The 230,686-nt window shown below is 60.3% G+C and carries 208 protein-coding genes, 8 tRNA genes, 1 other RNA gene and 3 pseudogenes (2 of these 220 only partly in view); 59 read left to right on the forward strand and 161 right to left on the reverse strand.

What is annotated here, in order from left to right; genetic code table 11:
- The 21 genes from EWR20_RS05565 to EWR20_RS05665 all read right to left on the reverse strand — a co-directional run.
- Positions 1-2,080: the 5' portion of a DEAD/DEAH box helicase gene (locus EWR20_RS05565; protein WP_129359650.1), read on the reverse strand. Its footprint begins 770 nt before the window's first position; only the first 2,080 of its 2,850 coding nucleotides appear in the window; the start codon lies at positions 2,078-2,080; the stop codon falls past the left edge of the window.
- Positions 2,081-2,170: 90 nt separating this feature from the next.
- Entirely contained in the window at positions 2,171-3,013 is an 843-nt protein-coding gene (tatC, locus tag EWR20_RS05570; protein WP_238147604.1) for a twin-arginine translocase subunit TatC, read from the reverse strand.
- Between the two features lie 98 nt (positions 3,014-3,111).
- Complete coding sequence (gene tatA, locus EWR20_RS05575) at positions 3,112-3,402, reverse strand: Sec-independent protein translocase subunit TatA (protein WP_129359651.1); 291 nt, start codon at positions 3,400-3,402, stop codon at positions 3,112-3,114.
- Positions 3,392-3,763, reverse strand: coding sequence for a hypothetical protein (locus tag EWR20_RS05580; RefSeq protein WP_129359652.1), 372 nt, complete (start codon positions 3,761-3,763; stop codon positions 3,392-3,394). The genes tatA and EWR20_RS05580 overlap by 11 nt, the downstream gene beginning before the upstream one ends.
- Before the next feature lie 56 nt (positions 3,764-3,819).
- Positions 3,820-5,847, reverse strand: a complete 2,028-nt coding sequence (locus EWR20_RS05585) for a helix-turn-helix transcriptional regulator (protein WP_129359653.1) — start codon at positions 5,845-5,847, stop codon at positions 3,820-3,822.
- A gap of 44 nt (positions 5,848-5,891) precedes the next feature.
- Entirely contained in the window at positions 5,892-6,287 is a 396-nt protein-coding gene (locus EWR20_RS05590) for an FKBP-type peptidyl-prolyl cis-trans isomerase (protein ID WP_129359654.1), read from the reverse strand.
- A gap of 73 nt (positions 6,288-6,360) precedes the next feature.
- Positions 6,361-7,353 carry an FKBP-type peptidyl-prolyl cis-trans isomerase gene (locus EWR20_RS05595; RefSeq protein WP_129359655.1) on the reverse strand — a complete coding sequence of 331 codons (993 nt, stop codon included), beginning with the start codon at positions 7,351-7,353 and terminating at the stop codon, positions 6,361-6,363.
- A 98-nt stretch (positions 7,354-7,451) separates the two neighbouring features.
- Positions 7,452-8,885, reverse strand: coding sequence for a Pup--protein ligase (gene pafA, locus EWR20_RS05600; protein ID WP_129359656.1), 1,434 nt, complete (start codon positions 8,883-8,885; stop codon positions 7,452-7,454).
- A 5-nt stretch (positions 8,886-8,890) separates the two neighbouring features.
- Positions 8,891-9,091 carry a ubiquitin-like protein Pup gene (locus EWR20_RS05605; protein WP_129359657.1) on the reverse strand — a complete coding sequence of 67 codons (201 nt, stop codon included), beginning with the start codon at positions 9,089-9,091 and terminating at the stop codon, positions 8,891-8,893.
- Between the two features lie 19 nt (positions 9,092-9,110).
- Positions 9,111-10,697: a depupylase/deamidase Dop gene (gene dop / locus EWR20_RS05610; protein ID WP_129359658.1), complete on the reverse strand. Its 1,587-nt coding sequence runs from the start codon at positions 10,695-10,697 to the stop codon at positions 9,111-9,113.
- Positions 10,694-12,403, reverse strand: a complete 1,710-nt coding sequence (arc, locus tag EWR20_RS05615; protein WP_129359659.1) for a proteasome ATPase — start codon at positions 12,401-12,403, stop codon at positions 10,694-10,696. The genes dop and arc overlap by 4 nt, the downstream gene beginning before the upstream one ends.
- 26 nt (positions 12,404-12,429) lie before the next feature.
- Positions 12,430-13,473 (reverse strand): tRNA (adenine-N1)-methyltransferase, encoded by a 1,044-nt coding sequence (locus EWR20_RS05620; protein WP_238147605.1) that lies wholly within the window; start codon positions 13,471-13,473, stop codon positions 12,430-12,432.
- A 100-nt stretch (positions 13,474-13,573) separates the two neighbouring features.
- Positions 13,574-14,680: a site-2 protease family protein gene (locus EWR20_RS05625; RefSeq protein WP_129359660.1), complete on the reverse strand. Its 1,107-nt coding sequence runs from the start codon at positions 14,678-14,680 to the stop codon at positions 13,574-13,576.
- Positions 14,681-14,685: 5 nt separating this feature from the next.
- Positions 14,686-15,990, reverse strand: a complete 1,305-nt coding sequence (mshC, locus tag EWR20_RS05630) for a cysteine--1-D-myo-inosityl 2-amino-2-deoxy-alpha-D-glucopyranoside ligase (RefSeq protein ID WP_129359661.1) — start codon at positions 15,988-15,990, stop codon at positions 14,686-14,688.
- Between the two features lie 42 nt (positions 15,991-16,032).
- On the reverse strand, positions 16,033-16,863 hold the full coding sequence (locus tag EWR20_RS05635) for an undecaprenyl-diphosphate phosphatase (protein ID WP_129359662.1): 831 nt from the start codon (positions 16,861-16,863) through the stop codon (positions 16,033-16,035).
- A 113-nt stretch (positions 16,864-16,976) separates the two neighbouring features.
- Complete coding sequence (locus EWR20_RS05640; protein ID WP_129359663.1) at positions 16,977-17,297, reverse strand: hypothetical protein; 321 nt, start codon at positions 17,295-17,297, stop codon at positions 16,977-16,979.
- Positions 17,298-17,429: 132 nt separating this feature from the next.
- Positions 17,430-18,401, reverse strand: a complete 972-nt coding sequence (locus EWR20_RS05645) for an L-lactate dehydrogenase (RefSeq protein WP_129359664.1) — start codon at positions 18,399-18,401, stop codon at positions 17,430-17,432.
- 390 nt (positions 18,402-18,791) lie between these two features.
- Positions 18,792-18,877, reverse strand: a tRNA-Leu gene (locus EWR20_RS05650).
- A gap of 120 nt (positions 18,878-18,997) precedes the next feature.
- Positions 18,998-20,023: a MaoC/PaaZ C-terminal domain-containing protein gene (locus EWR20_RS05655; RefSeq protein ID WP_129359665.1), complete on the reverse strand. Its 1,026-nt coding sequence runs from the start codon at positions 20,021-20,023 to the stop codon at positions 18,998-19,000.
- Positions 20,023-21,369, reverse strand: a complete 1,347-nt coding sequence (locus EWR20_RS05660; protein ID WP_129360130.1) for a 3-oxoacyl-ACP reductase — start codon at positions 21,367-21,369, stop codon at positions 20,023-20,025. The genes EWR20_RS05655 and EWR20_RS05660 overlap by 1 nt, the downstream gene beginning before the upstream one ends.
- A gap of 35 nt (positions 21,370-21,404) precedes the next feature.
- Complete coding sequence (locus EWR20_RS05665) at positions 21,405-22,709, reverse strand: acetyl-CoA C-acetyltransferase (RefSeq protein WP_394342280.1); 1,305 nt, start codon at positions 22,707-22,709, stop codon at positions 21,405-21,407.
- A gap of 141 nt (positions 22,710-22,850) precedes the next feature.
- Here EWR20_RS05665 and EWR20_RS05670 point away from each other — a divergent pair, with 141 nt between their 5' ends.
- The 5 genes from EWR20_RS05670 (at position 22,851) to EWR20_RS05690 (ending at position 31,832) form a co-directional block, all read left to right on the forward strand.
- Complete coding sequence (locus EWR20_RS05670) at positions 22,851-23,552, forward strand: TetR/AcrR family transcriptional regulator (RefSeq protein ID WP_165000965.1); 702 nt, start codon at positions 22,851-22,853, stop codon at positions 23,550-23,552.
- A 56-nt stretch (positions 23,553-23,608) separates the two neighbouring features.
- Positions 23,609-25,792, forward strand: coding sequence for an acyl-CoA dehydrogenase family protein (locus tag EWR20_RS05675; protein ID WP_129359668.1), 2,184 nt, complete (start codon positions 23,609-23,611; stop codon positions 25,790-25,792).
- Between the two features lie 113 nt (positions 25,793-25,905).
- Positions 25,906-28,500 carry an aminopeptidase N gene (gene pepN / locus EWR20_RS05680; RefSeq protein WP_129359669.1) on the forward strand — a complete coding sequence of 865 codons (2,595 nt, stop codon included), beginning with the start codon at positions 25,906-25,908 and terminating at the stop codon, positions 28,498-28,500.
- Between the two features lie 155 nt (positions 28,501-28,655).
- Positions 28,656-30,131: a DUF2273 domain-containing protein gene (locus EWR20_RS05685; protein ID WP_129359670.1), complete on the forward strand. Its 1,476-nt coding sequence runs from the start codon at positions 28,656-28,658 to the stop codon at positions 30,129-30,131.
- 9 nt (positions 30,132-30,140) lie between these two features.
- Positions 30,141-31,832 carry an ABC1 kinase family protein gene (locus EWR20_RS05690; RefSeq protein WP_129359671.1) on the forward strand — a complete coding sequence of 564 codons (1,692 nt, stop codon included), beginning with the start codon at positions 30,141-30,143 and terminating at the stop codon, positions 31,830-31,832.
- A gap of 11 nt (positions 31,833-31,843) precedes the next feature.
- Here EWR20_RS05690 and EWR20_RS05695 read toward each other — a convergent pair whose 3' ends face one another.
- From EWR20_RS05695 to EWR20_RS05715, 5 genes are all read right to left on the reverse strand, one after another.
- A complete protein-coding gene (locus EWR20_RS05695; RefSeq protein ID WP_129359672.1) occupies positions 31,844-32,875 on the reverse strand; it encodes an LCP family protein in 1,032 nt (343 codons plus the stop codon).
- A gap of 123 nt (positions 32,876-32,998) precedes the next feature.
- Positions 32,999-33,259 (reverse strand): type B 50S ribosomal protein L31, encoded by a 261-nt coding sequence (locus EWR20_RS05700; protein ID WP_129359673.1) that lies wholly within the window; start codon positions 33,257-33,259, stop codon positions 32,999-33,001.
- A 448-nt stretch (positions 33,260-33,707) separates the two neighbouring features.
- Positions 33,708-34,607, reverse strand: coding sequence for a TrmH family RNA methyltransferase (locus tag EWR20_RS05705; protein WP_129359674.1), 900 nt, complete (start codon positions 34,605-34,607; stop codon positions 33,708-33,710).
- A 28-nt stretch (positions 34,608-34,635) separates the two neighbouring features.
- Entirely contained in the window at positions 34,636-35,418 is a 783-nt protein-coding gene (locus EWR20_RS05710) for a sulfite exporter TauE/SafE family protein (protein WP_129359675.1), read from the reverse strand.
- Positions 35,415-36,206, reverse strand: coding sequence for an ABC transporter ATP-binding protein (locus tag EWR20_RS05715; protein ID WP_129359676.1), 792 nt, complete (start codon positions 36,204-36,206; stop codon positions 35,415-35,417). The genes EWR20_RS05710 and EWR20_RS05715 overlap by 4 nt, the downstream gene beginning before the upstream one ends.
- A 109-nt stretch (positions 36,207-36,315) precedes the next feature.
- Here EWR20_RS05715 and serB point away from each other — a divergent pair, with 109 nt between their 5' ends.
- The gene (serB, locus tag EWR20_RS05720; protein ID WP_165000966.1) at positions 36,316-37,263 is read left to right on the forward strand and encodes a phosphoserine phosphatase SerB; all 948 of its coding nucleotides are present in this window, start codon (positions 36,316-36,318) and stop codon (positions 37,261-37,263) included.
- 83 nt (positions 37,264-37,346) lie between these two features.
- Here serB and EWR20_RS05725 read toward each other — a convergent pair whose 3' ends face one another.
- Both EWR20_RS05725 and fabG read right to left on the reverse strand, forming a co-directional pair.
- Positions 37,347-38,090 carry an SDR family oxidoreductase gene (locus tag EWR20_RS05725; RefSeq protein ID WP_129359678.1) on the reverse strand — a complete coding sequence of 248 codons (744 nt, stop codon included), beginning with the start codon at positions 38,088-38,090 and terminating at the stop codon, positions 37,347-37,349.
- Positions 38,091-38,173: 83 nt separating this feature from the next.
- Positions 38,174-38,920 (reverse strand): beta-ketoacyl-ACP reductase, encoded by a 747-nt coding sequence (gene fabG, locus EWR20_RS05730; protein ID WP_129359679.1) that lies wholly within the window; start codon positions 38,918-38,920, stop codon positions 38,174-38,176.
- 203 nt (positions 38,921-39,123) lie between these two features.
- On the opposite strand from fabG, the gene EWR20_RS05735 reads away from it, so the two are divergent.
- The 3 genes from EWR20_RS05735 to EWR20_RS05745 are packed head-to-tail and all read left to right on the forward strand — an operon-like array spanning position 39,124 to position 40,871.
- The gene (locus EWR20_RS05735) at positions 39,124-39,582 is read left to right on the forward strand and encodes a DUF3099 domain-containing protein (protein WP_129359680.1); all 459 of its coding nucleotides are present in this window, start codon (positions 39,124-39,126) and stop codon (positions 39,580-39,582) included.
- 41 nt (positions 39,583-39,623) lie between these two features.
- On the forward strand, positions 39,624-39,860 hold the full coding sequence (locus tag EWR20_RS05740; RefSeq protein WP_129359681.1) for a hypothetical protein: 237 nt from the start codon (positions 39,624-39,626) through the stop codon (positions 39,858-39,860).
- 39 nt (positions 39,861-39,899) lie between these two features.
- Complete coding sequence (locus EWR20_RS05745) at positions 39,900-40,871, forward strand: SURF1 family cytochrome oxidase biogenesis protein (protein ID WP_238147606.1); 972 nt, start codon at positions 39,900-39,902, stop codon at positions 40,869-40,871.
- 50 nt (positions 40,872-40,921) lie between these two features.
- On the opposite strand, the gene abc-f is transcribed toward EWR20_RS05745, so the two are convergent.
- Positions 40,922-42,520 (reverse strand): ribosomal protection-like ABC-F family protein, encoded by a 1,599-nt coding sequence (gene abc-f / locus EWR20_RS05750; RefSeq protein ID WP_129359682.1) that lies wholly within the window; start codon positions 42,518-42,520, stop codon positions 40,922-40,924.
- A 390-nt stretch (positions 42,521-42,910) separates the two neighbouring features.
- Here abc-f and EWR20_RS05755 point away from each other — a divergent pair, with 390 nt between their 5' ends.
- Positions 42,911-44,902: a PhoX family protein gene (locus EWR20_RS05755; protein WP_238147607.1), complete on the forward strand. Its 1,992-nt coding sequence runs from the start codon at positions 42,911-42,913 to the stop codon at positions 44,900-44,902.
- Positions 44,903-45,092: 190 nt separating this feature from the next.
- Here EWR20_RS05755 and EWR20_RS05760 read toward each other — a convergent pair whose 3' ends face one another.
- From EWR20_RS05760 to EWR20_RS05780, 5 genes are all read right to left on the reverse strand, one after another.
- Positions 45,093-45,434 (reverse strand): metal-sulfur cluster assembly factor, encoded by a 342-nt coding sequence (locus EWR20_RS05760; RefSeq protein WP_129359684.1) that lies wholly within the window; start codon positions 45,432-45,434, stop codon positions 45,093-45,095.
- Positions 45,431-46,195, reverse strand: coding sequence for a Fe-S cluster assembly ATPase SufC (gene sufC, locus EWR20_RS05765; RefSeq protein WP_129359685.1), 765 nt, complete (start codon positions 46,193-46,195; stop codon positions 45,431-45,433). Before sufC ends, EWR20_RS05760 begins: the two co-directional genes overlap by 4 nt.
- Positions 46,196-46,240: 45 nt before the next feature.
- Positions 46,241-47,467, reverse strand: a complete 1,227-nt coding sequence (gene sufD, locus EWR20_RS05770) for a Fe-S cluster assembly protein SufD (RefSeq protein WP_129360132.1) — start codon at positions 47,465-47,467, stop codon at positions 46,241-46,243.
- Positions 47,468-47,560: 93 nt separating this feature from the next.
- Entirely contained in the window at positions 47,561-49,018 is a 1,458-nt protein-coding gene (sufB, locus tag EWR20_RS05775; RefSeq protein WP_129359686.1) for a Fe-S cluster assembly protein SufB, read from the reverse strand.
- Positions 49,019-49,030: 12 nt separating this feature from the next.
- Positions 49,031-49,813 carry a helix-turn-helix transcriptional regulator gene (locus EWR20_RS05780; RefSeq protein WP_129359687.1) on the reverse strand — a complete coding sequence of 261 codons (783 nt, stop codon included), beginning with the start codon at positions 49,811-49,813 and terminating at the stop codon, positions 49,031-49,033.
- Between the two features lie 247 nt (positions 49,814-50,060).
- Here EWR20_RS05780 and EWR20_RS05785 point away from each other — a divergent pair, with 247 nt between their 5' ends.
- From EWR20_RS05785 to EWR20_RS05795, 3 genes are all read left to right on the forward strand, one after another.
- The gene (locus tag EWR20_RS05785; RefSeq protein ID WP_238147648.1) at positions 50,061-50,954 is read left to right on the forward strand and encodes an ABC transporter ATP-binding protein; all 894 of its coding nucleotides are present in this window, start codon (positions 50,061-50,063) and stop codon (positions 50,952-50,954) included.
- Positions 50,951-51,769, forward strand: a complete 819-nt coding sequence (locus tag EWR20_RS05790) for an ABC transporter permease (RefSeq protein WP_238147609.1) — start codon at positions 50,951-50,953, stop codon at positions 51,767-51,769. Before EWR20_RS05785 ends, EWR20_RS05790 begins: the two co-directional genes overlap by 4 nt.
- Before the next feature lie 96 nt (positions 51,770-51,865).
- Positions 51,866-52,879, forward strand: coding sequence for a COX15/CtaA family protein (locus EWR20_RS05795; RefSeq protein ID WP_129359688.1), 1,014 nt, complete (start codon positions 51,866-51,868; stop codon positions 52,877-52,879).
- A gap of 213 nt (positions 52,880-53,092) precedes the next feature.
- Here the strand turns inward: EWR20_RS05795 and EWR20_RS05800 are convergent, their stop codons facing one another.
- Positions 53,093-53,989, reverse strand: a complete 897-nt coding sequence (locus EWR20_RS05800) for a heme o synthase (RefSeq protein WP_129360135.1) — start codon at positions 53,987-53,989, stop codon at positions 53,093-53,095.
- Between the two features lie 452 nt (positions 53,990-54,441).
- On the opposite strand from EWR20_RS05800, the gene tkt reads away from it, so the two are divergent.
- The 5 genes from tkt to pgl all read left to right on the forward strand — a co-directional run bounded on the left by tkt (position 54,442) and on the right by pgl (position 61,118).
- Entirely contained in the window at positions 54,442-56,559 is a 2,118-nt protein-coding gene (tkt, locus tag EWR20_RS05805; RefSeq protein ID WP_129359689.1) for a transketolase, read from the forward strand.
- Between the two features lie 80 nt (positions 56,560-56,639).
- Entirely contained in the window at positions 56,640-57,740 is a 1,101-nt protein-coding gene (gene tal, locus EWR20_RS05810) for a transaldolase (RefSeq protein ID WP_129359690.1), read from the forward strand.
- 120 nt (positions 57,741-57,860) lie between these two features.
- Entirely contained in the window at positions 57,861-59,372 is a 1,512-nt protein-coding gene (gene zwf / locus EWR20_RS05815; protein WP_129360136.1) for a glucose-6-phosphate dehydrogenase, read from the forward strand.
- Positions 59,372-60,358, forward strand: a complete 987-nt coding sequence (locus EWR20_RS05820) for a glucose-6-phosphate dehydrogenase assembly protein OpcA (protein WP_129359691.1) — start codon at positions 59,372-59,374, stop codon at positions 60,356-60,358. The genes zwf and EWR20_RS05820 overlap by 1 nt, the downstream gene beginning before the upstream one ends.
- On the forward strand, positions 60,351-61,118 hold the full coding sequence (gene pgl / locus EWR20_RS05825; RefSeq protein ID WP_129359692.1) for a 6-phosphogluconolactonase: 768 nt from the start codon (positions 60,351-60,353) through the stop codon (positions 61,116-61,118). The genes EWR20_RS05820 and pgl overlap by 8 nt, the downstream gene beginning before the upstream one ends.
- Before the next feature lie 88 nt (positions 61,119-61,206).
- Here pgl and secG read toward each other — a convergent pair whose 3' ends face one another.
- The 11 genes from secG to uvrA all read right to left on the reverse strand — a co-directional run bounded on the left by secG (position 61,207) and on the right by uvrA (position 74,735).
- Positions 61,207-61,455 carry a preprotein translocase subunit SecG gene (gene secG / locus EWR20_RS05830; RefSeq protein ID WP_129359693.1) on the reverse strand — a complete coding sequence of 83 codons (249 nt, stop codon included), beginning with the start codon at positions 61,453-61,455 and terminating at the stop codon, positions 61,207-61,209.
- Positions 61,456-61,630: 175 nt separating this feature from the next.
- Entirely contained in the window at positions 61,631-62,446 is an 816-nt protein-coding gene (tpiA, locus tag EWR20_RS05835) for a triose-phosphate isomerase (RefSeq protein WP_129359694.1), read from the reverse strand.
- 130 nt (positions 62,447-62,576) lie between these two features.
- Positions 62,577-63,800, reverse strand: a complete 1,224-nt coding sequence (locus tag EWR20_RS05840) for a phosphoglycerate kinase (protein WP_129359695.1) — start codon at positions 63,798-63,800, stop codon at positions 62,577-62,579.
- Between the two features lie 49 nt (positions 63,801-63,849).
- Positions 63,850-64,854 (reverse strand): type I glyceraldehyde-3-phosphate dehydrogenase, encoded by a 1,005-nt coding sequence (gap, locus tag EWR20_RS05845; protein ID WP_129359696.1) that lies wholly within the window; start codon positions 64,852-64,854, stop codon positions 63,850-63,852.
- A 369-nt stretch (positions 64,855-65,223) separates the two neighbouring features.
- Positions 65,224-66,198 (reverse strand): DNA-binding protein WhiA, encoded by a 975-nt coding sequence (gene whiA / locus EWR20_RS05850; RefSeq protein WP_129359697.1) that lies wholly within the window; start codon positions 66,196-66,198, stop codon positions 65,224-65,226.
- A 74-nt stretch (positions 66,199-66,272) separates the two neighbouring features.
- Complete coding sequence (locus EWR20_RS05855) at positions 66,273-67,298, reverse strand: gluconeogenesis factor YvcK family protein (RefSeq protein WP_129359698.1); 1,026 nt, start codon at positions 67,296-67,298, stop codon at positions 66,273-66,275.
- Positions 67,299-67,307: 9 nt separating this feature from the next.
- Complete coding sequence (gene rapZ, locus EWR20_RS05860; RefSeq protein ID WP_371811961.1) at positions 67,308-68,225, reverse strand: RNase adapter RapZ; 918 nt, start codon at positions 68,223-68,225, stop codon at positions 67,308-67,310.
- 91 nt (positions 68,226-68,316) lie between these two features.
- Complete coding sequence (uvrC, locus tag EWR20_RS05865; protein ID WP_129359699.1) at positions 68,317-70,299, reverse strand: excinuclease ABC subunit UvrC; 1,983 nt, start codon at positions 70,297-70,299, stop codon at positions 68,317-68,319.
- Positions 70,300-70,326: 27 nt separating this feature from the next.
- Positions 70,327-70,974 carry a lysophospholipid acyltransferase family protein gene (locus tag EWR20_RS05870; protein ID WP_129360138.1) on the reverse strand — a complete coding sequence of 216 codons (648 nt, stop codon included), beginning with the start codon at positions 70,972-70,974 and terminating at the stop codon, positions 70,327-70,329.
- A gap of 138 nt (positions 70,975-71,112) precedes the next feature.
- Positions 71,113-71,850 (reverse strand): HAD hydrolase-like protein, encoded by a 738-nt coding sequence (locus EWR20_RS05875; protein WP_129359700.1) that lies wholly within the window; start codon positions 71,848-71,850, stop codon positions 71,113-71,115.
- Positions 71,847-74,735 carry an excinuclease ABC subunit UvrA gene (gene uvrA / locus EWR20_RS05880; protein ID WP_129359701.1) on the reverse strand — a complete coding sequence of 963 codons (2,889 nt, stop codon included), beginning with the start codon at positions 74,733-74,735 and terminating at the stop codon, positions 71,847-71,849. The genes EWR20_RS05875 and uvrA overlap by 4 nt, the downstream gene beginning before the upstream one ends.
- Before the next feature lie 177 nt (positions 74,736-74,912).
- On the opposite strand from uvrA, the gene EWR20_RS05885 reads away from it, so the two are divergent.
- Positions 74,913-75,581: an MBL fold metallo-hydrolase gene (locus EWR20_RS05885; RefSeq protein ID WP_129359702.1), complete on the forward strand. Its 669-nt coding sequence runs from the start codon at positions 74,913-74,915 to the stop codon at positions 75,579-75,581.
- An 86-nt stretch (positions 75,582-75,667) separates the two neighbouring features.
- Here EWR20_RS05885 and EWR20_RS05890 read toward each other — a convergent pair whose 3' ends face one another.
- Complete coding sequence (locus EWR20_RS05890) at positions 75,668-77,365, reverse strand: formate--tetrahydrofolate ligase (RefSeq protein WP_129359703.1); 1,698 nt, start codon at positions 77,363-77,365, stop codon at positions 75,668-75,670.
- Between the two features lie 127 nt (positions 77,366-77,492).
- On the opposite strand from EWR20_RS05890, the gene EWR20_RS05895 reads away from it, so the two are divergent.
- The 3 genes from EWR20_RS05895 to EWR20_RS05905 all read left to right on the forward strand — a co-directional run bounded on the left by EWR20_RS05895 (position 77,493) and on the right by EWR20_RS05905 (position 82,210).
- Complete coding sequence (locus tag EWR20_RS05895) at positions 77,493-80,102, forward strand: DEAD/DEAH box helicase (protein WP_129359704.1); 2,610 nt, start codon at positions 77,493-77,495, stop codon at positions 80,100-80,102.
- Positions 80,103-80,125: 23 nt separating this feature from the next.
- Positions 80,126-81,556, forward strand: a complete 1,431-nt coding sequence (locus EWR20_RS05900; protein WP_129359705.1) for an alpha/beta fold hydrolase — start codon at positions 80,126-80,128, stop codon at positions 81,554-81,556.
- Positions 81,557-81,700: 144 nt separating this feature from the next.
- Positions 81,701-82,210 (forward strand): GNAT family N-acetyltransferase, encoded by a 510-nt coding sequence (locus EWR20_RS05905; RefSeq protein WP_129359706.1) that lies wholly within the window; start codon positions 81,701-81,703, stop codon positions 82,208-82,210.
- A gap of 24 nt (positions 82,211-82,234) precedes the next feature.
- Here EWR20_RS05905 and EWR20_RS05910 read toward each other — a convergent pair whose 3' ends face one another.
- The gene (locus EWR20_RS05910; protein WP_129359707.1) at positions 82,235-83,008 is read right to left on the reverse strand and encodes an SOS response-associated peptidase; all 774 of its coding nucleotides are present in this window, start codon (positions 83,006-83,008) and stop codon (positions 82,235-82,237) included.
- Positions 82,990-83,682, reverse strand: coding sequence for a lipoyl protein ligase domain-containing protein (locus EWR20_RS05915; RefSeq protein WP_129359708.1), 693 nt, complete (start codon positions 83,680-83,682; stop codon positions 82,990-82,992). The genes EWR20_RS05910 and EWR20_RS05915 overlap by 19 nt, the downstream gene beginning before the upstream one ends.
- A gap of 169 nt (positions 83,683-83,851) precedes the next feature.
- On the opposite strand from EWR20_RS05915, the gene EWR20_RS05920 reads away from it, so the two are divergent.
- Entirely contained in the window at positions 83,852-85,306 is a 1,455-nt protein-coding gene (locus EWR20_RS05920) for a SulP family inorganic anion transporter (RefSeq protein WP_129360139.1), read from the forward strand.
- 19 nt (positions 85,307-85,325) lie between these two features.
- Here the strand turns inward: EWR20_RS05920 and EWR20_RS05925 are convergent, their stop codons facing one another.
- The 6 genes from EWR20_RS05925 to EWR20_RS05950 all read right to left on the reverse strand — a co-directional run bounded on the left by EWR20_RS05925 (position 85,326) and on the right by EWR20_RS05950 (position 91,858).
- Positions 85,326-86,036, reverse strand: a complete 711-nt coding sequence (locus tag EWR20_RS05925) for an SRPBCC domain-containing protein (protein ID WP_165000967.1) — start codon at positions 86,034-86,036, stop codon at positions 85,326-85,328.
- 266 nt (positions 86,037-86,302) lie between these two features.
- Positions 86,303-87,277, reverse strand: coding sequence for a class 1b ribonucleoside-diphosphate reductase subunit beta (gene nrdF, locus EWR20_RS05930; RefSeq protein WP_129360140.1), 975 nt, complete (start codon positions 87,275-87,277; stop codon positions 86,303-86,305).
- Between the two features lie 138 nt (positions 87,278-87,415).
- Positions 87,416-89,536, reverse strand: a complete 2,121-nt coding sequence (gene nrdE / locus EWR20_RS05935) for a class 1b ribonucleoside-diphosphate reductase subunit alpha (RefSeq protein ID WP_129360141.1) — start codon at positions 89,534-89,536, stop codon at positions 87,416-87,418.
- 29 nt (positions 89,537-89,565) lie between these two features.
- Entirely contained in the window at positions 89,566-90,030 is a 465-nt protein-coding gene (gene nrdI / locus EWR20_RS05940; RefSeq protein WP_129359710.1) for a class Ib ribonucleoside-diphosphate reductase assembly flavoprotein NrdI, read from the reverse strand.
- A gap of 176 nt (positions 90,031-90,206) precedes the next feature.
- Complete coding sequence (gene nrdH, locus EWR20_RS05945; protein WP_129359711.1) at positions 90,207-90,443, reverse strand: glutaredoxin-like protein NrdH; 237 nt, start codon at positions 90,441-90,443, stop codon at positions 90,207-90,209.
- A gap of 314 nt (positions 90,444-90,757) precedes the next feature.
- Positions 90,758-91,858, reverse strand: a complete 1,101-nt coding sequence (locus EWR20_RS05950) for an App1 family protein (protein WP_129359712.1) — start codon at positions 91,856-91,858, stop codon at positions 90,758-90,760.
- Positions 91,859-91,900: 42 nt separating this feature from the next.
- Here EWR20_RS05950 and EWR20_RS05955 point away from each other — a divergent pair, with 42 nt between their 5' ends.
- Together EWR20_RS05955 and EWR20_RS05960 are read left to right on the forward strand one after the other, a co-directional pair.
- On the forward strand, positions 91,901-92,137 hold the full coding sequence (locus EWR20_RS05955) for a hypothetical protein (RefSeq protein WP_129359713.1): 237 nt from the start codon (positions 91,901-91,903) through the stop codon (positions 92,135-92,137).
- 59 nt (positions 92,138-92,196) lie between these two features.
- The gene (locus EWR20_RS05960; RefSeq protein WP_129359714.1) at positions 92,197-92,877 is read left to right on the forward strand and encodes a metal-dependent transcriptional regulator; all 681 of its coding nucleotides are present in this window, start codon (positions 92,197-92,199) and stop codon (positions 92,875-92,877) included.
- Positions 92,878-92,890: 13 nt separating this feature from the next.
- On the opposite strand, the gene EWR20_RS05965 is transcribed toward EWR20_RS05960, so the two are convergent.
- The 9 genes and pseudogenes from EWR20_RS05965 to EWR20_RS12915 form a co-directional block, all read right to left on the reverse strand.
- Complete coding sequence (locus EWR20_RS05965) at positions 92,891-93,766, reverse strand: metal ABC transporter permease (RefSeq protein WP_129359715.1); 876 nt, start codon at positions 93,764-93,766, stop codon at positions 92,891-92,893.
- The gene (locus EWR20_RS05970; RefSeq protein WP_129359716.1) at positions 93,763-94,497 is read right to left on the reverse strand and encodes a metal ABC transporter ATP-binding protein; all 735 of its coding nucleotides are present in this window, start codon (positions 94,495-94,497) and stop codon (positions 93,763-93,765) included. Before EWR20_RS05970 ends, EWR20_RS05965 begins: the two co-directional genes overlap by 4 nt.
- Positions 94,494-95,492: a metal ABC transporter substrate-binding protein gene (locus EWR20_RS05975; RefSeq protein WP_129359717.1), complete on the reverse strand. Its 999-nt coding sequence runs from the start codon at positions 95,490-95,492 to the stop codon at positions 94,494-94,496. Before EWR20_RS05975 ends, EWR20_RS05970 begins: the two co-directional genes overlap by 4 nt.
- 295 nt (positions 95,493-95,787) lie before the next feature.
- Positions 95,788-96,030, reverse strand: a pseudogene (locus EWR20_RS12900) (aldo/keto reductase); the annotation flags it as partial.
- A gap of 59 nt (positions 96,031-96,089) precedes the next feature.
- Positions 96,090-96,212: pseudogene (locus EWR20_RS12905) on the reverse strand (transcriptional regulator); the annotation flags it as partial.
- 172 nt (positions 96,213-96,384) lie between these two features.
- Positions 96,385-96,453, reverse strand: a pseudogene (locus tag EWR20_RS12910) (hypothetical protein); the annotation flags it as partial.
- Positions 96,454-96,772: 319 nt separating this feature from the next.
- Positions 96,773-97,789, reverse strand: coding sequence for an aldo/keto reductase (locus tag EWR20_RS05985; RefSeq protein ID WP_129359718.1), 1,017 nt, complete (start codon positions 97,787-97,789; stop codon positions 96,773-96,775).
- Positions 97,790-98,408: 619 nt separating this feature from the next.
- Positions 98,409-99,458 carry an NAD(P)-dependent alcohol dehydrogenase gene (locus EWR20_RS05990; RefSeq protein WP_129359719.1) on the reverse strand — a complete coding sequence of 350 codons (1,050 nt, stop codon included), beginning with the start codon at positions 99,456-99,458 and terminating at the stop codon, positions 98,409-98,411.
- Positions 99,459-99,496: 38 nt separating this feature from the next.
- Positions 99,497-99,754, reverse strand: a complete 258-nt coding sequence (locus tag EWR20_RS12915; RefSeq protein ID WP_238147611.1) for a hypothetical protein — start codon at positions 99,752-99,754, stop codon at positions 99,497-99,499.
- Between EWR20_RS12915 and EWR20_RS13135 the strand changes: the two genes are divergently transcribed.
- Complete coding sequence (locus EWR20_RS13135; protein ID WP_366150741.1) at positions 99,653-100,114, forward strand: TetR/AcrR family transcriptional regulator; 462 nt, start codon at positions 99,653-99,655, stop codon at positions 100,112-100,114. The genes EWR20_RS12915 and EWR20_RS13135 overlap by 102 nt on opposite strands.
- A 559-nt stretch (positions 100,115-100,673) precedes the next feature.
- On the opposite strand, the gene EWR20_RS12665 is transcribed toward EWR20_RS13135, so the two are convergent.
- The 15 genes from EWR20_RS12665 to EWR20_RS06065 all read right to left on the reverse strand — a co-directional run bounded on the left by EWR20_RS12665 (position 100,674) and on the right by EWR20_RS06065 (position 112,869).
- Complete coding sequence (locus tag EWR20_RS12665; RefSeq protein ID WP_165000969.1) at positions 100,674-100,823, reverse strand: hypothetical protein; 150 nt, start codon at positions 100,821-100,823, stop codon at positions 100,674-100,676.
- 30 nt (positions 100,824-100,853) lie between these two features.
- Entirely contained in the window at positions 100,854-101,171 is a 318-nt protein-coding gene (locus EWR20_RS06000) for a hypothetical protein (protein WP_165000970.1), read from the reverse strand.
- Positions 101,172-101,193: 22 nt separating this feature from the next.
- Positions 101,194-101,266, reverse strand: a tRNA-Ala gene (locus tag EWR20_RS06005).
- Positions 101,267-101,332: 66 nt separating this feature from the next.
- Positions 101,333-101,617, reverse strand: a complete 285-nt coding sequence (locus EWR20_RS12670) for an antibiotic biosynthesis monooxygenase family protein (protein WP_165000971.1) — start codon at positions 101,615-101,617, stop codon at positions 101,333-101,335.
- A 173-nt stretch (positions 101,618-101,790) separates the two neighbouring features.
- Positions 101,791-101,863, reverse strand: a tRNA-Ala gene (locus EWR20_RS06015).
- Positions 101,864-101,988: 125 nt separating this feature from the next.
- The gene (gene rsfS / locus EWR20_RS06020) at positions 101,989-102,414 is read right to left on the reverse strand and encodes a ribosome silencing factor (RefSeq protein ID WP_129359722.1); all 426 of its coding nucleotides are present in this window, start codon (positions 102,412-102,414) and stop codon (positions 101,989-101,991) included.
- A 31-nt stretch (positions 102,415-102,445) separates the two neighbouring features.
- Positions 102,446-103,345, reverse strand: coding sequence for a hypothetical protein (locus tag EWR20_RS06025; RefSeq protein ID WP_129359723.1), 900 nt, complete (start codon positions 103,343-103,345; stop codon positions 102,446-102,448).
- A 92-nt stretch (positions 103,346-103,437) separates the two neighbouring features.
- Positions 103,438-104,178, reverse strand: coding sequence for a nicotinate-nucleotide adenylyltransferase (gene nadD, locus EWR20_RS06030; protein WP_129359724.1), 741 nt, complete (start codon positions 104,176-104,178; stop codon positions 103,438-103,440).
- Positions 104,179-104,246: 68 nt separating this feature from the next.
- Complete coding sequence (locus tag EWR20_RS06035; RefSeq protein ID WP_129359725.1) at positions 104,247-104,486, reverse strand: hypothetical protein; 240 nt, start codon at positions 104,484-104,486, stop codon at positions 104,247-104,249.
- 76 nt (positions 104,487-104,562) lie between these two features.
- A complete protein-coding gene (locus tag EWR20_RS06040; protein WP_129359726.1) occupies positions 104,563-105,870 on the reverse strand; it encodes a glutamate-5-semialdehyde dehydrogenase in 1,308 nt (435 codons plus the stop codon).
- 122 nt (positions 105,871-105,992) lie between these two features.
- Complete coding sequence (gene proB / locus EWR20_RS06045; protein WP_129359727.1) at positions 105,993-107,198, reverse strand: glutamate 5-kinase; 1,206 nt, start codon at positions 107,196-107,198, stop codon at positions 105,993-105,995.
- Positions 107,185-108,798, reverse strand: a complete 1,614-nt coding sequence (obgE, locus tag EWR20_RS06050) for a GTPase ObgE (RefSeq protein ID WP_129359728.1) — start codon at positions 108,796-108,798, stop codon at positions 107,185-107,187. The genes proB and obgE overlap by 14 nt, the downstream gene beginning before the upstream one ends.
- 139 nt (positions 108,799-108,937) lie before the next feature.
- Positions 108,938-109,195 (reverse strand): 50S ribosomal protein L27, encoded by a 258-nt coding sequence (rpmA, locus tag EWR20_RS06055; RefSeq protein WP_129359729.1) that lies wholly within the window; start codon positions 109,193-109,195, stop codon positions 108,938-108,940.
- 52 nt (positions 109,196-109,247) lie between these two features.
- Positions 109,248-109,559 (reverse strand): 50S ribosomal protein L21, encoded by a 312-nt coding sequence (gene rplU / locus EWR20_RS06060; RefSeq protein WP_129360143.1) that lies wholly within the window; start codon positions 109,557-109,559, stop codon positions 109,248-109,250.
- Positions 109,560-109,854: 295 nt separating this feature from the next.
- Positions 109,855-112,869: an Rne/Rng family ribonuclease gene (locus EWR20_RS06065; RefSeq protein WP_394342281.1), complete on the reverse strand. Its 3,015-nt coding sequence runs from the start codon at positions 112,867-112,869 to the stop codon at positions 109,855-109,857.
- A gap of 470 nt (positions 112,870-113,339) precedes the next feature.
- On the opposite strand from EWR20_RS06065, the gene EWR20_RS06070 reads away from it, so the two are divergent.
- The gene (locus EWR20_RS06070; protein WP_238147613.1) at positions 113,340-113,984 is read left to right on the forward strand and encodes a vitamin K epoxide reductase family protein; all 645 of its coding nucleotides are present in this window, start codon (positions 113,340-113,342) and stop codon (positions 113,982-113,984) included.
- Positions 113,985-114,071: 87 nt separating this feature from the next.
- Here the strand turns inward: EWR20_RS06070 and ndk are convergent, their stop codons facing one another.
- The 5 genes from ndk to ileS are packed head-to-tail and all read right to left on the reverse strand — an operon-like array spanning position 114,072 to position 121,026.
- Positions 114,072-114,485, reverse strand: coding sequence for a nucleoside-diphosphate kinase (gene ndk / locus EWR20_RS06075; protein WP_129359731.1), 414 nt, complete (start codon positions 114,483-114,485; stop codon positions 114,072-114,074).
- Positions 114,486-114,495: 10 nt separating this feature from the next.
- Entirely contained in the window at positions 114,496-115,752 is a 1,257-nt protein-coding gene (locus tag EWR20_RS06080) for a folylpolyglutamate synthase/dihydrofolate synthase family protein (protein ID WP_129359732.1), read from the reverse strand.
- Positions 115,753-115,756: 4 nt separating this feature from the next.
- Positions 115,757-116,200: a DUF4233 domain-containing protein gene (locus EWR20_RS06085; protein ID WP_129359733.1), complete on the reverse strand. Its 444-nt coding sequence runs from the start codon at positions 116,198-116,200 to the stop codon at positions 115,757-115,759.
- A gap of 9 nt (positions 116,201-116,209) precedes the next feature.
- Entirely contained in the window at positions 116,210-117,736 is a 1,527-nt protein-coding gene (locus EWR20_RS06090; protein ID WP_129359734.1) for a bifunctional folylpolyglutamate synthase/dihydrofolate synthase, read from the reverse strand.
- Positions 117,733-121,026, reverse strand: coding sequence for an isoleucine--tRNA ligase (gene ileS / locus EWR20_RS06095; RefSeq protein WP_238147614.1), 3,294 nt, complete (start codon positions 121,024-121,026; stop codon positions 117,733-117,735). The genes EWR20_RS06090 and ileS overlap by 4 nt, the downstream gene beginning before the upstream one ends.
- A gap of 477 nt (positions 121,027-121,503) precedes the next feature.
- Here ileS and EWR20_RS06100 point away from each other — a divergent pair, with 477 nt between their 5' ends.
- A complete protein-coding gene (locus tag EWR20_RS06100; RefSeq protein ID WP_129359736.1) occupies positions 121,504-121,893 on the forward strand; it encodes a DoxX family protein in 390 nt (129 codons plus the stop codon).
- A 22-nt stretch (positions 121,894-121,915) separates the two neighbouring features.
- Here EWR20_RS06100 and cobA read toward each other — a convergent pair whose 3' ends face one another.
- The 7 genes from cobA to EWR20_RS06135 all read right to left on the reverse strand — a co-directional run bounded on the left by cobA (position 121,916) and on the right by EWR20_RS06135 (position 129,702).
- The gene (gene cobA, locus EWR20_RS06105) at positions 121,916-123,124 is read right to left on the reverse strand and encodes a uroporphyrinogen-III C-methyltransferase (RefSeq protein WP_129359737.1); all 1,209 of its coding nucleotides are present in this window, start codon (positions 123,122-123,124) and stop codon (positions 121,916-121,918) included.
- A 12-nt stretch (positions 123,125-123,136) separates the two neighbouring features.
- A complete protein-coding gene (locus EWR20_RS06110; RefSeq protein ID WP_129359738.1) occupies positions 123,137-124,513 on the reverse strand; it encodes a sulfate adenylyltransferase subunit 1 in 1,377 nt (458 codons plus the stop codon).
- Positions 124,514-125,476: a sulfate adenylyltransferase subunit CysD gene (gene cysD, locus EWR20_RS06115; protein ID WP_129359739.1), complete on the reverse strand. Its 963-nt coding sequence runs from the start codon at positions 125,474-125,476 to the stop codon at positions 124,514-124,516.
- Positions 125,477-125,505: 29 nt separating this feature from the next.
- Positions 125,506-126,210, reverse strand: a complete 705-nt coding sequence (locus EWR20_RS06120; RefSeq protein ID WP_129359740.1) for a phosphoadenylyl-sulfate reductase — start codon at positions 126,208-126,210, stop codon at positions 125,506-125,508.
- A complete protein-coding gene (locus EWR20_RS06125; RefSeq protein ID WP_129359741.1) occupies positions 126,207-127,928 on the reverse strand; it encodes a nitrite/sulfite reductase in 1,722 nt (573 codons plus the stop codon). Before EWR20_RS06125 ends, EWR20_RS06120 begins: the two co-directional genes overlap by 4 nt.
- A gap of 202 nt (positions 127,929-128,130) precedes the next feature.
- Entirely contained in the window at positions 128,131-128,901 is a 771-nt protein-coding gene (locus EWR20_RS06130; protein ID WP_129359742.1) for a sirohydrochlorin chelatase, read from the reverse strand.
- A 9-nt stretch (positions 128,902-128,910) separates the two neighbouring features.
- Positions 128,911-129,702, reverse strand: coding sequence for an SDR family oxidoreductase (locus tag EWR20_RS06135; protein ID WP_129359743.1), 792 nt, complete (start codon positions 129,700-129,702; stop codon positions 128,911-128,913).
- 145 nt (positions 129,703-129,847) lie between these two features.
- Here EWR20_RS06135 and valS point away from each other — a divergent pair, with 145 nt between their 5' ends.
- Both valS and EWR20_RS06145 read left to right on the forward strand, forming a co-directional pair.
- On the forward strand, positions 129,848-132,466 hold the full coding sequence (valS, locus tag EWR20_RS06140) for a valine--tRNA ligase (RefSeq protein WP_129359744.1): 2,619 nt from the start codon (positions 129,848-129,850) through the stop codon (positions 132,464-132,466).
- A 123-nt stretch (positions 132,467-132,589) separates the two neighbouring features.
- Positions 132,590-134,143 carry an LssY C-terminal domain-containing protein gene (locus EWR20_RS06145; RefSeq protein WP_129359745.1) on the forward strand — a complete coding sequence of 518 codons (1,554 nt, stop codon included), beginning with the start codon at positions 132,590-132,592 and terminating at the stop codon, positions 134,141-134,143.
- Here EWR20_RS06145 and EWR20_RS06150 read toward each other — a convergent pair.
- The 7 genes from EWR20_RS06150 to EWR20_RS06180 all read right to left on the reverse strand — a co-directional run bounded on the left by EWR20_RS06150 (position 134,140) and on the right by EWR20_RS06180 (position 140,354).
- Positions 134,140-134,760: a mycothiol-dependent nitroreductase Rv2466c family protein gene (locus tag EWR20_RS06150; protein WP_129359746.1), complete on the reverse strand. Its 621-nt coding sequence runs from the start codon at positions 134,758-134,760 to the stop codon at positions 134,140-134,142. The two genes, EWR20_RS06145 and EWR20_RS06150, sit on opposite strands and share 4 nt — an antisense overlap.
- A gap of 71 nt (positions 134,761-134,831) precedes the next feature.
- Positions 134,832-135,320 (reverse strand): hypothetical protein, encoded by a 489-nt coding sequence (locus tag EWR20_RS06155; RefSeq protein ID WP_129359747.1) that lies wholly within the window; start codon positions 135,318-135,320, stop codon positions 134,832-134,834.
- A 183-nt stretch (positions 135,321-135,503) separates the two neighbouring features.
- Entirely contained in the window at positions 135,504-136,799 is a 1,296-nt protein-coding gene (clpX, locus tag EWR20_RS06160) for an ATP-dependent Clp protease ATP-binding subunit ClpX (RefSeq protein WP_129359748.1), read from the reverse strand.
- Between the two features lie 280 nt (positions 136,800-137,079).
- The gene (locus tag EWR20_RS06165) at positions 137,080-137,763 is read right to left on the reverse strand and encodes an ATP-dependent Clp protease proteolytic subunit (RefSeq protein ID WP_129359749.1); all 684 of its coding nucleotides are present in this window, start codon (positions 137,761-137,763) and stop codon (positions 137,080-137,082) included.
- 61 nt (positions 137,764-137,824) lie between these two features.
- A complete protein-coding gene (locus EWR20_RS06170; protein WP_178946288.1) occupies positions 137,825-138,427 on the reverse strand; it encodes an ATP-dependent Clp protease proteolytic subunit in 603 nt (200 codons plus the stop codon).
- 360 nt (positions 138,428-138,787) lie between these two features.
- Positions 138,788-140,125 (reverse strand): trigger factor, encoded by a 1,338-nt coding sequence (gene tig / locus EWR20_RS06175; RefSeq protein WP_129359751.1) that lies wholly within the window; start codon positions 140,123-140,125, stop codon positions 138,788-138,790.
- 156 nt (positions 140,126-140,281) lie between these two features.
- Positions 140,282-140,354: transfer RNA gene (locus EWR20_RS06180), tRNA-Pro, on the reverse strand.
- 118 nt (positions 140,355-140,472) lie between these two features.
- Here EWR20_RS06180 and EWR20_RS06185 point away from each other — a divergent pair.
- Positions 140,473-140,543 (forward strand) — tRNA-Gly (locus tag EWR20_RS06185).
- A gap of 122 nt (positions 140,544-140,665) precedes the next feature.
- Here EWR20_RS06185 and EWR20_RS06190 read toward each other — a convergent pair.
- Both EWR20_RS06190 and EWR20_RS06195 read right to left on the reverse strand, forming a co-directional pair.
- Positions 140,666-141,562, reverse strand: coding sequence for an Fpg/Nei family DNA glycosylase (locus EWR20_RS06190; RefSeq protein WP_129359752.1), 897 nt, complete (start codon positions 141,560-141,562; stop codon positions 140,666-140,668).
- Between the two features lie 47 nt (positions 141,563-141,609).
- Positions 141,610-142,104: a ribose-5-phosphate isomerase gene (locus EWR20_RS06195; protein ID WP_129359753.1), complete on the reverse strand. Its 495-nt coding sequence runs from the start codon at positions 142,102-142,104 to the stop codon at positions 141,610-141,612.
- Positions 142,105-142,216: 112 nt separating this feature from the next.
- On the opposite strand from EWR20_RS06195, the gene pepN (EWR20_RS06200) reads away from it, so the two are divergent.
- Both pepN (EWR20_RS06200) and EWR20_RS06205 read left to right on the forward strand, forming a co-directional pair.
- Positions 142,217-144,763, forward strand: coding sequence for an aminopeptidase N (pepN, locus tag EWR20_RS06200; RefSeq protein WP_129359754.1), 2,547 nt, complete (start codon positions 142,217-142,219; stop codon positions 144,761-144,763).
- A gap of 51 nt (positions 144,764-144,814) precedes the next feature.
- Positions 144,815-145,210 (forward strand): globin, encoded by a 396-nt coding sequence (locus EWR20_RS06205; protein ID WP_129359755.1) that lies wholly within the window; start codon positions 144,815-144,817, stop codon positions 145,208-145,210.
- 30 nt (positions 145,211-145,240) lie between these two features.
- Here the strand turns inward: EWR20_RS06205 and EWR20_RS06210 are convergent, their stop codons facing one another.
- The gene (locus tag EWR20_RS06210; protein WP_129359756.1) at positions 145,241-145,936 is read right to left on the reverse strand and encodes a hypothetical protein; all 696 of its coding nucleotides are present in this window, start codon (positions 145,934-145,936) and stop codon (positions 145,241-145,243) included.
- A gap of 153 nt (positions 145,937-146,089) precedes the next feature.
- Between EWR20_RS06210 and EWR20_RS06215 the strand changes: the two genes are divergently transcribed.
- On the forward strand, positions 146,090-146,944 hold the full coding sequence (locus EWR20_RS06215) for an acyl-CoA thioesterase (protein ID WP_129360145.1): 855 nt from the start codon (positions 146,090-146,092) through the stop codon (positions 146,942-146,944).
- An 88-nt stretch (positions 146,945-147,032) separates the two neighbouring features.
- Here the strand turns inward: EWR20_RS06215 and ettA are convergent, their stop codons facing one another.
- From ettA to EWR20_RS06230, 3 genes are all read right to left on the reverse strand, one after another.
- The gene (gene ettA, locus EWR20_RS06220) at positions 147,033-148,715 is read right to left on the reverse strand and encodes an energy-dependent translational throttle protein EttA (RefSeq protein ID WP_129359757.1); all 1,683 of its coding nucleotides are present in this window, start codon (positions 148,713-148,715) and stop codon (positions 147,033-147,035) included.
- 23 nt (positions 148,716-148,738) lie between these two features.
- Positions 148,739-149,188, reverse strand: coding sequence for a DUF6993 domain-containing protein (locus tag EWR20_RS06225; protein WP_129359758.1), 450 nt, complete (start codon positions 149,186-149,188; stop codon positions 148,739-148,741).
- A gap of 133 nt (positions 149,189-149,321) precedes the next feature.
- A complete protein-coding gene (locus tag EWR20_RS06230; RefSeq protein WP_129359759.1) occupies positions 149,322-149,897 on the reverse strand; it encodes a single-stranded DNA-binding protein in 576 nt (191 codons plus the stop codon).
- A 374-nt stretch (positions 149,898-150,271) separates the two neighbouring features.
- Here EWR20_RS06230 and ctlX point away from each other — a divergent pair, with 374 nt between their 5' ends.
- Together ctlX and EWR20_RS06240 are read left to right on the forward strand one after the other, a co-directional pair.
- Entirely contained in the window at positions 150,272-151,243 is a 972-nt protein-coding gene (gene ctlX, locus EWR20_RS06235; RefSeq protein ID WP_129360146.1) for a citrulline utilization hydrolase CtlX, read from the forward strand.
- Positions 151,244-151,340: 97 nt separating this feature from the next.
- The gene (locus EWR20_RS06240) at positions 151,341-151,556 is read left to right on the forward strand and encodes a hypothetical protein (protein ID WP_129359760.1); all 216 of its coding nucleotides are present in this window, start codon (positions 151,341-151,343) and stop codon (positions 151,554-151,556) included.
- Between the two features lie 1,420 nt (positions 151,557-152,976).
- Here the strand turns inward: EWR20_RS06240 and EWR20_RS06245 are convergent.
- The 7 genes from EWR20_RS06245 to EWR20_RS06275 form a co-directional block, all read right to left on the reverse strand.
- The gene (locus EWR20_RS06245; RefSeq protein ID WP_129359761.1) at positions 152,977-153,849 is read right to left on the reverse strand and encodes a phage major capsid protein; all 873 of its coding nucleotides are present in this window, start codon (positions 153,847-153,849) and stop codon (positions 152,977-152,979) included.
- A 210-nt stretch (positions 153,850-154,059) separates the two neighbouring features.
- Positions 154,060-154,614: a hypothetical protein gene (locus EWR20_RS06250; RefSeq protein ID WP_129359762.1), complete on the reverse strand. Its 555-nt coding sequence runs from the start codon at positions 154,612-154,614 to the stop codon at positions 154,060-154,062.
- Positions 154,615-155,055: 441 nt separating this feature from the next.
- Complete coding sequence (locus tag EWR20_RS06255; protein ID WP_129359763.1) at positions 155,056-155,277, reverse strand: hypothetical protein; 222 nt, start codon at positions 155,275-155,277, stop codon at positions 155,056-155,058.
- Positions 155,274-156,665, reverse strand: coding sequence for an AAA family ATPase (locus EWR20_RS06260; protein ID WP_129359764.1), 1,392 nt, complete (start codon positions 156,663-156,665; stop codon positions 155,274-155,276). Before EWR20_RS06260 ends, EWR20_RS06255 begins: the two co-directional genes overlap by 4 nt.
- Positions 156,666-156,777: 112 nt before the next feature.
- The gene (locus EWR20_RS06265; RefSeq protein ID WP_129359765.1) at positions 156,778-157,203 is read right to left on the reverse strand and encodes a hypothetical protein; all 426 of its coding nucleotides are present in this window, start codon (positions 157,201-157,203) and stop codon (positions 156,778-156,780) included.
- Positions 157,204-157,436: 233 nt separating this feature from the next.
- A complete protein-coding gene (locus EWR20_RS06270) occupies positions 157,437-157,745 on the reverse strand; it encodes a hypothetical protein (protein WP_129359766.1) in 309 nt (102 codons plus the stop codon).
- A gap of 105 nt (positions 157,746-157,850) precedes the next feature.
- Complete coding sequence (locus EWR20_RS06275; protein WP_238147615.1) at positions 157,851-158,096, reverse strand: helix-turn-helix transcriptional regulator; 246 nt, start codon at positions 158,094-158,096, stop codon at positions 157,851-157,853.
- 101 nt (positions 158,097-158,197) lie between these two features.
- On the opposite strand from EWR20_RS06275, the gene EWR20_RS06280 reads away from it, so the two are divergent.
- Together EWR20_RS06280 and EWR20_RS06285 are read left to right on the forward strand one after the other, a co-directional pair.
- A complete protein-coding gene (locus tag EWR20_RS06280) occupies positions 158,198-158,755 on the forward strand; it encodes a helix-turn-helix transcriptional regulator (RefSeq protein ID WP_129359767.1) in 558 nt (185 codons plus the stop codon).
- Between the two features lie 64 nt (positions 158,756-158,819).
- The gene (locus EWR20_RS06285) at positions 158,820-159,851 is read left to right on the forward strand and encodes a tyrosine-type recombinase/integrase (protein ID WP_165000973.1); all 1,032 of its coding nucleotides are present in this window, start codon (positions 158,820-158,822) and stop codon (positions 159,849-159,851) included.
- A gap of 97 nt (positions 159,852-159,948) precedes the next feature.
- On the opposite strand, the gene EWR20_RS06290 is transcribed toward EWR20_RS06285, so the two are convergent.
- Positions 159,949-160,021, reverse strand: a tRNA-Arg gene (locus tag EWR20_RS06290).
- A gap of 60 nt (positions 160,022-160,081) precedes the next feature.
- Complete coding sequence (gene mptB, locus EWR20_RS06295) at positions 160,082-161,560, reverse strand: polyprenol phosphomannose-dependent alpha 1,6 mannosyltransferase MptB (protein ID WP_129359769.1); 1,479 nt, start codon at positions 161,558-161,560, stop codon at positions 160,082-160,084.
- A gap of 182 nt (positions 161,561-161,742) precedes the next feature.
- On the opposite strand from mptB, the gene orn reads away from it, so the two are divergent.
- Positions 161,743-162,372 (forward strand): oligoribonuclease, encoded by a 630-nt coding sequence (gene orn / locus EWR20_RS06300; protein WP_129359770.1) that lies wholly within the window; start codon positions 161,743-161,745, stop codon positions 162,370-162,372.
- Positions 162,373-162,507: 135 nt separating this feature from the next.
- Positions 162,508-162,580: transfer RNA gene (locus EWR20_RS06305), tRNA-His, on the forward strand.
- Positions 162,581-162,747: 167 nt separating this feature from the next.
- Here EWR20_RS06305 and EWR20_RS13175 read toward each other — a convergent pair.
- On the reverse strand, positions 162,748-163,317 hold the full coding sequence (locus EWR20_RS13175; RefSeq protein ID WP_129359771.1) for a helix-turn-helix domain-containing protein: 570 nt from the start codon (positions 163,315-163,317) through the stop codon (positions 162,748-162,750).
- 465 nt (positions 163,318-163,782) lie between these two features.
- Here EWR20_RS13175 and EWR20_RS12775 point away from each other — a divergent pair, with 465 nt between their 5' ends.
- A complete protein-coding gene (locus EWR20_RS12775; protein WP_202864786.1) occupies positions 163,783-164,133 on the forward strand; it encodes a PIN domain-containing protein in 351 nt (116 codons plus the stop codon).
- A 4-nt stretch (positions 164,134-164,137) separates the two neighbouring features.
- A complete protein-coding gene (locus EWR20_RS06320; protein ID WP_129359772.1) occupies positions 164,138-164,932 on the forward strand; it encodes a hypothetical protein in 795 nt (264 codons plus the stop codon).
- Between the two features lie 14 nt (positions 164,933-164,946).
- Here EWR20_RS06320 and EWR20_RS06325 read toward each other — a convergent pair whose 3' ends face one another.
- Together EWR20_RS06325 and EWR20_RS06330 are read right to left on the reverse strand one after the other, a co-directional pair.
- Positions 164,947-167,757: a DUF4365 domain-containing protein gene (locus EWR20_RS06325; protein WP_129359773.1), complete on the reverse strand. Its 2,811-nt coding sequence runs from the start codon at positions 167,755-167,757 to the stop codon at positions 164,947-164,949.
- Positions 167,758-168,927, reverse strand: coding sequence for a hypothetical protein (locus tag EWR20_RS06330; RefSeq protein ID WP_238147616.1), 1,170 nt, complete (start codon positions 168,925-168,927; stop codon positions 167,758-167,760).
- Positions 168,928-169,215: 288 nt separating this feature from the next.
- Here EWR20_RS06330 and EWR20_RS06335 point away from each other — a divergent pair, with 288 nt between their 5' ends.
- Positions 169,216-169,608, forward strand: a complete 393-nt coding sequence (locus tag EWR20_RS06335) for a sulfate permease (protein ID WP_129359774.1) — start codon at positions 169,216-169,218, stop codon at positions 169,606-169,608.
- Positions 169,605-169,928, forward strand: a complete 324-nt coding sequence (locus EWR20_RS06340; RefSeq protein ID WP_165000975.1) for a recombinase family protein — start codon at positions 169,605-169,607, stop codon at positions 169,926-169,928. Before EWR20_RS06335 ends, EWR20_RS06340 begins: the two co-directional genes overlap by 4 nt.
- A gap of 165 nt (positions 169,929-170,093) precedes the next feature.
- On the opposite strand, the gene EWR20_RS12780 is transcribed toward EWR20_RS06340, so the two are convergent.
- The 8 genes from EWR20_RS12780 to EWR20_RS06380 form a co-directional block, all read right to left on the reverse strand.
- Complete coding sequence (locus tag EWR20_RS12780) at positions 170,094-170,393, reverse strand: helix-turn-helix domain-containing protein (protein WP_202864787.1); 300 nt, start codon at positions 170,391-170,393, stop codon at positions 170,094-170,096.
- 303 nt (positions 170,394-170,696) lie between these two features.
- Positions 170,697-171,311 (reverse strand): energy-coupling factor transporter transmembrane component T family protein, encoded by a 615-nt coding sequence (locus EWR20_RS06350; RefSeq protein WP_129359777.1) that lies wholly within the window; start codon positions 171,309-171,311, stop codon positions 170,697-170,699.
- A complete protein-coding gene (locus EWR20_RS06355; RefSeq protein ID WP_129359778.1) occupies positions 171,308-172,000 on the reverse strand; it encodes an energy-coupling factor ABC transporter ATP-binding protein in 693 nt (230 codons plus the stop codon). Before EWR20_RS06355 ends, EWR20_RS06350 begins: the two co-directional genes overlap by 4 nt.
- Entirely contained in the window at positions 171,997-173,118 is a 1,122-nt protein-coding gene (locus EWR20_RS06360) for a thiolase family protein (RefSeq protein ID WP_129359779.1), read from the reverse strand. The genes EWR20_RS06355 and EWR20_RS06360 overlap by 4 nt, the downstream gene beginning before the upstream one ends.
- Positions 173,119-173,173: 55 nt before the next feature.
- Positions 173,174-174,322, reverse strand: a complete 1,149-nt coding sequence (locus EWR20_RS06365; RefSeq protein ID WP_129359780.1) for an AMP-binding protein — start codon at positions 174,320-174,322, stop codon at positions 173,174-173,176.
- Positions 174,319-174,912 (reverse strand): biotin transporter BioY, encoded by a 594-nt coding sequence (locus EWR20_RS06370; protein WP_366150738.1) that lies wholly within the window; start codon positions 174,910-174,912, stop codon positions 174,319-174,321. Before EWR20_RS06370 ends, EWR20_RS06365 begins: the two co-directional genes overlap by 4 nt.
- A 139-nt stretch (positions 174,913-175,051) precedes the next feature.
- A complete protein-coding gene (locus EWR20_RS06375) occupies positions 175,052-175,945 on the reverse strand; it encodes an anti-sigma factor domain-containing protein (protein WP_129359781.1) in 894 nt (297 codons plus the stop codon).
- A complete protein-coding gene (locus tag EWR20_RS06380) occupies positions 175,932-176,651 on the reverse strand; it encodes a sigma-70 family RNA polymerase sigma factor (RefSeq protein WP_238147617.1) in 720 nt (239 codons plus the stop codon). The genes EWR20_RS06375 and EWR20_RS06380 overlap by 14 nt, the downstream gene beginning before the upstream one ends.
- A gap of 325 nt (positions 176,652-176,976) precedes the next feature.
- Here EWR20_RS06380 and def point away from each other — a divergent pair, with 325 nt between their 5' ends.
- The gene (gene def, locus EWR20_RS06385) at positions 176,977-177,558 is read left to right on the forward strand and encodes a peptide deformylase (protein ID WP_129359782.1); all 582 of its coding nucleotides are present in this window, start codon (positions 176,977-176,979) and stop codon (positions 177,556-177,558) included.
- 39 nt (positions 177,559-177,597) lie between these two features.
- Here def and EWR20_RS06390 read toward each other — a convergent pair whose 3' ends face one another.
- Positions 177,598-178,359, reverse strand: a complete 762-nt coding sequence (locus EWR20_RS06390) for a YaaA family protein (protein ID WP_129359783.1) — start codon at positions 178,357-178,359, stop codon at positions 177,598-177,600.
- Between the two features lie 28 nt (positions 178,360-178,387).
- Here EWR20_RS06390 and rnpB point away from each other — a divergent pair.
- Positions 178,388-178,758, forward strand: an RNA gene (gene rnpB / locus EWR20_RS06395) — RNase P RNA component class A.
- Between the two features lie 25 nt (positions 178,759-178,783).
- On the opposite strand, the gene EWR20_RS06400 is transcribed toward rnpB, so the two are convergent.
- A complete protein-coding gene (locus tag EWR20_RS06400; RefSeq protein WP_129359784.1) occupies positions 178,784-179,692 on the reverse strand; it encodes a Nif3-like dinuclear metal center hexameric protein in 909 nt (302 codons plus the stop codon).
- A 95-nt stretch (positions 179,693-179,787) separates the two neighbouring features.
- On the opposite strand from EWR20_RS06400, the gene msrA reads away from it, so the two are divergent.
- From msrA to epsC, 3 genes are all read left to right on the forward strand, one after another.
- Positions 179,788-180,315, forward strand: coding sequence for a peptide-methionine (S)-S-oxide reductase MsrA (gene msrA, locus EWR20_RS06405; RefSeq protein ID WP_129359785.1), 528 nt, complete (start codon positions 179,788-179,790; stop codon positions 180,313-180,315).
- Between the two features lie 83 nt (positions 180,316-180,398).
- Positions 180,399-181,334, forward strand: a complete 936-nt coding sequence (gene cysK, locus EWR20_RS06410; protein ID WP_129359786.1) for a cysteine synthase A — start codon at positions 180,399-180,401, stop codon at positions 181,332-181,334.
- A gap of 210 nt (positions 181,335-181,544) precedes the next feature.
- Positions 181,545-182,129 (forward strand): serine O-acetyltransferase EpsC, encoded by a 585-nt coding sequence (gene epsC / locus EWR20_RS06415; RefSeq protein WP_129359787.1) that lies wholly within the window; start codon positions 181,545-181,547, stop codon positions 182,127-182,129.
- Between the two features lie 75 nt (positions 182,130-182,204).
- Here epsC and gndA read toward each other — a convergent pair whose 3' ends face one another.
- The 3 genes from gndA to EWR20_RS06430 all read right to left on the reverse strand — a co-directional run bounded on the left by gndA (position 182,205) and on the right by EWR20_RS06430 (position 184,539).
- Positions 182,205-183,734, reverse strand: a complete 1,530-nt coding sequence (gene gndA / locus EWR20_RS06420; RefSeq protein WP_129359788.1) for an NADP-dependent phosphogluconate dehydrogenase — start codon at positions 183,732-183,734, stop codon at positions 182,205-182,207.
- A 187-nt stretch (positions 183,735-183,921) separates the two neighbouring features.
- Positions 183,922-183,994, reverse strand: a tRNA-Val gene (locus tag EWR20_RS06425).
- Positions 183,995-184,125: 131 nt separating this feature from the next.
- Positions 184,126-184,539 carry a DUF3052 domain-containing protein gene (locus EWR20_RS06430; RefSeq protein ID WP_238147618.1) on the reverse strand — a complete coding sequence of 138 codons (414 nt, stop codon included), beginning with the start codon at positions 184,537-184,539 and terminating at the stop codon, positions 184,126-184,128.
- 350 nt (positions 184,540-184,889) lie between these two features.
- Here EWR20_RS06430 and aceE point away from each other — a divergent pair, with 350 nt between their 5' ends.
- From aceE to fabF, 5 genes are all read left to right on the forward strand, one after another.
- Positions 184,890-187,631, forward strand: a complete 2,742-nt coding sequence (gene aceE / locus EWR20_RS06435) for a pyruvate dehydrogenase (acetyl-transferring), homodimeric type (RefSeq protein ID WP_129359789.1) — start codon at positions 184,890-184,892, stop codon at positions 187,629-187,631.
- A 102-nt stretch (positions 187,632-187,733) separates the two neighbouring features.
- On the forward strand, positions 187,734-188,636 hold the full coding sequence (locus EWR20_RS06440) for an ACP S-malonyltransferase (RefSeq protein ID WP_129359790.1): 903 nt from the start codon (positions 187,734-187,736) through the stop codon (positions 188,634-188,636).
- Between the two features lie 29 nt (positions 188,637-188,665).
- On the forward strand, positions 188,666-189,694 hold the full coding sequence (locus tag EWR20_RS06445) for a beta-ketoacyl-ACP synthase III (protein WP_129359791.1): 1,029 nt from the start codon (positions 188,666-188,668) through the stop codon (positions 189,692-189,694).
- Positions 189,695-189,909: 215 nt separating this feature from the next.
- Positions 189,910-190,152, forward strand: a complete 243-nt coding sequence (locus EWR20_RS06450) for an acyl carrier protein (RefSeq protein ID WP_129359792.1) — start codon at positions 189,910-189,912, stop codon at positions 190,150-190,152.
- Positions 190,153-190,286: 134 nt separating this feature from the next.
- Positions 190,287-191,555, forward strand: coding sequence for a beta-ketoacyl-ACP synthase II (gene fabF / locus EWR20_RS06455; protein ID WP_129359793.1), 1,269 nt, complete (start codon positions 190,287-190,289; stop codon positions 191,553-191,555).
- A gap of 159 nt (positions 191,556-191,714) precedes the next feature.
- Here fabF and EWR20_RS06460 read toward each other — a convergent pair whose 3' ends face one another.
- The 22 genes from EWR20_RS06460 to ftsY form a co-directional block, all read right to left on the reverse strand.
- Positions 191,715-192,221 (reverse strand): DUF3145 family protein, encoded by a 507-nt coding sequence (locus tag EWR20_RS06460; RefSeq protein ID WP_129359794.1) that lies wholly within the window; start codon positions 192,219-192,221, stop codon positions 191,715-191,717.
- A gap of 182 nt (positions 192,222-192,403) precedes the next feature.
- Positions 192,404-193,354, reverse strand: a complete 951-nt coding sequence (locus EWR20_RS06465; protein WP_255411249.1) for a tyrosine recombinase XerC — start codon at positions 193,352-193,354, stop codon at positions 192,404-192,406.
- Positions 193,351-194,199 (reverse strand): uroporphyrinogen-III synthase, encoded by an 849-nt coding sequence (locus EWR20_RS06470; protein ID WP_165000976.1) that lies wholly within the window; start codon positions 194,197-194,199, stop codon positions 193,351-193,353. The genes EWR20_RS06465 and EWR20_RS06470 overlap by 4 nt, the downstream gene beginning before the upstream one ends.
- A gap of 104 nt (positions 194,200-194,303) precedes the next feature.
- Positions 194,304-195,473, reverse strand: coding sequence for a DNA-processing protein DprA (locus EWR20_RS06475; RefSeq protein WP_165000977.1), 1,170 nt, complete (start codon positions 195,471-195,473; stop codon positions 194,304-194,306).
- 162 nt (positions 195,474-195,635) lie between these two features.
- Positions 195,636-197,171 carry a YifB family Mg chelatase-like AAA ATPase gene (locus tag EWR20_RS06480; protein WP_129359797.1) on the reverse strand — a complete coding sequence of 512 codons (1,536 nt, stop codon included), beginning with the start codon at positions 197,169-197,171 and terminating at the stop codon, positions 195,636-195,638.
- Positions 197,171-197,542 carry a YraN family protein gene (locus tag EWR20_RS06485; protein WP_129359798.1) on the reverse strand — a complete coding sequence of 124 codons (372 nt, stop codon included), beginning with the start codon at positions 197,540-197,542 and terminating at the stop codon, positions 197,171-197,173. Before EWR20_RS06485 ends, EWR20_RS06480 begins: the two co-directional genes overlap by 1 nt.
- A 152-nt stretch (positions 197,543-197,694) precedes the next feature.
- Positions 197,695-198,459 carry a ribonuclease HII gene (locus EWR20_RS06490; protein ID WP_238147619.1) on the reverse strand — a complete coding sequence of 255 codons (765 nt, stop codon included), beginning with the start codon at positions 198,457-198,459 and terminating at the stop codon, positions 197,695-197,697.
- Positions 198,456-199,244, reverse strand: a complete 789-nt coding sequence (gene lepB, locus EWR20_RS06495; protein ID WP_129359799.1) for a signal peptidase I — start codon at positions 199,242-199,244, stop codon at positions 198,456-198,458. The genes EWR20_RS06490 and lepB (EWR20_RS06495) overlap by 4 nt, the downstream gene beginning before the upstream one ends.
- A gap of 59 nt (positions 199,245-199,303) precedes the next feature.
- The gene (gene lepB / locus EWR20_RS06500; protein WP_371811955.1) at positions 199,304-199,969 is read right to left on the reverse strand and encodes a signal peptidase I; all 666 of its coding nucleotides are present in this window, start codon (positions 199,967-199,969) and stop codon (positions 199,304-199,306) included.
- Between the two features lie 5 nt (positions 199,970-199,974).
- Positions 199,975-200,325, reverse strand: coding sequence for a 50S ribosomal protein L19 (rplS, locus tag EWR20_RS06505; RefSeq protein ID WP_129359800.1), 351 nt, complete (start codon positions 200,323-200,325; stop codon positions 199,975-199,977).
- A 240-nt stretch (positions 200,326-200,565) separates the two neighbouring features.
- Positions 200,566-201,390 (reverse strand): tRNA (guanosine(37)-N1)-methyltransferase TrmD, encoded by an 825-nt coding sequence (trmD, locus tag EWR20_RS06510; RefSeq protein WP_129359801.1) that lies wholly within the window; start codon positions 201,388-201,390, stop codon positions 200,566-200,568.
- The gene (gene rimM / locus EWR20_RS06515; RefSeq protein ID WP_129359802.1) at positions 201,387-201,965 is read right to left on the reverse strand and encodes a ribosome maturation factor RimM; all 579 of its coding nucleotides are present in this window, start codon (positions 201,963-201,965) and stop codon (positions 201,387-201,389) included. The genes trmD and rimM overlap by 4 nt, the downstream gene beginning before the upstream one ends.
- Positions 201,966-202,089: 124 nt before the next feature.
- Positions 202,090-202,332 (reverse strand): RNA-binding protein, encoded by a 243-nt coding sequence (locus EWR20_RS06520; RefSeq protein WP_129359803.1) that lies wholly within the window; start codon positions 202,330-202,332, stop codon positions 202,090-202,092.
- 2 nt (positions 202,333-202,334) lie between these two features.
- On the reverse strand, positions 202,335-202,772 hold the full coding sequence (rpsP, locus tag EWR20_RS06525; RefSeq protein WP_129359804.1) for a 30S ribosomal protein S16: 438 nt from the start codon (positions 202,770-202,772) through the stop codon (positions 202,335-202,337).
- A gap of 219 nt (positions 202,773-202,991) precedes the next feature.
- Positions 202,992-203,702 carry a response regulator transcription factor gene (locus tag EWR20_RS06530; RefSeq protein WP_129359805.1) on the reverse strand — a complete coding sequence of 237 codons (711 nt, stop codon included), beginning with the start codon at positions 203,700-203,702 and terminating at the stop codon, positions 202,992-202,994.
- Positions 203,699-204,970: a sensor histidine kinase gene (locus EWR20_RS06535; RefSeq protein WP_129359806.1), complete on the reverse strand. Its 1,272-nt coding sequence runs from the start codon at positions 204,968-204,970 to the stop codon at positions 203,699-203,701. The genes EWR20_RS06530 and EWR20_RS06535 overlap by 4 nt, the downstream gene beginning before the upstream one ends.
- Positions 204,971-205,137: 167 nt before the next feature.
- Positions 205,138-206,241, reverse strand: coding sequence for a hypothetical protein (locus tag EWR20_RS06540; RefSeq protein ID WP_129359807.1), 1,104 nt, complete (start codon positions 206,239-206,241; stop codon positions 205,138-205,140).
- Positions 206,242-206,318: 77 nt separating this feature from the next.
- Complete coding sequence (locus EWR20_RS06545) at positions 206,319-206,810, reverse strand: NUDIX domain-containing protein (RefSeq protein WP_129359808.1); 492 nt, start codon at positions 206,808-206,810, stop codon at positions 206,319-206,321.
- Positions 206,811-206,820: 10 nt separating this feature from the next.
- On the reverse strand, positions 206,821-208,398 hold the full coding sequence (gene ffh, locus EWR20_RS06550) for a signal recognition particle protein (RefSeq protein ID WP_129359809.1): 1,578 nt from the start codon (positions 208,396-208,398) through the stop codon (positions 206,821-206,823).
- Between the two features lie 177 nt (positions 208,399-208,575).
- The gene (locus EWR20_RS06555) at positions 208,576-208,914 is read right to left on the reverse strand and encodes a P-II family nitrogen regulator (protein ID WP_129359810.1); all 339 of its coding nucleotides are present in this window, start codon (positions 208,912-208,914) and stop codon (positions 208,576-208,578) included.
- A 59-nt stretch (positions 208,915-208,973) separates the two neighbouring features.
- Positions 208,974-210,233 (reverse strand): ammonium transporter, encoded by a 1,260-nt coding sequence (locus EWR20_RS06560; protein ID WP_255411250.1) that lies wholly within the window; start codon positions 210,231-210,233, stop codon positions 208,974-208,976.
- A gap of 245 nt (positions 210,234-210,478) precedes the next feature.
- Positions 210,479-211,582, reverse strand: a complete 1,104-nt coding sequence (gene ftsY / locus EWR20_RS06565; protein WP_129359811.1) for a signal recognition particle-docking protein FtsY — start codon at positions 211,580-211,582, stop codon at positions 210,479-210,481.
- A gap of 94 nt (positions 211,583-211,676) precedes the next feature.
- Between ftsY and EWR20_RS06570 the strand changes: the two genes are divergently transcribed.
- Positions 211,677-212,972 (forward strand): MFS transporter, encoded by a 1,296-nt coding sequence (locus EWR20_RS06570; RefSeq protein ID WP_165000978.1) that lies wholly within the window; start codon positions 211,677-211,679, stop codon positions 212,970-212,972.
- A 24-nt stretch (positions 212,973-212,996) separates the two neighbouring features.
- Here the strand turns inward: EWR20_RS06570 and smc are convergent, their stop codons facing one another.
- A complete protein-coding gene (gene smc / locus EWR20_RS06575) occupies positions 212,997-216,611 on the reverse strand; it encodes a chromosome segregation protein SMC (RefSeq protein ID WP_129359813.1) in 3,615 nt (1,204 codons plus the stop codon).
- A 258-nt stretch (positions 216,612-216,869) separates the two neighbouring features.
- Here smc and EWR20_RS06580 point away from each other — a divergent pair, with 258 nt between their 5' ends.
- The 3 genes from EWR20_RS06580 to EWR20_RS06590 are packed head-to-tail and all read left to right on the forward strand — an operon-like array spanning position 216,870 to position 221,858.
- Positions 216,870-217,901, forward strand: coding sequence for a 3-oxoacyl-ACP synthase III (locus tag EWR20_RS06580; protein ID WP_129359814.1), 1,032 nt, complete (start codon positions 216,870-216,872; stop codon positions 217,899-217,901).
- A 28-nt stretch (positions 217,902-217,929) separates the two neighbouring features.
- Positions 217,930-220,737 (forward strand): alpha/beta fold hydrolase, encoded by a 2,808-nt coding sequence (locus EWR20_RS06585; RefSeq protein WP_129359815.1) that lies wholly within the window; start codon positions 217,930-217,932, stop codon positions 220,735-220,737.
- Positions 220,734-221,858 (forward strand): NAD-dependent epimerase/dehydratase family protein, encoded by a 1,125-nt coding sequence (locus tag EWR20_RS06590; RefSeq protein WP_129359816.1) that lies wholly within the window; start codon positions 220,734-220,736, stop codon positions 221,856-221,858. The genes EWR20_RS06585 and EWR20_RS06590 overlap by 4 nt, the downstream gene beginning before the upstream one ends.
- A 23-nt stretch (positions 221,859-221,881) precedes the next feature.
- On the opposite strand, the gene mutM is transcribed toward EWR20_RS06590, so the two are convergent.
- From mutM to coaD, 5 genes are all read right to left on the reverse strand, one after another.
- Positions 221,882-222,862 (reverse strand): bifunctional DNA-formamidopyrimidine glycosylase/DNA-(apurinic or apyrimidinic site) lyase, encoded by a 981-nt coding sequence (mutM, locus tag EWR20_RS06595; RefSeq protein WP_129359817.1) that lies wholly within the window; start codon positions 222,860-222,862, stop codon positions 221,882-221,884.
- The gene (gene rnc, locus EWR20_RS06600) at positions 222,855-223,589 is read right to left on the reverse strand and encodes a ribonuclease III (RefSeq protein ID WP_129359818.1); all 735 of its coding nucleotides are present in this window, start codon (positions 223,587-223,589) and stop codon (positions 222,855-222,857) included. Before rnc ends, mutM begins: the two co-directional genes overlap by 8 nt.
- Before the next feature lie 9 nt (positions 223,590-223,598).
- On the reverse strand, positions 223,599-223,802 hold the full coding sequence (rpmF, locus tag EWR20_RS06605; protein WP_129359819.1) for a 50S ribosomal protein L32: 204 nt from the start codon (positions 223,800-223,802) through the stop codon (positions 223,599-223,601).
- Between the two features lie 2 nt (positions 223,803-223,804).
- Positions 223,805-224,317 carry a YceD family protein gene (locus tag EWR20_RS06610; RefSeq protein WP_129359820.1) on the reverse strand — a complete coding sequence of 171 codons (513 nt, stop codon included), beginning with the start codon at positions 224,315-224,317 and terminating at the stop codon, positions 223,805-223,807.
- A gap of 212 nt (positions 224,318-224,529) precedes the next feature.
- A complete protein-coding gene (coaD, locus tag EWR20_RS06615) occupies positions 224,530-225,000 on the reverse strand; it encodes a pantetheine-phosphate adenylyltransferase (RefSeq protein WP_129359821.1) in 471 nt (156 codons plus the stop codon).
- A gap of 126 nt (positions 225,001-225,126) precedes the next feature.
- Here coaD and EWR20_RS06620 point away from each other — a divergent pair, with 126 nt between their 5' ends.
- A complete protein-coding gene (locus EWR20_RS06620; RefSeq protein WP_238147620.1) occupies positions 225,127-226,374 on the forward strand; it encodes an aminotransferase class I/II-fold pyridoxal phosphate-dependent enzyme in 1,248 nt (415 codons plus the stop codon).
- A 38-nt stretch (positions 226,375-226,412) separates the two neighbouring features.
- On the opposite strand, the gene rsmD is transcribed toward EWR20_RS06620, so the two are convergent.
- From rsmD to EWR20_RS06640, 4 genes are all read right to left on the reverse strand, one after another.
- Positions 226,413-226,976, reverse strand: coding sequence for a 16S rRNA (guanine(966)-N(2))-methyltransferase RsmD (rsmD, locus tag EWR20_RS06625; RefSeq protein ID WP_129359823.1), 564 nt, complete (start codon positions 226,974-226,976; stop codon positions 226,413-226,415).
- A 71-nt stretch (positions 226,977-227,047) separates the two neighbouring features.
- Entirely contained in the window at positions 227,048-229,324 is a 2,277-nt protein-coding gene (locus tag EWR20_RS06630; RefSeq protein WP_129359824.1) for an ATP-dependent DNA helicase RecG, read from the reverse strand.
- 3 nt (positions 229,325-229,327) lie between these two features.
- Positions 229,328-230,284 (reverse strand): DAK2 domain-containing protein, encoded by a 957-nt coding sequence (locus EWR20_RS06635; protein ID WP_129359825.1) that lies wholly within the window; start codon positions 230,282-230,284, stop codon positions 229,328-229,330.
- A gap of 10 nt (positions 230,285-230,294) precedes the next feature.
- Positions 230,295-230,686: the 3' end of a thiamine-phosphate kinase gene (locus EWR20_RS06640; RefSeq protein ID WP_129359826.1), read on the reverse strand. 745 nt of this gene lie beyond the right edge of the window; 392 of the gene's 1,137 nt are visible here — the last part of the coding sequence; its start codon lies beyond the right edge, outside the window — the gene reads right to left on this strand; the stop codon is at positions 230,295-230,297.

The raw sequence follows: 230,686 nt of genomic DNA on the forward strand, positions 1-230,686 counted from the left end.
CACGTCGCAGATCGCCGATTTCTTGCTTTTCTCGGTTCGGGGCTTCGAAATCGGGTGTTCGCGGAGGCTTGACGGTTCGCGGAGGCTTTCCCTCGTCCAGGGCAGATTGAATCCGAGCAGACATATCACGGCGGTCCTGCGGAGTCCGGCCCGTGAAGTGCTTAGGGACCTTGACCTTCGAAACAGGTTGAATGGGCCCATCAAAGTCGGACGGGCCGATCACACGCAAATGCGCGGAAGTCGTCACAACCCCGATTCGTGTCTCGAAGCCGCCTTGGGGCTTTCCCACCACCACGGCCGGTCCCGAGTTTCGCCCACGAGGTATATCGACAACGTCCCCCGGGACCAAGAGCTGCATCGTGGATTCGACTGCGGAGCGGCTGACCCGTTTGCGATCCCGAGAGTACCGCTTTTCGGTTTGATTCAACTTGTACTTCAAGTTGGCGTATTCGACGTAGTCCCCGAGGTGGCATGTCATGGACTCTTCGTAACCGGCGAGGGCCTTCTCTTGCTTGCGCACTTTCGACGCGAGGCTCACGACCGACTTGTCCGCTTGGAACTGGGCAAACGATGATTCCAGAATGCTCATGGCCCGATCGGCGCCGAACTGGTCCAGAAGGTTGACCGACATGTTGTACGTCGGCTTGAAGCTCGAGTAGAGAGGATATGTTCGTCGAGAAGCCAGGCCGGCGATGGCCTTCGCGTCCATTCCGTCGTTCCACAGGACAACGGCATGTCCTTCGACGTCGATCCCCCGCCGCCCGGCCCGGCCGGTCAACTGGGTGTATTCACCGGGGGTGATGTCCACGTGTTGTTCGCCGTTGAACTTGGAGAGCTTTTCTATTACGACGCTTCGTGCAGGCATATTGATGCCCAGCGCAAGCGTCTCGGTCGCGAACACGACTTTGACGAGTCCCTGCGTGAACAAATGCTCCACGATTTCCTTGAAGAGCGGAAGCATACCCGCATGGTGCGAAGCGATGCCCCTCGAAAGGCCTTCGCGCCAGTCGTCAAACCCTAGGACCCTCAGGTCCTTGAGATCGACTTTTGCCGTCGCTTCAGCGATATAGGCTCGGATCAGCTGCGCCTGCCGCTGATCGGTCAGCCGGATATCCGCGTCGATACACTGCAGAACGGCGTCGTCGCAGGCGGCCCTGGAAAAGATGAAGTAAATCGCTGGCAGGAGCCCGTCTTCGTCGAGCGAATGCAAGACGACGGGACGAGGGGCGCGACGCATGGCCGGCGAGCCGGAGCGCCCTTTTCCTTGCCCTTTTCCCGGCCGTCGGCCGCGACGAGGCGGAGCGCCACGGCGAGAAGTGGCCTTGAGGAGCTCTGAATTGACCTTGATCTTCTCGGTGCCGCTTCGGCGCACTATGTCCGCGGCCTTGGAGATCGTCGTGTTGTCCGCAAAGAGATCGTAAAGTCTGTGCCCGGCCATAACATGCTGCCACAGGGGTACGGGCCGATGTTCCGAAACCACCACTTCGGTAGACCCGCGGACGGTGTCCAGCCACTGACCGAATTCTTCGGCATTGGAGATGGTCGCCGACAAGGACACAACGGCGACCGACTCGGGGAGGTGAATCATGACCTCTTCCCATACGGCGCCGCGGAATCGATCGGCGAGGTAGTGCACCTCATCCATGACGACGAAGCCGAGCTTGTCCAGCGTCGAGGATTGCGCATACAACATGTTGCGCAAGACCTCGGTCGTCATGACCATGATCGGTGCCTCGGAATTGACGGAAATGTCCCCCGTCAACAGACCGACGTTCTCCGAACCGTAGATGCGCCCCAAGTCGTGGAATTTCTGGTTAGACAGGGCTTTAATCGGCGTGGTGTAGAACGCTTTCTTGCCTTGGCGCTGGGCCAAGAACACCGCGAATTCGCCGACAACGGTTTTGCCTGCGCCCGTCGGAGCGGCCACCAGAACGCCGTCCCCTTCCTGAAGGACTTCGCAGGCTTCCCGTTGGAATTCGTCGAGAGGGAAATCCAACGTGCTCTCGAAGAGCCCTAAGGGACTCTTGAGATACTGATTGCGGGCCTTAGCCGCTTGATACTTATCGGCGTAACTGGGCATGACACCAGCTTAGCCGCCGCGGCTGAGCGTAGACTGTCGATTCAGCTCTGCGCCGCACCGGACCATTACGAGGCCACGAGCCCCTACGTTTTATCGGCCCAAGCCTTCCAATTGGTCGCTCCGAGTGGCTTCGTCGGCTTCGGTGCTGTATGTTTCCGCCAATTTCGCGCGCTTCTTGTCCCGCCGCTTGTCGTTGTACATGCAGATGGCAATGGCCAGGAAGAAGAGAACGAGGAGGGGCGCCATGAGGTAGAACATCGTCATGACATCCGTGCCGGGGGCGGTCATTGCGGCCAGCAATGCAACGATCACCACGACCCAGCGCCAAGACTTCAAGATGGTACGGCCACGAATCAGCCCCATCATGTTGACGCCGACCAGAGCGACCGGGATGACGAATGAAATACCGAAGGAAAGGATCAGCTTCACCACGAAGGAAATGTACGTTTTCGCCTCGATGAAGTTGGATTCCCCCTCGGGGGTGAATGCCGTCAGGGTCTTGACGGCAGCCGGCATGCACAGCCAAGCGATCCAGATGCCCAAGAGGAAAAGCGGCACGGATACGCACAAGAAACTCGCGGCGTAGAGTTTTTCCTTCTTGTGCAGGGCCGGCATGATGTAGGCCCACAACTGGTAGAGCCATACCGGTGATGCCAGGACCAAACCGATGGCGAGCGAGACCTGGACCATGATGTCGAAGGCTGACGCGACACCATTGAAATTGATGGTCGCATTCCGCCCGTGATCACGCGCAATATCGGCTATGGGGCTGGTGATGGCGCCCATGACCGGGTAATAGAAAAAGAATCCGGCAACAGCACCGATCACGGTTGCTATGGCGGCCTTGATGAGCCGATTGCGGAACTCTCTCAAGTGCTCCCGCAACGCCATCTGCGCCTGTGGGTTGCCTTTCCGGCTGTACTTAGTTGCCATGCTTCGGTCCGTGTCCTCGAGTCAGCAAGAAATTCCGGCCGCCCAAGGCAGCCCTGCGAGTCATCACAGGCAGGCCCTGGCGGCCGAAGAAACAGCGGCTAATTCTTTGTCTTGCCCTGATCGCGGACATCTGAATCCCCAGCCGCACCATCGGTACTGTGCGAGCCGCTGCTGTTGCCGTTGTCAACGACCTCACCATTGACAACATGTTTCTTGTTGGACGCCTCGTCCTTGTCGTCCTTCATTTCCTTGACCTCGGACTTGAAGATCCTCATCGACTGGCCGAGGCTGCGGGCCATGCCCGGAAGCTTCGGAGCACCGAAGAGCAACAGAATGATCACCAGCAGGATCAAGAGATAAATAGGATGGTCAAAGAGCCTACCGAACATGAGTTCTTCCTTTCTTGTCGCCTCGTATCAGATCCCTGATGTTCTGGGGCTGACCGAGGCGGTCACGCCGCGCGATGCGCTGGGCGACTTTGCGTTGTTGTCGCGTCGAGCGTTCGCGAAGATAATCCTCGCGAGCTTGGTGGATGGGGATGAGAATTCCCGGCACCGGCGCCTTTCGGATGCCTGTGGCCACGGAACTCGATGATTTATCCCACCGATTGGTCATATCTTCCCCGAGTGTGCCGACCTCGTTGAGAGCGCCGAAAAACCGTCGAACGGTTCGCCAGGCCAACCAAGCCAGAATCGCCGCAGATACCAAGACGAGCACCGTCCACAAAAGTATCCAAAACCACCAAGGCATAATCTCATTATAAGCATCGATAACGATTCCCTGACCTCGAATTCCGGTCGATCTCGTCACCTGGAGTCTCCGATGTCGATCCCACGGCGTCGTGCGGTGTCTGCCCAGTCGGTCTGCCACGATGCCGACTGCCACAAGGCCATCGATCCGGCGTGATGGAGCATGAGTCGGTATAAGCCGAACCAATCGATCACCGAGACTTCGAGCAGTTGCCCCGATACCTGTTGGCCTTCGCACTCTGCGTGACGCGGCACATCCACGTGCCCGACGACCTCTCCGCCCAGCGCCGCCGCCAGCGCCCTCGCGCGGTCGGCAACCCACACGGTCGTCCGTGACGGCTCTGAATGCTCATTGATTTCGGCGCCCATGGAGAGCTGTGCTGCCGGGGCGTGCAACGGACGGACGTCGCGGATTGCTTCCATCCGGTAGGTCCGCACCTGACGGTGCTCCAGGCTCTCCGCCCCGAGGTACCAGGTATTACCGCTCGAGTACACGTCCAGCGGTAAAACTTTCCGTTCGGTTGCGGACGCCTGCCCCCGAGACCTGTAAGTCATCGAGACCGCTTGCCGTTCGCTTGCGGCTTGCCTGAGCTTGTCAACGATTTCAGCAAGGTGCGGTTCCAGGCGAATCGAGAACTGATCCACCGATACCCCGGCACCGTTGGCCATCCGAACCAGTTTGCGGGAGATATCGGAGGCGGTTTGGGCATGCTGATGAGATATCTGCTCGAGCATCTGAACGGCCAGGAGCAGACGAATGATTTGATCCGGAGCGAGGTTGAGTGGTTGCTCCAGTTCTTCTGGCAATTGCACAAAGACTTCGTCCTCGTAAGCGTCGATCCGCATATATGCGCTGCCGAGAAGCTCCTCGCCAGCGTTGGCAATCGCTTCGAGGTCCTGGCGAACCTGACCTGCCGACACTCCGAGATGACGAGCGATTTCACGGGTTCCGCAGCCTGGATGACTGCCCAGAAAGGAGGCGAGGTCCACGAGGCGCACGAAGCGGCGATCATTGGACTCCCGGTTTCTGGCGCGTTTGGGTTCGACGATGCGCGCCGTGTCGCTGGCAACCAAAGCCGAGACGTCGTCCTGAAGGCTCATTGCTGTCGCGACCGCTCGGTCGACTGCCTGCTGGATACCCTCGGCGTCCAGGCCCTGCGCCCGGGGAATACCGAGAGCGACGCCAGACCCCAGCTCGGCGAGGCACCGGACCAGTTCATGCACGTCCGGAACCGTTGCCTCGGCGCTCATCAGCGTCGAACCGTTTCCGGCGGGGAAGGCTTCGGAGTGGATACGTACTCCTGTCCCCGCTTCGGACCAATCCAGAACCACGGGCAAAGCTCCGGAAGGGAACTCCAGTTGTACCGACGGCGCCGGAGCCTCGGAGACACTCTCGAGCGCCTTGCTCATCGAAAACTCACGGGGTGCTCTCGGTAGATCGCTGTCCTTGGTGGAGATACCTGTCATACGGGACAGTCGAAAATTCCTGAAGGCCTTTCGGTCGGCGTCCCACCCGCTGACGTACCAATGGCCGAACCGTTGTCCGACGCCCCACGGCCGGAGGCGCCTTGGTACCGAAACTAGTGACGTCGACGCCCGGTAGTCGAACGTCATCTCGGCGCCCTGGGCCAAGGCACCAAGAATGGTTTCCAACTGCTCTCCCCCGGAGCTGAGCCGCGGCGTCAGGTGTTCGAGTCCTCCGGAGCCAACGACGTCGCTTTCGCCGTAGCCCAGACGCCGGACCGCCTGCTCGACGTCGCGCGCGTAACTAGGATCCGACCAGAGCCGTGCGGCGATACCCAGGGTCAGGCGCTCGGCCGGGGTGAACTCGTCATTCGTGAGCCACAGGTTCTCGCGCTCAATCTGATAGACGGTCTCGCCGAAGTCTTGGGTTGTCGCCAGGCGCATGCCGAGGCTGCGCAAAGCCGCCTTGTCTCGCTCGAAGGTGCGCTCGAATGCTGCATCCGACCCGGCACGCCGATACGCTTCTATGCCCTCACGGATCCGGTCCTTGGTAACCGGTCGTTCACGCGAGAGCAAAAAGCTGTAGAGAGCGAATAGACGTTCAGGGACCGTAGCTGGCATTCGAGCTACCTGGGATCGAGAGGTTCAGTCACCGTGCGCGTCCTTCAGCGTGCGTCAACGAGATCCACGACGAAGACCAGCGCCTGATCCGGGCCGATAACGCTGCCGGCACCCCTTTTCCCGTAGGCCAGCTCGGACGGGATTTCGAGCCGACGACGGCCACCGACCTTCATGCCGATTAAACCTTCATCCCATCCCTGAATCACTTGGCCGACGCCGGCTTGGAATGCCAATGGCTCTCCGCGATTCCACGAGGCGTCGAATTCCTCGCCGTCTTCAAAGGTCACGCCGACGTAATGGCACTGCACTTGGTCGCCGCGTTCAACCGCGCGCCCGGACCCTTGGATGATGTCGGTGATGCGCAGTTCTTCCGGAACCGGCCCTTCGGGGAAGTCGACTTCAGGCTTTGTACGATCAAGGTTTCGCTGTCCAAATGACATGGTTTTCCTCTCGGAAGTTCAAGCTGGTGTTGGAATTGCGTGACCAGGCTTCTGGGCACCGCGTGGGTAGTTCCTATTGTTGGGGGTTGCCTTGCTGGGCCCCGGTCCCGCCTTGTTGCTGAGCCCCGGTCCCGCCTTGCGAACTCTGTGGCGGGTCGGCCTTGGATGTGCCCAGAATGTCGACGACGAAGACCAGAGGTCCCGCCGGTTGCTGGGAATCCGACCCTAGCTGTTCCTGCGTTCCGTACGCCTTGTCCGTGGGGACCTCGAGCAATACGCGGTCACCGACCTTCTTCCCCTTGAGACCCTCGGACCAACCCTTGATGACCTGATCCATTTGGAACCCGGTGGGGTCCTTGGTCCAGTTGGAATCGAATTGCTGCCCGTCGGACCATTTCACGCCCGAGTAATGAACGTAGACTTTTTGATCGTCCTTGATCTCATCGCCCTTGCCGTTGATGAGGTTCTGGGCCGTGATGCTCTTGGGCTCGTCCTGTCCTTCCGGGATTTTGATTTCGGGGCCGCTGTCCTTCATCGTGACGTTCGGCAAGCCCTCCTGCGGCGGTACTGCATCCCCCTCGGCCGACTTGGGCAACTTCTTGGACACAGTGTAGACCTCGACGGCGCTGGCATCCTCGGAGCTGCCTGAGGCCCCGCCCGAAGCTTCGTCACTCGGTTTCTTCGCATAGGCGAAGCTGGTGCCTACCTTGGTGTCCTTGAGAATGTCATAGACCTTAGGCAGTTTCTCCTTGAGCTGGTCGTTGACCGTAATGGTAATCGGAGAGCCCGAGTACGTATCGCCTTCGCTCTTCTGATCGGCGCCGTTGAAGACGGCAGCATCCACCAAGACCGTGTCGCCTTCATGGACCTCATCGCCATCACCGTCTTTGAGAATCCGAGTCTCGTCGTCATTGACCGACAAAGGAGTATCAAAGGAGACTGAGGGGGCCTTGCCCGCGCCCTGGTCCTTGAAATCCACGGAATCCAGGTCTTTGCCTCCCCCGCAGCCTGCCAAGGCCAGGGTGAGAACGACGGCCGCGGCCGAAAGTTTGAGAGATTTGCGCACTTCTGTATTCCTCGCTGTCGTGAGTGGGCGGTGCGTGCATCCTTTGTCGAGACACCGCACCGACTCTATTACAGGCACCCGTGGGTGCCAGATACGGATCAAATCAAAGGCGGCATGGCCGGTTGGGCCCGGCGCGTCGCACCCCGCATGACGCGAATGGACTCTTCGATGTCCTCATCGGTCGTAGCGAAGGGATCCTGGCATACATGCGACAAGGCCAACTGTTGGTTGATTTTGTAATGAACCCAGTCAACCGTGTAATCGAGGCCGGCCCCACGCGCAGCTTCGATGAAGCGTCCCCGCAATGCTGCCCTTGTTCGGGGAGGCTCGGACTGCGCCTGCGTCACAGACTCCTCGTCAACCCAACGTCGTGCAAGCCCCTTGCGTTCAAGAAGGTAATACACGCCGCGATCTCTTTTGATGTCGTGATAAGCAAGGTCGAGCTGAGCAATTCGTGCATGTGCATAGTCGGTTCCGAGCTTGTCCGCCGTGCGGTCAAGGAGCTTCTTCTTGATAGCCCAATCAATCTCCGTATCGATCGACGAGGTGTCCTGGATTTCGATCGCGTCCAGCGTTCTTTCCCACAGATCCAGGATGTATTCGGTCTCCGGCCGGGACGAGCCGGCGTCATCAATGTATTTCGACGCAGCGTCCAGGTAGTGCCATTGAAGTTCCAGACCGGACATGTGTCGCCCGTCCTTCAAGTCGACCGGCGTACGTCCGGTCATGTCATGGGACAACGTGCGCAACGCCTGGCCGGTATTAGCCAATTCGAGGTCCTCGAGCCCTTGATGGTCCTCGATCATTCGCAGAATGATGTCCGTCATACCGGCTCTGGCCAGCGTCGTCGTCTCCGACATATTCGAATCCCCGACGATCACATGGAGACGGCGGTAAAGGGAGGCATCTGCATGCGGCTCGTCGCGGGTATTGATCAGTGGACGAGAACGGGTCGTGGCTGACGACGCCGCTTCCCACACGTAATCGGCGCGCTGGGAGAAGGAATATGTGGCCTCCCCATCCCCCGGCGCGCCGTTGGTCTGCGGTGGGCCGGTCGGATGGACGCGTCCTGCACCTACGACGAGTTGTCTACTCACCAGGAAAGGGACGAGGAAGCGAACAAGCCGGGAGAACTCTGCTTTGCGGGACAAAAGGTAGTTCTCGTGAGAACCGAACGAGTTGCCGGCCGAATCGGCGTTGTTCTTGAAGAGATGCAGTTTGCCCTTCATGCCTTGCTGGTTCAGTGCGTCCTCGGCCTGAACCGCGAGTTTCTCGAAAAGTCGTTCACCGGCCTTGTCCTGACGGACAAGGTCCGTGAGATCCGAGCACTCGGCGGTCGCGTATTCAGGGTGCGACCCGACGTCAAGATACAACCGGGACCCATTCTCCAGGAATACGTTCGAGGAACGGCCCCACTCCACCACCGGCCGAAACAACTTGCGCGCTGCTTCTTCAGGGCCAAGGTGGCCTAAGCTGCTCATCGAGTACCGAATACCGAATTCAGTTTCGATACCGAAGATTCTTCGTTGCATGAAGCTCACTGTCCGCCCTTCTGAACGAAACCGCGCACATAGTCCTCCGCGTTCTCCTCGAGAACGCTGTCGATCTCATCCAGAATGTCGTCGGTCTCGCCAACCAGTCCTTGGTCGACGGGCTGCTGATTCCGGATCAGTTCCTGTTCCTGCTGGTTGCTCTGTTCCTTGTGCGTTTCTTGCGATGAATCGCGGAATTGCGCCATGTCAAAGGTTCCTTTCGGGTCACGGGATTCTACGGAGGCCGATTTTGTTCAAGGCCTGATGAGCGTTGTCGCTCGATTCGAGCGCCCTTTGTACGCGGGCTTTGGTGCAGTCGGCGGGCTCGTCCATGAGCCACCGATGAGTTCGATCCGTGGCGGGGTCGGTCACGGACAGAACTTCCCAACCCGCGGCCGATACCTGATGCGGCCAGCGAGCGGTCAATTTGCCGCGGAGGTAGGCTCGTGTGTCTTCCGGCGGCGTAGTCACGGCCTCGTCGACGTGTTCGGAATCTACCAGCGTCTTGATACGGCCGAGGGCGACCAATTTGGAATACAGGCTCTTTTCCGGTCTGAGGTCGGCATATTGGAGGTCCAAGGCCTGGATTTTGGGGTGGTCCACGCCGATTCCCCTCCCCTCGTACTGGTGTATCAGCGCCAATTTCGCGACCCAGTCCAGCCGATCTGCGAGGGACATGGGATTCGTTTCAAGTGCTTCCAGAACTTCGAACCATATTCGGAACGTTGCTGCGGATTTCTCCGAACGCCAACCTTCCCTGTCGGCCAGGTTATGGGCGGCTTCCGCATAGGTCCGTTGGATTTGAACCGCGCTCATGCGCCGACCGTCGCGAAGTTCGAGCAATGTGGTCAGTTCCAGGTCGTGGCTGACCAGTTTCATGGCTTCGACAGGTCGCGCGAGCTGGAGATCGGGCAGCGCTCTGTGTTCGATCAATGTCAGTACGGCGGCTGCGCTGGCGAGCTTGAGCAGAATCGATGTGTGGGCAAGGTTGGAATCACCCGTGATCACATGAAGTCGACGGTACCTTTCGGGATCTGCGTGTGGCTCGTCCCGCGTATTGACGATGGGACGCCGGATGGTGGTTTCCAGGCCGATTTCACGTTCGAAGAAATCCGCACGCTGGCTGATTTGGTAGCCCGGGCGCACGCTGTCCGCCCCGATGCCGGCTCTGCCCGCACCCGTCATGACCTGACGGGTGGCCAGGTAAGGGATGAATTCCCGGGCCAGAACCTGAAAATCCTGGCTCCGAGGAACGAGATAGTTCTCATGGGCACCATAGGAGACTGACTTATTGTCCGTGTTGTTCTTGTACAGATGGATCGCTTCAGGCCACGTATTGGCGTATCTCTGAGCAACGGACCCCGCCGCGGCCGCGGCGATCTTGTCTCCCGCGAGGTCCCATCTCGTGGCGGCCCACGGATTAGTCGTTTCGGGCGCTGAATACTCAGGATGCGCGTGATCCACGTAGAACCGGGCCCCATTGGGCAGTATGCGGTTCATAACTGCCCTGTCCCAGAAGGCCGGACTGAGCATGTCCGGCGATTCCTCGTACAGTTCCCGAGCGACGTCCTCACTGGTCAACACGTGACCTTGATGAGTCAATTGGCTGGGATGCGCCTCGGAAGCACCCATGTGGAAACCGCGGGCGTCCTCGAGAGGACTCTCCGACTCGTAATCCCACCCTGCGTCGGCCGCCGCGTTCGGGTAACTGTCCACCACGAGGGTAGAGAGCACCGATTCATTCGCCGCCGGTTTGGCCGGACAGATCACCCCGAATTCGGTTTCGGTTCCCATGATTCGGTCGAAAATCACGATGCCGCCCTCTCGTCCTCGCGCGCTCGGGTCGCCGATTCCGGCGGTTCGATGCCCGCAAGCGGCACGGAATAACCGATATAGCTCAGCCAGTCCTCGACGTCCCCGCGGGAGGCGGAGTCACGCTGTTGTTCAAATTCGTCCCGAGCGCTTTCCTTCAGGTGCTCGGAGGTCAAGCCCTTGTATCCATGATCCAAGTAATTCTTGATGGCAAGCTTCTTGGCTCGGTCCACGATATTCCGAATGAGCGCACCCGAGAGGAAATCGGACCAGTACGTCTGAATTCGGCGGCCATCCGTCAGGACCGCATCAAGGTAGCGGTGCTCCTCGTCACGAGTGAAAACGTCCGCAACGAGATCTTGGATCATCGAGGCAACCGTGGCCTTTCGATCACCATCGTGCTGTGCCACTTCGTGTTCACCCAGCGGCAGGCCAGCGTGGACGTAAAGACCGAAGATTTCCCCTGTACCGCGGTAATCCGGACGGTCGATCCGAACTTTGACGTCCAGCCGACCGGGACGCAGGACGGCCGGATCAATCATGTCCTCACGGTTGGTTGCCCCGATGACAATCACGTTGTCCAAGGATTCGACGCCATCGATCTCGGCCAGCAGCTGCGGGACGATGGTGGTCTCGACGTCCGAGGACTTACCGGCACCGCGCGTGCGGAACAGGGATTCCATCTCATCGAAAAAAATGACCACGGGATTGCCCGCCGTGGCTTTGTCTCGGGCTCTGGAAAAGATCGCGCGAATCTGACGTTCCGTCTCTCCCACGAACTTATCCAGTAACTCGGGGCCCTTGATATTGAGGAAGTAACCCCTGAGTTTGCCGTCCGGTTGTTCGCTGGTCATACGATCCGCTAGTGCCTTGGCTACCGCTTTGGCGATCAAGGTTTTGCCATTTCCGGGCGGGCCGTACAGCAGGATCCCTTTGGGCGGCTTGAGATCGTGTTCCCGATACAGCTCGGGGTGCAGGAAAGGCAGTTCGACGGCATCGCGGATCTGCTCGATCTGAGCTGAGAGCCCGCCGATGTTCTCGTAAGAAACGTCCGGTGTTTCTTCGAGTACCAGCTCTTCGGCCTCCGTCTTCGGCACTAAGGTCAATGCAACCCCGCTGCTGGAATCATAGGCAACGGCATCGCCGATCTTGATGTCCTGACCCGCGAGTTGACCGGAGCGCAGCACCACGATCTGAGTGTTGGCACCGGTTCCCAGGACCAGACGGTCGGATCCGATGAGTTCGCGAACGCTCGCAATCTCACCGGTCTGCCGATAACCGACACATGCGCAGGCGCCCACGGTTTCGGTCAACAGAACCGTCATGCCTACTTGGACGTCGTCGATATTCAGCACCGGGCTGACCGGTACTCTGACTGTCCTTCCGCCCATGACGACGTCGAGGCTCGCTTGAGTTGTCACGAGCGGCGGGGCTTCTTCCGTCAACGAAGCTGCCGATAGATTCCGTTTGTTCACCCTGAGAACCTGAGCCTGGTTCATAGGGGCCTCAAGGTCCTGGGAGATGACCTGCTTGAGGCGCTGAATATCCCCTCGTGCGGTCTGGAGAGCGTGGACGAGCTTCTCATTGCGCACGTTGGTGTCTTTGAGCTGCTTATTGAGCTCTATGCGCTGGTCACGCAGCGTGTTCACCTGTCGCAACGTCATCTCGAAATCTCGCGGGTTAATTGTTGAGTCAGACTCGGCCATGGCTTAAGCATTGCACTGAGGCAAGGCTACTCTCCACTCGGGTCCGCATCGTGGCCGCTTTCGGCTGAACGTTCCGCAAGATTCTGGGCGTCCCGAGCGGCACGCCGAAGCTTCCGATCGGATACATTTCTTTCACCCAACGCCATTGGAGTCCACGCATTCATGTCTTCCTCGGTGAAGTCCGTCTTCGACGCGCGCCGTTTCGGGGCCAGCCTCTGAGACCCATCCGCTAGGCGACGGGCAGAGATCAAGAATCCGGTGTGTGCGACCATGCGGTGGTCCGGCCTGACCGCGAGACCTTCGACGTGCCAACCTCGAACCATGGTTTCGAATGATTCGGGCTCCGTAAAGCGACCATCGGCCCGAATGGCCTCGGCTACACGCGACAATTGCGTCACGGTCGCCACATAACACATCATGACGCCTCCGGGAACCAGAGCCGTAGCGACCGTCGAAACGCATTCCCACGGTGCCAACATGTCCAGGATCGCGCGGTCGACGGTACCCGGAGATTCGTATTCACCCAACTGTTCCGCCAGATCGCCCAGGGTCAATTCCCATGCCGGATGGGCGCCGCCGAACATGGTTTCCACGTTTCCTTGAGCGATCTGAGCGAACTCTTCCCGCCTTTCGAAAGAACGCAGATGTCCGGAATCGCCGATCGCGCGAAGAAGAGAAATGCTGAGTGCTCCCGATCCGACGCCCGCCTCGATGACCCGGGCGCCCGGGAAAACGTCGGCCATGGTGATGATCTGTCCCGCGTCTTTGGGGTAGACCACCGCGGCGCCACGGGGCATCGAAAGGACAAAGTCTTTGAGCAATGGCCGTAGAGCCTGGTACTGGATACCGGCCGAGTTGGCGATCACGGTGCCCTCCGGCTGGCCTATCAGGTCGTCGTGCGCCAGAACGCCTCGGTGAGTATGGAATTCCCCACCGTCCACCAGGGTAATGGTGTTCATACGGCGGCGTTCATCCGTCAGCTGGACGCGCTCTCCGGGTCTGAATGGACCTCGCCGGTTCTGAGCGCCGGTAGCCATTTCTCCGTGGTATTCCGAGGTTCCTGAGGCCATGAAAGTGCGACTCCTTCAGTTGGGGGTAAGTCATTGAAGATCGAGCAACATTCTCTCACGCTTGGTTCCGACCGATGTCGCCTGTCGCAGCCCCAGAGTTCTACTGCTGACCTGGCTGCGCTCTTTTGACGGCGTCGATGACATCGGACTCGAACAGGACAGCGTTCTGACCGTTCCACGAGGCCACAGGCCAGATTCTTCCGGGAAGCTGAGCAATGTGCGACACAAGTGCCTGCCCGTTGAGTCCGGCCGGTACGGGACGGTCCCAGGCAACGGCGACCATCAGGGTCTCTGCCGTGGCCGAAGCGTCTCCGGCGGCATCGGCAGCCATCATCGCTTGACCGTCCACGACTCCGAGCCCCCGACCGTCCTGATCAGTTACAGCGAAGACGCCCCTGGCATTGGAAAGGGGCGGGAACTCGCTGAGCGGCAGGGATGCGGCGACGGGCGTGGTCGGGCGGGCGAGAGCCGCAACCGACAAGCCTCCGACTGCCTGCCGTACCTTGATACTGCGGTAGGCCTGCATAGATCCGGTCATCACAATGAATGCAACCATGAACGTCAGGACGACCATTCCGACGCTATGCCAAGCCCCAGAGAGTACAAGCCACGCCAGAAGTGCGGCGGCCGTCAGGAACCCGAAAAACACCGCTGTGCGGGTCCCGGTGTCTCTCTTGCCCGTCATTTTCCACACGATGGCTTCGACGGCGTAACCACCGTCGAGCGGAATGCCCGGGAGCAGGTTGAATATCCCGACGAATCCATTGGATGTGGTGAGAAGGTAGAGCACGAGGGCGGGCCAACCGCTGACTCCGGTCCAGGCCATCGCGGCCCAACCGATACCAGCGAGTATCAGATTCGCGACTGGCCCGGCCAGAGATACCAGGGCGGATCGGCCTGCGTCCGAACGTCCCGACTGAAAAGTCGTGTGTCCGCCCATCAGCGTCAGGTTGATGCCACCGACGGACCAGCCGAACGACTTCGCCGTCAGGCCATGGCTGAGTTCGTGGATCAGGACCGACACCGCAAGGAGAACGGCAAAGGCCAGGGCCGCGAGGTAGGCTCCGGGTCCCAGCCACGAGAAACGATTCGTAAGGTAGCTTCCGTAGCCGAAAACGATCAGAAGCGTGAGAACGAACCAGGAGCGAGAAAGACGCACGGGTATTCCCGCAATTCGCCCGATGAAGAGCCCTTCAGCTGAATTCATGGTTCTCAGACTGCTACGCCGAGACGCGCCCGAATCAAGTCAGATACGGCCTCTGGATCACCGGAAGGCTCACCGGCCAGTGCCTTCGAAGCCCAGTTGTCAACGGCCCGTAGCGCGGTCGGTGCATCCAAATCCTGCGACAAGGCCTGACGTACTTCATCGACCAACTTGTCACTGGGTCCGGTGTCTTCTGGAGCAGTTGAACCGGATGTTCGAAGCGCTTTTCTCCAGGACTCGAGTCGTCGAGTCGACTCGTTCAAGAGTTCGTCGCTCCAGGACCAGTCGGATCGATAATGATTGGCCAGGATAGCCATACGAATTGCTGCCGGGTCGACACCCTGCTGGCGCAATGCCGAAACGAGCACCAGATTGCCTTTGGACTTGCTCATCTTTTCGCCGTCGAGCCCCACCATTCCGGTATGAGCGTAATGCTCGGCCATGAGATCGCCCGTCATTGCAAATGCGTGTCCGGCACCCATCTCATGATGGGGGAACCGCAAGTCGTTACCGCCTCCTTGCACCGTATACGGCATGCCGAGATAGCGTTCGGCGATCACGGTGCATTCGATGTGCCACCCGGGCCTGCCCGGCCCGAGGGATCCGCCATTCCATTGTGGTTCACCATCACGGTGCGTACGCCACAACAAGGCGTCGAACGGGTCATGTTTGCCGGGCCGATCCGGGTCTCCCCCGCGTTCGGCAAAGAGCGGCGCCATCTCGCGTTCCGAATAGTTGGAAACATATCCAAGGAACCATCGGGCAGGATCGTTGCGAGTGTCTGCGGCCTTCCGCACGCTGAAGTAGACGTCTCCGCCGGGGTGCTCGTTGCCTTCGTCGTCGACGTAGCCTTCGACTCGATACGCCAAATCGTCGGCGAGCATTTGTTCGACCCACGGAACAATCCAGTCGACCGATTCAGTGGCGCCGATGTAATGCTGCGGAGGGATCACCTCGAGCGCTTCCATGTCGGCACGGAAAAGGTCGGTCTGACCTTCCGCCAATGCCTCCCATTCGACTCCGGTCTGTTCGGCCCGTTCGAGCAGCGGATCGTCGACGTCGGTCACGTTCTGTACGTAGTTCACGTCAAAACCGGCGTCGCGCCACGCACGGTTCAAGAGGTCGAAAGCAACGTAGGTTGCGGCATGACCCATATGAGTTGCGTCATAGGGAGTGATCCCACAGACGTACAAGGAGGCCGAGGAGCGTTCTCGAGGAAGCTGAACTATCTCGTTGAGGCGGGAGTCAAAGATCGACGGAACTGGAGCGTGATCGTCGAGCGCTGGGATGTTGGGGGCGGACCAGGCGCGCATAGGTACCTTTCAAGTGAAGACGTGTGTGGTGAGGCGAGCTCATTAGGCTGCGATGACGCCGGTTCCCAGCAGAACAAAGACGATGGCGCCGGCCGCGATGCGGTACCAGACGAAGACGTTGTAGCTGTGGGAGGAGATGAACTTCAGCAGCCAACCGATCATGACGTAGCCCACCGCGAAGGCGATGACTGTCGCGAGGAGAGTCGGCCCGAAGGAATAGAAGTCATCGAAGCCCCCCGAGAGCGACTTCGCCAGTTTGTACAGGCCGGACAAAAAGACGGCCGGGATGGCCAGCAAGAAGGAATACCGTGTGGCAGCCTCACGGGTGTATCCCATGAAGAGGCCCGTCATAATGGTTCCGCCCGAACGGGAAACGCCGGGTATCAAGGCCAGTGCCTGACCCAGACCGTAGAAAATACCGTGTTTGATCGTGAGGTCCTTGACCTCGAGCTGTTCTCTGCCGATGCGGTCCGCAATCGCCAGGAATACGCCGAAGACGATCAGCATCGTCGCGGTAATCCACAGGCTACGAAATTCGGTGTCGATGTAATCCTGCAGAAGCAGCCCGAGGACACCGATCGGAATGGACCCGATGATGATGAACCAACCCATCCGAGCATCCGGATCCGACTTCTCGACCTTGCCGAAGAGAGAACCGAACCATCGCGAGATGATGCGGACAATGTCCCGCCAGAAGAACAGGAGAACCGCAACCTCCGTGCCCAACTGGGTCACGGCCGTAAATGCGGAGCCCGGATCCTGCGTATTGGGGAGCAACTGCCCAACAATGCTGATATGTGCCGATGACGAAATCGGGATGAACTCTGTGAGGCCTTGTACTAGACCGAGGATAATTGCTTGAAACCATGCCACGGTTCGACTCTACATAAAGGCGCGGTGAACCCGCTCCAGGCAGTCCCGGTTGTGCGGGAAGTTACAGCCAACTCGGGGGAGCTACACAGGGCAGCCGGTCTCATTCAACCGGTCTATTTGAGATCTTCGCCTTCGATATCGTCCAGATCTTCGTCGAGGTCGTCGTCTTCGTTCTCTTCGAGATCTTCATAGTCCTCGTCGAAGCTGTCTTCCTCGTCCTCATCATCTTCGTCTTCGACGAATACTTCGAGAGGAGTGACCTCATTGAAGGCAACATAGATGGCGTCTTCGTAGACTTCGAACGCATCCGCGATGCCCAAATAGGCGTTTTCGACGGCGGTGTCCTGCTCGCCGCGCTTGGCGGCCAAGGCAGTGAGGTGTTCTTCGAATGCCTGGATGAGCGAGTTGAGCGCGACGCGCGGATCGGTAGTCATACCTCTAAACTATCCGACTTTCCCCCGCGTGGAAACACCGGTGCCCGGGCGGGTGCCCGGCAGGGCAGCCTGCGGCCCTGCCCTACCCGCCCGGACTCCGCTTCGGTGGTGAGTCTCACATCATCCGTGTGGCTAAGAGCTGAAGCCGAGGCTGCGCAGCGAGGACTCCAATGTTTCAGCTGAACGTTGTAGAAGTTCGATTTCCCGCTCATCCATGGGCACTTGCAGAGTCCTTTGGGCTCCGCCGTAACCGACCAAGGTGGGGACCGAAAGGGCGATATCGGAAACACCGTAGTAGTCATCCAGAACGGTTGAGACGGGTAGCACCGAATTCTGGCCCATGAGTACGGCCTCGGCGATACGTGCACCCGAGAGACCTATCGCGTAATTGGTTGACCCTTTTCCCTGGATGACCCGGTACGCCGCACGCATGGCTTGTTCCGCCAGCGCGGATTTTTTCTCTTCGGAGAAGAGCTGTTCCCCGGAGGCCGTGGTCCACTCATCGATAGGAACCTGCCCGATATTCGCCTGCGACCACAACGGGAATTCGGAATCTCCGTGCTCGCCGACAATCATCGCGTGCACGCTACTGGTGGACACTTCGGCCTCGCGGCCGACCATCCACCGCAAACGGGAGGAGTCCAGGACGGTCCCGGATGAGAACACCCGCTCCCGAGGCAGACCCGTGACCTGTTGAGCGACCACGGTGAGCACGTCGCAGGGGTTCGTCACGAACATGTAAACCGCTTCGGGCGAGACCTTCATGAGCTGCGGCAAGAGGCTCTCCAGGATTCTGACGTTTGCGCCAGCCAATTCGAGGCGGGGCTGCCCCGGCGCCTGACGCGCACCCGCGGTCACAATGATCATGTCGCAGCCGCGAAGTATTTCGAGGTCTCCCCCGCCGACCACCGGTGTTCCTCCGGCGAACATCGAACCATGAGCGATATCGAGCGCTTCCGCTTCAGCGCGGTCGGCGGCGACATCGTAGAGAACAACCTCGCTGGCTGAATTTCGTATCACTGATGCATAAGCCATCGCGCTGCCGACGCCACCAGCACCGACGATGCCGAGCTTGGTGCGTGCCATTTCCGATGCGGATCCCATGATGGATTTCCTTTCGCCATTCCGGTCCCTTCTCCCGGGAACCGGACCGCTCCCAGTATCCCACGTATTTCGATTCTTTGGGTGGTTTTATGTTGGATTGTGAGGGGTTTTGGGGAGGCATGTTTCATAGGAGCCTAGGATTGCCCGTCAGGCTCAAAAGGTGGACTCGACCTTATCGGAGCGAGCCCCTGAGGCGGTCTTCTCCTCAGGAACGCGCGTAGACCATGTGGAGGCGCCGCTTAGGCTGCATCAGCTTTCGGTCCGGAACGTGTGAATGGTTGCGATTATCCTCGCCCTCACTCATGCCGAATGAAACTCGACCGAGAGGTAGGACCGCTTAAAACGAATTGGGCCGTGACATCGCTGTGATATCACGGCCCAACCTTGTTGTGCGCGAGGGGGGACTTGAACCCCCACCCTCTAATACGAGGACTAGCACCTCAAGCTAGCGCGTCTGCCTATTCCGCCACCCGCGCAGGTGACCTCGGAAGCTGGCTTCCGGGCAACGAGTAATAACTTACTTGATGCTCCGGTTGGGCGCAAATCCTTGGGGCCACGCGGGACGGTGACGCTCGACACAAGCTCCCGGTTTGGGGTCAGTCCTGGTCCGGGTGAGCTTCTGGGCCGCGCCACGAGAAATCGAAGTTCTTGCGGTTCTTCTGGCCTATACCCCGCAGGACGACCTCTGAACGAGTCCCATGATCCAGGTCGCGCCATATTCCGACCTTGGTCGGCAGGAAGACAGGAGAGCCGAACTCAACGCTCCATGAGCAGGGTGCAGCCGGATCTCGAGTCGCCTGAGTCAGAGCGCGAGACGCGCAGTACATGCCGTGAGCGATTGCGCTCTTCATTCCGAAGATCTTGGCCGTGGCGTTGCTGAGATGGATCGGGTTGGCGTCACCTGAGGCTTTCGCGTAGGAACGTCCAGTCGCCGAGGGCAGGCGCCACATTCCGATCAGGGTGAATCCGTCGCGCGGGTCGGGCCGTTGCTCTCGACCTTCCGAAATGTCGGAAGTTGAGGTGCCGTTTTTCCGGTTGTTCGACGCGGGAGCCTCCTTGGACAGGTAGACGGATTCGTCCGTGAACGCCAGTTCACCGGACTCATCCCAGATCTCGGCGAGAATGGTGACGGTCGTGCCGCGACGGTGTTTTCCGAATCCCTTGACTTGCACCCTGATTTTGACGGTCGAGTCTACCGCGACCGCTCGATGATGGACCACAGAATTTTTCAGGTGGATCAGGCCGAGCAGGCGCAGAGGAAACGATTTCTTCGTCATCAGCTCAGTCGACAACGGGAACGTGACGGCGTGTAGATATCCGCCGTGCGCGTGGCCTGTAGCGCTGGCTCCAACCACCTGGCAGAATTTCTGATTATCGGCCGAGCCCAGTCTGATGCGGTGATCGACCGCGGGTAACGCGGACGGGCTGGGCAGCACTTGCCGAGGAGACGATGCTTCGGAATCGTGACCTGGTCGCCGCTTCTCAACGGCGCTCCCCAGCTCTTTCCCCAGTATGTTCAAGTACATACCTGCAGGGCCGGCCTTGTCTCGGAGGTACTTCGGATTCAACGCGGGCACGTCCCGCCCTATGAGCTGCTTCGCAGAAATGCGTGGGAGTTTCATTACGCACCCACCATGGACTGTCCGCAGACGCGCAGAGTCTGCCCGTTGATGCCGGCCGCAGCATTCGACGCCAGAAAACCAACCGCCTGGGCTACGTCTTCGGGCTTTCCGCCCTGTTGCATCGAATTGAGCCTCCGAGCAACTTCACGGGTCACAGTGGGCATCGCGTTAGTCATCTCGGTTTCGATGAAACCGGGTGCGACGGCATTGATCGTGCCGCCAGCCTGGGCAAAATCGACTGCCAGAGCAGAGACCATGCCAATGATTCCAGCTTTGGATGCCCCGTAGTTGGTCTGCCCCCGGTTGCCTGCGATGCCGCTCGTCGATGCCAAGGACACGACGCGCGGATTGGGCCCCAAGGCGCCCGAGTCCAGCAGTTGACGGTTCATGGCCAGCTGGGCGGCCAGGTTGACGGTCAAGACTGATCCCCATTTCGCTTCGTCCATATTGGCCAGCATCTTGTCGCGGGTGATCCCTGCGTTATGAATCACGATGTCGAGGCGACCGAAGTGCTTCTTGGCGGCTTCCGCGATCCTTGCACCGGCATCGTCCTGGGTAATATCCAGCTGGAGCGCCAGTCCCCCAACGCTGTTGGCGACTCTGGACAGCGCCTCCCCCGCGGCCGGGACGTCGACCAGGATAATGCTTGCACCGTCATCGTGGAGTCGACGCACGATCGCCTCGCCGATGCCGCGAGCCGCGCCCGTGACCACGGCGACCTGTCCACTGACCGGAGTTTCGGGGTCGACCGTATGTGGCTTCGCGGGCTCAACGTTCACAGGTTGACCACTGACGTAGGCCGAACGCGCCGAGAGGAGAAATCGAAGTGGCCCCTCGACGCTCTCGTCATCGGGCCTGAGCTCCGGCGAGAGATTCAGCTGATTGCACGTCGCGCCCTTGCGCATCTCGTGAGCCAAGGAGCGCATGAACCCGACCACGCCCGCTTGAGTTGCAGTGATCTCCGCAGCGTTCGGGGACTCGATGCCTTCCGTCGATCGACCGAGCACGATCACGCGGCCCGAACTGCCGAGGCTTCGCAAGGCAGCGCCGACCGTCAGGGCACCTTTTTGTAGGTCACCAGGCTTCTCTGCCTCGGTGAAATCAGCGATGATCGCACCGTAACGGGTGTTCGTTTCCGGATGTCGGCGAACCTCCAAGCCCCAATTGAGCAATTTGTCGGCCAACCCATCGACGCTCTGACCTCCAACGACAAGAACTTTGCGGTCTTTCAGCAAGTCCTGGTGCGGCTCGTAGCGTCGAAGCTCCACCGGCTGAGGCAGACCCAACGCCCCTGCCACTTTCTTGCCCACGGACGAGTTCACGATCTGTGCGTATGAATCCTTCATCATTTGGCTGTCTCCTCGCAGAATTCTTTGGTTGGCTACTTGGCAGGCTGATCCGCTTCGAGGATCATGGTCACGCCGAGACCTCCGGCGGCGCACACCGAGATCAGGCCGCGCTGGGATTTGCCTGTCTCTTGGGCCGAGTCGTGTAGTTGTTTGGCAAGTGTTGCGACAATGCGTCCACCCGTCGCGGCAAAAGGATGCCCGGCGGCCAAGGAGGATCCGTTAACGTTGAGCTTGCTCCGATCGATCGATCCCACGGCGGAGTCGCGGCCCAATTTCTCATGGGCGAACTCTTCCGATTCCCAAGCCTTGAGATGGCACAGGACCGTCGAGGCGAATGCCTCATGTATCTCGTAGTAGTCGAAATCGCCCAGTTCAAGATTGTTCCGCTCGAGCAACTTCGGGACGGCGTACGCCGGGGCCATGAGGAGGCCTTCTTCTCCATTGACGAAGTCGACCCCAGCCGCCTGGGCATCGACGATGCGCGCGAGCGGCGTGAGCTGGCGCTCTTCCGCCCACTCCAAACTTCCCAGAAGAACCGCCGAGGCACCATCGGTCAACGGCGTGGAATTTCCGGCGGTCATGGTTGCTTCTTCCGGCAGGCTGCGCCCGAAAGCCGGGTTCAATTTTCCCAACTTCTCAAGGGTCGAATCCGCACGAAGATTGTTGTCCTTGCTGAGCCCGCGGAAACCCGTCAGGAGATCATCGAAGAATCCCCGCTCGTACGCGGCAGCCAGGTTCTTGTGACTGGTCAGAGCCAACTCGTCCTGGTCTTCACGCGAAATCCCCCAGGCGGCCGTGGTGATCGCCTGGTGTTCACCCATCGACAGCCCTGTGCGGGGTTCCCCGGTGCTCGGGGCGGAAGGCTTGATATCCGCGGGGCGGATCTTGGATACGGCAGCCAAACGCTGTTTCAGTGTTTTGGCCCGAGACAACTCCAAGAGCCCGCGACGGAGTCCCTCGGAGACCACGATCGGCGCGTCGGAGGCGGAATCCACGCCGCCGGCAACCGCGGAGTCCATCTGGCCTAGCCTGATCTTATTGCTCAGACCCCAGACGGTCTCCAACCCCGTTGCGCAGGCCTGTTGGACGTCATACGCGGGCGTCGACGAGGCGAACGCCGAACCGAGCACGGCCTCACGGGTCAGATTGAAATCCTTCGAATGTTTGAGGACGGCTCCAGCAGCGACCTCGCCCACCTGCTGACCTGCGAGTCCGTAACGAGCGGCCAACCCGTCAAACGTGGTGGTGAGCATATCGAGGTTGCTTGCCGAGGCATAGGCCCCATTGGAACGCGCGAAAGGAATTCGGTTGCCGCCGAGTACGTAGGCCTGAGACATGGATCCTCCGGATCGTAGATGCAGGGCGATCGTGCCGCGACGGGCCGAATGGCTCGTCATCGTGCTCCGGTCGGATACCACTCGGCATCGCCCTTGTGACTGGGGTTACAAAATACAAGAGTACCTGATACTCTGCGTATCGTGAATACCAAAGAGAGCCTTGATGAGCGGAAAGATGATTCCGCTCCGGCAAGTTCCCTGGACGGCAGGGTCACACGGTGGGACACGCATCGGCGTGTCCGCCGTCGGCAGCTTCTGCGTGAGGCCAGAAAGGCGATCCACAAGCTCGGGCCTCAGGCCTCGATGGAAGAGATTGCACAGCATTCGGGAACATCCAAGTCGGTGTTCTACAGATACTTCACGGACAAAGCAGGACTCAGCCAGGCGCTGGGAGAATTCCTTCTGGCCGGAATCGAGCCGAAAATCGCGGAGGCCGCCCGCAGCGGCTCCACGCCTCAGGATGTTGTTCAACGCATGATCGATGTGTACCTGACGATGGTCCAGCGATCACCCGCCATTCATGAATTCGTCACAACTCAGGCGGGATTGGGCTGGACGCGAGCCGAAGACGACGAGAATCCCACCGCTTCCCTGGGCCATTTCGCCGACCACATGGCGATCCTGCTCCTCGGCTCCCTCCGTTCCATACCCAACGGGTTGAACAAAACATCCATCGAAGATGAGTTGGTTTTGGATTACTGGGCCCGCGCGGTCGTTGGAATGGTCAACTCGGTGACGGACAAGTGGAGCCGCTCCAACGCGCTGGGAGAGGGACCTCCACGAGAAATCGTCGTCGAGAGACTGACCCAATGGATTCTCATGCCGCTCCAGGACTCTCGATGAAACCCACTCATCCAATCCACGAACACACAGACAGCCCCAAGACCACAGGAGGAACCATGCCCCTCAACGAAAACGTCTCGACCGGCGGGAACGAAACAGACAACCTCTCGGAGCAGCGCGCGCCACACAAAGGTTCTCCTGAGCCCCTCTCGCAAGGACCGGTCGAAGAAATTCAGGCCGTGCAGGATCCGCAGGCCGCCGGCACGATTGACGTCACAGCGATCCAAGACGAGCTCATGGGCAAGTGGAAGGACATCCGTCAGTACACGCGGGACATCATCGAGGATCCGGATCTTCACAAGATCGACACCGATTCGTACCAGGATCAGCGCAAGCGCGTCTCTCGGCAACTCGAGGTCCTTGTCGACAAAGGGGTCGTTCACCGCGCCTACCCGAAGTACGTCGGCGGGCAGGAAAACCCGGGCGGCAACATCGCTGGATTCGAGGAATTGGTTGCCGCAGACCCGTCTCTGCAGATCAAGGCCGGGGTCCAGTGGGGATTGTTCGGGGCAGCGGTCCATCAACTCGGCTCGGAAGAGCATCATCGGAAATGGCTTCCGGACATCATGTCCTTGAAGACACCCGGTGTTTTCGCGATGACGGAAATCGGTCACGGATCGGACGTCGCCTCCGTCGGTACGACGGCGACCTTCGACGCCGAAAGCGGCGAATTCGTCATCAACACACCGTTCAAAGCCGCCTGGAAGGACTACCTCGGCAACGCGGCCCAGGACGGCAAGGCAGCGGTGGTTTTCGCGCAACTCATCACTCGCGGCGTGAACCACGGCGTACACGCTTTCTACGTCCCCATTCGGGATGAGGAGGGCTATAACCTACCGGGAATCACCTCGGAGGACGACGGCCGCAAAGGAGGGCTGAACGGCGTGGACAACGGCAGGCTCGCTTTTGACCACGTCAGAATCCCCCGGACCAATCTGCTCAACCGATACGGCGACGTCGCCGAAGACGGTACATACTCCTCCCCCATCGATTCGCCAGGTCGCCGCTTCTTCACGACCCTCGGCACTTTGGTTCAGGGCCGTGTGTCGCTGGACGGGTCGGCGATCAACGCAGCGAAGATAGGGCTGAGCATTGCGATTCGGTACGCCTACGAACGCCGTCAATTTTCCGCGGGCGGGGATGCGGAAGCCACGCTCATGAGCTACCAGCTGCATCGTCGCCGACTCCTGCCTTTGTTGGCCACGACCTACGCGCAAGCATTAGCCCACCACGATCTGTTGGAGACTTTCGACGAAGTGTTCTCAGGACGCCAGGACACCCCTGAGAACCGCGCCGAACTCGAAACCTTGGCGGCGGCGTTGAAACCGATGTCGACATGGAATGCCCTGGAAACTCTCCAGGAGTGCCGGGAAGCCTGCGGAGGATCCGGGTTCATGACGAAGAACCGGTTCACATCCCTGTACCAGGACCTCGACGTCTACGCGACCTTCGAGGGTGACAACCACGTTCTGCTCCAGCTCGTTGCCAAGCGTCTACTCGGCGATTATTCGAAGGAATTCGCCGCACTCGATTTCGGGACCATCACCAAATACGTGTCGTCCCGCGCCGAGGATCTCGCGGTCAATCGGACAGGATTGCGCCGCGCCGCACAAATACTTCAGGACACGGGAGACCAGAGGAAGTCTGCCAAGGCCCTCAAAGATCCAAAGCTGCAGAGAGATCTCTTGGGCGACAGGGTCCACACGTTGATCGCAGAGGCTGCGGATGCGTTGCGTCCGGCCAAGAAGATGCGCCCCGAGGAGGCGACCCAAGTCTTCAACACGCAACAGGTCAAATTGATCGAGGCGGCTCGATCGCACGCGGAGCTGCTTCAGTGGGAGGCCATGACGGAGTCCCTGACCAAACTCGAGGGCAAGACTGCCGAAGTTATGACATCTCTGCGAGATCTCTTCGGAATGACCCTGATCGAGAAGAACCTGGGTTGGTATATTTCCTACGGCCTGGTTTCCACGCAGCGCGGACGTGCCCTGGGCGAATACATCAATCACCTGCTCGAGAAGATCGAACCATTTTCGTTGCAATTGGTCGAGGCTTTCGGCTTCAAACAGGCACATTTGCGAGCCGAGATTTCGAGCGGAATCGAGGCCGTGCGCCAGTCCGATGCTTCGGAGTACTTCCGGAAGCTCAGGGCTTCATCAGATGCGCCCGTTGATGAAAAGACCTTGAACAAGATGAAGCGCAAACAGAAGACTCAGCATTCCTCGAAGAAAAAGCGCTGAACCGGAACTACACGGTGGTGAAGCGGACCGTCTTTTTGCTGAGGCGGTCCGCTTTTCACTCCTCGGCCGCGGCCGAGGGAATGACCTGAAACACTTTTGGCACCTATACTTTGATGGTGCGTAACGACAACCTCACTGACGAAGAAGCCCGCTCACGGTCCCAGATGCTCGATGTCGAGCAATACGAGGTCCACGTGGATCTCACCTATGCAGCGGACCCCGGCATGCCCGCCTTTCCGACGACGACAACCGTAACCTTCCGAGCCGACGTCCCGACGTCCGGTGAAGCCGAAACGTTCATCGAGTACATCCACCACAGCGTCGATTCCGTTGAACTGAACGGACAGAAACTGCGGATCTCGGACGTCGTCCAAGGCAGTCGTATTCTTTTGCCCCGTCTGGCCCCTACCAATCGTCTGGTCATTCACGGACGGTCTTTGTACTCCCGCTCAGGCGAAGGACTCCACCGTTTCATCGATCCCGAAGACGGCCGCCTTTATCTTTACACCCAATACGAACCCAGCGACTGTAGACGCGTTTTCCCAACTTTCGAACAGCCTGATCTGAAGGCAGTTTTTCGCTTCTCCGTAACGGCGCCGAGCGATTGGGAAGTCGCTTCGAATACCGAGGTCGTGTCCACCCAGGAAGATCCGGTCCTTGAGGGCTTCAGCAAAAGGATTTTCGCCCCAACACGCCGAATGTCCACGTACATCACCACATTGCTCGCAGGGCAGTACCACGCGGTCAGCAAGCTGTACCGGCCCTCGATAGAGAATTCCGCGGTCGCTCCCATGACTTTGTATTGCCGGCAGTCGATGGCCCAATACATGGAATCGGAAGCAATCTTCGATCTCGTCGCCAAGGGACTGGACTACTTCCAGGAACTGTTCGCCTACCCCTATCCGTGGGGAAAGTACGACCAGGCCTTCGTGCCCGAATACAACCTCGGGGCCATGGAGAATCCCGGACTCGTGACGTTCACGGAGTCGTACCTTTTCCCCGGCGGTTCGACTCTGGCCCAGCGGGAAGGGCGAGCGAACGTCATCATGCACGAGATGTCGCACATGTGGTTCGGTGACCTCGTGACCATGCGCTGGTGGTCCGATCTGTGGCTCAAGGAGTCGTTCGCCGAATTCATGGGCGCCCTCGCAGCCGAAGAAGTCGGTGGCTTCAACGAATCGTGGGTTACTTTCGCCCACCGTCGCAAGGACTGGGCCTACACTCAAGACCTTTACTCGACGACCCACCCCATAGTGGCCGAGATACCGGACGTCGAAGCTGCCAAGCAGAATTTTGATGGCATCACTTACGCGAAAGGCGCATCGGTCCTCAAACAATTGGTTGCTTACGTCGGCTTTGATCGTTTTGTCACCGCGGCCAGATCGTATTTTGCCCGCCACGAATTCGGGACGGCCGAGCTATCCGATTTTCTGGGCGCCCTCGAAGAATCGTGCGGCAGGGATCTCGGCCAGTGGTCTCGGGCCTGGCTCGAGTCCCAAGGCGTCACCTCCTTGAAGTACAACCCGGATCGCGGCGTCCTTGAGCAGAGTCTCCCGGACTCGGTGACTCAAGACCTCGGCCGCCCCCACGTCCTGAATGTGGCCTCATTCGTCCTCGAGAACGGGGTTCTCAAGAAGAAACAAGGGCAAGAGGCCGATATCCCGTCCGGTCGCGAAGGACTCGCTCTAGAGCTCACCGACTTCGGTCGCGGCCAGGCCGACGACGAAATCGTACTGGTCAATCAGGACGATCAGACCTACGCGCTGACCTCGTTCAATTCCGCAGAGATCGGAATCGCAGTAAACTACGGGCACACGCTTGCTGAGCCGATTGACCGAGCCGTTCTCGGCAGCGCACTCTGGAACATGGTCCGCGCTGGCGAGCTCGACCCTCGGGTCTACACGGATCACGTGGCCGCAGGACTCGGAGTCGAGACCTCGGCAACTCTCCTGGATACCGTACTGGTTCACGCAGAAACCGCGCTCTTCCTCTATATGTCCCCGGACGGTCGCAGCGATTGCCTTCACAAGTTCTCCACCGCGGTAGCCGAGCAACTTCCGTTGTGTGAGCCAGGCAGCGATCGACAAAGTATCCTGACGCGCCACGGGCTGCGTCTCGCGAGAGAAGATGCGCATCTTCTGGGCTTTGCGCAAGAGCTCGTCGAATTCGCCGAGCAGAACCCTGGTCGCAACGAGTGGGGCGGCTTGGAACTGAGCGACGAACTCGTGTGGTCGGCACGTACCGCGCTCGCGGCCCGAGGAGTCGTGTCTGGTGAATATCTAGACCGTGCCCTCGATTCCCACCGAAGCCAGCATGCAGCCATCGGTGCGGCCCGTTCGAAAGCCGCGCTTCCTCATATCGAGGAAAAGCATCGAGCCTGGACCAGCATTTTCACCAACGAGCTGTCCAACGACATCCTGTCGGCAACGGCAGCAGGTATTCGCACGGGAACACCGGCTTTGCGCGATGGCCTCGCTGCCGACTACTTCGAACGGCTGGGGGACGTATGGGAGAAGAATTCGATCGGAATGGCCACGAGGATCGTCAAAGGGCTGTACCCGGGGCTGGACGACGACGTCGACCCACAGGTCGAGACGGAGACTTGGCTTTCAGAAAACCCCGACGCGCCACGGGCTTTGCGTCGAGAGCTGACCGAAAGGCTCGAGGACGCCAAGAGGGCAGCTCGGATCCGGTCATTATGGGGCTGAAAGATCTCAGGCAGGCCACGCCAAAACGTCCGTTGGGCCTTTTACGAGCAACACGACCCCGCATCTCACGAGGCAATACCGGTGCCACGGCGCGAAGTTGTGAGATTCTAGTAAAACCTGCTTCGGGTATTGAGGGACATTAGAGGAGTATCGCCGTGACTGAATACGCGCTCAATGATCGTGGATCCTTGGAGCTTGTCACCGAGGACTACTACGACGCCGAGATCTTGCGGATGTTTGACGGTCGTCGCTTGGATCGAGAGCAGGTCTTGGACGCCGTGGCCCATTTGGTGCCGGAACCGGACAACCCATGGTTCCCCGGCAGCGTCGCCGTCTGGGTCGCTGGGCACAAGGTTGCTCGTATGACTCCGGAAGACTCCGAGCGATATTGGAAGCCTCTGGCCCGGATCGTGGTCTCCGGCTACATCCCGGTAGCTCCGATTCGATATTGGGCAACGCAACGCAGGGAAAACGGTCATTCCCGCCTCGAGACCAAAGCCGTGCTTTCCGTCTCGCGCCCGGAGTTGCTGTTCCCCATCAACTCTTCACCCGTACGTGCCGCCCTCCTCCCCCAAGGCCCGAGCGTCAAAGTGCTCGACGAGAACGACTATGCCGAGTACTTGCACGATGTTCTGCCTGTTTCCGGGGAAGGGCGTGTGATTCTGACACTCGAAGCGAACCGTCACAAGATGGTTGACGGCCATGAGGTCGATGTGGTGGACGTCCTCCATGATCGACGCGTCGTCGGGCGCCTCAGCACGCAGATGTCCGAGCAACTGGCTCCCGTAGTCCGCTACGCTTTCGAGAACAACAAGCTGACCGCTGTATGGGGGACCATCCGTGGTAGCTCTTACGAGTTGTCGTTGACTGTACAGGCCGTGCGAGCCGACGACATTCCACGTTCTTGGTATCTTGACCTGCCGAATTCGGTTCCGCAGCTCAAGCCGCGGCAAGAAACCTATGAACTCGACCCTGCATACGTTCCGACCGAAGCAGAAGCCGACCCCGATCTCAAACGTCCTCCCAAGCCCGGTGAGGAGCCCTACCGTGCATATCCGTTGACGCACGGCAGCACTGCCGCAAGCGGGGGTCGTTCGTCGCGGCATGGCGATTACCGGACGGCGATTGGCTTGGGCGCGCTCGGGGCTCTCCTGGTGATCCTCGGTATCGTTTTCGTCTTCTTCAAACCAGTTCTTGGGGTTCTGGGCATTCTGATCGGAGCCTCCATCGCGTTCGTCGGGCTCTACATCGGCCGTATTCAGGGGCCCGCGCGGCTCGAGGACTTCACCTATGAAGAACCTTACTCAGACGATGAGCAGGAGCCCGAGGACGACGACTCCGAATACCCGCATGACCAAGACGCCGAGGCTACGTATCCAGATGCCGAGGGCACGTTCGACGACGAATCTTCGATGGACTTGCCGGAGGCAGACGGCCCCGAACAAGACCTCGAGGCCGAAGCCGCTGAGGAATACGACGTGGAGGCCGTCTCGGACGCCAATCGCGGTCACGGACGTCATCTGGACGCGGCTCGCTACTTCCATGATCAGACGAGCCTGGATTCCTCGGACGGTTATGAAACCATCGGCCAGGAGTCCTCTTCCGCGTCTCAACGCGAGTACAGGGACTGATTGATTTCTATGCTCGAGCGGGCCCGCTCTCGGACCGATCGATTTCTCCAGATCGGCGAGGTCTTCGTCAAACACGGCCTGGGCTTTCTCGTCGAGGGTCTGGGCTCGCCGCTGGCTAGCTCATTGCGACGGGTGCGCCGACTGGACCCTCAGTCTCGTCACACTCAGCCCGAGCACCTTCGCATGGCCTTGGAGGAACTTGGCCCCACGTTCATCAAAGTCGGCCAGTTGATTTCGACGCGGCAGGATCTTCTGCCACCGGCCTATACCGATGAGCTCGCCAGACTTCAGGACGATTCGACTCAGGTTCCTTTTGAGCGTCTGATCGAAACGCTTGCCGGCCAGCCTGAAGAAGCGATGCTGGCCCAGTTCGATTCCCTTGACGAAGAACCACTGGCCAGCGGTTCCATCGGACAGGTGCACGCCGGAGTCCTCCACGGCGAAAAAGTAGTGGTCAAATTCCGAAAGCCCGGAGTCCTCGAGGATGTCGAGCAGGATTTGGACATCATCGCCGACATCGCCGCGTTGCTGAGCCGTTATGTACCGATCGCCAAGCAGTACGACGTCGTCGAGCTCAGCCGACAGTTCGCCCGGACGCTACGCGAGGAGCTCAATTACACGGTCGAAGCTGCCCATTGTGATCGATTCGCAAGTTTTTTCGACGACGATCCCGAATTGCATATACCCAAGATCTACTGGGAAGCCACGACCTCGCGCATCCTGACCCAGGAACGTGTCGGCGGCATCAAGATCAGCGACGTCGAACGGCTTGAGGCCCAAGGGGTCGACCGGCATCGCTTGGCGGTTAACGCAACCGGGGCCATGTGCCGCATGGTCTTCGAATTCGGACTCTTCCACGCGGATCCGCATCCGGGGAATCTTTTCGTACGCCCGGACGGAACGATCAACCTCATCGACTTCGGCATGTGCGGAGAGCTCAGCGAAGAATTCCGTGACAATATGCTGCCGCTCTTCATCGGCGTCACCACCGAGAACCCACGTCATTGCAGCAGAGCCATCGTCCGCCTCACGGATTCGCATGGCCGTAGCGTCACGCCCCAAGAGCTCGAACCTGAGGTCTCACGTCTCATCCGTCAATACGCCGGCCAGAGCCTCGAGGACCTGAATATCGGCCGTGTTCTGGCCGACGTGATGGGAATGCTGCACCGCCACCAGCTGAGCCTCCCGCCCGAAGCGGCGTTGTTGATTCGGATGATCGCGACGGCCGAATCGCTGGGCGAACTGATCGACCCCGATTTTGACTTTATCGCGGTCTTGTCTCCGTATGCCTCCGCGTTCGTGACCAGCAGGATTTCCGTGGACGCGTTGGCCAAACGTCTGTCCAAGCTGACGCGCGAAGCCGTCGAATTCGGCGTCGAAGTGCCCAGCTCTTTCCGCAAGATCATGGGCGTCGTCGAAAACGGTGGTTTTGACGTGCACCTTCGGGCCGATGAGCTCGAAGAGCTCATCGATCGCGTGGAGGTGGTTGGCAATAGGCTCGTCGCCGGGGCCGTTCTCGCGGCGGTGATCAACGGTTCCGCGAAAGTTATTTCCTATCAGCCGGACCGCTTCAAGAATTGGCGGACAATGCTGATCGGCGGCAGTGCGGGCAGTGCGGGCCTCTTGGGAGGCTACCTGCTGAGCACCGTAAAACTGCGGCTCCGCAACCCCAGACGTCGCCGGAGCTTGCGGAGCCGCTAGAGATCATCCGATCAGTCGGTGTCGGCGGTCTTGACGAAGTCCTCCATCGTGCCGTTTTCCATCGCCTTGCTCAAGTTGTCGGTCGCGTTCTGATCGACGTTGACGATGGATTGGCCATCCGGTGACCAGCCTGTTCCGGAGTTCGGAAGTGTCATCATCTTCATGTTGCGGAGTCCGCTGGGCCCGATCTTCGTGGCGATCTTGGCGGCTCGAGAAGCGGTCATCGAGTCGTCGACCTGCATATATGGCGAGAATTCCTTGACGAGATCGTTGACCTTGGCGGGATTGGCCAACGTCTGCGGGTCCCCGATTTCCTTCAGGACTCCGCGCATATAGGCCCGTTGGTCCCGTACGCGTTGGTAGTCACCGTCGGTGAAGCTGTACCGCTCGCGCACGAACGTGAGGGCACGGTCGCCATTCATCTTCTGCGGCCCCTGTTCGAAGGTTTCTCCATGATCATTCGTGAATCCGACCGGCACATCGACAGTCACGCCTCCCAATGCGTTGGTGAGGTCCCTGAATCCTTCGAAGTTGATTCCGACAACGTTGTCGATGCGGGTGTTGAGAAGATTTTCAATGGTTTTGACCTCGAGCGGAATGCCACCGTCGTCCAGGGCCGCGTTGATCTTCGCCTGACCGTGTCCGGGGATATCGACCCATGTATCGCGCATGATCGATATGACGTAGGCCTGTCCCCCGTCTGCCGGGACGTGAAGGAGCATGATCGTGTCGGCACGTTCGCCGGAAACCTTGGCCTCATCGTCTTCCCCCTTTCGGGAGTCGCTTCCGAGCATCAGAACGTTGTAGGAGCCGGTTTCGGAAGGACGATCATCATCGTCGGCAGGCATGGCGTTGTTGAACTTTTGTGTTCCGGCGTCGAAATTATGCGCCAAATTGGCAAAATATGCGCCGACGGCGATCACAGCGACGAGCAATAGCGTTCCGGCGATTCCCAGGGCGATTAGCCCCTTGCGGTGCTTTTTGCGGCGACGAGGCGTAGGAGATTGTTCGTCGTTGTCCATGAGGTCGTTCGAGAGCGACATGGGGCTGACTCCGTCGGGTTGAAGGCAATCTGGCTTTCAGATTCCGTTTGATTTTACAGCGCGTATACAAAAAGGTGCCGGGAATCGAGCATGATTCCCGGCACCTCTTCGTGGAATGAGGCCTTACTTGCTGGCCTTGCCGAAGTTCTTGAAGCGAGCGTTGAAGCGCTCGACGCGACCGGCGGAGTCCATGATGCGCTGCTTGCCCGTGTAGAACGGGTGGGACTCGGAGGAGATCTCGACCTCGATCAGCGGGTACTCGTTGCCATCTTCCCAGGTCTCGGTCTTGGAGCTGGTAGCGGTCGAACGGGTCAGGAAGGTCTTGCCGGACGCGAGGTCGCGGAAAAGAACCGGGTGGTAATCCGGATGAATATCGGTCTGCATAGTGTGTGCCTCTTCTGTGGACTGGATTTTGCCAGGCCTCGGGTCTTGGGATTGTGAGATTCGTCAGGCGCTTTGGGCGCCAACGCGAACCATGTCGTCGAAGACCGACGACCCGCCTACGCTACCACGCCCCGTCATGACGAGGAAGCAAGCCGGCGCGATTCTCGTGTGGCGTGCGTCTAGCGGCCTGCGGGGCTCTTCGGTAGGACCGACGCATGGTCATCACAAGGCGCAATATCGGTATTGCAATTCGCGAATTGTCGCTATGTCTACAACCTCACGTGCCTCAGACGGCCCAGTGACATTCTCGCGATTCGCGCAGGAGCTGACGGGCAACTGGTCCTTCACGTCGAAAGTATCGGCTTACCCCAGTTCAGACACAACGCGAGCGGCTGTCCCGAACTCCAAGGGCCTACGCATGGAAGCGAATCCTCACGAGAATCTGAATCTATTTCGTCGCGTAGAACGCGACCGCCGATGCCGCAGCAACGTTCAAAGAATCGACTCCGTGTCCCATGGGGATCATGACCGCCTCTCCGGCCTCCTCAATAGTCTTCCGGGCCAATCCGTCCCCTTCCGTCCCCAATATCAGGGCCAGTCTTTCCGGATTGCGGGCGGCGAGCTCATCTATGGTAGTCGAATCCTCAGTCAGGGCGAGTGCCGCTGTGGTGAACCCGTGATGATGCAAGGCACCGATATCTTCCGGCCAATTCTCCAGCCGCGCCCACGGCACCTGGAACACTGTTCCCATCGAGACTCGAATGGACCGCCGGTACAACGGGTCGGCACATCGTGGTGTGACCAGGACCGCGTCCACCCCCAGAGCGGCGGCCGATCGGAAAATGGCGCCCACGTTGGTGTGATCGACAATGTCTTCCAGGACCGCGATACGTCGTGCGTTCCTGACGACGTCTTCCAACGGTCTCGGCTCGGGCCGGCGCATGACAGCCAGCGCGCCACGGTGAAGATGAAATCCAGTCAGCTGTTCGAGGACATCGTCCTCGGCCACGTAGGCCGGCACATCAGGATGACCGCGCAACACGTCCTCGAGATCCACAGCCCACTTGTCCGATGTCAGGAATGACAGCGGCGCATGGCCGGCCTCGAGCGCCCGGCGAAGCACCTTGGATGATTCCGCGATGTACACGCCCCATTCGGATTCCCGCGACGTGCGCATCCGCACGTCCGTCAGGCCCCTGTAGAATCGAAGGTCCCGGAGCGCCCGGTCTTCGGCCCGACCGTCCGAAGCGGACAGCTGTTCTCTCGTCACACGAACCACGCTTGGGATCGCGCTGACGCGTTCTCGTCGTAGAGCGAGGTCTTCGGCGGAGTATTGAGGATTCTTCATAACGTCCTGGAGATAAGGCGGCGGGTCTTCAGTCGAAGAACACCATCTTGATGATCGCGGCGAGACCCAGGATCACGATGATGGTCCGCAACGCGACGGGCTTGAGGCGACGACCAATCTTTGCCCCCGCGAAAGAGCCAATCATTGAGCTGATCGCGATAAGCAAGACGACCCACCAATCGATGCGGTCGAACGCGAAGAGCAGGTACGAGATACCGGCGATGAGATTGACGGCGGCGACCAATACGGTTTTGATCGCATTGGATCCCTGCAGTGACGCCATGAGGAATACCCCGAGGATCCCCAGGAGGAGTACACCTTGGGCAGCCACGAAGTAGCCGCCGTAGATTCCTGCGAAGAAGACCAGAGCGTAGAGAGTAAAAGGCTGGTGCTCATCGTCATGGGACGCCGTTCCGGATCGTTCCTGTCTTTTGCGGACGGCCGCTTGCAACTTCGGTTGAAAGATGACGAACAGAAGCGCCACGGCGATCAGAACAGGGCTGATGGATTCGAAGACGCTCTCCGGCAAGTGCAGCAAAAGGTACGCACCGATGATTCCGCCAACGAGGGAACACGGCAGCAGCTTCCATAGGGTCTTGCCCAGCCCGCGGAGTTCTTTGCGATATCCCCATGCCCCAGTGAAGTTCCCGGCGATCAGCCCCATGGCGTTGGAGATTGTGGCCGTAACCGGCGGAACGCCCATCGAGACCAGCACCGGGAAAGTCACTAAGGTTCCGGACCCGACGATCGTGTTGATCGCACCAGCCCACAGTCCAGCAACCAGGATGATGCATATTTCGAGCAACGTCATGAGCGAGCAGAAAAGGCCGCGTACCGCCCGTCGATGTTGGTCAGCTTCAATGGAGTCTCATACGCTGCGGATAGGTTTTCGCTGGTCAGAACCTCATCGATGGGGCCTTTGGCGACCACACGTCCGTGGTTGAGCAACAACATGTGGGTGAGCCCCTCCGGCAATTCCTCTATGTGGTGTGTCACCAGAATCGTCGTGGGAGCATCCGGGTCACGCGCCAAATCGGTGAGACGTGACACGAGATCTTCCCGACCCGCGATATCCATGCCCGCACCGGGCTCGTCGAGAATCATGAGCTCGGGGTCCGTCATGAGCGCGCGTGCCGTCAGGACGCGCTTTCGTTCCCCGTCTGAAAGGGACCCGAAAGTCCGATCGGCCAATGAGGCGACTCCCCACTGGTCCAACAATTCCGCGGCTCTCTCATGATCCATCCGGTCGTATCCCTCACGCCAGCGGCCGGTGACCCCGTACGCAGCCGTCACCACGACGTCACGCACGTTCTCTCCGTGGGGGATCTGCTGAGCGATGGCTCCGGAGGTCAAGCCGATACGGGGCCTGAGTTCGAATACGTCAACGGCTCCCAGGATTTCGTCGAGAATATCGACCATTCCCGTCGTGGGGTGGAGTCGAGCCGCACAAACGCTCATCAACGTGGACTTGCCTGCACCATTCGGGCCGAGCACCGCCCAACGTTCGCCTTCGTTGACGGTCCATGTGATTCCATCAATCAATCGGTTACCCGCTCCGCGGACCACCGAGACGTCGACCAACTCCAAAACAGCACTCATAGTCACGACTTTAAGGCACTCAAGGGGGCTCGGGCTACCTGTGACGCTTTCACCGGCGCGTCATGGCAAGCCCTGGGATGTGCGGCGGCACCTCCATATGATGGAGACCATGAGCAAAACTCTCCGCGTCGTCGCGACCACACAGCATGTCCAGACCGATGATCACCGGTCGCTGTACGCTTTCATTGAGCGCACCGGCGCCACCATCAAGAACGCCCTTCCCCTGACATCTGCCGCGCTGTCGGAGATACCCAGGGACGGCAAGCGCCTCCCCCAGGCTGGCGGTCACATGTACACCACGGTGCTGGTCGACGTCGCGTGGAAAAATGACATCACGGAGCTGCGCAAAACTCTCAGGCCAGATTCCCTGCAGCAGGCAGTCCCCGGCTACGACATCAACGTCGTGGATCCTGCTCTGTCACGTGCCGAAAAGCTCATGCTGATCCTTGACGCGGACTCCACACTGCTCTGTCAGGAAGCCATCGACGAGTTGGCCGCCCGGGCCGGTGTCCGCCACGAGGTGGCCGAAGTCACCGAACGAGCAATGAGGGGAGAACTGGACTTCGCTCAATCCTTGGAACACCGAGTATCCACGCTGAAGGGTCAGCCAGTCTCGGTTCTGGCTGCCGTCTCGCGCTCGCTGACACTCACGCCGGGTGCCAAACAGCTCGTCGACGCTTTTCACGCGCGAGACTTCCCGGTCTGCGTCGTCTCGGGTGGGTTCATCCAGGTTTTGGAGCCTATTGCCCGCCAGCTGGACCTCGAATTCGCCCGGGCGAACCGGCTGGAGATCGAGAACGAGCAGCTCACGGGAAGCTGCCTTGGCACCGTCGTCGACGCGCACGTCAAACAGCATTCGCTCAAAGAATGGGCCAAGTCGTGCGGAGTGAAAACCAACAACGTGATTGCCGTGGGTGACGGAGCCAATGACCGTCTGATGCTCGACGCGGCCGGCCTCGGCGTTGCGTTCAACGCGAAAGAAGCTTTGCGCCAGGATGCCGACGCGCAGATCAACATCCGTCGGCTCGACGCCGTTCGTCATTTCGTGAATCTCTAGTCGGTTCGAACGTGGAACGCGAAAGGGCGGCCCCGGAATCGGTTCGATTACAAGGCCGCCCCAACGCATGGTGAGATCGTGGCTCAGTCCAAGAAGCCCTGTGCCCCACCGACGAGTTCGACGTGTCCGGTTTCGACGTCGGCCGTCACCATCTTGGCAACCTCCCGAGCGAATTCTTCGACGGAGTACAGTTTGCCCGCCTCATTGCGTCGTTCCTCGAGCGTTCCCGGGCGCGCCCGATTGAGGAGGGTCGCGGTAACGGTTCCTTCGATCATGTCCCCGGATACGACGACCAGCTCGATGCCTTTTTCCGTGAGAGCCGGAATCTCGGCCGTCAGGGCGTCTTCACCGGCGCGCTTCGAGCGAGCTACTGCTTCGTATTCGGGCATTGTCTCGACGTCCTTGATGAAGTGGGCCTGGTGGGAAGTCACGTAGACCACCCGCGATCCTGGCTTCATGGCCTCTGCTGCTGTCCGCAGAAGATCCAACTGGGCGTCCCGGTTCAGGCGTAGGGCGTAGTCCTCCCCCAGGTCAGTTTCCATCCCGCCCGACGCGTTGAGAACCAGGACATCGAGACCACCGAAGGATTCCACGGCCGTATCGACAAGATTCTGCACGTCAGCATGTTCCGTGATGTCCGCACCGACGGCGACGGCGCGCCCACCGGCTTCCTCGATCTGCTTCACTACTTTGTTGGCTCTGGGGGCCTTCTGCCGGTAATTCACGACGACGCCAGCTCCCTCGCCGGCGAGGATCTTCGCGGTGTCCGCTCCGACCCCGCGGGAGGAACCCGTTACGATAGCGGACTTGTTGTCCAACTTTCCCATGTTGTCCTTTCGTCTGAGTGCAACGTAGGCCGTTGCCAGTTCTCGTTCGTCTCGGCCACGCAGGCAGGCCGGTGTGCCTGTTGTCAGTGACCCATACCGATGCCGCCATCGACCGGGATCACTGCGCCCGTGATGTAGGCGGCTTCGTCGCTCGTGATCCAACGGACCACACGCGCAACCTCTTCGGGCTGTCCGAAACGGTGAGCAGGGATCGCGTCCAGGTACTTCGCTTGGGTCTCTTCCGGAAGCACCGCGGTCATGTCGGTGTCGATGAACCCAGGCGCCACGACGTTGGCCGTGATGTTCCGTGAGCCAAGCTCGCGGCTGAGCGAACGGGCAATACCGACCAGCCCGGCCTTGGACGCCGAGTAGTTGATCTGGCCGGGAGATCCGTAAAGACCGACCACCGAGGAGATCAGCACGACGCGGCCGAATTTCTTGCGAAGAAAGCCCTTGGCAGCGCGCTGAACGACGCGGTACGCGCCCGTAAGATTCGTGTCGATAACCTCCGTGAAATCTTCCTCCTTCATGCGAAGCAGGAGAGTGTCGCGGGTGACGCCTGCGTTGGCGACCAAGACCTCGACGGGACCGTATTGGGCCTCGATTTCCTTGAATGCCCGGTCCACGGACGCGGAATCTGTCACATCGGCCTGCACCGCGAAGAAGCCATCCGGAGCATCGCCCGACCGATAGGTGATACAGACGTTATGTCCTTGGTCACGATAGGCCTCGGCGATGCTTCGACCGATGCCCCGGTTTCCGCCCGTCACCAAGACGGTACGAGGTTGAAAGCCTTCCTCGGAGCCGCCGGTAGTGTTCTCTGCTGTCATGGTGTCCTTCCGGAATTTGACCAGCTGAATAGCTAATGTCCGCCTAAAGTATTCAATCAGCCATCCTAGCGGAGGGGCCCTACCGGACGTCGCATGCGAAGCGCGATCGCCTGCCGGATCGCGTCAACAAAGTCTTGACCGGGGTGGAAGAATGGGTAGTCGAAAGGTCTTCGCACTACAGAATTCGAGAGGAGGGACGCACCATGGCTCGACGCGGTCAACCTCATGTCCCTCAAGAAGAAGCGGAGGACCTCCACACCATCACGGAGGCCCAAGCCCCGCACAGCGAGGGCATCGATCATCGGATGAAACGGTACGCGCTTCAGATGGGCCTGCGTATTGTCTGCCTCATCATCGCCGTGATCTTCGACGGGTGGATACGCTGGGTCGCTGTGGTCGGCGTCGCCGTACTCCCCTGGATTGCCGTGGTTTTGGCCAATGGCAACGACAGGGCGGAAGTCAAGGACGTCTCCTACGTACCGGGCGCGACTCCTAGGGAGCTAATCCCGGGCAGGGACTATGCCAAGGAACGCGAGTCCCCCTCCGGGGACGAGCCGGCCGAACCACCGCGTGAACGTCCCGCAAGCGAGGATTCCCCGATCTACGAGGACGAAGTCATCGAAGGAGAATACCGCCCCGGTCACGATTCACGGGGAAGATGACTCGTCTGCATTTTTGAGCACTCGACGACAAGGAGCCATGAGTGAACCTCGACGATCTCTTGGGTACCGCGCAAGAGCCCGAACGAGCACTGTGCTCACGCAAGGGTTGCTCGCACCCGGCCGCTTTCCGGGTCGAATGGAACAACCCCAAAATTCACACACCTGATAGGCGTAAAGTATGGCTGGCGTGCCCGGAGCACCGTGACTGGCTTGCGGATTTCCTGAAGGCTCGTGGCTTCTTGAAGGACGTCGTGCCATTCGAGGATGCCCAAGACTGACCAGGCCCCTCATATGGGCCACCGTGAGAGAGATCCTACGTGTACAAATTCCTACTGTCCGGCAAATGGATCGGTGCGTTTGCCCTGTGCATTCTGTTCTCCCTGATCTGTGTTTACCTTGCGGGCTGGCAAATGGATCGCAAGGAAGCCCTCGACTACCGCAACAGCCGGATCAGTCAGAACTACAACGCTGAGCCCGAGTCCTTTGACGAGGCGGGAAAATATTTCTCTGACTACAGTTCTGACAAACAGTGGACCCCGATTTCCATGAAGGGCACCTACCACCCCGAAGACCAGAAACTCGTCCGCAACCGGCCCCACGACGGTAGCGTAGGTTTCGAGGTGCTCGTACCATTCACCACGACCGACGGCCATACGGTACTCATCGACCGTGGCTGGGTCGGGGCCGGAGATTCGAACGCATCACCGGCTTCCGCTGTCCCGCCTCCGCCCGCGGGCGAGGTGGATGTGACGGCCCGGTTGCAGGAAGGCGAGGCAGACACGGGTAAGGACGCTCCCGAAGGCCAAATCGCCTCGATCAACCTCAAGAAATTCGGAGAACAGTTGTCCTACCCGATGGCGGAATCAGGATACGGGATCATGTCCTCGGAAGATCCAGCACCCGCTACTTCGCCGAGTCGGCTCAGCGAGCCGGAGCAGGATGCCGGCCCCAACCTTTCGTATTCGATGCAGTGGTACGCCTTCGCGATCCTGGTTTACGTGGCATATGCCTGGTGCGCACGCCAAAAGGTCAGGAACGATCGCCTCGATGCCCAGTTGGCCGCCGAACTCGACGTCTACTATGGGACGTTCTACGACGAAGAAGGCCGATACATCGGTGACGTCGACGAGTCCATCATCCTGCGCCAAATGGAGATGATGGACGACATGCCGTCGCACATGAAGGCCATTGTGCGGCCCAAGCCTCAGAAGAAGCGCAAACGCGTGACCGACGAGGAGTTGGAAGATGCCTACCTGGACGCTGCTGAGGAGCAGCGTTTCCGGAAATAGAAAGAGCCCGGAACGGTTGTTCCGCGCTCTCCTCTCTGAGCTGGTTCACATCATGCGAGCGTAATCAGGTCCTGATAGTCCTTGTTCCAATGATCTTCGATGCCGTCCGGAAGCATCAGAACCCGTTCCGGGTCCAGAGCCTCGACCGCGCCTTCATCGTGCGAGACCATGACGATCGCGCCCTCGTAATTCTTGAGCGCATTGAGGATTTCCTCGCGGCTGGCTGGGTCGAGGTTGTTCGTCGGCTCGTCGAGCAAGAGAACATTCGCGCTCGAGGCGACCAGGGTAGCCAACGCCAGCCTCGTTTTTTCGCCGCCGGACAGTACGCTGGCCGGCTTGTTGACGTCGTCGCCTTGGAAAAGGAACGAACCCAGAATGGTTCTGACCTGGGTGTCCTGAAGATCCGGAGCGGCGGATCGCATGTTCTCCAGGACGGATCGATCGCCGTCGAGGGTGTCGTGCTCCTGCGCAAAATATCCCAGTTTCAGCCCGTGCCCCGGCTCGACCTGGCCCGAGTCCGAATCGGTGACCCCGGCCAGCATACGCAGCAGGGTTGTCTTGCCCGCGCCGTTGAGGCCCAGCACCACCACGCGCGAACCGCGATCGATCGCCAGATCCACGTCGGTGAAGATCTCCAGCGAGCCGTATGACTTCGAAAGCCCGCTCGCTCGCAGAGGGGTTTTGCCGCACGGTGCCGGTGCTGGGAATCGAATGGCCGCAACCTTGTCATGGGCCTGCTCGGGCTCGACTTCACGCATGAGGCGCTCGGCTCGCTTGATCATCTGCTGTGCCGCTACGGCTTTGGTCGCCTTGGCACGCATCTTGTTGGCCTGGTCCATCAAGGAGTTGGCTTTTTTCTCGGCGTTGGCCCGCTCACGCTTACGGCGGTGTTCATCCTGCTCACGCTGCTGCAGGTAGTGCTTCCAGTCCATGTTGTAGACATCGACGACGCATCGCATGGCGTCCAGGTAGAGAACCTTGTTGACCACGAGCTCCATGAGCTCGACGTCGTGGCTGATGACCAGTAGACCGCCTTGATAGCTGCGGAGGAATTCGCGGAGCCACTCGACCGAATCCGCGTCCAAGTGGTTGGTCGGCTCGTCCAGCAGCATCGTGTCAGCATCCGAGAACAGAATCCTGGCAAGCTCGACGCGGCGTCGTTGGCCACCGGAGAGCGTACGGAGAGGCTGAGCCAAAAGCCGGTCCGGCAAGTTGAGGTTGTGCGTGATGGTGGCAGCTTCCGACTCGGCAGCATAACCTCCACCAGAGATGAACTCAGCTTCCAAGCGGTCATAGGACCTCATACCCTTGGCCTGCACGGCGGGGTCTTCCGAAGCCATCTGCTCTTGCGCCTGACGCATCCGTCCGACGACGCCGGCGAGACCGCGAGCCGAGAAGATTCGGTCCTGGGCGGTCTGCTCCATGTCCTCGACCTTGGGGTCCTGAGGGAGGTATCCGATGCTCCCGCTCCGTGACACTTCCCCGCTCGCGGGCAGGTCCTGGCCCGCCAAAACCTTGGTCATGGTTGTCTTGCCTGCACCATTGCGCCCGACCAGACCAATTTTGTCGCCTTTGTTCACACGGAAATTCACCTCGTCCATGAGAAGACGGGCGCCGGCGCGCAGTTCAAGGTTGGAAACGGTAATCAATGGAGTGCAAGAGCCTTTCAAACTATTCGGCGGAGCGTGAGACCGGGTCGTTGGTTCCCGACGTGCCTGGTGCTCAATCACGCATCCTTTCCATCCTACGGGACAGCGGTGTCTGTGCAGCCACTTGGTCACCGTGAGACTGGGAACTCTCTTCCGCCCCGGACAAGTTAACCTCGCGTTGCCACCCCCTTTACGGCGCGGCAGGTTCGGAGTCATCCAAGACGCCTAGGTTCAAACTATGGCATGTGCCACGTCCGCCTAACCGATCCATCGCACACAGGAGAAAATTTGGCTCCTCAAGGCCGTAAACTACTGGCCCTTCTCGACTTCACCTCTGGTCGCTCGCACCGTACTTGCGTTTACAAGTGTGGTAATGCTTGCGCCAAACCAGTGTCCAATACCTCTAACAACGATTATTTCCGCGACGTCGTACGCCAGAAATTCGACCGTCGGTCCATGCTGAAAGGCTTCGGCGCTGCCGCGATGACGGTCGGTGGCGCCGGTCTTCTGGCTGCTTGCGGTCAAGAGCCGGCATCAGGAGCGGCCGGTGGTGGTTCCACCGAGAACTCGGCCGGGATGGGAGCGAAGACCCCGGAAGGCTTGCGTTTTGAGATGGTTGCACCCAACACAGAGGACGCCATCACGGTCCCGGAAGGATATGTGAGCGACGTCGTGATCAGATGGGGCGACCCGGTAGTCCCCGGGGCGCCCACATGGGATCTGAACCATCAATCCCCGGCGTCCGCAGCTCAACAATTCGGATTCAACTGCGATTTCGCCGAGCTTATTCCGATTGAAGGTCAGGACCATCGCTTTTTGCTGGTGAGCAATCACGAGTACACCACTCCCCAGCAGATGTTCCCCGGTTATGACGCCGAGGCCCCCACCGAAGAGCAGGTTCGAACGGAATGGGAGTCACATGGTCTGAGCATTGTCGAGGTGGCGGGCAACGACCGAGACGGCAAGCTCGAGCCGGTCATGGGTAAGTACAACCGGCGCATCACCGGGACGACCGAGTTCCGGTTAGTCGGCCCTGCGGCGGGATCGGACTTGCTCAAGACCTCGATGGACCCGACCGGTACGAGGGTCCGAGGCACTCTCAACAACTGCTCGGGCAGCGTCACCCCGTGGCGAACCGTCCTCTCGGGAGAGGAGAACGTCGACCAGTACTTTGCTGGCGGCGGCGACGTCGACGACGAGAGCGCCAAAGAACGTTACAAGCGTTACGGCATGGAAGATCCCGAAACGGCTCGCCGATGGGAGGATTTCGACGATCGATTCGACATCCGAAAAGAGCCGAATGAGCCATACCGTTTCAACTACATCATCGAAGTCGACCCTTGGGACCCCACGTCGACACCGATCAAACACACCGCCCTGGGCCGCTTCAAACACGAGGCAGCCACAATTCACGTGACCGATGACGGAACGATCGTGGCCTATTCGGGCGATGACTCCCGCTTCGAATACATTTACAAATTCGTTTCCTCCCGCCTTATCGTCCCCGGGAATTCGGATCATGCCCGGCAGGAAAACATGCGTGCCCTGGACGAGGGGACTCTGTACGCTGCGCAGTTCAGCGGAAACTCCGAGGACTTCGTAGAAGGTGAGCTTCCGGAAGACAGTGCTTACGACGGGGACGGCCAATGGCTCAAATTGGCGACTTGCACCGCCGACGGAAAAGTCGAATCGCATGTGGACGGAATGGAGGGCGAAGAAGTACTGGTCTTCACTCGCTTGGCTGCCGACCATGCGGGTGCCACTAAGATGGATCGGCCGGAGGACATTCAGCCCAGCTCCAAAACAGGCAAGGTCTACGCCGCCTTGACCAACAACTCCTACCGTGGTGCCAATCGCCCCGGCAAGGACGACGCTCCCACTGCCGAGTACGCTCCCGTCAAGGAAAACAAGAACGGCATGGTCCTGGAGGTGGACGATGACCACACGGGTGAGCAATTCTCTTGGAACCTGTTGCTGGTGTGCGGCGACCCGAATGATGCCGAAACCTATTTCGGAGGGTTCGACAAATCCAGCGTCTCGCCCATCTCCTGTCCTGACAATCTCGCCTTCGATCCGCACGGTAACTTGTGGATCTCGACAGATGGGAACGCGCTCAAATCCAATGATGGTTTGTTCGCGGTGTCCCTCGAAGGAGAAAACCGGGGGCTGACCAAACAATTCCTCACGGTCCCCGAAGGCGCCGAAACCTGCGGGCCGGTCATCCAGGACAAGCGTGTTCTGATCAACGTGCAGCATCCGGGTGAAGACGATGAAGCCACCGTCGAGTCGACGACGTCGCACTGGCCCGACGGCGGGACGTCCGTCGCGCGCCCGTCAACGGCGGTCGTGTGGAAGAAGGACTACGGCCGTATCGGAGTCTGAAGCCGGCGGGCCGCCCTGCAAGGGGTTGCACGAGGTGGGACACCTCCGCAAGCACGAGCCTGTGGAATGAACAGAAATTCCTCCTCGCCAGAGACGGTGTCGACGCGCGGTCCTCACGACGCGCATCAGGGCCGGTGCCTGCCTGAAATCAAGCTGGCACCGGCCCTGATCTTCGCCGGAGAGGAATTCTCTAGATATTGAATCCGAGGGCGCGCATCTGGTCGCGACCTTCTTCCGTGATGCGTTCGGGTCCCCACGGCGGCATCCAAACCCAGTTCACATGCCATTCGTCGACCAAGGGCTCCAAGTTCTGGGCCACTTGCTCCTCGATGACGTCCTGAAGCGGGCAGGCCGCAGTGGTCAGGGTCATGTCCATGATCAGACCACCCTGGTCATCCCAACGCGTTCCGTACAGCAGCCCGAGGTCCACGATATTGACGCCAAGCTCGGGATCGATAACGTTCGCGAGAGCGTCTTCGATTTCCTGCTCAGTGGGTTGCCCTTCCGGGGCTTCGGTTGCGGTTTCACTCATGCTTTTGCTCCCTGAAGGTAGCCGATGTAGCCCTCTTCCTCCAGTCGTTCGGCCAACTCTGGGCCGCCCTGGTCGGCGACGTGACCGTCAACGAACACATGGACGAAGTCGGGCTTGATGTAGCGCAAAATGCGGGTGTAGTGGGTAATGAGCACGACACCGAGATCGTTGGCCTCGTGGGCGCGGTTGACGCCCTCGGAGACGACCTGCAGCGCGTCGATGTCCAAGCCGGAGTCGGTCTCATCGAGGATCCCGAACTTGGGCTGGAGCAGCTCGAGCTGAAGGATCTCATGGCGCTTCTTCTCGCCGCCGGAGAAACCTTCGTTGACGTTACGCGACACGAAGTCCGGATCGATCTTGAGCTGGTTCATTGCGCCCTTGACGTCCTTGGTCCACGTGCGCAGCGCCGGAGCCTCGCCGGAGACTGCGGTCTTCGCGGAACGCAAGAAGTTGGACATCGTCACGCCGGGGATCTCAACCGGGTACTGCATGGCCAGGAACAGGCCAGCGCGCGCTCGCTCATCCACGGACATCTGGGTGACGTCCTCGCCATCGAGCAAGATCTCGCCAGAGTCGACCTTGTACTTGGGGTGCCCGGCAATCGTCGACGCCAAGGTCGACTTGCCCGAGCCGTTGGGCCCCATGATCGCGTGGATCTCGCCCGACTTGATCGTCAGGTTGACGCCTTTGAGAATCGGCTTGGTGTTTTCGTCATCGAGGATGACGGATACGTGCAGATCCTTGATCTCAAGAGTGGACATTGTTCTCCTCTGAAGGTTGTGAAGTTCTTCCGTCGCCAAACGGCATTAGTTGTTGCTGATCGCCAGCTCGTCCTCGAGGGCATCCATCAGGGAGTCCTCTAGCTCGGATACGCGGATCTGCTGAATGATTTCGTAGAGGAAGCCACGCACGACCAGACGGCGGGCCTGCTTCTCCGGAATGCCGCGAGCCATGAGGTACCAGAGGTGCTCGTCGTCGAGCTGACCAGTCGTCGAGGCGTGGCCTGCACCCTCGATGATGCCGGTTTCGATTTCGAGGTTGGGCACCGAGTCTGCCCGCGCACCGTCGGTCAGCACGAGGTTTTGATTTTTCTCGTAGCTGTCCGTTCCTTCTGCGGCCTTCTGGATGAGCACGTCTCCGACCCACACGGTATGGGCTTTCTCGCCCTGCAACGCGCCCTTGTACAGGACGTTGGAGGTATTGCGTGGAGCGTTGTGATCCACGAACGAGCGATGCTCGAGGTGCTGACCCGAATCGGCGAAGTACAAGCCGAAAAGCTGCGCATTCGCCCCTTCGTCGGCAAAGCGCACATTCGAGTTGAGTCGAACGACGTCACCGCCCAACGTCACGTTGATGTGCTTGTAGTGAGCATCCTTGCCGACCTCGGCATCGTGCTGTCCGACATGCAGAGTGTCGTTATTCCAGCGCTGCAACGAGATGACGGTCAGCGTGGCACCCTGGCCGACGATGACCTCGACGTTCCCGTTGTGCACGGCCGAACCGGTGTGCTCGATCACAACTGTGCTGTGCGAGTTCGCCCCGGCCTCGACAACCAGGTGGTTGTTCGAGCGCGCCGATGCGGACTGTCCCACGATCCGAACCGTTACTGGTTCTCGTCGCTCCTCGTTGTCCGGCACGCGAACGTGCAAGGCTTCAGGAGCGTTGGCGGAACCGACGACCGCCGCGCGGTCCGAAGGCCGCAGAACGGTGTCTCGCGGAGACTCTCCTTGAGCCAGTTTCCCGGCGAGCCATGATTCCGGCCCGTCGAACGAAACTTTCGCTGCCGGAGCTCCGTCGACCTCTTCGCTGGCCGCATCCTCGAACAGGCGCGCAATCTTCTTGATCGGGGTGAAACGCCATTCCTCCTCGCGCCCATTGGGCAACGAGAAATCCGCGACGTCGAAGCTCCATGGGCGCTCCGCCCGGGAATGCATGACCTGGGATCCCGTATCTCCCGCGTTCGCGGACTTCCGGGCCCGGATGGTGTCATCCGTTGCGAGGTCCGGGGAAAGCTTTTCGCCTTCCTGATCCATTCCCGGAATGGCCGGACGTGCTTCGCCGACATGAACGCCGTCGACATTCTCGGGAGCCTCGGTCTGCTCCTGTTTGATCTGATCAGTCATGTTTTAGCCTACGGATCCTTCCATCTGGAGTTCGATAAGACGGTTCAACTCGAGCGCGTACTCCATCGGCAGTTCGCGGGCAATCGGCTCGACGAAGCCACGAACGATCATGGCCATCGCCTCGTCTTCGGGCAGACCGCGCTGCTGCAAGTAGAACAGCTGCTCCTCGGACACACGAGAAACCGTCGCCTCGTGTCCCAACGTCACCTCGTCCTCGCGGATATCGATGTAGGGATACGTATCCGATCGCGAGATCGTGTCGACGAGCAGAGCGTCACAGACCACATTGTTCTTCGAGTGCTTGGCGCCCTCTCTGACTTGGACGAGCCCTCGGTACGCGGCACGTCCGCCGCCGCGAGCCACCGACTTGGAGACGATGGAGCTGGAGGTGTTCGGGGCGATGTGAACCATCTTCGAACCGGTGTCCTGGTGCTGGCCCTCGCCCGCGAAGGCAATCGAGAGCGTCTCGCCCTTGGCGTGCTCTCCGACCATGTAAACGGCCGGGTACTTCTGTGTGACCTTGGAACCGATGTTGCCATCGATCCATTCCATGGTCGCGCCCTCGTGTGCAATGGCGCGCTTGGTCACCAGGTTGTAGACGTTATTCGACCAGTTCTGAATGGTCGTGTAGCGAACGCGAGCGTTCTTCTTGCACACGATCTCAACAACCGCAGAGTGCAACGAATCCGACTTGTAAATCGGAGCCGTGCAACCCTCGATGTAGTGAACGTATGAGTCCTCATCGGCAATGATCAGGGTGCGCTCGAACTGACCCATGTTTTCCGTATTGATACGGAAATAGGCCTGCAACGGGATCTCGACGTGGACTCCCGGCGGAACGTAAACGAAGGAACCGCCCGACCATACGGCCGTGTTAAGGGCGGCGAACTTGTTGTCGCCCACGGGAATGACCGTACCGAAGTACTCCTCGAAGAACTCGGGGTGTTCCTTGAGTGCGGTGTCCGTGTCCATGAAGATCACGCCTTGGCGCTCAAGGTCTTCACGGATCTGGTGGTATACGACCTCGGACTCATACTGAGCCGCGACGCCGGCAACCAAGCGATTCCGCTCGGCCTCCGGGATGCCCAGCTTCTCGTACGTGTTGCGGATGTCTTCCGGCAAGTCCTCCCAGGACTCAGCCTGACGCTCCGTCGAACGGACGAAGTATTTGATGTTGTCGAAGTCGATGCCGGTGAGGTCTGCACCCCACGTCGGCATGGGCTTGCGATCAAAGAACTTCAGGGCCTTGAGCCTGAGGTTCAGCATCCATTCCGGTTCGCTCTTCTTGTTCGAGATGTCGCGAACGACGTCCTCGTTCAGACCGCGTTTGGCAGATTGGCCGGCGTCGTCGGAGTCGTACCAACCGTATTGGTACGTTCCGATGCCTTCGAGCTCCGGGTTCCTCTCCAGAACGTCGGAAATGACATTTCCGTCGGCATTGCGCTCAACTTGTTCAGTCATTGAGACCTTTCCTTACTGAGTGTCGCTTCCCCGAGAGGCAGCGATGGCTTGATGTGTCCCGCGAGCCAACGGGATGTGTGTGGTGCAGACGTGGGCTCCCCCGGCCATGGTGGAAAGTCTTCGGACATCGACCCCCAGAAGGGAGGCGATGACGCGAGTCTCTTCATCACAGAACTCGGGAAATTCTTGGGCAAGATCGCGCACGGGGCAATGACCCTGGCATAACTGGATGCTGGACAGCAGATGCTCAGGCAGTTCGACCGTCTTGGCCGCTTTCCCCATGGCCATCACTGAGGTGCTGGCCACGAATCCATCACGGGTCATGGCATCGCCGAGAGCCTTGGCACGATCGGAGATATCCGGACCGGCGGCATCGACGATGGGACGGTAACGCCGTTCCATCTCCTTAAACCGCTGGTGCGCGAAGTTTTCCAGGGCTTCATGCCCCAAAGCTCCGCGGATCGTTTTCAACGAATCGATCGCTATATCAAGGTAGTCGTTGCCGAGCCGGGCATGGCCCTGCGGGGCAATGACATAACGGCGGGCAGGCCTCCCGGCGCCGCCCCCTTGCTTACGAACCATGGTGATTTCGATGAGTTGGTCTTTTTCAAGTGCTTCGAGATGACGCCGGATCGCGGCAGGTGTGAGACCGAGGTTCCGACCAAGGTCTGCCGCGGACACTGGACCGTGTGCCAGCACTCCTTGGAGGACCCGATCCCGGGTCCTTTCCTCAGTCTCGGCACCTCCCTGCGGAGAGGCGCCCTGGGCTTGGGCTTTTTCCTTCACGAAATACACAACTAAATTATGTCCTAATTTATTCCGGTCCTTCTAGTAAGGGAGACCTTGCCCGAAGCGAGTAGCGGCTTGGATCACAATGCACCGGGGTGGCCGAGCCACATCGTAGACTGTGAAAGTGCCACATTTAGAAGACCACCGACGGCGATCCCCCTCCTCGGTGACCGATTCCGCCCTTCTGATCGACGATCTGCGCAAGGAATTCCCTGCACCTCGTAGGAGCCGCGTCCAGCCGTCCTCGAACCCTGTGAGTCCGACCACGTTCCGGGCCGTCGATGGGATCAGTCTACGTGCGGCCCATGGCAAAGTCACGGCACTTCTGGGGGCCAACGGCGCGGGCAAGTCGACCACTCTCGCCTGCGCACAGGGGCTCCAGAAACCCACCGCAGGGTCGGTTCGTCTTCTGGGTGAAGACCCTTGGGCGGCAGGTCCGGCGCTCAGGGCGCGGGTCGGCATTATGCTTCAGGACGGTGGGCTTCCCCAGGCCATCCGGCCCATTCCGCTTCTTCGGCACGTCGCGTCGATGTACAGGTATCCTGCGGATCTGGATTCCTTGGTATCCCGGTTGGGAATCGACTCGTTCAACCGAACCAATATTCGCCGTCTCTCCGGCGGGCAGAAACAACGTGTCGCATTGGCCGCGGCCCTGGTGGGCAACCCCGAGGTCCTCTTCCTTGACGAGCCCTCCGCCGGCTTGGATCCTCAATCCCGGCGCGTCGTCTTCGATCTCGTCCGGGAAGTCAAAGAGGCTGGGACCTGCATCGTACTGACCACCCACCTCATGGACGATGCCCAGCGACTCGCTGACTACGTATACATCGTCGATGAAGGCCGCAACGTCATCGAGGGGCAAGTCGACGAATTGCTCTACAGCAGTCAGGACCGTCAGACGCTGCGGTTCTCGATCTCGCGTCCCGGACTTGAACTGTGCGACCTATTCCCCGAGTCCCTCTCGGGAGGTCTCACGGTCAAGGAAGAGCATGCGGGTTCGTATGAAATCTCCGGCGCAATTCGTCCCCAGCACCTGGCACACCTCGCAGATACGTGGGCAACGGACGGGGAGCTGCCCACGAGCCTCGAGCTCAAGCCCCGCAGCCTGGAAGACCTGTTCCTAGATATTTCCGGGAGGACCCTCCGATGAGCCAAGATGCCACCATGGCGGACTCGCAGAGCACCGCATGGAATGCCCCAGAATCCTCACCACGCCAGCCTGCATCGTCCTGGAGCAGGATCCTCGCGCAGGGTCGGTACGAGACCATCTCGATGCTCAAGAACGGCGAACAGCTCATGCTCCTGATCCTGTTCCCCCTCATGGCCCTCTTCGGACTGGCGTTCACCGGATTCCTGGATACCTGGGCCGAGCATTTCGGCGGCTCCCGGGTGGACGTCGCAATGCCCGGCGTGCTCGCGTTGTGTGCGATGTCGACGGCGCTCTCAGGTCAGGGAATCGCTACGGGATTCGACCGACGCTATGGTGTGCTCCGATTCCTCTCGACGACGCCGCTCGGTCGCGGCGGACTCATCGCGGGAAAAGGAGTTGCCGTTCTTTCGGTCGTGGTCATTCAGTACGTCGTTATGGGCGTCGTCGGTTTCGCCCTCGGTTGGAACCCCAGCGTTCTGGGCTTCCTCTTGTCTCTTCCTACCCTGATTGTAGGCGCCGCCGCTTTCACGGCCATCGGCCTTCTAGTAGCCGGCGTGGTCCGAGCCGAGGCGACACTCGCCGTGGTCAACACAGTCTGGGTGGTTTTGGCCACCGTGGGTGGTTCTTTGATCCCCGCGCATCAATTCCCCGGCGCCGCTTCATGGCTCATCGAGTTGCTTCCTTCTGGTGCATTGGGCGCCGCGCTTCGCTCTGACATGCTCAACCATCAATTTGCTTGGTGGCCGCATTTGGTTCTGGTGATGTGGATTCTCGTCGCTGGCCTCGCCGCCAAGCGGTGGTTCAAGTGGTCATGACCACGGTCGGCGCGTTCGCATCCGGAGGGGCGGAAAGCGAATAATGAGAAGGGCATTGCATATCCGAAACCATCGCCAGCTATTTGAGGTTCAACCATGACCACGAGATCCCTCCCGACCCGAGGTTCTTTCATTGACCGTTTCATTCCCCTGAATGTCAACGCCTGGGTACGACTTCTGGGAATCGCATCGATTTTGGTGAACTTCTTGCTCGTGCTGACGGGTGGCCTGGTGCGCCTGACCGGCTCTGGCTTGGGATGCCCTACGTGGCCTCGTTGCACGTCGGAGACCTGGACGAACGTCCCCGCCATGGGGATTCATGGATTCATCGAATTCGGCAACAGGACGCTCACCGGCGCGGTCGGCATCGTGGCCCTATTGACGTTCATTTCAGTGTGGCGACTGCGTGGGCGCTACACGGACCTGTTCTACATTGCCCTAGCCCTTGGCCTCGGAGTCATCGTCCAGGCGGTTGTCGGCGGAGTCTCCGTTTGGCTGCGACTCAATCCTTGGATGGTTGGTGTGCACTTCATGCTCTCCGGTGTCATGGTCGCCATGGCCGCGATCTTCTACGCCCGCGTCCGTCGGTATTCAATGCGTCGCGTGATCGAGACCGAACGTTTGAGTGACCGTCCGGGCCCGGACAATCTCCAGAGGTTCCTTGGCGTTGTGATCGCTGTCGTCACCACCATCGCCGTCTACATGGGAACCTTGGTCACCGGTACCGGCCCCCACTCCGGTGACACCGACAGTGCCCGCCATGCATTCAATCCGGAGGTGGTCACCCGATTCCACACCATTCCGGTCTGGATACTATTGCTGCTCATCGTCGCTATCCTGGTCCTTGCGAAGCGCAAGAATTGGGCCCCTGCCGTATCCAAGAGCGCTTGGACCATCGTCATCGTCATGCTTTTCCAGGGCGCGATCGGCTACACACAGTACTTCACGGGCTCGCCAGGGGTATTGGTGTGGTTCCATCTGATCGGTGCCGGACTGCTGATCTGGTCCGTTACCTGCTTGTTCGAGCGCATGGTTGTGCTAGGGACTCCAACGCTCAGGGACCTCGCGGAAAGCCGCGTGGAGATCGCTGAGGCCAACGGCATCGTCTAGGAGCCGAGCACCATTCCACCACCGCAGGGCCCGCATGCGCCTCTGGGAGACCTGAGGCGCATGCGGGCCCTGGTCCGCCGCTCCGTGGGCGCCGAACGGGCCCTGGTGATCTCCACATATGGAGCGCGGTCCACAATGAAGAAGCCGCACCGCTTAATACGCAGCGATGCGGCTTCTCGATCCAACTGAGGCGTTGTTTCCTCGCGCAATGGATTAGAGGACGGGGCCTCCGACGAATGGGTCAATGGCCAGTGCAACGAAAACCAACGTCAGATACGTGATGGAGGCATGGAATACCACCATTGCCGTGCGTGAGGTAGCCTCTTCGGCAAGCGCTTGCTGGTGCAACTGGTGACACTTCCAGATGAACCAGGCGCCGGAAACCAACGCGGTGAGACCGTATACCCAGCCGGCACCGCCGACCGGGATGAGCATCAAAGAGCAGATGACGGTAGCCCATGCGTACAGGACGACTTGAACCGAAACGGCCTTTGCCGAGGCAATCGCGCCCAGCATAGGAATTCCGGCCCGCTGATAGTCCTCCGCGTACTTCATGGACAAGGGCCAGTAGTGCGGTGGGGTCCACAGGAAGATGATGACGAACAGCACGAGGGACGAGAAACTGAGCTTGTTCTCAACGGCTGCCCACGCAATGAAGACCGGCATGCACCCGGCGATACCGCCCCACACGATGTTCTGAGCGGTGCGACGCTTCAGAATCATCGTGTAGAAGACGACGTAAAGCAGGATCGCCGCGAGGCCGAGCGCGCCCGCCAAAGGATTGACCAGTAGCGTCAAGTAAACAACGGAAACTATCGAGAGTCCCCACGCGAAGATCAACCCTTGGCGGTCGGTGATCTCTCCGGTGACCAGGGGCCGCCGTTCAGTGCGTTTCATGAGGCGATCGGCCTCACGGTCAATGTAACAATTGAAAGCGCCGGCACCTCCGGCCGCCATCGCTCCACCGATCATCGTGTTGAGGATGAGCCACAGGCTGGGCAACCCACCCGCGGCAAAGATCATGGTCGGGGCCGTGGTCACCAGGAGAAGTTCGATGACTTGCGGTTTGGTCAAAAGGAAGAAAGCTTTGAGCTTTCGTCCAAGACCTATTTTGCCGTTGCCGAAGGGACCGTGATCGAGCGGACTGGCGCTGGAACCCCCCGGAAGCGACGCAACGCGGGAATCAGAGCCCGGCGCGGCGGCATCAGTAGGTGTGCGCGCGGCGGGCGATGTGTCGCTAAAACTTTGGCGCTTCACTCATCGACCCTTCATGATTGACTCCGGTGACCGGCGATAAACCGGATCCCGCGGCGCGAGCGGTACAACGAGTGGTCCGCGGGGTTGAAAGCAACTCTCATCATATAACGGACCCATGTTCCCTCCCTAGAGGAAACCGTGATATTTCCGTCTCGTCTGCCGATTGTGAACCTGTCTTCCGCTGTCGGCTCACACCGCTGACCTCAAAGGGGCCAGTCAATTATGGTTGTAGACAGAAGTGGCGGGACCAGGATCACGCTCGACGTGATGGTTATCGCCGATGTCTGCGGAGAAAGGGGCATTTCGTGCCGAATCTGAATGGGAAGCTCGAATGGACGGAAAAGGACCAGCGCGCGGTCGATACCGTCCGTGTATTGGCGGCGGACGCCGTGGAAAAGGTCGGCAACGGGCATCCGGGTACGGCCATGAGCCTCGCCCCCTTGGCCTATCTCCTTCATCAAAAGGTCATGCGTCACGACCCGACCGACGATCGTTGGGCCGGGCGGGACAGGTTCGTGCTCTCCCCCGGGCATTCATCATTGACCCTCTACATTCAGCTTTTCCTGTCCGGTTACGGCCTGGAACTCAAAGACCTTGAGGCTCTCCGCACATGGGGCTCATTGACTCCCGGCCACCCCGAATACAAGCACACCAAGGGCGTTGAAATCACGACGGGTCCCTTGGGTCAGGGTCTGGCTTCTTCCGTCGGCTTCGCCTATGCGCAGCGTCGCATGCGCGGGCTCTTCGATCCCGAGGCTCCGGAAGGCGCGAGCCCCTTCGATCACACCGTCTACACGATTGCCTCCGACGGCGATCTGGAGGAGGGCGTCACCTCAGAGGCATCCTCACTCGCCGGGCACCAGCAGTTGGGCAATCTCATTGTCTTCTATGACCAGAACCAGATCTCGATCGAAGACGACACCGACGTTGCGTTCACCGAGGATGTCGCCCAGCGCTACGAGGCCTACGGTTGGGACGTTCGTTCCGTCGATTGGACCAATGGCGGTAGCGGCTACGCCGAGAACGTCGAGGAGCTCTTCGACCAGATTCGCGAGGCCAAGAAAGTCACTAACAAGCCGACGCTGATCGCATTGAAGACCATCATTGGCTGGCCTGCTCCCAATAAACAAAACACCGGCGGCATCCACGGTTCCGCTTTGGGCGGCGACGAGGTCAAGGCCGTCAAGGAAATCCTCGACTTCGATCCTGAGAAGTCATTCCAGATCGAAGATGACATCCTTGCGCATACGCGTGAAGTCAAGGAACGTGCTCACCGTGAGCGCGAAGAATGGGAGAAGTCCTTCCGCGAATGGCAGGAAGAGAATCCGCAAGCGGCAAAGTTGTACAAGCGCTTGTCCGAGGGCGGGCTGCCCGAGGACTACAAGGAGTCCTTCCCTGTCTTCGAAGCCGGAGCCTCTTTGGCGACCCGCGCAGCGAGCGGCAAGGTCATCAACGCGATCGCTGAAACTTTCCCCGAGCTCTGGGGCGGTTCGGCCGACCTGGCCGGCTCCAACAACACCACGATCGAATCGGCAGACTCCTTCAACCCGTCGAGCCGTTCGACCAAAAAGTTCACCGCTAATCCTTACGGTAGGGTTCTGCACTTCGGGATTCGCGAACACGCTGCCGCGGCCATCGTCAACGGAATCGTTCTTTCCTCCCCGACCCGCGCCTTCAGCGGAACCTTCCTGATCTTCAGCGACTATCAGCGTCCCGCGATCCGCCTGTCGGCTCTCATGGGCGTACCCTCGATCTACGTGTGGACCCACGACTCGATCGGCCTCGGCGAGGACGGGCCGACTCACCAGCCAGTCGAGCAGCTCTCGACCTTGCGTGCCATCCCGAACCTCGACGTCGTTCGGCCCGCAGATGCCAATGAGACGTCAGTCGTTTGGCGCACAATCCTGGAGCAGAAGGAACGTCCTGCCGGGCTGGCTCTGACCCGTCAAGGCTTGCCGACGGTGCCCCGTGTGGACATCCATCCCGATGTCGAGGGCGAGAAGTTCGCCTCGGCAGAGGGTGCCGCACGTGGTGGGTACGTTCTGGCGGACACGGATTCGACTCCCGACGTCATCCTGATCGCGACAGGCTCGGAGGTCGAGCTCGCGCTGGAGGCTCGCGAAGCCCTCGCAACAGAGGGCGTGGCTGCCCGAGTAGTCTCAATGCCCTGCCGCGAATGGTTCGACCGCCAGGATGCCGGATATCGCGAGTCAGTGATCCCCGCCAGCGTGACCGCGCGCGTTTCCGTGGAAGCCGGATCCGCAATGTCGTGGAACGATCTGATCGGCACCACAGGACGGGCCGTCGCTCTCGACCACTTCGGCGCATCGGCCGACTACAAGACCCTGTACAAAGAATTCGGAATCACGTCCGAGGCCGTCGCCGAGGCGGCCAAGGAATCCATTCACGCTTCGAAGGTCTGACCGCGGTACCGGGGCCGCTCACTTTGATGAGCGGCCCCGGTGCTTTTGGCCAACGCCTTCAACGTCACGAGGAGAAAAACATGTCAACATCAACTCAGAAACTATCCGACGCCGGAGTCTCGATCTGGCTAGACGATTTGTCCCGCGAACGGCTCGGCACGGGCAACCTTGACGAGCTCATCGAGAACCGCAACGTCGTCGGTGTGACCACCAACCCCACGATTTTCGCGCAGGCTCTCTCCAAGGGAGATGCCTATGACGCCCAGGTGAGTGAACTCGCCCAGGCCGGTGCCGACGTCGAGGAGGCCGTTTTCACGGTTACTACCGACGATGTCCGCGACGCGTGCGATGTCTTCGCAACCATTTATGATTCGTCGCAGGGTGTGGACGGGCGCGTTTCGATCGAGGTCGATCCGCGTTTGGCACACAGGGCCGATGAGACGGTGGCCATGGCGAAACGTCTTCACGAGTCCGTGGGCCGTGAGAACGTCATGATCAAAATTCCCGCGACGGAAGCCGGTCTCGAACCGATCGCGGCTACCATCGCCGAAGGTATCAGCGTCAACGTGACCCTGATTTTCTCCCTCGAGCGCTACCGTGCCGTGATCAATGCATTCATGATCGGGCTCGAGCGCGCACTCGAGAACGGTCATGATCTCAGCAAGATCCATTCGGTTGCGTCGTTCTTCGTTTCCCGAGTCGACGCTGAGGTGGACGGTCAGTTGGATAAGATCGGTACCGATGAGGCCCTTGAGTTGAAGGGCAAGGCCGGTCTCGCCAACGCTCGTCTCGCCTACCAGGTATACGAGGAAGCATTCTCGACCGAACGCTGGAAGCGCCTTGAGGAAGCAGGAGCGAAGCCGCAGCGGCCGTTGTGGGCCTCGACGGGCACCAAGGACCCAAATTACCCGGACACGATGTACGTGACGGGGTTGGTCGTCCAGAACACGGTCAATACCATGCCCGAGAAGACCCTTGAGGCTACCGCCGATCACGCCGAAATCGCGGGCGACACCGTTTCAGGGACGTACGACCAGGCCGAAGCAGACATCAATGCTTTGGAGAAGATCGGTGTCTCCTACAACGAGGTCGTCGAGAAGCTCGAGACAGAAGGCATCAAAAAGTTCGAGGATTCCTGGGAAGAATTGCTCGAGACCGTCTCCAAGGCTCTCGGCAAGTAAGGGTGATCGCGTGGAGGGCCTGGGAGCAGGCCCTCCACGGCCCCTCCCGATCGGTGATGAGTCACCGATTCACTTTTCGAACAAAGGATTGGTGTGTCCGCTCCACAAGAATCAAACCCCCTGCGCGATCCCCAAGACCGAAGGCTCACGCGGGTAGCCGGCCCGTCTGCTCTGGTTCTCTTCGGGGTCACGGGCGATCTGGCTCGCAAGAAACTTCTGCCTGCGATTTATGATTTGATGAACCGCGGCCTCCTCCCTCCTCGTTTCGCCCTCGTCGGATTTGGCCGTCGCGATTGGTCGGATGACGATTTCCGCGGCCAAGTTCGCGAATCCGTCGAAGCGCATGCGCGAACCCCGTTCCGCGAGGACGTGTGGAACCAGTTGACCGCCGGAATTCGTTTCGTCCAAGGCGCGTTCGACGATGCGGATGCCTTCCGGCGTCTCAAAGAGACTCTGGAAGAATTGGACAAAACACGCGGAACCCGCGGCAACCATGCTTTCTACCTCTCCATTCCGCCAAATGCGTTCGAAGCGGTCTGCGCCCAGCTCGCTGAGAACGGCCTGGCGGAGCACGAACAAGCCGACGGCTGGCGCCGCGTCGTGATCGAGAAGCCCTTCGGCCACGATCTGGAATCCGCTCGCGAGCTCAATGAGATCGTAGAAAGCGTTTTCCCCGCGGACTCGGTCTTCCGCATCGACCACTACCTGGGCAAGGAAACGGTACAGAACATCCTGGCGCTCCGCTTCGCCAATGAGATGTTCGAACCGCTTTGGAACTCCAACTACGTGGACCACGTGCAGATCACGATGGCCGAGGACATCGGTATCGGCTCGCGTGCGGGCTACTACGAGGGCGTCGGGGCGGCACGCGACGTCATCCAGAACCACCTGTTGCAGCTCCTGGCTCTGACCGCGATGGAAGAGCCGATCAGCTTCGACGCGGAATACTTACGCGACGAGAAAGCGAAGGTTCTGGCAGCCGTGACGCTTCCCGAGGACGTGGAGGGCTATTCATCTCTCGGGCAGTACGCGGACGGCTTCCAAGGAGGCGAGGAGGTCAAAGGCTTCAAGGCAGAACAGGATATTCCTGCGGATTCCAGAACTGAAACCTTCGCTGCCATCAAACTGGATATCAATAACCGGCGTTGGGCCGGGGTGCCGTTCTACCTGCGTGCCGGCAAACGTCTCGGACGTCGCGTCACCGAAATTGCGGTCGTTTTCAAGCGCTCCCCCAATCTCTTGTTCCGGGAGAACTCGTACGAAGAATTTGGGCAGAATGCAATCGTGATTCGTATCCAGCCCGATGAGGGAGTGACGATCCGATTCGCTTCCAAGGTGCCGGGTACGCAGATGGAACTGCGCGACGTCAGCATGGACTTCGGCTACGGTCATTCCTTCACGGAATCCAGCCCTGAAGCCTACGAGCGCCTGATTCTGGATGTCCTTCTCGGCGAACCGCCGCTGTTCCCCCGGCACGAAGAAGTTGAGCTCTCGTGGAAGATCCTGGATCCCTTTGAGAAGTACTGGGCAGAGAGCGGGATCAGGCCGGAGGAATACGCTCCAGGCTCGTGGGGTCCGGAATCCGCGCATCGACTACTGGCCCGCGATGGGCGCGCCTGGAGGAGGCCATAATGATCCGTACTCTCAAAGACACCACCAGTTCAGAGGTCGACAAGGCCCTCGCGCTGATGCGCGAGGAGACCGGCATTCGCACGCTCGGACGCGTACTGACTCTCGTCATCATGGCCGACATGGGCCACTCGGAGAAAGCGATCGATGCCGCCATTACGGCCAGCCACGAGCATCCGTGCCGCATCATCGTCCACATCACGCACGACCCGAACGCCAAGAACCGCTTGGACGCGGAAGTCAGCATGGGCGGAGACGCGGGAGCGAGCGAGATCGTCGTGCTACGCGGGTGGGGAGAGTCTGCACACCCGAGCGAATCTTTGATTGCCGCTCTTCTGCTGCCCGACGCTCCTATCGTCGCCTGGTGGCCTCATTCCCTGCCCGAGTGCCCCGCCGAGCATTCGATAGGAAAGATCGCTCACCGACGAATCACCGATTCGGCTCGGGCCGAGGTTCCGTGGGACTCACTGAATAATCTGCGCAAACGGTATGCGCCCGGTGACACGGACTTGGCCTGGACCCGACTCACTTTGTGGCGTATCCAGCTCGCCGCAGTCATGGACGATCCGAAGAAACACACGGTCAACAAGGTCATTGTCGAGGGATCCGAGAAATCGCCGTCTGTCCTTCTCCTGGGCACCTGGCTCGGTTACCGGCTCGATGCACAAGTCGAGATTCGGGAAAGTCCGCAGCCCCGCGGCCTCTATAGGGTCACATTGTGCCGAGAAGATGGCGAAGTCACGATCTATCGCCCGGGCCGCAATATTGCGACGCTATCCATCCCCAAGAGCGCAGATCAGCAGCTAGCTCTGCCGGTTCGTTCTCTGGCGGAGTGTCTTGCAGAGGAACTCAGACGGTTGGATCCGGACGAGGTCTTCGGCGAGGTGCTCAACGAGGCGCTGAGCCGCTCGGAAGTCACCCTGACACAAGGAGCTGCTCCGGTCCCCGCCGGCGACCCGTCACGTTACACGGAGGTCTACGATGCCTGATCCTCGCCCTCACGCCGTTGCGTACCCGACGAAAGATCTGGTGGCCGAGGCAGCAGCCGCAAGATTGCTCCTGTGCCTCGGCGATCAGACGGCCCAAGGCAGCGTCGTCCACATCAGCATCACAGGTGGTTCCCTGGGCACGGGAATCTGGGAAGCCGTGAGTCAGAACATTCTCGTCGGAACTGTCGACTGGTCTTTGGTGCATATCTGGTGGTCGGACGAGAGGTTCCTGCCATCCGGCGATCCCGAGCGCAATGCACAGCAGGTTTTCGACGCTTTCTTCCGCAACGGGCCTGTTCCTGGGTCGAACCTGCACGTCATGGGAGCGGCGGAAGAGTATGCCGATCAGTATGCGGCTGCTCGGGCCTATGCGGATGAGCTGTCACGTTTTGCGGAGGAGGGCCACAGCTCCCCCCGTTTTGCGTTGTCGCTTTTGGGAATGGGGCCTGACGGGCACATTGCATCGCTATTCCCCGGCAAGGAAGAAATCCACCTGGAGCACGAGGGCGTAGTCGGGGTGGAGAACTCCCCCAAGCCTCCCCCGAAACGAATCAGCATGACTCGATCCATGATCAACAATTCCGATCGAATGTGGTTCCTGGTTGCGGGCTCCGACAAGAGGGACGCGTTCGAACGAGTCTGGGCGGCCCGGGATCAGGATCCCGACCGAGACGGCTTGTCCGAAACACCCGCCTCAGGGGCACGCGGTCTCTCCGAAACCCTGTACTTGATCGCTAAGGATTCGCGTCCGGAAGGCTGACGAGGAAGCACCCGCAACAAGGGCCCGGTCACCACCTCTGAGGTGGTGACCGGGCCCTTTGCAGTCTCCGGCTGTGCGGCGAACCGACCTAGATGGCTGTGAAGCGCAAGAAGAGAGCGTATCCGATAATCGCAAGCACCCAAATGATGGCCGTGGTGACCGTCAATCGAACGAGGTTCTTGGAAGCGACCCCGGATGAATTCAATGAGCTCGTCATGCCTCCTCCGAACATGTCGGAGAGGCCGCCGCCCTTGCCCTTGTTGAGCAAGACAAAGAAGACCGTCAAGATGCTGGTCAGCGCGATGATCCCAAGCAGGATCCAACGTACAATATCCACTTCGACCTTTCGGTGCCTACGTTAGGGCGCTTGGTGTCTCCTGTTGAGGAGCCAAACGATTTCTTTTTCCGACCCGACTATACGCCATGGGTCAAGGACGCGCCGAGTTCGAGACGGCCGACGCACATAGGGCCTAGATCGTGCGGGGCCCACGGGGCCGCGCACGTATCCGTTCCTATTCCGAGACGACGTGCTTCTCGAAGCGCGCGATATTCGCGAATTCCTCTGCTTTCAAGGAAGCGCCACCGACCAGAACCCCGTCGACGTCCTTTTCGGAGAGCGTGGCCGCCGCATTGGCAGCCTTGACTGAACCTCCGTACAAGATCCGGACCGCGGCAGCAGTTTCCGCATCGTACAGCTTTTCCAGCTCCGCGCGGATGGCTGCCGACATCTCCTGGGCGTCCTCCGGACCAGCGACCTCGCCGGTGCCAATGGCCCAGACCGGTTCGTACGCTACGACTACGGACTTCGCGTTTTCCGCAGACAATCCCTTGAGGGAGCCCCGGAGCTGTTCCAGCGTGTAGTTCACGTGGTTACCGGCCTGACGCTCGTCCAGCCCCTCGCCCACGCAGAGAATGGGGGTAAGACCGTGGCGGTATGCGGCCTCGACCTTTTTGGAGCACAGCTCGTCGTCCTCGTGGTGAATTGTCCGTCGTTCAGAGTGGCCGACCAGAACGTATTCGCAATCGAGCTTTTTGAGGAACGCGCCGGAGATGTCGCCGGTGTAGGCGCCGGAATCCTGGTCGGAAAGATCCTGGGCACCGTACTCAATCTTGAGTTTGTCGCCATTGACGAGCGACTGCACCGATCGGAGATCCGTGGCCGGGGGGAAGACCGCGACTTCCACCCGGTCGTAGTCGAAGTTGGCGTCGTCGAGAGTCCACGCGAGTTTTTGCACCAGTGCAACACCCTCAGCGTGGTCCATGTTCATTTTCCAGTTTCCGGCGATCAGCGGTGTGCGGTCGAAGGAACCGTTGGTTTGTGTCGTCAAGATCGTGTCCTTTCCGTGGGGCATCGTCCGTGATGCCAGGAAACGGGCTCAGCACCGTGAAGGTGACACAGAGCCCGTGGAGTGAAAAGAGGCGGACCGGCCACGATGTGGTCGGTCCGCCCGAGATCGGCTAGGCTCCGAGAGCTTCGAGGCCGGGCAGCTCTTTGCCCTCGATGAACTCGAGGGAAGCGCCACCGCCGGTGGAAATATGCCCGAAGTCCTCGTCCTTGAAACCGAGGTTGCGTACAGCAGAAGCGGAGTCCCCGCCGCCGATGACGCTCATTGCATCCGAGTCGGCGAGGGCCTGAGCGACGGTTTTGGTGCCGCCGGCGAAAGCCTCCATCTCGAAGACACCAACCGGCCCGTTCCAAAATACGGTCCTGGCCTTCTTGATGTATTCGGCGAAGACCTTTTGCGTTTCGGGCCCGATGTCCAGTCCCAAGCCCTCAGGCCCGATCTCGCCCTCTTCGAGCGATTCAATAGGTCGGATCTCGTTCTGTGCGTCGGCGGCGAAGGCTGAAGCCCACACCACGTCCGTGGCCAAGACGAACTTGGTGCCTTCGGCTGAGCCGCGTTCGAGATACTTCTTGACGTTCTCGATCTGATCCTTCTCCAGGAGCGATTTGCCGACGTTGTAGCCTTGAGCCGCCGCGAAGGTATAACCCATGCCACCGCCGATCAACAAAGCGTCGGCCTTTCCGATCAGGTTGTCGATAACGGCAAGTTTGTCGGAAACTTTCGACCCTCCCATGACCACCACGAAGGGTCGGTCCGGGTTCTCGATCAAAGTCGACAGAACATCCAATTCCGTCTTGACCAAATCACCCATATAGGCAGGAAGTTTCTTGGCGACGTCATAGACCGACGCGTGCTTCCGGTGAACAGCACCGAATGCGTCGTCGACGTATGCGCCGTTTTCGCCTGCAAGAGAAACAAGCTCGTCCGCAAATGTTGCCCGCTCTGCATCGTCTTTGCTTGTCTCGCGAGGATCGAAGCGTACGTTCTCGATAACGAGAATGTCACCGTTTTTCTGTTCCTCGGCTTTGGCACGAGCGTCGTCGCCAACAACATCATGTGCCGTGGCGACCCGGAAGTCGGCTAGCTCCGCCAACCTTGCGGCCGCAGGGGCGAGCGAATACTGCGGGTCAACCTGGCCTTTGGGCCGGCCGAGGTGAGCCATCACGATCACCCGAGCGCCCGCTTCGGACAATTTCTTCAGAACCGGCAATGACGCTTTGATTCGACCATCGTCGGTCACCGTGGTGCCGTCGAGAGGCACGTTCAGGTCCGAACGGACCAGAACGTGCCTGCCCTCGACACCATCGGCAATCAGCTCATCGAGAGCATGTGCCATGGTGATTTTCTCCAAACCTCGTTGTAGGGAAAGTGAGCCATTCCCTATCTTAGAGCTCTGCAGCCAGCTTATTGACGAACTTCACGGTGCGGGAAGTGAAACCCCACTCGTTGTCGTACCAGGCGAAGACCTTGACCTGACCGTTGAGGACAGAGGTGAGCTCGGCATCGAACACGGTGGAGATCTCTTCGCCCACGATGTCCGTGGAGACGATGGGATCCTCGGTGTACTTGATGATTCCCTTGTAGTCGCCTTCTGCTGCTTCCTTGACGGCCGCGTTGATTTCTTCGGCGGTCACGTCCTTCTCGAAAGACAGCGAAAGATCAACGATCGAGCCAGTGATGGTAGGAACGCGGAAGGCCATGCCGTCCAGCTTGCCGGCAACCGGTTCGTAGACCTTGCCTACGGTACGAGCGGCACCGGTCGAGGTCGGGATCATGTTGACGGCCGCGGCGCGAGCACGACGCAGGTCCTTGTGTGGGGCGTCCTGCAAACGCTGGTCAGCTGTGTAGGAGTGGATGGTGGTCATGAGTCCGGCTTTGATACCGAAGTTCTGATCCAGAACCTTGGCCAGCGGTGCCAAGCAGTTGGTGGTGCAGGAAGCATTCGACACGACATGCTGGGTGTCGTTGTCGTAGGTGTCATCGTTCACGCCCATGACGAAGGTGCCGTCCAGGTTGGTGCCTGGTGCGGAGATAACGACCTTCTTGGCGCCGGCCTCGAGGTGAGCCTTTGCCTTCTCACCATCGGTGAACAGACCGGTCGACTCAAGAACGATGTCGATACCGAGGTCCTTCCACGGAAGGTCAGCAGGGTTCTTTTCGGAAAGGACCTCAAGCTTCTTGCCGTCGACGAAGATGCTTCCGTCCTTGACCTCCACCTCAGCCTTCAACGGCCCAAGGATGGAGTCGTACTTGAGGAGGTGAGCAAGGGTTTCAGGGCTGGTCAAGTCGTTGACAGCAACGATCTCGATGTTCTCGCCCTGCTCACGGACGGCGCGGAAGAAGTTGCGGCCGATACGACCAAAACCATTGATACCAATACGTACAGTCACTTGTGATCAAACTCCTCAGTTTGAGTGTTTATCGTTGAGGGCGGCTCCGTATGGAGTCCATCCCGCCGAACTGGCGCGCCGTCAGGTTTCCGCGACTCGTGGAACTCCTCGTCAACGCGTTCCGTTCGGTTCTGTTATTAGTTTACGTGATTTTATGTGTGTTTGGGTGTGTTTTGCGGAAAAATTTCCAAACGCACCCACGCCTTCGCACGAAATATCAATAGTTGGGACATGCGAAAGGCCCGAGATGTCGCTTCATCGCGGGCCTCTTCGTGGTCTTTTGTGGGAATATGTGGCTAATTTGCGCTATCAGCTGACGAGACGGTGAGTTCGGATGTGCGCTTCGTCGGTATCGTCGGCGCGAACGGGCTAGCGAGAGCTCCCCTGGGGTGCGGTATCTGTACCCGGAATACCTTCGGCCGAAGCTTGTTTGTCCGCCATGGCCAGGAGCCGGCGGATGCGGCCAGCGATTGCGTCCTTGGTCAGGGGCGGATCCGCGAGACGACCTAGTTCGTCAAGGCTCGCGTGGCGGTGGGCCAGCCTGAGCTGACCGGCGTAGTGAAGGTGTTCTGGGACGTCGTCACCCAATATTTCCAATGCCCGTTCGACTCGGGCGCCCGCCGCGACGGCCGCCTGGGCCGAACGCCTAAGGTTGGCATCGTCAAAATTAGCCAATCGGTTGGCCGTGGCCCGTACTTCTCGGTGCGTTCTCCGGTCCTGCCACTGCGAGAGGACATCGCTAGCACCCATACGACGCAGTAGCTGCCCGATGGTTTCACCGTCGCGCACCACCACTCGATCCGCGCCGCGGACTTCTCTGGCTTTGGCGAAGATATCGAGGCGACGTGCCGAGCCGACGAGAGCCAGGGCCGCTTCCGGGCCGGGACACGTAAATTCCATAGCGGACGATCGACCGGGTTCGGTCAGGGAACCATGCGCAAGGAATGCTCCACGCATCACGGCCTCCGAATCGGCCAAGGAACCGTTGACGACCGTGGGAGGCAGGCCGCGAACGGGTCGACCTCGTGTGTCCAACAACCCGGTCTGGCGTGCGAGGGCCTCGCCTCCGCGCTGGACGCGAAGCATGTAATGTCCGCCCCGCTTGAGAGCTCCGCCCGAAACCGTCATCAATTCGCAGCGGTGTCCGTAGAGTTCCTCGATCGCGGTCTGGACGCGCTGCGCCGCTGCACGGTGATCCAACTCGGCTTCGATGACGATCTGGCCTGAAACGAGGTGCAGTCCGCCTGCAAAACGCAACACGGTCGCCACCTCGGCCCGGCGGGTCGAGGACTTCGGAACCTCGAGCTTCGCCAATTCGTCTTTTACGAGAGCCGTCAGGGCCATTCAGTATTCCTCCAGGCTGGATGTTTTGGAGCGGTGACCACGCCCTCGCAGGGGCTTTGGGTCACTACGCGAGATTACACGCTCGGCGCGTCAGGTTCCACGCCGAAGGAGTTGTCCGGAACCCGCATGGCCTCTTGGTAGGCTGCCGCAAGTCTCAGAGGGTTGTGCAGGTTTTCCTTTCGTCGAGCCCGCAGGCGGTTCCACACGAGTTTTGCGTTTCTTTCGGAGACGGCCTGTTCGAAAAGTTGTTTCTCTTGAATAGAACTGGGATCCGCGATGACTGCATCGATGCTGAGCTCCGGGGCGTACCTTTCGAGAGCTTCGAGGTGACCCGTAGCCCCAAGACCCGCGGTTTCCTTCTCTTCGAGGCCCAAATTCATAGATACGCAGATCTTCGCGGAAGTCTCGCACAGGGCTTTTCGGCTCTCGCGCAGTAGCAGGTGCGGAATCACAGAAGTAAACCAGGATCCCGGACCCAAAATCACCCAGTCGGCATCCATGATGGCTCTAACCGATTCTTCGCAGACTCGTGCGTCGAGAGGCTCCAAGCTCAAATTCTCCACGCGTTCGGCCTTCGCAAGCTTGGCCTGCCCGACCAGTCGCTCACGGACCCCGTCGCCAGTAATGGCGTCCCCCGAGATCACGAGTGGATCCAATGCCATCGGCAATACACGCCCCCGCGCTTCGAGGAGACGTGAGGCCCACTCCAAACCGGCTACCGGGTCCCCCAACAGTTGCCACAGGCTGACGAGCAGAAGGTTGCCCATCGCGTGCCCATCGATCTCTCGTGGGGCGTCGGGCAGTGCCGAGAATCTATGTTGGATCGCTTCTCGCCACAGATGGCCCCATTCCGAATCATCACAGAGAGCCGACAACGCCATACGCAGGTCGCCCGGTGGCAAGACGTTAAATTGTTCCCTCAGCCGGCCCGAGGAGCCTCCGTCATCGGCCACTGTCACGACGGCAGTGATGTGCGGAGTGACGAGGCGCAGAGCGCTCAAGGAAGCGTACAGACCGTGCCCACCGCCCAGGGCAACTACCTTGGGTGAATGCCGAGAGCCGGGGATTCTCCGGTCCGGACGGTGACGAGAACGTGTCATTGCGGGCTCCTATTCGCGACCCAAATCGCGGTGTTGGACGTTGACTGTCACGTTATCCAGTGTTCCGAGTCGGCGCGCAATTTCTTCACTGACAGCCACTGAACGGTGCTTGCCGCCCGTGCAACCGATCGCGATGGTCGCATAATGCTTATTCTCGGTGCGATACCCATCGATTACGGGTGTCAGGGAGTCAACGTACAGGTCCACGAATTTTTTCGCTCCGTCATGGCCCAGAACGAATTTGCGCACCGGTTCGTCTTGTCCCGTGTGCGGTCTCAAATCGGGTATCCAATGGGGGTTAGGGATGAAACGGACATCAGCGACGAAATTCGCGTCCGCGGGAACACCGTATTTGAAACCGAAACTCATGACCGTGATATTGACGACCGACGGACCTTCCATCGAATACGTCTGCGAGATCACGTGGGAGAGCTCGTGGACGTTGTAGCCCGTTGTATCCAACACGACATCCGCACGCTTCTTCAGATCCGAGAGCAAGTCACGTTCGGCCTGGATACCCTCCAGGATGCGCCCGTTTCCTTGCAGGGGGTGCGGACGGCGTTGCGCCTCGTACCGGGCGATAATGGCCGCGTCCGAAGCGTCCAGGAACAGCATGGTGAATTCCACCGGCGCATTCTGTAGCACGTCCAGAGCTTCTTTGAAATCCGCGAACAGAGCCTTGCCACGAATATCGATGATGACGGCCAACTTGGGCATCGACTGCGGAGCACGAGCAACGAGATCCACGAGTGGTCCCAGCAAGTTCGGCGGAATATTGTCCACAACGTACCAACCCGCGTCTTCGAGGGTGTGAGCCGCCGTTGAACGACCAGCGCCAGAGATACCGGTAATGACCAGCATTTCCGTCTGCTCAGGCTTCTCAGGCGTCAAGTCCTCAGGATTGAACGATGGATTCTCTTGGGTCACTGGAGAGCTCCCGGAGTCGCGACGAATCAAAAATGCCCGCCCAAGGGTGCGCTCGACCGCGCACCCCAGCGAAGCGTGGTACAAGTCCAGACTACCCGGATGTCTCGCTGCTTTCCCCGGATTCCTCGGAATCTGTGGACAAGTGGGCTCGTATTTTCTCGGCGAGCTGGGGGCCGATCCCTTTGGCGCGCGTCAGGTCCTCGGCCGTGGCCTCCCGTATCGCCTTGAGCGACCCGAATTCCGCAATCAGAGCTTCTCGTTTTGCCTTGCCCAGGCCTTCGACGCCGTCCAGGGCGGAGACAAGCATGGCTTTGCCGCGCTTGGTTCGGTGGAACGTGATGGCGAAACGGTGGGCCTCATCGCGAAGTCTTTGCAGCAAGAACAACCCATGAGAAGACCTCGGCAGGATCACCGGGAATTCGTCCTCCGGAACCCAAATCTCTTCGAGTCTTTTAGCTAGCCCTACGACGTAGACATCGGTGATCCCAAGATCATCGAGGGCTTGCTGGGCCGCGGCCACCTGCGGCGGTCCACCGTCGACAACCACCAGATTGGGCGGGTAGGCAAACTTCGCCGGCTCTTTTTCGGTCCCACTATCCACCTCGCCCGAAGCCTGGGGCGAATGCTGACGTGCTTCCTGATCCGCAAGGTGCCGCTTGAAGCGTCGCGATATGACGTCGTACATCGAGGCCGTATCGTCTCGTGCCGCATCTCCGCGAATCGAGAATTTTCTGTAATCCGATTTGCGGGGAAGGCCGTCTTCGAAAACCACCATCGAAGCCACGACATTGGTGCCCTGGACGTGCGAGATGTCGTAGCACTCGATGCGCATGAGCGGATCGGGCAGGTCGAGTGCTTCCTGCAACTCCTGCAACGACGCGCTGCGTGTGGTGAGGTCTCCGGCCCGCCGAGATTTGTGCAAGGTCAGTGCTTGCTTCGCATTGTCCGCCACGGTCCCCATCAACTGGACACGCTCTCCACGCTGGGGCACCGAGATGGTTACTTTGCTTCCTCTGAGGCCGGACAACCACTCCTGAAGTTGCTCGGCGTTTTCCGGCATGACCGGGACGAGGACGTTCCGGGGAATTTCGTTGAGATTGAGTTCCGCGTCATCCGGCGCGCTCGCCATGGTCACGGCCGACTCTCCGTAGACCTGTTGCAGCAGCTGTTCAACCATTTCGGGGGCCGACAGGTCTTCGACTCGTTCCACGATCCACCCGCGCTGACCTCGGATTCGGCCACCGCGTACGTGGAAAACCTGAGCGGCGGCTTCGAGCTCATCCTCGTGGAACGCAAACAGATCAGCGTCCACGGAATCGGAGAGCACGACGGCGTTTCGTTCGAAAGCCTTGCGAAGAGCTTCGATGTCGTCCCGCAATTTCGCAGCGTGCTCAAACTCCATGTTCTCCGCGGATTTCTGCATGTCCGTGGCGAGTTTCTTGATGTACTTCTCGGAATCCCCCGCCATGAATTTGCACAACTGATCGGCCAAATCCTTGTGGTCCTCTTCGCTGATGCGACCGACGCAAGGGGCCGAACACTTATCAATGTAACCCAGCAAGCAGGGCCTGTCCGCAAGCTCGGCGCGTTTGAAAACGGCCCTGGTACAGGTTCGAACGGGAAATACCCGCAACAAAGAGTCCAGGGTTTCTCGGATTGCCCAGGCCTGTGAAAACGGGCCGAAGTAACGTGTGCCCTTTTTCTTGGCCCCGCGCATAACTTGGGCGCGCGGAAAACGATCCCCCATGGAGACGGCAAGGTAAGGATAGGATTTGTCGTCCCGGTACATGATGTTGAATCGCGGCGTGTACTGCTTGATCCATGTGTATTCCAGCTGGAGCGATTCCATTTCGGAGCCGACAACAGTCCACTCGACGCTCGCTCCGGTATGCACCATGGCATAGGTCTTGGGCGGGAGCTGTTGAGGACGTTGGAAATAAGAGTTCAGGCGGTTTCGTAGATTTTTGGCCTTGCCGACGTAAATCACACGTCCGAACTCGTCCCGGAAGCGATACACACCCGGCTGGGTGGGGATCTCGCCCGAGGCAGGCCTATAGCTTGCCGGGTTTGCCATCTACTCTGTTTCCTCCTTCTCCTGCACTCAGTCGGTGGTTCCCGCATCCTTCTCGAGCGACGGCGACGTGTTGTACTCGTCCTTGCGGGATTGGCCGGAGAGCTGGGCGATATGGTCCATGATGATGTCCGTGGTTTCGCGTCGTTGCTTGCCCGTCTGCTGATCTCCGAGCTTGTCGAAGTACAAGGGCTTTCCCACGCGAACGGTGAATCGGACCGGACGGATCATCCGAGACCCCGAGGGCTGCAGCTTGTCCGTGCCGATGAGCCCCACCGGGACCACGGGGGCTCCGGTTTTGTGGGCAAGCCAAGCCACCCCGATCCGACCGCGGTACAGAAACCCGTCCCTGGAGCGCGTTCCCTCGGGATAGATTCCGAAAACCTGCCCCTGGTCCAAACGCTCCAAACCTTTTTCCAGTGCTTTGAGTCGCCCCGTCTGGTCCGACCGGTTCACCGGAATGATGTCGATCAATTCGAACAGTGCCTTCATGGCTTTTCCCCTGATACCAGGCGAATTGACGTATTCTGCCTTGGCCAGAAAGGCCACTCTGCGCGGCATCAATGCAGATATGATCACGCTGTCCAAAAACGCTTTGTGGTTCGAGGCCACAATCACCGGACCGGATTTCGGAAAATCCTCTAGCCCTGTCACTCGGGCCCTGAACCCGATCTTCATTAAGCCGGTGACGGTGGTTTGCGCCAAGTGGTACAGCTTCACGGATTGCTCCCCTCACAAAGAATCGTCGAGATTACTGTACCCGTTTCCCCGACGATGCACGGTCGCCGAAATGATGTACCGATGCGAGCTGGTTCACTATGCGTTGGCCAGCGATTCGAGGCCGGTTTCTTGGGCAATGGCCGCCCGTAATTGCGCGGCGTCGTCCACGACGGTCACGGCACCCGCGCCGGCTAGTTCATCTTCGGAGGCGAAGCCCCAAGAAACGCCGATACACGGAATCCCGTGGGTCGTTGCCCCAGCGACGTCGTACTCCCGGTCTCCGATCATGACCGCTCGTTCCGGGTCTGCCCCGCCGTACTCGGGGTTCTGCCCAACACGCTGGTCGAGAAGGCGAAGGGCACGGTCGATGACCCCGGCTTTGTCGGCAGGAAGATGCATCGTGGCTGGTTGGAGTTCGTCGCGGGACCCCGAGACCACGTCGAAGTACTGAGCGATGTCAAAATCGTCCAACAACTTCTCGGTGGTCGGAAGGGGCTTTTGCGTCGCAAGGCCAATCGCCGCAGGGAGCTGGGACAAATCTTGAAGCAACTCCAGCATTCCGGGATACAGCTTCGATGAGGCCCGAGCTCGCTCCAGGTAGCCTCCTCGATAGGTCGCCAGGATTTCCCGGTGATATTTTTCCGGAATGTCCGTGTACCTGTTCAACGACTGGTCAGTCGATGGCCCCACGAATTTGCGAAGGATCTCCGGGGTGGGCCGTTCGAAACCGTGAGCAGCGATCGCATCGGATAGACCTTCCGTGATTGCACCCGCCGGATCGAGCAGTGTTCCGTCCAAGTCGAAGAGGACGGTGGCAGTCGCACGCGTACTCATCGCTCACCCAGAATTTCGGCCAGGAAGTAGCCCGTGTGGCTGCTTTCGATACCGGCCACTTGCTCAGGGGTTCCTTCCGCAACGACCTGTCCCCCACCGGATCCTCCCTCGGGACCCATATCCACGATCCAATCTGCAGACTTGATGACATCCAAATTGTGTTCGATCGTCAGCACCGTATTGCCCTTCTCGACCAACCCCTGGAGAACATGAAGCAGCTTGCTGATGTCCTCGAAGTGCAGGCCAGTAGTCGGTTCGTCGAGCACGTAGATCGTGCGCCCGTTTGAACGCTTCTGAAGTTCCGAGGCCAATTTGACGCGCTGCGCTTCGCCACCGGAGAGCGTCGGTGCAGGCTGTCCGAGCCGGATGTACCCAAGCCCCACGTCGACGAGAGTATTCAAGTGACGGGCGATAGGAGTGAAGGCCGAGAAGAATTCGGCGGCTTCTTCGACGGGCATGTCCAGAACGTCAGCGATGGTCTTGCCCTTGTATCGGATCTCCAAGGTTTCCCGGTTGTAGCGGGCGCCGTGGCAAACTTCGCACGGCACGAAGACATCCGGGAGGAAGTTCATCTCGATCTTGAGCGTCCCGTCGCCATGGCAGGCCTCGCAACGACCTCCTTTGACATTGAACGAGAAGCGCCCGGGAAGGTAACCCCTGACTTTCGCTTCATTCGTCTCGGCGAACAGCTTTCGGATGTGATCGAACACGCCGGTGTACGTTGCGGCGTTGGAACGCGGCATTCGACCGATAGGGCTCTGGTCCACGTGAACGATTTTGTCCAGATGCTCCAGCCCCTCGACACGCTGGTGTCGGCCCGGAACCTGCTTCGCTCCGTTGAGTTGGTTGGCCAGGGATGTATAGAGGATGTCGTTGACCAGGGTTGATTTTCCCGAACCGGAGACTCCGGTAATGGCTGTGAACACCCCCAGCGGAAATGACACGTCGATCCCCCGGAGGTTGTTCTCCTTGGCTCCGACGACCTTGACCATACGTTTCTTGTCGATTTTCCTGCGTTTGGCTGGCAACAATATTTCACGACGTCGGTCGAGGTATGCACCGGTCAATGACCGTTGATTCGTCAGCAACTCCTCGTAAGGGCCCGAGTGGACGATCTCACCACCGTGCTCCCCGGCCCCGGGGCCAACGTCGACGACCCAGTCGGACTCCTTGATCGTGTCCTCGTCATGTTCAACGACGATCAGGGTGTTGCCGAGGTCTCTCAATTTGGTCAGGGTTTCGATCAGACGTCGGTTGTCCCGCTGGTGCAGACCGATAGAGGGTTCGTCGAGCACGTACAGCACTCCTACCAGCCCTGAACCTATTTGCGTCGCCAGACGTATGCGCTGGGCCTCACCGCCCGACAGGGTGGCCGCTGCACGCTCGAGATTCAGGTAGTCAAGCCCCACGTCCAAGAGGAATTGAAGACGCGCATGAATCTCCTTGAGCACCTGGTCGGCGATCTTCGACTCGCGTTCGGTCAGCTCGAGTCCCTGCATGAACCTTTGTGCGTCGGTCATGGACATGGACGTGACCTCGGAAATCGAGGCCCCACCGACCGTGACGGCCAGCATCGTCGGGTTGAGCCGTGCCCCATTGCAGGCTGGGCAGGCGACCTGCCGCATGTACTGCTCATAGCGGTCCTTGGCCCAGTCGGACTCAGTTTCTTCATGCTTGCGCTTGATGTAGGCGTACACGCCTTCAAAGCCGGACGTATAGCGGCGTTCGCGACCGAACCTGTTCCGGTATGAGACCTCGACCTTGAAGTCCTTGCCGTCCAGGATGGCGTTCCGCGCCTTCTTGGAGAGATCTTTCCAGGGCGTGTTGAGGTCGAAACCGACTTCCTTGCCCAAACCCGCAAGCAACCGAAGCCAGTACTCCGTGGTGGATTTTCCTTGGGACCAAGGGGCGATAGCGCCCTCGCCCAAGCTCTTCTCCGGGTCGGGTATGACCAGCCCCTCATCGACTTCCAGGCGTGACCCGATGCCGTCGCACTCAGAACACGCGCCGAATGGACTGTTGAATGAGAAGGCCCTGGGCTCGATCTCCGTGGTCTCGATCGGATGTTCGTTGGGGCAGGCCAGATTCTCGCTGAAAGTTCTTTGGCTGTCCTCAGATTCGTCGTCGACGAAGTCCACGACAACGCGGCCGTCCGCGAGACCGAGGGCGGTCTCGATCGAATCCGTGAGCCGTTGGTGGATCGATTCCTTGATGACCAAGCGATCCACCACCACGGAGATCGTGTGCTTGTACTGCTTTTTGAGTTTGGGGGCCTCGGAGAGCTGAACCTGCTCGCCGTCGATGATGGCTCGCGAATAACCCTGTTGGGTCAAGGAAGCGAAGAGATCGGCGAACTCGCCCTTGCGCGAGCGAACCATCGGCGCAAGAACCTGCAAACGAGTCCGCTCGGGATAGGCCATCAGCTGGTCGACGATCGCCTGGGGGGTCTGCTTCTCGATGGGCTCACCGCAGATCGGGCAATGCGGGTGCCCGATCCGAGCCCACAGGAGACGCATGTAGTCGTAGATCTCGGTGATCGTTCCGACCGTGGACCGCGGATTCTTGGACGTCGATTTCTGATCGATGGACACTGCCGGCGACAGGCCCTCGATGAAGTCCACGTCAGGCTTGTCGACCTGCCCCAAAAACATTCGCGCATAGGCTGAGAGAGACTCCACGTACCGACGTTGCCCTTCGGCGAAGATGGTGTCGAAAGCCAGCGACGATTTGCCCGAGCCCGAAAGTCCGGTGAAGACGATCATTGCGTTACGCGGGATATCCAGATCCACATTCTTGAGGTTGTTCTCCCGGGCGCCCTTCACGAGGATACGGGTGAGGTCTTGTGGGGTACCGGGTTCGTGTCCCTGAATGTGCTGAGTGGTCATGAACTGCCTGTCTGCGTGGTTGCTAATGATCGGGAGTCCGCATCCGAACGCGGGCCCATCCATTCGAAGATTTATTCTAACGAACCTGTGACTTTTCGGGGTTGGAATCGGCCCAGGGTGAACGTCACCCTCGCGCGGGTTGCGCGCGAGAGCCGGATACGACCTACACTCGAGAGCATGATGGCAATCGCTACCGAAAAGATCGATCTGAGTGACGTCACCATCCGTTATATCAGCGTCTCCGAGATGGACAACAAGGTCTATCTGGTGACCTGCAAGCAAACGGGTACTCAGCTCCTGATCGATGCGGCGGATGATCCCGACGCAATATCACGGCTCGTGGCCGCCGGCGCCCACGACGTCGACGCCCAATGTGCCTGCTGCGGAAACGTGCAGTTGATCGTCACGACCCACTCGCACTGGGACCACGTCCGGGCCCTGCCCGAGATCAAATCTCGGTCCGAGGCGCTGACCGCATGTGGAGCCGAGGACGAGTCCGATATCAACGTACCGATGGACATTACGTTCGAAGACGGCGACACCGCCGATCTGGAGGGGTTCTCGTTGGATGTGATCGGACTGTCAGGGCACACACCCGGCTCCATAGCATTGGCTTACACGCCGGAAGAAGGGCCCACGTACATCTTCACCGGTGACTCCTTGTTCCCCGGCGGCGTCGGAAAGACGGGTTCCCCCGAAGCGTTCGAATCACTCCTCCACGACGTCACGACCAAGATTTTCGACGTCTACGATGACGCGACCGTGATCCTGCCCGGTCACGGCGATTCGACCACGCTGGGAGCCGAACGGCCTCACCTGCAGGAATGGGCCGAACGCGGCTGGTAGTACAACCTATCCATAAGTGAGACCCCCGTTCCGGGCAAGGAGTGGACTTCTCGGATCGGGGGTCTGTTGCGTGTGGAGTCCTCGGGTCAGAAGAGCCCCTGCATGCTCCCGGCGTCGTCGAATCCGATACGTTCCGCCGCGGGGTGGCGCGAAAGTCCCGGCATAGTCCTCATGGTTCCGCAGATGGCGTAGGCGTAACCCGCCCCTGCGGCAAGGCGAACTTCCCGAACCGGGAGCCTCCAGCCGCTAGGGGCGCCCTTGAGCCCCGGATCGGAAGAAATGGACAGGTGCGTCTTGGCGATAACGACCGGAAGATTGCCGAAGCCCAGTCTTTCGTACCGGTCGAGCTGTTGTGCCGCGGCCGCGCTCAGATCCACGCCGTCGGCACCATAGATATTCGTGGCCACTTTCTCGATCTTGTGAAGGATGGGGTCGTTCACGTCGTAGGTGAATTGAAGTTCTCCCGGCTCCTCGCAAGCCCGAGCGACGGAGTCAGCAAGTTCCGTCGCCCCGGCTCCGCCCAAGGCCACGCCCCGATGAATGGCGGCCTCTGCGCCGGCTTCTTGGGCGATCTCACGGATGACCTGATGTTCGGAATCGTGATCCGTGGGGAAAGCGTTGATGGCCACCACGGGCGAGACCCCGAAGGATCGCACAATCTCCAGGTGCTTGCGAAGATTCGGGGCTCCGGCAAGGACGTCCTCCGGGCTCTCCTCCAGCATCTCTGCCGGCAGCGGTCGGCCGGGAGCGGTGTTGTAACGGCCGGAATGGGACTTGAGCGACCTCACGGTGACCACCAGCACCGCGGCATCGGGTCGAAGGCCACTGGTGCGGCATTTGACGTTGAAGAATCGTTCAGCTCCCATGTCAGCGCCGAAGCCGGCTTCGGTGATGACGTAATCCGAATGTTCCAGGCCCACGTAATCCGCCACAATCGATGAGTTCCCCGTCGCGATGTTCCCGAACGGGCCCGCATGGATCAGGGCCGGACTGTGCTCCAGTGTCTGCATGAGGTTCGGTTTGATCGCGTCGGCCAGGATCACGGCCATCGCACCATCCGCCTTGAGGTCTCGAGCGGTAACGGGTGCGCCATCGTGGTTGAAACCGACGACGATTCGCGCCAGGCGGTCCTGAAGGTCGTCGAATCCCTTGGCCAATGACAGGATCACCATTACTTCGCTGGCGGAGGTGATGTCGAATCCCGTTTGCCGGGTCACTCCATCCGCCCGTTCCCCGAGCCCAATGACGACGTTGCGCAGCGCCCGGTCATTGACGTCGAGGACGCGACGCCACGTGATGGTTCGTTCGTCGATGTGAAGTTCGTTGCCAAAGTGCAAGTGATTGTCCAGGATGGCCGCGAGCATGTTGTGGGCCGCGGTCACCGCGTGGAAATCCCCGGTCAGGTGAAGATTGAGTTTCTCCATCGGAACGATTTGGGAATATCCACCGCCGGCAGCGCCGCCTTTGATTCCGAAGGTCGGGCCCATCGACGGCTGACGGAGGGTAAGCATCGCATTTCGGCCGGTGGCGGACATCCCCTGGGCCAGCGAAACGCTAGTGGCGGTTTTTCCCTCACCGAGCGGCGTCGGGGTAACCGCCGTCACGACCACGTATTTGCCCCGCCGCCTTGCGTCAGGCGTGGAATCGAGCTCGATTTTGGCAACGTGCCTGCCATAGGGTTCGAGTCGGCTCTCAGGGATTCCCGCGCGTGCGGCAACGTCCGCGATGGGTTCAAGTGTGGCGGCCTGGGCGATCTCGAGGTCGGTGGGAAAGGCTTCGCTCATGCGTGACTCCTGGTTTCGTGGATGACCGTATTCATTATCCCGCGGCAGAACCAGAACTGACGAAGTTCTCCACACCGCATGTCTCCGCGGCCGTAGCCCTCTGTGGGGCCCGGTATCATGGGGAGCAATGAAACTTCTCGAAGCCCTGGACCCTCGATTCGCTGAATCGGACCATCACTATTTCCGAGGGGACTACGCCTCGAATCCCCTGAGTCATGAAGAGATCTACGAAGGCTTCTCCACGTGGATTGCGTCGCGGGATATGGAGCTTTACACGGCTCAGGACGAGGCAGTTCTCGAGATTGCCGGAGGAGCGAATGTCATCCTGGCGACTCCGACGGGATCCGGCAAATCGACGGTCGCGGTTGCCGCCCACTTTGCCGGTCTGGCGCAGGGGCAGCGTTCCTATTACACCGCGCCGATCAAGGCGCTGGTTTCTGAGAAGTTCTTTGATCTGTGCGCGATCTTCGGCGCGGAAAACGTCGGCATGATCACCGGCGACTCTTCCGTCAATGCGCAGGCCCCGATCGTGTGCTGCACGGCCGAGATACTGGCCAATGTGGTGCTGCGCGAAAGCGACGGAGCCGACGTGACACAGGTGATCATGGACGAGTTCCACTTCTATTCCGACCCACAACGCGGGTGGGCTTGGCAAGTCCCTCTCCTTGAGCTCCCTCAGGCCCAGTTCCTCCTGATGAGCGCGACCCTTGGGGACGTCTCCCGATTCGAGCGCGAGCTCACGGACCTGACAGGCCGCGAAACCGCATATGTCACCAGCTCGGAGAGGCCGATTCCTCTCCATTACTACTATTCCGAAGAACCGGTCCATGAGGCGATCGAGGAATTGGTCGCCACAGGCCAGGCACCGGTCTACGTGGTTCACTTCTCCCAGCTGCAGGCCATGGACCAAGCTCAGGCGCTCATGAGCCTCAATATTCTCAGCAAAGACGAGAAAGAGCGGATATCCGAGTCGATTGCTGGCTTCCGGTTCTCATCCGGATTCGGCAAAGTCCTCAACAAAATGGTCCGCCACGGCGTCGGCGTGCACCATGCGGGCATGTTGCCCAAATATCGCAGACTCGTCGAACAGCTCGCTCAAACCGGCCTTCTCAAGGTCATCTGTGGCACCGATACCTTGGGCGTCGGCATCAACGTTCCGATCCGCACCGTGTTGATCACGGCCCTGTCAAAGTTCGACGGAGAACGGACACGCCGCCTCAAGGCTCGTGAATTCCATCAGATCGCCGGTCGCGCGGGTCGCGCCGGATATGACACCGCTGGCACCGTCGTCGTGCAGGCGCCTGAACACGACATCGAAAACGCCAAGATCGTGGAAAAGGCCAGGCAGAAATTCGACGGCGATGAAAAGAAGATTGCGCAGTCGACTCGGGGGAAGAAGAAAAAAGCGCCCCAGGGTTTTGTGGCCTGGTCCCGGAAGACTTTCGATCAGCTCGTGCAAGCCGTTCCCGAGCCGTTGACCTCAACCTTTACTGTCACTCACTCGATGCTTCTGAATCTCCTCGAGCGTCCGGGTGACCCGTTCGCCGCGGCCAAGAAATTGTTGACCGAGAACCATGAGCCCAGGCCCCGCCAGCTTCAATTGATCCGGAAGGCGCTGGGAATCTACCGCGAACTCTTGGCGGCGGGAGTCGTCGAACGGCTGGATGAACCAGACGAGGAAGGCCGGACCGTTCGGTTGACGGTCCAGCTCCAAGAGAACTTCGCACTGAACCAGCCGTTGTCCCCCTTCGCTCTCGCAGCTCTCTCACTTCTTGACAGGGAAGACCCCAATTACGCCCTGGACGCGGTTTCCGTGATCGAAGCGACCCTCGAGAAGCCTCGTCAGGTGCTCAACGCCCAAGAGAAGAAGACCCGTGGGGAAGCTATCGCCGCCATGAAGGCCGAGGGTCTGGACTATACCGAGCGGATGAACGCGGTGGACAACATCACGTATCCACAGCCGCTCGCCGAAATGTTGGAGGAAGCCTTCGAAACGTATCGCTCCGGTGCACCGTGGATCGCCGAATTCGAATTGGCACCCAAGTCGATCGTCAGGGACATGTACGAACGGGCGATGGGTTTCGGCGATTTTGTTCAGTATTACCAGCTGTCCAGGTCCGAAGGTATCCTCCTCAGATATCTCTCCGATGCCTACCGTGCTCTGCGCCAGACGGTGCCGGTCTCGGCTCTTACCGAAGAGCTCGAGGACCTCGTCTCGTGGCTCGGTGAATTGATCCGCCAAACCGACAACTCCCTGATCGACGAGTGGGAGAAGATGACCTCAGGCGAGGACGTCGAGCCCACGCAGGATTCCCTCGAAGACTTGGTGGCAGAGTCCGCGCCCAAGCTGACCGACAACAAGCGCGCTTTCACGATCATGATCCGCAACGCGATGTTCCGGCGGGTCGAACTTTTCGCTGAGGAAAAGGAAAAGCTCCTCGGAGAACTAGATGCCGACCATGGTTGGGACGCGAACCGGTGGGCGGAGGCGATGGATGAATACTTCGATGAGTACGACGACATCTTCACCGACGCCGAAGCCCGCTCGCCACGCCACCTCACTCTGGACACGTCCGACCCCGATGTTTGGACGGTACGGCAGGCCTTTTCCGATCCTGAGGACAATTTCGACTTCGGAATCACCGCGAAGGTCGACCTCCTGTCCTCGGACGACGTCGGGGCGCCCGTGATTCGTGTTGATCACGTGGGCGCCCTGAAGGATGCGCCGCGGGACTGATCCCGGGGACCTAGAATGGGTCCATGGCTCACCCCGGAACATCCCCCGTCCCTCACTCCACCGGCCCGACCCACCGCATTGGTGAGCTGGAGCTGACCGACCACCGGTTCCGCGTCCCGTTGACGCACGCTTGGTCGTGGGGGCACGAGACCGAGTACAGCGACGTGGATCGTCACGGCCTAGATGGTGTGTCGATCGATCTCTTCGCCCGCGTCGTAACGCATCGTGGTCCAGAGGGTCTAGGTGAGCCGGAGGAACGCCCGTACTTGGTCTATCTCCAGGGCGGTCCCGGGATGGCCTCGCCGCGGCCCATGACGGATTCCGGTTGGGTCCGGCACATGGCGAAGGCGTATCGGGTGGTCCTTCTGGACCAGCGAGGCACGGGTCTTTCCACACCGATCTCGGCGGGTGGCCTGGCTCGTTTTGGATCCCCCGAAAAGCAGGTCGCGTACCTCGAGCACTTCCGGGCGGACTCGATCGTGGCCGACGCCGAATGCGTGCGGGCAACGTTGACAGCGAGTGAGTCGGAAAAACGCTGGGCCAGCCTCGGGCAGAGTTTCGGCGGATTCATCACGTTGACGTATTTGTCCTTCGCACCGAATTCTCTCCTTCATTCATGGATGACCGCGGGACTGGCTCCCATCAACAGCTCACCCGCAGAGACGTACCGATCGACTTTCGACCGCGTGGCGGAGCGCAATGCCCAATACTACGACTGGTACCCCGAGGACCAGGCCCGCGGCGTGAGGATCGCGTCCTTCCTCGAAAACCACGACGTCCGGTTGGCCTCGGGCGAACGTCTCACGGCCCATCGGTTTCAGATGCTCGGTCATCACCTCGGTGGAAATTCGCGCGTCCACGGCTTGCATTACCTTCTCGAGTCGGCCTTCTCAGAAGGACCGGAACGACTCTCGGAGAGATTCCTGACCGACGTCGGAAACGCCGTGTCCTTTGCGGGCCAGCCGTTGTATGCCCTCATGCATGAAGCAATATATTGCGACGGACCGGGGGTGGCCAGCAACTGGTCGGCGGACCGGATCCGCTCGTCCCGGCCGGATTATTCCGAAGAAGCCGATCCGTTGCTCTTCACAGGAGAGATGATCCATCCCTGGTACTTCGCCGAAGACCCTGCCCTTTCGCCCGTGAACGAAGCGGCAGAGTTGTTGGCTCGCAAAAGTGATTGGGGAAACTTGTACGACGTGGACCAGTTGGCTCGCAACACCGTCCCCGTAGCCGCCAGCGCCTACCGTCACGACGTCTATGTGGACTTCGACCATGCGATGGAAACAGCGTCGAGCGTTTCGAATCTGCATACGTGGACATCGAATTCAATGCACCACGATGCGCTCGGGCACAATACGGAAGAGGTTCTGGCCAATTTGGGCCGCATCCTCGTGGAGGATGGTGCGCTCGAAGAGAGCCCTGTTCTTTTCACCGATCACAAGACCGTCTGAGCGTTCGCAATAGGACATCACCACACGATTTGTAGGCTCGTATTTCTTTGAGTCATCCCGTAAACGCAATCTGACAGCTAGGCTAGTATCTGACGACCCACGGTCACACGGCGTGACCGGACGGAAAAAACTCGGGAGGTTATCGTGAGCGGCACGATCACACTTATCGGAAAAACGTGGGCCAACACCCGCCCCCTGAAGGTCACGACGCGACCGGTCACGGCCGAGGACTCGGATGGCCTCGCCAAGCTCTTTTTCACCTCGTACGACGACCAGGACGTCATCGGCAGCCAAGCCGAGGCCTTAGAAATCATCCACAAAGTTTTTGCCGGAGAATACGGCAACCTCATCGAGTCCGCTTCGCCAGTGGTCGTCGACGACTCGGGCCGGCTCGTGGCCGCTGCCCTGGTACTGGATTCCCGGGTAGGCAACGACGTCCCGAATGCCCCGTACGTGTTCGAATTGTTCACGGCTGCCTCGCGCCGGCGCGAAGGGTTTGCGGAACAGCTGCTGCGCATCGCAATCGATGAACTTTATCGTCAGGGACACGAGGAAGTTGCACTGCGCATTGCGGAAGACAATTCTGCCGCGCTGGCCCTGTACCTCACTCTGGACTTCAAGCGGTGGATCCCGGAGGACGACTCCGAGCTCTAGCATCACGTGCCTCGACGGGCCGGACTAGATCAGTCGGGAGACTGGCTCTGTCAGTTCCGGCCCGTTGTTCGCGACCGATCCCACTTCCCGGCCGACTTCGGTCAGCATCCACCCCGCTGCGACGTCGTACGCATTATCCCGGATCCGCGCCACGGCTTCCTCAGGACCATGGACGCCACGCAACCAGGTCGTCAATTCGTCCTCGGTCTCCCCTGTGTATCGCAGCGGTATAGGGAGGCGGTCGTGAAGTCGGCTCAGTTCAGCCAACGTTTTGTTGTCCTGGACCCGGTCCTCATCAGGCGAGGAGGTGGTGAGAATGGTGGTCGAGAGAAGCCACTGTCCCTCGTTCTCCCCCGACGGGATCTTCCACCACTCATAGAGTCCGGCGAAGTAAATGCTGTCTTTCGGGTTCTCCGGGTGGACGAAATACGGCGTTTTGGTCGTCTTGCCTTTGGCCGAGCCATCATCACGATGCGCTTTGGCCCATTCGTAGTACCCGTTGGCGGGGACGGCGCACCGTTGAGCCTTGACCGCATGGCGGAAAGTCGGTTTTTCGACCACGGTCTCCGAACGAGCGTTGAATGCTCGCGACGAGAAAGACTCGTCCTTGGCCCAGCGCGGCAAAAGGCCCCAACGAGCCGAATGGATTTCACGAGTCCAGAACTCCCGGTCCTGGTGATCGACCAGTATTGGCACGGTCTGCGTCGGGGCCACGTTGTAGTTTCCCATGGCCTCGGTCAGTTCGACGCCGCCCAGCAGGTCGCCTACGGCTCTCGCAATCACGTATCGTCCGCACATCGCTTATTCCACTCCTCGTACTCGTCCAGCACCGCGTCCTCAACATCATCCCACTGAACCTCCGGCACGGTCATCGACACGGCTCCGACCGTTTGCGGATCCATGGGGATTCCGAGGGCCTGGTATATCTCGTCGAGGACAGAGCGCAAAGGTTCCGGTCGACCGATCACGATTCCCGCCGAGAACCACCACCCGCCGGCGACTACTCGTTGAGCGGTGCCAATCAATTTGACCCGCTCTCCGCCCGCGAGAACCCCGTGGACGCTGAATTCCCCAGCACAGTACTCGCGCATCAGCTCACCGATTCCGGCTCTCACCCCGAGGCCTTCGAGTGCACGCACGTAGAGGTCACCGAATTCTCGGTACCGCCGCTTGTTCCCGCTCGTCGCGTCGGCGTCATGAGCGAGGTGGTCCACGATCATGCAATCCTCGTGATAAGCCGCAGCACGTCCTCCAACCTTCCGTACCCATGGGGTGAAACCGTGTTTTTCGCAGGCGGACAGGGCTTCGTCGAAACCCGGGTTGAGTTCGTCCCGTCGACCGAAACCAACGATGCGGTTCGGCCGCGAGATCCTGAGCAAAGGTTCTTCCTGCCCAGCAGCGATCCGACGCAATCGGCTCAAAGTTGACTCGTAGTCCTCGACGACGGAATCGAAGTGACGTTCAAACAGCATGTTCTGCTCCGCTCTGGAATCCGACTCTACGAGGTTACCGTTTTCCGACGACGTCTTCGTTCCGGGGAATCAGGACGGGTCCGATATTCTTGGTTCTGCTGTAACTCCAGGTCAGGAGCGTATCCCTGTGGCATCTTCGTCCGCACCCCCTTCACATCGCGTCACCGTGATGTCCGCGCTGCGCAACCCCCGCCGCGGTATCACCGAAGTTCTAGCGGGCGTCGTCACTTCCTTGGCCCTGATCCCGGAAGCTACCGCATTCGCGATTGTCACCGGCTTGGACCCGCGCACCGGACTCTTCGGCGCCGTGATCATCGCACTCGTGACCTCGGTATTGGGCGGTCGCCCCGCCATGGTGTCGGCGGCCGCGGGCTCGGTGGCCCTCGTCGCTGCTCCACTCATCATGAGCCATGGTCTCCAGTACTACCTGACGGCGGTCATCATGTCGGGGGTCATCCAGATCCTCCTGGCCGCATTGGGTGCGGCCAAGTTGATGCGTTTCATCCCGCGGTCCGTGATGAAGGGGTTCGTCAATGCCCTGGCCATCCTCATCTTCAGCTCACAGTTGTCCGAACTGATGAGCGTCCCCTGGCTCGTGTATCCGCTCGTGGCTTTGGGACTCCTGGTCGTCTTCGTCCTCCCCCGGTTCACGACGGTGGTGCCTGCTCCGCTAGTTGCCATCGTTGCGGTCACGGGGGCCGCTCTCCTCGCGGGAGGCGGCGTCCCGACCGTCGGTCAGAAAGGGGCCCTCCCCGATGCACTGCCTACCCTTGGCTTGCCCAACGTACCCTGGACCGTCGATACGTTCACTACAGTGGCACCCGTGGCCTTCGCCATGGCGGTCGTCGGCCTGATCGAATCATTGTTGACGGCCAAGCTCGTCGACGATCTGACGGATACGCATTCGCACAAGACGCGGGAGTCATGGGCCCTCGGCGTCGCCAACGTGATCTCGGGAATGTTCGGATGCTCCGCCGGGTGCGCGATGATCGGCCAGACCATGATCAACGTCAAAGCGGGCGCGCGTACACGGCTCTCCTCCGCTGTCGCAGCATTGTCCGTGCTCGCCCTGATCCTGAGCCTCCACGGGGTTCTGGCGATCATTCCGATGGCCGCGCTCGTTGCCGTGATGATCTATGTTTCCTTCACGACCTTCGACTGGCATTCGATCAGCCCACGTTTGCTCAAACGAATGCCCGTCGCGGAAACCCTGATCATGATCCTCACGGTCCTGGTGACGGTGCTGACCAACAATTTGGCTCTCGGCGTGGGCGTTGGTGTCATCGCCGCAATGATCGCTTTTGCTCGACGAGTCGCGCACGTTGTAAACGTGACTCGGAGACTCACGTCCGATGCAGACGGAACACCCCTGAGCGTGAGGTACTCGATCCACGGGACGTTATTCTTCGCATCATCGAACGATCTCTACTACTCGTTTCGGTATGCGGACGATCCTCAAGAGATAGTCCTGGATTTCGATGACGCTCAAATATGGGATGCTTCCACGGTGGCTGCGGTCGATTCGATCACCCACCGTTACGAAAGAGACGGACATGAGGTCCAGGTGGTTGGCCTGGACCCCACGTCCGCGCACCTTCATGGACGACTGAGCGGCAACCTCTGACCGTGGTTGCGGGGTCGTTCTAGGAGGCCTCGGAACCTTTGTAGAAAGCTGCCGTGCGTTCGGCCTGTGCGCGGGCGGTCTCCTCATCCGTTCCGGCTTTGACCTGTGCTTCTTCCCACGCTTTCGACGTCGCGTCGATGAAGCGGTGACCTTGCTCGGATCCTTCGAGTTCGCTCATCCGCTGACGGACTGTGGCCGCGCGACCGTTGAGGAATGCGTGAAGAGCGAGGAATGCTCCGTCCCAGCCGACGCCGGTCGCTCCGGCACCGTATTTGTCCCAATGATCATTGGCGGCAACACGGTGTCTCAGGGTCAACGAGGAACCGGCCGCGGTTTGAGTGATCGAGATCTGCAATTCCCCGACCTCGTCGCCGTTTTCCCATGTCAGTTGAAGTAGCCGCGGAGGATCGAAGATTTGGATGCTTCCTTCGGTCCCCGTTTTCTCGGTCTTGAACCGACGATCTTCCTGAGAGGTCAGGCTTACCGGCTCGAGCCAGACGGCAAGGTTCTCCGGTTCCGTCAGCGCCGCCCAGATTTCCTGGGGAGGGTTGGTGAAGGTTTGTTCCACCACGATGACGTGGTGGTTTTCCTTATTGCCGACCTGTCGGTAGACGCGCTCAAGCTGCAACTCCGCCGGATGCTGGGGCTTGGTTGACCGAGCGAAGGGATCCTTGCGCTCCTCGGCCCGCTCGTCCTGGGGTTCCGAAACGGGTGCTGCGGTATGTGCCACGGTGAGACTCCTAACCTCGATGTGCTTCCCTTCCGAGAATACGGCGCGATGGCGCTCATCGCGACTCCGACGCCGGAACCGGTTCGGGGGTCACCGCAGGCGCCCAGGCGACGACGGCACGCGGAATCCACAGATCTCAAGCTGGCGCTCACCCGCGGAGCGGTTATCGGTCGGAAAAGGGAATTAACCCCGACTGAACGGTCACCGCTTCCGCGACTTGCGACAGGAAAGACCCCGCGCGGGGGCAAGCCCGTGAACGGTCGTCTTTAGAAGTCCCAGTCCTCGTCTTCGGTGTTCACAGCCTTGCCGATCACGTACGAGGAACCGGATCCGGAGAAGAAGTCGTGGTTCTCATCCGCGTTGGGCGAGAGCGCCGAGAGGATCGCGGGGGAAACATCGGTCACCGACGACGGGAACATAGCCTCGTAACCCAAGTTCATGAGAGCCTTGTTCGCGTTGTAGTGAAGGAACTTCTTGACGTCCTCGGAAAGGCCGACGCCGTCGTAGAGCGAGTGGGTGTAGGCGACCTCGTTCTCGTACAGTTCGTACAGCAGATCGAAGGTGTAATCCTTGAGCTCCTGGCGACGCTCGGCGCTTTCCTTCTCCAGCCCGCGCTGGTACTTGTATCCGATGTAGTAGCCGTGCACGGCCTCGTCGCGAATGATGAGGCGGATCAGGTCCGCGGTGTTGGTCAGCTTGGCGTGGCTTGACCAGTACATTGGCAGATAGAAGCCCGAATAGAACAAGAAGGACTCCAACAGTGTGGAGGCCACCTTCTTCTTGAGCGGGTCGTCTCCCTGGTAGTAGTCCATGACGATATTGGCTTTCCTCTGCAGGAACTCGTTCTCACGGGACCAGCGGAAGACCTCGTCGATCTCCTTCGTCGAGCACAAGGTCGAGAAGATCGAGGAGTACGACTTGGCGTGCACAGACTCCATGAAGGCGATGTTGGTGTACACGGCTTCCTCGTGCGGAGTCAACGCGTCCGGCAGGAGGGCGACGGCGCCCACGGTGCCCTGGATAGTGTCCAGGAGGGTCAAGCCGGTGAAGACCCGCATGGTCAGCTGCTTTTCCTCGTCATTCAACGTCGCCCAGGACTGGACGTCGTTGGACAGCGGGACCTTTTCGGGGAGCCAGAAGTTACCGGTCAACCGGTCCCAGACCTCGAGGTCCTTCTCGTCGGGTATGCGGTTCCAGTTGATGGCCTCGACGTTGTGGACCAGTTCGACCTTTTCGCTCATCATGACGGGCATGACTCCTTTTGCGCTCGCGGCGCCTCGTCGCGTGGAATTCGGAATGTATAGGGGCAACGCCCTCGGAGAATGGGACGCCAGGGCCTGACGAGGGCCGGCGATACCTGCACCGACCCTCGATTGGCACTACAGCATGCAGGAAACGCAGCCTTCGACCTCGGTGCCTTCCAAAGCCAGCTGACGCAAGCGCACATAGTAGATCGTCTTGATCCCCTTGCGCCACGCATAGATCTGGGCCTTGTTGATCTCGCGCGTCGTCGCAGTGTCCGGGAAGAACAACGTCAGGGACAGTCCCTGGTCCACGTGCTGGGTGGCAGCGGCGTAGGTATCGATGATCTTCTCGTAGCCGATTTCGTAGGCATCCTGGAAGTACTCCAGGTTGTCATTGTCCAGGTACGGGGCCGGGTAATAGACACGACCCAGCTTGCCTTCCTTGCGGATCTCGATCTTGGAAGCAATCGGGTGGATCGAAGAGGTCGAGCCGTTGATGTAGGAGATCGAACCGGTCGGCGGGACAGCCTGCAGGTTCTGGTTGTAGATACCGTGTTCCATCACGCTGGCCTTGAGGTCCTCCCAGTCCGACTGGGTCGGAATGTGGACCTCGGAGAACATCTCACGCACCCGGGGAGTCTGGGGCTCCCACGTCTGCTTGATGTACTTGTCGAAGAATTCCCCCGAAGCATAATCCGACTTTTCGAAGCCCGCGAAAGTCTCGCCGCGTTCGATCGCCAACTTGTTGGAAGCGCGCAAGGCGTGGAAGAGCACCGTGTAGAAGTAGATATTCGTGAAGTCGATGCCTTCTTCGGATCCATAGAACACACGTTCACGGGCCAAATACCCGTGAAGGTTCATCTGACCCAGGCCGATCGCATGGGACATCGCATTTCCTCGCGCAATCGAGGGAACCGATTCGATATCCGACATATCCGACACGGCCGTCAGACCGCGGATCGCGGTCTCAATGGACTGGCCGAAATCCGGAGAATCCATGGTACGGGCAACGTTCAATGACCCGAGGTTGCACGAAATGTCCTTGCCGATGGTCTCGTAGTCCAGCCCCGGCTGGTATTCAGAGGGCTGGGATACCTGGAGGATTTCGGAGCACAGGTTCGACATGATGACTTTGCCGTCAATCGGGTTGGCCCGGTTCACGGTGTCCTCGAACATCACGTACGGGTAGCCCGACTCGAACTGAATCTCCGCAAGGGTCTGGAAGAACTCGCGAGCGTTGATCTTTTTCTTCTGGATGCGCGAGTCATCGACCATCTCGTAGTACTTCTCGGTGACGTTGATGTCGGAGAAAGGCATACCGTAGACGCGTTCAACGTCGTACGGAGAGAAGAGGTACATCTCTTCGTTGCGCTTGGCCAGCTCGAAAGTGATATCCGGGATCACGACGCCGAGCGAGAGGGTCTTGATGCGGATCTTCTCGTCCGCGTTCTCGCGCTTGGTATCGAGGAACCGGTAGATATCCGGGTGGTGCGCGTGCAGGTATACGGCACCCGCACCTTGACGCGCGCCCAACTGATTCGCATAGGAGAACGAGTCCTCGAGCAACTTCATCACGGGGATCACGCCGGAGGACTGATTCTCGATCTTTTTGATCGGCGCACCGGACTCACGCAGGTTGGTGAGAGCGAAAGCGACGCCGCCGCCTCGCTTCGACAACTGGAGAGCCGAATTGATCGAACGACCGATCGACTCCATGTTGTCCTCGATGCGCAGCAGGAAGCAGGAGACCAACTCGCCGCGCTGCTTCTTGCCGGCGTTGAGGAAGGTCGGCGTGGCCGGCTGGAATCGACCCGAGATGATCTCCTCGACCAAGTTGGTGGCCAGCTCCTCGTCACCGCGTGCCAGGGAAAGAGCCACCATGACCACCCGGTCCTCGAAGCGCTCAAGGTACCGCTGACCGTCGAAGGTCTTCAGGGTGTAGGAGGTGTAGAACTTGAACGCCCCCAGGAAGGTCGGGAACCGGAACTTCTTGGAATAAGCAAGCTTGGACAGAGACCTGATGAAGTCCATCGAGTACTGTTCCAGAACCTGGGGCTCGTAGTACTGGTGCTCGACCAAGTACTTGAGCTTCTCCTCGAGGTCGTGGAAGAACACGGTGTTGTTGTTGACGTGTTGCAGGAAGTACTGGCGGGCAGCCTGCCGGTCGGCATCGAACTGGATCCGACCGTTCGAGTCGTACAGGTTCAACATCGCGTTGAGCTCGTGGTAGCCCAACCCCTTGTACTTCTCCGGGATGGTGGGGTCATCGTGACCGCGTTCGGCGTTCACTCCGGGTGCGGGAAGTTTTGTGTCCAAAACGCTTTCAATCCTTCGTTGACGCGGGCAACATCATCGCTGGTGCCCATGAGCTCGAATTTGTACAGGACGGGGACCTGACATTTCACCGCTATCTTGTCTGCCGCGATGCAGTACAGCTCCCCGAAGTTGGTGTTCCCGGCCCCGATGACGCCGAGCAACATTTCTCGGTTTTTCGGTTCTCTGAGGAACTTCATGACTTGCGGAGGGACGGCCCCGCCCGAGCGGGGACGACCGTAGGTCGGAACGCACAACACGAAAGGACGGTCCATGCGGACAGTGTCTTCTGCGGTGCGCAGAGGAAGTCGAATCGATTCGACATTCAACTTCTCGACGAATTTGTGCGTGTTGCCGGAGACGGAGGAGAAGTAGACGAGCACGGGCTCGTTTGCCGACACCGGCTTGCCGCGTTGATCTTCAAGCACGGTTTCCATGTAGGGCGCCCCCAAAAAAAGCTTGTGATCTGATGCGTGGTTTTCACATCACTGGGCCTAGTCGAATGATGCCCCGCTGACATATTTAACGCCCGGGGCCGCGGAAATGTTCCGCTGCTCGCCACCGGACGTGCCCAAACGCCTCCACACGGTGGTGGACGCGTTGTGGCGCTCGCTCAGGAGGCGAGAGCGGCTTCGAGGGTGCCGATCTTGTCCGGGCGGAATCCCGACCAGTGATCGTTCTCGGTCTCGACGACCGGGGCCTGCATGTAACCGAGGCCTTTGATGTGTTCGAGTGCTTGGGCATCCTCGGTCACGTCGACGACGTCGTAGGAGATCCCACGCTTGTCCAGGGCGCGGTAGGTCGCGTTGCACTGGACGCAGGCAGGCTTGGTGTAAACGGTGATGGACATGCAATCTCCTCTTGCAGTGGTGTGGCAACCTCTGTTCCCATCCACGGTTTCGCTATGGAGAACCGTGGAGTGGGGCCGGTTGAAGGGCTCGGCCCAATACTACATCTAGTGTCGCACGGAAAAAGGCCCCACAACATATTAGGTTTTTCACCAAATGGGTTATCCCCAGCCTGTGCAAATGACACCGGTGTAGTTGTACCGCGGAAACACGCGGACGAAGCTTTCCAGAACGCGTTCTGACCACAAATTGTCCACAGACACGAGGGCGGAAAATTTTCCGTCGTGCTCAGAATGAACGTGTCGCGAAGAGAAACCTAGAGCAATCCCGAGTGTTTGAGCTTGTCCGAAAGGGTGCCGCCGTCGTTGGCCTCCATCCAGAGCGATCCCGCGGCGATTTCCCGTGCCCGATCATCTCCCCAGACCCGTCCGGAAGCGAGAACCGTCTCCCCTACGGATAGATTACGGATCACGATCGCCGCCACGTTCTTCGGATACCGGAGGGCGAACCCGTTGTAGATATCAGGATCACGCTGGCCGTCGTCACCCACCAGGATCCACTTCATATCCGGGAACTCCTTCGCGAGACGTTTGAGCGAATCGACCTTGTGGGCAGCGCCGGAACGGAACCAACGCGTTCGAGTCGGCCCCCAATCGGTGAGCAACAAGGTACCTTCCGGATACGCATTTCTCGACAGAAAGCGACGAAGAGTAGGTGCCACGTTCCACGCGCCCGTCGACAGGTACATGACCGGCGACTGGGGGTGGGCACGGTGAATGCGTTCGAGCAGAACGGGCATACCCGGCGTGGGCATTCGAGCATGTTCGGACAGGACAAAAGAGTTCCATGCCGCGAGAAGCGGTCGCGGAAGCGCCGTGACCATGATCGTGTCGTCGACGTCGCAGATAATCCCTATCTTCTCGTCATCCGGAACCACGTAAATGCTGGACGAGACAGTCCTTGATCCCGCGGTACTCATTCTGACCTCGTGTATTCCGGGAGGCAGCTCAATATCGAGCTGCACGTCGAGGACACCGCCTCGATCGGCAGAAACCTGGAAATGTCGATCCGCGATCACGACGTCGATCTCAGCGTTGGAGATGGGCACGGAGGTGAATGACCGCCACCCGCGGGCTGGGCTGGTTGCCCGCTGGTCCCCCGCAAAGGACTCGATGATGTCAGAGAACAACATGGTCTTATACAACGCCCTGCCGAGGACACGAACCCAGCTGGTCGTTCCGTATCCGACAAAGGCAACGATGACCGGTTCGTTGCCGGCTTTGACCGCGGACTTGGCGCGTCGCTCGTGAATACGGTCTGCGACCCGATACGCGATATTCACGGCCTCGCGCCCTACCGAGGGCGATCGGCGCTTCTGTGGGACGAATCGTCGGGCCAGAGGCCGGGAGTCAGGCATGGGTCCAGTTTGTCATATGACCCGTGCGCCCGGGGCGAGTACGTGACCCCTGAATGTGGCGAACGGAACCGATTGCAACGACTGCCCTTGGGCTTCATCGAAAACCTGGTCGGAGGGCTGTCGCACTATGCTTCCGTCCCGGCCGGCGTGATCTACAGCTCCGGGGCACGTCACCACCGCAGAATGGTTCAGGGCCGGTTTCTTCGCCTCATTCATCAACGGCCTGATCTGGACGATTATCGGCTCCGCATGGATGTTCGTGATCGGAATGTGGAATGAGCGGCACCGATTCACGGTCCATGTCGAGGCTTGCAGACTGATTCCGTACGATGGTTGACATGTCCGTCACGTCATTGACCGAAAGCACGCAGAACTACCTCAAGACCATCTGGTCGCTCAACGAGTGGTCCGACGAACCCGTCACGGCTTCCGCGATCTCCGCGGCAACCGGGTTGCGGTTGTCCTCGGTCTCTGACGCGGTCCGCAAACTCACCAACCAAGGCTTCCTCAAGCACACCCCGTACGGAGCCGTGGACTTGACGGAGCAAGGCCGTCAACATGCCGTCGCCATGGTCAGGCGCCACAGACTGTTGGAAACTTTCCTCGTAGAGACTCTGGGGTACACCTGGGATCAAGTCCACGACGAGGCGGAAGTCCTCGAGCACTCCGTCTCGGATTTCATGATTGAGCGAGTTGCCGAACTCTTGGGCCATCCGGAACGGGACCCCCACGGTGATCCCATCCCTTCGGCAGATGGCACGGTCAAGTCCCCGTCGGCCACTCGACTGACAGACGTACGACCGGGTCAGTCGGTCCAGGTAGAGCGGATTTCCGATTCGGACCCACAACTGCTCCAGTATTTTTCGGCCCAGGGCCTTGCCGTTGGGACGAAACTCAACACATCTGCCGGTGCCCCCTTCTCGGGTGCGCTTGACGTCTCCGTGGACGGCGACGGGGCCTCGCTGAGTTTGGGGCGCGAGGCCACCGACGCCATCTTCGTCTCGGAAGACTTCTCGTAGTCTCGTTGCACCGTCAGTCGATTCGCTCTACCCCGGGTCGGCGACCTCGGGCGACGAGAAGCCGTGCCAACTGGCCGTTCCTGGGCGCCAGAAGATAGACGACGAGGAACAGAGCCCCTTGGCACAGAACAACCGTTCCTCCCGTGGAAGTATCCGCGAAATAACTCGTGTAGATACCCACCAGCGAGCACAACGAAGACAACACCGGTGCGACCACAAGCATCCGTGACATTCTTTCGGTCAGCAAACGGGCAGTCGCTCCAGGGATGATAAGCATCCCGACCACGAGGACCACGCCCACGGCCTGAAGCGCGACCACGCAGGTCAACGCCAAAACGCCAAGCAACGTCGCACCAAGAATGCGTGGGTTGACGCCGATATTTCTGGCGTGTCCCGGATCGAACGCATAGAGACTCAGATCGCGTCTTTTGAAAATCAACACCGCCAAGCACACGCCGGCGAGCGCAGCGACCTGCCTGAGATCCGAAGGCGATACACCCAACAGATTCCCGAAAATGATGTGGTTGAGGTCGACTTGGGACGGCGTCACGGAGACCAGGACGAGTCCCAGGGCAAAGAGAGTTGTGAAGACTATCCCGATGGATGCGTCCTCTTTGATGCGTGTGGTCTCCTTGACGCCTCCGATCAGGGCCACCGCGAGCAGCCCGAAGATCGCCGCGCCAAGGGCGAATGGCAGTCCCAGTGCGTAGGAGAGCACGACGCCGGGCAGTACCGCGTGCGAGACCGCGTCGCCCAGCAATGACCATCCCGTAAGTATCAGCCAGCAGGACAGCACCGCGCAGAGGACCGAGGCCAAGAGCGTGGCCGAGATGGCTCGGACCATGAATTCGAATTCGAACGGTTCGAGGAGAATGTGGACGAGGCTCATTCTTCGCCTCCGAATGCCAACGCTATTTTCTCGGGTCTCAGCACGTCGGAGGCCTCGCCTCTGTAGACCACACGTCGTCGCAGGAGGATGGCTTCGTCGGCCCATTGGGCTATGTTGTCTATCTCGTGCACGGTGATGAGTACGGTGATTCCATCATGGGCCAAATCGCGCAGGACCTCCGTCATGGTCTGAGCGGAAACCCGGTCCACTCCGGCAAACGGCTCGTCGAGGAGGAGGACTTGGGCGTTCTGAGCAAGTGCTCGCGCGAGGAAGGTTCTTTTCTTCTGCCCTCCGGAGAGGCGACCTATCTGTCGTTGCGCAAATTCGGCCAGACCCACGCGTTCGAGCGAACGATTGACAGCGTCCTTGTCCTGGGCCCGGGGGCGTCTGGAAGGTCCCATTGATCCGTATCTGCCCATCATCACGACGTCGTGGACACTGACGGGAAAATCCCAGTCAACGGCCTCGGCCTGAGGCATATAGCCTAACAATCCTGATTTCTGAGCTTGTTTGACCGTGCGGCCAAGGATTCTCACGGATCCCGCCGTCGGGCTGAGGGCGCCGGAGATCGCGTTGAAGAGCGTGGACTTGCCGGACCCGTTCATCCCGAGGAGGGCACATACCGTTCCTTGCCGGACGGTGAAGGTCACGTCCTGCAGTGCCCGGTACTTTCCGTAATCCACGTTGATTCCATTGATTTCGATGGCCGGTGCTTCCGCCGAACCGCTCAATGGCTTGCCTCGTGTTTCCGACCGGTCAGTCCGTCGGAGATCACGCGGGCGTCGTATCTGAGCAAATCGAGGTATGTGGGGACCGGTCCGTTCTTATCCGAGAGCGAATCGACGTAGAGTGTTCCGCCGAATTGAGCGTCTGTGCTCCTGACGACCTGCTGCATGGTGCTGTCGGAAACCGTTGATTCGCAAAATGCAGCTGGTGTCTGGTTGGCTCTGACGTCTCGTGTGACTTCGGAGACGCGTTGTGCCGACGGTTCCGCGTCGGAGTTGACCGCCCACAGGTACTGCTCTTTGAGACCGGCATCGCGAGCGAGATAGGAGAATGCACCTTCACAGGTGAGCAGGGTCCGACGGTTTTCCGGAATTGCGTGAAGAGTCGAGGTCAGTTGATCGTGAATATCTTTCAGCTGCTCTTTGTAGGCCGAGGCATTTTTCTCGAAGTCCTTCCGATGATCGGGGTCCAGTTCTGAGAGGGCCTTCTGAATATTGTCGGTGTACTTTTCCGCGGCCACCGGGCTCATCCATGCGTGTGGATTCGGCTTCCCCTCGGCTTCGCCCTCGCCGATGGATATGGGTTCGACTCCATCAGAGAGCGTGGCTTTGGTCGCCCTGGAATCCTGTGTGAACTTTTCGAACCAAGCTTCGAGGTTCTTCCCGTTTTCGAGGATGAGGTCGGCTTTCGAAGCTTTCTTGATGTCCTCCGGGGTCGGTTCGTATTCATGGATCTCGGCCCCAGGCTTGGTAATCGATTCCACCTGGAGGTGGTCGCCAGCGATGGCTTGTGTCATATCGGCCAACACCGTGAACGTCGTGAGGACGACTGGCTTCTTGTCGTCACCGGCTGCCTTGCTGTCCTCTCCCCCGGCGCATGACGCGACCACGGGTACCACCGCCAGCAGCGCCGGTATTTTCAACAGTCGTGACAACAAGGGGCGACGACGAGGAGCCGGGATCTCAGGGCGGGGTTGGTCGGGTGACTGCTCTCGATGCATCTTGGCTTCCTTGCCTCAGTATGGGTGCGGGCGAGAGCGGGTGGGCGTGTCCATGAGTTGGAGCTGGATCATTTTCAAGGAGTACCCCTCGGGGTGCCCACCCGCCTGCCAACATCATATGTTCGACTAAGCGAACTTTCCACTACCAGTTGCACGTAGTTGGTGAAAAAGTTGTCCTCCGGCTGCCGCTTCAAGGTTGACCGAAGTCAGCCACGCCTCCACAGTGGGGGCGGCGCCCTAAGCGGGCTCAGACTTCGGGAATATTGGGGCCGAAGGATTCGGCGCTCGCCGTAGTCGCGGACTTCTCGAAGGCGTGCAGGGCATCGTCGTAGCCGTAGTCGCTGATCCACAGCTTGGTTTCGATGAAAACGCCGGACCGGTCGACGTCCGATTGTTTGATACCTTGGCCGACTTCACGTTCATTGAAGTATGAGGCTGCGGTGTCGATGAGTCGATATCCGGCACGCAGAGCATCCTCAACGGTTGCAGCGGTGGTTTCGGGTGGTGTTTGGAAGACGCCGAAACCCAGTGCGGGCATGTCGCAACAATGTTGTCGGCATTCTGCTCCCAGTCGGGGAAAAATACATGTGCCGCCGGATTCAGGAAAGTGAAGCGGGCAGTATTGCCGCGGTTTGCTGGATCATTCAACACCGGCGAGTACAGGGCCTTGCCGAGGGAATTCGCGGAGACGAAGTCCATCTTTCGATCTCGGACCCACATAGGGGCTCCCGTGACAGCATCCAGGAACCGCTGTATCGAGCGGTTTCATAGTCTGTTCGTGGTCCCGTTTGCCTCGTGACAAGGATGGTCCCGCGGACCCAGCCAGATCGACCAGATGATCGTATTCGGCTTCGTCGAGTTGAAGCGCCCGTGCCAGCGCGGTCAGAAGCTCGGGAGATACTCCGGCCATGCTTCCGCGTTCCATCCGGGCGTAGTACTCGACGCTGACTCCGGTGAGCATCGCTACTTCTTCGCGTCGCAATCCCGGAACGCGGCGTCGTCCGCCGGCGATGATCCCCGCCTATTCAGGAGCGATCTTGTCCCGGCGGGATCTCAGGAATTCCGCGACCTGCATTCTGTGATCCATAGATCAAGGCTGGCGTTCGACCGATCCGCGCTGGCAGGAACTGTCAGTACACGGGTCACGAGTGTTACTACCCCCGACTGTGCCAAGCGTTGTTCCATGCGGATATGGATTCTCCGACAACTGTGACGAGAAGGACCGGCGGCCCTGCCTTCGCGCGTAGCTTGGGCGGAGGCGGGGCCGCTGGCTTGCTTGCCTAACGCCTTCTCGCTTTGGAAGACAATTCGGCCGCACCGTAGCTGTTGTCTTCCGGGTTGACCGTGACCCCGGGTGCGACGATTTTATCGATCCGGTCCAGGACGTCCGCTGGAAGAGTGACGTCGGCGGCGGGAAGATACGTCTCGAGCTGTTCCATCGTTCTCGGTCCGATGATCGTGCTCGTGATCCCTGGATGGTTCAGAACGAAAGCAATCGCCATCTCAATGAGCGACATTCCCGCTTGCTCCGCGAGCAATGCCAGGTCTTCGACCACGGTGAGCTTCCGCTGGTTAGCTTCCACGGACATATCGAACCTGGCGCCGGGGCGCGCTTGAGAGGCCGGCACGGACGCGCTGTTCTCGCGCCAACGACCCGACAGCCAACCACCCGAAAGAGGGCTGTAGGAGAGAGTGCCCATACCGTAGCGGCGCACTGTCGGAAGCACGTCCTCTTCAATGCCCCGAACGAGGATCGAATAGGGCGGCTGTTCGGTGACGAAACGCTCGAGATTCCGCTCGCGCGAGGCCCACTGGGCCTCGACAATCTGCGATCCCGAATAGGAGGACGAGCCGATGTATCGGACTTTCCCCTGCCGCACAAGGTCGGTTAGCGCGCCGAGCGTCTCCTCGACGTCGGTGTGCGGGCTCGGACGATGCACCTGATAGAGGTCGATATGGTCGGTTCGTAGCCGGCGGAGGGAATTTTCGACTTCCCGCATGATCCAAAGACGTGACCCGCCTCGCGCGTTCGGGTTCTCGCTCATCGGCATGAAGAATTTCGTGGCCAGGAAGATCTCGTCACGGCGGCCCTTGAGAGCTTGGCCGACGATCTCTTCTGAGACACCGCCGGAGTAGACGTCCGCGGTATCGACGAAGTTGATGCCGGCGTCCAACGCTCGATGAATGATACGGGTAGCGTCGTCGCGGTCATCATTGCCCCAAGGGCCGAACATCATTGCCCCGAGACACAGAGGACTGACCGATACACCGGTACGGCCGAGAAGACGGTTTTCCATCGCATACCTGCTTTCACTGTTTGACCATCCGCGAGAATTTTCGGGGAACTGCGCCCCTGGACGTACGTATTTGATGCCGATCGCGGCGGAGGCCTCTTCCTTTGAGGCTAGAAGGGAAGGTAGATACGAACAAGGCACTGCCAGTGCGCGTATCGGTCGAAAGCCTCAGCGCCCCGATGCCAGGCCACATCGAAGAGCCCCGCCCGTGAATCCACGAGCGGAGCTGTTGATATCAGTCCTGCGATATACGTCTAGGTGGACGCGGGTGGACTCATACCGAACACCTGGCAGAGGTTCGAGCGGCTCGGTTCCCTCTGGGAGCAGGCGAAAGTCGGTCTTGGCGACGAATCGCGAAGTGCCGTCGAGTACGAACCCGGCGCCGTCGTTGGGGATGAGCACTTCACCGGAAAGCCAGTCGGCCTCGGCTTCTTGGTCACCGCTGAGCCCATATTTCCTCTCATCCGAGAGTAAAACCCGGGCCCGCACTCAAGCACGAAGTGATCGAGTTCTAACACACTGCTGGTTCGCCTGCGAGTCAAAGGCTGGGCACCGATCTCCAGGTGCACGACACTTTTTCCGTTCGGGATCAACGCGCAGAAAAGGGCACTGCCGTCCACCTTCAGAAAATGGTGTCGTGCCCGCCCGTCAAGGTAACTGACCCAGCGTCCGCCGGGGACCCGATTGTGACGACGATCTTGCCCTGGACTCCCCCAGCCTCAAGCCTGGCCTGCGCGTCGCCGATGCGCTCAAGGGGATAAACGCTGTCAATGACCGGTCGCAGGTGTCCGTCCTCTGCGAACCGGGCAACCTCCTCAACTAATGCGGCGGTCGGATGACCTCGAAAGAACTGGATACGGCGTTTGCCGAATATGCGGGAGACGGCGATTCCGCCCAGGCTTCGCATCTTATGTTCTATGTCGAAGGAGATTGTGACCAGCCGCCCGTGAGAGGGGATCAGTCGCCGCAATGCCCATAAATCGGTTCCCCTGGCATCGAAAACTACGTCGTACGTTCCAATCGACGCCAGCGATGTGCGATAGTCAATTACTTCGTCCGCCCCGAGAGCGCGCACGAACAGTTCACTTGTGGGACTAGCTAAGGCTGTAACGTGCGCGCCATACATATGGCCGAGTTGTATGGCGATGCTTCCTACTCCGCCCGCAGCACCACGCACCAGTAACCGCTCACCACGGCGCAGTTGTGCTTTGTCCCGAAGTCCGACGAGGGCAGTTGTTGCACCAGACAACAGACTCACTGCATGGGTTGCATTCCACTCTAGAGGCATCCGTGCGATCCTCCCCGAGTCAACCGCGACCAACTCAGCAGCAGAACCGGCTGAGCCGAGTTCATCGACAGTTCCCCATACCCAATCTCCTACGGAAAACCCCGTGACACCGTCGCCGAGCTCGACGACTTGCCCGGAAAAATCAATGCCAACGAACCTGGGAAGAGACACGCGAGCAATCGTCCGCAGCTTGCCCTGACGTTGCCAGATTTCTCCGGCGTTCACTGTTGTCGCCGCGACTCGGATAAGAACCTGCCCGCTCGCTGCCTCAGGAGTTGGTATACGCATCACCTCCAACACCTCTGGGCCTCCATAGCGCCGGAATCCTGCCGCTTCGATCGTCACGATTTTGATCTCACTCTCGTCTCGATGTCCTTCGTACATGTGACACTAGCCAGAGAAGTGGGCAAGGTGCCCCTTTCCTAGCAAAGCGAGAGAATGACGCTGTCAACCCTCTCAGATTGAAGGCTCTCGTGATTGGAAAAAGTGGACGCAAGGATGCCCGTCGAAACCGCGCTCGCATCGTGGCCGCAGCACGCAAGGCGTTCGCCGACGATGGGCTTGACGCTTCGACCGTTATGATCGCGCGTCAAGCCCATGTCGGCACCGCTACGCTGTACCGCCATTTCCCGACGCGTCTCGACCTGATCGATGTTGTGTTTGACCAAGAGGTCGAGCATTGCTTGTCTCTACTCGCCGACGCCGCCAGGTCCTCAGACCCTTGGCAGGGACTGCGTGAGGCAATCGATGCAGTTGTCGACCTCGAACTCGCCGTCCCTGGCCTCGCGACCCGGATCGCTGGCAGTGAGCGGTCCGCGCCCCTACTCGTTGGTTTTGACCGTCGCGTGCAGCAGGACCTTACGCTCCTCGCCACTCGCCTCCGCGATGTGGGACGGGCCCGCACTGACCTCGTCGGTAAGGACATAGAACTCCTCATTGCGAGCGTCCGAACGATCGCAATGAGATGGCATACCCATGCCAGAGCGCGTTGCCGACGCTTCTCCACGATTATGATTGAGGGACTGAAAGAGCGCCCTTGACGGGGCTAGCTAGCCTCGACATTTCATGGGTGTTCTGCGTTGAGTGCGGACGGCGGCTGATCGTGCAGGACACCCGTACCAAGACCGGCCGCGTATACAATACTTCGTCTGCCACCGCCGCCGCGACTCTCTCCGCCGGCGACGCAAAGCCCGGCCAACCGCCCAGGTCGAGCAACGAGTCGAAGCCCTGTACCGCACGATCGATTTGCCCCCCCCCCGACCAGCGCGAGCGCATCGAGCACGTCGTGCTCGCTACCCTCCACCGGCAGCAGGCGGAAAACAACGAGCGGCCCGAAGACATCGCCGAGGGACACAAACAGAAGTCGTAGTTGCTGGGTGGCTTGGTCGAGCATCGTGGCGAGTTGTGCTGCGGGATCGGCCTGGTCTTCACCGGGCGTGAGGCGCGGTGCGAGCGCGGTGAACGCCGCCGCTGACCCCACCCGCCCCGCTTACTTCCGCAAGCACAGGCGCACCGAGCTGGGACACGTTGGGGCCTGAGGCTCGGTCACCCCCGATTAAGAACGCATCCGCAGCGAAGCCGCAAACAAACTCGAACGCCTCACAGTAGAAGCCCTCGACCGAAGTAGCACAAATCCAGGGCGTGCTCGGGCAGGTATGCGGCACCCTCGCGGAGTCCACGAACGATGAGCAGAAGCTGCTCGCAGGCCAGAAGGCCAAGCTCGAAGCCGAACGCCTCAAGCTCGTCCAAGCCCACTACGCCGACGCGATTCCCATCGACCTACTCAAGACGGAACGAGACCGCATCCGCGCCAGCCTCCAAGCGATCACCGGCCTCCTCGGCACCTTGGAAACGACCTACGACAAGGCCAAGGTCGCACTCGATGCCGTCCTCGGCCTCCTCACCGACATCGACGAGGTCTACGCCAAGGCAGAACCGTCCGAACGACGGATGCTCAACCGGTCCCTGTTCGACCGCATCACCATCGATGACGAGGACGACGCTACCCTCGAACCCAACGAAGCGATCCAGACGATCCTCGCCACGAAACCCAAGCCACACAACGAAAGAACCTTGCCCCGCGATGATGCGGAGCAAGGTTCTTTCGTTGTACTTTACGTGGAGCTGAGGGGACTCGAACCCCTGACCCCCTGCATGCCATGCAGGTGCGCTACCAGCTGCGCCACAGCCCCAAGAACTTCTATAGCTTAGCAGAGCTCGTCGCCGGATGCGGAATCCGGGCGACGAGCCAGCCGGTCTCAGTCCAGGTCCACTACCTCAAACTCGAGCAGTCCCTCGGAGTTCGAAACCGTGGACTTGGGGTCCCTGGGTTGGCGTTGCGAGGCCCACGCCTGGAAACTCGCTTCATCGGCCCACCGCGTCACCACGAAGTATTCCTTCTGTTCGCCGGCGGGGCGGAGAAGTTCGAATCCTTCGAAACCTGGGGCGGAATCCACGGAATGCTTGCGTTCGGCGAATCGACGCTCGAGTTCCTCGTTGGCCCCGGATGGAACGGACAATTTGTTGATTTTGACGACGGTCATCGTCGGCCTCCTTGTACGTTGATACGTCCATTTTAGGCCGGATCCGACATATACGTCCTGGTCGCCTCCGGCCGCGACGGGCCATGAACGAGGTCCGCAAGCGTCAGAGTCGGGCACTATTAAAAACCATCCCCCGATAACCTTTTTGGTCATCGGGGGATGGTATCCACGAGTGGAGCTGAGGGGACTCGAACCCCTGACCCTCTGCATGCCATGCAGATGCGCTACCAGCTGCGCCACAGCCCCATATTTTCATTGACAATCAATGATTTATTTGTTGCCAGCGTCGGCAACTCCTCTACTATACGAACACCGTGGGGCGGGGCGCAAACCGACGGAACGTGATGTGCCCCACCCTGAGCGGGTTCCGTTTAGGAGCGAGGCTCAGGTGCAAGCTCACTCGCGTCCGGCAGCTCCTCGACCTCGTCGAGCTCGCTCTCCACGCCCAACGGGATGCGGGGAGCTTCGGCCCAGAGCCGGTCCAGGGCGTAGAACGCGCGCTCTTCCTCGTGCTGAACATGCACGACGATGTCGCCGAAGTCGAGAAGCACCCAGCGTCCGCCGGATTTTCCTTCCCGACGCAGCGGTTTGATATCGAGCTGCTCGCGCAATTGGTCCTCGACCTCGTCGACGATCGCGTCGACAAGCCTCTCGTTCGAGGCCGAAGCTATTAGAAAGCCGTCGATCAGGCCCATGATCTCAGAAACGTCATACGCGTTGAGTTGGGTAGCCTGCTTGGACTCTGCGGCACGGGCCGCAAGCTTGATGGCATCGACTGATTCTTGTGTTGCGGTCATGGTGTCCTTTCGGGACGGTTGTGCGGCCTCGTCAGATGAGGAAGATGATTCCCAACACCACGGCCACAATGAGAAGTAGAAGAACAACGGTGATCAAAGCGATCCGCCCACCGGATTTCGGAGCCTTACGGTCCATTCCGGACAGGTCCAGCCCGTGGGCATCCATCGCCCGGACGGGCTTGACGTCCGCGGGCTCCGACTCGGATGCAACCGTCGATTGGCTCGGCTCCGCCACATCGGCATCGCCCTGTGAACGAGACGAAGGACTGTCAGCCGACGAAGACTCCGCGTCCTCGACCTCGGTCGTGTTGGACCGACCGCCCACGGGCTCATCCTGCGAAGCGACCGAAAATTCGGCGGCCGGAGAGGGTTCCACGTTGTCCGGAGCTGCCTCAACCTGGGATGCAGCCGCACCCTGACCGGAGACGGACCCTTGCGAAGTAGAAGAACTTGCCGGTCCCAGGACCACGGGAACCCCCATAGTCACCGGGCCCAGAATGTGCTCATCGTAGTCGCGTTTGATATCTGTACTGCTGAATCCGGAAAGGTGCGCAGGGTTGATCGACAGACTGGGTGTGTCCGCAACGGTGCCGGACTCCCCCAGGATGTGCCGTTGGACGGCGTTGAGGACGTCCTCTTCCTGGAACTGGACCGCAGAGGCGTCCGCGGCGATCAAGGTCTCGAATTCGTCGTCCTCGCTGAGCTCCACGAACTCGCCGTTCTCATTCAGTGCCCCGGCCAGTGCCTCGAACCGGTGCTGAATCTCCAGAACCTCTGGCGGCGGCTCGTGGACAGGAACAATCGGAACGCCCTGGGTGTGGAGCGGCGGTTCTCCCCTGACCTCAGACAGGTGCTGACGCCGGTAGCGGGCAAGGCGACGCGGACCATACGCCTCCGGTGCCGGAGGGACCTTCGTTCCGTCCTCCGCCACGTACACCTTTTCCGGATCCGAATAAATATCGGTGGTGGTGGGAAGATTGCTACTCAGCTGAAACTCCTTGACGTGTCCGCTCGTCGCGCATGTTAATGTGCTCTTCTCGAGTCTACCGGGGTTGTCATAGCATCGTGATCCCCCGGCAGGCGATCAGGATTCCGACGATTGTTGTCGTCACCGGAATCCTCGTGCGGATCATACAGGTTGTACTTGTTGATGTACTGGACGACTCCGTCCGGCACGAGATACCACACGGGTTTTCCCGCTGCGGACCGTCGTCGCACGTCGGTAGAAGAGATCGCCATGGCTGGGACCTCCAGAAGCCCGACTCCATCCCCATGATACGGCGCAGACAGCTCGTGGCCAGGCCGGGTCACTCCTACGAAGTAGGCGAGATCCCACATTTCTGCGGCGTCCTTCCACGACAGAACCTGCGCCATCGCGTCCGCCCCGGTGATGAAGAACAGATCGGCATTGGGGCGAATCTCACGCAAGTCGCGGAGGGTGTCGACCGTGTAGGTCGGTCCGGGACGATCGATATCGACTCGCGAAACAGTGAACCGAGGATTCGAGGCCGTCGCGACCACGGTCATGAGGTACCGATGTTCCGCCGAGGAAACTTGTTTGTCCGCTTTCTGCCACGGTTGACCCGTGGGCACAAATACGACTTCGTCGAGATCGAAGACGGATGCGACCTCACTCGCGGCCACAAGGTGCCCGTGGTGAATGGGGTCGAACGTGCCGCCCATGACGCCCAGGCGAGTACGCCCCGGGCGGCGAGGGGGAACGGGCAGGCCGTCGGCGGTGGTGGCTTTGAGCTGAGGATTCATGGAACACAGAACCGGGACCGCACGCTGCGGAACGCCTGCGCGGGCCCCGGTCTCCCTATGACCGTCGTCTAACGGTGGTGCTTTTCGTTGTACTCGGTCATTGCGTCTTGTTCATCCGGTGAGATCTCGGCGGGATTGGACAAGCCATCGCGACGGACCCCACGGCCCGAGAAGGAAACAACGACCAACAACATGAGCAAGAAGAGGCAGAAGAAGATCACGGCAACCAACCAATGGGGAATACCGAGGTCGTAGCCGGCGCTTTCTTCCGCGACGGTTGCGGAGGCCAGAATGGCTGAGTTGAGCATGTGCCTAATGATCCCTTCCGGCGTGCCGCCCAGGGCGACCGCCGCTTAATTCCGGTGCGATGAAGTCACCCCTAGTTTAGCCCCTTGTGTGGCCTTCTCCTCGCACAACCCATTGTGAGGAAGTCAATTGAGCCAAACCCATCGGCCCGCGGGCATGGAGCTTCTGCGTCGAAATTCCGACCTCGGCTCCGAGCCCCAGCTCGCCTCCGTCGGTAAACCGCGTAGATGCATTGACCATCACGGTCGCCGAATCGATGCGAGCGACGAACTCATCAGCCTTTCGGAGGTCATTGGTGATAATGAGTTCCGTGTGACCGGTCGAGTACCGCTGAATGTGATCCAGGGCCTCGTCCATCGAATCCACGACACGAACGGACATTTCCAAAGCGAGACTCTCTGAGTCCCAGTCGCCGTCTTCCGCTGCAACGACCTGACCTGAGTATCCTCCGGCAAGCGCTGCGGCGGCTTCGTCGACGTGCAGGCGGACGTCGGCATCAAGAAGGCCTGTGAGCACGGCCTCAGCCGCCGGGGCGTCCTTCTGGATCAGCAGGGTCTCGGCCGAGTTGCAGGCTGAGGGACGGTGGATCTTGGAGTTCACAACCAACGGAACAGCATTTTCTTCGGTCGCCGTGGTGTCAAGGTAAATGTGCACATTGCCCTCGCCGGTTTCGATCACCGGGACGCGCGCGTTGTTCACGACGGACTGGATGAGGTTTCCGCCGCCTCGGGGAATCAGCACATCGACCTTGCCGCGCGCGAGCATCAAAGCGTTGGCCCCGTCGCGGCCGTACTCGTCGACCGATTGGACGCAATCCATGGGCAGGCCCGCGGAGTCGAGGGCATCGCGGATTACGCCGACCAGGGCTTTGTTGGTTTCAAGCGCTGCGGAGCCGCCCCGCAACATGGCAGCATTTCCGGACTTGAGGGCCAGGCCAGCAATATCGACCGTGACGTTCGGGCGAGCCTCGTAGATGGCTCCTACGACGCCGAGCGGGACGCGAACCCGGGAAACCCGAAGTCCGTTGGGCAGGATCTGGCCGTCCAGGACCTCGCCGATCGGATCGACCTGCGAGGCCAAGTTCTTGAGCGCCTCGATCAAACCGTCGATGCGGTCGTTGTTGAGCGTCAGCCGGTCAACTAGGTTCTCGGCGAGCCCTTTCTCCTTGCCACGGGCGACGTCAGCCTCGTTCGAGCGAAGGATGACTTCGCGTTGGGCATCGATCGCCTCGGCGATACGGAGCAACGCCCGGTCTTTTCGGCTTCGGTCCGCGGTGGCCAGCGTGCGTGAAGCCGCGCGGGCGTCATCGGCCAGCGCATTGACCGCAGACTGGATGTCGTCCGGAACGGAAAAAGTGGACTCTTGTGCCTGTACGTTTTGGCTCATGACCCCAACCTTAGCGGGAGCGTCGTTGGGAATCAGCCGCTTTCACTCTGAGTAAAAGCCACTGCCCTCCCCAACGACGCCACTTTCCCTCCCCTCACGGGCGGAGCGCATTCCCTAGAGGTTCAGTACTTACGGCGTAAAAGAGCGAGATTGTCGACGTGGACCAGCACACCGTCGAATCCCTCCCCGAGCTCGTCGAGGGCGTCATCGGTATGTTTGCCTGCCGTCTTGGCGCAATCCTCGCTCGAATACGCGGCGATGCCATGGGCGATAGTCTTCCCGTTCGGCGCCTTGAGCGCGATGGCCTCTCCCGGCCGGAAGATGCCTTCGACTTTGGTGACACCGGCGGCGAGCAGTGAGGTGCGGCGACGAATGGCTTTGACGGCACCGTCGTCCAGAGTCAGGGCTCCCTTGGTCTTGGCCAATTGGGCCAACCACACCAGTCGGACCGAGCGGCGCCCGCCCGTCGGCTTGAACCAAGTGCCGACGTCCTGGCCTTCGAGAGCTGCTGCTGCATTGGCCGTGGAGGTTACCAGCGCCGGAATCCCGGAGCTGGAGGCGATCTTGGCTGCCTCAACCTTGGTGACCATGCCGCCGGAGCCGACGCCGGCTCGACCGATCGTACCGATTTCCACGCCTTCGAGGTCCTTTTCCGGATCCGTCACTTCCGGAATCCGCTCTCCGCCTTCCGCAGGGTGCTTGGTGTAGAGAGCGTCCACGTCCGACAAGAGCAATAAGGCGTCCGCCTTGATGGTGTGGGCCACCAACGCAGCGATGCGGTCGTTGTCCCCGAATTTCAGCTCGTGGGTCGCGACGGCGTCGTTTTCATTGACGATCGGAAGCACGTTGAGGTCCAACAGGCGTTCCAACTGCCGGTGTGCGTTGTGGTAGCGGTTGCGGTGCATGAGATCCTCGGCCGTGACCAGGACCTGCGAAATCGTGACGTCGTACCTGGTGAAGAGCTCGGTGTACCGGGTCATGATCAGTGACTGCCCCACCGAGGCTGCAGCCTGCTGTGTGGCGAGGTCCTTGGGACGACGGCTCAACCCCAAGGGAGCCAGACCCGCTGCGATGGCGCCCGAGGACACGAACACCACCTCGACGTTGCGCGCATGGGCTTTGGCCAAGACATCCGTGATGGTCGCGACTGCCAACTCGTCCAATGAGTTGGCGATCGAGGTCAGAGACGATGAGCCGACCTTGACCACCACGCGCCGCGCCTTGGGAATGTCCGACCTGCTCTCAATGGGGCTGATTCGGTTCTTCCCGCGGTTTTCCGCGGAACGCTGTACCTCAGTCCTCTTGAGTTTGCCTCTAGCCTTGCTCATGCCCTGATTCGTCTCCTTGCGTGTCGCTCGTCCCGGCCGCCGACTCCCGTGCTTTGCGTTCCCGCCTTTGTTCCACGGATTCGGTCCATTTGCCCGCGAGGCGCTCGGATTCCAGCTCGTCACGTGCCGCAGCTCGTGCGTCCTTTCGCTGCTGGTAGTCCTCGCGCTTCTCAGCACGCGTGGGCCGAATGAGTTCTTCGAGACGGACGTCGGATCCGCGTGGACTCGTCAGATTCTCCGCACCGGTCACCATAGTCGGCTCCCAATCGAAGATCACTGCGTCCGCCTCTGATCCGATGACCACGGCGTCGCCGGGTTTGGCGCCCTGTTTGAATAATTCGTCTTCCACACCGAGCTTAGCGAGACGATCGGCCAAGAACCCCACTGCTTCATCATTTGAGAAATCGGTTTGCTTGATCCAACGCTCCGGCTTCTCACCCAGCACGCGGAAGAGCGGCTCCAAATTCCGTTCTTCATGACGGATCGTGAACTCGGATTCTCTCTTGCGGCGGTGGCCTCGGGGCCGGATGACGGCCGGGGCCGGCTCCTCGACCTCCGTCTCGGCTTGATGGGCGCGAGCTTCCTCGACAAGCTCTGCCATGGCGAAAGTCAGTTCGCGCAGCCCTTCGTGCGAGGCCGTGGAAATCTCGACGACCCGCAGTCCGCGGTCCTCAAGATCGTTTCTCACGAACTCGGCCAATTCACGAGCTTCCGGAACATCGATCTTGTTCAGAACCGCAATGTGAGGCCTTTCGACCAGTGGAGTTGAGGTTCCCGCCGAAGGATCCACCTCATATCGCGAAAGTTCCGCGTTGATGGTCTCGAAATCGCTGATGGGGTCCCTACGGGGTTCAAGGGTCGCGCAGTCGATCACGTGCACGATGGCGGCGCAGCGCTCAACGTGACGCAGGAAGCGGTGGCCGAGGCCCTTCCCGTCCGAGGCACCCTCGATCAGGCCGGGTACATCGGCCACCGTGAAGCGGGTATCCCCCGCTTCCACAACGCCCAGATTGGGCACCAACGTGGTGAACGGATAGTCGGCGATTTTGGGGCGAGCAGCACTGATCGCAGCGATCAGCGAGGACTTGCCGGCAGACGGGTAGCCGACCAAGGCGACGTCGGCGATCGACTTCAGCTCGAGAACGATGTCCCGCGTCTCGCCGTCCGTACCGAGGAGAGCGAAACCAGGAGCCTTGCGCTTGACGGAGGCCAGCGCGGCATTTCCGCTGCCGCCTATTCCGCCGTGGGCCGCGATGAATTCATCGCCTTCACGCACGAGATCCGCCAGGACCTCTCCCTCTTTCGTCTTGACGACGGTCCCCTGCGGCGCGGAAAGGATAAGATCCTCACCGTGGCGACCGTGGTTGAGAGCGCCGCGCCCGATGTCTCCCTTGGGAGCCGTCTGATGCGGGGAGTGATGGTATTCCAGCAATGTGGTCGATTGACCGTCAACCCGGAGGATCACATTGCCACCGTGACCACCGTTGCCACCGTCAGGTCCGCCCAAAGGCTTGAACTTTTCTCGACGCACGGACACGCAGCCGTCGCCGCCCGCCCCGCCGCTGGCGTGCAAAACGACCCTGTCCACAAAATTCGCCACACAAACTCCTCGAACTGACACGTGCGCTTTTGGTGATTCTAACGATTTTAAACGAGAAAAGAGGGCGTGCGCTGCGAATGAGCACATGCCCTCTCATCTCTGCCGGTCAAAATGGCCGGGCAGTGAAGCAACGAGTGAGTTACTCGGCCGCTTCCAAAATGTTGACGACCTTACGACCCCGACGACGGCCGAATTCGACCTGGCCAGCGGCCAGAGCGAAGAGCGTGTCGTCTCCCCCGCGGCCGACGTTGTCGCCCGGGTGGAAGTGGGTACCGCGCTGGCGGACGATGATCTCGCCGGCGTTGACGGCCTGGCCGCCAAAGCGCTTCACACCCAGGTACTGGGGGTTCGAGTCGCGACCGTTACGGGTTGAGCTTGCACCTTTTTTATGTGCCATACCTGCCTACCTTCGGTTAAAATTTTCTGACGGAAAACCGTGCTGTCGGTTACTAGGCGTTGATGCCGGTGATCTTGACCTTGGTCAGATCAGCACGGAAGCCCTGGCGCTTTTTGTAACCGGTCTTGTTCTTGTACTTCTGGATAACGATCTTCGGACCACGCAGGTCCTCGACCTTCTCTGCAGTGACCTTTGCGGATGCCAAGCTCTTGGCATCTGCAGTGACCGACTCGCCGTCGACCAGCATCAGCACGGGCAGCTCAATGGTGCTGCCGGCCTCGCCGGCGACGCGGTCAAGGGTCACGAGGTCTCCGACGGAAACCTTTTCTTGGCGGCCGCCAGCGCGGACAATCGCGTACACCACTTGGGAACTCACTTCTCTCGACGTTATATGTACAAAGTTTCTAGGGAGGGCGCCTGCTCAGACGACCCCTCACTGAGACGGAGGGCCGGCCTTCTCGCTTCCAACGGCATAAACCGCGGGCATTGCGCTCTCATGCTCATCTCCCGTCTCAGCCCGCTTCGAACGGCCCGGACCATAACGCCCGTCATGAGGTGGCAATGAGCACCGACTAACAAGCCTACGGTACCGCACGAAGACGGGCAAGTGGAGGTGATGCGTGTCGCCGTCGTTCATGGGCGACCCGCATCACATTCCTCTACTCCGGGCGCCGGATTTCGGAAGCCTTGACTCCTACGCCCAGCATCGGGACATCCTCATTCGACGACGAGGTCTCAGCGGCAGCCGAATACGAGGCTGTGGACACGGATCCGCCCTGGGCCTTTCCGCTCTCACCCGCTTGGATCGTTCCCCCGACTCCCGTGCTCGAGGCCGCACGCCGACTCCGTCGCTTCTTCGGTTGAGTGGCCTGGGGCGCGGTTGCGGACTTCTCAGCAACAGGTTCCGGCGTATTCGACGGCTGCCCGGGCGTCGCAACGCCGGTCAGATTCTGATCATTCTCCGGCTCCACAACCGCCCGTGACGTCTTGCGCCGCGGAGTATCTCGCTGCTGCGGCTTGTCGGAACGCTGTTGATCAGCCTTTTTGTCCTGATTCGATTCCTGCGCAGGCTTCTTACGACGTCCGCCGCGGCCACCGGGCTTCATGTCCTGAAGCGCCTCGAGTGCCGCACGACGCGCCGCTTCTGCGCCTTCTCGACCTGAGCGGTTCCGAGCAGCATCACGACGTCCGCGTCGGACCGGACGAACTTCACGATCCTGCTGGTCCTCTTCCGAAGCCTCCGCCTCGGAAACCGGCTCCTCCGAATTGTCGAGGTTGCTTGAGGCCCCTTTGTTTTCGAAAGCTGCCGCGAGAGAATCGAGACTGAACGAGCCTTGCTCGCCGTAGGACTCTTGCTCCTCGTCCACCTTGGAGCCTTGAGGCAGGCTGACGACCTCACCCTGAATCGTCACGACGGCGTCCGGCTCACCCTCGGCTACACCCTTCTGGTGACCGCTCGAACGGTCCTGGCCGGAAGCATTGTCGGAGGCCTGGGCCTCGTTGGACCCAGTCACCGGACTGCGGTCCTTATTTCGCTTGCGGCGCTTGCGCTTCTTCGCGGACTTCGATTCGCCCGATTCGGGTGTGTGCTGTCCACGGTTGAGTGAATCTTCACCGGTTTCGGAGGATTCTGAGTCTTCCTGATGAGAGGAAGCTGCCGCTATATTCGCCAGAGCATTGCGCGCGGCCTCGGCCTTCGCCTCGTCCTGCTTCGGGTGCTCGTCGTGATTGCGCTGTTTGCCGCGGTCCTTATTGCGCTTGCGGTCGTTTCGACCGTTGTGCTCTGTCCCTGCACCGCCGGCGCGACCCTTGAGCGGCTGGTCGTGGACGATGACGCCCCGGCCTGCGCAGTGCTCGCACGTCTCGGAGAAGACCTCCAGAAGGCCCGTACCCATGCGTTTGCGCGTCATCTGGACCAAACCAAGCGAGGTCACCTCGGCGACCTGATGTTTGGTCCGATCCCGACCCAGGCATTCGATGAGTCGACGCAGGACAAGATCGCGGTTCGATTCCAGAACCATGTCAATGAAGTCAATGACGATGATTCCGCCGATGTCGCGCAGACGCAGTTGACGGACGATCTCTTCGGCGGCCTCCAGGTTGTTCTTGGTCACGGTTTCTTCCAAGTTTCCGCCGGAACCGGTGAACTTTCCCGTGTTGACGTCGATGACGGTCATCGCCTCGGTGCGATCGATCACCAAGGAGCCTCCGGAAGGCAAGAAGACCTTGCGATCAAGTGCCTTGGAAAGACCTTCTTCAATGCGGTAATGGTCGAAGAGGTCTTCCTCGCCATCCCACTTCTTGAGTCGGTCGATCAGATCCGGTGCCACATAGGTCACGTACGCCTCAATGCTGTCCCACGCTTGGTCGCCCTGAACGACCATGGCGGAGAAATCTTCGTTAAAGACGTCGCGAACCGTCTTGATGGTCAGGTCCGGCTCTTGGTAGAGCATCTCCGGAGCCAAGGTCTTCTTGGACTTGGACTTGGACTCGATGTCTTCCCACTGCGCGCGCAATCGGTTGATGTCATGGGCCAGCTCTTCTTCGGCAGCACCTTCTGCGGCCGTGCGGACTATGACTCCCGCCCCGTCCGGCAGTTTGTCCTTGAGGATCTTCTTGAGACGGGCCCGCTCGGTATCCGGCAATTTACGGGAGATGCCCGTCATTGACCCGCCCGGTACGTAGACCAGAAAACGGCCGGGGAGAGAGACCTGGGAGGTCAAACGCGCACCCTTGTGCCCGATGGGGTCCTTGGTCACCTGGACCAGAACCGAGTCCCCTGATTTGAGCGCGTTCTCGATCTTGCGAGGCTGGCCATCGAGTCCGGAGGCGTCCCAATTGACCTCGCCGGCATACAAGACGGCGTTGCGCCCGCGACCGATGTCTACGAATGCGGCTTCCATGGACGGAAGTACGTTCTGGACCTTGCCTACGTAAACGTTGCCGATGAGCGAGTCCTGCTGGGTTTTGGACACGAAGTGCTCCGCCAGGACGCCGTCTTCCAGAACGCCGATTTGGATCCGATCGTCTTTCTGACGAACGATCATCTGGCGTTCAACCGATTCACGACGGGCTAGGAATTCCGCTTCGGTGATCACATGACGACGCCGTCCGGAGGCGCGGGAATCGCGGCGACGCTGACGCTTCGCTTCGAGCCGCGTCGAACCCTTGACCGAAGTGACCTTATTCGAGGCCGCCCCCTCGGTCAGACGCGGCGTCCGGACCTTGGTCACGGTGTTGGGCGGGTCGTCGTCGTTCCCGCCCGTCAGTTCGAGGTCTTCTCCACCCCGCCGTCGACGGCGACGGCGGCGGGAAACGACTTCGCCGTCTTCGGTCGAGTCGTCTTCCTCCGGTTCTTCGTCGTCTTCGTCGGAGTCCTCGTGCTTTTTCTTGGCCGAGGCTGCGGCTTTGATTTCGTCGAGGTCCGGAGCGTGGAAAAGAAGAGAAGTCGGAGACAACGCAGCTACTGGAGTGCTCGGTTCTTCTTCCTCCCCCGCTTGGTGTTCTTGTCCCTGCCCCGAAATATCGGATTCGGCCGGCTGAGAAGCCTCGGGCGTTCCGGATTCCTGGCGCTCGACGTCGGTTTCGGCGGTCTCCTGCGAATTCGCTTCGGGGGCGTTCGTGGGTTCGTCCACTTCGGCCCCGCCTTCTGCGGCGGTGCCTTCGTTCTGCATGCTCATGTTTAGTTAGTACTCCTATGGAGCCGATCCCGAGCCGCACCCGCGATCTGGCCATTCAAGTCGGTCCTGCCGCGATCTACGCGACGACCGGAAGTCGTTCTCTACCCGGGTGGGGCTCATCGAGCCTGCGCTGTGGAGATGCCGGCGAAGGGCTCCACACGGGCCAATGGATCCGCCGAGCTTCGCATCTCGCTGAAGTCTTGTGCAAAGGTGGTCTTCGCTTCGTTGTCCGAAGCGGTGCACGGCACCTGTCGGCGTCACATTGGGCTTCGAGCCGCGTGCGGCGCGGCTCTCACCTCTCTCAGTATCGCACAGCCAAGCCTTGGCTCGCTGTTCATTGAATTGCCAGCGACCTTTGAGACGAATTCGTAACACCTCAAGTACTACATTCACGTTGCCTCGATAAGATGAATCCGTACGTGCACAGAAGGTTACTGTGCGGAACCGACCCCAAGGAATGACCAGTGAGCACATCCAGCGTCGATCCCGCGCCACGGCGTCGCGCGAATCCGTCGATTTCGAGCACCACCGATGCACGTGAAAAACCATTTGCTTGGCTTCTGGTCACCACAGGCGCTATTGGGTTCATAGCCTCCGCGGCGTTGGTCTTCGAGAGGCTCCAGGTATTTCTCGACGCCGGACACAAGTCCAGTTGCGATATCAATGCGCTTCTCAACTGCGGAACCGTGATGCGCACACCGCAGGCCGAACTCTTCGGGTTCCCCAACCCTTTCATCGGGATCGTGGCCTACGCCGTCATCCTTACGATCGGCGTGGGACTCTTCGCAGGAGCTCGCTTCGCACGCTGGTACTGGATCTGCGTCGAAGTGGGAGTGCTCCTGGGGTCACTCTTCACTTTTTGGCTGTGGTACGAGACCACCTTCCAGATTGACGCTCTGTGCCTCTACTGCATGATCGTTTGGATCGTTCAGACCGCGTTGGCGGTCAATGTCACCATGCGGAATATCCGAACAGGGGTGATTCCCGTATCTCCCCGCTTGGCCGAGTCGCTGCCCGGATGGTCCTGGTTCCTCGTCATTATGATTCTCTTGGTTCTCTTCGGAATCATCTTCATCCGGTTCTTCTCTAATATTCTTTCAATGATTTGAGCCAGTCTCTCAACGACGAGGCCCCCGCAGACTGCGTCTGCGGGGGCCTCGTCGTTAATTTCCATAGGGCGTCGCGCCCGGGCGTGTCTAGCCGAACCAGATGCCGATCTCGCGTTCGGCAGACTCGGGCGAGTCCGAACCATGAACCAAGTTCTTCTGGACTTTCTCTCCCCAGTCCCGGCTGAGATCCCCACGAATGGTTCCGGGGGCCGCAGCGGTGGGGTCCGACGGTCCCATCAGGGTCCGAACGGACTCGATGACGCGGTCGCCCTCAACCACTGCCGCCACCACGGAGCCGGACATCATGAATTCGAGGAGAGGCTCATAAAAGGGCTTGCCCTTGTGTTCCTCGTAATGCTGCTCGAGGATCTCACGGGTTGGCGTGAGCTTCTGGAGCTCAACAATCTTGTAACCCTTGGTTTCGATGCGGGACAGGATGGCGCCGATGAGATTGCGCTCGACTCCATCGGGTTTGACCAGGACCAGCGAACGTTCGGACATCAATGAACTCCTAAATATGGGGTAAGTCTCCGCTCTCGATCCTAACGGGGCGGAAGAGGCGCGTTGCCGTGACCCCGATCTCATTCAAGACGGAGGTGCCGAAAGTTATGGTTCCAGCAAGCAGCGAATGCGGGTGCAGTCTCTCGAGAAGACGGTCCCGAGATGCGATCCGTAGGCGACCCTCCGTTTCGGCCGAGAGATCGTAGTCCAAATGATCGCTCACGAGGGGTACGAAGAAATGCTCGACGCTCCGGTCCTCGAGCCACCGAGCCATCCCCTCAATATTTTTGGTCGTGGGAACCGACCAGTACACTGTCGATACCTCGCCCCAGCGTTCTTCGGCCCGTTCGACCGCCGCCGCCAGACCTGACGGATCGATGCACGCGTCGAGGCAGAATTCGGCCCCATTCCGAGTCACATAAAACTGCCCTCGACCGGGCCGGTCCAATTCAACGGTGCCCGAATACGGTTCCCGTCCCAGTACCCTCGCGGCGTACTTGGCCAGTTCACACCCCAAATTCTGATTCTGGCTCAGGAAATCTCCGGCCGGAATCTCGTGCGGTTCAACAGCACGACTCGCGCAAAGAGAGCGCATCACGTCTGTCACAACGCTGTCCTGCGGAACGGTGAAAACAATGTCGCGAGGTCGGATCAGGCCGAACTTCTCTCGCGCAACATCGGCCAGAGTAGGTCCGAATACATCCAGATGCTCGGGAAATACGCTCGTAAAACCCACGGCCAGGCGGTCGAAAACGGAGATTTCGTCGTGCGAGCCGCCCATCCCGGCTTCATGGACGATCACATCCGCTCCGTTCGCCTGAAGCATCGCGTGGCCCATAACCGTGAACAGGCCCGTCGGCGACAGGTAACCGTCGGGCTCGACGTAAGCGCGACGAACGGCGTCTTCGGTTCGCCAGAGCCACCGGTTGTACTCGTCTACACCGACTACCATTCCGTCCAGGCTGAACCGGTCAAGATTCGACAGAATGCCCGGGGACGCGACCAAACCGGTCCGGAAACCTGCGGCGCTCAGGTACGCCGCGGCGGTCGCCGCCGTCTGGCCTTTGCCTTTGGATCCCGTGACGAGCACGGTAGGTGTGGACTGCGTGCCGCCAAGGGACTCGAGCACGGACCGGGCAGCGGCGACATCACGATGAAGGCCAGGCCTTTTCCGCCCCCACGATCTGAAGATTGCCTCTGATTCGAGCTCCAGATCGATCTGTGCGGGGTCGGGTTCTCCGGCGTCGCCGCCCACCCATGGGTTCATCCGGTCAGGCCTGCCCGTGGGTGCGCTCCCACTCCTGCTCGGCTTCCCAGCGTTCCTTCTTCTCTCTGTCGATCTTGGTACCCGTAACCATGGAGTACCACCATGCCGCAAGGAAGCAGAGACCGACGATGAACATCGCGGGAAGAAGGAAGCCGGTAGCAACCAAGAGCAATTGGAGGATCCAGCCCATCGCGTACCCCCACGACTTCCTCAGGACCGCACAGTTGTAGACGAATGCCGCAGCCAGGACGATTCCCCCGACCATCACCGTGATCTTGGTTCCGGTACCAGAATGCAGGTGTTGAAGACCGAAATACGCCAATGTCCCGAAGAACACGACGAAGGCCTCTAGCAGAAGCACCGTCGAGGCGAACATGACTTTGACCGAGCCGGGTTTCTTGACCTGGCCGGGACGCCACTCGCGTTGTGCCTTTGTCAGGCGTGCCATGTGATCCTCCTACCGTCCGAGAAGTACGCGTGCTTCGCCGACGACGGTGACCGAACCCGTGATCAGCACGGCGGCGTCCAACTCTTCACGGGCTGCGGCATCCGAAATCGCCGCAACCGATGCGTCGTCGATGCGTTGATGGATTTCGATCGCGTCTTCGTCGAAACCTGCGGTCAACGCGAGATCAGCGAGTTCCTCGGCGGGAATGGCCCGTGGTGACGTCGATGCCGTCACGTACAACCGCGTTTCGAAATCCGTGGACTCCGCGTACTGTTCCCGCATGATCTCGAGCATCCCCAGCGCGTCCTTGTCTCTCAGGATTCCTACGACAAGGTTCAGTTGCCTGATATCGAAGGATTCACGAACCGCGGCAGCGGAAGCGACTATTCCATGGGGATTGTGCGCTGCATCCAGCACCACGACCGGGGCGGTTCGGACGACCTCGAGCCGGCCGGGTGAGGTGACCTCTTCGAAAGCCGTACGGATGAGATCAATAGACAGCTCTTTCTCCCCGCCTCCCAACAACGCTTCGACGGCGGCAATCGCCAGGGACGCGTTCTCGGCCTGATGTTCTCCGAACAGTGGGAGGGCCACATCGGGGTATCGAGCAGCCAACCCCTGTATCGTCACGACCTGGCCGCCGACCCCCGGGGTCCTTTCCGTCACGCCGAATTCGACGCCTTCGAAACGGAATTCGGCCTCGCGCTCTCGGGCCCGACCCAGGAGAATCTCCGCCACCGAAGGCTGTTGGGCGGCCGAGACCAGGAAACCGGCGGCTTTGATGATGCCGGCCTTCTCCGAGGCGATGTCCTCAACCGTGTCTCCCAACATGTGAGTGTGATCCAGATCGATAGGAGTCACCACGGAAACCTGCGCGTTCGCAACGTTCGTGGCGTCCCACTCTCCGCCGAGGCCGACTTCCAGGACCATGATGTCCACCGGGGCATCGGCAAAGATCGCGAACGCCAATGCCGTCATGGCTTCGAACTCGGTCAGAGGTACATCGCCCTGATCCGCCAAACGCTGGTCGACGAGCTCCAGGGAAGGACGAATTTCGTCCCACACCCGGACGAACGTGCGGTCATCGACGGGTTCGCCGTCCACGCAAATACGTTCGTTGACGCGCTCAAGATGCGGCGAGGTGTACCGGCCGGGGCGCAGATCATGGGCCATCAGAAGCCGTTCCACGAGACGAGCCGTGGACGTCTTTCCGTTGGTCCCGGTGATGTGGATGACCGGGGCACTATGTGCCGGATCTCCGAGGAAATCCATGGCCATCCGCATCGCATCCAGCCGCGGAGCGATCTGAGTCTCCGGCGCTCTTCCCTTGAGCTCCGCGAAGATGGATTCGACCGAAAAGGCGTCGTCACTCGTCTCCCCTGAATCATCCGACGTCGGCGAGGCCACATCGGCGTCCTCGTCTAGGTCGATGTCTTCTGCTTCCTCGATGTCCTCCGGGCCCAACGGGCTCAGCTCCTCGGGAAGGTCCTCGGACGGGTCCTGGGAATCGTCGTCGTTGAAAGGTTGGTCGCTCATGCATCACTCTTTACGGTTTCGTCGGCTACCGTTTCCACGGTCACGGACGGTTGTGAGTCTTCTTCCAAGACCAGTTCGGTCGTCAGAGTCTCCCCCGCGACCAGTTTTTCATTCGCACGCAGCGCCTGGACGACCTCAGCCGAATCACGAACGACCGTCCGAATCCGGTCGGAGACCTGAAGACCTGCGTCTTTCCTCGCTTGCTGGATCACACGAACCATGTCGCGGGCAGTTCCTTCCGCCTGCAGGTCAGGCGTGAGTCGAGTATCGAGCACGATGAAACCACCGTCGATGACTGAGACTGCTTGGTCCGCGTCGTTGCCCTCTGCGACCACGGTTTCCAGTTCGTACTCACCTTCGTGCAGGGCAAGGCCGGATTCCAGCGTCTCGCTGCCCACGACGACGGTGCCATCCTGCTCGACCTTCCAGTCCCCGGACTTCGCAGCCTTGATGGCGACCTGGACCTGTTTTCCCAAACGAGGTCCCGCAGCCCGAGCATTGACCTTGAGACTGCGCGAAATGCCATACGACTCCGCCGAAACCTCCTCGGACTCCAAAACGATGACCTTCTTGATATTCAGTTCAGAGGCGATGATGCTGGCGAATGTGCCAGCCAGCTCCTTGCCCCGGGGAACTGCGACCGTCATGGTTGCCAAGGGCTGACGAACACGAAGGTTCTCGGCCTTCCGCAGAGCCGAGCCGGCCGAGCAGATGGATCTGGTGGTCTCCATCAGGTCGATCAGATCGTGCTCCTGCGCCAGGACCCCCTCCTTCGGCCAATCCGTGAGGTGTACGGAACGGCCTCCGGTCAACCCGCGCCAGATCTCTTCGGCCTCCATCGGCAGCAAAGGGGCTGCGATACGGCACGCGGTCTCCAAGCATGTGTACAGAACGTCGAATGCCGCGATGTCTTCGTCGAAGAAGCGCTCGCGTGAGCGACGCACGTACCAGTTGGTCAGGGCATCTGCGTAGACGCGGAGGTGCTCGCACGCGCTCCAGACGTCGTACCGCTCGAAATCCGCCGTGGTTTCTTCGATGAGCTGCCGCGTCTTCGCCAAGATGAAACGATCCATCACGTTCTCGCACGAATACCGGAAGCGAGCGTCGTAGCCACGACCGTCGAAAGCCGCGTTCGAGTACAACGTGAAGAAATGATAGGCGTTCCACAGAGGCAGCATGACCTGCCGAACGCCCTCACGAATTCCGCGTTCGGTGACGATCAGATTGCCGCCGCGAAGGATCGGTGAGGACATCAGGAACCAGCGCATCGCGTCGGATCCGTCTCGGTCCAAGACCTCGGTCACATCCGGGTAGTTCTGCAGTGACTTGGACATTTTCTGTCCGTCCGAGCCGAGAACGATGCCGTGGGAGATCACATTGGTGAAAGCCGGGCGGTCAAAGAGCGCCGTAGCGAGGATGTGCAGAGTGTAAAACCATCCACGGGTCTGCCCGATGTATTCGACGATGAAATCGGCCGGGTAATGGTTCTCGAACCATTCCTTATTCTCGAATGGATAGTGAACCTGCGCGTACGGCATCGATCCGGAATCGAACCACACGTCGAGCACGTCAGGTACACGACGCATTGTCGATTTCCCGGTGGGGTCATCGGGGTTCGGACGAGTCAGCTCGTCGATGAACGGGCGATGCAGATCCGGCTTCCCCTCGTGGTTGAGCGGCATTCTGCCGAAGTCTGCCTCCAACTCGGCGAGCGATCCGTAGACGTCCGTCCGCGGATAATTCGGATCGTCCGAGACCCATACCGGGATCGGCGAGCCCCAATACCGGTTTCGAGAAATCGACCAGTCGCGAGCGTTTTCCAGCCACTTGCCGAACTGACCGTGCTTGACGTTTTCCGGGATCCAGTTGATGTCCTCGTTGAGCTCGACCATCCGGTCCTTGAACTCGGTGACGGAGACATACCACGAGGTGATGGCGCGGTAGATCAGAGGATTCCGGCACCGCCAGCAATGCGGATAGGAGTGAACATACGATTTCTCCCGCAACAGCACGGCCTTGGAACGCAGGTGCCTGACGATCGGCGTATTGGATTCGAAGACCTGCAGTCCGACGATGTCTTCGAGCTCGGTACCAGTGAAGAGGGGCAGCACTTTCGCTCCCTCATCGATCGTCAGGACGACGGGGATTCCGTAGCGTTCGCAGGTTGCTTGGTCGTCTTCACCGTAGGCCGGGGCCTGATGAACGATCCCGGTGCCGTCCGTCGTCGTAACGTAATCGGCCAGCAGGATCTGCCACGCGTTTTCGGTCGGGTATTTGTCGGTGTCGGCGAAAGTATCGAAAACCGGTTCGTAGCGAATCCCTTCCAGATCCTTGCCCTGGTAGTGGGTTTCGACGGCGCCCTGTGCCGCTTCGACGTCCTCGTAACCCAGATCCTGCGCGTAATCGGCCAGACGTTCGGCCGCAAGCAAGAAGCGGCTCGCCTCCGCGGCGGTCCCGTTGGGGCCGGCGGGGACGACGACGTAGTCAATCTCGGGTCCGACGGCCAGGGCAAGGTTGGCGGGGATCGTCCAAGGAGTAGTGGTCCAGCCGATGGCCGCAACTCCGGCGAGTTCATGGCTGATCTCGGAGTCACCGTCTTTGAGCATGAACGCGACCGTCACGGTGGGATCCTGACGGTCCTTGTAGACGTCATCGTCCATGCGCAGCTCATGGTTGGACAAAGGAGTCTCGTCCTTCCAGCAGTATGGAAGGACCCGGAACCCCTGGTACGTCAGTCCCTTGTCATGCAAGCGCTTGAAAGCCCAGATGACCGATTCCATGTACTCGACGTTCAACGTCTTGTAGTCGTTCTCGAAGTCGACCCAGCGCGCTTGACGGGTGACGTACTTCTGCCACTCGTCGGTGTACTTGAGGACGGCAGACCGGCACGCATCGTTGAATTTGTCGATGCCCATCTCTTCGATCTGCTGCTTGTCGGTCATACCGAGCTGCTTCATCGCTTCGAGCTCAGCCGGCAGGCCGTGAGTGTCCCAGCCGAAGCGTCGGTCGACTTTGTTTCCGCGCTGGGTCTGATAGCGGGCGACGAGATCCTTGACGTAACCGGTGAGCAAGTGACCGTAATGCGGCAACCCATTCGCGAAGGGAGGACCGTCGTAGAACACGAATTCTTCGGTAGAACCTTGACCGCGGTCACGCTGCTCAATGCTCTGAGCGAAGGTGCCGTCCTCGCGCCAATACTCGAGGACGCCCTCCTCCAGGGCAGGGAAAGAAGGGGAAGCCGGAACGGCATCCGAAGAGTTGCTGGTGGCCTTGGGATAGTGAGTGCTCACGCGGTCATCCTGGATCTCGAAATGGAACATTCGGTTGCGTCAGGACGCCGAAACGACGCGGTACCACCTCACTTGCCGAACAACTGGGACTGCCCGCGGTGGCCATGGAAAGGCCACCGCGGGAGTGTCTCAGCGGACTCGGCCGCTTCATGACGGCTGTCTCGGGCCTACCCGTCCGGGTCTAATAAGGCTGTATCTATTCCGTGAATTCCCGCGCCGCAACGCATAGGTGGGACATCACAGGTACTGCCCGTTCTTCCGGATTGCTCGCCGGTGATGGCCGGGTCTTCGCACTACCTCTCAGTCTAAGCAGTAGTGACATCCCTGTCTAACCCCTGACCGTGATTAAAATCGGGGCGCGGTATGAGCGCCGAGCGGGTGGTTCGATACCCAATACGACCATTCAGGCCACCATTGTCCCGAGCCTTACCGAGGCGGATTGCGGGGGTATCGGATTCACGGTCCTAGACTCGACGTATGACGACTTATCAGCAACGCAAAAGTGCACGTCGGTCCGCTCTCCTCCACGGCGCATTCTTGGCCACGGCGGGGACCCTGCATTTCCTCCGCCCTACAGTATTCGAAGGGCTGGTTCCGCCCCGCCTCCCCGGCTCGGCGCGGACATGGACCCTTGGCTCAGGCGTCGTGGAGCTCGGCGTGTCGGCCTTGCTGCTGATTCCCCACACTCGTCGCGTCGGAGGGCAAGCAGCCACGGCCCTGTACCTGGGGGTGTGGCCCGGGAACTTCAAGATGGCCTGGGATTACCGCCATGAGGAGCCTGCCCGCAAGGTACGAGCTTTCGGCAGGCTTCCGCTCCAGCTGCCTCTGATCACCTCAGCGCTCAAAATTGCTCGGCACGCGCGCTGACCGGATTCCTCGACGATCCGTTTCAGACGAATTCAGGGGATAAGCGGACGACGTCGCCCACGACGATCACCGCCGGCGCCCGAACCCCGCGTTCCCGTGCAACTTTACCGATCGTCGACAAAGTCCCGAAGGTCGTACGCTGTTCAGGGGTCCAGCCGCGTTCGATCACGGCAACCGGTGTCGAACTCGGCCTTCTTCCCGCATCGATCAGGCGGCTTGCGGTCTCGGAAAGTCGCGTGACTCCCATGAGCAATACCAAGGTGTGCTCGGCGCCCCCGGGTACTTCGGCAATGTGCTGATGTCCGGTAATCACTGAGAACCCCGTCGCCACGCCTCGATGCGTCACGGGTATCCCCGCGGCAGCCGGCACGGAAATCGCCGAAGTCACGCCTGGAACGACCTCGGTTTCGATCCCGTGAGCAGCGCAATACTCAACTTCCTCGCCGCCGCGGCCGAGCACGAACGGGTCGCCGCCTTTCAGACGTACGACGCGCAACCCCTTTCGAGCTTCCTGGACGAGGATTTGGTTGATGTCGCCCTGAGGAACCGGATGGTGGCCGGCATTCTTGCCGACCTCGATCACGCGGGCGTCCTCTCGGACCCTTGTCAGGACCTCGCGTGGTCCGAGTCGGTCCGCGACCACGACGTCCGCCATGGCGACGAGGAACCGCCCCCGAACCGTCAATAGATCCATGTCTCCGGGGCCGCCCCCGACCAGCGCAACGGTCCCGGGCACTTGGTCTGCCGCCAGTGCGGCTGCCCCCGAGCGTGGCCTGACGGGCGCCTCACCGGCGTCGAGAGCAGCCGATACCCACGAGGAGACGGCCTTGGCACGTCGGGGGTCCCTGCCCGCGTTGACCGCAACCGTGACTCCGTGGGCTTTCGCAACGCTCGGGACCCAGGCGGTCCCGGCGTGGGGATCGCCGCCTTTGACGCAGAAAATCCTTCGTCGCTCGGCTTCCACGGCCACCTCATCCTGTGCGAACGGTTCTGACGTGTGGGCAAGAACCAGCCAGACCTGATCGAGATCGGAGCTCTGGAAGCCTCGCTCGTGCCATACGAGTTCTCCGCGATGACTTTGTTCTCGTATCTCCTGGCTGACGTTTGGGGCGACGACGATGACGTGAGCTCCGTCGGACACGAGCGCACGTATGCGACGCGTCGCGACGGGACCGCCGCCGACGACGAGCACCTCGCGCCCGCGCAGTTGCAAGCCGAGTGGGTAGGTCATGGGCTCGTGTCGTTACCCTTCGGCCATCAGCCAGTCGTCGGCGGACGCCTCGGCCTCGGGTTGCTCCGGTGCAGCAATGCCCGCTCCCAGGGTGTCCCCCGATTGAGGGTCAATAACCAGAAAAGCTCCCGTTTGACGGTGTGATTCGTAGTCTTCCACCGGCAACGCCGACGCGGTCTTGAGCCTGACCGAACCGATATCATTGAGGTCGAGCGTCTCCGACGGGATATCCGCCAGATTCGTAAGGTCCAGTCGCCCCCGTACCTCCTCGATTATCGCCTTGACGGTGGCTGTGCCGTGTTTGACAAGAACCTTGGACCCGGCAACCAACGGATTGCTCGACAACCAGGCAATCCGCGCCCCGAATTCTCGGTGAGCGGTCGGCACTTCTTCGGCGTCCGTCAGCATGGATCCCCGTGTCAGGTCCAGCTGGTCATTGATTTCGAGCACGACCGACTGAGGAGAACGAGCCGAGACGATCCGCTCCGACCCGCTCCAGATAGCGGTCACGCGTGTCCTCCCGCCGGTGGCCGCGACGGCGATCCGATCGCCTACGTTGATGGACCCGGCCGAAATCTGGCCCGCGTATCCCCGGAAGTCGCGGAATTCGTCCTCGTCCAAGCCTTGGGCCAAAGATCCCTGCGGCCGGATGACGGTCTGCACGGCCATGCGGAAGGGCTCAGCCGTCTGGAGGCTGCGGTCTCGATCCGGTAATTCTTCCAGGAGACCCAAAAGGGTCTCACCGGTGTGCCACGGGGTCTTTGCGGACGGGCTCACCACGTTGTCGCCCTTGAGGGCGGACACGGGCACGGTCAAAACCGTGTCGATGCCAAGCTCCGTCGCGACCCGGCGGATATCCTCGACGATTCCTCGATACGCTGACTCAGCGTAATCGACCAGGTCGATTTTGTTGACCGCGACAATCACATGCGGCACGCGCAGCAAACGGGCCACGGCCAGGTGCCGCCTGGTCTGTTCGAGGACCCCGTTCCGTGCATCGACCAGCAGAACCACCGCGTCGGCCGTCGATGCTCCAGTGACGGTGTTCTTGGTGTATTCCACGTGGCCCGGGCAATCCGCGAGAATGAAATTTCGCGTATCGGTCGCGAAGTACCGATAGGCGACATCGATCGTAATCCCCTGTTCGCGCTCGGCTCTCAACCCGTCGGTCAGCAACGCGAGATCGAGTTCCTCTCCGGAGGACCCGAAGCCGCGTTCAGCCGATGTGCGGGCCACGGCTTCCAACTGGTCGGCCAGAATCGCCTTGGAATCGAAGAGAAGCCGCCCGACCAGCGTCGATTTTCCGTCATCGACGGACCCGGCGGTCGCGAACCGGAACAGTGTCCGAGTATTCATGCTCGAAGCCGCGAGCGTATCGGTGATGGTCATTTAGAAATACCCGTCCTTCTTGCGGTCTTCCATGGCCGCCTCGGAAATGCGATCGTCGGCTCGCGTTGCACCGCGCTCGGTAAGAGTCGAGATCGCGACTTCTTGGACCACGTCGGAGGCGGTCGACGCCGTCGATTCGACGGCACCCGTGCACGACATGTCACCAACGGTGCGGTATCGAACCACGCGAGGCACGACCTCCTCGTGCGATTCCGGCTGGGAGACTTCCCCGACGGCCCGAATCATCCCGTCGCGCAGGAAAGTATCACGTTCGTGCGCGTAGTACAGGCTCGGGATCTCGATCCCCTCACGCTCGATATAACGCCACACGTCCAATTCGGTCCAGTTGGACAAGGGGAACGCCCGAACGTGTTGTCCCGGTGTGTGGCGCCCGTTGTACAGGTTCCACAGCTCGGGCCGCTGGCTACGAGGGTCCCATTGACCGAAGTCGTCTCGGAGACTCAGAACGCGTTCCTTGGCCCTGGCCTTGTCCTCATCGCGGCGGCCCCCACCGAAGACCACGTCGTAGCCATTGTGGGAGATTGTGTCGAGGAGGGGGATCGTCTGCAGCGGATTTCGCGTTCCGTCCGCTCGTTCTTCGAGTTCTCCCCTGTCGATGTACTCCTGCACGGATCCGACCACGAGTCGTGTTCCGAGCCGCGCAACCGCCCGATCGCGATAATCCAGCACCTCGGGAAAATTGTGTCCGGTATCTATGTGGACCAGTGGGAAGGGGATCTTGGCCGGGAAGAATGCCTTGGCGGCAAGGTGGGTCATGACCACAGAGTCCTTGCCCCCGGAAAAGAGCATTGCGGGCCGGTCGAACTCCGCGGCCACCTCACGGATGATGTGCACGGCCTCCGACTCCAGAATGTCCAGGTCGGTCAGGTTCTGGCCCGTGGGCTGGCTCTCGAGGTAGCTTTCGGCCACGCGGGCCGTGCCGGATGTGATGTCGGTGCTCATGACGTCAGTCGCTCTTTCGATCCTTGCGGTCACAGGTGGATCCCGCATTCTGTCTTGGATTGACCGGCCCAACGACCGGCGCGCGGATCCTCGCCTTCTGCTACTCGGCGCGTGCACGGCTGGCACCCGATCGAGGGGTACCCGTCGGTCAGGAGCATATTCACCGGCACTTTGTGCTCGTTGGCGTAGTCGACCAATTCGTCGAAGGACCAGGGAGCCAAGGGGTTCACCTTGATGAGACCGTGCGTATCGTCCCACGTGACCAGAGGCGTATTCGTCCGGGTGGGCGCTTCCTCCCGGCGCACTCCGGTGAACCATACTTTGTAGCCTTCGAGCGCCTTGTTGAGAGGCTCGACCTTGCGCATGCGGCAGCACGCGGTCGGATCGGATCCGAACAGATCCTTGCCATAGGTTTTGTCTTGTTCCTCAACCGTCAGCTCGGGTTTGAGGTCGACGATGTTGACGTCCAAGCTTTCCTGGACCATGTCGCGCGTTCCCATGGTTTCAGCAAAGTGATATCCGGTGTCGAGGAAAAGCACGTCCACGCCGGGCACCTGGTCTGCGACCAGCGCGGGCAGGACGGCATCTGCCATCGAGCAAGCCACGGCGATATCGGCGGTGTCGAAGTTTTCCGCAACCCAAGAGATGACGTCCTGGGCCGAGGAGTCCCATTCGAGGCGTTCCTCGCCACTGCGGGCAAGGGACCGAAGTTCAGTCTCCGAGGTGGCGGTCATACTAGCTCCTCTTCGTCGGCGTTTTTGGCCCAGCGAGCGAAGGTTTCCCCTTCTTCGCGTGAGGCTATGTACCGTCGGATCAGCTTCTCGACGTATTCGGCGACATCGTCGGAAGCGACCTTCAAGCCCCGGACGGTCCGCCCGAGCTCGCCCGCGGCGTCATTTCGGTAATTGGCCAGTCCTCCGCCGAGGTGCACTTGGAATCCCGAGGTCTGTCCGCCTTCCCCGTCAGGGATGATCTGACCCTTGAGCCCTATATCGGCGGTTTGAATACGCGCGCACGAGTTGGGGCAACCGTTGACGTAGAGACTCAGCTGTTCGGGAAGTTGATCCCGTACGTCGGCTAGCCTCTCTTCGAGTTCCCCGACGACCCTCGTCGCGGTGTCCTTGGTCTCGACGATGGCCAGCTTGCAGAATTCGATACCGGTGCACGCCATGGTGTCCCGCTGGAAGACGGACGGTGCCGCCGTCAGCCCGAGTTCATCGGTCTTCTCGACGAAGGAGGCGACCGATTCCTCGGGAATGTCCAGAACCACCAACTTCTGGTAGGGCGTCGTACGCAGTCTGGCCGAACCATGCTGTTCCATGAGGTCCGCCAGGGCATTGAGCGTCGCGCCATTGACTCTGCCCACCATAGGATTCAGACCGACATAATATTTGCCGTCCTTCTGCGGGTGAACACCCACGTGATCGCCAGAGTGTTCAGGAGCGATCGGCTCCGGGCCGTCGGCCAGCGAATAGCCCAGGTATTCGTCCTCGAGGACTTGTCGGAATTTCTCCGGGCCCCAATCGGCCATGAGGAATTTCAATCGGGCGCGGTTCCGCAGTCGGCGGTATCCGTAGTCGCGGAAAATGCGGATGACGCCGTGCCATACCTCGGGCGCCTGCTCCGGGGTCACGAAGGCCCCAAGCCTTTTGGCGAGCATCGCGTTGGTCGAGAGCCCGCCCCCGACCCACAGGTCGAAGCCCGCCCCGTGCTCGGGGTGTTGGACCCCGACCAAGGAGATGTCGTTGATTTCGTGCACGACGTCCTGGCTGGGGTGCCCTGAGATCGCCGTCTTGAATTTTCGGGGCAGATTGGCCAGTTCCGGATCGCCAATGAATCGACTCTTGATGCCGTCGATCACCGGTGTCGGATCCAGAATCTCATCCGCCGCGACGCCGGCCAACGGAGATCCCAGAATTACGCGTGAGACGTCACCGCAAGCTTCCGTGGTCGACAGGCCTACGCTCTCGAGCCGACGCCAGATTTCGGGAACGTTCTCGACCTCGATCCAATGCAGCTGTATGTTCTGCCGGTCGGACACGTCCGCGGTGCCGCGCGCAAATTCTTCCGAGATTCCCGCGACGGTTCGCAGTTGCTCGAGACTGAGCTGGCCGCCGTCAAGCCGGATACGCATCATGAAGTAACGATCTTCGAGTTCACGGGTATCGAGCTTGGCCGTGCGTCCCCCGTCGATGCCCGGGCGTCGCTGGGTGTAAAGGCCCCACCAGCGGAACCGACCGTGCAGGTCTTCATCGGTGATCGCGTCGAAACCCTCGTGGGCGTACTGCTCTTCGATGCGCTGCCGCACGTTGAGCCCGCTGTCCTCGAGCTTGAACTCTTCGTTGTGGTTCATCGGCTCAGTGCCGTCGATCTTCCACTGTGCGTTCGGCTTTTTGGCGCGCGGTTTTGCGGACGCGGCGCCTCGTTGGTTATCCCGTGTGTCTGCAACCATGCATGGAACTCTAGGAAGACTGGGCGACCAGCAAAAGCCCGAACTCAACACGCATCAACACAACGTCTTTCGGAGTCACACTCGACCTCTGCCGATGGCGAAATGCCTGCATGCCGGCACAAGACAGCCTGAAGGGCGCACCGCGGCGATCAGCCTCGCCGATTCCCGACCACTGGTTGCCTCCGAGGGTCCGAGGCTTCGTTCACGCACTGTCCGGCTGAAGAAACCGATGAAAGCACTCCGCTGCGCGGGAGAGCGCAACCTCCGAGACAAGCTCCAGGGAGCGCGGGTCATCCGTTCTGAGCAGAGTATCGCTCACACTGTCTGCATCAGTATCCATCAAGCGGTCCTGGAACGTTCCCGGAGCAAGGATGTAGGAGGAGACGAATACGCGTGGGGCACCTTGACGTCTGCACTCATCGACCGCTTCCGAGACCGTGGGGCTGGCCGCCGTCCCGAATCCCAGGCCAACCGGCGACTGAAGAACCCTTTCCAGGTACGAGGCCTGCGTTTCCGCGTCAGCCTTTCCAGCGGCAACCGATGACCCCACGACGCCCATGACGACGGCATCGCCCCGCCGCCATCCGGTCTCTGCGAGCCGTCGTGCCTGAAGCCGCGCCAAACGTACCGACGGGCCCAGTGGGTCGGCCGCGACGATCTGATGGTCGACCGTTTGGAAGGTTCCGGACCCGGCTTCACCGAACCGTCGGGCCGCGTTCTTGAGGTCAACCCGTGTGTGGAATCCGGTTGACAGAAGAAGCGGAATGATTATTCCCGAACGGTCAATGGGCAGGCCGGCAACGACGTCGCCGACCTCGGGCTTCTGAACGTCCACCGAAGCCCCATGAACTTCCTGCGGAATTCTACGGTTGATCGACTCGACCAGAGCCGCAATCGTTCTTTGCCCGAGTTCATTTCGCGTACCGTGCCCGCAAGCCACGAGGTGGAGGTTTTCGAGGATTCCAAGATCCATGGAGAATTCCTAAGACTGGCGAATCACCTTGTACTGCGCAGCCTGAGCAACCGGGCGCATCGTGATCTGGTCCAAATTGATATGGTGCGGAAGCGTCACCGAAAACGCGACGACTCGCGCGACGTCTCCCGCGGTGAGAGGCTCTTTCACTCCCTTGTACACGTTGTCCGCGGCCGACTGGCTACCACCGAGCCGCTTGACGGAGAATTCTTCGGTCCGGACCATTCCCGGGCAGATCTCGACGACACGGATGTTGTTTTCGGCCTCTTCGAGTCGCAGAGCCTGCGTCATACCTCGTTCCCCGAATTTCGCGGCGTTGTATCCGCCGCCCCCTTCGTATCCTGCTTCCGCAGCGGTGGACGTCAGGTTCATTACGGTGCCTTGACCGTTCGCCCGCAACGCGGGCAGGAACGCCTGCGTCATGTTGAGGGTTCCGACGACGTTGAGTTCGAACATTTGTTTCCAGTCCTCGGGATTTCCGCTTGCCACGGAGTCGACACCGATAGCGGCGCCCGAAATATTGAGCAACGCGTCGACGGTTCCCTGCTCTTCGATAACCCTTTCGGCAAGCTCCTCTACGGCTTCCCTGTCCGTGACATCCAATGCGTGAGGGATGACACCCGTCTCCTTGGCCAACTCCTCGAGTCGCTCGAGTCTGCGGGCCACGGCATAAATCGTCCACCCCTGCTCCGCAAGCTGGCGGGCCGCTTCTCTTCCGATTCCGGAGCTCGCTCCGGACACGACCGCGATCTTCGTAGCTTTGGTTTGTCGGGGCGAGTTGTCTGTGGTCTGCTGCGTCATGGTCCAAGACTACAAACGGATCCACACGTTCGATAGTAGAATCTCTATTTGTCTGGACATTACGACAAAATAGGTAACACTGTCCGACCTCATGCGTCGGGTCATCGCGTGGGCTGTTTCCGCGAAGCCGTGACAGAATGTCGGCATGGCTGAATTCGACCAGGGCACAGACACGCCCACCACAGTGACCGTTCCCGACAAGCCCGGACTCGAAGGGCTCGAGGAGAAGTACTCGCAGTTCTGGCGCTCCGCCGGGACTTACGCATTCAACGAGGACACCGAGCGGGCCTCCGTCTATTCTATCGACACTCCTCCGCCTACGGCCTCCGGTTCGTTGCACGTGGGCCACATGTTCTCCTACACCCAGACGGATGTCATCGCCCGCTATCAGCGGATGACGGGCAAGAACGTTTTCTATCCCCTTGGCTGGGACGACAACGGCCTACCGACGGAACGACGCGTCCAGAATTACTACGGCGTACGATGCGATCCCACGAAGCCCTACATCGAGGATTACCGGCCACCCGAGAAGCCCGCGAAGAACCAGCGCGACTGGGATGTGGTCTCACGCCAGAATTTCATCGAGCTGTGCGAAGAGCTTGCCGTCGAGGACGAAAAAGTCTTCGAACACCTCTTCATGACTTTGGGCCTCTCCGTCGACTGGGACCGGACTTACCGAACCATCGACGATCACTCCCGAAAAGTTTCCCAGCTGGCTTTCCTCAAAGACCTCCAGGCAGGTAACGCGTACATGGCCGAGGCGCCGACCATGTGGGACGTGTCCTTCCGTACAGCCGTCGCGCAGGCCGAGCTCGAGGACAAAGAACGCGAGGGCGCCTACCACCGCGTGTCTTTCCACCGCCCCGATGGCGGCAAGGTTTGGATCGAAACCACCCGCCCTGAGCTGCTCCCTTCCTGCGTGGCTTTGGTGGCCCATCCCGATGACGACCGTTACAAGGATCTCTTCGGAACCACCGTGACCTCCCCGCTGTTCGGCGTCGAGGTTCCCGTCAAAGCTCATGAGCTCGCCCAGCCCGACAAAGGCTCGGGCATCGCCATGATTTGCACCTTCGGCGACACCACGGACGTAACCTGGTGGCGAGAGCTCCAGCTGGACACGCGTGCGCTGATCGGCCGTGACGGTCGCTTCAGCAGGGAGACCCCCGAGTGGATTACCGACAGCGCAGCGCGCGAACGATACGAACGTTTGGCCGGCGCCACGGTTTTCTCCGCCCAGAAGGCTGTCGTCGAAATGCTCGCCGAGTCCGGCGAGATGGAGGGCGAGCCGAAGAAAATCACGCACCCGGTCAAGTTCTATGAGAAGGGCGACAAGCCGCTCGAGATCGTGACCTCGCGCCAGTGGTACATCCGCAATGGCGGACGGGACGCTGATCGGCGTCAAGACCTCATCCAGCGCGGGCGCGAAATCCAGTGGCATCCCACCTTTATGCGATCTCGTTACGAGAACTGGGTCGAAGGCCTCAACGGAGACTGGCTCATCTCGCGGCAACGCTTTTTTGGGGTCCCGTTCCCTCTGTGGTACTCGGTCGACGAGGCGGGCGAGCCGGATTACGACAATCCGATCCTCCCGGACGAGAACCAGTTGCCGGTCGATCCTGCGGCGCAGGCTCCGAAGGGATTCGACGAGTCCCAGCGGAATCAGCCGGGTGGATTCACTGCCGATCCGGATGTCCTCGACACGTGGGCGACGTCTTCTTTGACGCCACAAATAGCAACAGGCTGGGCCGTGAATGCGGGTCTGCACGAGAAAACATTCCCGATGGACCTGCGTCCCCAGGGCCACGACATCATCCGAACTTGGCTGTTCAGCTCCGTGGTGCGTGCCGAGACTCTGGCGTCGACGATCCCGTGGACCAATACCGCGTTGTCGGGGTGGATCCTTGACCCGGATCGCAAGAAGATGTCCAAGTCCAAGGGCAACGTCGTTGTTCCGGACGAGGTTTTGACCAAGCACGGGGCGGATGCTGTCAGGTATTGGGCCGCTTCCGCGCGTCTGGGCGCAGACACCGCCTACGACGAAGGCCAGATGAAGATCGGTCGTCGTCTGGCCATCAAACTGCTCAATGCGTCCAAGTTCGTCCTGATGCAAGGGGTCGACGAGTCATCCATCATAGGTCGGGGAGCAACTGCCGACGTCGTGACGAACGGCTTAGACCATTCATTGCTCGCCCAGCTGGGCGCCGTCGTCAACGCCGCAACTGAAGCTTTCGACAAATACGAGTATGCGCGCGCGCTGCAGATGACCGAGTCATTCTTCTGGACGTTCACGGACGACTACGTCGAATTGGTCAAGGATCGCGCCTATGGCGCCAGAGGAGAGGCTGAGCAGGCCTCCGTGCACGCGGCGCTCGCAACCACGCTCGATGCGCTCCTTCGCCTCTTCGCACCGTTCCTCCCGTTCGCCACAGAGGAAGTCTGGTCCTGGTGGCGGGAAGGCTCAGTCCACCGCGCATCCTGGCCGACGACTCAAGGCTGGGCAGAAACGGCCGAGTCCGGAGATCCCGAAGTGCTGACTGTGGTCGGCCGGGCGCTGTCTGGACTTCGCAAGTCGAAGTCCGAGGCAAAGGTCAAGCAGCGCACGGAGGTTTCCTCCGCAACCATCTCTGCTCCGACCGAACAGATCGCTCAATTGCGAGCGGGGCTGGAGGATCTCAAAGCCGCTGGCAACGCCAGAGAGATCGAGCTGGCCGCATCGGCCGGCGACATCGGAGTGTCAGACGTCGAGCTGGTACCGGGCGAATAACCTGATAGCAGTGAGTCTTCCGTGACAGGCCGCAGTGTGCGGAAGCTCTGCTCGAGAAAGGCTCGGCCCCGCATTCTTCCGACCGCGGGGCCGAGTCAGTACGACCCGAGGCAAAGGACCCCCATGAGAGACGATCCGAATTATCCCGTTTACCAGGGAGACACGGAAAAGTCCGGAGAAAGCCGAATCAAGCAACAGTTTTCGGACAGCCGAAGGCTGGTCGACGGATTGTCCGACAAGATCTATTTCGTCTTCGCCGGTCTGGCATCCCTCTGGTTGGCCGTTGTGTCCTTGACCGAAGCGGTGCACCTGAGTTGGTGGTCCGTCCTCTTCATCTTGATCTTCTGGGGCCTGGCCTCCTACCTGACGCTCCCCCGGATGCACCGGATCCTGACCAATATTTACGTGCCCGACTACTTCTTCGGCCGCACGCAAACCAGCGACGGTCTCCTCGGGGATCCCGTCAATCTTTCCTTCAAGGCTGAAGAAGACGACATCCATGAGGCGATGACCAACGCCGGATGGACCAAGGCTGAAAATGTGTCCCTGAAGAGCTCCTGGCGGATCGTCGTCTCCTCCTTGCGCAAGAGCTCCTATCCGGAGGCACCCGTCAGCCCACTGATGCTATTCGGTCGAAAACAGGACTTTGCCTACCAGCAGGAAGTCGGGGGCAACCCCAGCAAGCGTCACCATGTGCGCTTCTGGAAGACCCCTAAAGGTTGGAAGCTTCCCGGAGGTTTGGAGGTCGACTGGTTGGCCGCGGCCACCTACGACCACGCTGTGGGTTTGTCCCTCTTCACTTTCCAAGTAACCCACAAGGTCGATCCGGACACCGATCAGGAGCGCGACTACGTCGTATCCACCCTCGAATATAAGAACCCGGGCGTCAGCCACGAGACGCTGAATGACTTCATGGGCGGCTACAACTCGCGCAACGGGGGCGGGGATCACATCAATACAGACGGGAACCTGCCGATCGTCGACCTCGACGAGGTCGTCCCCGGTGATCACGAAACCGAGCAAGCAAAAGACCCCGACCACAAGCACCGAAACCTGTCCGAACTCGCCAAGAAGGCCCCGCCGGATGTCTGGATCGCGGCCGGGCTGGTGTCTTTGGTGGCACTTCTGCAGCTCGGCCGAAGCCTTTTCCGAATCTTCAGTCCGGGTGTCATCGAGGAAGCCGACAACGACCTCTCGGTGTCAGCTCGCAATTTCGTCAACGATACGGGCAACGACCTGTGGAACTATGCCCTGACAATCGTGACAATCGGGGTGACTCTCGTCGCCTTATTCCAGGTCTTGTTGGCGATCAACGTTGTCCGGGGGCATCATAGGGCCCGCCAAATCAACCTAGCCTTTTTGGGGGCAAGCTTCATCGTGGTCGCGATTCAGATCGTGACCGATACCGCGGACTCGAGCAATGTCTACGCGGTGTTCGTGCTCATGGCCAGTCAGGTTTTCGCCATGCTTTCGTACACGTCGGACGAAGCCGTCAACTACACCTGGGCCAGCTCACAAGAAAAGCGCCGAGCCAAAGAGGCCCGGCGCAATTCCGGTCGAAGGTCTTCTGGGGACTCCCCGGATCACTCGAGAACGAAAAGCGACTCAGACTCTGTGCATCCTCGCGGCAGCCAAGTCAGCGATTCCGGCCGGTCCCAGAAATCCGAGAAGGTCTAGTCGAAAATCGGCCCGTTCGTGCGGGACCTTTTGAGTTCGAAGAATCCGGGGTAAGAAGCAAGGGCGAGCGTTCCGTCCCAAACTTTGGCCGCGTCCTCGCCCTTGGGTGCCGGTGACATCACCGGTCCGAAGAATGCGGTGCCGTCAACCGAGATGATCGGAACCCCGACATCGTCGCCGACCAGCTCGAGAGCCCGTGCGTTGGATCGACGGAGTTCCTCGTCGTAGGTGTCCTTCTCGGCATAGTCCGCAAGTTCGGGCGGCAGCCCGGTTTCCTCGAGAGCTTTGTCGATCGCCGCTCGGAATCGACGCCGGTTGTCGGACTCATCGGTCTTCTCGGGGTGAAGTGCCGTCCCCACCGCGTCGTAAAAGGGCTTGACCTTTTCCTGGCCCTGCTCCTCACGAACGGCCATCGCGACGCGCGCGGGACCCCACGAAGCGTCGATGTTCTTCCGATAACCGGCGTCCAGGTCTTTGCCTTCGTTGAGTACTGCGAGGCTGAAGGGGTTCCATGTCACCTGGACATCACGGAGCTCCTCCACTTCGCTCATCCAGCGCGAGGTCATCCATGCCCACGGGCAAATCGGGTCAAACCAAAATTCGGTATTCTGTGTCACTGGTAATCCCACTCCTTGGAAAAGACAAGCTGTGAACGGTTCCAGTGGGTGTAACGCAGCGCTCAAAGAATTTATGCCCGGCCGTGATGCGCCAAGTCTCGGGATTCAGAATCCGTGGTTTCACGAACCACTTTCTTGTTCTCGGACAAGTGCCCTCGGCGGAGCCGGTGCAGGTCAATCGCGTAGTTCGCCGCTGACAGCAGTATCAAAACCAGTGATATCCACCCGTAGGTCGGTTTGACCGAGGATTGGTAACTCAAACTGACCGCGTTGGTGCCCACGAGAATTCCCAAAATGAGCCACCCATAAGCCACCGCACACGACGTCACGATGAAACCCGCCGTTATGGAATCACGTGTCCGAGGTTCCGGCTCGATTCCACAGCGAACCGCTACCGCGTACATGGACAAACGGACGACCCCCACGATCGCCAGAACGAGAAAAAAGCCGACGGTCTGGTCGGAAAGACTCAAGATTCTTTGGTCCACCATGACGGTGACCGCAAAAACTCCCGTAATTCCCCAAAAGGAGGAAACGGCTATTCGCAAGATTCGGTGCATGTCATCTCCTGTGTGGTTCGTGCCGTCGCCGGACCAAGCTAAGCACGCGCGAAAGCACCACTCAAACTGAGGAGAAAATCTTGATGAAACCGTTATCGAAATGCAGTGATCACACGTCACGGAGACCGAATCGTGATCTTTTGCTGTGCCCTATCGCTGACTTTTCAAAGGTGAAACCAATGTCTAGGACGCATCTTTCTTCTCGGCATCCAACATGTCTCGAGTGACGATCTGGGGTTCGGCGCCGTTCCGGATCACTTCACTCGTGATGATGACCTGCGCGACGTCCTCACGTGAAGGAATATCGAACATGACGGACTGGAGAAGATCTTCCAGGATGGAGCGGAGCCCACGAGCGCCTGTCCCCCGTTCCATGGCCAATTCCGCGATTGCCCGGATCGCGTCGTCTTCGAATTCCAACTCGACGTCGTCCAGAGCGAACATGCGCTTGTATTGTTTGATCAAGGCGTTCCTCGGCTCCGTCAGAACACGGCCCAGTGTCTCGACATCGAGGCTGGACAGACTCGTGAGAACGGGAAGGCGACCGATGAATTCGGGAATCAGCCCGAACTTCAGCAGATCTTCCGGAAGGAGCTTCTGCAGGATGTCGGTTTCCTTGGAAGCCTGCTCTATGGGTGCGCCGAAACCGATCCCCTTTTTGCCGACCCTTGAACCAACGATGTCCTCGAGGCCAGCGAATGCACCAGCGACGATGAAGAGCACGTTCGTCGTATCGATTTGCAGAAATTCCTGTTGAGGATGTTTGCGTCCCCCCTGCGGAGGAACTGCGGCCACGGTGCCTTCGAGGATTTTGAGGAGTGCCTGCTGAACTCCTTCGCCGGATACGTCCCTCGTGATCGACGGATTCTCGGATTTGCGCGAGATCTTGTCGATCTCGTCGATGTAAATGATCCCCGTTTCCGCTTTCTTGACGTCGTAGTCGGCGGACTGAATCAACTTCAACAAGATGTTCTCGACGTCCTCGCCAACGTAACCGGCTTCGGTCAGGCTCGTGGCATCGGCCATCGCAAAGGGGACGTTGAGTTTCTTAGCCAAGGTTTGGGCCAAGTAGGTCTTGCCGGAACCCGTCGGTCCGACCAGAAGAATGTTCGATTTGGCCAGGTCGACGTCCTCGCCGCCCGTTGCAAGCAATGACTGACCGCTCTGCGGCTGCCCCGAGTCCTTCGCCTGAATGCGCTTGTAGTGATTGTAAACAGCCACCGAAAGGGCCTTCTTGGCAGGTTCCTGGCCGATCACGAATTCTTGCAGATACTCGAAGATCTCTCGGGGGCGAGGCAATTCCATCGAAGTGATCTCAGAGACTTCGGCAAGCTCTTCTTCGATGATTTCATTGCATAACTCGATGCATTCGTCGCAGATGTACACGCCAGGTCCCGCGATGAGCTTGCGCACCTGCTTCTGCGACTTTCCGCAGAAAGAACATTTAAGCAGGTCCGTGCTCTCACCGATTCTCGACATGCTGGCTCCTCATCTCTGAAGGTCTTGCGTGGAAGCCACGTGACGGGTATCCGTACATCATGGATGGCTCGCACTCACTAGGCTACAGGTTGACAACGTCCTGGGCATTATTCGCGCCACTTCAGTGCCTCGAAAATCGGCCCATGACCACCGCGTTCATACGCCTGAGAGGACCAGGTGTCTATGCCGGGAAGCGTTGAGGGGAGGGTCCTGACAGACGACGACGCCGTCCAGTTCGTTAGTATCGAACCGGACGGCGTCCTTTGAGAATCAGCCGAGATCAGTCCTGCGTATTGATCTGCGGCTTGTTGATCTTGCGAGACTCGAGGACCTGGTCGATGAGTCCGTACTCGTGCGCGTCCTTCGCGGTAAGGATCTTGTCCCGCTCGATGTCCTTGTTGATCGTCTTGGAATCCTTGCCCGAGTGCAGAGCGAGGGTATCCTCCAACCAGGTGCGCATCCGCATGACTTCGTTGGCGTGGATCTCGATATCCGATGCCTGGCCCCCTTGCTGGCCTGCCAGTGCGGGCTGGTGAATCAGGACCCTGGCATTCGGCAGTGCCAGACGCTTGCCCGGAGTACCCGCGGCCAACAGGACCGAGGCGGCCGAAGCAGCCTGACCCAAGCAGACCGTCTGGATCTCGGGTCGAATGTATTGCATCGTGTCGTAAATCGCCGTCATCGCCGTGAATGAGCCGCCGGGCGAATTGATGTACATCGTGATGTCACGGTCCGGATCCTGGGCTTCGAGCACGAGCAGCTGAGCCATAATGTCGTCGGCGCTCGCATCGTCAACCTGGACGCCCAGGAAAATGATGCGGTCTTCGAAAAGCTTCGCGTAGGGGTCCTGGCGTTTGTAACCGTAGGGAGTCCGCTCTTCGAAGCTCGGAAGAACGTATCGGTTGGAAGGCATCTCGACGCCGGTTGCCGCGGCGCCCTGAGCATGCGGTGAATTGAAGTTCATGTGTCTGTTTCTCCTGAAAAGTCTGTGCCTTGATCGCCTTGGGCCCGTGGCCCACGCGGTCTTACTTCTCGTCCTTGAGCGTTCCCCCGCCACCGGAGACCGAACCGGCGCTCTGGGCGATGTGATCGAAGAACCCGTATTCGAGCCCTTCGTCCGCGGTGAACCAGTTGTCGCGGTCGTTGTCTTCCAGGATCTGCTCCACGGACTTGCCGGTTTGCTCCGCCGTCAATTCTGAAAGACGACGCTTCATCGACAGAATCAACTCAGCCTGGGTGCGGATATCCGAAGCAGTGCCGCCGATGCCGCCGGAAGGCTGGTGCATGAGGATCCGTGCGTTGGGGGTCGCGTAGCGCTTTCCTCGAGTGCCCGAGGAAAGGAGGAACTGCCCCATTGATGCGGCCATACCTGTCGCGATGGTCACCACATCGTTCGGGATGAGCTGCATGGTGTCATAAATCGCCATCCCTGCCGTGATCGAGCCACCCGGGGAGTTGATGTAAAGGTAGATATCCGCTTTGGGATCTTCCGCAGACAAAAGAAGCATCTGCGAGCAGATCAGATTCGCGTTGTCGTCGCGTACCTCGGAGCCCAACCAAATGATGCGTTCCTTGAGCAACCGGTTGTAGACATGCTCGTCCTGGCCGTTGCCCGTCTCGCGACTCATGACGGGCTGATTATTCGCCGCGCCCTGTCGGGTACCCGCGTCGTATGGAAGGTTATGAGCCATAATGCTTCTGACCTCTCTCGATGTCTTGGAGTTACTCCGGACCCTGACATTTCAAGGCGCCGGGTCACTTGTTCTGCCTTCGAGACTAGTAGGCGAATTCTCTCCTCGCCCGGGTTAGCACCAATAGTTCGCTGATGGCGTGCCGTGCCCTCCCCGTCGGGCCACGTTTTCGCTCATAGCACCACTCACGTTGCGTTCCTGCGGTCATATTGCAGGTACGACGAAGGGGGCGAAGACCGGTTCCCCGGTCTTCACCCCCTTCGTCGTACCTGTTGCGCTCGAGTGCGAGCGAATCAACTATGCTTCGGTGGACTCGACGTCTTTCTCGGCTTCGACGGTCTCTCCATCGCCCTGCGGCTTGATGTACGAGGACAGGTCGACCGAGTTACCTTCAGAGTCCACGACCTCGGCCTTCTCCAGAACGCTGGCAAGCGCCTTGGAGCGACGAACCTCGCCGACCATCATTCCGGCCTGACCGGAAGAATCCAGCATTTGCGCGAACTGGTTGGGGTCCATGCCGTACTGCGAGGACATTGAGATGATGTAGTCGATCAGTTCGGACTGTTCGACGCCGACTTCTTCCTTATCCGCGATGGCATCCAGAATGACTTCGTTGCGGAAGGCGCGTTCGGTGTTCTCGCGAACCTCGGCACGGTGCTCTTCGGAGTCGTGGTCTGCTTCGGCGTTCGGATTATTGAAGTGCTGCTCGATCTGGTCTTCGATGACCTTCTCGGGAACCGGAACCTCGATGAGCTCGACCAACTTGTCCAAAACCTTGTCGCGAGCGGTATTGCCCTGCTCCACGACCTTGGCCTGGGCAGCCTGGTTCTTGAGGTCTTCCTTCAGCTCGTCGATCGTGTCGAATTCCGAAGCGAGCTGCGCGAAGTCGTCATCGGCCTCGGGCAATTCGCGTTCCTTGACCGCGGTGACCTTGACCTTGACGGTAGCTTCCTCGCCCGAGTGCTCTCCGCCGGCCAACTTGGTCTCAAAGGTGGCGTCCTCGCCAGCGGACAAACCGGTGATGGCTTCGTCGAGACCATCAAGCATGGTGCCCGCACCCACCTGGTAGGAAAGGTCATTCGCGGCGTCGACTTCCTCGTCACCGATCATCGCGTTGAGGTCCAGCGTCACGAAGTCGTCCTGAGCGGCGGGGCGCTCAACCGACTTGAGGGTCCCGAAACGACCGCGCAGCTCGTCGAGGGCCTTCTGCTCGTCCTCGGCAGTGACCTCCACGGCGTCGACCTCGACCTTGATGTCGGAGTACTCGGGGAGCTCAACCTCCGGGCGAACGACAACCTCGATCGAGACAGAGACATCCGCCTCGCGGTCCTGTTCTTCCGGCTTGTTCTGAACGGCGACCTCAGGCTGAGCCAAAGGAGTCAGCTCGTTCTCGGACAAGGCCTCCTGGTAAAAGCCGTTGAGGCCTTCGTTCAGTGCGTTCTCCACCACAAAGTCAAACCCGACGCGCTGCTCGATGAGCTGGTTGGGGATCTTGCCCTTACGGAAGCCAGGCATCTGGATCTGCTCGGCCAGTTCCTTGTAAGTCTTGGTGAGAAACGGCTTGAATTCCTCGAAAGGAACATCAACCTGGATCTTTGCCAGGGTCGGATTCAGTTTCTCGACGGCGGTCTTCACTTCCGTTGATCTCCTACGATTCGGGGTCAGGAACCGTCCCGCTGTCTGCGGGACAGTATGTCGAATACCTCTGATTTTCAGGTGTCAGAGTCACATCGTGACCTCACGAATACTGAGCCACTAGGGCCGGCATTCGTCGGTCCAAATGTTCCAACGTCGGGGCGACAGGACTCGAACCTGCGATCTCCTGCTCCCAAAGCAGGCGCGCTAGCCACTGCGCTACGCCCCGTAAGGCATACGCTAGTTTATGCGTGAATGCCCCAATGTGCGAATCTTTCCCGCGACACGGTCCGTGATCGATTTGACGAACGGTCCAAAGGTGCGGTTATATTGTCGAGGCCCACCCCGGGGATGTAGCTCAATGGTAGAGCCTCAGTCTTCCAAACTGATTACGCGGGTTCGATTCCCGTCATCCCCTCTCTGGTCAATCCGCCTCCGAGAATTCGGAGGCGGATTTGTTTAAAGCCGATCATCTGAACACCGCTTTCGACGTCCTGATTCGTCTCCATCTCTCCGCTCTTCACGGCGTGAGTCGGCGACTCAGGCTTGGCAGACCGTGCACCAATAGAGCTTTCGGCCTGACATTTCCTCCATCACGATGGTTTCTCTTCCACACACCCGGCACGTGTAACCGGCACGCGCATAGACATAATTCGCGTGGGTCGGCCATGCCTCGGTGGACGAGATGCCCGGTCGATGTTCGGGCGCCGTCGTGACGATGCGCCCCAATTCGACGCCCGCCCGCATAAGCTTGACGTTGTCACGCCACAGCATCGCCGTGGTCTCCTCCGAGAGTTGATGGGAGATCGCGTGCGGATTGAGACCGGCCCGGAAAAGAGATTCGGCACGAAAGATGTTCCCTATGCCCGCGATGACTTTCTGATCCATCAACACCGCCCCAATGGGCCGCGACGTCTTGGAACAGGAACGGTAGAAAGGTTCGGGGTCAGCTCCGGGGTCGAGCGGGTCAGGACCCAGAGTCTTGCGAAGTTCCACGACACCGGTTGGTTCCAGAACTCGGCACGTCGTCGCTCCTACCAGATCGGCCCACCCGTTGCCGGACTCCAGCCGAACTCGGGTCGTAGGTTTCGGTGCAGGAGGCCCCGAATATTCGGAAGCCGGATCGTCAGATACCCCGGTGGTCTCGCTTTCACCCATTTTTCGCGGTGCGCCGATGGAGGAGGCCGCACGGAATCCGGCGTCCCCACCGAAGGTCCACGCCCCGTACATGCCCAAATGCACGTTGAGCGTCAGCTGGTTGTCGAACTCCAGAAAGAAATGCTTGCCGTGAGCGTACGACTCGACGGCCGTGGCACCATCCAGTAATGCGGCCCCTTGCGCGAACCTTCCCTGAGGGCTCGAAGCCCTCAGAGGCTGCCCTACGAATGCATCGTGAAATCGCTGGGCGACACGATGTATCGAATGCCCTTCAGGCACGACCTCTCCCCCTGGCGTTGACGAATTGCGTGCGCCGAGACTCGAATTCAGTCATCGGTATCGAGGTGTTTGCCCTCGATGTGACCGGTGTTTTCGAACTCTTCCATCTGACCGATCCGGCGGACGTGTCGTTCTTCGCCGGGGAAACTCTGGGCCAAGAAGACCTTGATGATGTCCAAGGCTTCTTCTTTCTCGTGCTGACGGCCCCCGACGGCAACGACGTGCGCATTATTGTGCTCACGGGCAAGTGCCGCAGTTTCATGGTTCCATGCCAACGCCGCACGGATCCCCGGAACCTTGTTTGCCGCCATTTGCTCGCCGTTGCCGGAACCACCGAGGACGACACCCAGGGAATCGATTCCGTTTTCCCGGTCCTTCCGTACCGCGAGAGCCGCATTGATGCAGAAGGCCGGATAATCGTCCTGCGGATCGTACCCCTGTGGGCCGTGATCGACCATGTCATAACCAAGTTCAGTGAGTGATTCGATGAGGTAGCGGCTCAGGTCGAGCCCCGCATGGTCAGTGGCAATATGAACGCGCACGTCTTATCCCGTCCTCGTAGATTAAGCGATGAAATCGTGTGGCGCGTTCAAGCCTACCGGCTCCTGTAATAACCTGAGAGGCAGACCGAATTCTCATTGAAAGGTGGCCCACATGCCGGGACTCAATCTGACGCGCCAGGAAGCAGCCGAACGCGCAGAGGTCGTGACAAAGGTTCGTGCCTACCGCGTTGACCTGGACCTGACTGCTTCGGAGACATATTTCCCCTCGACCACCACCGTTGAATTCGAAGCCGTACCGGGTTCTTCGACCTTTATCGATGCCATTACGGAACGGGTCCACTCCGTGACCCTGAACGGTCAAGAGCTGGATCCGGCGGAAGTCTCGGACGGTGTCCGAATTGCTCTGCCGGACCTGGCGGAGATCAATCACCTGACCGTCGTCGCCGACGCCGCTTACACCAATACCGGCGAGGGTCTTCACCGTTTCGTGGACCCCGTCGACGGAGAAGTGTATTTGTACTCCCAGTTCGAGGCCCCGGATTCCCGCCGCGTCTTCGCTGTTTTCGAACAACCCGATTTGAAGGCAGAGTTCACGTTCACCGTGAAGGCCCCCACGGCCTGGAACGTCATTTCGAATCAGCCGGTGGCCCAACGCGAGGAGGGTTCCGAGGCCGACATATGGTCCTTCCAACCCACTCCGCGTATTTCCTCATACATCACAGCGCTCGTGGCGGGTCCGTACTCGAAGGTGTCCGATGCTCTGACCACCACTGACGGCCGGACCATCTCTCTGGATATTTACGCGCGCAGATCCTTGATCGAGTACCTGGACCATGAAGAGATCTTCACGCTGACCAAACAAGGCTTCGAATTCTACGAGCGTCAGTTCGGGGTTCCCTACCCCTTCGACAAATACGATCAGCTCTTCGTCCCCGAGTTCAACGCAGGGGCCATGGAAAACGCTGGCTGCGTCACGATCCTCGAGGACTACATTTTCCGTTCAAAGACCACCGATGCCATGATCGAACGGCGAGCCATCACGGTTCTGCACGAGCTGGCACACATGTGGTTCGGCGATCTCGTGACCATGAAGTGGTGGAATGACCTGTGGCTCAACGAATCGTTCGCGGAGTTCATGTCACACCTGAGCGCCGCGGAAAACACCCGATTCACGCATGCCTGGACAACATTCTCCGCGATGGAGAAGACATGGGCGTACCGCCAGGATCAGTTGCCTTCGACGCACCCGATCGTCGCGGACATCAAGGACCTTCATGACGTCCAGGTGAATTTTGACGGCATCACGTATGCCAAGGGCGCTTCGGTACTTCGCCAACTGGTCGCTTGGGTCGGCCAGGAAGAATTCATGAAGGCCCTGAATGCGTACTTCTCCAAACATTCATGGGGAAACGCAACGCTGGCCGATCTTATGGTCGAGCTGGAGGCCACGTCCGGGCGGGAATTGCAATCCTGGTCCCGAGCCTGGCTGGAGACCGCAGGTGTCAATACGTTGACCCCGTCGGTCGAGGTCAACGAAGACGGAATGATCACCCTTTTGGAGGTCATTCAGACCGCGCCCAATGAGTACCCGACGCTCCGTCCGCACCGCATGACGGCCGGTTTCTACGATTTCATCGACGGGAAGCTGGTTCGTGTGCACGGCGTCGAGTTCGACGTCGACGGCGAACGGACGGAAATTCCGGATACGGCGGGGCGCCAGCGTCCAGCACTCATACTGCTCAACGACGAAGACCTCGCGTATGCCAAAGTTCGTCTCGACGACGCCTCGTTCGACACCGCCAGGACTCATCTTCGGGATTTCGAGGAGTCCCTGCCCCGAGCAGTCGTGTGGGGTGCGGCGTGGAATGGCACGCGTGACGGGCAGATTCCGGCACGACACTTCGTCGACTTGTTGTTGGACAATATCGGCGCCGAGACGGGTTCCACAACGATCCTGACGCAGCTTCGCAATCTCGCGACGACCCTGCGCATGTATGTCCGGCCCGATGCCCAGGAAGAGACTCGGGAGAAAGCAGCCTCCAAGCTGTGGGAAATCTCCCAGTCGGCTCCCGAGGGATCCGATCAACAATTGCAATTCGTACAGGCCTTCGCCTCCCATGCGACGAGTGACGAACAGCTTGACACCGTCGAATCGCTGCTGGCCGGTTCGACCCGGCTGCCCGGGCTGGCCATCGACAAGGACCTCGCATGGAAGCTGCTGACTGCGCTCGTGGCCGCTGGCCGCAAGGGCCTTTCTGATATCGACTCCGCCGCCGAGTCAGACAAGACGTCGACCGGGGCCCAGCGTGCCGCCCAGGCGCGGGCAGCAATACCGACGCACGAAGCCAAGGAGAAGGTTTGGGAGCTCGTGGTCGAAAGCCACGATCTTCCGAACGTCATCCAGCGCTCCGCGATCGCAGGATTCAACACGACCACAAGGGACTCCTTGATCAGGCCCTTCGTGTCCCGGTACTTTGCGTCGATCGAAAAACTGTGGAGGGAGCTGTCCCACGAAATCTCGCAGCAGATCGTCACCGGTCTCTTTCCGCAGATCGTCGACCGCGATGTTCTCGACGCTGCGGAAGAATTCCTGGTTCAGTTGGGCGAGGGCAAAGATTCCCTCAGGCGCCAGGTCATGGAAGGTCGGGACTCCATTGAACGCGCGCTGCGCGTCCAGTCAGCCGATGTGATTTCCTAAACGGTCTTGGGACTTCTCGGCAGCCGGGCTCGTCAGTAGAATGATTTTTCTATGACGAGTCCGGCTTCTTCTGCACCCAGTCCGTACGAACAGATCGGCGGGCACGACGCTTTCCACAAACTGACCACGGAATTCTACGACCGTGTAGCTGCGGATCCGGGCTTTCGGGCGCTATACCCCGAAGAAGATCTGGAGCCCGCGCGCGAACGGCTCGAGATGTTCCTGGAACAATATTTCGGCGGGCCCACGACTTATAGTCGACGCAGGGGCCACCCACGTTTGAGGATGCGTCATGCGCCGTTCGAAATCGACTCATGGGCACGGGAAACCTGGTTGAAGTTCATGCGCGAATCGCTTGACACCTTGGATCTTCCACCCATGCTCGATGGCATGATGTGGGATTATTTCGACCGGGCGGCCAGAGCCATGACCAATACCCCTGGCTAACCGGGCCCCGTCCCGGCCGCGTGCTCCGAACTACAGGTTGCTCCCCGGGCGGGAGAGTATGTGACCGCTTTCATTGGATATGCGGTGCCATGGTCCGCACGTGTAGACCTCGAAGCCCTTGACCGATTCATTGAATCCCAACACTGTAGCCCCGAAGGCCGCACCTGAGACCATGTCGAACGACGTCGCCGTCCCCCAGATTCGGGCTCGAACGGTGCTGACGACGGCTCCACCGGCGTTCGAGGGCAATGCTTGTTCGACTGCAGACATTCCGTCACGCGCTATGGTTTCCACGGTTTCCGAGTCCAGATGTCCTTGACGTATCCAGCCGGAGGACGGAGGTACTATTCCGGACCACGGTGCATGGACCGTCGTCGGCGGAATCTCGATCATGCCGCCCGTTTTGTCGATCCGAGCAAGCCGATCAAGCACTGCCGCAGCTTCAACAGTGACATCTATCTCCGACGGTTCCGACAGATGCAAAGCGCGCATCCCGAGAACAGTCGGAACCTGTTCGAGAAGAGTTTCCGCGCTCATGACGGGGACCCATACGGCCACGACGGACCCATGGGCTTGAAGCCTCACGGCCGATGACGAATCGATGGACCTTACCCGGGACAACAGGGTCGCAAGATCCTTGGCTTCCCGGAGGTCGGCGAATTTCAGTGGTGCGGAAGAGGACGGTGTGGGCATGATTTCACGATCGACGGGGACTTTTGTATCCATTATGTCCTTCCTCGCCCGCGCCGACATCGTCGGCACGTTCGCTTTGCCCCTTATGACACAGGATTCGACTGGCTCTAAGATCGATGGGTGAGTACTTTCCACGATTCCCAGATTCCTGCGGAGGATTTCGATCCGACCCGCTCTCTGTTGAGTATGCTCGACCTCGAGCCGAATACTCCGTTACGGACCACGGAGGATATATTCGTCGGCTACACCGTCAGCCCGGAAACGCCACGGGTTTTCGGCGGTCAGGTATTCGCTCAGTCCGTCATGGCGGCCAGCCGAACGGTGGATCCCGACCGACCGATCCACTCGATGCACGGATACTTTCTGCGCCCGGGAGATGTCACCAAGCCCATCACCTTTGGCGTAGAGCGCATGCGGGACGGAAGGTCATTCTCAGCTCGCCGTATTCACGCTTATCAAGACGGGAAAGTCATTCTCTCGTCTATCGCGTCGTTCCAAACACACGCACCGGGGATTGAGCATCAGGAGCCGATGCCGACCGACATCCCGGAGCCCGAGAGTCTGCGCAGTCCCAAGGAACTCTGGGGGCACCTGGACCATCCCCTGGCCCGCCGCGTGGTCCACGGTCGGCCTTTCGAGATTCGCTACATTACGGACCCGATCTATTTGAAGCCTTCCGAGTCTCGGGAACCGGTCAATGCGGTGTGGTTCAAAACCCATGGGGCTTTACCTGATGACCCGTTGATCCATCGCGCGGCGATCGCTTACGCCTCGGATTACACCCCCATGGATCCGATCCTCCGGGGCCATGGAAAAACGTGGCAGGACCCAGGTCTGACCATGGCGTCTCTGGACCACGCGATTTGGTGGCACCGTCAGGCACGGGCCGACGAGTGGTTGCTGTATGTCCAGAACTCCCCTAATGCATCGAATTCACGCGGGCTGTCCTGCGGACGAATTTTCAACAGGGAAGGCCTTCTGGTAGCCACGACCACTCAAGAGGCCATGGTCCGCGTCCGTGAAGACGGCGCGGATTCGTGATGCGAGGTCACGCCTTATGAGCCTGCACCGGTAACGACGACGGCCGCTCCCCTATGAGGGTGAGCGGCCGTCGTCGTTACTGAGGTCTCTAGTCGCGTGTGAGGCGACGATGAGTCAGGCGATGGGGTCGAGCTGCGTCGGGCCCCAACCTTTCGACCTTATTTTCTTCATAAGATTCGAAGTTGCCTTCGAACCAGTACCATTTGTCCGGTTCTTCCTCGGTGCCTTCCCAAGCAAGGATGTGAGTGGCCACGCGGTCGAGGAACCAACGGTCGTGAGAGACGACCACGGCACAGCCCGGGAAATCAAGGAGTGCATTCTCGAGCGATGCGAGAGTTTCCACGTCGAGGTCGTTGGTCGGCTCGTCGAGGAGAAGAAGATTTCCACCCTGTTTAAGCGTCAACGCGAGGTTCAGTCGGTTGCGCTCACCGCCGGAGAGGACGCCCGCTTTCTTCTGCTGGTCCGGCCCTTTGAATCCGAAAGCCGAAACGTAAGCTCGCGAAGGCATTTCGACTTGACCAACCTGGATGTAGTCGAGGCCGTCCGAGACGACTTCCCAGAGCGATTTCTCGGAATCGATGTTGGCTCGGTTCTGATCGACGTAGGCGATTTTGACGGAGTCGCCGATTTTCAGATTTCCACCGTCCAACGGCTCCAAACCAACGATCGTCTTGAACAGTGTGGACTTGCCCACGCCGTTCGGCCCGATCACGCCTACGATGCCGTTGCGCGGCAACGAGAACGACAGATCTTTGATGAGGCTTCTGTCTCCGAAGCCCTTTTGCAAGTCCTCGGCTTCGATGACCAGATTGCCCAGCCGGGGTCCCGGAGGTATCTGGATTTCCTCGAAGTCGAGTTTGCGGGTTTTCTCGGCTTCTGCCGCCATCTCTTCGTATCGCGCGAGGCGAGCCTTCGATTTGGTTTGACGACCCTTAGAACTCGAACGAACCCAGTCGAGTTCGTCCGCCAGGCGCTTGGCGAGCTTGGCGTCCTTCCTGCCCTGGACTTCCATGCGTTTGCGCTTGGTCTCGAGGTAGGTGGAGTAATTGCCTTCGTATCCGTACAGGCGTCCGCGCTCCACCTCGCAGATCCACTCGGCGACGTGGTCCAAGAAGTAGCGATCGTGGGTTACTGCGAGGACGGCGCCCTCGTAGGACGAAAGGTGCTGTTCGAGCCAGAGCACGGACTCGGCATCGAGGTGGTTGGTGGGCTCATCGAGCAAGAGAAGATCCGGCTTCTGCAAAAGCAGTTTGCACAGTGCAACACGACGGCGCTCGCCACCGGAGAGCTTACCGACTTCCGCGTCGCCGGGCGGGCAACGCAGGGCGTCCATGGCCTGTTCCAGTTGGCTATCCAGGTCCCAGGCGTTGGCCGCGTCGATGTCGCCTTGCAACTTGCCCATTTCTTCCATGAGCGCGTCGAAATCGGCGTCCGGGTTGGCCATCTCTTCCGAGATCTGGTTGTAGCGATCAAGTTTTTCCTTGATCACTCCAACACCTTCCTCGACGTTGCCAAGAACGGTTTTCTCCTCGTTGAGGGGCGGTTCCTGCAACAGGATGCCCACGGAGTAACCGGGGCTCAGTCGTGCTTCACCGTTAGACGGTTCATCCAGACCAGCCATGATCTTGAGGATGGTGGACTTACCGGCGCCGTTGGGGCCGACGACGCCGATTTTGGCGCCTGGGTAGAACGACATGGTGACGTCGTCCAGGATGACCTTGTCGCCCACCTTCTTGCGGGCTTTAGACATCGTGTAAATAAATTCAGCCATATGGACAAGGCTACTATGTTTGCCTAGCCCGTGTAGGCATGCCCAATCATGCAACGTCCGGTGCTGAGCGCAGGCGCGCCGACGGCGGTCACCGTCCGATCAGCCCGAACATCGACCATGACGCATTGCTCGTGGGTTTTGACCGCCGCGTCCACGTTGTCCACGTTCAACCCCGTGGGCGTGCTGTCCTGGCCGGTCTCCACATCGTCGCCGCTCCGCCCGCTCTGTATGATCGCCTCGCGAACGCGGGCTTCGGTCACGTCGCCATCGGATAACGCGGCCTCAACGGCTTCCTTGATCTTGGCTGCATCTACTTGGACCTGGTCATCGGAGCTTGTCGCGCCGGATACTTCTCCGACTGGCGTCTGCGGTTCTGCCCCGGCCGTGGAACACCCGGAAATACCGCCGACCAGCCCGAAAGCGACCAGTACGATCGGCCATTGTCTCCGTGATGATCTTTGACCCTTGCCCACATAAACCCCCGTTCGCATCCACGGGACGACGAAACGCCCATGTCCGACGTCGACGTCATAATACTTCCACCGTCGTTCTCATACCGAGCGATCCTCCCTTCGGACCGATGGATCCCAGCTGGAAGGCCGAGCACTACGAAGAAACGAATAGTTGGCGTTCGACACTCGCGGCTTGGGCGGTCGCCCCGTTGTCTCGCTCACCCTCCGCACCACCTATCCCGCCACATGTCAACCGTCCAGGGCTTTGCGCGGCGCTTTCGGCGGAATCGTGAGATTCTGGAAGGTTCCCCCATGAACCGCGGACCTTGTTTGAGGTGCCCGACGTGATCTCCCCTTGCCTGCTCCGGCTTCCTCCAGCGCGAACAAATGTCGAGGTGCCGAAAGCCAGATCGAGGCCCACAGACCGTGCTTCGATGTCCACGCTCGTCCGTTTTTCCCGATGCGCCGTTTCCCAATTCCGGATTTTGAGTTTTCCCTGCACCAGTAACGGCTGGCCAACGTCCACGCTGGCGGCAACGTTGGTGCCCAACGAACGAAACGAATTCACGGTGAACCAGTTGGTGTGGCCCACGGTCCAATCGCCTGTTTTGCCGTCGAACCAACGCGCCGTGGAAGCCAGACGAAATGAGCACACGGCGGTCCCGTTGGGGAGCGTTCGCAGGTCCGGTTTCGTGGCGACGAAGCCGCGAATAGTCACGTAGTCAGTCATATCGGATCCTCCAGTCCATTCGGTCCACGTCGCGAGCTACGCGATCGCACGTCCTGAAAAGAGCTTGCCTCAGAATCTCGCCGCGCCTCCGGTCCGTTCCTCGATAAGGCGTGTGTTTGTGGATAACTCGCCCACGCCAACGACGGTTTGCTCTGTTTGGGAGGACTCACGTGGGCACTCGGTTCAGGACACCACATTTCCATATTGAACAGCAGACTGGTGCATTTCGACTCAAAAACTAACAATCTGTTCTCATTTTAGGAATTTCGGACCCATATTGCTGTTCTATATCGTCTTATGCGAGCCGTTCGACCGCGATCCGGATAAGGAGTGCCCCGTTGACCCAGCGCGTTGTGAGCGAAGCAAACCCGAGCGTGGAGGGAGATCATCCACAGAGCCGTGCCTGTTCAGGGGATGCCCGGCCCCACCAAGCCCCACAACAGATAGTCCTGGTACGTCCGCATCGATTCGCGCCCAACCCCTTCACGGAGTTGGACAACCGTTTCCAAAGCCGGCCCGCCCAGGACCCAAGTCAAGTGGCACGCCTTGCTTTCGAGGAAGTCACTTGCCTTGCCGGGAAACTAGAAGAACTGGGCCTCGGCGTCGCGGTCTTTGAGGACCTTACGAACGAAACTCCGGACAGTGTCTTCCCCAACAACTGGTTCAGCACGCATGATGACGGAACCATCGTCCTCTACCCCATGCATGCCCCCAACAGGCGCGCCGAACGGCGCGAGGACGTTCTCGCCCACCTGCGAAAAAGCGGAGTAGTTCGACGCGTCGTCGATTACAGCGCTGCCGAATCCGAGGGGCAGTATTTGGAGGGAACCGGAGCCATGGTCCTCGACCATGTCCATCGGCTTGCCTACGTGTGCCGCTCCCAGAGGGCCTCGGATCGATTGCTCGACAGGTTCTGCTCGGATCTGGGTTTTCAGCCGGTGGTTTTCGACGCCCTCGACGCCCGAGGCGTACCCGTTTACCACACCAACGTTTTGATGTCCGTTGGAACCCACATGGCCCTCATCGGGGCAAGTATGATCCGGGATCCCAGGCAACGAGCCATGGTTCTCGACAGTCTGCAATCGACAGGCCGTCAGGTTATAGAGCTCGAAGAATCTCAGATCCAGAGATTTGCAGGCAATTGCTTGGAAGTATCTGCCGTCGGCGGACCGACGCTCGTCCTCTCCACGACGGCCGCCTCGAGCCTGACGCCGCAACAACGCAGGGCGATTTCCGCCCACGCGAATCTCGAGCCGGTCGATGTATCAATGATCGAGTCGGCAGGTGGTTCGGTTCGTTGCATGATGGCGGGCAACCATTTGCCTCCACGACTAGCAAAGCCCTAGTCGCCCGAATACGACGTTTCAACCAGTGGTGCGCGTTCCCGCAAATTTGCTCAAATTTCCTAGCTGACCAGGGTAAACAGGTGCCTATACTCGGCACATGAACGAATTCCCAGAATCCATCCCGCAGAATGGACCGATCTTCCCCTACACGGTCGGCGATACTTTTGCCGGTGCAACCATCACCTCGGCATTGAAGCGCGGAGGACACGTTGCCATCGAACTAGAAGATGGCAGACAAGGAACCTACACCAACCAGTCGAATATGCTCGGAGCATGGAAGCTGGTCTCCCAGAGCCGATCCAGCGACTCGTGAATCTGCTCGAGCAGCCCACCCGGTCCCGACTCACAAAAAGGAACCCCGCCATAGGCGGGCACATGGCCCGATATGGCGGGGTTTTTCGTGCCCCAGGAGGGAGTCGAACCCCCGACCAAGAGATTCTAGCTGGCGTGATTTCATTGGGTATCGTTTATCGTGCAACCGTTGAGATCAGAAGCGACGAATGGATTATTCCATCGAATATAGTTTCGATTCATGCGCTGAAGTACCGCTGTTTCTGTTGGGTAAATGTTGGGCGACTTCTCTTTTCAACCAACCGGTTAAGAACTACCTCGCCCGGTAGGCCTTCTGTCGACAGGCATTGGTGCAGTAGCGACGCCCCTTCCGCCCGGCAATCTCCGTACCGCAGGTTTCACACTTCGTTACGGTTCTCGCAACACTCGTTGCGTAAAGAGCTACCCGACACCGCGACGAGCAATAATCATGTACCCGCTTCTTGTTGGGTCGAACGAGGCACGGAGTGCCGCAGGCCTCACAATCGACCGGAATGCACCCTTCGATGAACTGAGGCATGAACACCCCCACGCGCCCTGGCCAGTCCTCCATATTCGGGCGCTGCCTCCGCTGAGCCATGCATTCGACACAAACGGCGGCGCTGATTCGCCGGGATTTCCGGCCACGCCATGAGTGCTTCTCTGACTCGCGGATGACCACATCACAGGGAACGGCTCGCTGCTCAGCGGTGAACGGTGCCTCGCAGATGGGGCAGATGTCTGTTCGCATAACCGTAACGTTACACTAACGTGCACACTCCTGCTGTGAGTGTTTGAACTCCCCTGGATCAGGAGACTTCACACGGCGGATCACAGGGATACTCAAAAGTGAGTACCCGGCGTGGATCGCGAGACCTCACAGGGCCCCTCGCGTGGAAGCCCATACGCGCTCAGCTAGTAGGGTTCGTCATTTGCGTACCCCTGGTCTGCGTCATTTGACGCACCTGAACCCTCGTGAAACGCGAAGGTCGACGAAGGATACGCAGATTCCCGATAACCCTTGAACACGATGAAGCCCCGGCCAGTTCCGAAGAACCAACCGGGCAACACAACACGCGGCACAAAAATTGTCGATCAGAACCAGCCCCAAAACCCCCGGAAACACGAGCCAAAACCAGGAAAACTCGCCCTAAATCGCTGAGGCTCCCAACGGGTCGGGGAGGTATCTCAATGCCCGGGAGGGGCGTTATCCACAGGGTGGGACCGGATGCCCCCTGGGTTGGTGGAAAAACAGAACCGGGCATGCGGACCCCGTGGAATTTTGCTGTGTATGTATCCCAATGCCCGGGATGGGCCACTGGTCGATAGGGGGACCGGGTATCCCCTAGGGGCATGTGCTCACTGGACCTGGACACGATGGAGGCCGCGCCCCTCGAGTGGAGGGACGCGGCCTGACAAGGGGCTTACTTGGTGGTCTCTGCCTTCTTCCCGACGGTGACCTTACCCAGTCGCTTCGGGTGCATAACCGCCCATCCGAGACGGAAGATCACACGCAGAGCGATCGAGTCGCTGTGGAACAGCACCTGATCCGAGGATGCAACCTCGACGGGCGAGACAGCTGACGGGACCGCGCTCGGGTCGATGACGACCAGCTCATCCTCAGCCACAGCCGGTGAGGTGACGACGGGGACTCCGAAGAGAGACTTGCCCATGTCTTCGGTTCCGGCACCGAGCAACGAGGAGTTGAGGTCTTTGCCTGACTTCAGGTTCCTCAGTTTCCCCCAGGCCAGCGGGTGTGCGACAACGATTCCGGCGGTGCCGCCGTTGGACTCGATCTGCGCGATGACATCAGCGATCGGGTCGAGCTTGTCAGTGACGTTGCCACCGTCAATAATGCCTGGGGTGTTTGCCAGACCAGTCAGCGGCACGGTCTCGCTCGGGGTATGTGACATCAGGGCGTTATTCGCTTCCTTGGTCACGGCTCGCATGGACGAGTCGGACATCAGCTGCGCGTTGACGCCGCCGTTCTCGCGGTACAGCTCGGAGGAAAGGAAGATCATCTGGGTGATCTTCTTGGTGTGGATCAGTGTCTGGGACAGGGCCGGTTCCTGGAGGTTGAGGTATGCGGCCTCGTCGCTGAATGCTGCCGGGGAGTCATCCACCCAGGGGACCAGGACGGAGCCTCGGTCGGTTCCTGCTTTGGTATCGACGACGGTGGTGGCGTTGAGGATCAGGGCCTCGGGGATCGCGTCGGTTGGGGCGAATGCGGCGCGGTCGGGTGACCAGGCTGCTGCGCCCTTGGTTGAGGTTTCGATGAGTTCGTTAGGGGTAGCCATGTGATGTGCCTACCTTTCTGGACGGCGATATAGATAGAGCCGCCCGTTAGAAACTTGAGTGTTTTCTAATCGCGGCGGCTCCTGGCCGTTCCAGCGATACCCCGCCTGGGGGTAATCGTGTACGGAGGTTCGTAGGCGCCCGGCCCGAAATGCCTCGTACAGTGTTTATTATACAGCATTTCTTTGGCCGGGCATCTACTTATTCGGTTTTTATAAGTCCCTGGGCTTGAATGCGTCTGCCAGTGAATTCTGCATTTTCACTTTCCTATGTTGTCCTTGTGCTGCGACAACCGGTCCACGGGGCTTTAGGTCGAACTCTTGGACAATATCGTTGGCCGTCTGAGCGACCTTCTCGCTGTCCACGTCGCCGTCCTCGGTCATGAACTGTTGGGGGTCATCTGATAGTTTCCAGAACAACTTTCCGGGCAGGTGCTCGGGCAGCTGGGCCTCGACGGAAGAGCGCAGGAGGGTCTCGCGTTGGTTGGTGATCGTCTCCAATTGGGCTTGAGTCTCGCGCAGCTGGCGGCGGTATTTGGTGGCTTCTGCTCGCAGTTTCGATGCTTGGCCTTCGTCGTCCGGGCCGTCATCGCCGGCCGTATCCCCGCCTGGGTGATCCATGGCGGTGTCGGCGCTGCCGTCCGTGGATGCAGTGGTGCTTGGGTCTTCGGTGGGCTCCTGACTGGTATCAGCGGCCTGGTCGGCCTCGGCCTGTCTCGCCGTTTCGTTCTGTTCGACCTCGGTGTTGTTTGAATCGGTGTTTGCCATGATGTGTTATCTCCTTATCTTTTTTCTAGGACGAGGCCTCGTGCTTCGGCCCGTGTATGTCCTACGGGTTGCAGTGGCCCTATAAGCCGTCCGTGCTGGTCGAGGGATTCGTTCTTGCATACGGTGCACACTGCCTCTAGCGCGCCTTCTGTGGGCTTTGGGAGGGACTGTCTGTAAAAGAGTCCGCAGAAGGTTCTATACAGTCTTGGTGAGGGCTTGAGTGGTCCTGTCTCAGGCGGTTCTTGGATAGTGAAGGTTCTGTGGTGAATAGTGATTGGTAACTCTGCTGGGGTTATCATTTATTCTCTCTTTCTTAGGATTGACAGCCTTGTCTGAAACAGGCTCTGGATTGCCAGAATTGTTTTTCCTGTTCGAGTCGGTCGTTCTGGCGCTCGAAGACGACGATTGTCTTGCAGGAGGATCGCGGCCACGGTGGCGGGGTCAGGCTGCTTCTTCGGTGGTTTCCGCTGGTAGTCCGGCACCGTGTTTCCTTTCGTGTTCTTCGAGGAAGTCGATCATCTTGTCGGTGACGGTGGGGATCTTCTCGTAGGGGATGAAGGCTTTGATGTCTTTGCCGCGCATGATCACGACCCCTTCGATGGGGGTGCTGTTTTTGTTCCAGGTGTAGGGCTTCACGCGTAACCGGAATTGGACTTGGTTCACGCTGCATCTCCGTTCTCGGGGTTGTTCCAGTCCTTCTGGAAGCGGGCGAATCTTTCGGCAATTTCGATGTGGTGGGAACACTGGTCCGAGCCCTGGGCGGCGGGGTCCTCGCAACCGGCCCGGCGGCACTGTTCATCGCTCGAAGGTGCCACGGAATCAGTCGAAGGTGCCGAAGGTGCCACGTTCTGTACACACGGCACCTTGGTGGCACCTTGGGAACTGGCATCCGAAGGTGCCGCTTGTCCGTACGTGCTGGCACCTTCGGCACCTTGGGCACCTTGGGGGTTGTCGGTGGCACCTTGGGGGTTGTCGGTGGCACCTTCGGGGTCGATCTGCCATACCCATCCGGCACCAAAAGCCGACTTCACGGACAGGATTCTCGGATTCTTCGAACGCTTCCGAGCCTTCTTCATCTCGTCCTGAGAGAACCCCTCAGCAAGCCCAGCTTTGATGACCGCACCGGCTTTCGCCTCCTGTGCCTCGGTGTTGACCAGGTAGTCGTACACGAACTGTTGGGCCGCGTTGCGGTCCTCCTCGTCCTCAGCATCGGAGGAATCGCGGTTGATCAGTTCCCCGACAGTCACCTCGGATGCCCCGAGGAACCGGACCTTGCCGACGCTCGTGTCCCCGTCCTGGGTTGGTACGTTGACCGATTCCAGGGCGAACTTCCACGAACCGCGCCCGGTCCCGTAGTTGTTCTTGTCCTGGGTCAGGATTCGCTCGCCGGTCTCCGGGTCGGAAGCGAAAGCCAGATAAGACCGGGTGAGGTCTCGCCAGGCGTGCGAGCCTGACAGCTTCGCCCCGATATTGCCCGCGCCCTTGCCGAAATGATTGATCAGCACGATCGCCAGATCATGCTCCTGAGCTAAGGCCATGAGTGGACCGTAGGATCGGCGGACATCTTGGACCTTGTTCATGTCCCCGTCCATGAGGTTCGGTGCCGGGTCGATAATGATCATCCGTGCCCCGGTCTCAATCACGGCTTGCCGCAACAGACGGAGGTCTACCGGGAAGATCAACTCTCGCTCGTTGGTGAACGAATCGGTGATCGTGGCCGCCTGGACTCGGGCAACACGTTCCAAGTCGGCACCGGCGGCGATCAGGCGAGGCACCATCACGGTTGGCCAGTCGTCCTCAGGCCCGAAGATGACGATGTTCTCTTTCGACCCGTAGAGGTCGCCGGAAAGCGTGCCTTGGGTCAGTTGTGCTGCCAGGTCGAGCATGAACGTGGATTTGCCTTCACCGCCGATACCGGCGGCAATGGTCCCGGTGCCCAGGGGGATCACACCGGCCCCTTCGTGTGCCCAAAGCCACCGTTGTTTGTGCGGGGTGATCATGTGGGCGTAGGTGACCCGAAGTTCGGTCCGGGCCTCATTGTCTTCTGCCATGTGTGGCCTTTCCTCCCAGCGATATGGCTGGAATAGAAGAAGTGAAAAAGGGTGTGTGGTGCCAGGCCAGGGACAAGGTGTGTCCCCGGCCTGAACTACGCACGGGATGGGGTTAGGCGGCTACCGCCAGTGGGACCGGTTCATGGGTCGGTGGGACCACGGTTGGCCACGGGCCGGAGCGATCCACGCCGGGGCTAGTTTTCGGCTGCCAGTACCCGGTGGGGGACTCGCGCTGCTTGGACTGGAGCCTGCGCCTGTCCCAGTGGGGTTGTTCCCACGGATACTGTGGACGCGCTCCAAGATCAGCGGCCAACGATTCGGCACGAGAAATCGCATCAGTGTCCAAGGCTTCGTAGACAGTCTGTTTACCTTCCGCGTTACCCATAACCGTCCCAGTCAGATAAGCCCCGGAGATCGCAGTATCCGGGCTGGTCATGCACACCTTGGCATGATCGACGATGTTGGACGGGATACCGGCGAGGAAATCCGCGCTCATCTGGAACCACCTGCCCACCGATACTTGTTCAACACGTGACATGTCGGGCATAGTTGCACGTCGTCTGGCACATACTCGCCTTTCGAGGTGCTGGTCACATCGGCAACGTCCGGGCGGCGTGAGAGTCTGAATCCGCATAAGGCGACCGGGCGGCCACCGTCGAGGAAGGCTCCTTCCACCCGTTCGGGGAGGAAATAATGGGATAGGTCGGTGGGGTCGTTGCGCTCGTTCAGGTCCGCGATGGTCTGAGGACCGGTCAGGGTATCGGCCGTCACTTATGCGACCTCCAGACCGTCTTGGTCACCGAAGATGACATCCGCGTTCCACCGGTTGACGAACGTCGCGATCTCATCAGCGATGTCGACCGCGTCCATGAAGTCCACGTCAGGCCACGGGCCGCTGATGGAGTACTCCGTGCGCAATGGGTACCCATGTCCGGGGTCCAGGATGTAGATCTGGATGACCTCGTTCTCGGATGACGGCCCCCAGTAGATTCCGGTGCCTTGTCCGGTGGATGAGTCTATTTCGCGGGTGAAGATTTCGGGGATGGCCGGGTGGCGGGGGTTGCGGGTATGATCAGTCATGTCTTGTACTCCTTGTTGAGTGCTTGTTGAGGCGTCCTTCTCACTGTCTTTGCCGCCAAGCTGTGCAGTGCGAAGGACGTTTTTTTCGTTTCTTGCTTCGCTCATCTACTTCTCTCCAATCTGCTCGCGTTCCCACGCTTGGACGTCGTCGAGCCGGAATCTCACGAACTTGTTATTGAGCTTCAGACTGCGAGGCGTCTTGCCCTGTGAGTGCCAGACTCGAATCGTCTGAAGCGCGACCTGGTAGCGATCCGCCAGGTCTTGCATGGTGAGCCATTGTGCGCCGGGGTCTAGAGCGGGCCTTTCGTCCGCTTCGATCCTCGAGTGCCTCTCGGCCAGTACGTCGGTCATGGAGCCTCCTATGCTCTGAAAATTTATGGGGAAATCATTCCCGCATAAACCAGTATACACAAACATTTGGGAGAGAAAACCGTTGAGCATAAGCTGGTTGCATGACCGAACCATCGAACAGCCCTGGTGCCTCGACCGAAGAACTCGAGGAGTTGCGTTTTCGCCAAGAGGTTCAGCGACGCCGAGCCGAAAAGGGATGGTCGCAAGAAGCACTCGCCAAGAAGATGTACGACGCCGGATGGACGGACTTTCATCAGGCAACTATTTCTCGCATCGAGAAGGGGAAGCGTCCCGTGAGGCTCGGCGAGGCAAGAACCTTAGCCCGCATCCTGGAATCGTCTGTAGGGGCCATGCTCGCGCCTAGCACTGACATGCAGTTGCTTGAGACGTTCAACCGGGTCGGCCAGGAGGCCGTGGACACGATGAACGACGCAGTTGAGTCGATGATGGAATTTCTGCAATACCAATGGGCGCTTGAGTTTCAATTGACACAGGTAGAGACAGTTGACTTGGAAGGATCTGTACCTGAGGACCAAGTTGATAGCTTCCAAGCGATGATCAACAAGGGAAGAGATCTTGTCCGCCTTGATCCTGAAGTGATTATTGAGATGGCTCGGCAGAACGTGGGTCCTCGCTCGAGAGATACGAAACGTGCCTAGGCCACCACTCCCCCTTGGCTCGTACGGGGATATTAGGGTCACAGAGAAGAGCGAGAAGCACTTTGTGGCCAAGGCCCGGTACAGGGACTACGACGGGAAGCTCAGACTCGTCGAACGGAAGGGCGCGACGGCGCGGCAGGCCGAGAACAACCTCAAATCCGCGTTCACCGAACGACTCACTCCACAGGACCCGACCAGGCTCAACCGTCAGTCTCGGATCGTGACGCTTGCGGATACGTGGTGGGAGTTCATTCAGGGCAAGGATCTAGCCCTGCGAACTTACGACCGTTACCGCGAGGTTCTGGACGGTTGCATACTCCCCCGCCTTGGTGCCGTGCGTCTCTCTGAGGCGTCCATTGGCGTCCTCGATTCCAAGTTGAGGGAGATCGCTGCGGTTCATGGTCCGTCGAATGGGAAGCACGCGCACACTGTTCTGAAGCAGATGTTCGCTCTCGCTGCACAGCGTGACGCACTCACCACCAACCCGATGCTCTACGTGGGAAACGTGATCGTTCCTCAGAATGAAACGCGGGCACTGACTGACGATGAGGTGCCGCGTCTGAGAGAGTGCCTGTCCGGTGATGTGCTGGACGTCTTCGATCTACTTTTCGGCACCGGCACCAGAATCAGCGAGGCCCTAGGACTTCGATGGGGTGATGTGGAGCTGGACCCCCGCGCACGTGTAACAATCGCCGGTGCCGCTAAGCGGGTCAAGGGCCGGGGAATGATCTGGGAGCCTCGCCCTAAGTCTCTTGGTTCGATGCACCGGCTCTACGTTCCATCGTTCACTGCGGACATGCTCAGACGGCGACCTCACCTGTCTGAGTGGGTATTCCCGTCTTACACGGGCACTTTGTGGGATCCGTCGAACTTCCGCACTCGGCTGCGGGGCCAGCTCGAAGGCACCGGCTTCGAGTGGGTTCATCCTCATACGATCCGGGCGACGGTGGGAACTTTGCTCGCCCACACTGACAGCCTCAAGGCGGCGTCCGCTCAGCTCGGTCACGCTTCCGAAGAGATAACGCTCCGTCATTACGTGATGAAGTTGCAGGATGCTCCGGATGCTTCGCAGGCCTTGGAAGTGCTCAAGGGCTAAGAAAACGTTAGTGATGGGTTTGTGTTGGATCACTACCCCACTAACAAGAATGAACCCCGCCAAATCGCTCTACTTCGTTGATTTGGCGGGGTTTTTGTGCCCCAGGAGGGAGTCGAACCCCCGACCAAGAGATTAGAAGGCTCCTGCTCTATCCACTGAGCTACTGAGGCGTGGCCAAGTTGACCTCGTCTAGATTACCGCGCAAGGCCGTGGCTCTCCACTCCGCGATGCTAAACGATTGCGCTGACCCTGCGTTCCCGCCGAAAAACGCGCCGGGTCGATGGATCGATGAACATGATGTACAGCCCGTACATCAGGGCAACAACGGCCGCGACGAGACGACCCATGTTCACGTCCAAGCTCAGATAAGGGAAGACATCCAATTGATCGGACACGGCCCACATCATGAAAAAGAGCGTGGTCAAAAGGAAGAAATCGACGTGCCAATCCGAGCGGATTCCCGTGGCAGCAAAAAATGGGATGAGCCAAACCACGTACCAGGCCTGAATCATGGGGTTGAGCATCACGACAAGCGTCAAAGCGATCGTGATGCGCCGAATCAATTTCTCGTCCCGTCCCACGAATGCGAGAATCGCGGCGCCGAGCACGCCCACCATTTGGCCGATCTTCTGCACGAAGGATTGGAGGTCCCCACCGGGTAAGCCCACGGAGTCGCCCCACAAGCGAACCAAGAAGCTGAACAGCCCGACCGGGGCGTACCAGATCCACACGCCGCCCGTCGTCGAAAGCGCTCCGACCCAATCGAAGCCGAACCCATTCGCGAGACCCATGAGCCACAGTTCCAGAAGCGCGATCCCTGCGGTGAGGAACCAGTATACGAATTTCCTGGGCCACGAAGCACCGCGGCCAGCCCAGAGCAGGCCGATGAACGGGAGGATCAGCAACGCTATCGGCTTGACCGCAACCGCGATGGTCGTGAGTGTGATTCCACCCAGCCCGCCGGCGGTATTCCTCCATCGAGCAGAGACATACACCGCGGCCATCATCAGACCGATCATCAAGGCATCATTGTGCGCGGAGACCACGAAATGCACCAAGAACATTGGGTTCGCCAAGCACAGCCAGCAGGCCCTCGTAGGATTGACGCCGTGGAGCTTGGCGAGTTTGGGAAGAAAATAGGCGATCAGGGCCACGCCTATGAGCGCCACTCCGCGGAATAGATAGAAAGCGATGTCCGGAGAATCGCCGGCGACTTGTACTACCAATCCTTCTATCCACAGAAAGACGGGACCATACGGCGGAGGGGACTGACTCCACAATTGATCTGCGCCGTTTTGCAGGAAGTTGTTGACCGAGGAGACTCCGGCTTCATACGGGTTCAGACCCGACTGGTAGAGACGCCCCTGAGCGAAATAAGAGTAAACATCGCGGCTGAACAGCGGGAATGCGACCATCAACGGGATAGACCAAGAGATGATCGCCGCAGTGACCCATTTCTTGGCCGTTTTCTGCGCCCAATCGACCTTCTGGCTCAATCGCATCCATTCGCGCGTCAGGGCCATGGCGCCGATGGAGGTGACGACAATGCACAGAACTACCGCGCCATCGGTATACCTCAGCGAGATAATCCACGGTTGAAGCCGTAGGGAGGAGATGGGTGCGAGCCACCCAATACCGAATGATCCGAACATCAGCAGGAGGGAACCGATCGTTCCCATAATGATGGTGCGGAGCGGGCTCCGTTGCACGAACCGGGGTTCCCTGGTGCGTCGCCTCCGAAGCATCGCGCTGTGGCTCAAGCTTCCCCCTGCAGATATCTCGTGGCCTGAAGTCCGCCAGAACTGGGGCGAGACTCCGTTCGATTTTACAGACACAGAAGGGAACGCGCCGACCCTTAGGCGAGGAAGGGACCGCGAGGTAGGTTTGAAGGGTGTCTAAAACGAATGAACGAATAGTATGGATCGACTGCGAGATGACCGGCTTGGACCTGGAGCGCGACGCCCTGATTGAGGTCGCGGTCCTGATCACGGACGCAGAATTGAACATTCTGGACGACGGCCTGGACGTTCTAATCAAACCGGAGCCTGAAGCCTTGGCTCAGATGAATGATTTCGTACGGAACATGCACACCACCTCGGGTCTCCTCGACGAACTCGACGAAGGCCTGTCCATGTCCGAGGCCGAAGACTTGGTTCTGGCGCACATCAAAAAATATGTGCCGGAAGCCGGAAAAGCCCAATTGGGCGGAAATTCGATAGGAACTGACAAGACGTTCCTCTCGCGGGACATGCCGCGCGTCATCGAGCATCTGCACTACCGAGTTGTCGACGTCTCGACGGTCAAGGAGCTCTCCCGCCGCTGGTACCCACGGGCTTATTACCAGGCCCCGGCCAAAACAGGGAATCACCGCGCCCTGGGAGACATCAAGGATTCGATCGTCGAGCTTCAGTACTATCGCGAAGCCGTGTTCGTGCCCCAACCGGGTCCGAACTCCGACGAGGCACGGGACATCTCGCGACGTTTCTCCCCTGCTTCCTCCGACGGGAATTCAGGCGAATAGCCCACGGATTCTACGAGTCGTGACGCTTACCACTCCAGTGACGTGGCGTCGAATTGGCTCCGTCGGCGCCGCTCATGTAAGCTCTAATTCGTTGTCCGATCGCAGGTTGTCAGCCGCGAAGGACATCGCATCTTGGTGGGCGTAGCTCAGTCGGCAGAGCGCCTGGTTGTGGTCCAGGAGGTCGCGGGTTCAACCCCCGTCGCTCACCCAGGTAATGTTGCCCCCGGCTTTCGAGTCGGGGGCAATGTTTTTCACAAACCCCCTGATCAGACCCTATTTCGACACTGGTGCATAACAGTGATCGGCCGCCACAGGTGCTCACTAAAGGGCTCTCGAAGCGGTACTTAAGTGGTGCGCAAAGGTGATCCTTTCCCCCTACACGGGGCTTCGCTTAAGCGCCCGCAGCAACGTCGTGTGCGCAACACCAAGACGACGAGCGACCGACCTAGCACTCGCACCCTCATGGATGACAGCGCGAGCTGCCTGCACCTCGCTCTCACTGAGGGCCGCCACACGTACCCGGGTGTTGACTCCAGCTTCCCAGAGCCGCTTTCGCAGAGTCTGAGCGTGGATACCGTGCTTCCGCGCGATCTCTGCCTGAGTCAAACCATTGGCGTAGTCAACGACGAGCGGAAGAAGAACCGATGCCCTGGCCTTCTCTATCCCAGGTGAAATCGTGCGACGATTTTGCTTCGTCGATTCTCGTCGTGGAGTGGAGCCAGTGACGGAATTCGGTTCACCTGTAGATCGTCTTCGACGATCGCGGCTGCGCGAAGACGTTCGCGAGCAGCCAGCGGCGCGGCTTTCCGCCAGCTCGGGGTTTCGACGGATGTATTCGATCAGCCGTGTTAAAGCAGGTGTTGGACGCGAAAAAATGTCGACCAGCGACCTGCTCACCTCAGCTCCATCCTCAACGACATACTTGTCAGGTCTGGCGGCATTCATATCGATATTCTCCGACGCTTTGGCTGGAGTGGCTAAAGGTCATCGTCTATCGAATGTTCCACGTACCATTACCAACATGCAGGTCGGAATCCATATAGACGGCTACAACCTTTACCATGGCGGTCTCGAGGCTTGTGTGGGCGCTCGACGTCCGGGTGGCGTTGGCTCGATCTGCGATGGCTGGCACACACTCTTGTCACCACTCACTCTCGCTGGGATAACCCGGCGCTCGAAACGGTCACCTACTGCACCGCGAGAGTAAGTGGAGCCAGCACCCCATCGGCCAGCGTGAACAGGACGTTTACTTACGTGCGCTGGATCGCTCAGGCTCCGTCACTCGGATCAGCTACGGCAGCTACGTCGCTAGAGTCGCCACAGCCCCGCTCGGGACCGCCGGCCGAAACGGCAAACCCCTCATCAGCGATCCTCAATGGCCTCTGATGGTGCAAGACGGAGCCGAGCAAGATGTCCCCTGACGCTCGGTTCATGGCATCGGTCGCTCGTCGCGAAGGAAAAGGCTCCGATGTCAACGTCGCCTCTCATCTACTCATCGACATACTCACCGGCACGATTGACGCAGCCGTGGTGATCTCCAACGACAGCGATCTGGCCTACCCCGTCACCTTCGCGCGAGATCGAGTGCCAATCGGACTTGTCAACCCCACGAAGGGCTATCGCGCCGGTAAGATCGCAGGCGAGCACACCGATGGCGTGGGCGACCACTGGTGGTATCAGATGACACGTCGCCGAACCGGTGCCGAGTTTCTGAGAGTGCGTCGCGGCAACTGCCTCCGCCAAACCACCATGGAAAGGTGAATGCATGGTAGCCATCTCAATCGTTGCCCTGGTCATCTCGGCCTTCGCCCTGCCATTCACCATCTGGGCAGCGCGGGCGGCCGCTAGGCAGGCGAAGGCGGCGCACGACCAGACGGAGATCCAACGCGAGCAGGTGGCCGCCGCGCGGGAGCAGACTCAACTACAACGCGATCTCGCTCATGAGGCCCTACAGCCCTACGTGTGGGCGGACATCCAGCCAGATATGCAGCAAGGCACCGTGATGCACGTGGTGGTGGGTAACAACGGTCCCACCGTCGCACGCAACGTGAGGGTGACGTTCGATCCACCGCTTCCAGCCGGCCAGCAACAGTCGGACAAGGTCGAGAGTGTTCAGCGGGTGCTCGCCAGCGGACTCCGCTCGCTCGCGCCGAAACGGGAAATCCGGTGGGCTCTCGGTGCCGGCTACGACCTCCTGTCCAGCGAGGAACCACAGGTCCGCACTGTGCGTGTCGAAGGCGAGGGCCCGCACGGTCCGCTGCCTGTCCTGGAGATTCAGATCGACATCTCAGAGTGGCGTCAGGCCAGGGACGCTCCGGATGGCTCACTGCACCATGTACGCGGCGCGATCAAGGACCTCACCAAGGCCGTCGGTGGCGTAGACAAGACGATGAAGCGTGTTGTCGATCGCTTGGATTACCCAGCGCCAGAGACGGTCGAAATCAATGAAATGAGCGACGCCTTCACCAGGCAGCAACTCGCACCGCCAGCACCCGAGGATGAGGCGGATTCCAGCACAGATCGAGCATCCCTGCCACCGTCGACGGCGGAGGAACGATAGCGCCTGCGGAACTCTCAGTCGGTGGTGCTCTCGCGTGCAGCCTCGCGAATCTGTGCTGAAGGGTGCTGCGCGGCGATGGTCAGCAGTTGAGAAACGGCTGGCACCTCCGGAGGCGTGTGGAGCCCGGAAACGACCGCCGCGGCACTCCGCCTTCCGCCAGACTTCAGGACCTTCGACAGGATTGTCGCGACTCCCTCAGATGCGCGCTCGGCAACGACCAACCTGCTCAGCCCCCTAAGCGCCGCGTCACGTACGGTTTCGTTTGCGTCACCCGCTAGAGCGAGAAGCAGTTCGGACTCTGCCTTGTCTCCGAAACGTTCAATGATCCGCGCACTCGCGGCACGGCGAACGGTGTCGCCGCCAAGAAGGTCCCGTATCAACGGTTCGCGTGAGGCCTCATCTGCGAGAGCAGCGAGCGCTTCGGCGGCGAGGCCTCGGATGTCCTCGTCGTCATCGAAGAAGGTCCGGACTGGCTCTCGGTTCCGAAGAGCTGACACGGCTTCGACAAGGTGTGTCTTGATTGGGTCGGCAAGCGTCGCTCCATGGATGGCGAGTACTTGCAATGCGCCAGACTGTTGCTGAGGTCTGACCCCGGGAGCCGCCAACAAAGCTTCGATACGATCCCACCGCCCACTCGAAGGGTGCCAGACACCGAGCAGGGTCAGTGCATGGCCGGGGTCGAGACCGCCAACACTGTACGCCCCCTTGGCGGCATCCTCGATGAGATTGTCGATGACGCTGCACAGTCGGTCAGTAAGAGCATTGACTGCATCGGAGGGCAGCGTTCGCACGTCGTCGATGGCTTCGAAGACGATCAACTCCCCGGCTCGGGCTCGTTGAAGGACTTGCTCGCGACTCTCGACTACTGCAGGAGCAGCGACCCTCAAGAAGGCCTCGCGTAGGTAGGCGGCGTCGCCGTCAGATCGGTTCGCCGCGCGCTGACGGTCACTCTCACGCCACGCGGATGCGGGGATCGTATGGATCAGCCGGGCGAGGGTCTGCGCGGTTCCGTCGTCGGTGACCGGGGGGTGGTCAAGGAAGTAGTCGATCACGTTGTGAAGGGCGTCCTCGCTCAACGTCCACACCATGGCCTTCAGCAGATCGATGATCTTGTAGAGCACGATGAATGTAGGCCGAGCACGTTCCAGGTAGACCCGTGGCTCTTGGAGCATCGCCAGCGCCCACGCACAGGTTTCGTCGGCGCGTGCTGGTTCGAGAACGTCGCCGGCGGCCGTCAGCAGTTCGATATCTGCCAAAGCGGTCGTTCGAGTCGATCGAGACAAGTCCACGCTGCTCGCCGCGATCCTGGCGGCCATCGTTGGACCCGTGCGCACGATGTGTCGAGTCGCGCGCCCAGTGCTCTTGCTGTCACCGGAGAGACGGAGAAGAGTCAGCCAGCCGGCGACCCTGTCGGGATCATCCGTGGGGCCGGTGGTGACAAGGAAGTGCTCCGCGAGAGCGCCAATTGCGCCACGCCACCCGTCGTGATCACCAGCGCACGAGGCCAGCAACGCCGCGGAAAGCAGGCGCTTGTGGGCAGTGTCCGAGCCCCCGATCCGAATCGACGCATCCTCGCTCCATCTCCGGAACTCCTCAGAGAGATGAGCGGATAGCCCATAGGACATCACCTGGGTTCTCCACCACGACGCTGGGTTGTCGCTGCGCTGGATGATGTTGGCGATGTCGCCCTGCATCCATCCGCTGGCCCTGAACGACGTCAGCGCACACGCGCCCGCGATGGCCGCAGCCGTGACGTCCGACGGTGCCTCTCGATGGATTCGCTGGGTCTTCATCGCGAGGTCGAAAGCCTCCTCGTGTCGTCCGACCTCCAGCAGCGCCCGTGCCCGTTGAGCTTCTAGCCATGCGTGATCCACTGAGGAGTAGTCGTCATGTGCCAGGGCGTCCTGAAGCACTTGGAGCGCCGTATCGGGATCGTTCTCGTCGAAGTGATAGACGCAGCGGAGCACGGATGCCGCGGAGCGTTCACTCGGCGTCGAAGCTAGGTCGACAAGCTGAAGCAGGTCAGCGGGTTCTCCTTGGTAGTGCCAGAGATGAAGGGCAGCAGTGGCGCGCCAACACCAGTCATCGGCCTCGCGTGCATCGTTGAGTGACAGCCCCTTCCGCTCGGCGTCATTCTCCCCTGCGAGCGCAGGAAGGCTCGTCGGTTCCAGAATCCGTTCAAGGTCGTCCCGGAAGAGCACTTGCATGGCGAGGGCTTCGAGCCCGGAGATCGAATCTGGGACCAGATTCGGGTGGGGTGCGATGAGCCGGGGAGTGATGAGGGCATGCCGAACTTCGTCGACCGGTGCAAGATGCACCGCGCCGGTCCACGCAGTGCCGTCCCAGGTCGGAGTCGGAAGCTGCGTCAGCGCGACGTCGGAGAGTGCTTCGTTGTGGTCCGCGTCAACGGTTTGGGAGGCCGGCACAAGAATCTTGGCGCCCTTACCGGTCGAGACGACTCGCTCAGGGGTGACGTGAACCCAGAACGAGAGGTTTCTGTCTTGATCGCGCAGGATCACCACGTGGGGCAGCGCGTGGCGCAGCCAGTAGCCGAAGTGTTCACGGTCGTCCTCGGCAAACCACCACCCAGTGATCGTGCCCTCGGCGTCCTTCTGCGGGGTCTTGAAGTAAGACGACCCGGTCTTGACCTGGGCACCCATCACGGCGCCGAGTTCGTACCGGCGGGCATCTCGCGGCCGCAGATATAGATCGGTGCCTGTGTCGTGCCGGCTATCGATCACCCCTCCCCAGCCCAAGCGCTCGAACTGCGCCAAGACCTCAGACTCACCCGAGGTTCCCGTAGCTTCGTTCTTTGGCGCCCGCACCTACGCCTCCTCCGTTGCCTCGTCCGCAACAACTCGAACGTTGCGCATCGCAGAGCCAGTGAATATGAGCGGAATGAACGAGTCTCGAAACGCGATTCCCGCTGGCCGCCTCGCAGGCCCGCCACCGGGAGGAGTGGTGAGAGGGAACCTCATTCCCACCGGAGCCTTGCCGGAAACATGGTCAGGATGTGGGCCGCCCACCGGATACCCGGGATGAGCGGGAGCGCCCAGATAGTCGGGAAGGTCTACCCGTCCTTCGAAATGTTTCGTGGCCGCGACATGGAACATCGCCCCGTGGGCCCAGGCGATCATGTAGGCCTCGGCGAGAACGGCAGGGACATCCACCCTCAACTGCGTTAGCTCCAGCCCTTGTCGATGCCCGTCCACCTTGGGCGCCTGTGCGAGAACTTCGATGACGGGGCGGTCGAAGATGTCCACGGCGTCCGGGCCGGTCAGCACACCAACCGGGATGGTCCCATCTGCGCTGGGCGGAGTGGTGACGAATGAGACTTTGAGATCATCACGAGCGCGGACTGAGAGACCGTGCTTGACCTTGTTGTGAGCAGCGTTGAGTTGGAGCTCATGTCCCACGAGTAGGTCGATAGCGAACTGGAGCCAGTCAGCGAACACGTTGGACGCCGAAGCGAGTTGCTCCGTCATCCCGCTCTGCAAGTCCTGCTCGCGGAGAACCAGACGGGCGAACTGCATAGGGGCCTCCGCCGAGGAGAAGGACTCGCGGAGCTGGCTTACGACCTGATCGAGTTGGTTTGGCCCGGCCGACAGGGCTTCCCAAACGCACGATTCGGCGACGTTCGTCCGTTGCGAGAGTGCCGCCGTCAACCGCACAAGCGACTCAGCCGCATGGTGCCGCAGGGCGTACGCATCCGTGGCGACCTGTGTAGCAATGGACCTCGGCGAGGTCTCGGGTATGAAGCCCACCGGCCGACCAAGGAGGCGAGCGAACCGCCCACGGGTCTCGGTCACGTGCTGCTGTTCATCAGCGGATGCGGCCAGGGGATGCTCATCGCTGTCGACGTCCGACTCTGCCCACCGCAACATCATGCCGATCCGAGCGCTGAAGTACCCGTACGGATCAGACGACAAGAACGTGTCGTCAAGCTCCTGACACTGCTCGGCCGTCAGATCCGGCCCGGCTGATGGCGGGTACATTCAACAAGCGTATGGTCGCGAGGTCGGCCTGTCCAGTCGCCTCGCCGAGCCACGGGTAACCGGCATGACCTACACCTCAGATGGACGGGACAGACGGCCAGCCCGAGCGCTCCGGGACCGCGACCGTGGCTGTCCGGCTAACCGGGGTGCCGGTTGTCACTGAACCGGAGTAAAATCAAGGCACAGAGGCAGAAGCCCCTCAACATGTAGCCCCGCTCGCCGGGGTTGTCCTTCGGGATACCTCCACACGTACTGCCTCACCACTAGTTACGTGCTTGGAGGCACCTCATGTTCCGACTCATCTGGATCACCAGCATCCACCTGGCAGGATTCTTCCGCCGGGTGATGCCCACCAACATCCTGCTGGACAAGATTCGCACCCGCTCCGGTCTCAAGTGGGGCGTGCCGGCGATGCTGGTCGCCATCCCATACCTCTATGCCGCGAGCCTGCTGACCGTCATCATCCAAGACGGTGGCCCCGGCTGGCTGAACATCCTGGTGCTCATCGCACTGTGGTCAGCGTTGAAGATGCTCTGGAGCGGGCCGGTCAGCCTGGTCTTGCTCACCCGCGTCCGCTGGCAAGAACGAAGCCAGCACCGCGCCCAACAGCGGCAGCTCGGACACCAGGAATGGTCCCCGGAGGTTGTGGGGGCACCTGTCCTGGCAGGAGGTGCCTCATGACCAAGGCGATCCTCTATCTACGCAGCGCGACCGGCAACCGCGAGCAGATACAACAGCAACAAGCCCACTGCCGCGAGTACCTGGCCGAACGCGGCCTCACCGAGGCCGGCACCATCACCGACACCGGCCACCCCCAGGAAGGATTCACCAACCTACTCGATACCGCCTTGAAGGCCACAGCCACCGAGGTGGTTGTCACCGACCTCTCACGCCTGGGCCGCAAGCCCCTGGCCTCTATGAAGAACTTCGACGCCCTCGACCGGGCCGGTCTCACCATTCCATATCGCTACCGGCACCCTCAGCGGCTCGATGGTCGATGAATGCACCCGAGGCATGGCCTACCTCTTCGCCGCCGAGGACGCCCAACGCCTCCACGACGAGGACCATCCCGCCGCCTGAACACCGCACATACGAAGTCCGCCGCCACCCCAGGGGGTGGCGGCGGACTTGTTTGTACTGACCGAGACGAGACGCACACCTGGTTGCTATGAAGTCGCTACCAGGTCGAGATCGGTGTCAGCATGTTGGCTGATCGTCGTAGAGCCAGACGCATCGTCCACGATGAGTCCTACTTCCACGAGGCAAGCCCGAACCGGTGTGCGGCTCACACCGAGCCTGCGAGAGATCGCACGCATCGACACCCCGGCGCGGAACAAGCGAACCGCCTCAGCCCGTTCGTCCACATCGAGACCAGGGCGACGTCGAGGAGTGTTCCGGCGACTCAGGTGCGCAGACACTGTGGCGCGGTGAACGCCGTACTTCTTCGCCAGACCTCGAACGCTCATGCCCGCCTCGTAATCCTCGATCAGACGATCCACCTCGGAAGGAGTCAGAAAGGTTTGAGCCTTCTCGATTCTCCGGACTAACGAGCCACGGGCATCCTCCACAGGAGGGGCTGACGCTCGCCTTGGCCCCTTGTATATACCCCTAGAACACCGTGTTACCAGGGTTTTTGCCCTGCGGGGAAGGTTGCTAAACGTGCTACGCAGTGACCCCAAGTACGAGGCCCGAATGTTGCCGCAGGATTCCCTGGACGCAAGCATTCGGGCCTCGTTTTCTGTATACCGTAACGGAACTCTCGGCCGGTCTCACTCCGCCTCGTCTGCACCACCGATTCCTCTGGCTTCCAACGCATCCCCGACTTGGTCCGCGTGCTGGAGCGTCAACACCAGAACCGGCATGACCCACGCCCAAGGAGCAATCCGGACCCCTCGAGCCTTCTGTGCGTCCCGGACTTCGCGGATGATCCCGCCCAATTGGTTGACCGAGGTTAAGGTCAGGGCCATGGCCAATCCGACCCGTTCCGGGTTGATTCCAAGACGCCGGAAGGGTCCGAGTACGCGTTCACAGGTTTCGATCATGCCTTGCACGGGAGTCGTGCGCGTGACCACCTGAGCCAGCATGATCACCGAAATCACCCGGACCGTATTACGGACCGCTTCCAAGGGCTCAAGGAAAACGGCCTGTGTCACGGCCAGAAAGGCAACCAACACGACAAGTCCTCTCAGATCGCGCAGAAACAGCCCTATACCCAAGCCTGCGAGCGCGTAGCCCGCGGGCGCTATGGCAATACATACGCCGATGGTCCACCAGGTCGCGGGGGCCAAGGAGAGCACCAGAGCGAAGAGCGCAAAGAGCAACAGCTTGATGCCTGCCGGGAGGCGGTGGACGAAGCTGTATCCCGGGTAGTAGAGCGAGATCATGCCAAGACCCGTTCGTAGGTTTCGATGACTTCGGCCGGCTCGCCTTGTGCTGCGAGTTTTCCGTCGGCGATGAGAATTGCCTGGTCGCAGCGACGGGCGAGGTCCAGGTCGTGAGTTACCAAGAGAACTTGTGGGGCCGCCGGCTCGAGGAGGCGACGCGCGATGATTCTGCGGTGCCGTGCATCCAAGAGGCTTGTGGGTTCGTCGGCAATGACGAGATCCGGTTCCCCCACGAGCACCGAGCACAGAGCGAGGCGTTGCATCTGTCCGCTGGAGAGAGCGTGGCAGGGCCGTTCGGCGAGGTCCTCGAGTTCGTGCAGTCGGATGGCTTCCTCGACCTTGGCCGCGGTCTCTTCCCGGGTGAGCCTGCGTCCGCGCAACGTGAGAGCTATGTCTTCGCGAACCGTGGGCATGATGGTTTGCGCTCCCGGATTGGCGAAGACGAAGCCCACTGCGCGCCGTAGCCGTTTGACGTTCTTGACGGAATCGATCCCGTTCACCGTCACATAACCGGAGGAAGGACGCACAAGCCCCGCTATTGCTTTGGTCAGTGTCGACTTGCCGGAGCCGTTCTCGCCGATAATCGCAATGCGAGGCGCCTCCAGAGTTGTGGTGACTCCGTCCAGCAGGACGGTGTGCCCCTCGGGTCCGTCCGCCTCGACGCGCAAATTCTCAATGCTGATGCTCATTCCACGTACTCCAGAATCATTGTTGCGCCCATCCCTCCGCCAATGGCGCAGGTTGTCAGCCCCAGGGAACCAGGTCCTTCATGTCTGAGTCGGTGCAGGAGTCTCACGAGGCTCACTGCTCCGGATGCGCCCCATGGATGACCCAAAGCCAGAGCGCCGCCCCACGAGTTGACTCGTGGGTCGATCTCTCCATGATGGCTCATCCCCAGAGCGTCGAGTACCGCGAGAGCTTGCGCCGCGAATGCCTCGACGACCTCGATGGCCTGCAGATCGTCGATCCTCAGGCCTGCTCTGTCCAGGGCCTCACGGGTTGCTGCTACCGGTACGATCCCGGGAAGAGACGGGTCTCCCCCGGTCATTGTCGAGGCCAGGACCTTCCAGTGGGGGCCGGTGATACTGTCCTGGGTTGTCACGACGACGCCCGCTGCACCGTCCGAAATGCGCGCGGTGGTGCCTGGGGTGACCGTGGCACTCGGCGCGTCGGAAACAGGTGAAAAGCGTCGGAGGGCGTTGCTCCCGAGGCGCCGCGGACCATCGTCAATAATCGTTGTACCGGCCGGGTCCCGGGCCACGGAGACCGTCTCTGCTCGGAGGAAAGACTTCGCTCCTAAGGAAAGCTCGTGACTGCGCTCCGCAAAGGATTCTTGGCTTTCGCGTGAGATGCCCTTCAGGTGGGCCAGCTCGTCGGCGGCTTCGATCATGTCCGGATCGGGGAATCCGCGGGGCGCAAAACGTGCCCGTGCAAACGGAACTCCGTGGTGCGAACGCGTCGGAGCGGTCGACGCGGATTCGGCTCCGCCGGCGATCATGGTCGCTCCTGTGGCCGCGACGTGATGCATGGCCTGTTGGACGGCGGCCAAACCAGAACCGCACTGAGCGTCGATACCCCAACCTATGCACTCTTGGCCGAACCCCGCAGCCAATGCCGCATTCCGTCCGAGGTTGCCCCCTGGGCCGGTGCAATTGCCGAGTATCACACCGACTGGGCGCTGGCCGGTTGTCGTTGCCAATTCTGCCAAGACCATGGCGGCCAATTCTTCGACACCGTAGTCCGCGAGCGCGCGTGATCGACCGGTGATGGGGGTCCGGAGCCCGGCTGTTATGGCAATGTTCTGCATGGGATTCCTTGTAGTAGCCGTTCGCAGGGCTATGGATTACCAGCTAACGGTGTGTTCAGCGAAGCGCCTGGAATTCTTCGGGCGAGAGTCGCCGGATTTTGCCGACCCCTGTTCGAGGCAGGTATTCGCATGTTTTCCATAGCCTGGGAAGCTGAGCTGGGGTCAGATGACGCCGGGCCATGTCTTGAATGGACGTCAATGGTGGCGGGCTCTCTATCCGGTTCGTCTCGATGGCCGCGGCCACCAGATGCCCGGCACGCCCGTTGGGGATGCCGAGTACGAGTGAGGCGGATACTCCCGGCATCGAGTTGAGCACATCTTCGACCTCGGCGGGTATGACGGTGGCTCCCGCCGTGAGAATGGCGTCATCGTCACGACCGTGAAGCTCCAGCAGACCATCGTTGAGTCTTGCCCTGTCTCCGACTGTTGCCCATGGCCCGTCGGCTCTGAGGCCACTACCGGTGCCCAGTACGGCAAGTGCGCGTTGACTTGTCCGGACCCAGAGGATGCCGTCCCGGATTTCAAGATCTACACCGGGGAAGGCACGGAGACCATCCCCGGCGTCGGCGGCCACCAGGGACAGCTCTGCTGCGCCAAAGTAGCTCACGACGTGCAGTCCGTGGTCCTCGGCTCTAACCCTGAGCGGCGCAGGCAGTCTGTCTCCTCCGACGATCGCGGACTTCAGAGCCGTCGGGTGGCCGGCGTCGAGGAGGTCGACTACGTCTCGCAGGTGCCACGGGGTGCCGTGCATGACCGTGGTTTGGGCGATGTCATCGGGAACGATTCGGCGCGTCCTCGGAACGTGGAAGCGGAACCCTGTGAATTCTGCGTGGGACGCAGCATAGGTAGCCATGGACGAGACCGGGTGGACGGGGATCAGCATCAGGTCCTCTGAACCGATCTTCGCCAATCGGTTCAGACCCGGATATGAGATATCCCAAGAGTGTTGGGTTCTCACGACGATGCGTGGTTCCCCTGTAGTGCCGGACGTCAGGGCGGCCCACGCTGCCTGGCTCGGAACTCTTGCTTCGGAAGCCCTCTTGACCAAAGAATTCCATCGAGCTTCGCTCCAGCGCTCGTCACCGACGAGAGGGACGCCTCCCTTGCGCCGGATGGACAGCGCTTCTCGCAGAACGTGTCCGTGATCCCGCCCCCTCACGACGCGGATACGATGCGGGGAAATGTCGCCGTCCGTTGGTGTCACTTCTGGAATGCTCTCGGGTAGGCCTTCCAGAGCCCCATGGTCACGAGAGTGGCGATAACGACCTTGATGAGATCGCAGGGGAGGAAAAGCAGCGATGCCGTAGCGGTCTGGGCCAAGGACATTCCGGTCACGGCCGCCTGCACGGGTATTCCGACTGCGTAGAGCGAGATCATGCCTCCGAGGATGCAGCCAACAGATACTTTAACCCATGTGGGGCGCCCATTTCCTGCCCGCACGACGACGCCGACCACAGCCGCTCCCAGGATCCACGCAACGAGATAGCCGGCGCTCGGGCCGACGAATGCGCCCAAGCCGCCGCGCCCTCCAGAGAGCAATGGCAATCCCAAGGCGACGAGCGCCAAGAACAGCGTCATGGACAATGCGCCCCGCCATGGACCGAGAACAGCACCGGCAAGCATGACGCCTAACGTTTGTGCCGTAATCGGGACCAACCCGGGAAGCGGGATGTTTCCTGGCATCCCCAGGACCCCGACCAGGGCCGCGAAAACCGCAATGTAGGCGATTGAATGTGCAGCCGAGGCGGGCGCCGCAGGAGTGGCCGTCGGGGTGTCACGGGATACTGAACTCACTGTCTGCTCCATTTCTTTCACGGACGCCGTGGGCCCATGAGACCGTGAAGGGCCAGTCGAATCCGACTGTCGGATTTTGAACAGTGTTCAGATTAGCCGAGAAGTGCACAATTTTCCGCATTGATGTCTTATGGGTTCGTCAGCTTTCGGATTCGAGCATGAACGGATCGCCCGTAGGCGAGGTCGCGTCCTTGTTTTCCACAGTCACACCGAATGCCGCTACGTCACGAAGGTCCTGGTCCGTCATGGTGGTCATTTCACCGCCCGAAGCCGAGTCGGAGGTCTCTCCGGAATTCAGGGCTCCCTTGCCGATGACCTGATGATCTTTGTCCATGAGCCACATCATGTAGACCTTGCCCTCGGGCAGTTTCGGGAGATCATTCGTCGCGACTCCCGCCATGTTGTGCGAGGCGGAATACATCACGGAAATATTCGCGCCATCCATATTTCCCTTGGCCAACGAAAGATCGGAGGCCGCGGAGAGCTGGCCAATAACCGACGTCGACGAACTCGACTGGGCTTGCGCCGCGGAGAGTTCGGATCGGGTCGCATCGAGCTGACGCTTCTGATCCATTCCCCAGACCCCAGCGAAGACTGCCAGTCCAGCACAGGCCGCGGCCACAACACCGGAGGCAACATTCCAACGGATGCGGGCTTTGAGGCGGTTCGGAGGCAGTTGGTTGAGAGACTTCCCATCGGCCGGGCCCGAAGAGTCATGCTCCGAAACGACCGGGAAGACTCTCGACGGGTAGTCCTCCTCGAGAGTGTCCACTCCTCCAGCTGCGTGCCGAGGGACGCGATTCAGCTGTGGAGTCGCCTGAATCTGTCGCATCACCCGTTCCTTGAGGGCCGCGGGCGGCTGTTCTGCCGGAATCGACTGGCCCAGGGCAGCGCCCACCTGACTCCATTGATCCGCCAGTTCTTTCTGCTCCCGAGAGGCCTCAGCCTCGAATCTTTTCTGCTCCTCGGGCTCCAGAGCGTCGAGCGCATATGCAGCGACGGCGTCCTCCAAAGGATTTTCAACTCGCTTCATATTCGCCTCCCAACTCGGACCGTAGCCGCTTCAATCCCTGTCTCATTCTCGTTTTCACCGTGCCCAGCGGTATCTCCAACATTGTGGCGATCTTGCTCTGGGACAAGCCGCCAAAGTACGCCAATGTCATCACCTCTACCTGGGTTTGCGGTACACGCGAGAGGGCCGCGTGAACGGATTCGCTCTCGAGGCTCTGCTGGACGGTGGACTCGACGTGCTCATACGTTTCCCTGAACTCGGTTTTCCCCGTGCGCATCTCCCGATCCCAGGCCGACTGTGTCGCACGGACCCTGTCCACCGCCCGGCGATGGGCAATCACCGTGACCCAGGATCCCACCGCGCCGCGGGAAGGATCGTATTGAGGAGCTTTCTGCCACACCTCGAGGAAGACTTCCTGGGTGACTTCCTCGGCGTGGGAACGGTTGCGCAGAATGCGCTGGACGAGACCATAAATCCGAGGAACCAGCAGGTCGTACAAGCGCTCAAAACAGTTCTGGTTGCCCCTCGAGGCACAGCCCATCAAGGCTTCGAGCAGATCGTGCTCGCTTTCCGAGGCCCTGACGGCTTCCGCCACTTCAGGATCCCGGGGCTCTTCGTCCGTGGCACGGAAGCTTCGGGCCATAATCACCATTGTCATTCCGCCGGCCTGTAGACCGGGCTCGAAACCACCTAGTTTTCCAGAGGCGGTCTTGCGCTGAGTGATCACACGTCAGATGATCCGACGGTGAGATGGACACCGCAACAACCTCTGCACAAGGGGTCGCCGAACGTCACATCATGTTTTCTCCCGTCATCCTAGTCTTTATTCGGTCCACTCATCTGAAGGTGAAGCCTCGACCCACGGACAAGCGAGCATCAACGAATCATCGGAAGTTGCCGAACTGGTTATATGAAGTATTCGGAGCCGCCCACCCAATCGGTTTTCTCCCCCACCTGGTGGGGACCCCATAGCACCCGCCCGAAGAGCCAATCGACAGAAAGATCGATACGGTATGGGTAGACATCAACACTTGATCTGCACTGGAGACCTCATGCCCGTACGCCCCATCGTGATTACCGGCGAACCCGTCCTGCACGCACCGACGCAATCAGTCACGGTCTTCGATGACGATCTGCGCACGCTTGTGGCCGACATGTACGAGACCATGGACCTCGCCCATGGAGTAGGCCTTGCGGCAACACAGGTCGGCGTCCCGTGGCGGCTTTTCACTTTCTCCTATGAAAACGACGACGACGCCCCCGACCGAGGGGTACTCATCAATCCCCGTCTTACGCTCGGCAGAATTTCCGAGGTGGAACCGGACAAGGAAGAAGAAGCCGAGGGCTGCCTTTCGGTACCGGGTCTCTCCTTCCCGCTGAAACGCGCCGATTGGGTCCGAGTCAATGCCCAGGACGAGTTCGGAGCACCCATCGAGTTCGAGGCAAATGGGTGGTTCGCGCGGGTCATGCAACACGAGACCGATCACCTGGACGGCAAGCTCTACGTCGATCGCCTCAATGAGCGATGGGGAAAGCGAGCCAAGAAAGCCATCAAGAAGGAAGGCTGGGGGGTTGCCGGCCTGACGTGGACGCCCGGGGTCGACGAGGACCCATTCGGCCACTCCGAAGATTAAACATGAGGTCTAACTTGACCTTTGAACTTCGCGTATCACCTAGTCACTACCGAGAACCAAAGTCAAGGATTGCCCCGAACCGCCCCCTTCCTGAAACTCAACTTTCCATTGAGAGTTAAGAATCTCGACGAGTTCTGGGACGCTCTCAGGCACCATTTCGGATTCGAGGAGCGCTCGGGCGACTTTCCCGCGGAAATGTTTGGCCATATGTGAGACGACCTGACGTTTGCCATCGAGTTCCCGTTCGACCCGAATCGTCACCGTCCTCTCGGAGGGTGCCCTCCATGCCGCCGCATAGCTCGATGACCTGCAATCGATCACCAGATGGCCTCGGCTGTATTCGTCCAGAACCGGCTTGAGCTCCGATCGCCACCACGCCGCGAGGGTGCCCTTCGGTGCGACCCTGGACCCCATGGACAAGCGATAAGCAGGTATTACATCTTCTGGTCGCACCGCTCCCCACAACGCGGAGATGACCACCACGGACCGTCGAGCCCGCTCCTTGGCATTCGTCGAGAGGCTCGGGTAGTCCAACGCGTCGAAAAGCACCCCGGTGTAGACGTCTAGCGCCGGTGCGCTGGCTTCGTGAGCGAGACGAGTGTTCCGTTGGACCTCCGTGGTCAAGCTAGGACCCGTTTTAAGGAAGTCGGCAGCGTCGTCACGAGAGCTGACCTCAATGAGCCGCTCGAGCATGGCTTCGCGGGCTTCTGTGAGTTCGGGAAAGCTCAGCTCCGAAAGGTTGACGCTCGGACCTGAATCGGGAGCGGTCTTGGACTCTGAGGGAGGAAGCAAAATCAACATCCCTTCCAGTGTAGAGTTGTCCAACGGACGGGTCGGCCGGGCGATCGCGCGGCGTGTATCACGCCTCGAGGAAAGTCCGGGCTCCGCAGGGCAGAATGGTGGATAACGTCCACTCGGGGCAACCCGCAGGCCAGTGCCACAGAAAGCAGACCGCCCGCCTCGGCGGGTCAGGGTGAAACGGTGGTGTAAGAGACCACCAGTTCCCGCGGTGACGCGGGAAGCTCGGTAAACCCCATTCGGAGCAAGGCCAGACAGAGTGCGTCACGAGGGCTGCTCGCCCCAAGCATTCGGGTAGGCCGCTTGACCCCTTGAGCAATCAAGGGGCTAGATGGATGATCGCCGCTGCGCAAGGGAAACCGAGCGCCAGTACAAAACCCGGCTTATAGGCCGACCCGTCCCCCGCAAAGCAGAGAAAACGTAACGTCTATTGGCCTGCGGTCCGTCGTTCCCGCGCATAGCCGATCGCATCCGGTTCCGTCGACGCGGATGACGGGGCGGAATCCGGATGAATTGTGAAATCCCAGGGATCAGTATTGAGACTGCTCAACAGCGTTTCGACCTCATACCCTTGCGCAGCCAGCCTGCTACGGAGCATCCGTGCGCCATGAGCGAGCCACAGTTCTTCACTCGCGAAATGCGAACAGTCGATAAGGTACGGCTTTCCCCCGGCCAACAGCGCGCGTTCACGTGCTTCTGACGCCGGATGGTGCCGAAGATCTGCAGTGACGTAAACGTCGACTTCTGCGCTCCGAACCTCGGCGAACAACGAATCTCCCGCACCGCCGCACACCGCAACGCGGCGCACGACGCCGTCCCTCGGACCAGCGATTCGGAGCCCCCCAGCGGTCGGCAGCAAAGTGGAGGACAGCCTCTGGCCCAATCTCTCGAGCGTGATTTCCTCCGGAAGGTCACCTACCCGGCCGATCCCGGTCTCGGAATCGGGGTCACACAACGGAACGGAAGTCTCGATTCCACAGGCTGTCATCAGCGCATCAGAGACGCCTCCTGCCATGCTGTCCGCATTGGTGTGGGAAGCCAACAGGCCGCATCCGCCTTCAATCAAAGTATGCAATACGGCGCCCTTGTCGCTGGACGCCGGCAGAAATTGGGCGCCGCGGAGCAACAACGGGTGGTGGGTCAGGAGCAATTGGCACTCGGCCCCGACCGCTTCCCGCGCAGTGGCTTGGACGGCATCTACCGCGAACATGATTCTTCGGACGAACTGGTCTCCTCGTCCGCTCACCAGGCCGCTCGCGTCCCACCCTTCGGCGAGCGAAACTGGCCAGAGTTCATGAGCTGCACGGACGACGTCGTTCAAGCGAGGAGTCTTCATGAATCCAGTCTAAGGATTGCCGTATTCATTGCCACGGCTCCCCCAACAGCGAACCCCGGTGACGTCACGGCTCCGGGAGGACCAGAATGGAGCGCATGAAAGAATTCACCGTAGCCGCCGGATGTTTCTGGTGCTTGGATGCCGTTTACCAACGAACTCGAGGAGTGGAGTCCTCGGTCTGCGGATACACCGGAGGCCGCACGTCCCACCCGACCTACGAAGAAGTTTGCAGCGGCAGCTCCGGTCACGCCGAGGCGATACGAGTCCGATTCGACGAGAACGTGGTTCCGGAAGACGTCATCATGGACATGTTCTTCACGACCCACGACCCCACCAGCTTGAACAGGCAAGGGTACGACGTCGGGACTCAGTACCGTTCGGCCCTGTTCTATAAGGACGAAGAAGAGAAGAGATTCTTCCAGAGCCAGATCGACCGGGCTCAACAGCTCTTCGACCGGCCGATCGTCACGACTTTGGAGCCGCTCGAAACTTTTCACCCGGCAGAAGACATTCATCAGAACTTCGAACGTGAGAACCCCAACAACGGGTACTGCCAAGTGATCATCGATCCCAAGCTCCGCCGAGCCAGGGAATATTACAAGATGTGGCTCGTAGCCGCCTAAGGCGGCACTCACGGGCTACCGTAGTGAAACAGTACGGGACCTTTCTCGTTTACGCCGTTTTACAGCTCTAGAAAGGCGACAACATGGCTAAAATTCTCGACAACGTCACCGAGGCCATTGGGGCGACCCCATTGGTCAAGCTCAACCAGCTGGACAAGGACCTGCCCGGCAACGTGGCGGTCAAACTTGAGTTCTACAACCCCGCTAATTCCGTCAAGGACCGCATCGGCAAGGCCATCATCGATGCCGCCGAGAAGTCGGGACAGCTGCGTCCGGGTGGGACCATCGTCGAGGGCACTTCCGGCAACACCGGCATTGCCTTGGCCATGGTCGGTGCCGCACGGGGGTACAAGGTCGTTCTGACCATGCCCGAGACCATGTCGACCGAACGTCGAGTGATGTTGCGCGCCTACGGCGCCGAAATCGTCCTGACCCCGGGTGCCGAAGGCATGCGCGGCGCCGTGGACAAGGCCGCCGAGATCGTGGAGAACTCAGACAACGCCGTCCTGGCCCGTCAGTTCGAAAACGAAGCAAATCCCCAGGTTCACTACGACACCACCGGACCCGAGATCTGGGATGCCACCGATGGCGAGGTCGACCTGTTCGTTGCGGGCATTGGCACAGGCGGAACCATCTCGGGCGCGGGCAAGTACCTCAAGGAGCAGAACCCGGACATCAAGATCGTTGCGGTAGAACCTTCCGATTCCCCGCTTCTGACCGAAGGCAAGGCCGGCCCTCACAAGATCCAAGGCCTCGGTGCCAATTTCCTCCCGGAGACGCTGGATCGCGAGATCTACAACTCCGTAACCGACGTGAACCTCGACGACGCCGTCCGCGTCGCCCGACAGCTCGGTGCAGAAGAAGGCATCCTCGGCGGTATCTCTTCCGGAGCCAACGTCTGGGCCGCATTGGAAGAGGCCAAGAAGTCCGAGAACGAAGGCAAGCTCATCGTGACCGTGGTTTGCGACTTCGCGGAGCGTTACATTTCGACCGTTCTGTACGAAGACATCCGCGGCTGATCACCACTCACGTTTCAGTACGCAGCCTGTGCCCACGCGAGAATTCGTGTGGGCACAGTTCTGATTTCGGCCTCCGTCCCCGTTTGCGGGAATAGGGGCGGCAAATCAGCGGTTGAACCCAGACGAAGCATCTGCATCCCACCTGTACCTCGCCGGCAGCCGAGTGCCTCAGAGCCCTCTGCGCCCGCACCCCACGATGAAAGCGACACCGTGAGTTTCCTCAGCCGTCTCAGGGAAGACCTGACCACAGCACGCACGCACGACCCCGCAGCGCGAGGGGACCTTGAAATTGTCCTCAATTACTCGGGACTTCACGCCATTTGGATCCACCGGATAACTCACCGGCTGTGGCAGAAGAATGAGCTTCGCACCCTGGCCCGCACCCTTTCCCAGCTCACCCGCTGGCTCACCGGGATCGAAATCCATCCGGGGGCAACCATCGGTCGACGCTTCTTCATTGACCACGGTATGGGCGTCGTGATCGGCGAGACCACCGAGATCGGTGACGACGTCATGCTCTACCACGGAGTGACCCTGGGCGGCCGTTCCCTGGAGAAAGTCAAGAGGCACCCCACACTCGGGAACCGCGTCACGGTCGGGGCGGGCGCCAAAGTTCTTGGACCGATTGTGATCGGAGACGATTCAGCGGTCGGCGCCAACGCCGTCGTCGTGCACGACGCCCCCGCTTCATCGATCGTCACCGGAATTCCGGCCGAGGCACGTCCCCGGACCCCGGAGAAGAAAGCACCATTAGTCGATCCGGTGACCTACATCGACCCGGCCATGTGGATCTAAAGTCTGCTTCTGTTGACGAAAACGCCCGCTCGCGATTCACTGCGAGCGGGCGTTTTCGTCAATAACCGGGTCGAACTACTTGGTCTGCCGGCCCACGGGAGCAGGAGCCTTCTCGCCCGCGCTGCTGACCTCTGAACGGTCCTCGGACCACAAGGTGTGGAAGGTTCCGTCTTCGTCGACGCGTTGATACGTGTGAGCGCCGAAGAAGTCCCGTTGTCCCTGGATCAAGGCGGCGGGAAGACGGTCCCGACGGAGGCCGTCGTAATAGGACAGTGACGAGGCGAAGACCGGGACGGGAACGCCCAGGGCCGTAGCCTTGCTGACCACACGACGCCAGGACGGCAGCAGATCTTCGAGGGTGCTCAGGAACCCGGGAGCGAGCAACATGTTCACCGGCGCGTTGTCTCCCTTGTACGCCTCCATGATCTCCGCAAGCAGTTCGGCACGGATGATGCAGCCGTTCCTCCACAGCGACGCGATGGTGTCCAGCTTGAGGTCCCAGCCGAATTCTTCGCCGGCGGAAGAGAGCATGTCCAAGCCCTGGGCGTAGGAAACGAGCTTGGAAGCGTACAAAGCCTTGCGCACATCTTCGACGAACTCGGGATCGCCCTTGGCGACCCCAGTTGCTGCGATCAGGCCCGCGGGCAGCTTCTCCTGCGCTTCTTCGCGCGCAGCGGCATTGGATGAAGACAGTGCCCGCGCGAAGACTGATTCAGCGATCCCCGACACGGGGGAACCGAGATCAAGAGCAGACTGAACGGTCCACCGACCTGTTCCCTTCTGTCCCGCCTGGTCGACGATGACGTCCACGAGCGGTTTACCGGTCTTCTCGTCCACCTGGGACAGCACCTCTGAGGTGATCTCGATCAGGTACGAATTCAGATCGGTCTTGTTCCACTCCTGGAAGACCTCGGCCTGCTCCTGGGGTTCGAGGTCGGCAACGGAGCGGAGGAGATCAAAGGCTTCCCCAATAACCTGCATATCGGCATATTCGATGCCGTTGTGGACCATCTTGACGAAATGACCGGCGCCATCTGTATCGATCCACGCGCAGCACGGGGCGCCGTCGTCGGCTTTGGCTGAAATCTTTTCGAGCATGGGACCGAGAGACTTGTAGGACTGCTTGGAGCCACCCGGCATGATCGACGGTCCGTTGAGAGCTCCTTCTTCGCCACCGGAGACTCCGACACCGACGAAGTGCAGGCCGTGTTCGGCGCACTCCTTCTCGCGTCGGATCGTGTCCTTGAAGTAGGAGTTTCCGCCGTCGATGATGATGTCGTCCTGGTCCAACAACGGGATCAAGGATTCGATCACGGCGTCAACCGGCGCACCGGCCTTGACCATGATAAGGATCCGCCTTGGACGTTCCAGAGAGTCGACCAATTCCTGCAGGGTTTCGGTCCGGATGAATTGACCGTCCTCGCCGTGTTTGGCCAACAGCTCGTCGGTCTTGGCTGTGGTGCGGTTGTGCAACGCAACGGTGTAACCGTTGCGGGCCAGGTTGCGCGCCAGATTGGCGCCCATAACCGCCAGACCAGTCACACCGATCTGCGCCTTGCCGGAATTTGCCTCGGACTTTTGGGGAGAAGTGCTTTCAACTGCCATGAGTCCAGATTACGCGCAAAACGTTGCTGACGAGCAGGGGCACCCCGAAAACTGCTTCGGGATCGCACACGGCGTACACATGACCGGAACATGACGACGCGGTGGGGACACCGTGAGCTGATCTTCCCCTACAGCAACGCAGACGGCCGGCTCCTTCTTGTGAAAGGAACCGGCCTTGTGCTGTCGGTGGGTCCTACCGGGATCGAACCGATGACATCCACGGTGTAAACGTGGCGCTCTACCAGCTGAGCTAAAGACCCTTGACAATCGAGTGGGCCGCTTTTACAGCGGCCAGCACCCGATCTGATTGATTACAGTACATGAACCGATGAACCGGTGTTAATTCGAGAAGGGCTTCAACGCCGTGGCGTTGAACACACCCTCTCGAGACTCAGAATCGAGTCGTCACCAGTCGTGTCGCGGACCACTCTTCGCTGACCTGAACACTCGTGGTGAGCTTGAGGCCGGCCGTCGGAGCCGCTTCCTGAATATCGGCAGGTGGCACATGACCGTCCCGCCCCGCTTTTGGGGTCATGACCCAGACAACACCGCCCTCGTCCAGGGTGGTCAGCGAGTCGACAAGGGCGTCCACGAGGTCACCTTCGCCATCTCTCCACCAGAAGAGAACGGCGTCCACAACTTCCTGGTCTTCTTCGTCGAGGAGCTCGGATCCGGTGACGTCTTCCAGATCGTCCCGAAGGGCGAAATCGACGTCCTCGTCATATCCGAACTCTTGGATGAGATCCCCATCCTTGAAACCAAGCAGGACAGCCGGACGATCTCCGGCGGTCTTGGTCTCGCTCACGTATTTTCCTCCTGAATATTGGATCGCTCCGGACATGCCCCGGACCGAGCTTTGCGATGGGTGCATCGCAATCGCGTTGACTCTAAGCCAACACTGGATTGCCTACACTATCAAGTAGAACCAGGCAGTGGGTGATCCCGAACACTGTTGAAATTCTAGTTTCCCAATTCTACGGGGATCGGAGGGCTATTTTGCCCTCCAAGCCGGGGCCGATCAACGTCAAAAGTCATCCTGACCCGATCAGTTGTGACACCATAGGACTAAAGCCCAGGTGGGTCGAGTGTGCCTGCCGTTATCATCCCGTCACGGGATGTGAGCTTTCTCCTCACATCGACAAAGAGAGGTTCAACGTGGCTCCCTCAGAGACGAATGACCACATCCTCAGTGCCCTCACCCTGGGCCTGTCGGATCAGGACCACGAAGAGACGTCAGAATGGATCGAGGCATTTGATGCCTTGGTCGAGGCACAGGGCACGGAACGTGCGCAGTTCATCATTCGACGCCTTCTCCAGCGTGCTGGTGCCAAGAGCATCCAGGTCCCGACCGTCACCACCACGGACTACGTCAATACGATCCCCGTGGATCAGGAACCCGAATTCCCCGGCGACGAGGAAATCGAGCGCCGGTACCGTGCCCTCATGCGTTGGAACGCTGCGGTCATGGTCCACCGTGCGCAGCGCCCCGAAATCGGGGTAGGTGGTCACATCTCCAGTTACGCAGGTGTCGCCACACTGTACGAAGTCGGTTTGAACCACTTCTTCCGCGGCCAGGACCACCCGGGCGGCGGAGACCAGATCTATTTCCAGGGCCACTCCTCGCCCGGTAACTATGCCCGCGCATACCTCGAGGGCCGTCTGACTGAAGAGCAGCTCGACGGATTCCGGCAGGAAAAGACCAAAGGCGAGAATGGCCTGCCGTCCTACCCGCACCCCCGGTGTAAGGACGATTTCTGGCAGTTCCCGACCGTTTCGATGGGCTTGGGACCCCTCAACGCGATTCACCAGGCCCAGTTCAACAAGTACCTTGACAACCGCGGTATCAAGGACACCTCGCAGCAGCACGTCTGGGCTTTCCTCGGCGACGGTGAGATGGACGAGCCGGAGTCACGCGGCGCTCTTCAGCTCGCCGCCAATGACAAATTGGACAACCTGACCTTCGTCGTCAACTGCAACCTCCAGCGCCTCGACGGACCGGTTCGCGGTAACGGCAAGATTGTTCAGGAACTTGAAGCCTTCTTCCGCGGCGCAGGCTGGCACGTCATCAAGGTCCTGTGGGGCCGCGAGTGGGACGAACTGCTGGACAAGGACCAGAACGGCGAGCTCGTTCGCATCATGAACGAGACCTTGGACGGCGATTACCAAACATACAAAGCCGAATCCGGTGGATTCATTCGCGAGCACTTCTTCGGCCGGTCCCCCGAAACCAAAGAGATGGTTTCGGACATGTCCGACGAAGACATCTGGGCGCTCAAGCGCGGCGCGCACGACTACCGCAAGGTCTACGCGGCCTACAAGCAGGCCATGGAGACCAAGGGGCGGCCGACCGTCATCCTCGCACAGGGCGTGAAAGGCTACGGCCTCGGAAGCCACTTCGAGGGACGCAACGCGACACACCAGATGAAGAAGCTGACGCTCGAGGACCTCAAGGTCTTCCGTGACCGTCTGCGTATCCCGATCTCCGATGAGGAACTCGAAAAGGACCTCTACGGAGCGCCGTACTATCATCCGGGCAAGGACTCGCCCGAGATCAAGTACATGCTCGAGCGTCGCAAGGAGCTCGGCGGATTCATCCCCTACCGTGACGGGTCTCAGCGCGAGCTCGTTTTGCCTTCCGACAAAGCCTACTCGGTAGCGAAAAAGGGCTCTGGAAAGCAGATGGCCGCCACGACCATGGCGTTCGTCCGCTTGCTCAAGGACCTCATGCGCGAGAAGGAATTCGGCAAGCACGTTGTGCCGATCATTCCCGATGAGGCCCGCACATTCGGCATGGATTCGTTCTTCCCGACATCCAAGATCTACAACCCGAACGGGCAGAACTACCTCTCCGTGGACCGCGAGCTGATGCTGGCCTACAAGGAGTCCGCGCAGGGACAGCTTCTTCACGTAGGCATCAACGAAGCCGGGGCTACCGCCGCATTCACCGCGGTCGGTTCTTCGTACTCGACCCACGGCATCCCCATGGTTCCGGTCTACATCTTCTACTCGATGTTCGGTTTCCAGCGCTCAGGCGACGCCTTCTGGGCGGCCGCGGATCAGCTCTCCCGCGGATTCATCGTGGGCGCGACCGCTGGACGCACGACCTTGACCGGCGAGGGTCTGCAGCACATGGACGGGCACTCGCCCATTCTGGCCTCGACCAACCCGGCAGTCCGCCATTTCGATCCGGCGTACGGCTACGAGATCGCGCACATCGTCAAGCGCGGCCTCGAGCACATGTACGGTACCGGAGACGAAGACCACAACGTCATGTACTACCTGACGGTGTACAACGAGCCGATCGTTCAGCCGGCCGAGCCGGAGGACGTGGACGTCGAGGGCATCGTCAAGGGCATCTACTTGCTCAAGCCCGCCGAGGTCGACGGTCCCCGGACCCAGTTGCTCGCATCCGGCGTGGGTGTTCCGTGGGCGCTTGAGGCGCAGGAGATCCTCGCGAAGGATTGGAACGTTTCCGCCGATGTGTGGTCCGTGACGTCCTGGAACGAGTTGCGTCGTGACGGTCTTGCGGCCGAGCGGGAATCGATGCTCAACCCGGAGGCGCCGGCACGTGTACCGTTCGTGACCCAGCAACTCGAAGGAGCTGTGGGCCCGATCGTCGCGTCGTCCGATTTCGTCTCCGAGGTTCCGGATCAGATTCGTCAGTTCGTTCCGAACGAATTTGCAAGCCTGGGGGCCGACGGTTTCGGGTTCTCCGACACTCGTGCCGGTGCCCGGCGCTTCTTCCACATCGATGCGCACTCGATGGTGGTCCGTGCCCTGGAGATGCTTGCACGACGTGGCGAGGTGGATGCGGACGCGCCCTCCAAGGCGATCGAAAAATACGATTTGTTGGACGTCAATGCGGGAACCAGCGGCAATGCCGGTGGCGACTCGTAATCGATGAAATCGGCGCTGTGGTCGGCTCCTGTGAAGGGGTCCGGCCACAGCGCTTTTTACTGCGACGTGACTGATTCGAAGGATTCTGGAAAGCTGGACATCGTGTTAGCAATACTTTGCCCTGGACAGGGCTCACAAAAACCCGGGTTTTTGGCCCCGTGGCTAGAGTTAGATGGCGTTTCCGAAAGGCTCTCGACCCTCGGAAACGCGGCGGGCCTCGATCTCATCCACTATGGCACCGAAGCCGACGAGGAAACCATCAAGGACACCGCGATCGCACAACCGCTGATCGTTGCGGCAGGAATAGTCGTCGGCGAGCTTCTCGGGGAGCGTATCGGTGAAAGACGAGTTCTGTGGGCAGGCCACTCGGTCGGTGAAGTCACCGCCGCAGCGCTCTCCGGTGTCATGACGCCCGAGGACGCGATGCGTTTCATCAAGGTTCGCGGCGACGGCATGGCGAGGGCCTCCGCAGCCGAACCTTCAGGAATGGCGGCCGTACTGGGCGGCCAGGAAGAAGACGTCCGTGCTGCCATTGAGGAAGCCGGTCTGACCGCAGCTAACGCGAACGGCCCCGGCCAGATCGTGGCGGCCGGATCTGAAGACAAACTTCAAGCCTTTGCCGAGAACCCACCTGCAAAGACGCGCGTCATTCCGTTGAAGGTTGCCGGCGCGTTCCACACTTCCTACATGCGCCCGGCGGTCGGCGACCTGCAGGAGATCGCCCACGAGCTACCGACGCACGAACCCGTCACAACCCTTTTGTCCAACAAGGACGGCAAACCGGTCACCTCCGGTGCGGCGGCCCTCCAAGGCTTGGTCGACCAAGTGACCCGCCCGGTCCGTTGGGACCTGTGCATGCAGACCATGCTCGACGAAGGAGTGGACCAGATCCTCGAACTTGCTCCAGCCGGAACGCTTGTCGGCTTGGCCAAACGGGGCATGAAGGGGATTTCCGCGACTGCACTCAACTCGCCCGACCAACTCGACGACGTCGTCACCGAGTAAAGCCAGCCCAGCGAGGAAAAGAGACCAGCGTGGTGACTCTCAAGACCAAACCCGTTCAGAAGTCAGCCAAGATCCTCGGCCTTGGTGCCGCCCGGCCGGACGTCGTCGTGACCAATGATGACGTGTGCCAGTGGATCGACTCATCTGACGAATGGATCCGGACGCGGACCGGTATCAATACGCGGCGTCGGGCCGATGCCGATACATCCGCCTTCGACCTCGCGGTCGAGGCTGCCAAAGAAGCTTTGGACAGTTCAGGTGTCGCGGCCGAACAGATCGATGGCGTCATCGTCTCGACGGTCTCGCATCCTTACGCGACCCCCTCGATGGCCGCCAAACTTGCGGAGGAAATCGGTGTCACGCCTGCCCCCGCATATGACATTTCGGCGGCTTGCGCCGGATATTGTTACGGAATCGCCCAAGCCGACTCGCTCGTCAGGGCAGGTACGGCCAGGAATGTGCTCGTCGTCGGAGTTGAGAAGCTGTCCGACTTCATCGACAATTCCGAACGCTCCATTTCGTTCTTGTTGGGCGACGGCGCCGGCGCGGTCGTCATCGGGGCTTCCGATGAGCCAGGGATCGGCCCTACGGTGTGGGGCTCCGACGGGTCCAAGTGGGAAACCATCAATATGACCCACTCCATGCTCGAGCTACGCAATCGGGACTGGGTCAACAATCCGGTCGAAGACGGCGAGAAGGTGTGGCCTACTCTGTACCAGGACGGTCCGACCGTTTTCCGGTGGGCAGCGTGGGAGATGGCGAAGGTTGCCCAACAAGCTCTCGACGAAGCAGGCCTCGAGGCCGAAGATCTGGGCGCTTTCATTCCCCACCAGGCGAATATGCGCATCATCGATCAGATGATCAAGACCCTGAAATTGCCTGAGAACGTGGTGGTTGCTCGCGATATCGCGGATTCCGGCAATACCTCCGCGGCATCGATTCCGCTGGCCACCCACCGGCTGCTCCAGGAAAACCCTGAGTTGTCAGGACGTCCCGCCCTCCAGATCGGCTTCGGCGCCGGACTGGTCTATGCTGCGCAGGTCGTCATCCTCCCCTAGCCACCCAAGCCGGAGCAACTGGCTCCGCCTCGGATCAACAAGATGTAAAACCCAGCACGTCAGGCAGAGATATCTACCGGCGCGTCGGGCATCGAAACGATACAGTAAATAACGGATAAAGCCCGTGAACGCGGGACCCCACGGCTCTGCGGAGCCGCATGCATCCCACGCGCCGCGCGAACGTCGCGTGATCACGAATCAAAGGAGTACACACCATGGCTGACAAGAACGAGATCCTCTCCGGCCTGGCCGAGATCGTCAACGAAGAGACGGGCGTCGAGACCGCCGACGTTCAGCTCGAGAAGTCCTTCACCGAGGACCTCGATATCGATTCGATCTCGATGATGACCATCGTCGTCAACGCCGAAGAGAAGTTCGGCGTGACCATTCCGGACGAAGAGGTCAAGAACTTGACCACTGTGGGCGACGCAGTCGATTTCATCGCCAACGCTTCCTAGGAGTTGTTGGGTACGGGCGCGGTGCCTCGGGTGCCGCGCCCTGGCTTCTCCCCAAGTGTTACCCCCGCCCACGGATAGGTCGTCCGGTGCGGACCATGCCCCGAATCCACGGGCGGAGATAAGAAAGACGTGAGATGAGTCAGAAAGTAGTAGTCACTGGCCTTGGGGCGTTCAGTCCCATTGGCGGGACCGTATCCGAGACGTGGGAGAACGCCCTTCAGGGTGTCTCCGGCATCAAGGCCATCACCGAGGACTGGGTTTCGCAGTACGATCTGCCCGTTTACATCGCGGGTCGCGTCAGCCAGTCAGTTGAAGATTCCGAATTCATTTCCAAAGTCGAGTCCAAGCGCCTTGACCCATCGGGCCAGTTCGCTGTCATCGCCGCACGGCAGGCATGGCAGGACGCTGGTTTCAGCGCTTCGGACGCCGAGGAAGCCGAAGAGCTCGACCCCGAGCGGCTTGCGGTCTCCTTCGGTACCGGAATCGGGGGCGTGTGGACCTTGCTGAATAGCTGGGACACTCTCCGGGAGCGTGGTCCCCGGCGCATTCTGCCGATGACGGTCCCGATGCTGATGCCGAACGGATCCTCGGCAGCCATCGCACTGAATCACAAAGCTCGCGCAGCGGCACAAACCGTGGTTTCGGCATGTGCTTCCAGCACCGAGTCCTTGCACGTCGCGCTCGATCTGATTCGCAGCGGCAAGGCCGACGTCGTCATCTCGGGAGGTACCGAATCGGCGATCCACCCCATGACTTTGGCGTCCTTCGCGAAGATGCAGGCTTTGTCCAAGCGCAACGACGACCCCGAACGCGCGTCTCGACCGTACGATGTTGACCGTGACGGGTTCGTGATGGGCGAAGGGTCGGCCGCACTGATTCTGGAGTCGGAAGAACACGCTAAGGCCCGTGGGGCCCGCGTATATGCCGAGCTGGCAGGTACCGGTGTTTCCTCGGACGCCTACCACATCACTGCCAATGATCCCGAAGGTTCCGGAGCCGCGCGCAGTATCGACGAAGCCTTGAAGGCCGGCGAAATCGATCCGAAGGACGTAGTGCACGTCAACGCTCACGCGACGTCGACCCCGGTGGGCGATCCCGCGGAAGCGACCGCTCTGCATGTGGCCTTGGGCTCGCACACGGACCACATTGCGGTTTCGGCGACCAAGTCCATGACGGGACACCTTCTGGGTGCTGCCGGAGCTCTCGAAGCGGTCATGACCGTTATGGCGTTGAAGGACCGGAAGGCACCTGCAACCATCAACCTCGAGAACAAGGATCCCGAGATCGACCTGGATGTCGTGACGGATGCTCGTGATTTGCCGGCCGGAGAGATCGTGGCGTTGTCCACGTCGTTCGGATTCGGCGGACACAACTCGGTTGCTGCATTCCGCACGGTGGACTGACCTGACGGTCCAAGGGCCGGTCCCTGGCGGGCCGGTGCTTTCAAATAAAAACGAGGACGCCCGGACAGGATCACCTGTCCGGGCGTCGTCGTCCCTTGATGCGTTGCGGCGCGGGAAGTCTAGGGTTTGTGGGGCCGTGGGCTGCCGAGAGACCGTGTCTCAGCCGACTCGGTGGAGATATCTGACGTTCGAAGGTTCGGTCGCGCAGGCACGCAACGGTTCGAGTTCGGTATCCCATGCTTCACCGAGTGCCAGCGAGAACTGGCGGAGGAGCGCTGTGGCGTCACCGCGAGCGGCCTCGTAGGCATAACGCACGCGATCCTCGGTGATGACGGTATTGCCCGTCGAATCAATCATCGCGTAGAAGATACCGAGTTCCGGCGTGTAGGCCCACCGTCCTGCGTCGGCTCCGGGGCTGGCGTCTTCGAAGACTTCGAAGCGGATGTTCTTCAAACGACGAAGCGCCGAAGCTATCAGCGCGCCAGTGCCCTGAGGCCCTTCCCATTCGAGGGTCGTCCGGACCTGATCCACGGTAGCCGTCTGGTCACACCACTGAAGATCCGTTGACTGACCAGCCACGGATTCTAGCGCCCAACGAATATGAGGGCACAACGCTTTCGGGGCTGCGTGTACGTGCAGAACCCCCTGAGTCGGAATCATGCTCACAGTAGCTCCCCTGTAATCGACAGATACGTCTTCCCCTACGATCTGTTAGCGGTTCGCTCTGATGAGTCATTCCTCAACGATCACCATTGTGCCCGATCATGGTGCGGAGCACAAAGCCCCGTCGCAGATGAACGGCGAATTCCCAGGCTCGGTGTTCGTGACGGCCAGTGGGCCTGCCTCTTTTACGCCCGGGGGTGAGCCCTGCGGTAGGTCTTGGCGAGCCGGTCGACCGAGACATGGGTGTAGATCTGGGTTGTTGCAAGAGTTGAATGGCCCAACATTTCCTGTACTGCCCGTATATCCGCACCCCCGTCAACCATGTGAGTCGCCGCGGTGTGTCGGAAGACGTGTGCCCCCGACGCGCCGGTACTCGTGGCCCGCGCCAGGATCTCGTTCAAGTCCTCCCGAATCTGGCGTTGCCCCGCACGGGTTCCTCTCGTGCCTACGAACAGAGCGCTTTGAGCGCCCTTGACCCATTGCGTCCGACCGGACTCCAACCAGGCCTCAACAGATTTCATCGCGGGCAGCCCGAGGGGTACCGTTCGTTGTTTATCGCCCTTGCCGACCACGGTGATTGTTCTGCGCTCCGCGTTGATACTCGAAAGGTCCAGCCCGCATAATTCCGAAATTCGCAGACCCGCACTGTAGAGCAGCTCGACCACGGCGATCGTACGAAGGACATGAGGGTTTCCCGGCCTTTGCTTGAGATCATGTTCGAGAAGGGACAGGATTTCCTTCATGTCTTGCCCACTCAGGACCTTGGGGAGGGATCTTCGGCCTTGGGGCGATTTGAGCCGGGCCGCCGGGTTGTTCGTGACAATGCCTCGGCCCTCGGCCCAGGCGAAGAAGGAGCGAACGCTGGACGCTTTGCGAGCCATGGTGCTTCGAGCTTCGTCACGTTGGTACCCCTCCGCAAGCCAGTTGCGAAGCTCCTCGAGCTCGATCTGCCCGAGCGAATCCGCACCGGCCTCTTGAACCGATAGGAACAGGTCTTTCAGATCCGATGAATAGGCCCGAACCGTTTCAGGACTACGGGCTTTCTCATACACGAGGTAATTCTCGAATCCGCCCAAAGCTTGTGCGAATTCCTCTCCGAGCTCACGTGTGCGCGGACTGGCTTCTCGTTTTTTCACGACGTTGTTTCCCCCAAAGAGGCCTCGGGGAAAGATTCTGCCCACATGGCGACACGCTTCAAGAGCGCTCCGAGTCGAAACCTTTGCGGGACGATCGCTGTCAGACCCGCATCCAGGAGCGGCTGTGCCGTGACTGATCCGACGGCGAAAAGGCCCGTCGTGGCGTCCGCCGAAAGGCGACGCAAAGCCTCTCGCTCCTGAGCAGAGACGTGTCGCATCCACGCCTCTGCTCCCCCTGCTGAGGTAAACAGCACGCCGACCCGTTCGCCCGTGGTCGCGTCGATGATGCTTCGGCGGATGGCGTCGGAATCTGCGGATTCCGCGTACTTGTACGTGACGACGGGCGTGACCTCGGCTCCCAGGGAACGTACGACATCGTCGAGACCGTCGGCACCCATGCCGTGGTGCTGGACGACCGCCTTTGTTCCGGTGAGGTCCTCCCCCTCAAGATAACGAGCCACATCGTCCGCCGTTTCCTTCTGGGATACCCACTCCACGTTCAGCCCCTCGGCGAGGATCGCTCCGTTGGCTTTGGCGCCCCGAGCCAAAAAACGTGCCCCACGCAGGGCACCCAGGAGAGGCTCTTTGAGGCCGGCCTGATCTGCAGCGGCCAACCACCCTCTCAACCCCACGCCCGTGGTCACAATGACCAGATCGGGCGGGGACTCGATGATTCTCCGGGTAATGCCCGGTAGGTCCTCGTCTTCCAAGACGGGAGTGGTGATGATCGACGGGCAGTGAAAGACCTGAATGCCTTTACGGCTGAGGGAAGACTCTATGTCGTCGGCGCGTCGTTGCGCCGTAACGTGAATACGCACCGGCTGATCGCTGCTGCTTTCGGACATGTCGCCATTCTCCTCGCCAGTTGGTGGAAATGAACCCAGGGGGCTTGAACTACTGTACCCACCCGCTTCGGAAGCAATGACGAGGCGTCGTTCCGACACCGAGCTCATGACTGGACTCGCGCGCATCTCCACAGCCCTTCCACGTTCTCCGCCATGCCTTTACTCTCCAACTGCGCCAGGGCAGGAATGACGTCTCGAATGTCGAGGCCTGCTGCCGCACATAGTCTTTCCGGCCGCACGGGATGCCCGAAGGGCAATGCATCCCGAACCAATTGTTGTACTTGGGTCAGGTCGCAATGCGTGTCACTCGCACTGGAAGCGATGAAGTCCGACGCCTCACCGGGGAGAGCACGAACCGGCGGTGCTCCCCCATCTCCTGTCGGGGGCGAGGAAGCAGGCAGCAATTGCCTGACATCCTCCGTTGAGGTCACGATGTAAGCGGGAGTCTCTTTCAGCAGCCGGTGGCATCCAGCAGACTGGGCGCTGAAAACTGAGCCTGGAACCGTTGCGACGGGACGTCCCATATCCAAGGCATGATGAGCGGTGTTAAGGGCTCCGGAACGCCATCTGGCCTCGACCACCAGGACCAGGGTCGACATGGCCGCTATCAGTCTGTTGCGTTGAAGGAAGCGATGTCTCATAGGGCTGCAACCTGGATTGACCTCAGTTAGCACGAGGCCGCTCTCAGCTATGTCGCGGAGGAGGCCCTCGTGCGCCCGCGGATAGGACCGATCTATCCCGCAGGCCAGAAAGGCCACAGTACTGGGGCGGTTGGTGGCCGTCGTCATCGCGGCTTTGTGCGCGGCCGCGTCAATCCCGAATGCGGCCCCCGAAAGGATCCCGTATCCTTCCGCGGCGAGATCACCCGCGAGATGCGACGTGACGGAATTGCCGTACGGAGTGGAGTCTCGACAACCCACGAACGCGACGTTCGATTCCGCCGGACGGTTCAGGCCGATCCGGTCGCCGAGCCCCCACAGGCCTATGGGCTGCAGAGGACCGAGATTCCGCAGATCCTCCGGCCAGTCTTCGTCTTCCGGAGTTGCCAGCCATGCACCATGCCTGTTCATGGTCCGCTCCAGTATCTCGGGGTCTTCGAGCGGAGCTCGGCTGGCCCATCGGCGTCTCGCGTTGAGAAAATTGTTTCCCGTGACGGAGCCCATTCTTTCGGGTGAACTCGCCTCGATCGAGGCGAGTTCCTCCTCTGTCAGTCCTCTCCTCTCTGCCACGATCCGGTACGCGTTGTCGGCACCTAGGCTCTCGATCAGTGTCATGCCAGCCCAATCTTGCGGCTCGAAAATATGCATCAGCTGTATTCGCGCGTTTCGCATTTGCCGGTCCCGATCGTGTGTTTTCGGCCGTGCTGTATCCACTTCGGCATGGCGCCCAGGTGTCCGGTCATGCATAGTTCCTTTTCCTCTCTCGAACACGCTCTTTTAGAACTTCGCCCCGGAGCCGATCCGGAGCCCGATTGCCGCATCGATGTCCTCGATTCGTGGGGATCCCACGCCGGCCAGATCGGCGAGACTCCACGCGACACGCTGGATACGGTCGCATCCGCGGAGGGTTACGTCTCCCCGATCCAGCAAACGGGTCAAGGAGCCTAAGACCTTCGGCGACAACCTGAGCTGATGACGAAGGTGCCTCCCGCGCAGTTGCGCGTTGGTTGAAATCCCGAGCGGTCCAAGTCGCTCACGGGCCGCCTGTCGCGCTCGGACAACCCGCGCAAGAACCTCTGCCGACCCCTCGGCCGGGCCACGAGCGGCAATATCCGCTGAGGACAATTTGGGGATCGTGATATGCATGTCGATCCGATCCGCCAAAGGTCCCGAAAGCTTCGACAAATATGTTCGACGTTCTCGTGACGAACACGTGCACCGGTCCGCCATCCCACTGGATCGGCCGCAGGGGCACGGATTGGCCGCAACAACGAGTTGGAACTTCGCGGGGTAATGAGCGCTCGCCCTCGCCCGATCTATTGTGACCCATCCGGATTCCAAGGGTTGCCGGAGTGCATCGAGGACACCGCGCCTGAATTCGGGAGCTTCGTCGAGGAAGAGTACTCCGTGATGAGCGCGAGAAATCGCGCCCGGCTGAGGAATCCCGTTGCCACCGCCCACGATCGCCGCCGACGAGGCAGTGTGGTGGGGAGCCTCCCACGGGGGATCCACGATCAGTTGATTCACGCGCGACTTCTGCGAACCAATCGAGTGCACGGCAGTAACCTCAAGCGAGGCCTCGGCGTCCAAACGCGGGAGGATGCCGGGCAACCGCTCTGCCAGCATGGTTTTTCCCGAACCCGGTGGTCCGACCATGGACAGGTGGTGACCGCCGGCCGCGGCTATCTCCAGGGCCCAACGGCCCTGCTCCTGGCCGAGCACATCGGAAAGATCCGGGGTCACGTGGCCTTCCACAGCAGGATCCAAGGGAATCCGGCGGGCGGGTGGTCGCACGAGTTTGGACGGTTCGGCCCCCGACCATTCCAAAACGTCAGCTAACGCTTCGAAACAGTAAACCCGGGCACCGGGAACAAGCTCCGCTTCCGCGCGATTCTCCGATGCGACCACCACACGTGGATACCCCGCCCCTACCGCGGCGTTGACCGCGGGAAAAACCCCGGGCACGGGACGCAGCGAACCGTCCAGACCCAGCTCGGCCAAGAACACGTATTCCTCCGTCGGACGGGCGTACCCCGAGGCTTGGACTGTTGCCATCACGATGGCCAGATCAAATGCAGACCCGGTCTTCGGCAAGGTCGCAGGCGTCAGACTCACCGTGATTTTTCGAGGGACCAAAGGCATACCGGAGTTCTTGGCAGCAGAACGGATACGTTCTCTGGACTCCATGAGAGCAGTATCGGGAAGGCCCAACAGGACAAATGCAGGCAGAGTCTGACCGATATCGGCCTCAACCTCAATCATGTGGCCGCTCAGCCCTAACAGAGCCACCGAAAAGGTACGCGCGAACCCCATCAGATCACGCCTTCCCTGTGCTCCAGGGAGAAACGCCGCGGGCCACCCACCACCGAAACAGCATCCACGCGAAGACCACCCGGATAGATCCCTGTTTCGCGAGCCCACAAATTTGCCAGCAGGCAAAGTTTTTTGGTCTTGGCCGGACCAATAGCCTCGAAAGGATGTCCGAATTCCAGTGACGAACGGGTTTTGACCTCGCAGATCACCAAACGCCCACGATCCGATGCAACGATGTCCAATTCGCCTCGGACAGAAGTCTCACGTGGATCAGGACGCCAGTTCCTGTCCACAATTTTCCAACCACGAATTTCCAAGACGGCCGCCGCAAGGTCCTCGCCCCACCGACCGATCTTCGCCCGTTCGTCCATGTCTTACCTCCCACAGAAAGGATGCGACATCAAGACCCCGGCGGATCCTCAACTCGGGGCGGAATCAAACAACTGTGGAGAAGTCACACACATTCATGGCAACCAGACTTCGGTGGACGATCCAACACGATCGCCAAGAAAGAACAACCGGGTCAGCCTCGGCTGCCCCAGGCCGCCCGCAACTGCTCCGACGACACGCCCAAAGACCACGAGAGACGATGCAGCGCACACGGACCATCGGCGTCCAGGGCCGCACGATGAGACGAAGAGCCATAACCCTTGTTCCCCTCCCAACCGTAGGCGGGATACTTCAGCGCCAGCGACTGCATCGCCGAATCACGCTCGACCTTGGCAACCACACTCGCCGCGGCAATGCTCGCGCACCGGTAATCACCCTTGACCTGCATTGTCACTGGCAATTCCCACCCGACGGCGCCGTCCATGCGCTCAGTCACGGGATCCGGCTCCGTCAAGGACAGCAGATCCGCCACACGAGTCAACCAGTCGTGTTTTCCGTCCAACAGTACGGCCGAAGAGTTCATACGGTCCTCACCGACGGCGAGGGCCACCTTGTTCATCGCGCGTAAACCCGCGAGCCGCAACGCCTGTGTCATACCGAGCGCGTCGATTTCCTCGGGTGAAGACGATCCAGTCTCAACATGAATCCACGACCTGATAGCAGGGACCATCGCTTCACGCCTCGGGGCGCTGAGCACCTTGCTGTCCGTGAGGCCCGGGACTTCCAGCACCGCATCAGCAGGGACCCACGAGGCACCAACGGTCACGGGACCGGCCAGTGAGCCGCGCCCGACCTCGTCCATCCCGATGACGCCGAGGTGCCCCTGACCAAAAAGACGTCGTTCAACACTGAGGTCGGCGCCCGCAGCGTAAGCTGACGTCTTGTTCGTGGTCATCATTGGCCGCCGTGGCTCGCCTCGGAACTGGGGATGTCTTTGAAGACATCGTCCGGGGTAGACAACCACGTCCAGCGGCTCACCGGCCAAGCGATCGTGAATGCTCGTCCTTCGATGTCCTTCTTCTTCACGAATTCATTGCCCTCTTGGATGTGGTAACGAGAGTCGGCCGAGGCATTACGGTGATCACCCATGACGAAGTACTCACCATCCGGGACAGTCACATCGAACGGGAAATCCGAGGGTTGTGCTCCCGGATAGAGGTACGAGGACTCGTCAATAGGCTTTCCATTGACCTCGACCTTCCCATCGGAAGAGCAGCAGCTGACGTGATCACCGCCTTGCCCGATGACTCGTTTGATGAGGTAATTCTGTGACGAATCTGGAAGCACCCCAACGAAGGACAGCGCCTCGCGCACAGGATTGGTACTCGCAGGGTTCTGGTTCTCCGGAATCCAGTGCTGTGTGTCCTTGAAGACCACGATGTCGCCGCGTTTGGGGTCATTGAAGTAGTTTCCCGCGACGTTGACGAAAATTCTGTCGTTGAGCTCCAACGTGTTTTCCATGGACCCCGAGGGGATGTAGAAACCGCGAATCAGGAACGTTTTGACGATGAAAGCGATGATCAACGCATAGACGATGACCAGCAGTACTTCCTTGATCTTTGGCCAGAGGCCCTGGGGTTCTTCTTTTCCCTTCTTGTCCCGTGCCGCATGGGAGGAAGGTTGCACCGAGTCCGGGGATCCGTCCGCGGGCTCACCGGATGCGGAATGCTGGCCAGGTGTCATAGAGGTGTCCTTCTCTCACTTGCTATGGTCTGGGTTTAGTCTACTGACCGCCCTCGCGCTCAGCGATCAATTTGGGATATCCGGTTCAGTGGCCAGATCACGGCGACGGGCCGCCCAATGATCTTGTCCGTCTTGATCAGACCGCCGCCCGGGGCAGCAATCAAAGACCTGGAATCGTTGGAATCCGAGCGGTGGTCGCCCATGACCCACATCCTGCCCTCAGGCACGACGACGTCGAATCTGGTCCCGGATGGTGCGTCGCCCTGCATGATGTAAGGCTCATCCTTGGGTTGCCCGTTGACGGTGATGCGGCCGTCGGCCGCGCAACAGTGCACGTGATCACCAGGTACACCGATCACTCTCTTGACGTACACGCCTTGACGAGTCCCGACACCGAGCCACGAGCCGATTTCGCCAATAGTGTCCGTGAGCTTGTTGGCGCCGGAGTCGTAAGGAGCAAGAGATCCGGTTCCGTCAAAGACGACGATGTCGCCGCGATTCGGATGATTGCTGCCCGGACGCCATACTGCGACACGATCGTGTTCTTGGAGCGTCGGCTCCATGGAAGCAGAGGGAATGTAGAAGACCTCGAGAAGCAAGCCTCGGACGAGGACCATGATCAGGACGGCTATGACTAGGGCCACCACGACCAAGCGCCGGCTCCCCCACGGGAGCCGGCGCTTCGAGTCTGCGGCCGTAGCAACGGCCTGCGACGGGTTCGTCAAGAACCTTATGCGTTGTCGCGCTTCTCGCGGATACGCGCAGCCTTGCCGTGACGGTCACGCATGTAGTACAGCTTGGCGCGACGAACGTCACCGCGGCTCTGGACCTCGATCTTGTCGAAGATCGGGGAGTGAACCGGGAACGTACGCTCCACGCCTACACCGAAGGAGACCTTGCGAACGGTGAAGGTCTCGCGAACGCCCGCACCCTGTCGGCCAACCACGTAACCGCGGAAGACCTGGACACGGGAGCGATTGCCCTCGATGATGTTCACGTGAACGTCCACGGTGTCACCCGGGCCGAAGTCCGGGATGTCCGTGCGGAGGTTCTTCTGGTCAATGAAATCCAGAGTCTGCATGACGATATTCTCCTCAATCGATGCCGCAGGCCACCGACTGATTGGTACGACGGAGGCTTCCGGGATTGACCCGAAAATGCTTCCGAAGTGATGTATCAGCCAAGACATGATTGGTGTCTTGGTGCCGTCTTCCGTCAGGTCGCTCTTCCCCCTGCGGCAGGGGCGTGCCCGGAGACGGCGCAATTTTTCATTTTGCCACAGTCCAGAGGCTAGTTCCACAGACACGGACCGTGGCCGCGGTTATTCCGTATCGCTCTCGTCACGTTCGACCGCCAAGGCCTCGAGAACCGCGCGGTCTTTCCGGTCCCACCCGGAGGCAGGCACGGATTCGATCAGGTCCGGGCGCCGTCGTACGGTCCGCTCCAATTGCCAGTCCCGCCGCGCTCGAGCGATTGCCGCGTGATTTCCGGATAGAAGAATCTCCGGGACCTCCCGGTCACGCCACACGGCCGGCTTGGTGTAAACCGGATATTCCAAAAGACCGTCAGCGTGGGACTCTTCGACCAGAGATTCGGGGTTGCCGATCACACCGGGAAGCAACCGCGCCGTGGCTTCGATCATGGCCAAGACCGCGACCTCTCCCCCGTTGAGCACATAGTCCCCAAGGCTCACGGGCATGACTCGGAATCTCTCACCCGCCCACTCGAGAACGCGCTCATCGATACCCTCGTATCGGCCGCATGCGAAGACTACGTGCTCTTCTCTCGCAAAATCTTCGGCCATGCGTTGCGTAAAGACCGATCCAGCGGGAGAAGGGACCACCAGCAACGGGCGCGGATCCGCGCCGTCATCCGAAACGGCATCGTCGGAACTTCGGGAAGACTGAGGCGACGCATCCAGTACGGCTTCGAAAGCCTGCGCCCATGGCTCGGCCTTCATGACCATGCCGGCACCACCGCCGTAAGGAGTGTCGTCCACGGTGCGGTGCCGATCAGTGGTGAACTCCCGGAGGTCACGGACAGACAGATGCAACAGCCCAGAACGACGAGCCTTGCCGATGAGGGACAGCTCCAGAGGTTGCAGGTATTCGGGAAATATCGACAGAACATCGTAACGAGGATTCATTCGGAATCGCCTTCGGCCTCGTCGGGGGCCTCGTCGGCGACGTTCAGCTCAAGGAGACCAGGCGGAGGGCACACCACGACGAAGCCGTCCTCGAGATCCACGTCCGGCACGATTTCTTCGACGAACGGAATGAGCGCCTCACTGCCGTCTTCGAGCTCGACGACCAGCAAATCCTGTGTCGGTCCGGTCGTCAAAGCGGCAACCCGGCCGATACGGTTAGTCAGCTCGGTGACCTCCGGCGAGGGTACGGAGTAAACATCCAGGCCCTTGAGCTCGTGCTCGTAATACCCCGCCGTATCTTCCGCTCCCTCCGTCTCCATCATGAGCTTGTGGTTGCGCAGCGTTTCCGCATCGTTCCGGGACCTGACCTCGTCGAATCCGAGAATCATGACGCTCTTGTTCCACCGGACGGAGTTGATCGTTAGATACCCGTTCGGGGCCAGAACGGTCGACGGTTCAACCTCGATTGCGGACCCCTTGATCAGGCGCGTCGAAGGATCATCCGTGTACAGCTGAACCGTGACTTCCCCTTTAATCCCGTGAGGCTTACCGATTCTTGCGACCTGAACCTGCACCGCGTCTTTCTCCTTCCTGATGGGCAGCGAACGGCCCACGCCGTACACCGGAAATATAACAGGCCCGCTTCCGCCACACGGGCGGAAACGGGCCTGTTAGCGCGACTAAATGCCGCAAAGCATGCTATCGACGCCGATCGGTGTCGATCACGTCGACCCTAACCTGCTCACCGTCAGCCAGGGCACCGATCACGGTGCGAACAGACTTGGCCGTTCGACCACCACGCCCGATGACGCGTCCGAGATCTTCCGGATTGACCCGGACCTCGAGGGTTTGACCCCGTCGGCCCGAACGCGAGCGAACTTCGACGTCTTCGGGATGATCAACGATCCCCTGCACGAGGTGCTCCAGAGCTTCGGAAAGCATAATTACTCAGCAGACTCTTCGCTGGTCTCGGCCTCATCGGCCTTTTCCGTGGAAGACTCAGCAGCCTCGGCCTTCTCTTCACTCTTGGGAGTGATGGCTTCGGGAATGACCACGGAATCCTTCTCCGGGACCTGGAACTCGGGCTTGGCCTCGACCGGCTTGACGGTCGATTCTGCGTTGCCCTCACCCTTGAACTTGGCCCAGTCACCGGTCAATTTGAGCAGTGCCAGAACCTGTTCGGTCGGCTGAGCGCCGACGGACAGCCAGTACTGAGCACGCTCGGAATTGAGCTCAACCAGTGAAGGGTTCTCGGTCGGCTGGTAGATGCCGATCTCCTCGATTGCGCGGCCATCTCGCTTGGTGCGGGAATCGGCAACGACAATACGGTAGCGGGGATCGCGGATCTTACCCAGACGCTTCAGACGAATCTTTACAGCCACTTGTGTGGACTCTCCTGTATCTATACAAGGTCGGTTCCTATTACGTCAGCTACCCGTGGGGCGGGGTTGTCAGTCAGGAACCTGCGGACCAAATGCTGCACGGTGAGAGGGGCCGCGCACATCGAGTACCCGTCAAGTATGCCAGAGGCAACCACGGTTGACCAGCAGGAGGAATCCGGCGCCGACGTCGGGTGCGTCACGCGATGGACGACCGGAGCTTCACGACGGCTGGGCCAAGCCCGTCCGGTAGGCAAAGATGACAGCCTGGACACGGTCTCTGCTACGGGTTTTCGCGAAAATCCGTGACACGTGAGTCTTGACGGTTGCCAACCCGAGGAAGAGATCGTCGGCAATCTCGGAGTTCGACTTCCCCTGGGCCATCAGGGTCAGGACTTCCTTTTCGCGCTGCGAAAGGGCTTCGACCGCCAGAAGGTCATCCGGATACATGGTTCGATGCTGAGACTCCTCCGCGGGAGGTTTGTCTGTCACTCCGGAGCCCGAGGGTTCCTCCACGATGCGTTGGATCAATGGGAGGGTCACTTCGGGGCTCAGCAGAGCCTGACCGCCGGCCACGGCTTCTATCGCCGTCACCAGGTCTTCGGCGCTCGCAGTCTTCAAGAGAAAACCGCTCGCCCCGGCCTCCAAGGCGCCAAAGAGGTAGTCCGAACGATCGAAGGTCGTGAGCATGATGACCTTCCCGAGGCCCTCCTGGACTACATGTCGGGTGGCCGTGAGACCGCTCATTCCAGGCATCTGGATGTCCATGAGCACGACGTCTACAGGTTGCTCGCGCAATTGATCCAACGCGGATTGAGCGTTGGCCGCTTGTCCCACAACCTCGATCCCAGGCTCGACGGAGAGCACGAGAGAAAATCCCGAGCGGACCACGGTTTGGTCGTCGACGAGGAATATCCGCAACGGTTGGATCATGCCGGTTCCTTTTCGGGGGACGGTTGGGCATCATGAAGTGGGACCGTGAACCGGGTCTTCCAACCGGGCCATGGGGTCAGCGGACCGTAGACGGCTTTACCGCCGAGAACAGATGCGCGTTCTTCCACCCCACGCAGGCCCGAGCCCGTACTGGGGGCCAGGCCGTGGTCCTCGGGACGCACAGGGTTGCCACGATCGGCCACCTCGACCTCGAGCTCGTTGGTTGTCCACGACGCCCGTAACAGGACTTGGGCCTCGGTCGCATCGGAATGCTTGAGCACGTTGGTCAGTGATTCCTGGACCATCCGATAGACCCCGTGGTGAAGAATCGCCGAGAGACCCGGCCCCTCAAGGGTTTTCCCGTCCTCGGCGGATACGGATAGTCGGACCCTCAACCCCATGGATTCGAAATTTTTCGCAAGTTGAGGAAGATCCTGGATCGTCTTGCTCTCGCCTGTCACAGTTCCGACGTACTCGTCGCGGTTGTCGGATTCGCGCAGCAGTCTGAGCACGGTTTGCAGTTCCCCAATGCCCTCGCGCGTGCTCGTCTCGATGGCTTCCAAAGAATCCCTGACAAGCTTCGACTGCGCCTCGTTGAGGCGCACCGTCCTGCCGTCGTCGCCGGCGGCAAGAATGCGACGCGCTCCTCCAGCTTGAAGCCCCACACCGGTGAAATGGTGTCCGATCGAGTCATGGAGATCGCGGGCCAGGCGGAGGCGTTCTTCCGCAACTGCATTCTGGGCGAGACGGTGGGACTGGCTTCTGATGGTCCGAGCCTGTCCCTCCAGACGATAACGCCGCAGCGCCGCGCGCCATGACGCACGGCCGAAGGCCGCCGCACCACACACGTAAGCGAGATTGATGGCCGTCGCGTAGACCGCATAGGCCAGAACCGGGTCAAAGGGCCCCGCGGGCTCAGCACCGTTTTCTTGAAGGTCGTGCAGGATGTCCTCCGAGCCAACCCATGTGAGCATCAGCCAGGAGGTGAAACTGACCACCACGACCAGGTTAACGACCCATACGGCACGCCGACTCCGAGACCAAGCCACCGCCGTGTAAATCGCTGTGAAGTAACTGACTTGGAAAACCACGGACACAGAAACGGTGGTCGCCATGTAGAACATGGGGACGAACACCGCGCTCGCGACGATCAACGTGATCAGAGGAAAACGGCGACGGACCACCAGACACAACGGAGTGACCCCTGCGCCGATATAGGCGGCCGTGCTCGGTCGGCCGTCTCCCGCGCCTCCTCCGAAACTCTGCATGAGCGTAAGGGTCAAGACGCTCGTGCAAACAAGCAGGAGCGCCAGAAGGACATCGTTCCGTTGTTGCGACGAGCTGGGCCGCGGTCGTTTCCAATTCGGGTTCCGGTCGTCATCGAGCCATCGGCGAAGGGCCCAGACTCTCCTGTCGGACGGTGACACCGCGGGGCCTACTTTTTGCGGCGGAGAATCCAGGCCCCAAGACCCACGCCGGCTGCGGTGGCGATGGCCCAGCCTCCGCGTTTGACGGAATTGCTCAGACGCAAGGCGGCCTCCAGATCCGACTTCGGGCCCGAACTTTGGCCGGAGCCCTCGTCCGCCGGAACGAATTTCTCGTATCCGGGCTGATCGGACATGGATTTGCGGCCGTCGATGATCTTGGCGGGCATGTCGGACAGGCCCAGGAGCTGCAGGACAGATTCCGGGGCATATCGCCCATTGTCGTCGGCGGCGTACTTTTCGAGGCGTCGTGAGCTGACCGGATCGAGCCCGAAGGCCTCCGTCAGATTGTCGACGGCTCGGATTCGAGCTGCGTCGCGGACCTCGATCTCTTCCTGTCCCGCGATCTCCGACTGAAGTGCCCCAGCGGGCGAATCCGAGGGATACGTGAAAACCGCCCCGCGGACAGGGCCCCACGAGAGGGTGATGGGCTCTCCGACGGTCGGGCAGAAAGTCGCGGCCCGGTGCTCCCCGTCCGTGTCCAGGACGACCGCACGCCGAGGCAATTCGTCGACGAGGCTGAGCAGGTCTTCATAGTATTCACAAGTCACGACGACCCAGCGCTCGCCCGATGAGGCGATCTCGAACCAGCCTTCCGGTTGTATGGAGCGGATGGCCTGCCGAAGGGTCCGTGATGAAGTCTCGAACATTCCGACTGCGCTCGGCGTATGGGTTATACCGTCACCGGTCTGCCAGGACGCGTATTCCAGTCCTGGGAAGGCCAGGATCGTTTCCATGAACTCGCCCAGTTCCCCACCCAGACTCAGCTGACCGTGTTCATCCGCTCGGGCCACGTGAGTAATCTCCCCGCGGATATGAACAGGCACCATGAGGCGCAGGTTGTTGTCGCCGGTCGTGTACAGCGCAGGAACGGACTGTTCGCGAATGAGCTTCAGAATCCGCTCGCGCTCGGCGTCTGCTCCGGCGCCGGTCACAACGACGCCGCCTTCAGGGGTCTCGGTCAGTCGTCGATGAAGATCCAAGCGCACGGGGACCCACTGCCAGGAGATTCCGTCCTGGTTCGGGGTCCGGTCAGTGCGATGGTCGTCGGTCACGTTGCGCCTGTCCTTACGTATCGTTGGTGCTTATCACGGTACCCGCGATTCTGGACCGATGGCCCGAGAATCCGAGCTTAATTCCATTGGTTCGAGCTGAGTTCGATGACGGCCTCGGTTCCCCGAACCGAGTGCGCTTGCCGCAGTCGTTCGGAGAAACCGCCACTGAGGTAAGAATCCAACGCGTTGAATTCAACGAACTTGTATTCCGTCAACTCTTCTTCTTGCAATTCAATGGGTGCGTCGGAGGATACGACGCCGCCATCATAGATGAAATATGCCGAATCTCCCCAGTCGCCCATGTTCAGGCCGTGGAAGACCAGAAGCATTCTGCCCCAGGGAAGTTCCAGACCCACTTCCTCGAGGACTTCCCGGAAGCATCCCTCCTGCGGAGATTCGCCTGCCTCAACTGTGCCCCCGGGCAGGGACCAGCCGTCTTTGTAATTCGGCTTGACGATCAGCAAGCGATCCGACTCGTCCGTGATCAGTGCCCCGGCGGCAAGGCGCCGGCGCGGAAGCGAGGCGACGAACGCCCGGAAGTCTTCATCGGACAAGTAAGTATCAGCCATATTTACAGGTCTACTTGTCCCCGAGGAATTTCTCAAAGCCCTTGGGCAAATTCATGGAGTCCATGTCGAAACCCTCTTGTTTCCCGAAACTCGAGCCGTTCTTCTGAGCTGGCTTCTGCGTCTGGCCCTTGAGCTCTGCCTCGCGCTTGGCCGGGTTGCCCGAACGTCCCTTTTTCGCATTCTTGCCTTTGACGGCCTTGCGGTTCTTCTTGGGGCCGCCTGACCCACCCATACCGGGCATACCACCCGGCATACCGGGAACGCCCTGGCCGGAAGCCATGCGTTTCATGAGCTTTTGGGCCTGGCCGAACCGTTCCATGAGCTGGTTGACTTCGGAGACGGTCACGCCGGAGCCACGCGCGATACGGGCACGCCGGGAACCGTTGATAATCTTGGGCGCAACTCGTTCATGCGGGGTCATCGACCGGACGATGGCCTCGACGCGATCGATCTCGCGGTCGTCGAAATTCTCCAGCTGCTGACGCATCTGGGCAGCGCCCGGCATCATCATCAGCATCTTCTTCATCGATCCCATTTTGCGGATCTGCTGCATCTGGGACAGGAAGTCCTCGAACGTGAAGTCCTCACGGTCCTGGAACTTCTTGGCCATTCTGTCGGCCTCAGCCTTGTCCCAACTGGCTTCCGCCTGTTCGATCAAGGTCAGCACGTCGCCCATGTCCAGGATGCGGCTAGCCATGCGATCCGGGTGGAACTGCTCGATATCCCCGACGTTCTCGCCGGTCGAGGCGAACATGATGGGCTTGCCGGTCACTGAGGCAACCGACAGGGCAGCGCCGCCACGAGCATCGCCGTCGAGCTTGGACAGCACCACGCCGGTGAAGTCCACGCCCTCGTTGAAGGCGAGCGCAGTATTGACCGCGTCCTGCCCGATCATCGCGTCGATGACAAAAAGGACTTCATTCGGCACGATCGCGTCGCGAATATCGCGCGCTTGCTTCATGAGTTCCTGGTCCACACCGAGTCGGCCAGCGGTATCGACAATGACGACATCGTGCAGCTTGGCACGCGCGGTCGTCACGCCGTCGCGGGCCACCTGGACCGGGTCCCCCGTGGGGTCGTCGAACTCGCTCGTGGTGCCGGGGTGCGGGGCAAAGACCGGGACACCTGCGCGTTCACCGACGACCTTGAGCTGTGTGACCGCGTTGGGGCGTTGGAGGTCGGAGGCAACGAGCATGGGCTTGTGCCCCTGGGCGGTGAGCCATTTGCCGAGTTTTCCGGCGAAAGTGGTCTTGCCGGAGCCCTGGAGACCGGCCAACATGATGATCGTCGGACCGGTCTTGGCCATGTTGATGCGACGGGTCTCGCCACCGAGAATGCCCTGGAGCTCCTCGTTGACGATCTTGACGACCTGCTGAGCAGGGTTCAGAGCTTCCGAGACTTCGCTGCCTGTTGCTCGTTCCTTGATCGAGGCCGCGAATGCTCGCACCACCGGTACCGCGACGTCGGCGTCGAGAAGGGCACGCCGGATTTCGCGGACGGTGGCATCGACGTCGGCTTCGGAGAGGCGGCCTTTGCCGCGCAGGTTCTTGAAGGTCGATGCTAGGCGGTCGGACAGAGAATTGAACACGTGAAGTGGTCTACTTTCGGTGCAGTCGTTTCGGTGCTGTGGTCTCCGGGAGCGGTGTCCGCGGGACACCGCCGGCCTCGGTTGGTCGGTCGGCTTACAAGACTAGCACCGGTCACCTCGCCCAGCGGCATAGTTTCCACACCGCGAACTGTCCGTCCGGCCAGCCGCCGCAGTGTCTCAGATGGCTTGCTCCCCACGTTCTCCTGTGCGCACTCGTACAATCTCTTCGATGGGTTGGATCCAGACTTTCCCGTCTCCCGTGGTCCCAGTATTGGCCGAGGAGACGATGACCTCAACGACATCGATGGCTTGCTGCTCCGTAGCCAGGATTTCCAGCCTGACCTTGGGCAATAGATCCACGGTGTATTCGGCACCCCGGTAGACCTCGGTGTGGCCCTTTTGTCTGCCGTATCCTGCGGTTTCGGAGACGGTCATGCCGTGTATCCCGAATGCTTCGAGTGCTTCCTTGACGGATTCGTATTGCTCCGGGCGGACAATTGCAGTGACGAGTTTCATGTGTGCCTTTCATCGGATGCTCTTGCGGCATGAGGTGGTGCTTCGGTCGCTACGGCGAATCAGCTTCGGACGCCGATCTGCCCCGACGTTCCAGAGACGAAGGCGTATGCCGTCTCGGCGTGGGATGCCAAGTCAATGCCTTGGACTTCCTCTTCTTCACTAACCCGGAAGCCAATGGTCTTCTTCAGGACCATGGCGATCACGAAGGTCATGATCGCCGTGTAAGCGACGGTGATGACGGTAGCGACCACCTGGGCAATGAGTTGGTCCACGCCTCCCCCGTAAAACAGACCCGCATTTCCTGTCGACGGTGTTGCAATGAACCCGAGGGCCACGGTGCCGATGATCCCCGCGACCAGGTGAACTCCTACGACGTCCAACGAGTCGTCGTAGCCGAAGCGGTACTTCAACCCGACCGCCAGTGCACACGCCATTCCCGCGATGATTCCGAGCACAATCGCCCAGCCGGGATCGACATTCGCGCACGCCGGGGTGATGGCCACGAGCCCGGCAACGATCCCGGATGCGGAACCCAGTGACGTCGCGTGACCGTCCCTCAGACGTTCCACGAGCAGCCACCCGAGCATTGCGGCCGCGGGGCATACCAGGGTATTGATCCAGATCAATCCGGCCTGAGTGGCGTCGGCCGCTGCGCCCGCGTTGAAACCGAACCACCCGAACCACAGCAACGCAGCACCGAGCATCACGAAGGGCAGGTTATGCGGTCGCTGGTTGGGGTCCTTCCCGAATCCTCGGCGTACGCCGAGAATCAGGCACAGGACAAGGCCCGCGACGCCGGCGTTGATGTGAACGACCAGTCCGCCCGCGAAGTCGATCGCCTCACCCAGAACGGAACCGATCGCTCCCTCCGCCGTGAAGAGTCCGCCATCGGCCCAGACCATGAAAGCCAAGGGCGCGTAAACAAGGGTGATCCAGAGAGGAACGAATACACACCAGGTTCCGAATTTCGCTCGGTCAGCGATCGCTCCCGAGATGAGGGCGACCGTGATGATCGCGAAAGTCGCGGAGAAACCCGCGGCCATGAGGTCGCCGGAATCCAGTGAAGCGCCGAGGCCGAAGTCCGCAAACGGACTGCCGACGACGCCCGGGATCATATTCTTCCCGCTGGACATCGAGGATCCCCACAGAACCCAGACGACGCCCACCAGCCCGATAGAGATGAAGCTCATCATCATCATGTTGAGCGCTGCTTTGACCCGGGTCATGCCTCCGTAGAAGAACGCAAGGCCCGGCGTCATGAGCAGGACGAGTGCGGCGGCAATGACGGTCCACACGTCGCTTGCTGTCAGTTGGTCCACGGCCGTTTCCCTTTCGCGAGTGGGATCCAGGATGCGGATCCTCGGCTGATTGGTACAAGAATCAGTTTCCACTCGCTGTGTTTCGGGTTCCTTCACGCCGAGTTTCGAGGGTGTAACGGCAGGGTTCCGAACGTTGCCAGCTCATTTCATCGTGTTTCGGGCAGATGAACGAAAGGCCCGGCCGATGCCGCACGTCTGCGGATCTGCCGGGCCGTCGCACCGTCATACAGTGACGTGGCTGTGTTTCAGTCGATGAGCGCCTCGACGAAACCTTCAGGATCGAAAGGCGCCAAATCGTCCGGTCCCTCCCCGAGACCGACAAGTTTGACGGGTACACCAAGCTCATTCTGGATCGCCACGACGATTCCGCCCTTGGCTGTACCGTCCAATTTGGTCAGGACAATCCCCGTGATATTCACGACCTCGGCGAAGACTTTCGCTTGGACCATCCCGTTCTGGCCGGTCGTAGCGTCGATCACAAGCAGAACCTCGGTAACAGGCGACACCTTTTCGACGACGCGCTTGACCTTTCCGAGCTGGTCCATGAGCCCAGCCTTGTTCTGCAGCCTCCCCGCGGTATCGACCATCAGTGTATCGACGCCGCGTTTCTTGGCCTCGCTGGCAGATTCGAAAGCCACCGAAGCTGGGTCGGCGCCCTCGGTCTGGGAGCGGACGGTATCGACGCCGACGCGTTTCCCCCAGGTCTCGAGCTGGTCGGCCGCGGCAGCACGGAACGTATCGGCTGCCCCGAGCAAGAGGGTTTTCTCCTCGGCGACCATCACACGGGCAAGCTTGCCGACTGTCGTGGTCTTGCCGACGCCGTTGACGCCGACGACGAGGACCACGCCAGGGTTGTCGCCGCTGCCGTCAAGGCCGAGCTCACGGTCCATGGTGGGGTCGACGATTTTGAGCAGTTCCTCGCGCAACATGGTTTTAACGCGGGACGGATCATCTGTGCCTTCGATGCGAACGCGGGTTTGCAGGGCTTCGACCAACCGCTGTGACGGTTCAGAGCCGAGGTCGGCCATGAGGAGGGTTTCCTCGATTTCGTCCCAGACGTCCTGGTCAATTTTCTCGCTCGACAACAAAGCAAGCAGGCCTTTGCCGAGCATCGAGTTGGACCGGGCCAGACGCGCGCGAAGCCTTTGAAGCCGTCCGGCGACCGGTGCGGGCGTTTCGTACTGCGGTCGGGCTTCTTCTTCGACGGGAGGTGCCGCGTCGTCCTTGTCCCGGGTTTCGGGGTAGCCGCCCTTTGGCGCCTTGGGGCCTTTGAGAAACACGAAAGCCAGGCCGCCGAGGACCACGACGCCGGCCAAGATGTACAGGATCAGGATCAGTGTGTCGTTCACGTTTCCAGCTTGCCACATGCCGCCGCATCCAGGCAGCGGCTTGTGGACGCTTCCCCGTTCGCCCGGAGATTCCGCTACGGGTAAGGTGCTTTCCGTGACTGCCGAACCTCCCGAAAGCGAACCCCATATTGATGGGCCCACCGGTGGCGAGAGCATCCGCGAAAGCGGCAGACGGTCTTTGCCTCGGCCTCCGGTTCCGACCGATCTGAAGGTGTTGGTCGTCGCCGCGTTCGTGATCGCCGCTGGATACGGGGTCGTGGCTCCCGTTCTGCCCCAATTTGCGACATCATTCGGTGTAGGGGCCGCGGCAGCCGGAGCCGTCATGTCGGCTTTCGCCCTCATGCGGGTCGCCTGGGCACCTGCCGCGGGACCCATCATGTCCCGCATCGGTGAACGCCGCACCTATCTGACAGGACTAGCCGTCGTCGCGTTGTCCTCTGCCATCACCGCTTTCGCGCCCAACTATGCGCTGTTGGTGATCCTGAGAGGACTTGGCGGCATCGGTTCGGTCATGTTCTCCATCTCCGCGATGGGTCTGATTGCGCGTCTCGCTCCTCCAACCATTCGAGCCAAGGTCTCGGGATACTACGCGACCTCGTTCATGCTCGGAAGCATCATGGGTCCCGTCATCGGCAGCCTGACCGCCACGTGGGGCCTCAGGGCGCCCTTCATCATCTACGCCCTCGCGCTGCTTCTGGCCATCGTGGTCGCCGCGTGGAAACTACGCCCCGCGGATGCCACCACGGATACCGGTTCCGTCATGCTGCCGATGAAATTCCCCGAAGCCCTATCCATCGGCAGCTATCGCTCACTGCTCGTCACGAGTTTCGCCCATGGTTGGGCTAATCTCGGTGCGCGAGTCGCCATCATTCCTCTGTTGGCCACTGGGCTGGCGGCTTCGGTGGGGGCGCCGGCCCAAGGCTTCGGCTCCGGGGCGAGTATCGCCGGTATCGCATTGGGTATCTTCGCGGGAGGATCGGCGCTGGCCCAGATCATTTTCGGCGGGCTCTCCGACCGATGGGGACGCAAGCCTCTGCTGATCCTCGGCCTTTCCTTCTCGGCGGTTCTCACCGGGATCGTCGGTCTTTCTCCGGGGCCGTGGGTCTTTTGGATCCTGTGCCTCATGGCAGGGCTCAGCACCGGCTTGTACACCCCGTCCATGCAAGCGACCCTGACCGACGTCGTGGGATCGCGCCGGTCGGGCGGAAACGTCATGTCCGCATATCAGGCGTGTGCCGACGTGGGGCAGATCATCGCGCCCGTGATTCTCGGCGCCGTCGTTGACCGAGTAGGCTTCGGCCCGGCTTTCGGAATCTCCGGCGCACTTCTCGGAATCGCGGCGCTCGTCTTCTTCCTGACCCCGCGCACGTCATTCCCGCAATCCGGTTGAGGACCGCACCCCACTCGGCGACGATCACCGCAAGTCGGCGAGTTTTTGCGAAATCACCTGGGTGATGCCGTCGCCGCGCATCGAGACGCCGTACAGGGCGTCGGCGATCTCCATAGTTCGTTTCTGGTGTGTAATGATGATCAGCTGCGAACTAACCTGCAGCTCTTTGAGGATCGTCAGAAGCCGCCCGAGATTACGATCGTCCAGTGCCGCTTCGACCTCATCCATCACGTAGAACGGCGACGGCCGAGCCTTGAAGATCGCAACCAACATCGCTATTGCTGTCAACGAGCGCTCGCCGCCCGAGAGCAGAGACAACCTTTTGACCTTTTTGCCGGCCGGCTTGGCGTGAACCTCGATGCCCGTCGTCAACATGTCGCTCGGATCGGTCAGGACTAGTTTTCCCTCGCCACCCGGGAAAAGTGTTGAGAAGACCCGGACGAATTGCTCCTGAGTGTCGTGGAAGGCCTGGGTGAAAACCTGCCTGACATGATCGTCCACGTCACGAATGATCTCTTCGAGGTCCGAGCGCGAGGCTTTGAGGTCCTCGAGCTGCTGCACCAAGTACGTGTGGCGTTCCTCCAAGGCCGCGAATTCCTCGAGCGCCAGAGGGTTGACCTTGCCCAGCGCTTTGAGGTCTTTACGAGCCTTGGCCAGACGCTTTTCCTGAACTTCTCGGACAAAGGGTTCCTCCCCCTCTACCTCGCCGGCGTCGTCGAGCACGGGAATCGGAAGGTGCGGCCCGTAATCCGAGACGAGCGTTTCCGCCGTGAGGCTCAGCTCTTCGAGAATCGTCTCTCTGAGAGATTCGAGTTTGGCCTCCCGAGTCGCTCGCTCGAGTTCTCCCGAGTGCGCCTTGGAACGCGTCGAATCCAACTCGTCGCGGATCTTCTTCTCTTCTTCGCGCCCTTCGGCCAGGCGAGACTCGATGCCGGCCCGACGCGTCTGGACTCGTTCACGCTCATCCTGGGCGACATTCAGGGAAGCTTCAATGCGTTCCCTCACGGTGCCGATCATCGCCAGCACCCGGCTCGTCGCGGCGTATTTTGCCTTCCTCTGTTTCTCCTGCCGTTCGACTTCGGCGTGTGCGGCGCGTTCGGAAGCCACCGAGCGCAACGCGGCGTCGTACCTCTGCTTCAACTGGTCAATCTGTCCCTGAGCACCACGCAGGCCGAGTAGGGCCTCGGTCTCCCGTGATCTCGCTGCTTTGGCCTCGTCCGCAGCCTCATTGCGCATTTTCTCGGCCCGTTCCAGGGCCTGACCCCCATCGTGGTCCTGAAGTTCCAATGCGGCCGAGACAGCGCCCACGGCCTGTTTGAGCCGGTCGGCGACCTCCGGTTCCCTTGCTTTGAGCTCATCCAACCGGCGAAGCGCCTGTTCGACTTCCTCTTCCGTCGAGGAGACCAAGGTCCTCGCCCTCGACAAAGCGGCAGCGCTCGCGGTGGACTCGCGGCTGATGCGCGCGAATTCTTCGCGAGCGGCGCGTGCCTCATCGCGAACTCGACGGTGTTCTTCGGAGGCTTCACGGTGTGCCCTCTCGGCCGACGCATAGACGCGGCCGAGCTCGTCGACACGTGCCTGTGCCGCTTCGATCCGCGCGGAGATCTCGAGCCCTGATGCGCCCTCGGCGCTTCCCCCGCGAACTTGCTGTTCCTCGACCACGGTTCCGTCCGAAGCGACTATCCGCCAGGCTTCAGGGAGAACGACACCATGCTCCGCATCATCGATGAACCGCTCACGCAGCTGTGCGGCTGACCTCGCGTCGGGGACAAGCGCGCACCGACGCAAGAGTGAGCGTGCCTCGTCCGCGAGTCGCCCTCCGGCAATGGCCTGAGGCGCCCAGGTCACGTCGACGACACCATCGGACTTCAGCGCCCCGAGGTATTCCCCGAATGCCTCATGACCTTTTGTCCCAACGTCCCCCACCTGGCTGGTTGGGCCCAGCATCAGGCTCAGGACGCCGAGGCCGGCAGCGCGCGCTTCATCCAAGATGGTCCCGAAATCCTCTGTTTCCGAGAGGGCGAGCCCATCAGCAACCGGTCCCAATGCGGTCGATACGGCCGCCGCGGATTCGGGGTCCACCGCAAGCTGCTCGCGAACTCGCGAGGTCTGTTCACGGAACCTTTCGAGGATCGCCTCCGTAGCGTCCGCGGCCGGCATGGATTCTTTCAGGGCCTCTACACGAGCCCGGGCGGCGTCGTGCTCGCGACGGACCGAATTCAGTTCCGTCGCCGCGGCATCCAGGGCCGTTTGGCTCCTTTCGGTGGCAGCGTGGGCGGCATCCGATGCTTCCGAGGCAGTCGAGGTATCTTCCTCAGTCGGCCCGGAAACTTCGGTTTGTCGCTCCAATTCGACGCGGTAATCCTCGAGACGCTGACGAATCGCCTCGACTTCGCGTTCCTGTTCCTCGCGCCGAGCGGTCAGCGTCTCGTGTTCAGATCTCGCCGTGGCCATTTTGCCCCGAAGCGAAGCGATGTTCTCGCGTTGCTCGGCGGCCGCGGCGAGAAGGTTCGCATGGTGCTCTTCTGCGGTTCGGGCTTCCTCTTCCCGGTCCAGACGAAGTTTTCCGTATTCTTCATGCCTCGCGCGCGCTTCGACCAGGGCTGCATCCGCTGCCTCAAGGTCGGAGGCGATCCGATCCGCGTTCTCTTGGAGCCGCTCGGGGTCGCGAAGATGCGCACGTCCCACGGGCGTCGATTGGGTTCTCAACCGCTCCTGCGCGAGTTGGGTCAAAGACTCGAAACGCTCCCGGAGCTGGGACAATGCGTACCAGGTATCTCGCGCGCGCGTAACCTCTGGACTCACCCGCGAAGCTTCCGCCTCCAATTCGGCGATCCTCCGAGACACCTGCTCGTGCGCAGACTCCCGGGCCTTGAGCTGCTCCCGGACCTTCTGGAGCTCATCCGCGTCCGTGTCGAGCGCGGTGGAGGCCTGAACCCAGTCGTCCGCATAGATACGGGCCCTCGCATCACGGACATCGTGCTGGATCCTCTGCGCTCGTCGCGCGACCTTGGCTTGCCGTCCCAGCGGAGTCAGTTGACGCCCTATTTCACCCGTCAGATCTTCGAGACGGGAAACGTTCGTTTCCATGGACGCGAGTTTGCGAAGAGTCTTCTCCTTGCGGCGCCGGTGTTTGAGAACGCCTGAGGCTTCTTCGATGAAACCTCGCCGTTCTTCCGGGGTCGCGTGAAGAATGCGGTCAAGCTGGCCTTGCCCCACGATAACGTGCATTTCCCTGCCCAGACCCGAGTCCGAGAGCAGCTCCTGGATATCGAGAAGGCGACATGAGTTCCCGTTGATCGCGTACTCGGAGCCACCGGTGCGGAACAGCGTCCGCGAGATCGTGACTTCGGAATACTCAATGGGCAGAGCGCCATCGGCGTTGTCGATTGTCAGAGAGACATGGGCGCGACCGAGCGGGGCCCGACCGGAGGTACCAGCGAAGATCACATCTTCCATTTTTCCGCCGCGCAACGACTTCGCACCCTGTTCCCCCATAACCCAGGACAGGGCGTCCACAACATTCGATTTCCCCGAACCGTTCGGTCCGACGACCGCGGTGACGCCGGGCTCGAATTCGAAGGAAGTTGCTGATGCGAAAGATTTGAATCCCTTGACCGTCAACGTCTTGAGGTGCACGCCGCCTCTTTTCCTTCCGGTCTGTTCTTCTCTGCCTCGACCTGGGCCGACCGCATATCCCGGCCACGACCGCCCACTCTATCGCGAGATTCAGGGCTGCCGCTGGAATGGCGCCGAGGGTCCAAACAGACGGAGGAGATTTATGTCAAGGGTGAAATCGCCAGTCATCCGCAAAGCTGGTTGTAGAGTAGTACCTCGAGTGCCACTCACGTAGTTCTCGAATCAGACCCGTTCACTTCCGGATAAAGGCTCGTTTAATTGACCGCTAACTCGTCTATCCACCACCGTAATTCAGCACTTCTTTCAGTGACCAAGGTGGAGGCCGAAGAGGTTCTGCCCTCCTCATATTTCGACGAGCAGCTGGCAGGAACGTACAAACGCCTCAAAATGCCCAAGGGTCTCCTCGAACGCCTTGCAGGCATCAGCGAACGCCGTTCGTGGTCGGCAGACAGCTCGTTCGAACACGGCGCGGCACAAGCCGGACGCGCAGCCCTGGAAGAGGCCGGAATCAAACCGGAACAAATCGGTCTCTTCGTCAATACTTCGGTGACTCGCGACAATTTCGAGCCGGCCGTGGCTGTCGGAATTCACCACGAGATCGGTCTCCCCCGGCATGCGCTGAATTTCGACATGACCAACGCGTGCCTCGGCTTCGTCAACGGTCTCACCGTTGCCTCCTCGATGATCGACGCAGGAGCCATAGAATACGCGTTGATTGTGTGCGGTGAGGACCCTTCGCCGTGGCACGAGACGGCCCTGAATATGCTCAATCGTGCCGATTCGACGCGCGACGACGTTTTGGCTCAGTTCGCGACCCTGACCCTCGGTTCGGGTGCCGCGGCTGCCGTTGTAGGACGGGCGGACCGTCACCCGGAAGGACACCAGATCCTTGGGTCCATCTCGCGCGCAGGTACCGAGCACAAGGACTTGTGCATAGGCGGCGAGGCCGGACAAGGCATGAGCACGGACGCCACAGGGCTTCTCAAATACGGTCTGGAGCTCGTGACCGATGCCTGGGACCGCGCCCACGAAGACGGCTGGGACTGGAACGACATGGATTCCTACATCACCCACCAGATCTCGACGTCCCATACGAACGCCATCATTGACGCCGTCGGTATCGATCGTGACCGCATCCCTGTGACGTTCCCCTACTGGGGCAATGTAGCGGCAGCAGCACTGCCGATGACCCTGGCCCTCGAGGCCGAACGTTTGAAGCCTGGCCAACGCGTCCTCTGCATGGGCGTCGGGTCCGGATTGAACACCGCCCTCATGGAAATCGCCTGGTAGCAACCGCCAACGCACAGAAGAGGTACTCATGGCCGCCGCGAATCGGACATCTCGCCCCACGCCACAGCCCGGGCCGATCCCTTTGAAGCGCTGGCCCGGAGTGGCCAGGCACGCGAGCAGGACGTTGCGTGTCAAGTCGAGCGCTGCCGTGGATCCGGGAACGTACCGGACCTGGCACTTCCTCGACAACGCTCCCGAACTCGAACGGGCCGGCCTCGAACCTGTAGGCACGGTGCTCTGCGTCCACGGGAATCCGACCTGGTCCTATCTTTGGCGCGACGTCGTCGCGGCCGGCTCCGACGCCGGCAGTCGCCCGTGGCGTGTTGTCGCGATCGACCACCTGGACATGGGCTACTCGGAGAGGACCGGGACGGAACGAAGTCTTCAAGACCGGATACGGGACCTGGGCGACTTCACCCAGGCCTTGGGCATCGACGAGAACCCAGGTCCCGAAGGTGTCGTGACGCTGAGCCACGATTGGGGCGGCCTTATTTCCCAAGGCTGGGGTGTCGAGCATCCGGAGCTGCATCGGGGCCGGATTTTCACCAACACGGCCCTCTACCACGCAGAGGGCGAAAAGATCCCCGGCGCACTGCGCCTCGCACTGCATCCGGCCGTACACAGCCGGGGCACCCAGTCCACAACCGCTTTCTTGGACGTGACTCTCTCACTGCACCGCGGCGAATGGGATCCAGAGACCAAGAAGGCGTACCGGTCCCCGTATCAGTCGACCAAGGACCGCAACGGTATTCGAAACTTTGTCGCGGACATTCCGTTGGACCCGCAACATCGCGCCTACCCGGAGATGCAACGAATCGCCCGTGCCGTAGCCGATGACGACCTTCCTTGCCTTGTGCTGTGGGGTCCCGCCGATCCCGTGTTCAAACAGCGCTACCTGGACGACATCCTTTCCCGGAACCCCGAGGCAACATTGCATCGCTTCGACAAAGCCGGTCACCTGGTCGCGGAGGACGAGGACATTGCTTCCGTCCTGTTCACTTGGCTCGACGAAGCCTTGCTGGGGTCCCCCAAAGTGGTCGAACGCCATCGGGTCGTCCGAGAGAAGGACCGCAAGTCCTCTCCCCTGGTCCTGGACTACAGGCCCATGATTTCCGAGTTGGACGAAAGGCGCGCCGACGACTCTCCTGCCGTCGTGGACATGGGTCCCGTCAACCATGGAGCGAGACCCAAAGCCACGGGCAAACACGCCACGGCTCCGTTGGCAACGATACGAAGGCAATTGTCCTGGCGTGAACTCGCCGAGAAGGTCGACCACACGGCGGAAGTGCTCCGGGACCTCGGGGTTCAAGCCGGAACCCGCGTCAACCTCATGGTTCCGCCTGGCTCCCGGCTCACGACGCTGATCTACGCGTGCCTGAAAATCGGTGCAGTCATCGTCGTCGCGGACACCGGCCTCGGGATGAAGGGGCTAACCCGCGCGTTGCGCGGTGCTTCCCCGGAGTTCCTGGTGGGCATCCCCCAGGCGATGCTTGCGGCCAAGGCCGCTGGGTGGCCCGGTCGCCGCGTTCTGGCAGGGACGGCTCATTCATCAACCCTCAGGCTGCTCGGCGCCGAGGCGGGTATCGATTCTCACTTTGTCCGTGAGCCTCAGCCCACGACGCCGTGGAATGCACCCCAGCCGGACAACGTTGCGGCAATTCTCTACACGTCGGGCTCGACCGGACCGGCCAAGGGCGTCGCCTATACCCACCGGCAGCTGTCGTCGATGCGAGACGCCATCCAGAACACGTACAGTCTCTCCGAAGGGGCAGGCCTCGTTGCCGGCTTTGCTCCGTTCGCACTCCTCGGACCTGCCCTGGGCGCAACATCTGTCACGCCCGATATGGATGTGACCCAGCCCAAGACGTTGACGGCCAAGGCTCTGGCTCAGGCGGTCGAAGCGATCGAAGCCACCGTGGTTTTCGCGAGCCCCGCTGCACTCATGAACGTCGTGGAGACGCGGGAGGACATGAGCGAGGACGAGCGCGAGGCCATGCGGCGAGTGGGCCGCCTGCTCTCGGCCGGGGCGCCGATTACGATGCCGCTGCTCGAGTCCATGGCGGAAATCTGCCCCAATGCCAAGCTGCATACCCCGTACGGCATGACCGAATGCCTGCCGCTGACTGATATCAACTTGGACCAGATTCGCGAGGCCGAGAAGGACTCGGATCCGGAAGATGGCGTCGAAGGCGCGGGATCCGGTGTTTGCGTCGGGACCCCGGTATACGGCGCACGCGTACAAGTCGTTCCACTCGATGAACAGGGCAACGCGACCGGCGAACCCACACACGTTCAGAACGTTACCGGCGAAATCATTGCCGCGGCTCCCCACGCCAAAGACCACTACGATCGCTTGTGGTGGACCGAACGGGCGTCGGACACCATTCCCGGCTGGCACCGGACCGGCGACGTCGGGCATTTCGACGCGAGCGGGCGCCTCTGGGTCGAAGGGCGTCTCACTCACCTTCTGTCAACGGAGGAAGGACTCTTGACGCCGGTTGCGGGAGAGACGGCGGCCGAAAAGATTTCCGGCGTGCGTCGCGCCGCCGTCGTCGGAGTCGGGCCGTGGGGGGCTCAGGTTCCGGTGGTCGTGGTCGAGAGAGAATCCACGGCGGCGCGGGGAGGATCTCGGGCGGTCAAGGACGGCCCGGCTCCCCGTGCATTGGCACGCGCGGTCCGAGCCTCAGTGGAGTCCGCTACCGGCGTTCGTGTCGCCGCTGTCCTGCAGGTTCGCGAACATCCGACGGATATTCGACATAACTCCAAGATCGACCGGCCACGCTTGGCCACGTGGGCATCTTCGGTGCTCTCCGGGGGAAAAGTGAGGAAACCATGAACCAGAATGCACGCTGGAACGCGCCCAACCCGCGATACCGTCGGGACATTCTGCCGGACAGCTCGTTGCGGGCTTCCAAGGAACGAACCGTCGTCGTCACGGGCGCAAGCGGACTACTGGGCTCACGCGTGGCCATCAAGCTCATCGAACGCGGTTACACCGTCCGGTGTTTTCAGCGCCGGGATGCGGCGGCCGTACGTGAATCCCTGCAGGAAAAGGGCCTCACGAGGTTCGACCAGCACCGCGGGTCCATCACCAACGCGGACCACGTCGCCCGTGCCTTGGACGGTGCCGACGCCGTGATTCACCTCGCCGCCAAGGTCTCGGTAACAGGCCCTTGGGAGGAATATGTCGAGACCAATGTGACGGGCACACGCCTTCTCCTGGAAGCAGCACGCTCGGCGGGGATCCACAAATTCGTCTATATTTCCTCCCCTTCGGTCTCCCACGCAGGCTCGGCCTTCATGGGCCAGGCCAACGAACCGGCCGATCCGGAGAATGCCCGCGGCAATTACGCTCGATCCAAGGCTTACGCTGAGAAGCTTGCCCTTGACTACGATGCCGAGGACTTCCTCGTCGGCGTGGTCCGCCCTCACCTCGTTTGGGGCCCCGGGGATACGCAGCTCGTGGAGCGTGTCATCGAACGGGCCGCCCGCGGCGGCATCCCCCTTCTGGACGCAGGTGCGGCCCTGATCGATTCGACCTACGTCGACAACGCCGCTGAGGCTATTGTCCGCGATTTCAAACGACTCAAGTCGGTTCACGGCAAGCCCTTGGTCGTGAGCAACGGCGAGCCGAGGACTGTCGGTGAACTCATGACCATGATGTGCGAGGCTGCAGGTGTTCAACCGCCCCATCGCACGGTGCCAGCGTCCCTGGCCAAATTCGCCGGCGGAGTCGTGGAGAAAATTTGGCAGAAGCGCCCCGGTCACGACGAACCTCCCATGACTCGTTTCCTGGCGGAGCAGCTGTCAACCTCACACTGGTTCGACCAGCGCGAAACCCACGAGTTACTCGACTGGCGGCCTGAAGTCTCCATCGACGAGGGCATGGAATGCCTGCGTCGGTATTACCGTCCCCGTAATAGCGAGAACACGGCGTCTTTGCGCCCGCTCGTCTGAGCTTCGGGCGGGTCGGCGGCTTGTCACGCCCTGGTGAAGCCTCGAGGGGTCCGCTGGCACGTGGGGCACCGGTAGGACGATCGGTTCATGAACGCCTCGCGGATTATCAGGGTGTCACTCCCTTCGGTCGCGCACCGTCGGCAAGGTTTGCCCTCGCGTCCGTACACGTTGAGACCCCGTTCGAAGTAGCCCGACTCGCCGTTGACGTTGACGTACAACGCGTCGAAGCTGGTTCCGCCTTCGGCCAGCGCCTCGGTCATGACGACCGTGCACGCGCTGAGCAATTCCTGGGCCTGGGATTTTGTCAGGGATCGTGCCGGTTTCGCATAGTGAATCCTGGCCCGCCACAGCGCCTCGTCCGCATAGATATTGCCGATCCCTGAAATCGTGTTCTGGTCGAGCAGCACGCGTTTGATGCCGCTGGATGTCGCTCTCAGGCGCCGCCGAAACGATGCCTCGTTGAAGTGGGGGTCCAGAGGGTCTCGGCCGATGTGGGCCACGGTCGAGGGGATCTCGGGGAGCCCGAGAACGCTGGTCGAAGCGGCGGGAACGGGGGCACCGGACTCATCGGTCACGTTCACGACCGGGTCGAGGTACATACCGCCGAAAATGCGCTGATCCACGAACCTCAGTTCGAGTAGCTCACCGTCGGCTCCCCTGAGCGTCCAGCGTATTCGCAGATGACGTTCGGGCGGAGCCATCGATGGTTTGAGGAGCGTTTGTCCGCTCATTCCGAGGTGAACGACCACGGCCCTGGGGTCGCAGACCGGATCCTCGTGCTCCCGGCTTTCCGTTCCGCGCGTCAGCCTTAACCACATGTATTTGCCGCGTCGGCAGACGTCGCGGATTGTTCCGCCGACCAGTGAGGAGGAAAAGGTGTCGACGGGCCCGGTGTGGCGACGCAGGGAGCGTGCGTCGAGTACCTCTACCGCTTCGATTCGCGCACCGAGGAGGTGCCGGGCAAGCCCGGACCGTACGACCTCGACTTCGGGAAGTTCAGGCACTTTCCGATGCGTCCGCGCGGAGCAGAGTCGTCGGCGCGTCTTCTTGGGACGTAAGGTAACGGTAAGCGGCCTCGGCCGCGGCCCTCTCCGCATGTTTCTTTGCGGACCCGGTGCCCACCCCGTACACCTTGTCGCTGATTTCCAATTGAGCTTCGAAGACTCGGGCGTGGTCCGGCCCAGTACCGGTCACGACGTACTGGATGTCACCCAGATCGAGTTCGGCAGCCAATTCCTGGATCTCCGTCTTCCAATCGCGCCCGGCTCCAAGGACGAACGCGTCATCGAGCAGAGACCCCGTCAAACGCAGGACGAGATCCCGGGCGCATTCGTCACCGCATGAAATGAAGGTCGCTCCGAAGAGAGCTTCCATCGTGTCGGCCAGAATCGAGTCCTTGTCGTCACCGTGGGTCAGCAATTCACCCCGCCCGAGTCGGATATGGGGCCCCAGGTCGAGGGACCGTGCGATCGCGGCAAGGGAGCGTTCGGACACGACGGCGGCGCGTCGCTTGGCCAATTCGCCTTCCGAAAGGTCCGGAAAACGGTTGTACAGCTCGGTGGTCACCGCCAGGCCGAGTACGGAATCGCCCAGGAATTCGAGCCGTTCATTGTGCGGCAGCGGCCCGTTCTCGTAAGCAAATGATCGATGAGTGAGCGCAAGCTGAAGCGTCTCGGCGTCTATGTTGACACCGAGACGCTTCAGGAGCTCTCCGTTTTTCACGGTAGTCATAAGGACGTCTTAGACGTCAGCCACCTTGCGGCCCTTGTACTCGAGGTACAGCGGGGTGCCGGCGGAATCGGTAACGACCTTCGCCTGGTGGGGAAGGCTGTACGTCACCTTGCCGTTTTCAACGGTCTTGACCAGCTGAGGCGCGGTTGCCTTCCACTGGGAGCGACGTGCGCGCGTATTGGCACGGGACATTTTCCGCTTGGGAACAGCCACGGCTATCTCTCTTCTCTCGTCTCGGTTGTCTCGTTTGCGGTCTCCGCACCGAGCAGCCCGGTTAGGGCCGACCAGCGAGGATCCAGAACCTCGTGGTGATGATCGGGATTTTCGTCCAGGCGCACTCCGCATTCGGAGCACAGTCCCTGACAATCTTCTCGACACACGGGCTGGAACGGCAGTTGCGTTATGACCGCATCCCGCAGAACCGGCTCGAGATCGATCGAATCGTCCTCGACGCGGTACTGCTCGTCTGCTTCGTCTTGCGACGGGCCTTCAGGTGCAGGTTCAAAAACATACAGCTCTTGAATGTCAGCCGAAACCGGATAATCGATGGGATCCAGGCACCGGCTGCACTCTCCATGAACTTCCACGGAGGCAACACCACTAACCAAGATACCATCATGCACCGATTCGAGGCGGAGGTTGAGCATGATGTCCGAACCTTCGGGCGCTCCGATGAGAGCATTCCCGAGGTCTTTGGGCGCGGCCACGGTCTCATCGAGAGTATCCATGGTCCCGGGGCGCTTGGCCAGGTCCCTGACCGTAAACCTCAGGGACGATGAATTGTCATGCTTGATGATGAACTCCTGAATCCGACGTGATGACCGACTGTCCAGCCTACTCAGGACTGCCCGACCCCACAAGCCTCAATCACCGTGCAGCTTCCTCCTGTGCTTAACATCATAAGCCAGTAGGATCGCGGGTGTCCGAAGGTGTGGAGAGGCTATTCATCCAGGCGTCGCGCGACCGATCGCGGCACGAAACTGCGAATGTCTCCGTCGAAGGATGAAACTTCTTTGATGATCGACGAGGACAGGTGACCGTTTTTGGGGTCTGCCGCGAGGAATACCGTCTCGACGCCGCTGATATTGCGGTTCATGGTGGCCATGGGGGCTTCGTATTCGAAATCCTTGGAGTCACGCAGCCCCTTGACGATGGCCGTCGCGCCTTTCGTCCGAGCGAAATCCGCGAGAAGACCATCGGACATCGGTTCGACCGTGACCCCGTCGAGCCACCCGAAAACTTCACCGACCATATCGAGGCGTTCCTCGAGGCTGAATCGGTATTTCTTGGCAGGATTATTGGACACGGCAACGATCACTCCGCCAGAAAAGATTTTGGTGGCGCGCGTGATGACTTCGACGTGTCCGTTGTGAATGGGGTCGAATGAACCCGGGCAAACGGCAAGACTCATGCCACCAAAGTATCAGGAGCCGTCAGAGCGGACATCCCACGCCAACCTGTCATCGATCACGACGCCGTGTCGGATGAAATATGTGATCCTGCCTACGATATAAGCATGTGTGTTCACCAGACTCCCTTGACCAGTACGGAATCGACTTCTTGCGGCACTCGCTCTGCTGTAGCTCCTCCGTGGAAACGGCTCGCCGAAACCGCGGGCCTGCTGGATCCGAATGGTCGTCTGTCCTCGACGATCTTCGAGGAAATGAGCGCACTTGCGGTCACATACGACGCCATCAACTTGGGCCAAGGCTTCCCCGACACCGACGGGCCTGATGTCCTCGCGGCGGCCCTGAATCGTGCCGTGGCCGCCGGCAAGAACCAGTACTCCACCATCGCAGGGTCACCGGAACTACGCGCGGAACTGGCCCAGCACGAAGTGCTGCACGGACGGCGTCGCCCCGATGCCGAATCAGAAATCACCATTACGGCCGGTGCGACCGAAGCGTTGACCGCTTCAATGCTCGCTTTCCTCTCTCCCGGCGACGAAATCATTCTTTTCGAGCCGTTCTACGACCTCTACCCTGCTATCGCCGGATTGACGGGCGCGGAGATCGTGACCGTTCCTCTGCTTCCGCCGACGTTCGCCCCGGATGCCGACCGGCTTCGCGCAGCCTTTACGGACCGTACGCGCATGGTCCTCGTCAACGACCCGCACAATCCCACGGGCACGATATTCGATCCGGAGACGATGTCTCTGATAGCGGAACTGGCCGCGGAAAAAGATGCCATCATCCTCACAGACTCGGTTTACGAACATTTGGCATTCGATCGGGAGACCGTTGACCCGGCTTCCCTCGAGACAGGCCATGACCGCACGATTCGTGTTTCCTCCGTTTCCAAGACGTTTTCTATTACGGGATGGCGGGTCGGCTGGGCCATCGCACCGCCAGAGCTGACCCGCGGTCTCCGGGTGACCAAGGGGTACCTGTCCCACTCGGCCGCGGCTCCCGCGCAATGGGCTGTGGCCCAAACCATGCGCTGGGCGCGTCAGACAGATTTCTACGCGGAGTTGAAGGACCAATACCTGAATCAGAGACAAACGCTCCTCGAGGGATTGACCGGCGGAGCGTTCAACCCAGTCAGGCCGGAAGGGACTTTCTTCGCCGTGGCCTCGACGGAGAATGTACCGGCGTCATGGGGCAAGGACGGCATCGAGATAGCTGAAGCTCTTCCTCGGAACGCAGGGGTCGCCGTCGTGCCTCTGCAGGCGTTCGCCACACCGGAGAACCGGCATTTGTACGCGAATTGGGTGCGCTTCGCATTCTGCAAACGACCAGATGTGCTCCGGGAAGCCGCGGAGAAATTGGGGACTGCGGGTTTGTGACGAGCTCGTAGCCTCCGTGGCTCACCGCACGGTGATACTTAAGCTTCCGGTTCCGCGAACCACAGGGAAGTCTCACCATACGTTCGATGGCCGAAACGTCGGAGGCTTGTCCCCCACTCGGGTTCGAGGCTTCGGGTCGAACGTTCCACGACGACGACGGCATCGCCGGCCAGTGCGGGAGCCATGACCTCGAGCAAGGTCGCGAGTTCAGCCTCGGACATGGCGTACGGAGGGTCGACAAAGACCAGGTCCCAGGGACCTTCGCCTCGCTTCAGATATGTGGCGGCCGACGAGCTGACGACCTGGATACGAGCGGGTACCCCAGATTTCTCGAGTGTCCGCCGGTTGTGTGTACAGGCCTCGAGAGCGGCACGGTCGCGATCCACGAGGGTCACGGCCGCGGCACCGCGGCTCGCAGCCTCAAGCCCAAGTGCACCGGAGCCGGCGAAAATATCCAGAACGTGAGCTTCACGCACCACGTCGTAAGTTTCCAGACGAGAGAACAGGGCCTCTTTGACACGGTCGGTTGTCGGACGAGTGTTCTGCCCTTTGACTGATGCCAAGCGGCTCCCGCCAGCCACCCCGGCAATAATGCGGCTCATAGCGTGATTCCTCCATCGCTTCGTCGAGTCACCAGGGTGCCTTGCCCCGGAGTTCGACTTTCAAGTGTGAACTACCCTCGATACAAGTATTCGGTGTTCGCTTGGTCCCCGGCTTCCCGTACGGCGCGCAACAGATCCGGGGCCTCGATCAGATCCGGGTCCCGCTCCACAAGAGCTCTCGCATCCGAACGGGCCTGCTCGATGATCTTCGCGTGACGAAGCACGGATAGATTTTTCAGAGCGGATCGGTGGCCCGACTGGCTGTCTCCGAGGATGTCGCCCTCTCTGCGTTGTTCCAGGTCAAGAGTGGACAATTCGAAACCGTTGCGCGTCGAGGCCACGGCCTGCAAGCGCGGCATAGAGGGTCCATCGGAATTTTGCTCTGTAACCAGCAAACACGTCCCCTCAAGACCTCCACGGCCAATTCGCCCTCGCAATTGGTGGAGGGTCGAGATGCCGAGCCTGTCCGCATCCATGATGATCATGAGGCTTGCATTGGGGATGTCGACTCCGACCTCGATGACGGTGGTTGCGACCAAGATATCTACTTTTCCAGCGGCCATGCGGTTCATGACCTCTGCCTTCTCTGCCCCGTCCATACGCCCGTGGAGCGTGGCCAGGCGAGTTCCCGCCAGGGCAGGCAAGGAGGCCAGCTTTCGGTTCAGGCCTTCTACGGACTGCAAGGGGGAATCCGGCGCATCATATCGGCCGGTGGCCGCCGATGTCGGAGCGTCGTCGCCGATCGTAGGGACCACAACGAATACCTGACGACCTGCGTCAACCTCTTCCCTCGCCCGTTGCCACAAGCGACCTTCCCAGGCCGGGTGGTCCGCAAGTGAGACAACGTGCGTCGAAACCTCTTGGCGTCCGGCAGGAAGTTCGTCGAGGACGGATACGGCCAAGTCGCCGAAGACTGTCATAGCGACCGAACGCGGGATTGGGGTCGCCGTCATGACGAGCCGATGCACCGGTTCGCCATCGCTGCCGGCCAGCGAGTGACGTTGCCGCACCCCGAACCGGTGCTGCTCGTCCACGACGACCAGACCCAGAGAAGCGAACGAGACGTTGTCCCCCAGAAGCGCGTGTGTACCGATCACGATTCCAGCCGCGCCGCTGGCTATGTCCAGCAAGGCTTGTCTCTTCGCACCCGCCGACGTGGAGGACGTGAGCACCACGACGCCGACGTCCTCGGCGAGCGGGCCCAGGGTGTCAAGGATTGAGCGAAAATGCTGAGTCGCCAATACTTCGGTCGGCGCCAACATGGCGGATTGGCCCCCAGCGTCAACGACCTGCAGCATGGCTCGCAGGGCAACGAGAGTCTTGCCCGATCCGACGTCTCCCTGAAGAAGTCTGTTCATCGGACTCTCACGGGAGATGTCCGCGGCTATTTCCTCTCCGACGCGACGCTGCCCGTCCGTCAGCCTGAAAGGAAGGTTCGTGTCGAAGACCTCGCGTACGCCTCCTGGCCGCGCCGGGTACGGGCTGGTGCGTTGAGCGTCGAGAACGGCAGCCCTCCTCGCCAGAACTGTCTGGAGCACCAGGGCCTCTCGATACCTGAAATATCGCAGAGCCTTGTGCGGTTCTTCCTCGTCACGCGGCCGATGGATGGCCTCATAGGCTTGAGGTGCGGTCATGAGCCGGTGCCGCGTGCGGAGATCCTCGGGCACAGGATCCGTGCACTGCCGCAAATCAACTGTGTCCAAGACCACCGCGACGGACGCCGCAATCCTGTCAGTGGTGTATTTGGCGGTGGCAGGATAAACGGGCAATGGTGCGACCGATGGGTCCGGTTCATCCCCAGGAGCCCCTGCTTGGCCGGTGTCGGTCAGAACGGCGTAGTGCGGATTGGTCAAGGTCAGTTGTCCTCTGAACTCGTTGACCTTCCCGGAGAACATGACGTGGTCCCCCACGGCCAAGTCTTTGGATGCCGTCCACGCATTGAAGAAGGACAAGGTCATGACGTTGCCCGGAGCTGGGCTGTCCGAAGGAACCATGCCGGAAGCGGCCAACCCGTCCAAGCGACCACCGAATCCGCCGTCCACGCGGCCCGCCTGCGTTCCTTCCGGGGCGAGCTGATCGGTCACGGTCACTTCCGCAATCGAGCCTCGTCGAGTGTGTAGCCTCCGCGTGCTCACGGACAAGATCCGAGAGATGATCGAAACGTCCTGACCAAGCGTCAGATCCGCGAATCGAGTCAGTTCACCCCGCGGGAGATAGCGTCGCGGAAAGTACTCCAGCAGTTGGCCCACGGTTTCGAGTTCCAGGTGCCGAGCAATGGCTTCTGCTGTTTTCGGATGCAGAACCGAGCGAAGAGATCGTTCTTCCGGAAGCTCGGGCTTTTCGCCCATGATCTATTTTTCCTTCGCAGACAGAGACTCGGTCGTGATGTCGACGGGTTTCCCATAAGGGCTCAGAATCGACATGGCGTCCGATACTTCTCGTACGTGTACGTGCACTTTCCACCGAATTTTCTCGGTGGTCGTTTGCGATACCGCGGACATGATCACCGAGTCACCGGCTTCCGAGAGTTCGTGACGGACCTGGGCCGCCGAAAGTGCGTCCAATTCGACGCTGCACATGAACTCGACACCGTCCTCACCGATCTCCGCGCCATCCGCGGTGGTGGGCTCCGCAGCGCTTTTCCTGACAGGCTCCGCTATGTCGGGAACCAACAATTCCGCATAAGGCCGCTGGTCAGCACCAGGGAATTCTTCTCCGCGCACGATATGTGCCAGGACGTCCACGATGATCAGCATTCCGAGGGCGCCTGCGTCCACCCGCCCGGTGTCCCGGAGTACCTCAAGTTGTGTGCTGGTCCTCCGTACGGATTTGTGTCCGACCCCGACCAAGTGCTCGATCATATTGCACAAGTTCTTATTCGAGTCGTCGGCGTCTTCCCAGGCTCCCGCGGCGCGGGTGATGTCGTTGACGAAAGACAAGATCGTTCCTTCGACAGGGTCGTGGAGAGCGCCGAGAACACGAGTACGGGCGTGCTCGAGCGCGCGCGCGAAGCCGAAAGCCGTGAGCCGGGATTCGTCCCGAAGTGGCCCAGCACAACCTGCGAGCACGACGGCAAAGAGAGTTCCGGAGTTACCTTTGGCTTCCTCGAGGCAATGGCGTCCGCAAATCTCGAAGAGTTCGCCAACCAATGACGTGTTTACCATTTCGGCGGCTTGGGCACCCGCGCGCACGGTAATCGCCATATTAGTCCCGGTATCCGCGTCCGCTACGGGGAAAACGTTGAGGGCATTGAGCTCATCCTGGTGCTGATCGAGGGCATCTGCTGCTACCGACAGCCAACGGCGCATAAAAACGGCGCTAGATCCAGTCCTTTGCTGCAAAATGATCCCATCCCCTGTTTTCTCGGGTCCTCCCGTCCACACTGACCTGTGGCTCCCGATCGTCTGATTCTCGACACGAGCCTATCGCAATCACCCCATCCGGAAGTCGAGCTGTGGATGGGAGGCAGGCAAGAATTCCATGATCTTCTCCACCAGCCAGAACCCAATCCAGCGGGTTCTTTCCGACGAGGTCAGCAGCCGTCTGCAACGGCGCGCACAGAGTTCCCAGGCCCTGCGTGTCCACCTCGATCCCCACACCGGAAGCCCGGGCTATGCGGTCGGCATCCATCACGAGTCCATCGGAAACGTCGATCATGGCCGTGGCCCCAGCGGCGGACAATTCACGGGCGAGGGCCAGAGGCGGCAGAG

It is taken from the genome of Rothia uropygioeca (genome assembly GCF_004136585.1).
Lineage (GTDB): Bacteria > Actinomycetota > Actinomycetes > Actinomycetales > Micrococcaceae > Rothia.

What these genes read in the sequence shown, in the direction of transcription:
- fabG (WP_129359679.1), bottom strand. Translation starts at nt 38,920, where the DNA reads ATGACAGCAGAGAACACTACCGGCGGCTCCGAGGAAGGCTTTCAACCT.
- EWR20_RS05705 (WP_129359674.1), bottom strand. Translation starts at nt 34,607, where the DNA reads ATGAAGAATCCTCAATACTCCGCCGAAGACCTCGCTCTACGACGAGAA.
- rplS (WP_129359800.1), bottom strand. Translation starts at nt 200,325, where the DNA reads ATGCAGACTCTGGATTTCATTGACCAGAAGAACCTCCGCACGGACATC.
- EWR20_RS06280 (WP_129359767.1), top strand. Translation starts at nt 158,198, where the DNA reads ATGACCGAACCATCGAACAGCCCTGGTGCCTCGACCGAAGAACTCGAG.
- clpX (WP_129359748.1), bottom strand. Translation starts at nt 136,799, where the DNA reads ATGTCGAGAATCGGTGAGAGCACGGACCTGCTTAAATGTTCTTTCTGC.
- EWR20_RS06260 (WP_129359764.1), bottom strand. Translation starts at nt 156,665, where the DNA reads ATGGCAGAAGACAATGAGGCCCGGACCGAACTTCGGGTCACCTACGCC.
- EWR20_RS05965 (WP_129359715.1), bottom strand. Translation starts at nt 93,766, where the DNA reads ATGAGCCTCGTCCACATTCTCCTCGAACCGTTCGAATTCGAATTCATG.
- msrA (WP_129359785.1), top strand. Translation starts at nt 179,788, where the DNA reads ATGAAAGAATTCACCGTAGCCGCCGGATGTTTCTGGTGCTTGGATGCC.
- uvrC (WP_129359699.1), bottom strand. Translation starts at nt 70,299, where the DNA reads ATGGCAAACCCGGCAAGCTATAGGCCTGCCTCGGGCGAGATCCCCACC.
- EWR20_RS06100 (WP_129359736.1), top strand. Translation starts at nt 121,504, where the DNA reads ATGACGACTTATCAGCAACGCAAAAGTGCACGTCGGTCCGCTCTCCTC.
- sufC (WP_129359685.1), bottom strand. Translation starts at nt 46,195, where the DNA reads ATGTCCACTCTTGAGATCAAGGATCTGCACGTATCCGTCATCCTCGAT.
- pgl (WP_129359692.1), top strand. Translation starts at nt 60,351, where the DNA reads ATGCCTGATCCTCGCCCTCACGCCGTTGCGTACCCGACGAAAGATCTG.
- EWR20_RS06210 (WP_129359756.1), bottom strand. Translation starts at nt 145,936, where the DNA reads ATGGATACAAAAGTCCCCGTCGATCGTGAAATCATGCCCACACCGTCC.
- trmD (WP_129359801.1), bottom strand. Translation starts at nt 201,390, where the DNA reads ATGAATCCTCGTTACGATGTTCTGTCGATATTTCCCGAATACCTGCAA.
- mshC (WP_129359661.1), bottom strand. Translation starts at nt 15,990, where the DNA reads ATGCGCGCCTGGTCCGCCCCCAACATCCCAGCGCTCGACGATCACGCT.
- EWR20_RS06610 (WP_129359820.1), bottom strand. Translation starts at nt 224,317, where the DNA reads ATGGATACTCTCGATGAGACCGTGGCCGCGCCCAAAGACCTCGGGAAT.
- EWR20_RS05695 (WP_129359672.1), bottom strand. Translation starts at nt 32,875, where the DNA reads ATGTCGCTCTCGAACGACCTCATGGACAACGACGAACAATCTCCTACG.
- EWR20_RS06215 (WP_129360145.1), top strand. Translation starts at nt 146,090, where the DNA reads ATGCTCGACCTCGAGCCGAATACTCCGTTACGGACCACGGAGGATATA.
- EWR20_RS13135 (WP_366150741.1), top strand. Translation starts at nt 99,653, where the DNA reads ATGATCGCGCGTCAAGCCCATGTCGGCACCGCTACGCTGTACCGCCAT.
- EWR20_RS05590 (WP_129359654.1), bottom strand. Translation starts at nt 6,287, where the DNA reads ATGTCATTTGGACAGCGAAACCTTGATCGTACAAAGCCTGAAGTCGAC.
- tal (WP_129359690.1), top strand. Translation starts at nt 56,640, where the DNA reads ATGTCAACATCAACTCAGAAACTATCCGACGCCGGAGTCTCGATCTGG.
- nadD (WP_129359724.1), bottom strand. Translation starts at nt 104,178, where the DNA reads ATGAATCCTCAGCTCAAAGCCACCACCGCCGACGGCCTGCCCGTTCCC.
- EWR20_RS06035 (WP_129359725.1), bottom strand. Translation starts at nt 104,486, where the DNA reads ATGCTCAACTCAGCCATTCTGGCCTCCGCAACCGTCGCGGAAGAAAGC.
- ndk (WP_129359731.1), bottom strand. Translation starts at nt 114,485, where the DNA reads ATGTCCGAACGTTCGCTGGTCCTGGTCAAACCCGATGGAGTCGAGCGC.
- EWR20_RS05620 (WP_238147605.1), bottom strand. Translation starts at nt 13,473, where the DNA reads ATGGCCTCAGGAACCTCGGAATACCACGGAGAAATGGCTACCGGCGCT.
- EWR20_RS05725 (WP_129359678.1), bottom strand. Translation starts at nt 38,090, where the DNA reads ATGGGAAAGTTGGACAACAAGTCCGCTATCGTAACGGGTTCCTCCCGC.
- EWR20_RS05710 (WP_129359675.1), bottom strand. Translation starts at nt 35,418, where the DNA reads ATGACGTTGCTCGAAATATGCATCATCCTGGTTGCTGGACTGTGGGCT.
- EWR20_RS06630 (WP_129359824.1), bottom strand. Translation starts at nt 229,324, where the DNA reads ATGGGCGAAAAGCCCGAGCTTCCGGAAGAACGATCTCTTCGCTCGGTT.
- EWR20_RS06135 (WP_129359743.1), bottom strand. Translation starts at nt 129,702, where the DNA reads ATGACGCAGCAGACCACAGACAACTCGCCCCGACAAACCAAAGCTACG.
- EWR20_RS05920 (WP_129360139.1), top strand. Translation starts at nt 83,852, where the DNA reads ATGTCCGCGCTGCGCAACCCCCGCCGCGGTATCACCGAAGTTCTAGCG.
- EWR20_RS06355 (WP_129359778.1), bottom strand. Translation starts at nt 172,000, where the DNA reads ATGAGCATCAGCATTGAGAATTTGCGCGTCGAGGCGGACGGACCCGAG.
- EWR20_RS06400 (WP_129359784.1), bottom strand. Translation starts at nt 179,692, where the DNA reads ATGAAGACTCCTCGCTTGAACGACGTCGTCCGTGCAGCTCATGAACTC.
- EWR20_RS05915 (WP_129359708.1), bottom strand. Translation starts at nt 83,682, where the DNA reads ATGCTGTTTGAACGTCACTTCGATTCCGTCGTCGAGGACTACGAGTCA.
- EWR20_RS06350 (WP_129359777.1), bottom strand. Translation starts at nt 171,311, where the DNA reads ATGATCTCGCTCTACTACCCGGGATACAGCTTCGTCCACCGCCTCCCG.
- cysK (WP_129359786.1), top strand. Translation starts at nt 180,399, where the DNA reads ATGGCTAAAATTCTCGACAACGTCACCGAGGCCATTGGGGCGACCCCA.
- EWR20_RS06555 (WP_129359810.1), bottom strand. Translation starts at nt 208,914, where the DNA reads ATGAAACTCGTCACTGCAATTGTCCGCCCGGAGCAATACGAATCCGTC.
- EWR20_RS05675 (WP_129359668.1), top strand. Translation starts at nt 23,609, where the DNA reads ATGCCCCTCAACGAAAACGTCTCGACCGGCGGGAACGAAACAGACAAC.
- EWR20_RS05840 (WP_129359695.1), bottom strand. Translation starts at nt 63,800, where the DNA reads ATGGCACATGCTCTCGATGAGCTGATTGCCGATGGTGTCGAGGGCAGG.
- EWR20_RS06490 (WP_238147619.1), bottom strand. Translation starts at nt 198,459, where the DNA reads ATGATGACCACGAACAAGACGTCAGCTTACGCTGCGGGCGCCGACCTC.
- uvrA (WP_129359701.1), bottom strand. Translation starts at nt 74,735, where the DNA reads ATGACCACTCAGCACATTCAGGGACACGAACCCGGTACCCCACAAGAC.
- EWR20_RS05605 (WP_129359657.1), bottom strand. Translation starts at nt 9,091, where the DNA reads ATGGCGCAATTCCGCGATTCATCGCAAGAAACGCACAAGGAACAGAGC.
- EWR20_RS05890 (WP_129359703.1), bottom strand. Translation starts at nt 77,365, where the DNA reads ATGAGCGAAGCCTTTCCCACCGACCTCGAGATCGCCCAGGCCGCCACA.
- fabF (WP_129359793.1), top strand. Translation starts at nt 190,287, where the DNA reads ATGAGTCAGAAAGTAGTAGTCACTGGCCTTGGGGCGTTCAGTCCCATT.
- EWR20_RS05885 (WP_129359702.1), top strand. Translation starts at nt 74,913, where the DNA reads ATGATGGCAATCGCTACCGAAAAGATCGATCTGAGTGACGTCACCATC.
- EWR20_RS05760 (WP_129359684.1), bottom strand. Translation starts at nt 45,434, where the DNA reads ATGAGTGAAACCGCAACCGAAGCCCCGGAAGGGCAACCCACTGAGCAG.
- EWR20_RS06590 (WP_129359816.1), top strand. Translation starts at nt 220,734, where the DNA reads ATGAACCAGAATGCACGCTGGAACGCGCCCAACCCGCGATACCGTCGG.
- sufB (WP_129359686.1), bottom strand. Translation starts at nt 49,018, where the DNA reads ATGACTGAACAAGTTGAGCGCAATGCCGACGGAAATGTCATTTCCGAC.
- EWR20_RS06545 (WP_129359808.1), bottom strand. Translation starts at nt 206,810, where the DNA reads ATGGCTGATACTTACTTGTCCGATGAAGACTTCCGGGCGTTCGTCGCC.
- nrdF (WP_129360140.1), bottom strand. Translation starts at nt 87,277, where the DNA reads ATGAGCGAAAAGGTCGAACTGGTCCACAACGTCGAGGCCATCAACTGG.
- EWR20_RS05985 (WP_129359718.1), bottom strand. Translation starts at nt 97,789, where the DNA reads ATGGAAAACCGTCTTCTCGGCCGTACCGGTGTATCGGTCAGTCCTCTG.
- EWR20_RS06170 (WP_178946288.1), bottom strand. Translation starts at nt 138,427, where the DNA reads ATGAGTCGCGAGACGGGCAACGGCCAGGACGAGCATGTCTACAACCGG.
- EWR20_RS06330 (WP_238147616.1), bottom strand. Translation starts at nt 168,927, where the DNA reads ATGTACCCGCCATCAGCCGGGCCGGATCTGACGGCCGAGCAGTGTCAG.
- serB (WP_165000966.1), top strand. Translation starts at nt 36,316, where the DNA reads ATGAGCAAAACTCTCCGCGTCGTCGCGACCACACAGCATGTCCAGACC.
- EWR20_RS12915 (WP_238147611.1), bottom strand. Translation starts at nt 99,754, where the DNA reads ATGCTCGACCTCTTGGTCAAACACAACATCGATCAGGTCGAGACGCGT.
- coaD (WP_129359821.1), bottom strand. Translation starts at nt 225,000, where the DNA reads ATGAGTCTTGCCGTTTGCCCGGGTTCATTCGACCCCATTCACAACGGA.
- EWR20_RS06335 (WP_129359774.1), top strand. Translation starts at nt 169,216, where the DNA reads ATGTTCCGACTCATCTGGATCACCAGCATCCACCTGGCAGGATTCTTC.
- whiA (WP_129359697.1), bottom strand. Translation starts at nt 66,198, where the DNA reads ATGGCCCTGACGGCTCTCGTAAAAGACGAATTGGCGAAGCTCGAGGTT.
- EWR20_RS06520 (WP_129359803.1), bottom strand. Translation starts at nt 202,332, where the DNA reads ATGCTTTCCGAAGCTCTGGAGCACCTCGTGCAGGGGATCGTTGATCAT.
- nrdI (WP_129359710.1), bottom strand. Translation starts at nt 90,030, where the DNA reads ATGGAAACCGTGCTTGAAGATCAACGCGGCAAGCCGGTGTCGGCAAAC.
- def (WP_129359782.1), top strand. Translation starts at nt 176,977, where the DNA reads ATGCCCGTACGCCCCATCGTGATTACCGGCGAACCCGTCCTGCACGCA.
- EWR20_RS05820 (WP_129359691.1), top strand. Translation starts at nt 59,372, where the DNA reads ATGATCCGTACTCTCAAAGACACCACCAGTTCAGAGGTCGACAAGGCC.
- pepN (WP_129359754.1), top strand. Translation starts at nt 142,217, where the DNA reads ATGCCGGGACTCAATCTGACGCGCCAGGAAGCAGCCGAACGCGCAGAG.
- EWR20_RS05790 (WP_238147609.1), top strand. Translation starts at nt 50,951, where the DNA reads ATGAGCCAAGATGCCACCATGGCGGACTCGCAGAGCACCGCATGGAAT.
- EWR20_RS06085 (WP_129359733.1), bottom strand. Translation starts at nt 116,200, where the DNA reads ATGGCACGCCTGACAAAGGCACAACGCGAGTGGCGTCCCGGCCAGGTC.
- EWR20_RS05690 (WP_129359671.1), top strand. Translation starts at nt 30,141, where the DNA reads ATGCTCGAGCGGGCCCGCTCTCGGACCGATCGATTTCTCCAGATCGGC.
- EWR20_RS06535 (WP_129359806.1), bottom strand. Translation starts at nt 204,970, where the DNA reads ATGCAGAGTTTCGGAGGAGGCGCGGGAGACGGCCGACCGAGCACGGCC.
- EWR20_RS06485 (WP_129359798.1), bottom strand. Translation starts at nt 197,542, where the DNA reads ATGGACGAACGGGCGAAGATCGGTCGGTGGGGCGAGGACCTTGCGGCG.
- valS (WP_129359744.1), top strand. Translation starts at nt 129,848, where the DNA reads ATGGCTGAATTCGACCAGGGCACAGACACGCCCACCACAGTGACCGTT.
- EWR20_RS06110 (WP_129359738.1), bottom strand. Translation starts at nt 124,513, where the DNA reads ATGACCATCACCGATACGCTCGCGGCTTCGAGCATGAATACTCGGACA.
- EWR20_RS12780 (WP_202864787.1), bottom strand. Translation starts at nt 170,393, where the DNA reads ATGAGCGTTCGAGGTCTGGCGAAGAAGTACGGCGTTCACCGCGCCACA.
- rpmA (WP_129359729.1), bottom strand. Translation starts at nt 109,195, where the DNA reads ATGGCACATAAAAAAGGTGCAAGCTCAACCCGTAACGGTCGCGACTCG.
- EWR20_RS06155 (WP_129359747.1), bottom strand. Translation starts at nt 135,320, where the DNA reads ATGCACCGAATCTTGCGAATAGCCGTTTCCTCCTTTTGGGGAATTACG.
- EWR20_RS06530 (WP_129359805.1), bottom strand. Translation starts at nt 203,702, where the DNA reads ATGATCCAACCGTTGCGGATATTCCTCGTCGACGACCAAACCGTGGTC.
- EWR20_RS06635 (WP_129359825.1), bottom strand. Translation starts at nt 230,284, where the DNA reads ATGCGCCGTTGGCTGTCGGTAGCAGCAGATGCCCTCGATCAGCACCAG.
- EWR20_RS05655 (WP_129359665.1), bottom strand. Translation starts at nt 20,023, where the DNA reads ATGAAACTCCCACGCATTTCTGCGAAGCAGCTCATAGGGCGGGACGTG.
- EWR20_RS06240 (WP_129359760.1), top strand. Translation starts at nt 151,341, where the DNA reads ATGAACGAATTCCCAGAATCCATCCCGCAGAATGGACCGATCTTCCCC.
- EWR20_RS05700 (WP_129359673.1), bottom strand. Translation starts at nt 33,259, where the DNA reads ATGCAGACCGATATTCATCCGGATTACCACCCGGTTCTTTTCCGCGAC.
- EWR20_RS05585 (WP_129359653.1), bottom strand. Translation starts at nt 5,847, where the DNA reads ATGCCAGCTACGGTCCCTGAACGTCTATTCGCTCTCTACAGCTTTTTG.
- EWR20_RS05580 (WP_129359652.1), bottom strand. Translation starts at nt 3,763, where the DNA reads ATGCCTTGGTGGTTTTGGATACTTTTGTGGACGGTGCTCGTCTTGGTA.
- EWR20_RS05910 (WP_129359707.1), bottom strand. Translation starts at nt 83,008, where the DNA reads ATGTGCGGACGATACGTGATTGCGAGAGCCGTAGGCGACCTGCTGGGC.
- EWR20_RS06275 (WP_238147615.1), bottom strand. Translation starts at nt 158,096, where the DNA reads ATGACCGACGTACTGGCCGAGAGGCACTCGAGGATCGAAGCGGACGAA.
- EWR20_RS06080 (WP_129359732.1), bottom strand. Translation starts at nt 115,752, where the DNA reads ATGAACCCATGGGTGGGCGGCGACGCCGGAGAACCCGACCCCGCACAG.
- EWR20_RS06480 (WP_129359797.1), bottom strand. Translation starts at nt 197,171, where the DNA reads ATGGGGTTCGCGCGTACCTTTTCGGTGGCTCTGTTAGGGCTGAGCGGC.
- EWR20_RS06390 (WP_129359783.1), bottom strand. Translation starts at nt 178,359, where the DNA reads ATGTTGATTTTGCTTCCTCCCTCAGAGTCCAAGACCGCTCCCGATTCA.
- EWR20_RS06090 (WP_129359734.1), bottom strand. Translation starts at nt 117,736, where the DNA reads ATGAGCGACCAACCTTTCAACGACGACGATTCCCAGGACCCGTCCGAG.
- rnc (WP_129359818.1), bottom strand. Translation starts at nt 223,589, where the DNA reads ATGACTACCGTGAAAAACGGAGAGCTCCTGAAGCGTCTCGGTGTCAAC.
- EWR20_RS05895 (WP_129359704.1), top strand. Translation starts at nt 77,493, where the DNA reads ATGAAACTTCTCGAAGCCCTGGACCCTCGATTCGCTGAATCGGACCAT.
- gndA (WP_129359788.1), bottom strand. Translation starts at nt 183,734, where the DNA reads ATGGCAGTTGAAAGCACTTCTCCCCAAAAGTCCGAGGCAAATTCCGGC.
- EWR20_RS05870 (WP_129360138.1), bottom strand. Translation starts at nt 70,974, where the DNA reads ATGAAGATCGGGTTCAGGGCCCGAGTGACAGGGCTAGAGGATTTTCCG.
- EWR20_RS06040 (WP_129359726.1), bottom strand. Translation starts at nt 105,870, where the DNA reads ATGAGCCAAAACGTACAGGCACAAGAGTCCACTTTTTCCGTTCCGGAC.
- EWR20_RS05640 (WP_129359663.1), bottom strand. Translation starts at nt 17,297, where the DNA reads ATGACTACCGATCCGCGCGTCGCGCTCAACTCGCTCATCCAGGCATTC.
- EWR20_RS05665 (WP_394342280.1), bottom strand. Translation starts at nt 22,709, where the DNA reads ATGTCTCAGGCCTACGTACTCGGCGGCAACCGAATTCCTTTCGCGCGT.
- ettA (WP_129359757.1), bottom strand. Translation starts at nt 148,715, where the DNA reads ATGGCTGAATTTATTTACACGATGTCTAAAGCCCGCAAGAAGGTGGGC.
- EWR20_RS05875 (WP_129359700.1), bottom strand. Translation starts at nt 71,850, where the DNA reads ATGAGTACGCGTGCGACTGCCACCGTCCTCTTCGACTTGGACGGAACA.
- EWR20_RS05645 (WP_129359664.1), bottom strand. Translation starts at nt 18,401, where the DNA reads ATGGGATCCGCATCGGAAATGGCACGCACCAAGCTCGGCATCGTCGGT.
- EWR20_RS06320 (WP_129359772.1), top strand. Translation starts at nt 164,138, where the DNA reads ATGGTAGCCATCTCAATCGTTGCCCTGGTCATCTCGGCCTTCGCCCTG.
- EWR20_RS06340 (WP_165000975.1), top strand. Translation starts at nt 169,605, where the DNA reads ATGACCAAGGCGATCCTCTATCTACGCAGCGCGACCGGCAACCGCGAG.
- EWR20_RS05960 (WP_129359714.1), top strand. Translation starts at nt 92,197, where the DNA reads ATGTCCGTCACGTCATTGACCGAAAGCACGCAGAACTACCTCAAGACC.
- EWR20_RS05855 (WP_129359698.1), bottom strand. Translation starts at nt 67,298, where the DNA reads ATGACACGTTCTCGTCACCGTCCGGACCGGAGAATCCCCGGCTCTCGG.
- EWR20_RS06585 (WP_129359815.1), top strand. Translation starts at nt 217,930, where the DNA reads ATGGCCGCCGCGAATCGGACATCTCGCCCCACGCCACAGCCCGGGCCG.
- EWR20_RS05990 (WP_129359719.1), bottom strand. Translation starts at nt 99,458, where the DNA reads ATGTACGAAGGACATCGAGACGAGAGTGAGATCAAAATCGTGACGATC.
- arc (WP_129359659.1), bottom strand. Translation starts at nt 12,403, where the DNA reads ATGGCCGAGTCTGACTCAACAATTAACCCGCGAGATTTCGAGATGACG.
- pafA (WP_129359656.1), bottom strand. Translation starts at nt 8,885, where the DNA reads ATGCAACGAAGAATCTTCGGTATCGAAACTGAATTCGGTATTCGGTAC.
- EWR20_RS06470 (WP_165000976.1), bottom strand. Translation starts at nt 194,199, where the DNA reads ATGTCCGAAAGCAGCAGCGATCAGCCGGTGCGTATTCACGTTACGGCG.
- EWR20_RS06230 (WP_129359759.1), bottom strand. Translation starts at nt 149,897, where the DNA reads ATGACTGACTACGTGACTATTCGCGGCTTCGTCGCCACGAAACCGGAC.
- EWR20_RS06065 (WP_394342281.1), bottom strand. Translation starts at nt 112,869, where the DNA reads ATGCAGAACGAAGGCACCGCCGCAGAAGGCGGGGCCGAAGTGGACGAA.
- EWR20_RS13175 (WP_129359771.1), bottom strand. Translation starts at nt 163,317, where the DNA reads ATGAATGCCGCCAGACCTGACAAGTATGTCGTTGAGGATGGAGCTGAG.
- EWR20_RS06270 (WP_129359766.1), bottom strand. Translation starts at nt 157,745, where the DNA reads ATGACTGATCATACCCGCAACCCCCGCCACCCGGCCATCCCCGAAATC.
- rsfS (WP_129359722.1), bottom strand. Translation starts at nt 102,414, where the DNA reads ATGACCGCAACACAAGAATCAGTCGATGCCATCAAGCTTGCGGCCCGT.
- EWR20_RS06165 (WP_129359749.1), bottom strand. Translation starts at nt 137,763, where the DNA reads ATGAACTTCAATTCACCGCATGCTCAGGGCGCCGCGGCAACCGGCGTC.
- EWR20_RS06245 (WP_129359761.1), bottom strand. Translation starts at nt 153,849, where the DNA reads ATGGCTACCCCTAACGAACTCATCGAAACCTCAACCAAGGGCGCAGCA.
- cysD (WP_129359739.1), bottom strand. Translation starts at nt 125,476, where the DNA reads ATGAGCACCGACATCACATCCGGCACGGCCCGCGTGGCCGAAAGCTAC.
- EWR20_RS12775 (WP_202864786.1), top strand. Translation starts at nt 163,783, where the DNA reads ATGTCCCCTGACGCTCGGTTCATGGCATCGGTCGCTCGTCGCGAAGGA.
- EWR20_RS06120 (WP_129359740.1), bottom strand. Translation starts at nt 126,210, where the DNA reads ATGACCGCCACCTCGGAGACTGAACTTCGGTCCCTTGCCCGCAGTGGC.
- EWR20_RS06250 (WP_129359762.1), bottom strand. Translation starts at nt 154,614, where the DNA reads ATGGCAAACACCGATTCAAACAACACCGAGGTCGAACAGAACGAAACG.
- EWR20_RS05660 (WP_129360130.1), bottom strand. Translation starts at nt 21,369, where the DNA reads ATGAAGGATTCATACGCACAGATCGTGAACTCGTCCGTGGGCAAGAAA.
- EWR20_RS06375 (WP_129359781.1), bottom strand. Translation starts at nt 175,945, where the DNA reads ATGAAGCGAGTTGAAAATCCTTTGGAGGACGCCGTCGCTGCATATGCG.
- EWR20_RS05950 (WP_129359712.1), bottom strand. Translation starts at nt 91,858, where the DNA reads ATGCCTGACTCCCGGCCTCTGGCCCGACGATTCGTCCCACAGAAGCGC.
- EWR20_RS05975 (WP_129359717.1), bottom strand. Translation starts at nt 95,492, where the DNA reads ATGCATCGAGAGCAGTCACCCGACCAACCCCGCCCTGAGATCCCGGCT.
- EWR20_RS12670 (WP_165000971.1), bottom strand. Translation starts at nt 101,617, where the DNA reads ATGACCGTCGTCAAAATCAACAAATTGTCCGTTCCATCCGGGGCCAAC.
- EWR20_RS06360 (WP_129359779.1), bottom strand. Translation starts at nt 173,118, where the DNA reads ATGCAGAACATTGCCATAACAGCCGGGCTCCGGACCCCCATCACCGGT.
- sufD (WP_129360132.1), bottom strand. Translation starts at nt 47,467, where the DNA reads ATGGATCAGGAAGGCGAAAAGCTTTCCCCGGACCTCGCAACGGATGAC.
- EWR20_RS06265 (WP_129359765.1), bottom strand. Translation starts at nt 157,203, where the DNA reads ATGTCACGTGTTGAACAAGTATCGGTGGGCAGGTGGTTCCAGATGAGC.
- lepB (WP_129359799.1), bottom strand. Translation starts at nt 199,244, where the DNA reads ATGACACCTGGCCAGCATTCCGCATCCGGTGAGCCCGCGGACGGATCC.
- EWR20_RS06130 (WP_129359742.1), bottom strand. Translation starts at nt 128,901, where the DNA reads ATGGATCTTGGAATCCTCGAAAACCTCCACCTCGTGGCTTGCGGGCAC.
- proB (WP_129359727.1), bottom strand. Translation starts at nt 107,198, where the DNA reads ATGAGCAAGGCTAGAGGCAAACTCAAGAGGACTGAGGTACAGCGTTCC.
- EWR20_RS06125 (WP_129359741.1), bottom strand. Translation starts at nt 127,928, where the DNA reads ATGGTTGCAGACACACGGGATAACCAACGAGGCGCCGCGTCCGCAAAA.
- EWR20_RS05795 (WP_129359688.1), top strand. Translation starts at nt 51,866, where the DNA reads ATGACCACGAGATCCCTCCCGACCCGAGGTTCTTTCATTGACCGTTTC.
- EWR20_RS05735 (WP_129359680.1), top strand. Translation starts at nt 39,124, where the DNA reads ATGGCTCGACGCGGTCAACCTCATGTCCCTCAAGAAGAAGCGGAGGAC.
- EWR20_RS05715 (WP_129359676.1), bottom strand. Translation starts at nt 36,206, where the DNA reads ATGAGTGCTGTTTTGGAGTTGGTCGACGTCTCGGTGGTCCGCGGAGCG.
- EWR20_RS06475 (WP_165000977.1), bottom strand. Translation starts at nt 195,473, where the DNA reads ATGACACTGATCGAGAGCCTAGGTGCCGACAACGCGTACCGGATCGTG.
- tatA (WP_129359651.1), bottom strand. Translation starts at nt 3,402, where the DNA reads ATGTTCGGTAGGCTCTTTGACCATCCTATTTATCTCTTGATCCTGCTG.
- tatC (WP_238147604.1), bottom strand. Translation starts at nt 3,013, where the DNA reads ATGGCAACTAAGTACAGCCGGAAAGGCAACCCACAGGCGCAGATGGCG.
- nrdH (WP_129359711.1), bottom strand. Translation starts at nt 90,443, where the DNA reads ATGTCCATCACCGTTTACACCAAGCCTGCCTGCGTCCAGTGCAACGCG.
- EWR20_RS06450 (WP_129359792.1), top strand. Translation starts at nt 189,910, where the DNA reads ATGGCTGACAAGAACGAGATCCTCTCCGGCCTGGCCGAGATCGTCAAC.
- EWR20_RS05625 (WP_129359660.1), bottom strand. Translation starts at nt 14,680, where the DNA reads ATGAATTCAGCTGAAGGGCTCTTCATCGGGCGAATTGCGGGAATACCC.
- pepN (WP_129359669.1), top strand. Translation starts at nt 25,906, where the DNA reads ATGGTGCGTAACGACAACCTCACTGACGAAGAAGCCCGCTCACGGTCC.
- EWR20_RS06205 (WP_129359755.1), top strand. Translation starts at nt 144,815, where the DNA reads ATGACGAGTCCGGCTTCTTCTGCACCCAGTCCGTACGAACAGATCGGC.
- EWR20_RS06145 (WP_129359745.1), top strand. Translation starts at nt 132,590, where the DNA reads ATGAGAGACGATCCGAATTATCCCGTTTACCAGGGAGACACGGAAAAG.
- EWR20_RS05900 (WP_129359705.1), top strand. Translation starts at nt 80,126, where the DNA reads ATGGCTCACCCCGGAACATCCCCCGTCCCTCACTCCACCGGCCCGACC.
- cobA (WP_129359737.1), bottom strand. Translation starts at nt 123,124, where the DNA reads ATGACCTACCCACTCGGCTTGCAACTGCGCGGGCGCGAGGTGCTCGTC.
- rsmD (WP_129359823.1), bottom strand. Translation starts at nt 226,976, where the DNA reads ATGAGCCGCATTATTGCCGGGGTGGCTGGCGGGAGCCGCTTGGCATCA.